This window comes from Clostridioides sp. ZZV14-6150 (assembly GCF_020657875.1).
GTDB lineage: Bacteria > Bacillota > Clostridia > Peptostreptococcales > Peptostreptococcaceae > Clostridioides.
Genome location: NZ_JAGWDA010000002.1, coordinates 115,344 through 346,029, shown reverse-complemented (window position 1 = coordinate 346,029; position 230,686 = coordinate 115,344). Strand labels below are relative to the sequence as shown.

Annotated in this window: 222 protein-coding genes, 2 pseudogenes, 5 riboswitches and 3 other annotated features (3 of these 232 cut by a window edge); of the genes and pseudogenes, 161 read left to right on the top strand and 63 right to left on the bottom strand. The window is 27.4% G+C overall.

From position 1 onward, the window contains the following. From KGF41_RS04065 to thrC, 3 genes are all read right to left on the bottom strand, one after another. Positions 1 to 284: the 5' portion of an NAD(P)H-dependent flavin oxidoreductase gene (locus tag KGF41_RS04065; RefSeq protein WP_413840491.1), read on the bottom strand. It extends 775 nt beyond the left edge of the window; the window shows 284 of its 1,059 coding nt (coding positions 1-284); the start codon lies at positions 282 to 284; the stop codon falls past the left edge of the window. Positions 285 to 410: 126 nt separating this feature from the next. Next, positions 411 to 1,304, bottom strand: coding sequence for a homoserine kinase (gene thrB, locus KGF41_RS04060; RefSeq protein WP_227856372.1), 894 nt, complete (start codon positions 1,302 to 1,304; stop codon positions 411 to 413). Positions 1,305 to 1,313: 9 nt separating this feature from the next. Then, positions 1,314 to 2,795 (bottom strand): threonine synthase, encoded by a 1,482-nt coding sequence (gene thrC / locus KGF41_RS04055; RefSeq protein ID WP_227841586.1) that lies wholly within the window; start codon positions 2,793 to 2,795, stop codon positions 1,314 to 1,316. A gap of 106 nt (positions 2,796 to 2,901) precedes the next feature. Continuing rightward, positions 2,902 to 3,131: a binding site (T-box leader), on the bottom strand. Positions 3,132 to 3,986: 855 nt separating this feature from the next. On the opposite strand from thrC, the gene trxB reads away from it, so the two are divergent. Then, on the top strand, positions 3,987 to 4,895 hold the full coding sequence (gene trxB / locus KGF41_RS04050) for a thioredoxin-disulfide reductase (protein ID WP_227840079.1): 909 nt from the start codon (positions 3,987 to 3,989) through the stop codon (positions 4,893 to 4,895). 93 nt (positions 4,896 to 4,988) lie between these two features. Here trxB and typA read toward each other — a convergent pair whose 3' ends face one another. Continuing rightward, positions 4,989 to 6,812: a translational GTPase TypA gene (gene typA, locus KGF41_RS04045; protein WP_227434769.1), complete on the bottom strand. Its 1,824-nt coding sequence runs from the start codon at positions 6,810 to 6,812 to the stop codon at positions 4,989 to 4,991. A gap of 214 nt (positions 6,813 to 7,026) precedes the next feature. Here typA and KGF41_RS04040 point away from each other — a divergent pair, with 214 nt between their 5' ends. From KGF41_RS04040 to KGF41_RS04015, 6 genes are all read left to right on the top strand, one after another. Beyond that, complete coding sequence (locus tag KGF41_RS04040) at positions 7,027 to 7,269, top strand: hypothetical protein (protein WP_227840078.1); 243 nt, start codon at positions 7,027 to 7,029, stop codon at positions 7,267 to 7,269. Between the two features lie 117 nt (positions 7,270 to 7,386). Beyond that, on the top strand, positions 7,387 to 7,578 hold the full coding sequence (locus tag KGF41_RS04035; RefSeq protein ID WP_227829422.1) for a DUF1450 domain-containing protein: 192 nt from the start codon (positions 7,387 to 7,389) through the stop codon (positions 7,576 to 7,578). Between the two features lie 310 nt (positions 7,579 to 7,888). Continuing rightward, complete coding sequence (locus KGF41_RS04030; protein ID WP_227856371.1) at positions 7,889 to 10,387, top strand: heavy metal translocating P-type ATPase; 2,499 nt, start codon at positions 7,889 to 7,891, stop codon at positions 10,385 to 10,387. Positions 10,388 to 10,542: 155 nt separating this feature from the next. Beyond that, on the top strand, positions 10,543 to 11,211 hold the full coding sequence (locus KGF41_RS04025) for a response regulator transcription factor (protein ID WP_227434765.1): 669 nt from the start codon (positions 10,543 to 10,545) through the stop codon (positions 11,209 to 11,211). After that, positions 11,195 to 12,472 carry a sensor histidine kinase gene (locus KGF41_RS04020; protein WP_227829420.1) on the top strand — a complete coding sequence of 426 codons (1,278 nt, stop codon included), beginning with the start codon at positions 11,195 to 11,197 and terminating at the stop codon, positions 12,470 to 12,472. Before KGF41_RS04025 ends, KGF41_RS04020 begins: the two co-directional genes overlap by 17 nt. A gap of 391 nt (positions 12,473 to 12,863) precedes the next feature. After that, positions 12,864 to 13,085, top strand: coding sequence for a hypothetical protein (locus tag KGF41_RS04015; protein WP_227434761.1), 222 nt, complete (start codon positions 12,864 to 12,866; stop codon positions 13,083 to 13,085). Positions 13,086 to 13,358: 273 nt separating this feature from the next. On the opposite strand, the gene KGF41_RS04010 is transcribed toward KGF41_RS04015, so the two are convergent. Next, entirely contained in the window at positions 13,359 to 14,123 is a 765-nt protein-coding gene (locus tag KGF41_RS04010; protein ID WP_227829419.1) for a DeoR/GlpR family DNA-binding transcription regulator, read from the bottom strand. A 286-nt stretch (positions 14,124 to 14,409) separates the two neighbouring features. Here KGF41_RS04010 and fsa point away from each other — a divergent pair, with 286 nt between their 5' ends. After that, positions 14,410 to 15,084, top strand: a complete 675-nt coding sequence (gene fsa, locus KGF41_RS04005; protein ID WP_227850303.1) for a fructose-6-phosphate aldolase — start codon at positions 14,410 to 14,412, stop codon at positions 15,082 to 15,084. 129 nt (positions 15,085 to 15,213) lie between these two features. On the opposite strand, the gene KGF41_RS04000 is transcribed toward fsa, so the two are convergent. Both KGF41_RS04000 and KGF41_RS03995 read right to left on the bottom strand, forming a co-directional pair. Then, entirely contained in the window at positions 15,214 to 16,608 is a 1,395-nt protein-coding gene (locus KGF41_RS04000) for an SLC13 family permease (protein WP_227829417.1), read from the bottom strand. A gap of 63 nt (positions 16,609 to 16,671) precedes the next feature. Beyond that, positions 16,672 to 18,018: an MATE family efflux transporter gene (locus tag KGF41_RS03995; protein ID WP_227856370.1), complete on the bottom strand. Its 1,347-nt coding sequence runs from the start codon at positions 18,016 to 18,018 to the stop codon at positions 16,672 to 16,674. A gap of 266 nt (positions 18,019 to 18,284) precedes the next feature. Beyond that, positions 18,285 to 18,387: riboswitch (purine riboswitch) on the top strand. 93 nt (positions 18,388 to 18,480) lie between these two features. Here KGF41_RS03995 and KGF41_RS03990 point away from each other — a divergent pair. After that, positions 18,481 to 19,857 carry an NCS2 family permease gene (locus tag KGF41_RS03990; RefSeq protein WP_227829415.1) on the top strand — a complete coding sequence of 459 codons (1,377 nt, stop codon included), beginning with the start codon at positions 18,481 to 18,483 and terminating at the stop codon, positions 19,855 to 19,857. Between the two features lie 87 nt (positions 19,858 to 19,944). Here KGF41_RS03990 and KGF41_RS03985 read toward each other — a convergent pair whose 3' ends face one another. Then, positions 19,945 to 21,090 carry a DEAD/DEAH box helicase gene (locus KGF41_RS03985; RefSeq protein WP_227856369.1) on the bottom strand — a complete coding sequence of 382 codons (1,146 nt, stop codon included), beginning with the start codon at positions 21,088 to 21,090 and terminating at the stop codon, positions 19,945 to 19,947. Between the two features lie 277 nt (positions 21,091 to 21,367). On the opposite strand from KGF41_RS03985, the gene KGF41_RS03980 reads away from it, so the two are divergent. The 40 genes from KGF41_RS03980 (at position 21,368) to KGF41_RS03785 (ending at position 72,744) form a co-directional block, all read left to right on the top strand. Further along, complete coding sequence (locus KGF41_RS03980; protein WP_227829413.1) at positions 21,368 to 22,075, top strand: ABC transporter ATP-binding protein; 708 nt, start codon at positions 21,368 to 21,370, stop codon at positions 22,073 to 22,075. Between the two features lie 48 nt (positions 22,076 to 22,123). Then, on the top strand, positions 22,124 to 23,719 hold the full coding sequence (locus KGF41_RS03975; RefSeq protein WP_227829412.1) for a putative ABC transporter permease subunit: 1,596 nt from the start codon (positions 22,124 to 22,126) through the stop codon (positions 23,717 to 23,719). Between the two features lie 103 nt (positions 23,720 to 23,822). Beyond that, the gene (locus tag KGF41_RS03970; protein WP_227829411.1) at positions 23,823 to 24,902 is read left to right on the top strand and encodes a lysylphosphatidylglycerol synthase transmembrane domain-containing protein; all 1,080 of its coding nucleotides are present in this window, start codon (positions 23,823 to 23,825) and stop codon (positions 24,900 to 24,902) included. A gap of 204 nt (positions 24,903 to 25,106) precedes the next feature. Further along, positions 25,107 to 25,268, top strand: a complete 162-nt coding sequence (locus KGF41_RS03965; protein ID WP_227829410.1) for a DNA polymerase III — start codon at positions 25,107 to 25,109, stop codon at positions 25,266 to 25,268. A gap of 343 nt (positions 25,269 to 25,611) precedes the next feature. Then, entirely contained in the window at positions 25,612 to 26,880 is a 1,269-nt protein-coding gene (locus KGF41_RS03960) for a cation:proton antiporter (RefSeq protein ID WP_227829409.1), read from the top strand. Between the two features lie 193 nt (positions 26,881 to 27,073). Beyond that, positions 27,074 to 27,862, top strand: a complete 789-nt coding sequence (locus KGF41_RS03955) for an FAD binding domain-containing protein (protein WP_227841588.1) — start codon at positions 27,074 to 27,076, stop codon at positions 27,860 to 27,862. Beyond that, positions 27,862 to 28,311 carry a (2Fe-2S)-binding protein gene (locus KGF41_RS03950; RefSeq protein WP_227829407.1) on the top strand — a complete coding sequence of 150 codons (450 nt, stop codon included), beginning with the start codon at positions 27,862 to 27,864 and terminating at the stop codon, positions 28,309 to 28,311. The genes KGF41_RS03955 and KGF41_RS03950 overlap by 1 nt, the downstream gene beginning before the upstream one ends. A gap of 3 nt (positions 28,312 to 28,314) precedes the next feature. Then, positions 28,315 to 30,579, top strand: coding sequence for a molybdopterin cofactor-binding domain-containing protein (locus KGF41_RS03945; RefSeq protein WP_227841589.1), 2,265 nt, complete (start codon positions 28,315 to 28,317; stop codon positions 30,577 to 30,579). A gap of 142 nt (positions 30,580 to 30,721) precedes the next feature. Beyond that, the gene (locus KGF41_RS03940) at positions 30,722 to 31,030 is read left to right on the top strand and encodes a hypothetical protein (RefSeq protein WP_227829405.1); all 309 of its coding nucleotides are present in this window, start codon (positions 30,722 to 30,724) and stop codon (positions 31,028 to 31,030) included. 282 nt (positions 31,031 to 31,312) lie between these two features. Then, positions 31,313 to 31,813 carry a QueT transporter family protein gene (locus KGF41_RS03935; RefSeq protein ID WP_227841590.1) on the top strand — a complete coding sequence of 167 codons (501 nt, stop codon included), beginning with the start codon at positions 31,313 to 31,315 and terminating at the stop codon, positions 31,811 to 31,813. An 82-nt stretch (positions 31,814 to 31,895) separates the two neighbouring features. Next, positions 31,896 to 32,864, top strand: a complete 969-nt coding sequence (locus tag KGF41_RS03930; RefSeq protein ID WP_227842005.1) for a WYL domain-containing protein — start codon at positions 31,896 to 31,898, stop codon at positions 32,862 to 32,864. A gap of 49 nt (positions 32,865 to 32,913) precedes the next feature. Next, positions 32,914 to 33,636, top strand: a complete 723-nt coding sequence (locus KGF41_RS03925; protein WP_227841591.1) for a cell division protein — start codon at positions 32,914 to 32,916, stop codon at positions 33,634 to 33,636. Positions 33,637 to 33,663: 27 nt separating this feature from the next. Beyond that, complete coding sequence (locus tag KGF41_RS03920; protein ID WP_227841592.1) at positions 33,664 to 35,598, top strand: AAA family ATPase; 1,935 nt, start codon at positions 33,664 to 33,666, stop codon at positions 35,596 to 35,598. Continuing rightward, positions 35,591 to 36,859, top strand: a complete 1,269-nt coding sequence (locus tag KGF41_RS03915; RefSeq protein ID WP_227841593.1) for an McrC family protein — start codon at positions 35,591 to 35,593, stop codon at positions 36,857 to 36,859. Before KGF41_RS03920 ends, KGF41_RS03915 begins: the two co-directional genes overlap by 8 nt. Positions 36,860 to 37,194: 335 nt before the next feature. After that, positions 37,195 to 38,235: a sigma-54 interaction domain-containing protein gene (locus KGF41_RS03910; RefSeq protein ID WP_227829400.1), complete on the top strand. Its 1,041-nt coding sequence runs from the start codon at positions 37,195 to 37,197 to the stop codon at positions 38,233 to 38,235. Positions 38,236 to 38,589: 354 nt separating this feature from the next. Continuing rightward, entirely contained in the window at positions 38,590 to 39,912 is a 1,323-nt protein-coding gene (locus KGF41_RS03905) for a uracil-xanthine permease family protein (protein ID WP_413840489.1), read from the top strand. 295 nt (positions 39,913 to 40,207) lie between these two features. Then, the gene (locus KGF41_RS03900; RefSeq protein WP_227434739.1) at positions 40,208 to 41,569 is read left to right on the top strand and encodes a uracil-xanthine permease family protein; all 1,362 of its coding nucleotides are present in this window, start codon (positions 40,208 to 40,210) and stop codon (positions 41,567 to 41,569) included. Positions 41,570 to 41,642: 73 nt separating this feature from the next. Continuing rightward, a complete protein-coding gene (locus KGF41_RS03895) occupies positions 41,643 to 43,037 on the top strand; it encodes an amidohydrolase (protein WP_227840342.1) in 1,395 nt (464 codons plus the stop codon). Between the two features lie 61 nt (positions 43,038 to 43,098). Next, the gene (locus KGF41_RS03890; protein WP_227434737.1) at positions 43,099 to 43,569 is read left to right on the top strand and encodes a (2Fe-2S)-binding protein; all 471 of its coding nucleotides are present in this window, start codon (positions 43,099 to 43,101) and stop codon (positions 43,567 to 43,569) included. 2 nt (positions 43,570 to 43,571) lie between these two features. Next, on the top strand, positions 43,572 to 45,788 hold the full coding sequence (locus KGF41_RS03885; RefSeq protein WP_227841595.1) for a molybdopterin cofactor-binding domain-containing protein: 2,217 nt from the start codon (positions 43,572 to 43,574) through the stop codon (positions 45,786 to 45,788). Between the two features lie 94 nt (positions 45,789 to 45,882). Further along, positions 45,883 to 46,554, top strand: a complete 672-nt coding sequence (locus KGF41_RS03880; protein ID WP_003424384.1) for a flavodoxin family protein — start codon at positions 45,883 to 45,885, stop codon at positions 46,552 to 46,554. A gap of 125 nt (positions 46,555 to 46,679) precedes the next feature. After that, the gene (locus tag KGF41_RS03875) at positions 46,680 to 47,612 is read left to right on the top strand and encodes a hypothetical protein (RefSeq protein WP_227841596.1); all 933 of its coding nucleotides are present in this window, start codon (positions 46,680 to 46,682) and stop codon (positions 47,610 to 47,612) included. Between the two features lie 610 nt (positions 47,613 to 48,222). Next, the gene (dpaL, locus tag KGF41_RS03870; protein WP_227829395.1) at positions 48,223 to 49,437 is read left to right on the top strand and encodes a diaminopropionate ammonia-lyase; all 1,215 of its coding nucleotides are present in this window, start codon (positions 48,223 to 48,225) and stop codon (positions 49,435 to 49,437) included. A 138-nt stretch (positions 49,438 to 49,575) separates the two neighbouring features. Continuing rightward, positions 49,576 to 50,763 (top strand): YgeY family selenium metabolism-linked hydrolase, encoded by a 1,188-nt coding sequence (locus KGF41_RS03865; protein ID WP_227829394.1) that lies wholly within the window; start codon positions 49,576 to 49,578, stop codon positions 50,761 to 50,763. A gap of 139 nt (positions 50,764 to 50,902) precedes the next feature. Beyond that, complete coding sequence (hydA, locus tag KGF41_RS03860; RefSeq protein ID WP_227856368.1) at positions 50,903 to 52,273, top strand: dihydropyrimidinase; 1,371 nt, start codon at positions 50,903 to 50,905, stop codon at positions 52,271 to 52,273. A 17-nt stretch (positions 52,274 to 52,290) separates the two neighbouring features. After that, positions 52,291 to 53,697, top strand: coding sequence for an amidohydrolase (locus tag KGF41_RS03855; protein WP_227829392.1), 1,407 nt, complete (start codon positions 52,291 to 52,293; stop codon positions 53,695 to 53,697). Positions 53,698 to 53,775: 78 nt separating this feature from the next. Continuing rightward, on the top strand, positions 53,776 to 54,222 hold the full coding sequence (locus KGF41_RS03850) for a (2Fe-2S)-binding protein (RefSeq protein WP_227829391.1): 447 nt from the start codon (positions 53,776 to 53,778) through the stop codon (positions 54,220 to 54,222). A 39-nt stretch (positions 54,223 to 54,261) separates the two neighbouring features. Further along, positions 54,262 to 55,056 carry an FAD binding domain-containing protein gene (locus tag KGF41_RS03845; protein ID WP_227829390.1) on the top strand — a complete coding sequence of 265 codons (795 nt, stop codon included), beginning with the start codon at positions 54,262 to 54,264 and terminating at the stop codon, positions 55,054 to 55,056. Continuing rightward, positions 55,046 to 57,337 carry a molybdopterin cofactor-binding domain-containing protein gene (locus KGF41_RS03840; protein WP_227856367.1) on the top strand — a complete coding sequence of 764 codons (2,292 nt, stop codon included), beginning with the start codon at positions 55,046 to 55,048 and terminating at the stop codon, positions 57,335 to 57,337. The genes KGF41_RS03845 and KGF41_RS03840 overlap by 11 nt, the downstream gene beginning before the upstream one ends. Continuing rightward, a complete protein-coding gene (locus tag KGF41_RS03835) occupies positions 57,338 to 58,651 on the top strand; it encodes an amidohydrolase family protein (RefSeq protein ID WP_227850306.1) in 1,314 nt (437 codons plus the stop codon). 35 nt (positions 58,652 to 58,686) lie between these two features. After that, positions 58,687 to 59,772: a dihydroorotate dehydrogenase gene (locus KGF41_RS03830; protein WP_227841598.1), complete on the top strand. Its 1,086-nt coding sequence runs from the start codon at positions 58,687 to 58,689 to the stop codon at positions 59,770 to 59,772. A gap of 253 nt (positions 59,773 to 60,025) precedes the next feature. Further along, on the top strand, positions 60,026 to 60,811 hold the full coding sequence (locus KGF41_RS03825) for a hypothetical protein (RefSeq protein WP_227856366.1): 786 nt from the start codon (positions 60,026 to 60,028) through the stop codon (positions 60,809 to 60,811). A 1,358-nt stretch (positions 60,812 to 62,169) separates the two neighbouring features. Further along, positions 62,170 to 63,531: a uracil-xanthine permease family protein gene (locus KGF41_RS03820; protein ID WP_227829385.1), complete on the top strand. Its 1,362-nt coding sequence runs from the start codon at positions 62,170 to 62,172 to the stop codon at positions 63,529 to 63,531. 108 nt (positions 63,532 to 63,639) lie between these two features. Beyond that, a complete protein-coding gene (locus KGF41_RS03815) occupies positions 63,640 to 64,428 on the top strand; it encodes an FAD binding domain-containing protein (RefSeq protein ID WP_227829384.1) in 789 nt (262 codons plus the stop codon). Beyond that, complete coding sequence (locus KGF41_RS03810; protein ID WP_227829383.1) at positions 64,428 to 66,728, top strand: molybdopterin cofactor-binding domain-containing protein; 2,301 nt, start codon at positions 64,428 to 64,430, stop codon at positions 66,726 to 66,728. The genes KGF41_RS03815 and KGF41_RS03810 overlap by 1 nt, the downstream gene beginning before the upstream one ends. Before the next feature lie 139 nt (positions 66,729 to 66,867). Next, on the top strand, positions 66,868 to 68,145 hold the full coding sequence (locus KGF41_RS03805; protein ID WP_227841601.1) for an RNA-guided endonuclease InsQ/TnpB family protein: 1,278 nt from the start codon (positions 66,868 to 66,870) through the stop codon (positions 68,143 to 68,145). Between the two features lie 201 nt (positions 68,146 to 68,346). After that, on the top strand, positions 68,347 to 69,075 hold the full coding sequence (gene yqeC, locus KGF41_RS03800; RefSeq protein ID WP_227850309.1) for a selenium cofactor biosynthesis protein YqeC: 729 nt from the start codon (positions 68,347 to 68,349) through the stop codon (positions 69,073 to 69,075). Between the two features lie 106 nt (positions 69,076 to 69,181). Then, on the top strand, positions 69,182 to 69,751 hold the full coding sequence (gene mocA / locus KGF41_RS03795) for a molybdenum cofactor cytidylyltransferase (protein ID WP_227829380.1): 570 nt from the start codon (positions 69,182 to 69,184) through the stop codon (positions 69,749 to 69,751). Continuing rightward, positions 69,748 to 70,767 carry a molybdopterin-binding protein gene (locus tag KGF41_RS03790; protein WP_227829379.1) on the top strand — a complete coding sequence of 340 codons (1,020 nt, stop codon included), beginning with the start codon at positions 69,748 to 69,750 and terminating at the stop codon, positions 70,765 to 70,767. The genes mocA and KGF41_RS03790 overlap by 4 nt, the downstream gene beginning before the upstream one ends. A gap of 351 nt (positions 70,768 to 71,118) precedes the next feature. Further along, positions 71,119 to 72,744 (top strand): ABC-F family ATP-binding cassette domain-containing protein, encoded by a 1,626-nt coding sequence (locus KGF41_RS03785; protein ID WP_227841603.1) that lies wholly within the window; start codon positions 71,119 to 71,121, stop codon positions 72,742 to 72,744. Positions 72,745 to 73,055: 311 nt separating this feature from the next. Here KGF41_RS03785 and KGF41_RS03780 read toward each other — a convergent pair whose 3' ends face one another. Both KGF41_RS03780 and KGF41_RS03775 read right to left on the bottom strand, forming a co-directional pair. Next, a complete protein-coding gene (locus tag KGF41_RS03780) occupies positions 73,056 to 73,196 on the bottom strand; it encodes a hypothetical protein (RefSeq protein ID WP_227827921.1) in 141 nt (46 codons plus the stop codon). A 327-nt stretch (positions 73,197 to 73,523) separates the two neighbouring features. Next, positions 73,524 to 74,636 carry a tyrosine-type recombinase/integrase gene (locus KGF41_RS03775; protein ID WP_227827922.1) on the bottom strand — a complete coding sequence of 371 codons (1,113 nt, stop codon included), beginning with the start codon at positions 74,634 to 74,636 and terminating at the stop codon, positions 73,524 to 73,526. 261 nt (positions 74,637 to 74,897) lie between these two features. On the opposite strand from KGF41_RS03775, the gene KGF41_RS03770 reads away from it, so the two are divergent. Continuing rightward, a complete protein-coding gene (locus tag KGF41_RS03770; RefSeq protein WP_227827923.1) occupies positions 74,898 to 75,275 on the top strand; it encodes a BlaI/MecI/CopY family transcriptional regulator in 378 nt (125 codons plus the stop codon). Positions 75,276 to 75,852: 577 nt separating this feature from the next. On the opposite strand, the gene KGF41_RS03765 is transcribed toward KGF41_RS03770, so the two are convergent. Beyond that, positions 75,853 to 76,116 carry a hypothetical protein gene (locus KGF41_RS03765; RefSeq protein ID WP_227827924.1) on the bottom strand — a complete coding sequence of 88 codons (264 nt, stop codon included), beginning with the start codon at positions 76,114 to 76,116 and terminating at the stop codon, positions 75,853 to 75,855. A 321-nt stretch (positions 76,117 to 76,437) separates the two neighbouring features. Here KGF41_RS03765 and KGF41_RS03760 point away from each other — a divergent pair, with 321 nt between their 5' ends. The 4 genes from KGF41_RS03760 to KGF41_RS03745 all read left to right on the top strand — a co-directional run bounded on the left by KGF41_RS03760 (position 76,438) and on the right by KGF41_RS03745 (position 80,026). After that, a complete protein-coding gene (locus KGF41_RS03760; RefSeq protein WP_227840537.1) occupies positions 76,438 to 77,010 on the top strand; it encodes a hypothetical protein in 573 nt (190 codons plus the stop codon). Between the two features lie 101 nt (positions 77,011 to 77,111). After that, complete coding sequence (locus tag KGF41_RS03755) at positions 77,112 to 78,110, top strand: DUF4003 domain-containing protein (protein WP_227827926.1); 999 nt, start codon at positions 77,112 to 77,114, stop codon at positions 78,108 to 78,110. Between the two features lie 351 nt (positions 78,111 to 78,461). After that, positions 78,462 to 79,100 (top strand): lactate utilization protein, encoded by a 639-nt coding sequence (locus tag KGF41_RS03750; protein ID WP_227827927.1) that lies wholly within the window; start codon positions 78,462 to 78,464, stop codon positions 79,098 to 79,100. Between the two features lie 26 nt (positions 79,101 to 79,126). Beyond that, positions 79,127 to 80,026 (top strand): YegS/Rv2252/BmrU family lipid kinase, encoded by a 900-nt coding sequence (locus tag KGF41_RS03745; RefSeq protein ID WP_227827928.1) that lies wholly within the window; start codon positions 79,127 to 79,129, stop codon positions 80,024 to 80,026. 107 nt (positions 80,027 to 80,133) lie between these two features. On the opposite strand, the gene KGF41_RS03740 is transcribed toward KGF41_RS03745, so the two are convergent. Then, positions 80,134 to 81,798 (bottom strand): glutamine--tRNA ligase/YqeY domain fusion protein, encoded by a 1,665-nt coding sequence (locus KGF41_RS03740; protein WP_227827929.1) that lies wholly within the window; start codon positions 81,796 to 81,798, stop codon positions 80,134 to 80,136. Positions 81,799 to 82,092: 294 nt separating this feature from the next. On the opposite strand from KGF41_RS03740, the gene KGF41_RS03735 reads away from it, so the two are divergent. The 7 genes from KGF41_RS03735 (at position 82,093) to KGF41_RS03705 (ending at position 90,064) form a co-directional block, all read left to right on the top strand. After that, complete coding sequence (locus KGF41_RS03735) at positions 82,093 to 82,806, top strand: DUF2140 domain-containing protein (RefSeq protein WP_227841604.1); 714 nt, start codon at positions 82,093 to 82,095, stop codon at positions 82,804 to 82,806. Positions 82,807 to 82,974: 168 nt separating this feature from the next. Further along, positions 82,975 to 83,538 (top strand): hypothetical protein, encoded by a 564-nt coding sequence (locus tag KGF41_RS03730; RefSeq protein WP_227827931.1) that lies wholly within the window; start codon positions 82,975 to 82,977, stop codon positions 83,536 to 83,538. A 305-nt stretch (positions 83,539 to 83,843) separates the two neighbouring features. Further along, entirely contained in the window at positions 83,844 to 85,544 is a 1,701-nt protein-coding gene (locus KGF41_RS03725) for a hypothetical protein (RefSeq protein WP_227841605.1), read from the top strand. A gap of 168 nt (positions 85,545 to 85,712) precedes the next feature. After that, positions 85,713 to 86,330: a hypothetical protein gene (locus tag KGF41_RS03720; protein ID WP_227827933.1), complete on the top strand. Its 618-nt coding sequence runs from the start codon at positions 85,713 to 85,715 to the stop codon at positions 86,328 to 86,330. Positions 86,331 to 86,440: 110 nt separating this feature from the next. Beyond that, positions 86,441 to 86,609: riboswitch (Lysine riboswitch) on the top strand. A gap of 81 nt (positions 86,610 to 86,690) precedes the next feature. Then, a complete protein-coding gene (locus KGF41_RS03715) occupies positions 86,691 to 87,884 on the top strand; it encodes an aspartate kinase (protein WP_227840541.1) in 1,194 nt (397 codons plus the stop codon). Between the two features lie 17 nt (positions 87,885 to 87,901). Next, positions 87,902 to 89,194 carry a diaminopimelate decarboxylase gene (gene lysA / locus KGF41_RS03710; protein ID WP_227827935.1) on the top strand — a complete coding sequence of 431 codons (1,293 nt, stop codon included), beginning with the start codon at positions 87,902 to 87,904 and terminating at the stop codon, positions 89,192 to 89,194. Between the two features lie 204 nt (positions 89,195 to 89,398). Continuing rightward, the gene (locus KGF41_RS03705; RefSeq protein ID WP_227840542.1) at positions 89,399 to 90,064 is read left to right on the top strand and encodes a hypothetical protein; all 666 of its coding nucleotides are present in this window, start codon (positions 89,399 to 89,401) and stop codon (positions 90,062 to 90,064) included. A gap of 148 nt (positions 90,065 to 90,212) precedes the next feature. On the opposite strand, the gene KGF41_RS03700 is transcribed toward KGF41_RS03705, so the two are convergent. Next, the gene (locus KGF41_RS03700) at positions 90,213 to 91,298 is read right to left on the bottom strand and encodes an AI-2E family transporter (RefSeq protein WP_227827937.1); all 1,086 of its coding nucleotides are present in this window, start codon (positions 91,296 to 91,298) and stop codon (positions 90,213 to 90,215) included. 191 nt (positions 91,299 to 91,489) lie between these two features. Between KGF41_RS03700 and KGF41_RS03695 the strand changes: the two genes are divergently transcribed. The 3 genes from KGF41_RS03695 to KGF41_RS03685 all read left to right on the top strand — a co-directional run bounded on the left by KGF41_RS03695 (position 91,490) and on the right by KGF41_RS03685 (position 94,081). Then, the gene (locus tag KGF41_RS03695; protein WP_227827938.1) at positions 91,490 to 92,206 is read left to right on the top strand and encodes a pseudouridine synthase; all 717 of its coding nucleotides are present in this window, start codon (positions 91,490 to 91,492) and stop codon (positions 92,204 to 92,206) included. Between the two features lie 42 nt (positions 92,207 to 92,248). Next, the gene (locus KGF41_RS03690; RefSeq protein ID WP_227856365.1) at positions 92,249 to 92,830 is read left to right on the top strand and encodes a tRNA (mnm(5)s(2)U34)-methyltransferase; all 582 of its coding nucleotides are present in this window, start codon (positions 92,249 to 92,251) and stop codon (positions 92,828 to 92,830) included. 378 nt (positions 92,831 to 93,208) lie between these two features. After that, on the top strand, positions 93,209 to 94,081 hold the full coding sequence (locus tag KGF41_RS03685) for a MurR/RpiR family transcriptional regulator (RefSeq protein WP_227435034.1): 873 nt from the start codon (positions 93,209 to 93,211) through the stop codon (positions 94,079 to 94,081). Between the two features lie 186 nt (positions 94,082 to 94,267). Here the strand turns inward: KGF41_RS03685 and KGF41_RS03680 are convergent, their stop codons facing one another. Next, positions 94,268 to 94,468 carry a cold-shock protein gene (locus KGF41_RS03680; protein ID WP_021384215.1) on the bottom strand — a complete coding sequence of 67 codons (201 nt, stop codon included), beginning with the start codon at positions 94,466 to 94,468 and terminating at the stop codon, positions 94,268 to 94,270. 217 nt (positions 94,469 to 94,685) lie between these two features. Continuing rightward, a complete protein-coding gene (locus tag KGF41_RS03675) occupies positions 94,686 to 94,862 on the bottom strand; it encodes a hypothetical protein (protein ID WP_227827940.1) in 177 nt (58 codons plus the stop codon). Between the two features lie 171 nt (positions 94,863 to 95,033). Here KGF41_RS03675 and KGF41_RS21095 point away from each other — a divergent pair, with 171 nt between their 5' ends. Both KGF41_RS21095 and KGF41_RS21090 read left to right on the top strand, forming a co-directional pair. Further along, a complete protein-coding gene (locus tag KGF41_RS21095; RefSeq protein ID WP_413840398.1) occupies positions 95,034 to 95,570 on the top strand; it encodes a hypothetical protein in 537 nt (178 codons plus the stop codon). Then, complete coding sequence (locus tag KGF41_RS21090) at positions 95,507 to 95,950, top strand: hypothetical protein (protein ID WP_413840396.1); 444 nt, start codon at positions 95,507 to 95,509, stop codon at positions 95,948 to 95,950. Before KGF41_RS21095 ends, KGF41_RS21090 begins: the two co-directional genes overlap by 64 nt. A gap of 48 nt (positions 95,951 to 95,998) precedes the next feature. Here KGF41_RS21090 and KGF41_RS03665 read toward each other — a convergent pair whose 3' ends face one another. Together KGF41_RS03665 and KGF41_RS03660 are read right to left on the bottom strand one after the other, a co-directional pair. Beyond that, positions 95,999 to 96,214, bottom strand: a complete 216-nt coding sequence (locus KGF41_RS03665) for a helix-turn-helix domain-containing protein (protein WP_227827941.1) — start codon at positions 96,212 to 96,214, stop codon at positions 95,999 to 96,001. 10 nt (positions 96,215 to 96,224) lie between these two features. After that, positions 96,225 to 96,692: a DUF2975 domain-containing protein gene (locus KGF41_RS03660; protein ID WP_227841609.1), complete on the bottom strand. Its 468-nt coding sequence runs from the start codon at positions 96,690 to 96,692 to the stop codon at positions 96,225 to 96,227. 139 nt (positions 96,693 to 96,831) lie between these two features. Between KGF41_RS03660 and KGF41_RS03655 the strand changes: the two genes are divergently transcribed. Further along, positions 96,832 to 97,320: a DUF2975 domain-containing protein gene (locus tag KGF41_RS03655; RefSeq protein WP_227840546.1), complete on the top strand. Its 489-nt coding sequence runs from the start codon at positions 96,832 to 96,834 to the stop codon at positions 97,318 to 97,320. 380 nt (positions 97,321 to 97,700) lie between these two features. Here KGF41_RS03655 and KGF41_RS03650 read toward each other — a convergent pair whose 3' ends face one another. Continuing rightward, positions 97,701 to 98,399, bottom strand: coding sequence for an alpha/beta hydrolase (locus tag KGF41_RS03650; protein ID WP_227827944.1), 699 nt, complete (start codon positions 98,397 to 98,399; stop codon positions 97,701 to 97,703). 264 nt (positions 98,400 to 98,663) lie between these two features. On the opposite strand from KGF41_RS03650, the gene KGF41_RS03645 reads away from it, so the two are divergent. Further along, entirely contained in the window at positions 98,664 to 99,221 is a 558-nt protein-coding gene (locus KGF41_RS03645; RefSeq protein WP_227856364.1) for a TetR/AcrR family transcriptional regulator, read from the top strand. Positions 99,222 to 99,541: 320 nt separating this feature from the next. Here the strand turns inward: KGF41_RS03645 and KGF41_RS03640 are convergent, their stop codons facing one another. Then, positions 99,542 to 100,021, bottom strand: a complete 480-nt coding sequence (locus KGF41_RS03640; protein ID WP_227827946.1) for a GNAT family N-acetyltransferase — start codon at positions 100,019 to 100,021, stop codon at positions 99,542 to 99,544. 300 nt (positions 100,022 to 100,321) lie between these two features. Between KGF41_RS03640 and KGF41_RS03635 the strand changes: the two genes are divergently transcribed. From KGF41_RS03635 to KGF41_RS03590, 10 genes are all read left to right on the top strand, one after another. Beyond that, positions 100,322 to 101,080 carry an N-acetyltransferase gene (locus tag KGF41_RS03635; RefSeq protein ID WP_227827947.1) on the top strand — a complete coding sequence of 253 codons (759 nt, stop codon included), beginning with the start codon at positions 100,322 to 100,324 and terminating at the stop codon, positions 101,078 to 101,080. A 213-nt stretch (positions 101,081 to 101,293) separates the two neighbouring features. Next, positions 101,294 to 101,728 (top strand): hypothetical protein, encoded by a 435-nt coding sequence (locus tag KGF41_RS03630; protein ID WP_227841611.1) that lies wholly within the window; start codon positions 101,294 to 101,296, stop codon positions 101,726 to 101,728. 31 nt (positions 101,729 to 101,759) lie between these two features. Continuing rightward, complete coding sequence (locus KGF41_RS03625) at positions 101,760 to 101,954, top strand: hypothetical protein (RefSeq protein WP_227841097.1); 195 nt, start codon at positions 101,760 to 101,762, stop codon at positions 101,952 to 101,954. 164 nt (positions 101,955 to 102,118) lie between these two features. Next, positions 102,119 to 102,619 (top strand): GNAT family N-acetyltransferase, encoded by a 501-nt coding sequence (locus KGF41_RS03620; RefSeq protein ID WP_227827950.1) that lies wholly within the window; start codon positions 102,119 to 102,121, stop codon positions 102,617 to 102,619. 80 nt (positions 102,620 to 102,699) lie between these two features. Then, positions 102,700 to 102,913, top strand: a binding site (T-box leader). A gap of 266 nt (positions 102,914 to 103,179) precedes the next feature. Beyond that, positions 103,180 to 104,214: an N-acetyl-gamma-glutamyl-phosphate reductase gene (argC, locus tag KGF41_RS03615; RefSeq protein WP_227856363.1), complete on the top strand. Its 1,035-nt coding sequence runs from the start codon at positions 103,180 to 103,182 to the stop codon at positions 104,212 to 104,214. Positions 104,215 to 104,255: 41 nt separating this feature from the next. After that, complete coding sequence (gene argJ / locus KGF41_RS03610) at positions 104,256 to 105,473, top strand: bifunctional glutamate N-acetyltransferase/amino-acid acetyltransferase ArgJ (RefSeq protein ID WP_227850329.1); 1,218 nt, start codon at positions 104,256 to 104,258, stop codon at positions 105,471 to 105,473. Positions 105,474 to 105,486: 13 nt separating this feature from the next. Beyond that, a complete protein-coding gene (gene argB, locus KGF41_RS03605) occupies positions 105,487 to 106,347 on the top strand; it encodes an acetylglutamate kinase (RefSeq protein WP_227827953.1) in 861 nt (286 codons plus the stop codon). Positions 106,348 to 106,399: 52 nt separating this feature from the next. After that, positions 106,400 to 107,593: an aspartate aminotransferase family protein gene (locus KGF41_RS03600; RefSeq protein WP_255611308.1), complete on the top strand. Its 1,194-nt coding sequence runs from the start codon at positions 106,400 to 106,402 to the stop codon at positions 107,591 to 107,593. A 106-nt stretch (positions 107,594 to 107,699) separates the two neighbouring features. After that, the gene (gene argF, locus KGF41_RS03595; protein ID WP_227827954.1) at positions 107,700 to 108,722 is read left to right on the top strand and encodes an ornithine carbamoyltransferase; all 1,023 of its coding nucleotides are present in this window, start codon (positions 107,700 to 107,702) and stop codon (positions 108,720 to 108,722) included. 124 nt (positions 108,723 to 108,846) lie between these two features. Further along, entirely contained in the window at positions 108,847 to 109,455 is a 609-nt protein-coding gene (locus KGF41_RS03590; protein ID WP_227841615.1) for a DUF4878 domain-containing protein, read from the top strand. A gap of 383 nt (positions 109,456 to 109,838) precedes the next feature. On the opposite strand, the gene KGF41_RS03585 is transcribed toward KGF41_RS03590, so the two are convergent. From KGF41_RS03585 to KGF41_RS03570, 4 genes are all read right to left on the bottom strand, one after another. Next, on the bottom strand, positions 109,839 to 111,056 hold the full coding sequence (locus KGF41_RS03585; RefSeq protein ID WP_227841092.1) for a M20 family metallo-hydrolase: 1,218 nt from the start codon (positions 111,054 to 111,056) through the stop codon (positions 109,839 to 109,841). Between the two features lie 211 nt (positions 111,057 to 111,267). Beyond that, entirely contained in the window at positions 111,268 to 111,906 is a 639-nt protein-coding gene (locus KGF41_RS03580) for an ABC-2 transporter permease (RefSeq protein ID WP_227827957.1), read from the bottom strand. Continuing rightward, a complete protein-coding gene (locus KGF41_RS03575) occupies positions 111,906 to 112,769 on the bottom strand; it encodes an ABC transporter ATP-binding protein (protein ID WP_227841091.1) in 864 nt (287 codons plus the stop codon). Before KGF41_RS03575 ends, KGF41_RS03580 begins: the two co-directional genes overlap by 1 nt. Next, entirely contained in the window at positions 112,766 to 113,140 is a 375-nt protein-coding gene (locus KGF41_RS03570; RefSeq protein ID WP_227827959.1) for a GntR family transcriptional regulator, read from the bottom strand. Before KGF41_RS03570 ends, KGF41_RS03575 begins: the two co-directional genes overlap by 4 nt. A gap of 423 nt (positions 113,141 to 113,563) precedes the next feature. On the opposite strand from KGF41_RS03570, the gene KGF41_RS03565 reads away from it, so the two are divergent. The 5 genes from KGF41_RS03565 (at position 113,564) to KGF41_RS03545 (ending at position 118,796) form a co-directional block, all read left to right on the top strand. Continuing rightward, positions 113,564 to 113,908, top strand: coding sequence for a replication/maintenance protein RepL (locus KGF41_RS03565; protein WP_227840955.1), 345 nt, complete (start codon positions 113,564 to 113,566; stop codon positions 113,906 to 113,908). A gap of 16 nt (positions 113,909 to 113,924) precedes the next feature. Then, positions 113,925 to 114,521, top strand: coding sequence for a hypothetical protein (locus KGF41_RS03560; protein WP_227827961.1), 597 nt, complete (start codon positions 113,925 to 113,927; stop codon positions 114,519 to 114,521). Between the two features lie 36 nt (positions 114,522 to 114,557). Further along, complete coding sequence (clpB, locus tag KGF41_RS03555) at positions 114,558 to 117,152, top strand: ATP-dependent chaperone ClpB (protein ID WP_227856362.1); 2,595 nt, start codon at positions 114,558 to 114,560, stop codon at positions 117,150 to 117,152. A 293-nt stretch (positions 117,153 to 117,445) separates the two neighbouring features. Then, positions 117,446 to 117,916, top strand: coding sequence for a methylated-DNA--[protein]-cysteine S-methyltransferase (locus KGF41_RS03550; protein ID WP_227841616.1), 471 nt, complete (start codon positions 117,446 to 117,448; stop codon positions 117,914 to 117,916). A 739-nt stretch (positions 117,917 to 118,655) separates the two neighbouring features. Further along, the gene (locus KGF41_RS03545) at positions 118,656 to 118,796 is read left to right on the top strand and encodes a hypothetical protein (RefSeq protein ID WP_227435245.1); all 141 of its coding nucleotides are present in this window, start codon (positions 118,656 to 118,658) and stop codon (positions 118,794 to 118,796) included. Here the strand turns inward: KGF41_RS03545 and KGF41_RS03540 are convergent. Further along, positions 118,793 to 119,164, bottom strand: a complete 372-nt coding sequence (locus KGF41_RS03540; protein WP_227827964.1) for a helix-turn-helix domain-containing protein — start codon at positions 119,162 to 119,164, stop codon at positions 118,793 to 118,795. The genes KGF41_RS03545 and KGF41_RS03540 overlap by 4 nt on opposite strands. 651 nt (positions 119,165 to 119,815) lie before the next feature. Between KGF41_RS03540 and KGF41_RS03535 the strand changes: the two genes are divergently transcribed. Next, the gene (locus KGF41_RS03535; RefSeq protein ID WP_227827965.1) at positions 119,816 to 120,073 is read left to right on the top strand and encodes a hypothetical protein; all 258 of its coding nucleotides are present in this window, start codon (positions 119,816 to 119,818) and stop codon (positions 120,071 to 120,073) included. 272 nt (positions 120,074 to 120,345) lie between these two features. On the opposite strand, the gene KGF41_RS03530 is transcribed toward KGF41_RS03535, so the two are convergent. Continuing rightward, positions 120,346 to 121,023 (bottom strand): VanZ family protein, encoded by a 678-nt coding sequence (locus tag KGF41_RS03530; RefSeq protein WP_227827966.1) that lies wholly within the window; start codon positions 121,021 to 121,023, stop codon positions 120,346 to 120,348. 231 nt (positions 121,024 to 121,254) lie between these two features. Between KGF41_RS03530 and KGF41_RS03525 the strand changes: the two genes are divergently transcribed. From KGF41_RS03525 to KGF41_RS03500, 6 genes are all read left to right on the top strand, one after another. After that, entirely contained in the window at positions 121,255 to 121,554 is a 300-nt protein-coding gene (locus tag KGF41_RS03525; protein ID WP_227827967.1) for a hypothetical protein, read from the top strand. 322 nt (positions 121,555 to 121,876) lie between these two features. After that, a complete protein-coding gene (locus KGF41_RS03520; RefSeq protein WP_227827968.1) occupies positions 121,877 to 122,122 on the top strand; it encodes a DUF5071 domain-containing protein in 246 nt (81 codons plus the stop codon). 221 nt (positions 122,123 to 122,343) lie between these two features. After that, positions 122,344 to 123,021 (top strand): TVP38/TMEM64 family protein, encoded by a 678-nt coding sequence (locus KGF41_RS03515; protein WP_227850330.1) that lies wholly within the window; start codon positions 122,344 to 122,346, stop codon positions 123,019 to 123,021. 156 nt (positions 123,022 to 123,177) lie between these two features. Then, positions 123,178 to 124,833, top strand: a complete 1,656-nt coding sequence (gene ilvD, locus KGF41_RS03510; protein ID WP_227827970.1) for a dihydroxy-acid dehydratase — start codon at positions 123,178 to 123,180, stop codon at positions 124,831 to 124,833. A 358-nt stretch (positions 124,834 to 125,191) separates the two neighbouring features. Next, the gene (locus KGF41_RS03505; protein WP_227827971.1) at positions 125,192 to 126,130 is read left to right on the top strand and encodes a S8 family peptidase; all 939 of its coding nucleotides are present in this window, start codon (positions 125,192 to 125,194) and stop codon (positions 126,128 to 126,130) included. 224 nt (positions 126,131 to 126,354) lie between these two features. Then, entirely contained in the window at positions 126,355 to 126,783 is a 429-nt protein-coding gene (locus tag KGF41_RS03500) for a flavodoxin (protein WP_227827972.1), read from the top strand. 213 nt (positions 126,784 to 126,996) lie between these two features. Here KGF41_RS03500 and KGF41_RS03495 read toward each other — a convergent pair whose 3' ends face one another. Continuing rightward, a complete protein-coding gene (locus KGF41_RS03495) occupies positions 126,997 to 127,791 on the bottom strand; it encodes an HpcH/HpaI aldolase family protein (protein ID WP_227840964.1) in 795 nt (264 codons plus the stop codon). A 160-nt stretch (positions 127,792 to 127,951) separates the two neighbouring features. On the opposite strand from KGF41_RS03495, the gene KGF41_RS03490 reads away from it, so the two are divergent. From KGF41_RS03490 to KGF41_RS03460, 8 genes are all read left to right on the top strand, one after another. Beyond that, the gene (locus KGF41_RS03490) at positions 127,952 to 128,320 is read left to right on the top strand and encodes a MerR family transcriptional regulator (RefSeq protein ID WP_227856361.1); all 369 of its coding nucleotides are present in this window, start codon (positions 127,952 to 127,954) and stop codon (positions 128,318 to 128,320) included. A gap of 314 nt (positions 128,321 to 128,634) precedes the next feature. After that, positions 128,635 to 128,997 carry a metal-dependent transcriptional regulator gene (locus KGF41_RS03485; RefSeq protein ID WP_227841623.1) on the top strand — a complete coding sequence of 121 codons (363 nt, stop codon included), beginning with the start codon at positions 128,635 to 128,637 and terminating at the stop codon, positions 128,995 to 128,997. A gap of 11 nt (positions 128,998 to 129,008) precedes the next feature. Then, a complete protein-coding gene (locus tag KGF41_RS03480; RefSeq protein ID WP_227841624.1) occupies positions 129,009 to 130,673 on the top strand; it encodes a helix-turn-helix domain-containing protein in 1,665 nt (554 codons plus the stop codon). A gap of 62 nt (positions 130,674 to 130,735) precedes the next feature. Continuing rightward, positions 130,736 to 131,488, top strand: coding sequence for a sulfite exporter TauE/SafE family protein (locus KGF41_RS03475; RefSeq protein ID WP_227827977.1), 753 nt, complete (start codon positions 130,736 to 130,738; stop codon positions 131,486 to 131,488). A gap of 368 nt (positions 131,489 to 131,856) precedes the next feature. After that, positions 131,857 to 131,991: a hypothetical protein gene (locus tag KGF41_RS20830; RefSeq protein ID WP_255287792.1), complete on the top strand. Its 135-nt coding sequence runs from the start codon at positions 131,857 to 131,859 to the stop codon at positions 131,989 to 131,991. A gap of 267 nt (positions 131,992 to 132,258) precedes the next feature. Continuing rightward, complete coding sequence (locus tag KGF41_RS03470) at positions 132,259 to 132,552, top strand: autorepressor SdpR family transcription factor (protein ID WP_227827978.1); 294 nt, start codon at positions 132,259 to 132,261, stop codon at positions 132,550 to 132,552. Beyond that, positions 132,533 to 133,174: an SdpI family protein gene (locus KGF41_RS03465; RefSeq protein ID WP_227827979.1), complete on the top strand. Its 642-nt coding sequence runs from the start codon at positions 132,533 to 132,535 to the stop codon at positions 133,172 to 133,174. The genes KGF41_RS03470 and KGF41_RS03465 overlap by 20 nt, the downstream gene beginning before the upstream one ends. Positions 133,175 to 133,440: 266 nt before the next feature. Further along, on the top strand, positions 133,441 to 133,773 hold the full coding sequence (locus tag KGF41_RS03460; RefSeq protein ID WP_227827980.1) for a carboxymuconolactone decarboxylase family protein: 333 nt from the start codon (positions 133,441 to 133,443) through the stop codon (positions 133,771 to 133,773). Between the two features lie 386 nt (positions 133,774 to 134,159). On the opposite strand, the gene KGF41_RS03455 is transcribed toward KGF41_RS03460, so the two are convergent. Beyond that, on the bottom strand, positions 134,160 to 134,699 hold the full coding sequence (locus tag KGF41_RS03455) for a GyrI-like domain-containing protein (RefSeq protein WP_227842007.1): 540 nt from the start codon (positions 134,697 to 134,699) through the stop codon (positions 134,160 to 134,162). A gap of 34 nt (positions 134,700 to 134,733) precedes the next feature. Between KGF41_RS03455 and KGF41_RS03450 the strand changes: the two genes are divergently transcribed. Beyond that, on the top strand, positions 134,734 to 134,892 hold the full coding sequence (locus KGF41_RS03450) for a hypothetical protein (protein ID WP_227842014.1): 159 nt from the start codon (positions 134,734 to 134,736) through the stop codon (positions 134,890 to 134,892). A gap of 44 nt (positions 134,893 to 134,936) precedes the next feature. Here the strand turns inward: KGF41_RS03450 and KGF41_RS03445 are convergent. Then, positions 134,937 to 135,140, bottom strand: a pseudogene (locus KGF41_RS03445) (MerR family transcriptional regulator); the annotation flags it as partial. 570 nt (positions 135,141 to 135,710) lie between these two features. Between KGF41_RS03445 and KGF41_RS03440 the strand changes: the two are divergent. From KGF41_RS03440 to KGF41_RS03425, 4 genes are all read left to right on the top strand, one after another. Continuing rightward, positions 135,711 to 135,875, top strand: a complete 165-nt coding sequence (locus tag KGF41_RS03440; protein WP_227435106.1) for a hypothetical protein — start codon at positions 135,711 to 135,713, stop codon at positions 135,873 to 135,875. Positions 135,876 to 136,166: 291 nt separating this feature from the next. Further along, positions 136,167 to 137,549 (top strand): PLP-dependent aminotransferase family protein, encoded by a 1,383-nt coding sequence (locus tag KGF41_RS03435; protein ID WP_227841625.1) that lies wholly within the window; start codon positions 136,167 to 136,169, stop codon positions 137,547 to 137,549. A gap of 288 nt (positions 137,550 to 137,837) precedes the next feature. After that, positions 137,838 to 138,539: an AzlC family ABC transporter permease gene (locus tag KGF41_RS03430; protein ID WP_227827983.1), complete on the top strand. Its 702-nt coding sequence runs from the start codon at positions 137,838 to 137,840 to the stop codon at positions 138,537 to 138,539. Beyond that, complete coding sequence (locus tag KGF41_RS03425; RefSeq protein ID WP_227435111.1) at positions 138,532 to 138,858, top strand: AzlD domain-containing protein; 327 nt, start codon at positions 138,532 to 138,534, stop codon at positions 138,856 to 138,858. The genes KGF41_RS03430 and KGF41_RS03425 overlap by 8 nt, the downstream gene beginning before the upstream one ends. Before the next feature lie 325 nt (positions 138,859 to 139,183). On the opposite strand, the gene KGF41_RS03420 is transcribed toward KGF41_RS03425, so the two are convergent. The 3 genes from KGF41_RS03420 to KGF41_RS03410 form a co-directional block, all read right to left on the bottom strand. Beyond that, positions 139,184 to 140,029 (bottom strand): hypothetical protein, encoded by an 846-nt coding sequence (locus KGF41_RS03420; protein ID WP_227841626.1) that lies wholly within the window; start codon positions 140,027 to 140,029, stop codon positions 139,184 to 139,186. A gap of 279 nt (positions 140,030 to 140,308) precedes the next feature. Next, the gene (locus tag KGF41_RS03415; RefSeq protein WP_227827986.1) at positions 140,309 to 141,076 is read right to left on the bottom strand and encodes an ABC transporter ATP-binding protein; all 768 of its coding nucleotides are present in this window, start codon (positions 141,074 to 141,076) and stop codon (positions 140,309 to 140,311) included. Positions 141,077 to 141,086: 10 nt separating this feature from the next. Continuing rightward, a complete protein-coding gene (locus KGF41_RS03410; protein WP_227854659.1) occupies positions 141,087 to 143,420 on the bottom strand; it encodes an FtsX-like permease family protein in 2,334 nt (777 codons plus the stop codon). Positions 143,421 to 143,916: 496 nt separating this feature from the next. Beyond that, a riboswitch (cyclic di-GMP riboswitch) is annotated at positions 143,917 to 144,010 on the top strand. An 85-nt stretch (positions 144,011 to 144,095) separates the two neighbouring features. Here KGF41_RS03410 and KGF41_RS03405 point away from each other — a divergent pair. Next, the gene (locus KGF41_RS03405) at positions 144,096 to 144,578 is read left to right on the top strand and encodes an SH3 domain-containing protein (RefSeq protein WP_227827988.1); all 483 of its coding nucleotides are present in this window, start codon (positions 144,096 to 144,098) and stop codon (positions 144,576 to 144,578) included. A 245-nt stretch (positions 144,579 to 144,823) separates the two neighbouring features. On the opposite strand, the gene KGF41_RS03400 is transcribed toward KGF41_RS03405, so the two are convergent. Beyond that, positions 144,824 to 145,354, bottom strand: coding sequence for a PadR family transcriptional regulator (locus tag KGF41_RS03400; protein WP_227827989.1), 531 nt, complete (start codon positions 145,352 to 145,354; stop codon positions 144,824 to 144,826). A 373-nt stretch (positions 145,355 to 145,727) separates the two neighbouring features. On the opposite strand from KGF41_RS03400, the gene KGF41_RS03395 reads away from it, so the two are divergent. The 4 genes from KGF41_RS03395 to miaB all read left to right on the top strand — a co-directional run bounded on the left by KGF41_RS03395 (position 145,728) and on the right by miaB (position 149,979). Continuing rightward, positions 145,728 to 146,222 carry an AAA family ATPase gene (locus KGF41_RS03395; RefSeq protein WP_227827990.1) on the top strand — a complete coding sequence of 165 codons (495 nt, stop codon included), beginning with the start codon at positions 145,728 to 145,730 and terminating at the stop codon, positions 146,220 to 146,222. A gap of 320 nt (positions 146,223 to 146,542) precedes the next feature. Then, positions 146,543 to 146,941: a hypothetical protein gene (locus KGF41_RS03390; protein ID WP_227850333.1), complete on the top strand. Its 399-nt coding sequence runs from the start codon at positions 146,543 to 146,545 to the stop codon at positions 146,939 to 146,941. 282 nt (positions 146,942 to 147,223) lie between these two features. Then, positions 147,224 to 147,488, top strand: a binding site (T-box leader). Between the two features lie 150 nt (positions 147,489 to 147,638). After that, positions 147,639 to 148,190, top strand: a complete 552-nt coding sequence (locus KGF41_RS03385; RefSeq protein WP_227850334.1) for a tryptophan transporter — start codon at positions 147,639 to 147,641, stop codon at positions 148,188 to 148,190. A gap of 352 nt (positions 148,191 to 148,542) precedes the next feature. Then, positions 148,543 to 149,979 carry a tRNA (N6-isopentenyl adenosine(37)-C2)-methylthiotransferase MiaB gene (miaB, locus tag KGF41_RS03380; protein ID WP_227841442.1) on the top strand — a complete coding sequence of 479 codons (1,437 nt, stop codon included), beginning with the start codon at positions 148,543 to 148,545 and terminating at the stop codon, positions 149,977 to 149,979. A gap of 387 nt (positions 149,980 to 150,366) precedes the next feature. Here miaB and KGF41_RS03375 read toward each other — a convergent pair whose 3' ends face one another. The 3 genes from KGF41_RS03375 to KGF41_RS03365 all read right to left on the bottom strand — a co-directional run bounded on the left by KGF41_RS03375 (position 150,367) and on the right by KGF41_RS03365 (position 152,665). After that, the gene (locus tag KGF41_RS03375; protein WP_227827994.1) at positions 150,367 to 150,705 is read right to left on the bottom strand and encodes a DUF3784 domain-containing protein; all 339 of its coding nucleotides are present in this window, start codon (positions 150,703 to 150,705) and stop codon (positions 150,367 to 150,369) included. A 300-nt stretch (positions 150,706 to 151,005) separates the two neighbouring features. Further along, positions 151,006 to 151,617: an NUDIX hydrolase gene (locus KGF41_RS03370; protein WP_227841444.1), complete on the bottom strand. Its 612-nt coding sequence runs from the start codon at positions 151,615 to 151,617 to the stop codon at positions 151,006 to 151,008. A 421-nt stretch (positions 151,618 to 152,038) separates the two neighbouring features. Further along, entirely contained in the window at positions 152,039 to 152,665 is a 627-nt protein-coding gene (locus tag KGF41_RS03365) for an amino acid racemase (RefSeq protein WP_227856418.1), read from the bottom strand. 120 nt (positions 152,666 to 152,785) lie between these two features. Between KGF41_RS03365 and KGF41_RS03360 the strand changes: the two genes are divergently transcribed. The 5 genes and pseudogenes from KGF41_RS03360 (at position 152,786) to KGF41_RS03340 (ending at position 156,382) form a co-directional block, all read left to right on the top strand. Next, entirely contained in the window at positions 152,786 to 153,781 is a 996-nt protein-coding gene (locus KGF41_RS03360; RefSeq protein WP_227856360.1) for a M56 family metallopeptidase, read from the top strand. A 105-nt stretch (positions 153,782 to 153,886) separates the two neighbouring features. After that, a pseudogene (locus tag KGF41_RS03355) lies at positions 153,887 to 153,985 on the top strand (XRE family transcriptional regulator); the annotation flags it as partial. Positions 153,986 to 154,182: 197 nt separating this feature from the next. Continuing rightward, positions 154,183 to 154,491: a hypothetical protein gene (locus KGF41_RS03350; RefSeq protein ID WP_227856359.1), complete on the top strand. Its 309-nt coding sequence runs from the start codon at positions 154,183 to 154,185 to the stop codon at positions 154,489 to 154,491. Positions 154,492 to 154,599: 108 nt separating this feature from the next. Beyond that, entirely contained in the window at positions 154,600 to 156,084 is a 1,485-nt protein-coding gene (locus tag KGF41_RS03345; RefSeq protein WP_227856358.1) for a metallophosphoesterase, read from the top strand. Between the two features lie 151 nt (positions 156,085 to 156,235). Continuing rightward, positions 156,236 to 156,382 (top strand): hypothetical protein, encoded by a 147-nt coding sequence (locus tag KGF41_RS03340; protein ID WP_227828000.1) that lies wholly within the window; start codon positions 156,236 to 156,238, stop codon positions 156,380 to 156,382. A gap of 544 nt (positions 156,383 to 156,926) precedes the next feature. Here the strand turns inward: KGF41_RS03340 and KGF41_RS03335 are convergent. Continuing rightward, entirely contained in the window at positions 156,927 to 157,103 is a 177-nt protein-coding gene (locus KGF41_RS03335; protein WP_227828001.1) for a hypothetical protein, read from the bottom strand. 53 nt (positions 157,104 to 157,156) lie between these two features. After that, positions 157,157 to 157,246: riboswitch (cyclic di-GMP riboswitch) on the bottom strand. A gap of 469 nt (positions 157,247 to 157,715) precedes the next feature. Beyond that, positions 157,716 to 157,815: riboswitch (TPP riboswitch) on the top strand. 130 nt (positions 157,816 to 157,945) lie between these two features. Here KGF41_RS03335 and KGF41_RS03330 point away from each other — a divergent pair. From KGF41_RS03330 to KGF41_RS03240, 19 genes are all read left to right on the top strand, one after another. Beyond that, positions 157,946 to 158,236, top strand: a complete 291-nt coding sequence (locus KGF41_RS03330; protein ID WP_227828002.1) for an MTH1187 family thiamine-binding protein — start codon at positions 157,946 to 157,948, stop codon at positions 158,234 to 158,236. Next, positions 158,211 to 158,981, top strand: coding sequence for an ABC transporter permease (locus KGF41_RS03325; RefSeq protein WP_227828003.1), 771 nt, complete (start codon positions 158,211 to 158,213; stop codon positions 158,979 to 158,981). Before KGF41_RS03330 ends, KGF41_RS03325 begins: the two co-directional genes overlap by 26 nt. A 21-nt stretch (positions 158,982 to 159,002) precedes the next feature. Next, complete coding sequence (locus tag KGF41_RS03320; protein WP_227828004.1) at positions 159,003 to 160,022, top strand: ABC transporter substrate-binding protein; 1,020 nt, start codon at positions 159,003 to 159,005, stop codon at positions 160,020 to 160,022. Beyond that, positions 159,991 to 160,725: an ABC transporter ATP-binding protein gene (locus tag KGF41_RS03315; protein ID WP_227828005.1), complete on the top strand. Its 735-nt coding sequence runs from the start codon at positions 159,991 to 159,993 to the stop codon at positions 160,723 to 160,725. The genes KGF41_RS03320 and KGF41_RS03315 overlap by 32 nt, the downstream gene beginning before the upstream one ends. Before the next feature lie 162 nt (positions 160,726 to 160,887). Beyond that, positions 160,888 to 163,731 (top strand): DNA mismatch repair protein MutS, encoded by a 2,844-nt coding sequence (mutS, locus tag KGF41_RS03310; protein WP_227841636.1) that lies wholly within the window; start codon positions 160,888 to 160,890, stop codon positions 163,729 to 163,731. A gap of 10 nt (positions 163,732 to 163,741) precedes the next feature. After that, the gene (gene mutL, locus KGF41_RS03305) at positions 163,742 to 165,727 is read left to right on the top strand and encodes a DNA mismatch repair endonuclease MutL (RefSeq protein WP_227841637.1); all 1,986 of its coding nucleotides are present in this window, start codon (positions 163,742 to 163,744) and stop codon (positions 165,725 to 165,727) included. Positions 165,728 to 165,765: 38 nt separating this feature from the next. Beyond that, positions 165,766 to 166,701, top strand: a complete 936-nt coding sequence (miaA, locus tag KGF41_RS03300) for a tRNA (adenosine(37)-N6)-dimethylallyltransferase MiaA (protein ID WP_227828008.1) — start codon at positions 165,766 to 165,768, stop codon at positions 166,699 to 166,701. A gap of 115 nt (positions 166,702 to 166,816) precedes the next feature. Continuing rightward, complete coding sequence (hfq, locus tag KGF41_RS03295) at positions 166,817 to 167,080, top strand: RNA chaperone Hfq (protein WP_038811911.1); 264 nt, start codon at positions 166,817 to 166,819, stop codon at positions 167,078 to 167,080. A 123-nt stretch (positions 167,081 to 167,203) separates the two neighbouring features. Beyond that, positions 167,204 to 168,484, top strand: coding sequence for an aminotransferase class I/II-fold pyridoxal phosphate-dependent enzyme (locus tag KGF41_RS03290; protein WP_227856357.1), 1,281 nt, complete (start codon positions 167,204 to 167,206; stop codon positions 168,482 to 168,484). A 69-nt stretch (positions 168,485 to 168,553) separates the two neighbouring features. Then, entirely contained in the window at positions 168,554 to 169,900 is a 1,347-nt protein-coding gene (locus tag KGF41_RS03285) for a M20 family metallopeptidase (RefSeq protein WP_227840160.1), read from the top strand. Positions 169,901 to 170,038: 138 nt separating this feature from the next. Further along, complete coding sequence (locus tag KGF41_RS03280; protein ID WP_227828011.1) at positions 170,039 to 171,121, top strand: SIR2 family protein; 1,083 nt, start codon at positions 170,039 to 170,041, stop codon at positions 171,119 to 171,121. Positions 171,122 to 171,203: 82 nt separating this feature from the next. Beyond that, positions 171,204 to 171,836, top strand: coding sequence for a cyclase family protein (locus tag KGF41_RS03275; protein ID WP_227828012.1), 633 nt, complete (start codon positions 171,204 to 171,206; stop codon positions 171,834 to 171,836). A gap of 65 nt (positions 171,837 to 171,901) precedes the next feature. Next, positions 171,902 to 172,441: a prolyl-tRNA synthetase associated domain-containing protein gene (locus tag KGF41_RS03270; protein ID WP_227828091.1), complete on the top strand. Its 540-nt coding sequence runs from the start codon at positions 171,902 to 171,904 to the stop codon at positions 172,439 to 172,441. 49 nt (positions 172,442 to 172,490) lie between these two features. Continuing rightward, on the top strand, positions 172,491 to 173,177 hold the full coding sequence (locus KGF41_RS03265) for a DUF554 domain-containing protein (RefSeq protein ID WP_227828013.1): 687 nt from the start codon (positions 172,491 to 172,493) through the stop codon (positions 173,175 to 173,177). Between the two features lie 182 nt (positions 173,178 to 173,359). Beyond that, a complete protein-coding gene (locus KGF41_RS03260; protein WP_227828014.1) occupies positions 173,360 to 174,235 on the top strand; it encodes a kinase in 876 nt (291 codons plus the stop codon). Between the two features lie 445 nt (positions 174,236 to 174,680). Further along, positions 174,681 to 175,979, top strand: coding sequence for an acyl-CoA thioesterase/bile acid-CoA:amino acid N-acyltransferase family protein (locus KGF41_RS03255; RefSeq protein ID WP_227856356.1), 1,299 nt, complete (start codon positions 174,681 to 174,683; stop codon positions 175,977 to 175,979). A gap of 150 nt (positions 175,980 to 176,129) precedes the next feature. Continuing rightward, positions 176,130 to 177,521 carry a hypothetical protein gene (locus tag KGF41_RS03250; RefSeq protein ID WP_227828016.1) on the top strand — a complete coding sequence of 464 codons (1,392 nt, stop codon included), beginning with the start codon at positions 176,130 to 176,132 and terminating at the stop codon, positions 177,519 to 177,521. A 177-nt stretch (positions 177,522 to 177,698) separates the two neighbouring features. After that, the gene (locus tag KGF41_RS03245) at positions 177,699 to 178,286 is read left to right on the top strand and encodes a TetR/AcrR family transcriptional regulator (RefSeq protein WP_227828017.1); all 588 of its coding nucleotides are present in this window, start codon (positions 177,699 to 177,701) and stop codon (positions 178,284 to 178,286) included. A gap of 32 nt (positions 178,287 to 178,318) precedes the next feature. Further along, positions 178,319 to 179,110, top strand: coding sequence for a class I SAM-dependent methyltransferase (locus tag KGF41_RS03240; RefSeq protein ID WP_227856355.1), 792 nt, complete (start codon positions 178,319 to 178,321; stop codon positions 179,108 to 179,110). A 115-nt stretch (positions 179,111 to 179,225) separates the two neighbouring features. Here KGF41_RS03240 and KGF41_RS03235 read toward each other — a convergent pair whose 3' ends face one another. The 5 genes from KGF41_RS03235 to KGF41_RS03215 form a co-directional block, all read right to left on the bottom strand. Further along, on the bottom strand, positions 179,226 to 181,643 hold the full coding sequence (locus KGF41_RS03235) for an ABC transporter permease (protein WP_227856354.1): 2,418 nt from the start codon (positions 181,641 to 181,643) through the stop codon (positions 179,226 to 179,228). 12 nt (positions 181,644 to 181,655) lie between these two features. Then, on the bottom strand, positions 181,656 to 182,321 hold the full coding sequence (locus KGF41_RS03230) for an ABC transporter ATP-binding protein (protein WP_227828020.1): 666 nt from the start codon (positions 182,319 to 182,321) through the stop codon (positions 181,656 to 181,658). Positions 182,322 to 182,403: 82 nt separating this feature from the next. Then, on the bottom strand, positions 182,404 to 183,435 hold the full coding sequence (locus KGF41_RS03225) for a sensor histidine kinase (RefSeq protein ID WP_227856353.1): 1,032 nt from the start codon (positions 183,433 to 183,435) through the stop codon (positions 182,404 to 182,406). Then, entirely contained in the window at positions 183,425 to 184,111 is a 687-nt protein-coding gene (locus tag KGF41_RS03220; protein WP_227828022.1) for a response regulator transcription factor, read from the bottom strand. Before KGF41_RS03220 ends, KGF41_RS03225 begins: the two co-directional genes overlap by 11 nt. 165 nt (positions 184,112 to 184,276) lie before the next feature. Further along, a complete protein-coding gene (locus KGF41_RS03215) occupies positions 184,277 to 185,341 on the bottom strand; it encodes a 4Fe-4S dicluster domain-containing protein (protein WP_227850377.1) in 1,065 nt (354 codons plus the stop codon). A 298-nt stretch (positions 185,342 to 185,639) separates the two neighbouring features. On the opposite strand from KGF41_RS03215, the gene KGF41_RS03210 reads away from it, so the two are divergent. The 5 genes from KGF41_RS03210 (at position 185,640) to KGF41_RS03190 (ending at position 191,192) form a co-directional block, all read left to right on the top strand. Then, positions 185,640 to 186,284: a TetR/AcrR family transcriptional regulator gene (locus tag KGF41_RS03210; protein ID WP_227828024.1), complete on the top strand. Its 645-nt coding sequence runs from the start codon at positions 185,640 to 185,642 to the stop codon at positions 186,282 to 186,284. A gap of 174 nt (positions 186,285 to 186,458) precedes the next feature. After that, positions 186,459 to 186,950 (top strand): response regulator transcription factor, encoded by a 492-nt coding sequence (locus KGF41_RS03205; protein WP_285892563.1) that lies wholly within the window; start codon positions 186,459 to 186,461, stop codon positions 186,948 to 186,950. 11 nt (positions 186,951 to 186,961) lie between these two features. After that, positions 186,962 to 187,870, top strand: coding sequence for a sensor histidine kinase (locus KGF41_RS03200; RefSeq protein ID WP_227828026.1), 909 nt, complete (start codon positions 186,962 to 186,964; stop codon positions 187,868 to 187,870). A gap of 83 nt (positions 187,871 to 187,953) precedes the next feature. Then, positions 187,954 to 188,640 carry an ABC transporter ATP-binding protein gene (locus KGF41_RS03195; protein WP_227850375.1) on the top strand — a complete coding sequence of 229 codons (687 nt, stop codon included), beginning with the start codon at positions 187,954 to 187,956 and terminating at the stop codon, positions 188,638 to 188,640. Further along, positions 188,637 to 191,192: an ABC transporter permease gene (locus KGF41_RS03190; protein ID WP_227841640.1), complete on the top strand. Its 2,556-nt coding sequence runs from the start codon at positions 188,637 to 188,639 to the stop codon at positions 191,190 to 191,192. Before KGF41_RS03195 ends, KGF41_RS03190 begins: the two co-directional genes overlap by 4 nt. Before the next feature lie 139 nt (positions 191,193 to 191,331). Here the strand turns inward: KGF41_RS03190 and KGF41_RS03185 are convergent, their stop codons facing one another. Then, positions 191,332 to 192,531, bottom strand: coding sequence for a coenzyme F420-0:L-glutamate ligase (locus KGF41_RS03185; RefSeq protein ID WP_227850373.1), 1,200 nt, complete (start codon positions 192,529 to 192,531; stop codon positions 191,332 to 191,334). 118 nt (positions 192,532 to 192,649) lie between these two features. Here KGF41_RS03185 and KGF41_RS03180 point away from each other — a divergent pair, with 118 nt between their 5' ends. Together KGF41_RS03180 and KGF41_RS03175 are read left to right on the top strand one after the other, a co-directional pair. Next, positions 192,650 to 193,537, top strand: a complete 888-nt coding sequence (locus KGF41_RS03180) for a LysR family transcriptional regulator (RefSeq protein WP_227828030.1) — start codon at positions 192,650 to 192,652, stop codon at positions 193,535 to 193,537. 260 nt (positions 193,538 to 193,797) lie between these two features. Further along, positions 193,798 to 194,352, top strand: a complete 555-nt coding sequence (locus KGF41_RS03175; RefSeq protein WP_227828031.1) for a GNAT family N-acetyltransferase — start codon at positions 193,798 to 193,800, stop codon at positions 194,350 to 194,352. A gap of 168 nt (positions 194,353 to 194,520) precedes the next feature. Here KGF41_RS03175 and KGF41_RS03170 read toward each other — a convergent pair whose 3' ends face one another. Then, positions 194,521 to 195,381 carry a YitT family protein gene (locus KGF41_RS03170; protein WP_227828032.1) on the bottom strand — a complete coding sequence of 287 codons (861 nt, stop codon included), beginning with the start codon at positions 195,379 to 195,381 and terminating at the stop codon, positions 194,521 to 194,523. Positions 195,382 to 195,878: 497 nt separating this feature from the next. Between KGF41_RS03170 and KGF41_RS21085 the strand changes: the two genes are divergently transcribed. The 10 genes from KGF41_RS21085 to KGF41_RS03135 all read left to right on the top strand — a co-directional run bounded on the left by KGF41_RS21085 (position 195,879) and on the right by KGF41_RS03135 (position 202,190). Next, entirely contained in the window at positions 195,879 to 196,232 is a 354-nt protein-coding gene (locus KGF41_RS21085) for a hypothetical protein (protein WP_413840359.1), read from the top strand. Between the two features lie 45 nt (positions 196,233 to 196,277). Continuing rightward, positions 196,278 to 196,685 carry a sensor histidine kinase gene (locus tag KGF41_RS21080; protein WP_413840357.1) on the top strand — a complete coding sequence of 136 codons (408 nt, stop codon included), beginning with the start codon at positions 196,278 to 196,280 and terminating at the stop codon, positions 196,683 to 196,685. Between the two features lie 195 nt (positions 196,686 to 196,880). After that, positions 196,881 to 197,024: a hypothetical protein gene (locus tag KGF41_RS03160; RefSeq protein ID WP_227856352.1), complete on the top strand. Its 144-nt coding sequence runs from the start codon at positions 196,881 to 196,883 to the stop codon at positions 197,022 to 197,024. 3 nt (positions 197,025 to 197,027) lie between these two features. Continuing rightward, a complete protein-coding gene (locus KGF41_RS21075) occupies positions 197,028 to 197,285 on the top strand; it encodes a hypothetical protein (RefSeq protein WP_413840355.1) in 258 nt (85 codons plus the stop codon). Then, complete coding sequence (locus KGF41_RS03155) at positions 197,282 to 198,808, top strand: ABC transporter permease (RefSeq protein WP_413840353.1); 1,527 nt, start codon at positions 197,282 to 197,284, stop codon at positions 198,806 to 198,808. The genes KGF41_RS21075 and KGF41_RS03155 overlap by 4 nt, the downstream gene beginning before the upstream one ends. Positions 198,809 to 198,815: 7 nt before the next feature. Next, complete coding sequence (locus KGF41_RS21070) at positions 198,816 to 199,142, top strand: FtsX-like permease family protein (RefSeq protein WP_413840351.1); 327 nt, start codon at positions 198,816 to 198,818, stop codon at positions 199,140 to 199,142. Positions 199,143 to 199,168: 26 nt separating this feature from the next. Continuing rightward, the gene (locus KGF41_RS03150) at positions 199,169 to 199,855 is read left to right on the top strand and encodes an ABC transporter ATP-binding protein (protein ID WP_227828033.1); all 687 of its coding nucleotides are present in this window, start codon (positions 199,169 to 199,171) and stop codon (positions 199,853 to 199,855) included. A gap of 350 nt (positions 199,856 to 200,205) precedes the next feature. Continuing rightward, positions 200,206 to 200,526 carry a Fe-S cluster assembly protein HesB gene (locus tag KGF41_RS03145; protein WP_227435162.1) on the top strand — a complete coding sequence of 107 codons (321 nt, stop codon included), beginning with the start codon at positions 200,206 to 200,208 and terminating at the stop codon, positions 200,524 to 200,526. A 139-nt stretch (positions 200,527 to 200,665) separates the two neighbouring features. After that, a complete protein-coding gene (trmB, locus tag KGF41_RS03140; RefSeq protein ID WP_227828034.1) occupies positions 200,666 to 201,310 on the top strand; it encodes a tRNA (guanosine(46)-N7)-methyltransferase TrmB in 645 nt (214 codons plus the stop codon). A gap of 148 nt (positions 201,311 to 201,458) precedes the next feature. Further along, a complete protein-coding gene (locus KGF41_RS03135; RefSeq protein WP_227828035.1) occupies positions 201,459 to 202,190 on the top strand; it encodes a hypothetical protein in 732 nt (243 codons plus the stop codon). A gap of 146 nt (positions 202,191 to 202,336) precedes the next feature. Here KGF41_RS03135 and KGF41_RS03130 read toward each other — a convergent pair whose 3' ends face one another. Continuing rightward, complete coding sequence (locus tag KGF41_RS03130; protein ID WP_227828036.1) at positions 202,337 to 202,615, bottom strand: hypothetical protein; 279 nt, start codon at positions 202,613 to 202,615, stop codon at positions 202,337 to 202,339. Positions 202,616 to 202,885: 270 nt separating this feature from the next. Here KGF41_RS03130 and KGF41_RS03125 point away from each other — a divergent pair, with 270 nt between their 5' ends. From KGF41_RS03125 to lexA, 10 genes are all read left to right on the top strand, one after another. Beyond that, positions 202,886 to 203,332: a hypothetical protein gene (locus KGF41_RS03125; RefSeq protein ID WP_227828037.1), complete on the top strand. Its 447-nt coding sequence runs from the start codon at positions 202,886 to 202,888 to the stop codon at positions 203,330 to 203,332. Positions 203,333 to 203,600: 268 nt separating this feature from the next. After that, complete coding sequence (gene accB, locus KGF41_RS03120) at positions 203,601 to 204,053, top strand: acetyl-CoA carboxylase biotin carboxyl carrier protein (RefSeq protein WP_227828038.1); 453 nt, start codon at positions 203,601 to 203,603, stop codon at positions 204,051 to 204,053. Positions 204,054 to 204,068: 15 nt separating this feature from the next. Further along, entirely contained in the window at positions 204,069 to 205,430 is a 1,362-nt protein-coding gene (accC, locus tag KGF41_RS03115; protein ID WP_227828039.1) for an acetyl-CoA carboxylase biotin carboxylase subunit, read from the top strand. Between the two features lie 14 nt (positions 205,431 to 205,444). Next, positions 205,445 to 206,299, top strand: coding sequence for an acetyl-CoA carboxylase, carboxyltransferase subunit beta (gene accD, locus KGF41_RS03110; RefSeq protein ID WP_227828040.1), 855 nt, complete (start codon positions 205,445 to 205,447; stop codon positions 206,297 to 206,299). A gap of 20 nt (positions 206,300 to 206,319) precedes the next feature. Next, positions 206,320 to 207,264 carry an acetyl-CoA carboxylase carboxyltransferase subunit alpha gene (locus tag KGF41_RS03105; RefSeq protein ID WP_227839433.1) on the top strand — a complete coding sequence of 315 codons (945 nt, stop codon included), beginning with the start codon at positions 206,320 to 206,322 and terminating at the stop codon, positions 207,262 to 207,264. A gap of 188 nt (positions 207,265 to 207,452) precedes the next feature. After that, entirely contained in the window at positions 207,453 to 207,713 is a 261-nt protein-coding gene (locus tag KGF41_RS03100; RefSeq protein WP_003424039.1) for a stage V sporulation protein S, read from the top strand. Positions 207,714 to 207,866: 153 nt separating this feature from the next. Then, a complete protein-coding gene (locus tag KGF41_RS03095) occupies positions 207,867 to 208,238 on the top strand; it encodes an ACT domain-containing protein (RefSeq protein ID WP_227828042.1) in 372 nt (123 codons plus the stop codon). A 29-nt stretch (positions 208,239 to 208,267) separates the two neighbouring features. Further along, positions 208,268 to 209,113, top strand: coding sequence for a hypothetical protein (locus tag KGF41_RS03090; protein WP_227828043.1), 846 nt, complete (start codon positions 208,268 to 208,270; stop codon positions 209,111 to 209,113). Between the two features lie 376 nt (positions 209,114 to 209,489). Continuing rightward, positions 209,490 to 210,617 (top strand): tyrosine-type recombinase/integrase, encoded by a 1,128-nt coding sequence (locus KGF41_RS03085; RefSeq protein WP_227828044.1) that lies wholly within the window; start codon positions 209,490 to 209,492, stop codon positions 210,615 to 210,617. Positions 210,618 to 210,719: 102 nt separating this feature from the next. Beyond that, positions 210,720 to 211,355, top strand: coding sequence for a transcriptional repressor LexA (gene lexA / locus KGF41_RS03080; protein ID WP_227828092.1), 636 nt, complete (start codon positions 210,720 to 210,722; stop codon positions 211,353 to 211,355). A 146-nt stretch (positions 211,356 to 211,501) separates the two neighbouring features. Here lexA and KGF41_RS03075 read toward each other — a convergent pair whose 3' ends face one another. The 3 genes from KGF41_RS03075 to KGF41_RS03065 form a co-directional block, all read right to left on the bottom strand. Beyond that, positions 211,502 to 212,665 carry a ComEC/Rec2 family competence protein gene (locus KGF41_RS03075; RefSeq protein WP_227828045.1) on the bottom strand — a complete coding sequence of 388 codons (1,164 nt, stop codon included), beginning with the start codon at positions 212,663 to 212,665 and terminating at the stop codon, positions 211,502 to 211,504. 327 nt (positions 212,666 to 212,992) lie between these two features. Further along, on the bottom strand, positions 212,993 to 213,625 hold the full coding sequence (locus KGF41_RS03070; RefSeq protein WP_227828046.1) for an OmpA family protein: 633 nt from the start codon (positions 213,623 to 213,625) through the stop codon (positions 212,993 to 212,995). Continuing rightward, a complete protein-coding gene (locus KGF41_RS03065) occupies positions 213,618 to 214,976 on the bottom strand; it encodes a hypothetical protein (protein WP_227828047.1) in 1,359 nt (452 codons plus the stop codon). Before KGF41_RS03065 ends, KGF41_RS03070 begins: the two co-directional genes overlap by 8 nt. Before the next feature lie 169 nt (positions 214,977 to 215,145). Between KGF41_RS03065 and KGF41_RS03060 the strand changes: the two genes are divergently transcribed. Further along, positions 215,146 to 215,745 carry an ABC transporter ATP-binding protein gene (locus KGF41_RS03060; protein WP_227482658.1) on the top strand — a complete coding sequence of 200 codons (600 nt, stop codon included), beginning with the start codon at positions 215,146 to 215,148 and terminating at the stop codon, positions 215,743 to 215,745. A gap of 403 nt (positions 215,746 to 216,148) precedes the next feature. Next, positions 216,149 to 217,747 (top strand): peptide chain release factor 3, encoded by a 1,599-nt coding sequence (locus KGF41_RS03050; RefSeq protein ID WP_227828048.1) that lies wholly within the window; start codon positions 216,149 to 216,151, stop codon positions 217,745 to 217,747. A gap of 87 nt (positions 217,748 to 217,834) precedes the next feature. Here KGF41_RS03050 and KGF41_RS03045 read toward each other — a convergent pair whose 3' ends face one another. Then, a complete protein-coding gene (locus KGF41_RS03045) occupies positions 217,835 to 218,308 on the bottom strand; it encodes a cupin domain-containing protein (protein WP_227856351.1) in 474 nt (157 codons plus the stop codon). Position 218,309: 1 nt separating this feature from the next. Then, positions 218,310 to 219,401 carry an ethanolamine utilization protein EutH gene (gene eutH / locus KGF41_RS03040; protein ID WP_227856350.1) on the bottom strand — a complete coding sequence of 364 codons (1,092 nt, stop codon included), beginning with the start codon at positions 219,399 to 219,401 and terminating at the stop codon, positions 218,310 to 218,312. Between the two features lie 10 nt (positions 219,402 to 219,411). After that, positions 219,412 to 219,537: a hypothetical protein gene (locus KGF41_RS20825; RefSeq protein ID WP_255287800.1), complete on the bottom strand. Its 126-nt coding sequence runs from the start codon at positions 219,535 to 219,537 to the stop codon at positions 219,412 to 219,414. Continuing rightward, the gene (locus KGF41_RS03035; protein ID WP_227828051.1) at positions 219,530 to 219,802 is read right to left on the bottom strand and encodes a EutN/CcmL family microcompartment protein; all 273 of its coding nucleotides are present in this window, start codon (positions 219,800 to 219,802) and stop codon (positions 219,530 to 219,532) included. The genes KGF41_RS20825 and KGF41_RS03035 overlap by 8 nt, the downstream gene beginning before the upstream one ends. A 12-nt stretch (positions 219,803 to 219,814) precedes the next feature. Further along, on the bottom strand, positions 219,815 to 220,540 hold the full coding sequence (locus KGF41_RS03030; RefSeq protein WP_227841650.1) for a TIGR02536 family ethanolamine utilization protein: 726 nt from the start codon (positions 220,538 to 220,540) through the stop codon (positions 219,815 to 219,817). A 94-nt stretch (positions 220,541 to 220,634) separates the two neighbouring features. Further along, positions 220,635 to 221,264 carry an ethanolamine utilization phosphate acetyltransferase EutD gene (gene eutD, locus KGF41_RS03025; protein WP_227841651.1) on the bottom strand — a complete coding sequence of 210 codons (630 nt, stop codon included), beginning with the start codon at positions 221,262 to 221,264 and terminating at the stop codon, positions 220,635 to 220,637. 12 nt (positions 221,265 to 221,276) lie between these two features. Next, complete coding sequence (locus tag KGF41_RS03020) at positions 221,277 to 222,038, bottom strand: cobalamin adenosyltransferase (RefSeq protein WP_227828054.1); 762 nt, start codon at positions 222,036 to 222,038, stop codon at positions 221,277 to 221,279. A gap of 126 nt (positions 222,039 to 222,164) precedes the next feature. Continuing rightward, complete coding sequence (eutM, locus tag KGF41_RS03015) at positions 222,165 to 222,452, bottom strand: ethanolamine utilization microcompartment protein EutM (protein ID WP_003423991.1); 288 nt, start codon at positions 222,450 to 222,452, stop codon at positions 222,165 to 222,167. A gap of 79 nt (positions 222,453 to 222,531) precedes the next feature. Continuing rightward, complete coding sequence (locus KGF41_RS03010) at positions 222,532 to 224,001, bottom strand: acetaldehyde dehydrogenase (acetylating) (RefSeq protein WP_227856349.1); 1,470 nt, start codon at positions 223,999 to 224,001, stop codon at positions 222,532 to 222,534. 2 nt (positions 224,002 to 224,003) lie between these two features. Then, a complete protein-coding gene (locus KGF41_RS03005) occupies positions 224,004 to 224,711 on the bottom strand; it encodes a BMC domain-containing protein (protein ID WP_227828056.1) in 708 nt (235 codons plus the stop codon). Positions 224,712 to 224,720: 9 nt separating this feature from the next. After that, positions 224,721 to 225,374, bottom strand: a complete 654-nt coding sequence (eutL, locus tag KGF41_RS03000; RefSeq protein ID WP_003423987.1) for an ethanolamine utilization microcompartment protein EutL — start codon at positions 225,372 to 225,374, stop codon at positions 224,721 to 224,723. 19 nt (positions 225,375 to 225,393) lie between these two features. Next, complete coding sequence (eutC, locus tag KGF41_RS02995; protein ID WP_227828057.1) at positions 225,394 to 226,275, bottom strand: ethanolamine ammonia-lyase subunit EutC; 882 nt, start codon at positions 226,273 to 226,275, stop codon at positions 225,394 to 225,396. Positions 226,276 to 226,287: 12 nt separating this feature from the next. Then, complete coding sequence (locus KGF41_RS02990) at positions 226,288 to 227,652, bottom strand: ethanolamine ammonia-lyase subunit EutB (RefSeq protein ID WP_227828058.1); 1,365 nt, start codon at positions 227,650 to 227,652, stop codon at positions 226,288 to 226,290. Positions 227,653 to 227,669: 17 nt separating this feature from the next. Beyond that, on the bottom strand, positions 227,670 to 229,103 hold the full coding sequence (eutA, locus tag KGF41_RS02985; protein ID WP_227856348.1) for an ethanolamine ammonia-lyase reactivating factor EutA: 1,434 nt from the start codon (positions 229,101 to 229,103) through the stop codon (positions 227,670 to 227,672). 192 nt (positions 229,104 to 229,295) lie between these two features. Then, positions 229,296 to 230,686 carry the 3' portion of a histidine kinase N-terminal domain-containing protein gene (locus tag KGF41_RS02980; protein WP_227828060.1) on the bottom strand. Its footprint extends 7 nt past the window's final position, so only the last 1,391 of its 1,398 coding nucleotides appear in the window; its start codon lies beyond the right edge, outside the window; its stop codon occupies positions 229,296 to 229,298. Further along, position 230,686: a 1-nt sliver of a response regulator gene (locus KGF41_RS02975; protein WP_227856347.1), read on the bottom strand. The gene runs 575 nt beyond the window's last position; a 1-nt sliver of its 576-nt coding sequence is all that appears in the window; its start codon lies beyond the right edge, outside the window — the gene reads right to left on this strand; only part of the stop codon is in view: it crosses the right edge, with 1 base visible at position 230,686. The genes KGF41_RS02980 and KGF41_RS02975 overlap by 8 nt, the downstream gene beginning before the upstream one ends.

Here is a 230,686-nt window from a genome sequence, read left to right as displayed (position 1 = left end):
TCATATTCTTTCATAGCTACCATGAAATTAATGCCAATAATGCCACCATTTGAAATTTCTTTCGCTCTGGAAATATGTTTTTTTATAGCTCTTAAATTTGCATTTATAGTGTTAGTCTCAAAATCTTCCTCATCATAACCAATTTGAACTCCAGAAACTACACCAACACCACCAAGCTTAGCAACAGCACCAGCAAGTGATGATCTAGATATACCAACGCCCATTCCACCTTGAATTATAGGAACTTTTGCAACTAAATCTCCAATTATTAACTCTTTTATGATAATCCCTCCTCAATGTAAACATGTTTAAAGAACTAGATTATAATACTTAATATTATTACCTAGTCCTAATTATTATACTACAAATTATAATAAAAGAGTAGTTATATTTTATATGTGAGACAATAATTATAGAATATTTAAAACTGCTCCTTTAGAATCACAACACAACTCTTTTATTTCCCAATTAGAGTTTAAGTTTGATAGATAATCTCTCATATTATGCACGAAATTATCATCATTTTCTTTTATTAAAGCCATTATAGTAGGTCCAGCTCCACTTAAGAATACGCCAATACTATTTAATTGTTCAGATTTTTTAACAATATCACTGTAGTTTTCAATTAAAGTACCCCTATAATCTTGATGCAATTTATCTTGACAAGCTACTTTAAGAAGGTCAAAGTTTTTGTTTAACAGAGCAGACACGAGTAAAGCGACTCTACTAACATTAAACACTCCATCAGAATATGGTATTTCTTTTGGTAAAACACCTCTAGCTTTTTCAGTTGACAGTTTGAAATTAGGTATCATTGCACAAAATTTGAGTTCATTAGGGATTTCTATAATATCGTAGTGTATATTGTCATTATCAGTAACAGAAACAACCATATTACCTAAAATAGCAGGAGCAACATTATCTGGATGTCCCTCTATTTCTGAAGCTATATTTAACAACTGGCATTTATCTAAATTAGCATTTGATAGAGCATTTGCAGCTATAACACCAGCAACTATACAAGAGGCACTACTACCAAGACCTCTACATATAGGGACATCACTTTGGATTTTTATTTTGATACCAGCAGGTATTTTAGCTGGCTTAACTCTATCAAAGAAGTATTTCATAGATGTATAAACTAAATTATTTTCATTTTTGTAGGCATCTTCACAACCTTCTATTTCAAGACCGCTTTCAATTTTTTCAACATAAAATTTATTATATATATTTAAAGCAATTCCAAGACAATCAAATCCTGGACCTATATTTGCACTTGTTGCAGGAACTATAATTTCTAACATAATAATCACCTATACCTTTAAGAATTTTGCTATAGCTATTTTTAATTCATCCTTTTCATAAATATCTTTATGTAGTATTTCTGCATTTTGAAGATTTCTAATAGGTTTTGGTATATCTACCTTAGCAATACTTGATAATCTATCTATTATGGCGAAATCATCAAGATTTCCAAAATTGGAGTCTATAGATTTTAAAACATCTTCAGAAAACTTAAATGGGCTTGCAGTACTTACAACAACAGTTTTTGTGTCATCAGAAGTTTCTTTTTTGTATTTTTCATAACAATTATATGCAACAGCAGTATGAGTATCGATTAAATAATTGTAATTTTTAAAGACATTATTTATCGTGTTTTTAACTTCTTCCTCATTAGAATATTCACCATAGAATGAAGTCAGATTCTTTTTCATATCTTCATTTATTTTATAAACTCCATCGTCATTAAGGTCAGATAGAAGTCTGCTTACAATTTCAGTATTTCTATTTGATATTTCAAATAATAATCTTTCTAAATTACTTGAAATTAATATATCCATAGAAGGTGAAGAAGTCAATTTCAATGCTCTATTCTTATCATATATACCAGTTTTAAAGAAATCATAAAGCACATTGTTGTCATTTGATGCACATATCAATTTATTTATTGGAAGCCCCATTTGTTTAGCATAATATCCAGCTAAAATATTACCAAAGTTACCAGTTGGGACTACAAAATTTATTTTGTCATTTAACTTTATTTCATCACTATCTACCAATTTCATATATGAATAAAAATAGTATGCAACTTGAGGAAGAAGTCTTCCTATGTTAATTGAATTAGCAGAAGATAAGATATAATTACTATCTAATAGTTTTTCATTAAATTCCTTATCAGAGAAAATTCTCTTTACACCAGATTGTGCATCGTCAAAATTTCCTTTTATGCCAACTACATATGTATTTTTTCCAGTTTGAGTCTTCATCTGAAGTTTTTGCACTGCACTTACACCATCTTCTGGAAAGAATACAATTATTTTTATCTTGTCTATGTCTTTAAAACCTTCAAGTGCTGCTTTTCCTGTATCTCCAGATGTAGCAGTAAGAATTACAACATCTTTTTCTAAATTATCTTTTTTAATAGATGTTTTAAGAAGATGAGGCATTATAGTAAGTGCCATATCCTTAAATGCTAAAGTTGGACCATGATATAATTCCAAGAAATAAGCATCATTTACTTTATTTAATGGAGCTATACTAGTACAATCAAATTTTTCGTCATATGCATTTGTTATACAATCCTTAATCTCAGATTCAGTAAAATCGCATAAAAATTTGCTAAGTACAAAAAATGCTATTTGGGAATAAGTTAAATTTACTAAATCTATAAGTTCATTTTTTACATTTGGAAATTCACTTGGAACATAAAGACCACCATCGTTTGAAATTCCTTTTATTATTGCTTGTGATGCAGTTACTTTTTCTTTGGTGCCTCTTGTACTTGAATAATACATTTCTATAATCCTCCATATATTTTAAATTTTTAATTAGCTAATTAAACTAGATACAGAATATTTTAAAAACTGAATTTAGGTAATAAAAAAAGACCCTCATCCCTAAAAAAGGGACGAGAATCTGTTTCCCGCGGTTCCACCCAAATTGATTTTAAAAAATCCACTTGATACTTTAACGTAAGTAGTAAAACGTCTATTCCTACTAAAATCATAAGATAACTTCAGATAGAAGCTCCTAGGTAGTTTTCAATCTTTCTAGTTAAAGAAACTTTTCAGCTAATAGTTTCCTTCTCTGGTAACCGATTCAGATTTACTCTTCCTAATCAAAGCCTTTCAATATTCTTAATATTATTAATTATTCTAGAATATAAAACAGACAAAGTCAAGTATTAATATAAAAATTTGGAAAAATTATTTTTTAAAATGTAAAAAAATTGTAATCAAATTGACTTTTAATGGGATATTTTTTTAACCTTTTTAAATCTATAAAAACTTGGATTTTCATAGAAATGAAGGGGATTTTAATAAAAACTAATTAGAAGATAAGAGTTACATATCTGTAATATTACAATTTCATACTACACTATATTACAAAAAAAGTTTACAAAACTTTAATTTGAAAAATGTAATTATATGGTATATCATATAAATATAGATGAATAGCGTTAATATTTAAACAATTAATTGTAATTGACTTAATCAAAGTATATAATTTTTAATTTGAAAAAAATACTATTGTAAAATTACAAATATGTTCAAATTAAATTCACAAGTATTTCACATAATAAGAGTATACTGTAAACAAAAGGAGGTATTAAATATGGGAATAGTACTTATAACAGCAGCATTAGTTTTGGTTATGTATGGACTTTCAATTCTATCATATATATCAGAAAGCAATATATTAGAAGACACTGTAAATGATAACCAATAAGGTTTTAAATTATATAAATAAGTAGAACTGTAAGTAAAAATTACTTTTTATTTACAGTTTTTTTATATATTTATTAAATAAAGTTAATATATAAAAAATGATGTTTTATTTATAGCTATCAGTTTTCAAATTAATCTTTTCTATAAACTAACAAAAAATAATGTTTTGTTTATAGTATATATGGATAATAATAGTAAAGTATAATAATAATGAGAATAATATATAAGAAATAATAATATAAAGAGAGGTAAATTGTCATGGTAGATATTATTGTAATTGGTGCTGGACCAGCAGGTTTAACTTCAGCAATTTATGCTATGAGATCTGGTTTAAGTGTAACAGTCTTTGAAAAAAATATTTATGGAGGTCAAGTTGCAAGTACATCTGAGGTAGAAAATTATCCAGCAGTTCAAAAAATTTCTGGTATAGAGTTTTCTACTAACATATATAATCAAGCAGTCGCTCAGGGTGTTGATATTCAGTTTGATGAAGTAGAAGAGATAAATTTAGAAGGTAAAGTAAAAATTGTTAAAACAGCATCAGGAGAGCATAAAGCAAAGGCTGTTATCCTTGCAAATGGAGTCGAAAGACGTAAATTAGGATGTGTTGGAGAAAAAGAGTTTACAGGTAGAGGAGTATCTTATTGTGCAACATGTGATGGAGCCTTTTTTAAGAATAAAGAAGTTGCAATAGTTGGTGGAGGAAATACTGCATTAGAAGATGCTTTATTTTTAGCTAATAATTGTACAAAAGTGTACTTAATTCACAGAAGAGATGATTTTAGAGGTGAAGAAGTATTAGAAAAGTCAGTGAAGGCAAGAAAAAATATTGAGATACTTTACAGTCATGGTGTAGAAAAAATAGAAGGTGAAAAGACAGTATCAAGAATAGAAGTAAAAGACTTAAAAACTGAGGAGAAAAGAACTATAGATGTAAGTGGTATTTTCATTGCTATAGGACTTAAGCCTAACAATAAAATATTTGAAAATGTTCTTGAGTTAGATGAAGGTGGGTATATAGTTTCAGATGAATCTTGTACAACATCAGTTGAAGGTGTATATGTAGCAGGAGATAGTAGAACTAAGTTTTTACGTCAAATAATAACAGCAGCCTCAGATGGTGCTATTGCAGCTGTTCAAGCAGCTAACTATATAAATATTGAATAAATATAGCTTTTAAATAAAAATAGCCATATAACACTATAAAGAAAATATATCTTTAAGTATTATATGGCTATTTTAGTAAATAGATATTATAATTTATTTACCTTGTCTAGACTTATTATATCTCAATCTATCATGTTCATTTAATAATCTTTTTCTAAGTCTTATAGAATCTGGTGTAATTTCAACTAATTCATCATCTTCTATAAATTCTAATGCTTCCTCAAGAGTGAATATTCTAGGAGGTGATAATTTTATAGCATCATCTGAACCAGAAGCACGTACGTTACTCATTTTCTTGTTTTTACAAGGATTAACTACCATGTCATCTTTTCTAGAATTCATACCAATTATCATACCTTCATAAACTTCTACACCAGGGTCTACAAACATTGTAGCTCTATCACTTAAAGCATTAAGAGAATATCCCATAGTAACACCAGGCCCTTGTGCTATTAAGACACCATTTCCTCTTGAAGGTATTTCACCCTTAAATTCTTCAAATTTTTCGAATGAACGAACTAGAGTACCTTCTCCACGAGTAGCATTTATAAACTCACTTCTATATCCTAAAAGACCACGAGTAGGAGCTAAGAATTCTATTTTTACATAGTCTCCTTCTATTGACATAGACTCCATCATACCTTTTCTCATGTTCAATTCATTTATAATAGTACCTGAATAAACTTCTGGACAGTTTACAATAACTCTTTCTACTGGTTCCATTAATTTTCCATCTTCTTTATGCATTAAAACTTCAGGCTTAGAAACACCAACTTCATAACCTTCACGTCTCATATTTTCAAGAAGTATAGATAAGTGAAGTTCTCCACGTCCAGAAACTTTATACCCATCAGTAGTATCAAGAGGTTCAACTTTAAGTCCTACATTTACTTCAAGTTCTTTTTCAAGTCTGTCTTTTAAATGTCTAGTTGTAACGAATTTTCCGCTTTTTCCAACAAATGGAGAATCATTTACTAAGAAGTTCATAGAAAGAGTAGGTTCTTCTATTTTTATCATTTCCATAGGAAGTGGATTATCTAAATCACATAGAGTTTCTCCTATAGATATATCAGGAATACCAGATATAACAACTATTTCTCCACTAGTAGCTTCATTCACTTCAACTTGTTTTAAACCTTCATATACAGAAAGTCTTGATACTTTTCCTCTAGATACAACAGAACCTTCTCTACAAATAGCAACTTGTTCGTTGCTTTTAAGTGTTCCTTTATAGATTCTACCTATACCAAGTCTACCTACATAATCATCATATGCAAGAGCTGATATTTGGAATTGTAGAGATTCATTGTCGTAATCAGGATAAGCTTCAACATGATTTACAATAGTTTTAAATAGTGGAGATAGGTCTTCACTGTCATCATCCATTTCAAGTTTAGCTATACCTTGTTTAGCTATTCCATATATTATAGGGAACTCACATTGTTCGTCTGTTGCATTTAAGTCTACAAATAAATCGAAAACTTCATTAACTACTTCTTCCGCTCTTTGGTCTTTTTTATCAATTTTATTGATAAATAGTATTGGTTTTAAACCAAACTCTAAAGATTTTTGTAAAACAAATCTAGTTTGAGGCATTGGGCCTTCGCTTGCATCAACTAGTAAAATAACTGTGTCAACAGTTTTCATAACACGTTCAACTTCAGAAGAAAAGTCGCTATGTCCTGGTGTATCAACTATATTTATTTTATAGTCTTGATAGTTTATTGCACAGTTTTTTGAATATATAGTTATGCCTCTTTCTTTCTCAAGGTCGTTACTGTCCATAACGCAGTCTTTAACTACTTCATTTTCTCTAAAAACACCACTTTGAGAAAGGAAAGCATCAACTAGTGTTGATTTTCCTGCATCAACGTGGGCAATAACTGCGATATTTATAATTTTATGTTTTTGTGACATTTTTGTTGCTCCCTTCGATTAAAATAACTTATTAATTATATCACAATATATTATTAGGTACAAGGAAAAATAGATTAAAATGCATTAATATAATTTAAATTAGGTAAAAATGTTGATTTCAAATATATAAATTTATTTTGTTTAAAAAATTTTTTTAGACAAATAATAAATTTATAAATGAAAATACTAATTTAAAAGTAGAGGATGATATATATTGGAAGCAACTAAAATAATCATTAAATATTTTAACAGTGAAAGTGATACTTTCATAAAAGAAGAAGTAGATAATTTTGATGAACTTTTAAGATGGTCTAAAAAGTTTATTGAGGGTAAAAAAATAGAAGAAGATGTTTTATATATAAAATCTAAAGAAAACTATAAAGTAAATGTAGTTAAGCTTATAGAAGTTAAAGAATTGGAGATAGTAAGAAAACAACAGATACCTCCATACATGTAATAATAAAATTGATATAAATTGGAATACATGGAAATAATTTATTATAAAAAAAAATTTATAAAACTTATATTTGGGTATAACAGTATTAATTAGACATTAATTAGGAGGAACTTAAATATGATAAGAGTATGTCCAAACTGTTCAAATGTGGATGTAAATAAGTTAAAAACTTTAGTTGGAGAAGAAAATGTGAAGACTGGTTGTATAGGTCAATGTAGAGCATTTAAAAAGGAAGCTGTAGGAATAATAGATAATGAGCTTGAAATAAAAGAAACAGAGGAAGAATTTTTTGAAGCATGTAAGAAATAAAATATACATGTAAGAAAAAACTACAGTAGAAAATAAATTATATAAAAGAGAGCATATAAATTGAGTAAGTATTTAGCAATTTATGTGCTCTCTTTTTATGTATATATTTAATTATGAGTATACTTTTCTATTAAATACAAATAAATATAACTAAATTAAATTTATTTATTAAAAAAATATTGATTAAATATACCTATAGGGGGTATAATAAATACTATAGATTTCCAAATAAAGAATTTATCAATATTACATATCAAGATAAAACATACAAATTAATTGAAAATATATTGAAAGAGAGGAAGAGTTTATTATGAGTTCAAATAAAATAGTAGAAAATTATAAAATCACAGGTATGACATGTGCAGCTTGTGCAAAGGCGGTAGAAAGAGTAACTAAGAAATTAGATGGAGTATATGACCAAAGCGTAAATATAGCTACTGAAAAACTTAAGATAGAATATGATAATTCTAAAGTTAGCTTTGAGGATATAAAACAAGTTGTAGAAAAAGCTGGATATGGAATTATAAAGGAAGAAAGTAATAAAAAAATTGATATGAAAATTGATGGAATGACATGTGCAGCTTGTGCAAAAGCTGTAGAGAGAGTAGTAAAAAAATTGGATGGAGTAGAAAGTATTAGTGTAAATATTGCAACAGATAAAGCTAATATAGACTATAATCCATCAAAAGTAAAACTATCTCAGATAAAAGCAGCTATAGAAAAAGCTGGTTATAAACCAATAGAAGAAGTAAAAAACAAAGTTGATGTAGATGAAGATAAAGTAAGAAAAGAAAAAGAAATGAATACTTTATTTATTAAATTCATAGTTGCAATAGTATTTGCAGTACCTTTGTTTTATATAGCAATGGGTCCTATGATAATAAAACCTATAGGACCATGGCCTTTACCAGAAATTCTAAATCCCATGACAAATACTCTAAATTATGCATTAGCCCAATTGATTTTAGTAATACCAGTAATGATAGCTGGATATAAATTTTATATAAATGGCTTTAAAGCACTTTTTTCTTTAAGTCCTAATATGGATTCTTTAGTTGCAATTGGTACATTGGCAGCATTTTTATATAGTCTATACACAACAATACAAATAGCAAATGGACAAATTCAGGGTATGCACCATCATCAGTTGTATTATGAAAGCGCAGGAATAATAATAGCACTTATATTACTTGGTAAATATTTAGAATCAAAATCAAAAGGAAAAACATCAGAAGCAATTAAAAAACTTATGGGGCTACAACCTAAAACTGCAATAGTAATAGTTGATGGTAAAGAAATAGAGACTCCTATAGAAGAAGTTGGAATAGGAGATATAATACTAGTAAAACCAGGGACTAAAATACCAGTAGATGGAGTTGTAATAGAGGGATATACATCAGTTGATGAATCTATGCTTACAGGTGAAAGTATACCAGTAGAAAAAAATATTGGAAGTAAAGTTACAGGTGCTAGTATAAATAAAAATGGTGTTATTAAATTTAAAGCTGAAAAAATTGGTGGAGATACAGCTCTTGCTCAAATAATAAAATTAGTTGAAGATGCACAGGGGACAAAAGCACCTATTGCTAAACTTGCTGATACTGTTTCTGGATATTTTGTACCAATAGTAATTGCAATAGCTATAGTCTCATCATTATTGTGGTTTTTAGTAGGTGGAAAAGATATAGTATTTGTACTTACTATATTCATATCAATACTTGTAATTGCTTGCCCTTGTGCATTAGGATTGGCTACACCAACTGCTATAATGGTTGGAACTGGAAAAGGTGCAGAAAATGGAATACTGATAAAAGGTGGGGAAGCACTAGAATCTGCTCACAAAGTAAATACAGTAATATTTGATAAAACAGGTACAATAACAGAAGGAAAACCAAAAGTAACAGATATTGTGTTAAATAATGTGGAAGAAGAATACCTAATTAAGATTGCTTCAAGTGCAGAGAAAGGTTCAGAACATCCTCTAGGAGAAGCAATAGTTAGATATGGAGAAGATAAAAATATACAGATTGAAAAAGTTGATAACTTTAAAGCTATACCAGGTGCTGGTATACAAGTTACTATAAATAATGAAAATATATTACTTGGAAATAGAAAACTTATGAACGACAATAATATCAACCTTAAAGATTTAGAGGAAAAATCTAATATACTAGCAAGTCAAGGTAAGACACCTATGTATATTGCTGTAGATGGAAATTTATCAGGGATAATTGCAGTTGCAGATGTGGTTAAAGAAAGTAGTAAAAAGGCAATAGATATTCTTCATAATATGGGAATAAAAGTTGCGATGGTAACTGGAGATAATGTTAAAACTGCAAATGCTATAGCAAGTCAAGTAGGTATAGATATGGTATTAGCAGAGGTTTTACCAGAAGATAAGTCAAAAGAAGTTGAAAAATTGCAAAATCAAGGTAAGTTTGTTGCAATGGTAGGAGATGGAATAAATGATGCACCAGCTCTTGCAAAAGCTGATATAGGCATAGCAATAGGAAGTGGAACAGATGTAGCAATTGAGTCTGCAGATATAGTGCTTATGAAGAGTGATTTGATGGATGTTCCAACTGCGATTAAACTTAGTAATGAAACTATAAAAAATATAAAGCAAAACCTATTTTGGGCATTTGGATATAATACAATTGGTATACCTGTAGCAGCAGGATTATTGTATATCTTTGGAGGACCTCTTTTAAATCCAATGATTGCAGCAGCAGCTATGAGTTTAAGTTCAGTTTCAGTGGTTTCAAATGCACTTAGACTTAAAAATTTCAAAGCATATAAAAAAAATTAGAACAATAAATTAAGCAAAAATGTATTTAAAAGAGCTATCTTTAATTAAAAGGATTAATTTACAAATTAAGATAGCTCTTTTTTCATGTAAAATTCACAACAATGAGATAAAATATAAGTAATATAGGAAATTTTAAAATAGAAAGGATTGATAGGATGAACTCGTCAATACTTGTAATCGAAGACGATTCAAACATACAAGAATTAATATCAGAGTTTTTAAGTGCAGAAGGCTATCAGGTCGAGTCAGCAAATGATGGATTAGAAGGTATACAAAAATTTAAGCAAGGAAGTTATGACTTAGTAATATTAGATATAATGATGCCAAACTTAGATGGTTATGGAGTTTGTAAAATGATAAGAAAATCATCAAGTGTTCCAATTATATTTTTGACTGCTTTAAACGATGAAGGAGATCAACTTAAGGGATTTGATTTAGAATGCGATGATTATATAACAAAACCATTTTCATTTAATCTTCTCATTAAAAGAGTAGAAGCTATCTTGAGAAGAAGCAACAAAACGATAAATGATAAGTTTATAGTTTTTGAAAAATTAAAGTTAGATTTAAACACATATATTGCTGAGATAGATGGAGAGCCTATAGAACTTACATTAAAAGAATTTAATATATTGAAAGCTTTGATAGAAAAATATCCACAGGTTATAACTAGGGAAGGTCTTTTAGATAGTATATGGGGTTATGATTATTATGGAGATACTAGAATTGTTGATGCACATATAAAAAATATAAGAAAAAAAATATCATTACCATATATTAAAACTGTAAAAGGAATAGGATATACACTTGAGAAGGATATTTGATAAGTGGGAAAAATTAAGTATAAAGTATAAATTATTTTCCATAACAACATCATTATTAATAGCATTAGCTTTAATAATATACCTAATTTTATATTTTTTATTGCCATCATATTATCATGAGTATAAAATTGAGTCTCTTCAAGAAAGCTTAAAGTCTCTAGTAGATAGTTCAATTCACTTTGATACATATACTTTAGAAGAAAGACTTTATTATATGGCTAAAGACCAAAACCTTGCTATTTTATTAAAAGATAACCAAGGAAAAATTGTATATGGTAAAAATGAAGTAGTTATTTTAAGATATAGTAAGTATATGATTAATAGTATTGAAGATGAGTATAGAACATCTATACCTATATATACAAAAGACTCAAAAGACGGACCATATAGTTTAGAACTTGTTATGCCATTACAGCCAATTGATGAAGCAAATGAAGTCATAAGAAAGTTAATGCCATACATTATATCAATAGCGATATTAATAGCAATTATTGGAGCATATATATATTCAATCGTAATAACAAAACCTCTTATAAATATAATAGAGAGTGAAAGAGAACAGGAATATAGAAGAAAGGATTTTGTTGCAACTATATCACATGAATTAAAAACTCCAATAACCATAATAAGTGGTCAAATTGAAGGAATGATTTATAGTGTAGGTAAGTATAAAGATAGGGATACTTACTTGAAAAAATCATATGAATGTACACAAGAGCTAAAAGATTTAGTAAATGAGATGATAGAGGTTTCAAAATCAGAAATACTAGAAAAAGATTTAAAACTAGTATCTATAAATATAAGTGAACTTTTAAATAGATTGGTAAAAAGACAAGTATTTTTAATAGAAGAAAAACATATGAAAACTATTTTGCAAATAGAAGAAAACCTAGAAATTAAGGCAGACCAAGAGAGAATAACTAAAGCAATTAATAATATAATAAATAATGCTATAAAATATTCTCCTGAAGGCTCAGAGCTTATAATTAGACTTTATGATAAAAACAGTCGAATAAACAAAAAAACTTCTAATCAAAGAGTTATTTTAGAAATTGAAAATACTGGTGTAACTATAGAGAAACGTTACTTAGAAGAGATATTTAATCCATTTTATAGAATAGAAAAATCTCGTTCAAGAAAAACTGGAGGAAGTGGACTGGGTCTTTATATAGTCAGTCAAATTTTTAAAACTCATGGGTTTGAATATAGTATAAAAAATAAGGAAAACTCTGTAGTATTTACGGTTGAGTTCAAAAATTAGAAGTTTCAATAATAGTTCATTTCAAAATCACAAAAAATTCATACTAAAAATGTATTATGTAAATAGAAATAAAAAAATTTTAAACCATAAAATAACACCAAGCTATAATGATGATATAACTTAACATCCTCCAATTAAATCATCATTATAGTAATTCCCAACAATTAAATACAATGGATTTAAGAAATAACATTGAGCGTAAAGTATATATGCTTGATGTTATTTTTATTTTAAAACGAAAAATAGGGAATCTTTATTAAACGTTATATATTCAGATAGTCTTAAATTACTTTTAATAACTTAAAAATTATACTTGATAGAGTAAATAAATATATACATTTTGGGAAAAATAACTGTAGGAAGTATTATATTTACAGAGGAGGTAGTTTTGATGGATAGACTTAAAAGAGATATGAAAAACATGAAAGAAGATTTAAAAGAAGGTGCTAAAAAGACAGCTTATGTAATGAAAAATACTGCTGAAGACTTAAAAGATGATGCTCAAGGTGCTATGGTAAACCTAGAAATGAAGAAAGATGAAATGATGGAAAGATATGAGCAAAAGAAATTTGCAAAAGATTTAGAAAAGCAAATGAAAGATGAAATGAAATAAAGTTTTGTCTATAGATTTAGGTACTATTGTCAATAGTAGTTTTTAGATAAAAAAGACTATAAAAGGTTTTATAGAAGAAATAGACTTTCTAAAAATAACTGTATTATGTTTAGAAGGTCTATTTCAAATATATTATATTTAAATCATGTTAATTTTAAAATTTTAAATATTGAATTTGATTATTACTGTAATCATATATAATTAAGGTTTTTAAGGATATTTACAAAATAATAGTTTATCTCTTGAATCTATTTGCAAAATATATCATTAGGTTTATAAAACATTCACATTAAATTCTGATAAAGTATTTACTATATCAGAAGTAGGTGATTTTTCTGTAATTATAGAACTAATATCCTCTAAATGAGCAAACTTAAAGTTTCCATCAAGTTTAAATTTTTTATCTTCCATAACTATAAATACTCTTTTACTTGAATTTATTATAGCTTTTTTTGTAAGTCCATCTTCAATTTCAAATGTTGTAAGAGAAGAATTAAATACATCTACACCACAACTGCCCATAAACGTTTTATCAAATTTATATCTTGATATAAATTCTATTGTTGGAGTTCCAACAAATCCATCTAAGCTAAGATTTAATAAACCACCAGTAGAAATTACATTTAAATTATTGGGCTTTGAAGTAACTACATTTAGTATATCTAGCATATTTGTGACCAATGTTACTTTCTTATTGCTTTCAGCTAAAAGTTTAGCCAACAATATATTGATTGTAGATATATCTAAAAATATAGTTTCTCTATCTGTAATTAGATTAAAGGCTTTTTCTGCTATTATTTTTTTTGTTGGTATATTAATTTCTTTTCTATCTTTTGTATCTTGGTTTTCAAGAGTTTCTCTGACTAGTACAGCTCCACCATAAATTCTTCGTATTGAAGAAATTTTTTCTATATTTTTTAAATCTTTTCTTATACAATCTTCTGTAACATTAAATTTTGAACTAAGTTCTTTTACAGTAACTCTTCCTTCTTTTTTTAGGATATTTAATATAGCCTGAATCCTTTCTTCTGCAAACATCTTTTACCTCTTTTCCTAAATATAGTATTATAGTAAATATTATAAGATAAAAGATAAAATATCAACTATTTTAATATAGAATACAAAATTAATTTAATATAAAAAGTATATTATTCTTAATAGTCTATTTAAAACTTAATAAATAAAGAAATTATAAAAATATACAACAAAATCAAACAATAAAAAAACAGAAAAAACAATAACAAAAAAGTTGAAAATAATACCAAACCAATATATAATAAGAATAAATAAAATAAAAAAATAAAGTTTAAATGGGGATATTTTAATGCAACTAATCTTAGATACAGGTAACATAGAGGAGATTAAAGAGCTATGTACTTATTTACCAGTTGATGGTGTAACAACAAATCCAAGTATTGTTTCAAAAGAAAAAAAGAATTTTAAGCAACTTATAAGTGAGATTGGTGAAATTATAGGTGAGGATATGCCTATACATGCTCAAGTATTAAGTACAAAGTATGAAGATATATTAGAAGAAGCATTATATATAAGCAGTTTGAGAGAAAACATATATGTGAAAATACCTGTAACACAAGATGGTTTAAGAGCTATAAAAGACCTTCATAAAAAAGGAATAAAAATAACTGCTACTGCAATATTTACTGCTCATCAGGGATTTTTAGCTGCAAAAGCTGGGGCAAACTATGTTGCACCTTATGTAAACAGACTTGATAATATATCTGGTGATGGTGTATCTGTGGTTTCAGAGCTTGTAAAAATAATAGATACTTATAATATGGATACAAAGATACTTGCTGCTAGTTTTAAAAATGCACAACAGGTTATAGAATTAATGAAGTGTGGAGTACACAGTGTTACAGTACCATATGATATTTGTAAATCCATGATGAATCACCCATTGACAGATTGGAGTGTTGATAAGTTTATAGAAGATTGGGAAAATACTTTTGGAAAAGGTAGCAAAACAAATAACATTTAATTTGAGAATAAAAAATTAGTTTTTATGAAATTTTATAAATAGATTTTTATAAAAAAGATGAAAATATGAATTAACTTAAGATAATAATATTCTAAATTATTAAAAAGAAAATTCATATTTTCATCTTTGTCAAACTTCTAGACCTATAAATCTCCACCAAGGGAATGTTATACAGATTATTATAAAATAGGTTAAAGGAATTAAGGTTAAACCATACTTAAAAATAACCTTACTATTATATAGATTCTCACCATGTCCAACCATTATTGTTGCATGATGAAAAGGCAGGATGTATTGTATACTTACTACAATATAAACAAAAAGGCAAAGAACAATACTATTTTCTTTTAATATATGTAAACTTCCAAGTAATGGTATCACCACAGAGGATGTAGTGACAGCACTTCCAAGGCATATATTCAATACTATTGTCAGGGTTATTAAAAATAATATTGAAATAGTTTTTGAAGAGTTTGGAATTAATTTTATTAAATAGTTTCCCATTATATCAACAACTCCAGAGTACTTTAGCACTCCTCCAATAGAAAACGCTGCTATAAAAAAAATAAGAACTTTCCAATTTATTTCTTTTAAAGTATTAAAACCAATTATTCTTTTTAACAACAAAAGAAGTACACAAATAGACATTATAATTAGTGTATTTAAATTATGAATAAATTGAGTTAAAAACATAAAAAACATTATTCCTAAACATAAAAATACGTGTTTTTGTTCATCGCTTAATAAATGAAACTCTTTTTTCAGATTAGAATAGGAAAATTGAAATTTACTAGAATTAAGATTATCACAAGAAACAAATTTTATTAAAGACAATTCCTTTTTAAAAACAAATATAAATAAAAAATAAGTTATAAAACAAGTAATTATAGTTGGAACAGACATATAAAAAGCCCACTGACTCCAGTTTATATTACAATTTCCAAGTTCTAGGACTACATAGTTTAAAAGAGTATCTCCATTTACAAAAAACATTGATGTAAATGTAGATGCTGTAAATATACTGAACAGAAGTATAGATTTTGAATCTTCAGTTAAGTGTTGTTCTTTAAAAAATTCCTTATAAAAGGCGGACACAAGAATGACTCTTGGAAATGGTTGTGGTATGAAAAATATTAATAATACACCTAAAATATATGATAAAAAAATCATTTTTTTAGGGGTATCTACAGTATTTAAAATTAATTTTTCAGAAATAATTTTTGCAACACCTGTCTTTGCAACTGCATTAGTAATTATGTAAGCAAGGATTATTATATAAAAATTTTCTGTAAATAAAAATTGTAAAATAACACTTAAAGGTGCAATATTAAAAATAAAAGCTAATATTACAAAGACTAGTGCAACTACAGTTTTTTCAACAGAGTCTACAGCCCATATTAAGATAGTTAAAAAAGATAAGCATATAGAAAATTTTATATTGAAACTATAATTTAGAAAGAAGTAAAGAATTATAGTAACCATAATAGTCATACAAAATTGTTTTGGCTTAAGAATAATATCCATTTTTTGTATCCACCTCCATAATTTATTATATCATAATGAAGGTGAATACATTTTATTAAAAGATTATTCATTAATTCTATGATTTACAATAGCTTTAGTTTTCCAATACCCTTTTTTATAATAGATGACTGTAACAATAAGACCTAAAGTCCAACCAAAAGGGATACCCATCCAAATTCCATCTGTTCCAAATAATCTAGAAAATAAATAAGAAGCAGGAATTCTTCCAAGCCATAAAGATACGACTGAACTCATCAGAGCAAACATAGAATCACCAGCACCTTTCATTGCACTTGAAAGTACAAAGGAAGTACCAATAAATAAGAAAAAAGGTCCTATTATAAATAAGTAAGAAGAGCCAATTTTAATAACTTCTTTGTCAGTATTAAATAAAGAAATTAAGTTCTCTCTAAATAATAAGATTAAGGCAACGACTATAATTGCTAGAATTAAAGTCATTTTTATAGATTCACGAATTCCTTTTCTAACCCTTTCACTTTCTCCAGCACCTATATTTTGAGCAACAAAAGTGGAAACAGCAGAACCAAGGTTCATGATAGGTAAGCTTATAAAGTTTTCTATTCTAAGACCAGCTCCAAAAGCTGCCATAGCAGATGTACCATAACTATTAACTAAAAATTGAAGAGCCATGTTGCCAATTGAAAATAACATCTGTTGAACTCCACTTGGAAGTCCTAATCTAAGACCATCTTTAAATATTTTATTATCATATATAATTCCTTTAATCTTAAATTTAAGTACTTCGTGTTTTTTATTTAAATATATTATGCTAATTATGAATGATACTGCTTGAGCCATTATAGTGGCAAGTGCAACGCCTTCAACTCCCATTTTCAAGACTACAATAAAAGTTAAATCTAAAACTATATTTAAAATTGTGGCTATTATTAAAAAATAAAGTGGAGTTACTGAATCTCCAAGTCCTCTAAGTATTGCACTTACTGAATTGTATCCAGCAGAAAATAAGATTCCACCAAATATTATAGTAAGATATAGTTTTGACTGATTAAAAACTGATTCTGGAGTATTCATAAGCTTAAGCATAGGACCTCCAAATACTATTCCAATAACACTTATTAATATAGAGCCAATAAATAAAAGTATATATGTAGTATCAATAGTAGCTTTTACTTTTTTTAAATCTCCTGAACCATAAAACTGTGAAATTAAAATAGAAAAACCAAGACTAACACCCATAAGCATTGCTACTAGCAAAAACATTATAGGGTTAGCACCTGAGACTGCAGCCATAGCTTCTTTACCAATAAATCTACCAACTATAATACTGTCAGCAGTATTGTATAGTTGTTGAAATAAACTACCAATAAGCATAGGCATAGCAAAAAAGAATATAGATTTTCCCTCATGACCTGTAGTTAAATCTTTCACCCTTATTCCTCCAAATTTAAAAATTATTAATTATCAAGTTGCTATAATAAATATAATATAATCTTAACATAAACTTTATGTCCCTACTATAAATAAATTGTATTAAATAATCATATATTTTATAAAAATGCAAAGAATATAAGTATGACATAGATATAGCAAATTAACAGTTAATATAATCGAATATTAATACAAATTTATTCTAATATATACGCATATATTGACAAAATTAACTATATAAATTAAAATAATATTCGTAAAGAAAAATTCATGTTTTATATTGTATAACATATAATTTTGACAATACGGGTCATAAGTTTCTACCGGAATACCGTAAATATTCTGACTATGTATACTATTATTTAGTTAAATAAATATTTATTTAACTAAATTATGAAGGATACGACTCAGCTTATTAGTTACTGTGTCGTTTTTTTGTAAAATTTAATAGGAGGTGTTGTTATGCAAACAACAAACAGTAGTACCATGCAGAAACTTTTTCCAATTTTGACTAATAAAAATGTCGACATGAAGAAAGAAGTAATTGCTGGTGTAACTACTTTTTTAACTATGGCTTATATAATAGCTGTAAATCCAAACATTTTATCAGCAACAGGGATGCCAGCAGGTGCTCTTGTTACAGGGACATGTCTAGCAGCAGCATTTGGATGTATTTTAATGGGAATGGTTGCTAATCTTCCTTTTGCTTTAGCATCAGGTATGGGTCTTAATGCATTTTTTGCGTACACAGTAGTCTTACAAATGGGTGTTCCTTGGGGAGTAGCTCTTACAGCGGTATTTGTAGAAGGTATCATTTTTATAATATTATCAGTAAGTGGAGTTCGTGAAGCTGTTGTAAATGCAATACCAAAGAATATGAAACTTGCTGTTACAGGTGGTATAGGTATATTTATTGCACTTATAGGTTTAGTTAATTGTGGAATCGTAATTGGAGATCAAGCTACTCTTATAAAGATGGGGAAATTTACTCCAGCAGTAATAATAGCTTGCATAGGATTAATAATTGTAGCAGTATTAGATAAAAAAAGAGTTAAAGGTTCTATACTTTTTGGAATAGTGGTAAGTTCATTACTTGCTTGGGGATTTGCATTTATGAATCCAGAATATGCACAAAAATTAGGTATATACTTACCTAGCGGAATATTCAAATTTGAAAGTTTAGCACCAATAGCAGGTAAAATAGATTTAGGATATGTATTACATCCAACAAACATAGGTGGTTTCTTTGTAATAGTTTGTACATTCTTATTTGTTGACTTCTTTGATACAGTAGGTACATTAGTAGGGGTTTGCTCTAAAGCAAATATGCTAGATGAAAAAGGAAATGTTCCTAATGTAGGTAGAGCATTACTTACAGATGCAGTTGCAACTACAGTAGGTGCAGGGCTTGGAGTATCTACAGTTACAACTTATGTTGAGAGTTCAACAGGGGTTATTGCAGGTGGTAGAACTGGATGGACAGCAGTAACAGTTGGAGTTTTATTCTTAGTTGCAATGTTTTTCTCTCCTGTATTTATAGCAATTCCATCATGTGCTACAGCACCAGCTTTAATTTATGTTGGATACTTAATGCTTGGTACAGTTAAGGATATTGAGTTTGACAATATAACTGAAGGTGTTCCAGCTTTCGTTACTATTGCTTGTATGGCATTAACTTATAGTATAGGTGATGGTTTAACTCTAGGTATATTAACTTATGTTTTTGTAAATGTATTTTACAACATATTTGGAGCTAAAAAGGCTGAAGACAAGAAACATGTTTCAGTAGTAATGATTGTTCTTGCTATATTATTTATAATAAAACTTTGGCTATTATAATAGACATTATTTAAAAATTTAATAAAATAAAGAGCTGTAATTTCTAATCTATTTTGAGAAGAAGTTACAGCTCTTTATTTTTTTGTATTACTTAGATATGTCTACTAATTTTCCCTTATCTAAGATTTTAGGCACAATTGTTATATTAAATTCTTTTTGTAATTCTTTTATAATATCTAACTCTTTTTTTGTTATTATTGAAATAGTATCTCCACTTCGATTTCCTCTAGCAGTTCGACCGCATCTATGCAGATATTCATTTTTACTATTTGGAAAATCTAAATTAAAAACATGGCTTATATCTACTATATCAAGCCCGCGAGCAGATAAATCTGTTGTAACTAAAATTTTTGCTTTACCAAGTTTAAATTTATTTATTGCATTTTTCCTATCCTCTTTTGGCATATTTCCAAAAATTCCAATTGCTTTATAATTATGATAGTTTAATTTTGATACTATAACATCTATATTTTTTTCATTGTTTACAAATACAATAGCTCTTTTTGGGTTTGTAGCAGCTAATGTCTTTCTAAGAAAAGTAAATTTATCTCTTATTTCTCCCAACATATATGTATGGTTTATATTAGGATTTATCTGTGATTTTTCTTTTGTTTTTATTATTTCCAATTCTTTCATAAATTTATCACAAATTTTTATAGTACTATCAGTAAGACTTGCAGAACAACCTATGATTTGTCTATCTCTTAATGTAGTTTTTATGATGTCTTCTACACAAGTTATATTTTTACCATTCAATAAATTGTCTACTTCATCTAAAACGATAGTTTTTATGTTGTGTGATTTTAACTTCTTCTGTTTTATCAAGTCTAAAATTCTTCCACAAGTTCCTATTACTATATGAGGTTTTACAGACTTTATATTTTTTATTTGTTTTTGTATATTAACTTCTCCAATTAAGGCTAGTGAAGTCAAAGGAATTTCTGAGTTTTTTGCTAATAATTCAATTTGATTTGTAATTTGCATTACTAATTCATGTGTTGGTGCAAGTATAAGAGCCTGAGTTTCTCTTTTTGATGTATCAATTTTTTCAAATATAGGTAAAACATATGCAAGTGTTTTTCCTGTTCCAGTTTGTGAGTTGATTAATAAATCTTTATTTTGCATTATATTTTCTATAACAAGTGACTGAACTTCTGTTGGAGAAGTTATGTCTTGTTTTTTAAGTCCGTTTATTAGAGTAGAACTTATTTTTAATTGTTCAAATGTGTTCATCTTTTGCTCCTTCTATTAAAAACTTATATTATTGTAGCTAACTATTTCTTATTATACATTGTTTAGTCAAATCGAACTATACATTATTTTATAATTATATGCAATTTAGAAGTAAATATAGATGTTTTTTGTATATTTATATTGATTTCAGTATTTTTACAATTGCCTAATATATAAATTTGAAAATTTAGCAAATTGTAGTTGTAATTGTTTAATACTTGTTATATATTATATATAACAAGTATTAAAACTATAATATATAATATGGAGGGAAATTATGTTAAAGATAAGCAATATATCTAAATCATATAAAAATAAAAAGGTAGTAAATAATATTTCATTTGAGGTAAATGATGGAGAGATTTTTGGCTTTATAGGTCATAATGGTGCAGGAAAAACTACTACTATTAAAGCAATTGTTGGGATACATGATTTTGAGGGAGGAGAAATACTTATAAACTCTAAATCTATAAAAAAACAATCTGTTGAGTGCAAAAAGGAAATGGCATATATTCCTGATAATCCAGATTTGTATGAAGCTTTAACTGGAATACAATACCTTAACTTTATAGCAGATATATTTGAGGTAGATAAAAAGGAAAGAGAGGAATTAATAAAATATTATTCAAATAAATTTGAAATTAATAAGGCATTAGGTGATTTAATATCTTCGTATTCACATGGTATGAAACAAAAACTAGCTATAATTTCAGCTTTAATCCATAATCCTAAAATTCTAATTCTTGATGAACCTTTTGTAGGTCTTGACCCAAAAGCTTCCTTTATATTAAAGGAAATCATGAAGGAGTTTTGTAAAAAAGGTGGTTGTATATTTTTCTCAACACATGTATTAGAAGTTGCTGAAAAAATCTGTGATAAGATTGCCATAATAAAAGATGGAAATATAATTGCTTATGGAACTACTGAAGAAGTGAAAGGAAACAATTCTCTTGAAAATATTTTTATGGAATTAATAGAAAAATAAAGTGATATTTTTACAGAATATAATATCTAAAGTGAGGTATGATAAATTATGAGTAATCTAAGTATATTAATAAAAACTAATATAATAAATGAGTTTAAATTGAATGCTTTAAAAAATATAGACAGCAAAGAAAAACAAAAAATAATAGGAATGATGTTTTCAATGGTTGTTGTAGCAGGGCTATTAATATTTTATGTAACAAGTTTAAGCCTTTTTCTAGTTGATATTTTAAAACAAATAAATCAAATGGAAATGCTACTTGTGTTTGGCTTTGGATTATCAACAGTAATGGTAATTGTTACATCATTATATAAAACTTCATCATATCTGTTTCAAGCGAAGGATTTAGAGTTATTAACTAGTTTGCCAATAAAAGAATCTACTATATTGGCTAGTAAAATATTAATGTTAGTTGGAACTAATTATTTGTTTTCTTCAGTGTGTATGATTATACCAGCAGTAGTTTATTTTTTAAATGTCGATGTAAATATAACATATTTTCCTTATTTAATATTATTATTTTTGGCTCTGCCATTACTACCAATAGTTGTTTCATCAATAATTTTCTTATTTATAGGACAGCTATCATCAAGACTAAAATATAAAAATTTAGTGTTAATCATAGGTAGTGTAATATTAATTTTGGCTTATACTGTACTCATGTCAAAATTAAACTCTATATCAGTTGAGTTATTAAAAAATAGTGTATCTATTTCAGAAACAATTAATAAAATATATCCACCTATATACTATTTTGTTGATGCTCTTAAAACTGGAAGTATAGTTTCATTTTTAATATTTATAGCAATATCATTAATACCATTTTTTGTCTTTGTAACTCTGTTTGCAAAAGGATTTACAAATATAAATGCTAGAATGGGTGAAAGTTATAAGACTAAAAACTATAAATTTAAAAGTCAAAAAATTTCAAAACCTTCAAAGGCTCTATTGAAAAAAGAATTTAGAAGATATACTTCTTCATTTATTTACTTTTTGAATTCTTCTATTGGTCTGTTATTTTTAATAGTGGCTACAATTGGTGTGTTGGCATTTGGAGCTGATAAAATAGGTGAGTTACTAAAAATGAATATAGATTTTAGTATTATAAAAATACAGTTATTAGGTGCGTTTCTATTTATAATAGTAATTAACTGCACAACATATTGTTCAATTTCTTTTGAAGGAAAGAATCTATGGATACTAAAGTCTTCTCCAATAGATGAAAGGGAGATATTTTGGTCAAAAATATTGATGAATTTTTTATTAAATGCACCACTATCTGTTTTATGTCTAATATTAGTGTCTATAAAACTGAACTTTGAAATTCAGTTTGTGATGGTAGCAAGTTGCTTGATTGTAACTATGTCACTGTTTGTGGCTTTAATGGGATTGTTATCAAATTTGATTTATCCAAACCTTGATTGGAAAAATGAAGTAGCAGTAGTAAAAAGAAGTGCAAGTATGATAGTTACAATATTAGCATCATTAATTTATATAGTTGTACTTGGAGGCACATATATGTTATTGAAAGTTTCATTTCTAAATATGTATTTGATTTTAGCAAGTGTGCTTACTCTTATATTAGACTTTATGCTATGGAGAATTATTTCAATTAAAGGAGTAAAAATATTTAAAAATTTATAGATATATTTGTGTTAAAAAAAGACTTATTTTTTAAGGTATTGCAAAGAATATGCTAAGTAGTATACTATTGTATAGTGATATGAAAAAATTTAGGAGAAAATAAATGAGAAAATTATCCAAAAAAGAAAAAGATTTTATTCAATATGGATTTTTGCTATTTTTGATATGTATTACTACTTATTTAGTATCAACCACTTTAGATGTAAAACTAATACCTAAAATTATAAGTCTAGTAAATAAAACCTATATATTTCTTGGCATACTAATAATGTTAATATATATGATAATTGAATCTATTGTGACACATTTGATAATAAATGCAGTTCAAAAAACAAAAGTAAAATTTATAGGTATTAAAATGGCCACAATGGGATTTTATTATAATTTAGTTACTCCCTTTGCATCTGGGAGTCAGCCAATGCAAATATATGCACTTACAAAGTATGATGTTAGTCTCAGTAAATCAGTAGCCATAGTTACTAATAAGACTGTTGTATTTCAAAGTACAGTTACTATATTTTGTGGAATTTTAATTTTATTGAATAAGTCATTATTAATGGAACAAGTACATTCAGTTAGAGTTTTAATCGCTGCTGGGATGACCATGAATGTAAGTATGTTATTAGGTGGGCTCTTAATAGTATTTAGTCCTAAGCAAGTAAAAATGGTAGCAGAGATTTTGATTAATTTTTTATCTAAATTTAAAGCATTTAAGTTTTTAGATTTAAAAAGAGATAGAATAAATCATTATATTGATGACTATAATTATTCTATAAAGATATTTATTAAAAATGTAAGAATTTTAGTTTTGAGCATATTGCTTACTGCACTACAACTCATAGCATACTTTAGTATAGTTTATTGTGTGTATAAAGCTTCAAATTTAAAAGGAGTATCATATATACATATAATGACATTGCAAGTATTTTTATACATGGCAATATCACCAGTTCCAACACCAGGAAATGTTGGAGCAAATGAAGTTACATTTTTTACCATGTTCTCAAACATAATTCCAAAAGAATTATTGGGATATTCAGTGCTTTTGTATAGTGGATTTGTATATTATATGTTATTAATAATTTCAGGATTGTTTACATTTAGAACACATTATACATTGAATAACTGGAAACGTGACAATAAAAGTAATTCTAGTTTAGAAGAAGTTATTGAAAAAGTTTAATTATTAGAAAATAAAAAGAAATATAAATTACTTAGTCTGTCAAATTTAATCGACAAAATTATTATTAGGGAAATTCTAAATATAAATACACTGCTAAAATAAGTTGTATTATATTGAGATATTTCCCTTTTTTGATTAAAATTATAGAAATTTGAAATAATAAGTAGTAAATACAAATTCTATATTATTTAGAAAGGAGAAAAAATGAAACAAAATAAAAAAAATGAAAAGCAAATAAGTAATTTTAATATTAAAAAAAATAGTGATAATAAAGTCGAAATTGCTGAAGAACTATATCCAAATAAAAATATAGGTAGTATGCTTGGAGATAGAATAGATAAGAAAAAAATCAATCGTCCAAGTTAATGGAATAGTTGAAAATGGTGTGTTTTAAAAAAATAATATAATGAAATGTTTTATTGTTAAATTTAAACTTATTTTAATAGAAAAAAAAGTCGAAAATTATCTAAAATACACCTGTATTAGGATAACGTTATTTTATAGATGCATAAAACTTGACAAAATCAACCTTTTCTTGGTAGAAAAAAAAAGATAAAATTATATAAGCGTTATTTAATTGTCAAAAATGAAGGTAAAGTTGCAAGTGATAAAAAAAATGATTGATAGCATTTATTTGTGTGCTATAATTGTATAGTAAAATGAATAAATAAGTATGTTGTATACATGCATATTAGGAGGAGAGACTGACATGGAATCATCTATACATACAATTGCTAGCAATAATTTATTGATAATTTTTGCTATTGTGAGTATAACTGGAATAATTTGCAGCAAACTTAGCGAAATAGTAAAAGTTCCAGATGTTGTATTATTTTTACTTGTAGGTATTTTAATAGGGCCATCATTTTTGAAATTTATAGATATTCGTGGATTCCAAATAGAAAATCAACTGATACTTACATTTGGTTCTGCATTTATATTATATTTAGGTGGGAAAGAGATAAGTTTAAAGGTTTTGAGAAATGTAAAGATATCTGTATTTTTACTGGCCACTGTAGGAGTTGTGATATCTGCTTTTATAATGCAACAAGTAATAGGATTTACTTTTGGAGTAAGTGCAATGACTGCTTTATTAGCAGGAACTATAATAGCATCAACAGACCCAGCTACTCTTGTACCTATATTTAATCAGGTAAAGATAAAGGATAGAGTAAAACAAACTGTAATAAGTGAGTCAGCTTTTAATGATGCAACAGGAGCTATATTAACATCAGCAGTGTTAGCTGTAATTTTATCAAATAAGTTTTCCTTAAGTGAAAATATTTATGAATTAGGTACAATGGTTGTTGTCGGAATTGTCGTTGGTTTAATTACAGGAATACTGCTTTTGAAATTGGTTAATGATAAACCATATGGTATATTTAAAGATTTTGCACCAATAATATCTGTTATTTCAGTTGTGGTTGCATATGAATTATCTACAAAATTAGGCGGAAGTGGATATATGTCTTGCTTTATTGTAGGTATAATAACTGGTAACAAGAAAAACTTTAAAATATGGCTAAGCCAAAAATCTTATGATGCAGATTTTTATGTTGCTGAGACTTTAGGAACTATTTGTCGTATGGCGATATTCATAATATTAGGTAGTCAAGTTAATTTGGCTCAGTTAGGTAAATATTTTGTACCATCTGTAATTGCAGTGTTAGTATTAATGTTTATAGCAAGACCAATTTGTGTTTTAGTATGTGCACTTGCAGATAGAGAAGCAAAATGGAGTAAAAATGAAATATTGTTTATGATGTGGGTAAGAGAAACGGGTGTAATACCAGCTGCACTTTGTGGTATTATTTCAGCAATGAAAGTTCCTGGATATGAAGTAATTTCATCAGTAGTATTTATGTCTATATTAATTACATTAGTAATACAAGGAAGCACTACGAAATTGGTAGCTAAAAAACTTGGATTATTAGAAGAAGAAGTGATAAATATAAGCGAAAAGGTATCAACTTTTTAGTTTTTTACTTTAAAGGATACATAATAATGGCTATTTTAAGGTTATCTAGTGATAATTATTGAAATAGCCATTTTTTATATAAAAATAAATTTACATAATTTACATATTGCATATATTTATTATCAAAATTTGTTGAAGCTGTGATATAATTAGTTGTATTTAAAATAAGAATAGCGAATAAGGGAGGAAATTTATGTTTACGGTTATAGATATTGTACAACCAAATACAGTAGAAGAAGCGTACTCAATTTTAAATAAAAGAAAAACTAATCAAGTAATTGGTGGAAGTGCTTTTTTAAGAATGGGGAAAAAAAGAATAGGGACAGGAGTAGAGTTATCTAACTTAAACCTAGATTATATAAAAGAAGATAAAGAGTATGTTGAAATCGGTTCTATGACGACTTTTAGAACATTGGAAACAAACTCAATAATAAAAGATAATTTTGGCAAAATACTAGAAGATTCAGTTAAAGATATAATAGGAATTCAGTTTAGAAATGTAGTAACAGTTGGTGCAACAGTATTTTCTAAATATGGGTTTTCTGATTTGATAGTGGCATTGCTTTCATTAGATACAGAAGTAGAGTTATATAAAGGTGGAAGAATTAGCCTTGAAGAATTTTTAGATAGAGATTATGAGAAAGACTTATTGATTAAGGTGTATATAAAGAAGGAAAATAAAAATGCTTCTTATAAGTCATTGAGAAATGCAAAAAGTGATTATCCTATTTTAAATGTGTCTGTTTCAAAATATGGTAAGAATTTTAAGCTATGTGTAGGAGCAAGACCTCAAAAAGCTACAGTTGCAAAAAAAGCTAGTGAGTTTTTATCTAATAATGAAATTAATGAATCTAATATAGATAGGGCAATAGAAATGGCTTCAGAGGAATTAACATTTGGTTCTAATATGAGAGCATCTAAAGACTATAGAAAAGCCATGAGTAAAGTACTTTTAAAAAGAGCTATAATGGAGGTTATTTAATGTTAGTGAAGCTTAATATAAATGGAAAAATGAAAAATGTTGATATAGAACCAGAGGAATATTTGGTTGATACTTTAAGAAAAGTGGGCAATTTAAGTGTAAAAAGGGGTTGTGATACAGGGTGTTGTGGTCTCTGTACAGTTTTAATAGATAAGAAACCTACATTATCTTGTGCGACATTAACTTTGAGAGTTTTAAATAAAGAGATAATTACAATTGAAGGTTTAGAAAATGAAGTTAAAGAATTTAGTGAAGTTTTGGTAAAAGAAGGAGCTGAACAATGTGGTTTCTGCTCTCCTGGTTTTATACTTACTGTACTTGCAATGAAAGATGAACTTAAGAACCCTACAGATGAAGAAATAAAACATTATTTAACAGGAAATTTATGTAGATGTACAGGATATATGGGACAGTTAAGAGCTATCAAAACTTATCTGGAGGTAAAGTAGAATATGAATATAGTTGGAAAAGGAATTGAAAAAATAGATGGAATGAGTATAACAACAGGAAAACCTGTATATACTGATGATTTAGCAGCAAAAGATGCTTTAATAGTAAAGATACTTAGAAGCCCTTATGCTTATGCAAAGATAAAAGATATAGATACATCAAAGGCAGAAATGGTTGATGGTGTTGAATGTATTTTAACATATAAAGATGTACCAAAATCTAGATTTACACTTGCTGGTCAAACATATCCAGAACCATCACCTTATGATAGGCTAATTCTTGAAAATGTTGTGAGATATGTTGGCGATGAGGTAGCTATAGTTGCAGCTATAGATGAGAAAAGTGCAGTTAAAGCAATGAATCTTATAAAGGTAAATTATGAAGTACTAACACCTGTTTTGAATTTTGAAGAGGCAATCGGAAATAAAACTATAGTACATGATGAAGATAGACATTGTAATTTTGAAATAGGCATGCAGAGAGAAAAGAATATAGTGTCACATCATGACTATACAAAAGGTGATATAGAAAAAGTATTAAGTAATTGTGACATAGTGATTGAAGAAACATATTATACTCAAGCTCAAGCCCATGCAATGATGGAGACGTATAGAGCATATAATTATTTAGACCATGCTGGAAGACTAGTTGTAGTAAGTTCAACTCAAATACCATTTCATGTTAAAAGGCATCTATCCCGTGCATTAGAACTACCAGCTAGTAAAATTAGAGTTATAAAACCTAGAATTGGTGGTGGTTTTGGTGGTAAACAAACTGCTTGTGTTGAGATTTTTTCAGCTATTGTAACTTTAAAAACAGGTAAACCAGCTAAAATAATATATGATAGAAAAGAAACTTTTAATTGTTCGACTAGTAGACATGCAATGAAACTAAAAGTTCGACTAGGTGCCACTAATGATGGAACAATAAAAGCTATAGATATAAATGCACTTTCAGATACAGGAGCATATGGAGAACATGCTTCTACAACTATTGGTCTAGTTGGGGAGAAGACTTTACCAATGTATAATAAGGTTGAAGCAACAAGGTTTGTTGCAGATGTAGTATATACTAATAAAATGCCAGCCGGTGCACTTAGAGGGTATGGAGCTTCTCAAGGTTGTTTTGCTGTTGAATCAACTATAAATATGTTAGCTGATAAATTAAAAATGGACCCAACAGATTTAAGATTAAAAAATGTAGTAACACAAGGTGAAACTACCTTTGCATATGGAAAAACTTTAAATAGTGTAGACTTAGTAAAATGTATAAATAAAGGTAAAGAACTTATCGGATGGGATGAAAAATATCCTTGTAAGCATCTTGAAAATGGAAAAGTTAGAAGTGTGGGTATGGCAATTACTATGCAGGGTTCTGGTATACAAGGTCTTGACAAATCCTCAGCTGAAATAAAACTAAATGACTGCGGAGACTATACACTTATGATAGGTTCTACTGATATGGGCACAGGAAGTGACACAATTTTAGCACAAATGGCTGCTGAAATTCTTGAGACAAGTATTGAAAATATAACAGTTATATCAGCAGATACAGACTTGGTTCCATATGACCCAGGTTCATATGCTTCAAGTACTACCTATGTAACTGGAATGGCAGTAGTTAAAGCAGCTCAAGACTTGAGAGATAAAATAATATCTGCTGGAGCAAATAAACTAGGTGTAGATAAAGAAGAAGTAGAATTTGATGGTATAAAATTAACTAGTAGAGAATGCAGTACTTCATTGTTTGATATAGCAGTTGACTCTACAATTGGACCAAATACTAATCAATTAATAGGGCTTGCATCTCATGGTAGTCCAGTATCACCACCACCTTTTATAGCTGGTTTTGCAGAAACTGAAATTGACAAAGAAACTGGAAAAGTTGATTTATTAAATTATGTAGCCATAGTGGACTGTGGAACAGTTATAAATAAAAACTTAGCAAAGATACAGGTTGAAGGTGGAATTGTTCAAGGTATTGGAATGGCAATGTTTGAAGAAGTTAGATATACAGAAAAAGGTAACATGGATACAAACACATTTATGCAATATAAGATTCCAGCTAGATGTGATATTGGAAATGTGGAAGTTGATTTTGTTGAAAATTATGAGCCAACAGGACCTTTTGGAGCTAAATCTGTTGGAGAAGTTGTTATAAATACACCTTTACCAGCAATACAAGAAGCTGTTTTTAATGGTGTTGGGGTTAGAGTAAATACACTTCCTATTACACCTGAAAAAGTTTTTATGGCAATGAATAAGTAAGTATTTTATACAGATTTTAGACTAGTTTTACATGTTAAACAACCAGTTATGTTATACCTGTTGAAAGATATTTAATAAGTAGTTATTATAATATTATGAAATCTTACTTGTAAAATATAAAATTAACTAAGGGGATGATGTTTTGGCTGGAAATCTAAATAATATGAGAGCAGTAAATAATTTTAGAGGAGATAATAACATTTTAGAATGTTTAGTCAGCTTTGAGGGTCGTTCAATAAGTCAGAGGAAAGCAAGGGTATTTTTTAAGGAAATGAAGAATCAAATAGAAATTGACTTCGCAGAAGAAGAAATTTCTAAACTTGTTGAAAATGTTGTTTTAAATACATCATATCAAGAAATGCTATATGATGAAATAGAGAAACAACTAGAAATTGATTGTGTAGGAACTTGGATGATATTATCTAAATTAAAAGATACTAGAGTTCATTGATTTTAAAATAAATTATTAGAGCCTAATTTTAAGGCTCTTTTTTAATGTTTTTAATTAAGATATAAACTTATTTTAATCCAAATATATGATAATTATAACATATATTTAAAATCTAACTATTTAATTTTATATGTATTCTATTGTATAATATAAATTAGATTAATAAAATAGTTCGTCAAAGTAATTTATTTATTTGAAATTATTGTTTAAGTTTATAAATTTTGTATAAAATAAAATTATGTTATTAATTTTTAGCAATAAAATTTTTACTAGGAGAGGTATATGAGAAGAAATAGTATCAATATAGCAGTAACAGCAGTTGTTACATCAATTTATGCAGTTTTAACTTTATCATTGGGATTTATAAGTTATGGACCAATACAATTTAGGATAGCAGAGATTATGATGCTTCTAGCATTTTTAGATAAGGGATATATAGTAGGTCTTACATTGGGTTGTTTTTTAGCAAATGTAATAGGTCCATATGGTGTACCTGATATAATTTTTGGAACGTTTGCCACATTTATAAGTGCAAGTTTAGTCTATATTACTAGTAAGTTAGGAGGTCAAAATAAGAGCACATTAATTATAGCTTCTATATGGCCTACTATTATAAATGCAATTGTAGTTGGACTAATGCTAAATATATTTTTTGGACTTCCTTTAATATTATCGATGATACAAGTAGGTTTTGGAGAATTTGTAGTAGTAACATTGGTAGGAGTACCATTCTTTTGTTTTTTAATGAAAAAATATAGAAATATCATTGACATTAAGTTTTAGAGTGAAGAACGTTAGTTTGTAGATTGAAAATTAGTGTGGATTAAGAATAGTATTATTATAAGGGGGATTTTATTTGTCAAAGATGAAGAGATTAACTGATGTTTGGACATATATTAATGATAGACAAAAGTTTACAATCAAAGAGTTGTCAGAGAAGTTTAATCTTTCAACTAAAACTATTCAACGATATTTAATAGAATTAAATAAAATGGGACTTCCAATTCAAGCAGAAAAAGGTAGAAATGGAGGTTATAGAGTATTAAACAATAGCTATATACCTCCTGTTATATTTACAGAAAAAGAAGTTATGTCTATAGTTTTTGCATTTAAGTCACTACAAGTTTACAATTTTTCACACATAAAAAAAGAAATTGATTCTATAATTAAAAAAATAAATTATAATCGTGAAAGTAGTGCAAAAATAGGTATAAATAACATTGAAAAATATATTGAGTTTATAGCTAATTATAGAAATATTGATATTAATATTGTAACTAAATTTTTCAAGGCTTCATCAAACTCTTGTGTTTTGAATATTCAATATAAATCTGGAAATCAATTGCTAGAGAAAAAAATATGCCCAATAGGTATATATTTAAATGAAGGATTTTGGTTTTCGCCAGTGTATGACTATGAAAGTGATAGTATCACAATAATTCGTATAGATAAAGTACTAGAAATTAAAAAATTAGGAGAATGCAAAAAGGCATGTATGAGTTTGAAAAAATGGCTAGATACAGTATATAGTAAGTTAAATGAAGAGATGGCAATTACTAATAAAACTAGTGAAATTGTCCACTTACATATATTACTCACAAAAGAAGGTATTTCTAAAATAACTAGAAGTTTTTTAGATTTGGATATAGAATTAAATGAAAATGGAAGTGGAACAATTAGTAAACTTATAAAGTATGAAGAAATAGATTGGTGGATATCTACATTATTTTCAATAGGGAAAGATGCTAAAGTTGTAGAACCAAAATTTATGAATAAATTACTTTATGATAAGGCTAAAGAGTTAAAATATTTTTATGAAGAAAATATGATATAATATTTAAAAATGTTAAAATTAAATAATTATTAAGGAGATACATATTATAATGGAAAATGTTAATAAGAATGCTAAGATAATTGGTGTTGGAGTTGAAGGTATTAGTATAATAGATGAAATAGAAGAAAAAGTAAAAATAAATATGGATATAGAAAGAATTACTATGAATCAAGAGGTTGAAAAAGAATATGTTAGAAGTCTTTTAGATGGAGTTGATATATTATTTTTAGCATATTCAACTGAAGATAAACAAAGTCTAGAAGTTATAAAAGCTATTTCATATATGTCTAATGAAAGACGAATTTTATCTATAGGTATAAATTCTTCAGAAGAAGAAAATAAAGATGACTTAGGAATTAATAGAGAATTTAAAGTCAATGAAAATAGTATTTTGAAATTTGTTGATTTGATGAATGTTATGATAGAGTCTATTTCAGATTCTTGTATGATAAATATAGATATAACTGATTTAAAAGAAGCTATTATAAGTGATAAAGGGATTAAGTACTCTTTTGAAGAATTTGAAGATTCAAAACAGCACAGTGAAATAGTAGATATTTTATTTGAAAAGATGGAACATTTTGGTGAAGAATTTATTGGGAAAAAAGGTATAGTTTTTGTTGAAGGAAATAATAAATTTTCACTAGTTGAATTAAATGATTTGATGAACAATATTCAAAATAAGGCAGAAGAAGGCTATGAAATGATATTTTCTTTATACTTAAAAGAAAATTTAGATGGAAAGATTAAAGTGGGAATGTTATATAATTAATGTATTTTAGATATTAAGGAGAAGTATATGTCTGAAAATATAAATGTTACAGAGTATTGGTTAATGGAAGAATTTTTTTATCAAGAGACAGATACACCACAAGTTTTTAAAGAAGAAAGCATAATTGCATTAGAATTTGATATAAAAATAAATTTAAAAAAAGTACTTAATATGGGAAAAAAATCCGAAAAATACATTAATGAGAACTGTAATGACAAAGATTTTATAAAAAAATTTATGTCAGTTAAAAAAGGAGATTATTTTCTATATAGGGCATATCAAAATGTAGAAGGAAAAATTAAGTATAGTGTCCTTATTGGTATTGTTGAAGAAAGTTTTGAAAATGGTTATGAATTAAGTCATATTTTGGGTCATACATTACCTATAAAATGGATGTACACATTTGATACAGTTTTAAATTGTAAAATATATACTAGTGAGTTTTATAAATTAAATAATGAAGATATAAATACATATTTAGACATTATTAAATTACAAGATAATAAATCATTAAAAAAAAGAATAGAAGAAAGTGACAATAATAAATGGTACCTAAAAAACTATTATTATATAGATGTAGATAAGTGTGTGGAGAATGAAGAACTATTTATTCAACCTACTAATTTAGAACAATTAGAAAACTTGAAAAATATAAATACAGATGATTATATTCTAGTATATAATAGCGAAAAAGTAATTTACGAAAATGACCATACAATGAAAAGCTTATTTGGTGTTTGTCAAGTTAAAGAAGGTTTTGATAAAGATAAAATAACTACTTCAGAAGGTGGATGTTTTTTACCTGTAGAATGGATAGAAAATGAAAAAGAGAATATTGATGGAAATGCATGGGTTATCTTTGAAAATAATAATTTAGTTGAAAAGTATATAAAAAGATATACTAATAAAATTTCGTTAAATACCATACTCTATGGTCCACCAGGGACTGGTAAAACATATAACGCAAAACAAATAGCTTATAACTTAATAAATGAAACTAGTTTAAAAAATAATGATTGTACAAGTTATGTAGATTATAAAAATAATGTAGAATTTTGTACTTTTCATCAATCATATGGATATGAAGAATTTATAGAAGGTCTCAAGTCTGATGGTGAAGGTAATTTTAAGCCAGAAGATGGTATATTGAAGGACATATTTATAGAAGCATGTTATGATGGGTTGAAACTTGAAAAGAAGTTAAATTTTGAGCTAGAAAAAGATACTTTAACTATAGAAGATATAAAGGCAAGAAAAAAGATGTTGGTGTTTGATAATATAGAAGATGTTGAGAACTTTAATTTTGAAGAATCAGAAAGATATGTTTTAATAATAGATGAAATCAATAGAGGGAATATCTCTAAAATATTTGGCGAATTAATAACATTATTAGAAGATGATAAAAGACTTACTAAATCAAATCAAACTATTGTCAAACTGCCATATTCAAAAGAAAAATTTTCCCTACCTCCAAATTTATATATAATTGGTACTATGAATACATCAGATAAATCCATAGCTCTTTTAGATATAGCTTTGAGAAGAAGATTTGATTTTGAAGAAATTATGCCAGACTATGAGTTACTGCCTGTTGTAGATGGAATAGATGTTAAAAATATGCTGTATACAATCAATAAGAGAATAGAGTTTTTATATGATAGAGACCATGTTATTGGACAGGCTTACTTACTAAATGTAGAAAATATTGATGATATAGTAGTCGTATTTAGAAAAAAAATAATACCACTTCTTCAAGAATATTTCTATTATGACTCAGAAAAAGTAGGACTTATTTTAGGTGGTATAGGTAAAAATGAAAAGGATAAATATATTGTTTATAAGGAAGAAATCACAGCATCTAAATTATTTAAAAATAATAATTCATCAATAATGGAAAGTAAAGTTAATTATTATATAAAACGAAATATATCTATTGAGGAGTTAAAAAATATATATGAGTAAAAATATATATGTAAAGGAAACTTATGAATGGATAAAAGTAGGTAATGGTGAAAATGAGCTCACAGAAACTGAATATGAAAAATTACTTAAATATTTGGATAATAATAATGATGTATTAAAGAGTAATATAATAGATATCAGATATAAAAAACTGAGATTCATAAATTATGTAGGAGTTATATGTTTTGAAAATGTAATATTGGAGATACTTCCAAAGCTGTCATTAAGTAATAATACTGTAAAAGATAGAGAAATGCTATTACAAATGCTTTCTACATGTAATAAGATTCCAATTATAATAAACGAAAATATAAAATCAAGTTTAAAAAATTATAATCTCATGAATTTTTTTGTTCTGTATTTTATTGAAAGTATGCAAATGCAAATTAAGAGAGGGATTTATTTTGAATATATAAATAAGATAGATAATTCAAATGTTGTAAAAGGTAAGATATTAATAAGTAAATATGCAAGAGAAAAAAATATATCTCCAATGAAAATAAAATGTGAATATGATGAGTATAGCGAAAATAATTTTTTGAATCAAGTTTTAAAAAAGGCATGTATGTCTATTTTATGTAGAATAGATGATAATTTAATTCAAAATAAGATAAAAAAAATTTTGAGTTATTTTTATAATGTAGATTTAGCTTATATAAATAGAGAAGAACTATTAGATTACAAATTTTATAAAAATAATGATAGATTTAAAGATTGTTACTCATTGGCCAAACTTATACTTTTAAATTTATCGATGGATAACAGCGAAAATAATCAAGATGCATTTTCTATATTATTTGAAATAAACATTTTATATGAAGAATATATAGGAAACTTAATAAAAAGTATATGGAATAATGAATTTAGAGAAACTTATATACAAGATAAAAGTAAGTTCCTTTTAAAAAATGAACAAACAGGAAAGAAAACTTTTAATTTAAGGCCCGATATAGTTTTATATGATTCAAAATATGAATCTGAAATCATAATTGATACAAAATGGAAAGCTATTGAAGTGGATTCAAATATTTTCTATAGGTCAAGTGATATATATCAGATGTATGCATATATAACATCGTATGAAAATGCAAAAAGATGTATATTATTATATCCTTGTATCAAAAAAGATAAAAATTACAGCTCATGGAAATTGTTGGAGTCATTTAAAGGTAAATTTATAGAAGCAAAAACTGTAAGATTGGATGACATAAAAAATACCATATCTGATTTGAAAAAAATAATTTTTAATTATAAATTTTAAAAATAAGAATAATAAAAATAATAAAAATACATTGTATAAAGTAATAAATAATTTTAAGCATGCAAGAACTATATAAAAGTAATAAATGAAAAGTTTTGGAAATTATTTTAGATATTAAATATGGCACTGCAATTGCTTATTTAATATAGAATGCTTGCAAAATAAAGAAAGTATACCTGTTAAATTAAAATTTAAGTAGGTATACTTTTTATTAAGCTTCATTTGAAAATTAAAATATTATTGTAAAATTATAACTAAGCTTTTCTGTTATGATATAATTAAATAGATAATTTGAATGATGATTATATATAATATTTATTTGGAGTTGATATTTTATGGATAAACACAGTGATTCAGTAATGTATGGTGGAATGGAAGTATACAATATTTGGGGAACAACAACAGTAGACTCTATAATTGGAGAATCTGATGTAATGCTTGCTCTTAAGAATAGAATTTGTAAAATTGGAAATAGTGATTCTACTGTAGCGATAACTGGAGAAAGTGGCACTGGAAAAGAGTTAATAGCAAGAGCCATTCATCTCGCAGGAAACAGAGGGAATAAAACATTCGTTGCTATAAACTGTGCTGCTATACCAGAACCCTTGCTAGAAAGTGAACTTTTTGGGTATACAAAAGGAGCTTTTAGTGGGGCAGATTCAAAAGGCAAAATTGGTAAATTTGAATTAGCTAATGGAGGAGTTGTATTTCTAGATGAGATAGGGGATATGCCAATTCAATTACAATCAAAGCTTTTGAGAGTGTTACAGGAAAAGAAGTTTACAAGAATAGGTTCAAATGAATTAATGGATATAGATGTTAGAATTATATCAGCTACTAATAGAGATTTATTTGAGTTGGTTAAAGAAAATAAATTTAGAGAAGACTTATATTATAGATTAAATGTAATACCTCTAGAAGTGCCTCCTCTTAGAGAAAGGGGAGATGATATACAAATATTAATAAATAATTTTATAGATAAATATTCAAGGAAAATGAAGAAAAATGTATACCATATAGAGCCAGATGTAGAACATATGCTACTTAAATATCCGTGGCCAGGAAATATAAGAGAATTAGAAAACACTATAGAATTAGCTCTAAATCTTCTTGAGGAAGATGGGATAATACATAAGGGTATAATAAATAGAAAGATACTTGAATATTTTAAGTTAAACAAAATAAATATAAAGTTGCTTGAGGAAAGTGACTATGAGATAAATATGGAACAAGATATACTTACCCTTGAAGAATTTGAGAGAGCATATATAAAAAAGGTATTAAAGTTTTATGGAAATGATACTAAATCTAAAAAGTTAGCTGCTAAAAAACTTGGAATATCGCTAGCAACATTGTATAGAAAGATAGATGTATAGTAATTATGCTTTTAATTCTCAATTCTAAAATTTGAAATTATAAAATTGATAAAAATCACTTGAAAAACTATTTTCCAAGTGATTTTTTTGTAATAAGATTTTATTATCCAAAAATAAAAAAAATTTAAAAGAATTTAAAAAAAGAAATGGTTTATCAAATTATCAAATACTAACAAATATAATAAAAATTATATATGTAAAACAATTTTGTTAAAATATTGGCATTATAATTGCTTCATATTAAATTAAGATGGCAAAATAAAAAAAGAAAGGATGTTGTGTGAGATAATAATAACTGTCATTAAAAAATAGTTGGGAGTGATAACCTTGAGTAAATATCAAAAAAGTGTTTCTATGTTTGATATTGATGGAAGGCCACCAATTTTAAAGTGTTTACCACTATCAATGCAACATATACTAGCGATGATAGTTGGAACTGTTACAGTACCTATAGTTGTTGGAGGAGCTGTGGGTGCTAGTGCTACACAAATAACACTTTTAGTGCAATATGCATTAATAATAGCTGGAATATCAACACTTATACAACTATATCCAATAGGAAATATTGGTTCAAGATTGCCTATAATTTTTGGAGTCGGCTTTACTTATGTGCCAACACTCGTAGCAGTCGGAGGAAGTTACGGACTAGCGAGCATCTTGGGTGCACAATTAATAGGGGGAGTAGCTACAGTATTAATAGGAATATTTATAAAAAAGATAAGAAAATTTTTTCCTAATATAGTTGCAGGAACAGTAGTTTTTACAATTGGATTATCTTTATATCCTATAGCAATAAATTATATGGCAGGTGGTGTAAATAGTCCTACTTATGGCTCTATGCAAAATTGGGCAGTAGCAGCTATAACACTAGTGGTAGTTATAGGTCTTAGCCAATTTGCAAAAGGGTATGCAAAATTGGCAGCAATATTTTTGGGAATTATAGTTGGATATTGTGTATCTTTAGTTTTGGGAATAATAAATTTTGACCCTATTAGAGAGGCAGCTTGGTTTGCTATACCTAAGCCACTTGAATTCGGATTGGAATTTGATATACCAGTAGTAATCTCTGTAGTAATTGTAAGTATAATCAATGCTGTTCAAGCAATTGGAGATTTGTCAGCTACTACAATGGGAGGTATGGATAGAAATATAACAGATAAAGAATTGTCAAGTGGAGTAATAGGAAGTGGAATTTGCACTATGATAGGCGCTTTGTTTGGAGGTTTACCACCATCATCATATAGTCAAAATGTAGGTATGGTAGCTATGAACAAAGTAATAAGTAGATTTGTACTTGGAATAGCTGGTATATTTATGTTATTATCGGGGTTTGTACCTAAGTTTGGTGCATTGATGACAACTATACCATACTCTGTTTTAGGAGGAGCTACAATATCTATATTCAGTATGATAACAATGACAGGTATAAAGTTAATTATTACAGAAGAATTGTCATCAAGGAATATTACTATTGTAGGTTTGGCAATAGCTTTAGGTATGGGAATAACATCAGTTCCAGCAGCACAGGAAGCATTTCCTCCATTTATAAAATTAGTATTTGGAGAATCTCCAATAGTAATTGCGACATTGGTTGCATTTGTTTTAAATCTAATAATACCAAATAAAAGTCTAGAAGATGAAGCTAAAGAAAGAGCTGTTATGGAAAAGGCTAATTAAAAAATGATAATTTAAAGGGGTTGTTTAAATTATCTTATTATGAGATTGTTAGATTACTTCAGATAGCTATTCATTTTAATAAGAAATTTAATAAAGAGTATACATCAGACATTTAATGTTTAGTCAAAAAGAAAATCGGGGAGGGTATATTTGCACGTTTGTTAATTTTTTATAAAAATAGCTCAGTTTAGCTGTGGTTATCGGTTGAGCAATAAATTCATGGTCATAAAAATATTTATAGAAAATAATTATAAAATATTTAGTCAAGATATTTATGTATGGGAGGATTTATTTTATGAAAACACGTAATACTTCAAAATATGATGTGGATGGGATACCACCACTAAAGGAATCGGTACCTTTAGCTTTACAACATTTGTTAGCAATGATAGTAGGAAATATGGTGCCTGCAATATTAATAGCAAACGTGGTAGGACTTAACCAGGGGCAAGCGACGATGTTGATTCAAGGTTCTATGTTAGCAGCAGGTTTGGCAACGTTTTTACAATTATATCCAATACCTTTATTTAAAGGATTTAAATTAGGTTCAAGATTACCTGTAATGATGGGAATGAGTTATGTATTTTTAGGAGCTTGTCTTTCTGTAGCAGCTAAAGATGGCTTAGCAGCTTTATTTGGAGCACAAATTGCTGCGGGGGTAATCGTATTCTTTGTAGGCTTTGCAGTTAAGAAAATTAGACATATATTCACTTCTATAGTTTCTGGAACTATAATAGCATGTATGGGACTTGGATTATTTGCAACAGCTATAAAGAATTTAGCAGGAGGAGAAGGTGCACAAACGTTTGGAAGTCCAATAAATTTTATAGTAGGAGTTATAGTTGCTTTTGTAATAATAATGATAAATAAGTATGGTAAAGGCTTAGTTAAAAACTCTTCAATATTAATTGGGATATTAGTAGGATATGCTATATCTTTAGTTTTAGGATTAGTTGATTTTTCTGCAGTTAAAGGTGCAGCTATAGTATCTTTACCAACACCAGCGGCTTTTGGATTGGAATTTAGACCAGAGTTAATAGTAATGTTTACTATTATTTACATAATAGGTATAGCTGATATGATGGGTGCGTGTACAATAGCAACAATAGGTGCAATGGACAGAGAGGTAACTGATGAAGAGTTATCATCAGTTGTTTTAGGAAACTCTGTAACTTCTATAATTTCATCACTATTTGCAGCTCTTCCAACTGGAGTATTCAGCCAAAACACAGTAATTGTATCTATGAATAAAGTTACAAGTAGATTCGTAATAGCATTAGGAGCACTTGTATTATTACTAGCAGGAATATCTCCAGCACTAGGAGCAATAATGACAACTATACCATCTTGTGTTGTTGGTGGAGCAACTTTAGTAGTATTTTCATCAATAGCGATGTCTGGTTTCTCTATTATGAGTATGGATGGTTTTACTGAAGAAAACAATCTTATAGCAGGAGTATCTATAGCAACAAGCATGGGTCTTACAACTGCTCCACAAGTTTTAGACCAATTTCCAGCGACAATTGGAACTGTTCTAGGAGGCTCAAGTATAGTTTCTGGAGCAATAATAGCTATATTACTTCAAACACTATTTAAACTAAAAGGAAGTAAGAAGGCTGAAAACGTTACTTCAAATCTTGAGGAAAATATTGGATAAATGTATTAGATATGATATGAGAAAGCTATGTGATAAAATGTTGTAATGAAAGTATAAATAAGGGGGATTTAAGATGATTGATATACTAATAAAGAATGCAATAGTTGTTACAGTTAATAAAAATAGAGAAGTTATATTTGATGGAGCAATAGCTATTCAAGGTGACAGAATCTTAGATATAGGAAATACAGCTGATGTTGAGGTGAAGTATCCTGACGTTAAAAAAGTTATAGATGCTAAAGGAAAAGTGATATTCCCTGGATTTATAAACACTCATAATCATTTATTCCAAGTATTATTAAAAGGTCTAGGAGACGACATGGCACTTCATGAATGGTTAAACACAATGATGTTTCCATCAGCAAAATTCTTAACAGAACAAGATACTTATGATGCTGCAATGCTTGGATGTATGGAAGGTTTAAAAAGTGGTATAACTACAATGGTTGATTATATGCATACACATAATAGACCAGGACTTACAGATGGAATAGTAAAAGCATATAAAGACTTAGGTATAAGAGGAGTAGTGGGTAGAGGCTGTATAGATTTAGGTATTCACAAAGAGCTTATAGAAGATGTGGAAACGGTTGAAAAAGATTTGAGAAGAGTATTTGAAAAATATCACAATTCAGAAAATGGAAGAATAAAAATTTGTGTAGCACCTTCTTCAATGTGGGCTATATCTGAAGAAATGGGTAAAATGCTTTGGAATATAGTCAAAGAGTATGATTCATACTTCACGGTTCATATTTCTGAAACTGAATTTGCAAGAACAGCAACAAAAGATATACATGGGGAAATAGATATAAAATTACTTGAAAAATGGGGAATAGTAGGCCCAGAAGTTGTAGCAGTGCATTGTGTATGTATAACTGATGAGGACATGGAAATGCTTAAAAAGTACGATATAAAAGTTTCTCATAACGTTGCAAGTAATATGTATCTTGCTTCTGGAGTTGCACCTGTTCCAGAAATGTTAAAGAAAGGGATAAATGTAAGCTTAGGTCTTGATGGTGCAGCAAGTAACAATGCACAAGATATGGTAGAGCTTATGAAATTAACAGCTTTGCAACATAAAGTAAACAACTGCGACCCTCTTGCAATTTCTGCAGAAAAAGTTCTTGAAATGGCTACAATTGAGGGGGCAAGAACTCTTAGAATGGAAGATGAAATAGGTTCTTTAGAGGTAGGAAAAAAAGCTGATTTAGTAATATTTAACTCAATGCTTTCTCCAAAATCAATACCTCTTCACAATCCTGTATCAACTTTGGTATACTCAGCTAGTATGCACAATGTAGAAAGTGTTTTAGTTGATGGAAATATAATACTTGAAAATGGTAGAGTAACTACAATTGAAAGTGAAGAACAAGTCTTATTGAATGCTCAGCATGCAGCAGAAGAATTATGTAAAAGAGCTAATGTAACTAATAGAATGGAAGGACATAAGTGGAATAGCTTATACTAATATGAAAATAAGCTTGTAATAATATTCTATTACAACATTAGTTTATCTGTAGGAGGAGAAAATGGAAAAAATAAAATTAAATATTAATGATTACATGTATGAAGTAGAAGTTGAAAAGAATGAAACTCTTTTGCATGTACTTCGTGAAAAATTAAATCTAACTGGAGCGAAACAAGGTTGTAATAGTGGCAGTTGTGGAGCATGTAAAGTTTTGATAGATGGAGTAGATATAAAATCTTGTAAACTTCTTGCAAGGAACTGTGAAGATAAAGTTATATACACTATAGAAAGTTTTGCTAATGGAGAAAATCTTCATCCGATACAAGAAGCTTTTATAGAAGTTGGAGCTGTACAATGTGGATATTGTACTCCTGGCATGATTATAACTACACAAGCTCTTTTAAATAGAAATTCATCTCCTAGTGAAGATGAAATTAGAGAGGCTTTTAAAGAAAATCTCTGTAGATGCACAGGATATATAAAAATTATAGAAGCTGTAAAATTATCTGCAGCTAGATTAGGAGGTAGATAGTTATGGAAAAAATCATAGGAAAATCATACCCTCTAAAAGATGCAGCTTTAAAAGTTACTGGTCAAATGAAGTATGTAGCGGACATGAAACCTCAAAATGCACTTCATGCTAAAATGCTTTTAAGTCCTGTAGCACATGCAAAAATAAAAAGTATAGATACAAGTGAAGCTGAGAAAATCGTTGGAGTTAGAGCCATAGCTACTCATCTTAATACATCACAGAGAAAATATAATGGCTCTTTACGATTTTATGAACATAATATACCTGAAAATGAAGTTATTTTTTCAGATACAGTTAGATTTGTAGGTGACCGTGTAGCAGCAGTTGCAGCAGAGACACCAGAAATAGCAGAAAAAGCTGTAAAACTTATAAAAGTGGAATATGAAGAATTACCAGCTGTATTTACTATACAAGATGCAATAAAAGAAGATGCTATATGTATACATGGAGATTCAAACATGGTTTCTCAAAATAATATAAATGGTGGAGATGTAGAAAAAGGTTTTAAAGAATGTGACTACATCTTTGAAGACGAATACTCTACTCCTGCTATACATCATAGTGCAATAGAAACTCACAGTGTAATTGCACACTATGATTATAATGATAAATTAATTGTACATACACCTTGCCAAAACACATTTGGTTTCAGAATAATATTATCTCAAATTTTTGGGATGTCATTAAATAAGATAAGAGTTATAAGACCTGCTATTGGAGGTTCATTTGGTGGAAAACTAGAAATGACAATTGAGCCAGTAGCAGCAGCATTGTCAAAAATGACGAGAAGACCAGTTAAAATGGTTCTTACAAGAAAAGAGTCTATGATATCAACAAGAACTCGTCATGGGTCTTTTGTAAAACTAAAAACTGGTGTAAATAAAGATGGAGAAGTAATAGCACAGGAGATAAAAATATATACAAATACAGGTGCATATGCATCAAGTGCTTTAAATGTTATAGGCGCACTTAGCCATAAAGTGTTTAAAGTCTATAAAATACCAAATATAAAATTTACTGGAATACCAGTATATACAAATACACCAATAGCAGGAGCCATGAGAGGTTATGGTTCACCTCAAATATTTATGGCTCAACAAGCTCAATTTGCAAAAATAGCTAAGAAAATAGGTATGGATTTAGTAGATTTTCAAAATAAGAATGCTGTAGAACCAGATGATGTTGATATAATCTTCCACGGTTCTCTTGGAAATCCTAGAGTTCTTGACTGTATTGAACAAGGTAAAAAAATGTTTAAATGGGATGAGAAGAAAGCTCTTCCAAAAGAAGAAGGAAATTATTTAAGGGGTATAGGTATGGCAATAGGTGCACATGGTAATGGAGTTTTTGGTGCACATAGAGATGTTGTCACATTGACTCTTAAATTAAATGAAGATGGCACATTAACACTACTTACAGGAGCACATGATATGGGTAATGGTGTTGTAACTATGCAAACAATGATGGTAGCTGAAGTTTTGGGAATAACTCCTGATAAAGTTGATACTTTTGAAACAGACACTGATGCATGTACATTTAATCTTGGAGATTATGCAAGTAGAGGTGTATTTGTAGAAGGTGGAGGAGCTAAAAAGACAGCAGAAAAATTAAAGACTTTAATACTGGAAGAAGCAGAAAAATTACTTGAAACTTCAAAAGAAGAGTTATATCTAGATAATGGATATGTAATCAGTAAACTTGATGAAAATATTAAAGCATCATTATCTGATGTTGCAGTATATAGTCAAAGTAAGTCTTTGAGAGAATTGACAGTTGTTGAGGATTATTCTTCTCCGGCAGGTCTTACTTCTTATGGTGTACATTTTGTTGAAGTTTTAGTAGATAAAGAAACTAAAGATGTAAAAGTAGTCGATTTTGTAGCCGTACATGATGTTGGTAGAGTTATAAATCCTCTAAATTTAGAAGGTCAATTAGAAGGCGGAATTCATATGGGGTTAGGTTATGCGTTAAGTGAAGAGTTAGCCTTTGATGAGCAAGGAAGACCTAAAGTTACTGATTTTAAAAATTATAAATTATTTAGAACTGTCGATATGCCAAAGTGTCAAGTTGCATTTGTAAATAGTTATGAAAAAGCTGGACCATTTGGTGGTAAGAGTATTGGTGAATGTGCTGTTGTACCAGTTGCACCTGCTGTGGCAAATGCAGTATATGATGCAACTAATGTAGAGATACATTCATTGCCAATAAAATTAAAATAATAAAGCTTAAAATAAAAATTCAAATTTAAAATGAAACTTTATTAAAATTATAGAAAGCAATAAAAATAGATTTATTTGATGAGGAGATATTGTTATGGCAAAGATATTAGGTATTTGTGGAAGTCCACGTAAAGGAGCAACAGAATATGCAGTATTAGAAGCTTTGAAAGAAGCTGAAACTATACCTGGTATAGAGACTGAGTACTGGTCAGTTAGAGGAAAAAAAATAAGTCCTTGTGTACATTGTGATGCATGTATAAGAAAAGAAACTATGTGTATCATAAAAGATGACATACAAGAATTAGAGCAAAAAATATTAGAAGCGGATGGAATTATAGTGGGTTCTCCAGTGTATGATATGAATATAACTGCTCAACTTACAGCAGTATTTAATAGACTTCGTCCTATGTATTTAGTTCATCCAGGAAAGCTTCAAAATAAAGTTGGAGCAGCTATAACTACTGGTGGAACTAGATATGGTGGTCAAGAATTAACAAAACTTCCTATAATAAATTTCTTCTTAATGCATGAAATGTTAGTATCTGGAGGATTAGGTGGATGCTATATAGGCGGTACAATATGGAGTAAAGATGGAAAAGCAAAAGGAGCTCAAGAAGACGAAACAGGTATGGACACAGTAAAAAGACTTGGAAAAGGTGCTGCAGAAGCAGTAATGGTTTCTAAGTTTGGTCTTGAAAAATGGAATGTTGTAAAAGAAGAATTAGATGTTAAAAAAGATGAAAAATCCCCTCTTAGAGACCATTAAAAAGAGTTTACCAATCTCTTTGGACTTGACATTCATATAAGCTAGTTTTAACCTATAAAGGTACACCATTGGAGTACTAAAATAAATTGGTTTGAGATGTAATGGCCTAAAAGGATGGTAAGAATATGAAAAAAATAGTTGTTCCAATTATTATATTGTGTTCGGTTATGTTAAGTGCGTGTAATGATAAAACATCACAAAAATTAAGTAGTAACTCTGATTTTGATGGGACGGTATTGGAAGTTAATGCTGATGGAAATATGAACAATAGTGATTCTGTTGAACTTGGTGTGCCTCTGTCCTCTTTGTCACCATATGAGGAGCCTGCAAAAGTAGCCATCAAAGAACAATTGGGAGTGAAAGTTCCAGGAGAGGCTAAAATTACTTCCTCGAGTTTTGACAAAACAGATTCTTCTTTAATCTTTACTTGGACAGTCAAGGGAAAAAACGAATACACAGATTACTATTCCGTATCATTTGATAATGTCAACATTAAAAAAGGAACAGGAGACGTGATTTATGTACGTTCACAAGGAGTGGCAGCATCTATGTTAACTGAAAAATTGACTGTATCTGCTATAAATTCGTTTTCAAATATGCTTAATACACATATACCAGAAGGGAGCAAACTTGTTGTTGATATATCAGCATATGATGGTGAGCGTTCTGTTTCTTTTAACTGGTGGGAACCTAAACAAGATATGAAAGCAACTGTTGCTAAATATTGTGCTGGCTATGAACAGGTAAACTCTAATTATAGTGATGCTACCTTGGTGCTACTTGAGACAGTTGAGGAAGAAAACTTGCTTAATAAAGGGAAATACACTGATAATGAAATACAAGAAATGAGAAAATCTGCAGAAGCATTTACTTTTTCAAAAAAAATAAAGACATCTGGATATGCCAGATATAAAATTGAAACTCCAGGAGAAAGAGGAAATGTAGCATTTTACTTTAATTTGAAAAATAATAAGTATAAATCTGCAATCATTTATGTAAATGCTAAAGGTAAAATTGTTGGTTTTGCTTTATCAGCAAATACTGCAACTGAAAACTAAGTTGATACAGTTACAGAAGGTCAGCTATTTATTCAGATTGCTGTCTTATTCTAACTTAGCTTTATAAAACGAGTTTATAAAAAGTTTTGGTGTAGTGTTAGAAAGAGAACATAAATGCCCATAATGTTTAGGTTTGTGATATATCATAAGTACTTATATACATACGAGTCGAATTTTTACTATTTACTCAGTAAAAGTGGGTGTCTCAAAATGAACTTTTTAGTTCATGAGACACCCTTTTTTGTATGAAATCAAATATATTTTCATCATTTCAACAATGAAAAAGAAGCTTATATCTATTTTGAGACAGCTCCTTTTATGTATTTTGTTAAAATTTCTATGTCAAAAAATACATAAGGAATACATTTTAAGTATTAATTTTTAAATTTTAAAAATGAGAATTAAAAAGTGAGAAGATAAAAAAGGTTTTTTTATTATCAAATTCTATATACATTAGATAATCCAATAGATAAAGGTAAAAAAAGTTGAAAGTATTGCAAATTCTATGCTAAATAGCTATAGAAAAATATTCGATATATGTTAAGTGTTGGCATGTTAATTGCTAATATATAGAGTATAAAAATTTAACAATAATTTGGAGGTATTTTAGATGCTAAAAGAAATTAAATGGAAAGTAAACAATCTGCCAAAGGGCGATAAGGAAAATTGTATCAAATTTTTAAATGAAGAAGAAATAACTAAGGTTAGAAACTTCCATAAAAGCTTTCCTCAATATAAAGAAACTCCATTAGCAAATCTAGAAGGTTTAGCAAAAAAATTAGGTGTTGCAGGAGTATATGTAAAGGATGAATCTTACAGATTTGGATTAAATGCATTTAAAGTTTTGGGTGGCTCTTACTCTATGGGTAAATACTTAGCTCAAAGATTAGATACAGATATATCAGAGTTAGGATATGAAAAATTAATTTCAAAAGAAATAAAAGAACAATTAGGAGAAATAACTTTCTTTACAGCTACAGATGGAAATCATGGTAGAGGAGTTGCTTGGACAGCTAATAAATTAGGTCAGAAATCTGTTGTATTAATGCCAAAAGGTTCTTCTGAATTTAGATTAAATAAAATCAAGGGAGAAGGTGCAGATGCTAGTATAACAGACCTAAATTATGATGATGCAGTAAGATTAGCTAATGATTATGCAGAAGCTGATGACCATGGTGTAATGGTTCAAGATACAGCATGGGACGGATATGAAGAAATACCAGCATGGATAATGCAAGGATATGGAACTATGGCTCAAGAAGCTATAGAACAATTAAAAGAATATGGCGTAGATAGACCAACACATGTATTTGTGCAAGCAGGAGTTGGTTCACTTGCTGGTGCAGTTCAAGGATATGTTGCTTCAATATATGACGAATGCCCGATAACAGTAGTAGTAGAAGCTGATGAGGCAGATTGTTACTATAAATCAGCAGAAGCAGGAGATGGAAAACCAAGATTTGTAGGTGGAGATATGCCAACTATAATGGCAGGTCTTGCTTGTGGAGAACCAAATACTATAGGATTTGAAGTATTAAAAAATCATGCAGCAGCATTTGTTTCAGCACCAGACTGGGTTTCTGCTAAAGGTATGAGAACATTGGGAAATCCTTTAAATGGTGATGAAAAAGTAATCTCTGGAGAATCTGGAGCGGTTACAACTGGTCTTTTAATAGCAGCTATGGAAAGAGAAGATTTAGCTGACTTAAGAAGAGATTTAAAGTTAGATGAAAATTCAAGAATACTTTTAATAAGTACAGAAGGAGATACTGACCCTGATAAATACAGAAGTATAGTTTGGGATGGAGAGTATCCAAGTATATAGACGATTATTAAAATATTATATTCATCAAATAACAATTTACATATTAAAAAGATATATAAGTTCTAAAATTTAGAAATTATATAAATTATAAAGACTTAAATTAAAATATATATTTATAAAATCTAGGGGGATAACGAAATGCTAAATGAACAAAGAAAACAAGAAGTAACTGAGATATGTCAAAAATTAATCCAAAATCCTAGTTCTTCTGGAAATGAAGAAGGGGTTGTAAAAGCAATAGAAGAATCTTTTGAAAAATTAGGTTTTGATAGCTGGTCAAGAGATAGATATGGAAATATAGTGGGATGCATAAAAGGAAATAGACCAGGTAAAAAGATATTATTTGATGGTCATATAGACACAGTTCCAGTTCCAGATGCAAGTAAATGGAGTGTTCCTCCTTTTGAAGGAAAAATCGTAGATGGAAAGATATATGGTAGAGGAACTTCTGATATGAAAGGTCAGTATACTGCAATGATGTCTGCTGTAGCGTATTTTGCTAAAGACACTAATAAAGATTTTGCTGGAGAACTATATGTAGCAGGAGTTGTTCATGAAGAAATATTTGAAGGAGTTTCAGCTAGAGAAATAAGTAAAGCTGTTAAACCTGATTATGTTGTAATAGGAGAATCTTCAGAATTAAACTTAAAGATTGGTCAAAGAGGTAGAGGAGAAATAGTTGTAGAGACTTTTGGTAAACCAGCTCACTCTGCTAATCCAGAAAAAGGTGTAAATGCAGTTTATAAAATGGCTAACGTAATTCAAAAAATACAACAATTAGTACCTCCAACTCATCCAGTGTTAGGTGATGGAATATTAGTTTTAACAGACATAAAATCTTCTCCATATCCAGGAGCATCAGTAGTGCCAGATTACTGTAAAGCTACTTTTGATAGAAGATTATTGGTTGGAGAAACAAGAGAAGGAGTACTAGCTCCAATACAAGCATTATTAGATGAAATGATGAAAGAAGACTCAGAATTAAATGCAAAAGTTTCTTATGCATCTGAAAAAGCTGACTGTTATACAGGAAATACTATAGAAAGTGAAAGATTCTTCCCAGGTTGGCTATATGATGAAAATGATGAATTTGTTCAAGCAGCATACAAAGGATTAAAAGAAGCTGGAATAGATTCAGAAATAACTCAATACTCATTCTGTACAAATGGAAGCCATTATGCAGGTGAGGCTGGAATAAAAACTATAGGATTTGGTCCTTCTAAAGAAAATCTTGCTCATACAATAGATGAGTACATAGAACAAGAACAATTATTTATAGGAACAGAAGGTTACTATGGAATATTAAAATCTGTATATGGAAAATAATATTTAGTTCACAATAAATTATTTAAATATAGTCTAGAGGTGCTAAATATAGCACCTTTGGCAAACATAAATTTATGTAAATAATATAAAATTAAAATACTAAGAGAATTTACTAGAGCTTAAAAGTTAGGAGGTATATATGGGAACAATACTAAGAGGTGGAACTATAATTACCTCTGATAAAACTTATATAAGTGATTTAAGAATAGAAGATGAAAAGATAATTGAAATAGGAAATAATTTAGAAATAAATAATGATAAAGTAATTGATGCTACAGGGAGACTTATAATTCCTGGAGGTATAGATACACATACTCACTTTGATATGAATGCAGGCTCTATAACTACTGCTGATAACTTTAAAACAGGAACAAGAGCGGCTATAGCTGGAGGGACTACTACTATACTAGATTTTGCAGAATCAAGTGAAGGAGAAAATCTAATACAGGGTATAAAAACATATCATAAAAAAGCAAGTGGAAATTGTTATTGTGACTATGGGTTTCACATGACAATCACATGCTTAGATAAAGATACATTTACGCACATGGAAAAGCTTATTTCAGATGGAATAGTATCCTTTAAAATGTATATGGCATATGAAGGTATGAAAGTAGATGATGGAACAATATACAAAGTGCTAAAGGAAGCTAAAAACCTAGGTTGTATAGTTGAATTTCATTGTGAGAATGGAGATTTATTGGATGCATTAATAGAAGAACGTTTACAAAATGGAGATTTAGAACCTAAATATCATCCACTTACAAGACCAAACATAGTTGAGAAAGAGGCTGTTTCAAGACTTGCTGATATAACTGAATTGTCAAACTCAAAATCATATGTAGTTCACCTAAGTTGTAAAGAGTCACTAGAAGTTGTAAAGATAGCTAGACAAAAAAGTGTAGATATGATAGTAGAAACATGTCCGCAATATCTATTATTAGAAGACAGTTTATACAATAAGGATGAGTTTGAGGCAGCTAAATATGTAATGTCTCCTCCACTTAGAAAAAAAGAAGATATAGATTTTCTTTGGAAAGGCTTGTCTGAGGGCGATATTCAGACCGTGGGTACAGACCATTGTTCATTTAATTTTAAAGGTCAAAAAGATTTGGGAATTGATAATTTTAGTAAAATACCAAATGGAGCACCAGGTGTTGAACATAGGTTATCTCTTTTATATACATATGGGGTTTTGGAAAATAGAATAAGTGTAAATAAATTTGTAGAAGTTACTTCCACAAATGCTGCTAAAATATTTGGGATGTATCCTAAAAAAGGTGAAATAGCTGTAGGAAGTGATGCAGATATAGTGATTTTAAATACAGATAAAGAAGAAATAATCAGTTATAAGAATCAAAAACAAAATGTAGATTATACTCCATATGAGGGAGTTAAGGTCAAATGTAAAGTTGAAGATGTTTTTTTAAGAGGAAAGCATATAGTACAAAGTTGTAATATCGTGGAGCAACCAACAGGTCAATATATTAAAAGAAAAATTACTAAATAATGCGGGGGGAAATAAGAATGATAGATATACTTATTAAGAATGCCATAATAGTAACTGTAAACAAAGAGAGAGAAGTTATTTTTGATGGGGCATTAGTAGTAAAAGATAACAAGATTGCAGATATTGGGAATTCTAAAGAAATAGAAAGTAAGTACACTGATGTTAAAAAGGTAATAGATGCTAAAGGCAAAGTCCTATTCCCAGGTTTTATAAATACACATAATCATTTATTCCAAACTTTATTAAAAGGGTTAGGAGATGATATGGTACTTAAAGATTGGCTAGAAACTATGACATTTCCAGCAGCCAATTATTTAGAGCCAAAGGACACTTATGATGCTGCAATGCTTGGCTGTGTGGAAGGTCTTAGAAGTGGTATAACAACAATGGTTGACTATATGTACCCTCACAGTAAACAAGGTCTTTGTGATGGAATAATAGATGCTTATAAAGAATTAGGAATAAGAGGAATACTTGGAAGAGGATGTATGAATACAGGTGCTCAATTTGGAGTTCATCCTGGAATAATGCAAGATGTAGAAACGGTTGAAAAAGATGTAAGAAGATTGTTTGAAAAACACCACAATACAGAGAATGGAAGAATCAAAATAGGAGTAGCTCCAGCAGCAATATGGTCAAATTCTCAAGAAATGCTTGAGATGCTATGGAGAGTAGTAAAAGAATATGATGATGCTTTATTTACAGTACATATATCAGAAACTCCTTTTGATAGAGAAGCAGCAAAAGAATTGCATGGGCAATATGACATAGATGTTTTAAAGAAATTAGGAATACTTGGACCAAATGTGCTTATGGTACATTGTGTATATTTAACTGAAGAGGATATGGAACTTACTAAAAAATATGACATGAAGGTATCTCATAACACAGCAAGTAATATGTATTTATCTTCAGGAGTTGCACCAGTACCAGAAATGCTTAAAAAAGGAATAACAGTTAGCTTAGGCGTAGATGGAGCTGCTAGTAATAACTCTCAAGATATGCTTGAACTTATGAAATTAACAGCACTTCAACATAAAGTTAATAAATGTGACCCATTAGCAATGTCAGCAGAAAAAGTTCTTGAACTAGCGACTATAGATGGAGCAAGAGCTATTGGAATGGAAGATGAGATAGGTTCATTAGAGATTGGTAAAAAAGCAGATTTACTAATATTTAATCCAATGCTTTCACCAAAAGCAATACCTATGCATAATCCGGTGTCTACATTAGTATATTCTTCTAGCATGAAAAATATAGAGAGTGTTATAGTGGATGGAAATATAATAATGGAAGACTCAAAAATATTAACAACTAATGAAGAAAAAGTATTAAAAGATGCTCAAGATACAGCTGAGAGACTTTGTGTAAGAGGAGCTATAAAGAATAGAATGGAAGGTCATAAATGGAATAACCTTTATTAATAAATATAATATTATTCTTAAATAAATTAAGTGTAGTATAGACTTTAACTTAAAAATATTAGTTTTGAGGTGATTTATTTGATTATCAAATGTACCATAAATAATAAAGAAAAAGAATTGAATATAAGACCAGATGATTTTTTAGCAGATACATTAAGGGAAAATGGATATGTAAGTGTTAAAAAAGGATGTGATACTGGCTCATGTGGTCTATGTACAGTAATGGTAAATGACAAAGCTGTGTTGTCTTGTAATTATCTTACTGCTAGAGTAGAGGGACAACGTATTACAACACTTGAAGGCGTAGTAGATGAAGCTAAGAAATTTGGGGATTTTCTTGCGGATGAAGGAGCTGACCAATGTGGATTTTGTGCTCCTGGATTTATAATGATGGTTTTAGCAATGAAAAGAGAACTTCAAAATCCAACAGAAGAAGAAGTTATAGATTATGTAAATGGAAATCTTTGTAGATGTACAGGATATAAAGGTCAACTAAGAGCAATACATAAATATTTGAACACTTAAACTTTTTAAGTGAAAATTAAATTGATATGGGGAGAGAATATGATAACTATAAAGGAATATGTAGTTCCAAAAAGTTTAGATGAAGCTTATGAACTGCTAATATCAAGAAAAAACAACATAATACTTGGAGGCTGCGGATTTTTAAAACTAGGTAGCAAAAATATTGGTTCAGCAATAGATTTAAAAGACCTAGGTTTAGATTATATAAATGAAACTGAGGATAGTATATTAATTGGAGCAGATACAAGTTTAAGAACTTTAGAATTAAATAAGGTTATTAAAAATTACTGTAGTGGAGTAATTTCAAACGCTGTTTCTAATATAGTAGGAGTTCAATTTAGAAGTGGAGCTAGAGTGGGAGCTAGCGTATTTGCTAAGTATGGATTTTCAGATTTAATACCTTCATTACTAGTAGTAGATGCAAAGGTTAAGTTATATAAAAAAGGGGTTATGAATTTAGCTGACTTTTTAGAAAGTGAGCTTGAAAAAGATATATTAATAGAAATTATATTACCTAAAAAAGATGCTATAGGTGTATTTGATTCAATAAGAAAATGTACAGGTGATTTTGCAGTATTAAATGGGGCAATGTTAAAAGAAGGAAATTCTTATAAAATTGCAATAGGAGCTAGACCAAGAAGAGCAAAGATTGCCTACAAAGCAAGTGAAGTGCTAAGTTTAGAAAATGATGCAGACAAAGCTGGAGATATATCAAGTGAAGAACTTTCATTTGGAAGTAACATAAGAGGAAGTAAAGAGTATAGACAAGATATGGCAAAAGCATTAGTTGTTAGAATGTATAATAGTATTGGGGGTGAGTTTAATGGTAAATAAAGAAGTAAGAAAAATAGATAGTGAAGCCATTGTTACTGGTAAGCCAATATATACTGAAGATTTAATTTTTCATAGAGATGTTTTGACTGTTAAACTTCTTAGAAGCCCGCATGCTTTTGCAAAAATAAAAAATATTGATGTAAAAAATGCATTAAAAGTAAAAGGTGTAGTAGATATATTTACTTACAAAGATGTACCAAATTATAGATATTCAATGGTAGGAGAATCATATCCAGAAGCATCACCTCATGACCAATTAATACTTGAAGATATAGTGAGATATGTAGGAGATGAAGTTGCTATAATAGCGGCTGAAGATGAAAGAGCAGCTATTAAAGCAATGAAACTCATAAAAGTTGAATATGAAGTAATGACACCAATATTAGATGCAAGAGAATCAGAAGGTAATAAAATTTTAATACATGAAGAAGATGACTTATTTTGTCCATTTGATTTTGGATTAGATGCTACAAAAAATATAGTATCAAGAGAGAAAATGGGTAAAGGTGATGTAGAAAAAGAGTTTAAAGAGTGTGATGTAATAGTAGAAGAATCTTATATGACTCAATCACAAGCACATTGTATGATGGAAACTCATAGAGCTTACACGTATATAGACACTAATGGTAGACTAGTAGTAACTTCTGCAAATCAATCAGCTTATCATATGAGAAGACAGGTTTCTAGAGCATTAGGAATACCTCTTTCAAAGGTGAGAGTAATAAAACCAAGGATAGGTGGAGGTTTTGGTGGAAAAAATATAGCTGTAACAGAGATATATGCATCATTTGTAACTTGGATGACGAAAAGACCAGCAAAACTTATATATACTAGAGAAGAAACTTTTGCAATGACTAACACTAGACATCAGATGTTCTTTGACATAAAAGTTGGAGCAGATAAAGAAGGAAATATAAAAGCTATAGATATGAAAGCATTAAACAATACAGGTGCTTATGGTGACAATGGACCTTCAGTTTGTTCCGAGTCAGGGCATAATGTACTTCCAACATATAATAATGTACCTGCAATAAAGTTTGATGGAAGAACTGTATATACTAACTTGGTTCCAGGGGGAGCGTTGAGAGGATACGGAGCAACTCAGGGGACATTTGCACTTGATTGTGCAATAGACGAATTAGCACATAAACTTAATATGGACCCAACAGAAATAAAGTTGAAGAATATTATAAAAAAGCAAACTGAAGGCGGAATAATGAATTTTCCAATAAGAAGTTGTGCACTTGATGAATGTATAATTAGAGGTAAAAAGCTAATTGGATGGGATGAAAAATACCCTGTTATAGACATTGGAAATAATAAAGTAAGAGCTGTTGGAATGTCAGTTGGAACTCATGGTTCTGGTATAGCTAATATAGATATGGCAATAGTCAATATGAGAATGGATGAGGATGGAACTTACAAGTTATTTTCTGGGTCTTCAGATTTAGGAACTGGTTCTGATACAATACTTGCACAAATTGCTGCCAAGACATTAAATACATCTATTGATAGAATTTCCGTTTATACAGGAGATACAGATATGTGTCCATATGATACTGGTGCATATGCTTCTTGTACTACTTATGTAACTGGAAATGCTACAATAAAATCTGCTGAAAGTTTGAAACAAAAGATATTAAAAGTGGCTCAGAAAAAATTAGACTTACCAATAGATGATTTAATATTATATGAAGATAGAGTTTGTCATAGTGAGGACGTAGAAAAATTTGTTTTATTAAGTGAATTAGGAAGAGAATCTGTTGGTGGTGGAAATCAAGATGTTTTATATTCATCTGAATCTTATGGTATAAAAGAGAGTGCAAAACCATTCTTAGCAGGTTTTGCAGAGATTGAACTAGATAAAACAACAGGTGAGTTTAAAGTGATAAACTATGCTTGTTCAACTGATTGTGGTACAGTTATGAATCCTGCACTTGCCAGAATACAAGTTGAAGGAGGAGTAACTCAAGGTATAGGGCTTGCAATGTATGAAGACCCTAGACATGGTTCTGATGGGAAACTTCAGACTTCTAATTTGTTACAATATAAAGTTCCAACAAAAAAGGATATAGGAAATATATTAGTAGACTTTGTGGATAATTATGAACCAACAGGACCATATGGAGCAAAATCTTTAGGAGAGATAGTTATTCATACACCAGCACCAGCAATAGCAAATGCAATTTTTAATGCAGTGGGTGTGAATATAAGAGAACTTCCTATAACTTCTGAAAAGGTTTATATGGCTATGAAGAAACTAAATCAGGGAGGTAAATAAATGGTTGCTATAAAAAGTAAATACTTAATATCTTCTGCTGATGAAATATATACAAATTATGCCGTTGTAATAGAAAATGACATTATAAAAGATATATTGCCAAATGAAGAAGTTGAATTAAAATATAAAGATATTACAGAGATAATAAATAAATCAGATGCTATAGTAATGCCAGGCTTTATCAATGGGCATATGCATCAATATGGAGTGCTTTCTAGAGGAATACCAGCAAATGTACATTTTACTGATTTCGAAGGATTTTTAAATGACTATTGGTGGCCGTTTATAGAAAATAGAATAGGATTAAAGGAAGTAAAAGCCACAACTAAAGCATCTGCAATAGAACTTATAGAATCTGGTGTAGTAGCATTTTGTGACACTCTAGAAGCTCCAAATACAGAAAAAGGAACTTTAATTGAGCAAGGTAAGATACTAGAAGAAATAGGAATGAAAGCAGTTTTATCTCTAGAAAGTTGTGAAAGAATAAGTTATGAAAATGGATTAAGATGTTTAGATGAAAATTCTAATTTAATAAAATGGAGCAGAGAAAACAGTAAATTAATAAATGGAATAATGTGTACACATACTAGTTTTACATGTTCAGATAAATTTATCAAAAAAGCTAAAGAAGATGCAAGAAAATTAAATGCACCAATGCAATTCCATTTATGTGAGAGTATATATGAACCAAACTACTCTAAAAAACACTTTAATAAAAAAGCAGTTGATTACTACAATGATTTAGATATATTAGATGAGACTGTATTAGCGTCTCAATGTGTAAAAGTAGATGATGAAGAGATAGACATATTAAAGGAGAAAGGTGTAAAGGTAGTTCACATGCCTCTTAGTAACTGTGAAGTAGGTGGCGGTTTTTCTCCAGTTCCAAGAATGATTAAAAAAGGTATAAAAGTAGCATTAGGAACAGATGGATATATAAATGATTTTTTTGAAGTTATGAGAGGTGCGTTTTTAATGCATAAATCAGTTGAAGAAGATGCGTCTGTAATGCCAGCAAGTTTAGTATTTAAGATGGCAACAGAACATGGTGCTTATGCATTAGGGCTTCAAAAATCAGGAAAAATAACAGTTGGTAATAAAGCAGATATAGTAGTTATGGAAGATGAATTTAAAACTCCTGTAACACTTGATAATATATTTGACCAGATAGTAGTGCAAGGTAAAAAAGAATTTATATCAAATGTATACATAGATGGTAAACATATTTTAAAAGAAAAACAATTAGTTGACTTAGATAAAAAAGCCATTGTTAAAGAAATGAAAGATGTTGCCTGTGAATTCTGGAAGTTTTAATAAATGTAAATAAATATGAAAAGGGGAAGTAAATAATGTATAATTTTTTAGGGAAAGAATTAAAATCACCTTTTATAATAGGTTCAGGTCCGTTGACATATAGTGCAGCTGGATGTAAGATACTAAGTGATGCAGGAGCAGGGGCAGTTGTTACTAAGACAATAAGAAAAGAAAGAGCTATAAATCCAGCACCTCATATGGTGAGAAATACAGCCAATGCTCTTTTAAATAATGAGAAATGGACAGATTTTGAACCAGAGCAATGGATAGATTTTGAAATACCACAAATGAAAAAAGATGGAACTGTATGTATAGCTTCAATAGGTCATACAATAGAAGAAAGTAGTGAACTAGTAGAAAAGGTTGCAAATGCAGGAGCTGATTTTATCGAGTTGGTATCTTATGACTATAGAGATTTAATACCAATGCTTAAAGATGCGAAAGAGAGAGTGAATATACCAATAATAGTTAAACTTCCTCCTATGATAGATGAAATAGGGGCTTTTGCTAAAAAATTAGAAGAAGCAGGAGCAGATGCAATAACTGCTTGTGATTCTGTAGGACCAGCACTTAGAATAGATATAGAAACTGGGCAACCTTTATTAGGTGGAAATGGAATTGGATATTTAAGTGGAGAAACTATTAAACCAATAACTCTACAAAGAATATATGAAATAAAAAAAGAAGTAAATATACCTATAATTGGATTAGGTGGATGTGTAAGTGGAGATGATGCTTTAGAGATGATTATGGCAGGTGCTGACTTTGTTGGTATATGCTCAGTAGTAATATTAAAAGGAGCTCAAGTAATAGCTAAAATACACAATGACCTAAATTCTAATCTTGAAAGACTAGGATATAGAACTATAGAAAATGCTTGTGGGATAGTACATAAGCATATGGGAGAGGTAAATGAAAGACTTAGTTTTGAATTTACTTATGATGAAGAAAAATGTACTAAATGTAAGATGTGTGAAAGAGTGTGTGCATATCAAGCTAGAAAATTAAATGATAAGATGGAATTGAATGAAGATGAATGTAGATATTGTGGTCTTTGCATATCAGTATGTAAACCAAAAGCACTTGGAAGAAAAATTTCATGTCCAGAATTAAATGCATAAGATGTTTTATAAAAAATATAATTTTAAAAGATAAAAATTTAGATACAAATAAAGGATACCATATTAAAATGGTATCCTTTTGTTTGTAATTATTATTTTTAGATATATATATATATATATTAATTATTTTTTGTAGTAATTATAAGTAATAATTTTATTAATTAAATTTATGATAACTATTTTAGATATATATGTTAACATTGTATAGCATTTGTATAAGATGTTATAATAATTAATAGGGATGGTGATGTAAGTGGAAGATAAAATTTTAGAATTATTACATATTATAAATAAAGACGTGGTTAGCATGAAAAATGATATGTCAGAAGTAAAACAAGAAGTAAGTATAATGAAAGAAGAAATAAGTGAAGTAAAACAAGAAATATGTATAATGAAAAATGACATGTCAGAAGTAAGACAAGAAGTAAGTGTAATGAAAGAAGAAATGAGCGAAGTAAAACAAGAAGTAAGTGTAATGAAGAAAGAAATGAATGAAGTAAAACAAGAAGTAAGTGTAATGAAGAAAGAAATGAATGAAATAAAACAAGAAGTAAGTGTGATAAAGAAAGAAATGAATGAAGTAAAACAAGAAGTAAGTGTAATGAAGAAAGAAATGAATGAAGTAAAACAAGAAATAAATGTAGTGAAAGATAATTTACATGAAGTTAAATTAGAAATGAACTCTATGCAAAATCAAATAAGTAATGCAAGTAAAGATATAAGTGAAATTAAAGCAGAAAATATTATAGTTAATGAAAAACTATATGAAATAGCTGTTAAAGTAGATGCCTTAGAATCTGAAGGTAAATCAATTAAAGAACAACAAATTGAACAAAATAGTATTTTAGGAAGTTTATTACATAACTCTGAAATAAATAAAGCTACTCATGATAATATGGAACATAGTATAGCACATATAAAAGGTGATACAAACGCCATAAAAGAAGATGTTTCCGAAATAAGAAGAGATTTAAGTTTAGTAGAATTAGCTACCAGCAAAAATTGGAGCGATATTGTAAAACTAAAATCAGCTAGATAATCTTTTAATTACATTAACTTATCATCCATAAAAGTATAAACTTTCATATACAATATAGATGCTTATAATAATCTTACTATTTATTATAAATTTTAGAAATTAAAATAAAAATTTGAGAAAAGATCACTTGAAAAATACTTTTGGTCTTTTTTTTTATGTAATTATAAAAATATCATAAAAATAAAATTTAAAATTTGCTTAATAAAAAATTACAGAACAGTTGGAATAAGTAAATTTTTATCAATGAAAGTATAAAAAATTTATTCTATGCAAATGTATGCAAACATTGGCATTAAAATTGCTCTATAGAAATAATAAATAGTAATATACATAGATTGTATTATACAATACTATTACTATTTTTAATTATAGATATTGGTTTATATCTATAAGCTAGATAGAAACTTGTATGTTTTATGTTGCAGATACAAATATAGTAAAGGAGAGTACATGGGTACAACTGAGATACATAGCTTATTAAGTTTTTCTGTCTTATGATAATTATATTATAAAATATTCATAAATATTTTGATTTTCAATTTGAAAATTATTTTATGCTCAAATTAATTATTATGTAATTAATTTAATAACAAAAACAGTGAAAGAGTAAATAATATTATTTACAGGGGGTAATAAAAAAGTATATTAAATAAGTTGTACTTTTAGCCCCGTACATAAAGAAATTTATGTAGGACACAACTTTAAAACCAGTAAATCCTAAAGCCTTGCAACTACAATAAAAGATAGAAAGAAACTTTTATGAATGTGGTGAAAACCAGAAACAATAGCAAGGATGGTATATGGTGAGAGCCTAAGTACTTTACAATGGACATTTGGTCGCCAAGCCTAGAAATAGGAAGGTCAAACGACTATCTCGAAAGAGAGTACACTATAAGCGATTGATAGTGGAAACGGGTTGCTCTTAACAGGTAATGCTGAAGATGAAGAAATAGTCTACGCTCATATGAAAGTATGAAGTCACTTAAAAATTAAAGTGACATCTATAAAGTAGCGTTTATAGGTAAATGTTTAAAACTTACAAGATATAAATACTTATGAAAACTTATAACTTATAATGATTAAGATTGAAAGATTTAGATTGGATTAGAATTGTTGTAAAAAATTTTAGGGTCCATAGCTATAATACTCTTATATTTGTAAAGCACTATAAAACATATACAAAATAATAGAATAAATTTGATTGTTAATAATTAAATTTGTTGCACATGATTTTTAAGTATGAAAACTTAAATGTATTACTGAGTATAGTAAGATTTATAAAAGTCATTTAATTTAATATATTAAATTTTTAAGTATTTATATAATTCAATAAGTTTTATGTAACGGGAGTTTTTATTATGAAAGCAAAAAGTACATCAAAATTTGAATTAGACGGAATACCACCACTAAAGGAATCAATACCTTTGGGGTTACAACACTTAATGGCAATGGTAATAGGTAGTTGTTTACCAGCAATATTAATTGCAAATGTAGCTGGACTTGATTATAAAATGTCTACACTATTGATTCAAGCTGCATTAATTTTTGCAGGATTATCAACTTTGTTACAATTATATCCAATACCACTATTTAAAGGGTTTAAATTGGGAGGAGGAATACCAGTTATAATGGGAGCTACAGCAATGTTCATAGGAGCTGGAGTTTCTGTTGCAGGCAAGTATGGATTACCTGTGTTATTTGGTTCTCAAATAATTGCTGGTATAGTAATAATCATAATTAGTTTTGGTCTTAAAAAAATAAGATTTATATTTACTCCAGTTGTATCTGGCACGATAGTTGCATGTATGGGTCTTGGACTTTTCCCAATAGCAATAAAAAACTTGGCTGGAGGTATGGGGAATGAGACATTTGGACAACCAATTAATTTTATAGTTGGAATAGCTGTATCACTTATGATATTAGGATTAAATAAATATGGCAAAGGATTATTTAAAGATGCATCAATACTAGTTAGCATAATTTTTGGATATATTTTATCTCTAATGTTGGGAATAGTAAATTTTTCTTCAATTCAAGAGTTTACTTTGATTGCACTTCCAAAACCACTTGTTTTTGGATTAGATATAAAGATTGAGGTTGTAGTAATGTTTTCAATAATATATTTGGTTGAAATAGCTGATATTATGGGAGCATGTACACTTTCTGCAGTAGGAGGGCTTAATAGACAAGTGACAGATGAAGAACTTTCTTCTGCTGTTTTAGGAAATGGAGTATTATCTACAATAGGAGCATTATTTTCTGCTACTCCAATGGGGATGTTTGGTCAAAATTCTGCAATCGTTTCTAATACAAAAATTATAAGTAAATTTGTATTAGCTATTGGAGGAATTGGATTATTTTTGGCAGGAGTATCACCTTTATTAGCTAATTTAATCAGAACAATACCTCCTTGTGTGGTTGGAGGAGCAACACTCGTAATATTTTCAACTCTTACAACATCTGGATTAAGACTTGTTAGCATGGATGGTTTTAATCAAGAAAATAGTATGATATTAGGTCTTTCTATGGCAGCTGGCATAGGATTTATGGTGGTTCCTCAAGTGCTTGAAAAATCTCCAAAATTTATAGAAACATTACTTGCAGATTCGAGTGTAGTTTCAGGAGCTATGGTTGCCATAATAGTTCAAGGTTTATATATGATAAAATTTTCAAAAGGTAAGGACAATAAAAATAAAAAAGATAAAAAAGAAAATATATAGAGTAAAAAATTAATAGAACTAAATTAAGATTACTATATATTTATAAAAATTAAAGCAATGTACTTAATAGATTTCAAGTTTTAATAAATATGATATAAGGGGGATAAGATGGTTACTATAAAAGAATATTCTGTTCCACAAAGCCTGGAAGAAGCATATAAAATTTTAATTTCTAAAAAAAATAATGTTATTTTAGGTGGTTGCGGATTTATAAAATTAAGCAATAAAAACATAGGAACAGCCATAGATTTAAAGGATATAAATCTAGACTATATAAAAGAGGATGAAAAAAATATACTAATAGGAGCAGATACATCTTTGAGAAGTTTAGAAATAAATAAAACTATTAAAAATTATTGTAGTGGAATAGTCTCAAGTGCTGTTTCTAATATAGTTGGTGTTCAATTTAGACAAGGAGCAAGAATTGGAGCTAGTGTATTTTCGAAATATGGTTTTTCTGACTTGATTCCAGTACTTTTAGTTGTTGGTGCGAAGGTAAGGTTATACAATAGTGGAATATTAGAGCTAAATGAGTTTTTAGATAGTGAATTAAATAAAGATATATTAATTGAAGTAATACTTCCTAAGAAAGATGCAGTAGCTGTGTTTGATTCAATAAGAAAATGTACAGGAGATTTTGCTATATTAAATTCAGCTATGTTAAAAGAAAATGATACTTATAAAATAGCAATTGGAGCAAGACCTCAAAGGGCTAAATTAGCACTTGAAGCAAGTAATATATTGAGTAAAGAAAAGGATATAGATAAAGCATCTATTATTGTAGGTAAAGAATTAATTTATGGAAGTAATATGAGAGCAAGCAAAGAGTATAGAATAGATATGGCAAGTGCGCTAGTTAAGAGGATGTATAGTGCTATTGAGGGAGGTAATAGATAATGATTAATAAGGGGATAAGAAAGATAGATAGTACAGCAATTGTGACAGGAAAGCCTCTATATACTGAAGACCTTATTATGCATAAAGATGTTTTGACTGTTAAACTTCTTAGAAGTCCACATGCACATGCCAAAATAAAGAATATAGACACGTCAAAAGCTGAAAAAATTCCAGGAGTTGTAGGAATTTATACTTATAAAGATGTCCCACAAGTTAGATATTGTGTTCCAGGTCAAACAGAACCAGAAGCATCTCCTTATGATAGAGTCTTACTTGAAGATACGGTTAGATTTGTTGGAGATGAGGTAGCATTAGTAGCAGCAGAAGATGAAAAAACAGCCATTAAAGCTTTAAAAATGATAAAAGTAGAGTATGAAACTTTAAAGCCTGTATTTAATGCAAGAGAAGCAGAAGGAAATGAAGTTATTATACATCCAGAACAAGATATAGTAGAACCATATCCTTTTGGATTAGATGCAAAAAATAATATAGTATCAAAAGAGTTTTTCGAGTTTGGTGATGTTGAGGCTAAGCTTAAAGAAAGTGAATTTGTGGTAGAAGCATCATATAAGACTCAAAGTCAATCACATTGTATGATGGAAACTCATAGGTCATATGCATATAAAGATATAAATGATAGGATTGTTGTTGTGTCATCATTACAATCACCACACAATGTAAAGAGAATACTTAGAAAAGTATTGGGGATTCCTTCTTCTAAAATAAGGGTAATAAAGCCTAGAATAGGTGGTGGATTTGGAGGAAAGAATATAGCAGCAACAGATATATTTACTGCATTTGTGACTATGAAAACTGGAAGACCAGCAAAATTTGTTTTTACAAGAAGTGAAACTTTTGTAGGTTCTAATAGTAGGCATGAAATGTTTTTTGATGTTAGAGTAGGTGCAGACAAAGAAGGAAATTTAAAGGCGATAGAATTAAAATCACTAAATAATACAGGTGCCTATGGTGGTAATGGAGTTTCTGTTTCTTCAGAATCAGGTCATAATACATTACCAATATATAATGATATTGATGCTGTTAGATTTGATGCTAGAACAGTATATACTAATAGATTGCCAGCAGGTGCACTTAGAGGTTATGGAGCTACACAAGGCATATTTGCAATAGATAGTGCTATTGATGAATTAGCTAATAAGGTTGGTATAGACCCTCTTGAATTTAGAGTTAAAAACATAATAGATAGATATACTAATGGAAAAGCAGCAGAAGAAGAAATACTAAGCTGTGAATTAAAACAGTGTATAGAAAAAGGGAAAGAATTAATTAATTGGGATGATAAATATCCGTGTAAAGATATAGGCAATAACAAGGTAAGGGCAGTAGGTATGGCAGTGGCAAATCATGGTTCTGGTATACCACGTGTGGATATGGCAACAGTGACTATACGAATGGATGAAGATGGGACATATAAGTTATTATCTGGTCTTGCTGATTTAGGCCAAGGAGCTGATACAATTCAAGCACAAATTGCTGCTGAGACTTTAAATACGACTGTAGATAGAATATCTGTTTATACAGGTGATTCGGACCTATGTCCATATGATACAGGTGCATTTGCTTCTTGTACTACAACAGTTACAGGAAATGCAACAATAAAAACAGCAAACAAATTAAAAGAAATATTACTTTCAATATCAGAATCTAAACTCGGGTCTAAAAAAGAAGATTTAGAGTTAAGTGAAGATAGAATTTTTGTTAAGAATGATGAGAGTAAATTTGTGTTATTAGAGGAATTAGGAAGAGAGTCAGTTGGAGGTATTGGGTTTTCAAGTGACGATGTACCAGTTGTTTTAGAAGCAACAGAATCATTTGGTATGTTAAAAAGAATAAAACCATTTATAGCAGGATTTGCTGAAATAGAATTAGATAAAAATACAGGGGAATATAAGGTAATAAATTTTGCATGTGTCCCAGACTGTGGTACAGTTATAAATCCAACATTAGCTAGAATACAAGTAGAAGGTGGAGTAATGATGGGAATAGGGTTTACAATGTATGAAGACCCTAAATTTGATAGAGATGGAAAGTTATTGACAGACAGTTTCTTGCAGTATAAGGTTCCTACAAAAAAAGAAGTAGGAAATATATTGGTAGATTTTGCTGATAATTTTGACCCAGGAGGACCTTATGGAGCTAAATCTTTAGGAGAAATAGTTATACATACGCCAGCACCAGCAATTGCAAATGCAATCTTTAATGCTACTGGAGTTCGTATAAGAGAGCTTCCTATAACTTTTGAAAAAGTGTACATGGGTATGAAAAACAATAACAAATAAATTTAATAAATGATATACTATAAAGTATAAAATTAAGTTATTTTGTAAAATAAAGTAATTGAATAGACATTATATATGGTGCTTTCTAAAAATACCATATATAATGTCTAATAGAGTAAGAGTTAAAGGAGGTGAGTTTATGCCAAATAGAACAAAAAACATACATTATGGGACTCAGAGACAACAATTAAAAAATTTAACTAAAAAAGAATATCAGGCTTTGCGAGAGATGTGCTTTTTAGCAAAGAATTTGTATAATGTTGGTACATATAATGTCAGACAACATTACTTTAATCAAGGAGAGCATCTTAATTATGAAGCTAATTATCATGTGTGTAAAGAAAATGAAAACTATAAACTACTCAATAGTAATGTAGCACAACAAATACTAAAAGAAGTTGATAGTTCGTTTAGGTCATTTTTTGGTTTAATTAAATTAGCTAAAGAAGGCAAGTATGATTTTAGAGGAATAAAATCACCTAAGTATTTAGACAAAGAAGGTTTTTTTAGTATAATAATAGGTCAAATAAGAATTAAAGACGATGGAATTTTAAATGTTCCTATGTCTCCAGCATTTAAAAAAATGTATGGAAAGGTGAGTATAAAAGTTCCAAATAATATATTAGACAAAAAAGTTAAGGAAATAAGAATAATACCTAAACATAAGGCTAGGTTCTTTGAAATTCAGTATTGTTATGAAATACCGAAATCAGAGGAAGTTTCAAATAAAAAAAATGCACTGGCAATAGATTTAGGTTTAGAAAACTTATGTACTTGTACTACCAATTTAGGTGATAGTTTTATTATAGATGGGAGAAGGCTTAAGTCTGTGAATCAATGGGCAAATAAGCAAAACGATAAAATAGAGGCTTTAAAATTAAAAAAGAATATAAGTTTAATTACAAGAAAACAATTTAAAGTATGGAATAAAAGAAATAATCAGGTTAAAGACTATGTAAATAAAACTTGCTTTTACATAATTGACTACTGTGTAAAAAATAATATTGGCAATTTAATTGTAGGATATAATGCTAAGTTAGAAAAAAGTGATAATATGGAAAAGAAAATATATAGAAATTTTATAAGAATTCCTTTTGGAGAGATAAAAGGAAAACTAGAGTACCTATGTAAAATAAAAAATATTAATTTCATTAGACAAGAAGAAAGCTATACTAGTAAATCAGATTTTTTTGCCAATGATTATCTTCCTGATATTAATTTGGATGATGTACAGAAATACAAATTTAAGGGAGAAAGAATAACACGTGGTCAATATAAATCTAGTAAGGGTATGATTATAAACGCAGATGTAAATGCAAGTCTTAATATATTAAAAAAATCACAAATAGTTGATTTATCTTATTTGCAGAATAATCCTCAGGTGTTAAAGCAAGCACAAAGAATAAGAATATCTTAATAATAATTAAAAGATAAACTGATAGCGTATAAGCTTACAGCTTAGCGGCGAATTGGATCCGCCTTGTTGTTTACAACAGAATCTATTTACTTTTTAGTTTATAGAATTTCAAAAATCACTTTTACTAAAAAAGTTAAATTATAAATTTCAAATAAATAAAATTTAGGATATTTAAAAGAAATAGTTATGAGAGGTGAAAGTGTGAAATTATCAAATATGATAGGAGCAAATGAAATAATAACTGTAGTTGGAGCAGGAGGAAAAACTTCATTTATAAAATACTTTGCGAATTTTTATAGAGATAAGCTAAAAGTTTTACTTACAACAACTACTAAAATATATTTACCTGATAGAAAAGACTATGACAATATATTTATGACAATAGGTGGAATTTCTATTCCATCTATTTGTCATGGAGTAACAGTATGTGGAAGCTGTATAAATAATGAAAATAAAATAGTAGGAATAAAGTTATCTGATTTAGAAAAAATGATAGACAAATTTGATTTGGTCTTGATAGAAGGTGATGGTTCAAAGAGAAAAAAACTTAAAGGTTGGAATGATGGAGAACCAGTAGTATATTGTAAAACTACAAAAACTATAGGTATATTAGATATAACTTCATTTGGAATGGATATTAATGAAGAAAATATACATAGGTTAGATGAATTTAAAAAAATAACTAATTTAAATATGTGTAATATAAATGATAATCCTACAGTAAGCCTTTATAATTTAAAAAATGTAGTATTAAATCCAAAAGGATTGTTTAAAAATTATCATGGGAAAAAAATATTATTTATTAATAAAGTCGAAAATGAAATATATGAAAGTTTAGCTATAAATTTAATTAAAATTATTAAAGAGCATGAAAGCGAAATAGATATATTTTATGGAAGTATAAAACAAAATTTTTGTATAAGATATTGAAGTATTAAAATAGTTTATGTGATATTATATATATAGATAATATCAATAAAGATACTATAAAATCATAACAATATCAATACATTATAAATGTTAAGGAATGATATATATGATAAATGCAGTAATAATGGCGTCAGGATTTGCCAGAAGAATGGGAAAAAATAAACTTTTATTGGAATATGATGGATGTTCTATAATAGAACATGTACTTAAGGCAGTTAGTAAAATTAATTTTCATCAAGTTGTAGTTGTAAGTCAATATAAAGAAGTTTTAGCACTATGTAATAAATATGGCTTTAAATATGTAGATAATAAAGATGCAAATATAGGTCAGAGTGAATCCATAAAATTAGGAATTTTAAATAGCTCAAAATGTGATGGATATATGTTTTTTGTGGGAGACCAACCATTTATTGATGATTTATATATAGATAAAATTATAAATACTTTTAAATTAGATAGAAATTTTATAGTAATTCCAAGATGCAAAGATGTATGTGGAAATCCAGTTATATTTCCATTTAGCAAAAAAAAGGAATTGTTGGCACTTAAAGAAGATGAAAAAGGGAAAACTATTTTAAAGAATTCATCAAAAATAAAATATGTAGAAGTTCCCAAAAAAATGTTATTAGATATTGATACGAAAGTGGATTATGAAAGAATAGGGGGCAAATTATGAAATTAATAAAAACTATAGATGCTGTTGGACAAGTTTTATGTCATGACATTACTCAAATAATACCAGGAGAATTTAAAGGAAGAAAATTTAAAAAGGGACATGTAGTAAAAGAAGAAGACATTCCAGTTTTATTATCTCTTGGTAAAGACAACTTATATGTATGGGAAAAATCAGAGGGAATGATTCATGAAAATGAAGGAGCTTTATTTTTAAAAGAATTAACTGCTGGAGAAAATTTAGATTTCAGTGAAATAAAAGAAGGAAAGATAGATTTTATAGCAGCATGTGATGGGCTTTTAAAAATAGATGTTGATGCACTTTTTGATTTAAATTGTGTTGGTGAAATAATGATGGCAACTCTTCATAATAATTTTGTAGTAAATAAAGGGCTAAAAGTAGCTGGAACAAGAGTCATACCTCTAGTCATAGATGAGAAAAAACTAGAAGAGGCAAAAAAAGTAGTTGATAACAGAAAAATAGTCAAAGTAATACCTTTTAAACCTAAAAAAGTAGGAATCGTTACTACTGGAAATGAAGTATTTTACAGTAGAATTGTTGATAAATTTGGACCAGTAATAGAAGAAAAAGTAAAGGGGTTTGGATGTGAAGTTATAGGCCAAACTATATGTCCAGATGATAAGGATATCATAAAAAATGCAATAAAAGAATTTATAAGTCAAGGAGCAGAACTTATCTGTTGTACTGGTGGAATGAGTGTAGACCCAGATGATGTCACACCGACAGCTATAAAAGAGACTGGAGCTGACTTAATTACATATGGTTCACCAATATTACCAGGAGCAATGTTTTTACTTGCTTATTATGGAGAAGTTCCGATTATGGGGATACCTGGATGTGCAATGTATCATAAAACTACAGTATTTGATATAGTTCTATCTAGGATTTTAATAGATGAAAAACTTGACAAATATGATATAGCTAAATATGGTCATGGTGGTCTTTGTATGAACTGTGATGTATGTACTTACCCTGCATGTAATTTTGCTAAAATATAAAATCATATAAATAGAGTACTTACAAACTTAGGTACTCTTTTTAAGTATTAATGATATATAAACTATGATTAATTATACAGAAACTATATTTTAACTAATAGCTAAAACAGTTTAAAGATTCAAATAAAGTATTTAGAGTGTGTAAAAGAATTAATAAAGTTGCAATTTGATTTTTTTATAAGTATAATATAATAGATTGTTAATTTTTATGAAACTTACAATCTTTAATACAATTTTAATAAATATTTCACAAATTTGGTATAAAAAATATGCTGTTTACGTGATAATAAAAATGTTATCAAAATTTTATGATAAAATAAATTATGAACAAAAAGAAAGGAAAATACATTAATGTTACAAGTTACAGGTGTTGGACTTAGATTTGGTGATAAGGAACTATTTAAAGATGTTAACTTAAAATTCACTAAAGGAAATTGCTATGGAATAATAGGAGCTAACGGTGCGGGAAAATCTACTTTTTTAAAAATATTATCAGGAGAAATAGAACCAAATACAGGGAATGTATCTATAACTGATAAAGAAAGAATGTCAGTTTTAAAACAGGACCACTTCGAATATGAGGAAGAAACTGTTTTAAATGTTGTTATAAGAGGGCATGAAAGACTTTGGAGTATAATGCATGAAAAAGATGCTTTATATATGAAAGAAGATTTCAGCGAAGAAGATGGAATAAAAGCTGCTGAGCTTGAAGGTGAGTTTGCAGAACTTGATGGATGGGATGCAGAAACTAATGCTGAAAAAATACTTATGGGTCTTGGTATAACTAAGGATATGCATTACAAACAAATGAAAGAATTAGTTGGTGGAGAGAAGGTTAAAGTGTTGTTAGCACAATCACTTTTTGGTAAACCTGAAATACTATTAATGGATGAGCCTACAAACCACTTGGATTTCAAATCAATAAATTGGTTAAATAACTTTATAATGGATTTAGAAGAGTCTATAGTTATAATAGTATCACATGATAGACATTTCTTAAATCAAATATGTACTAATATAGTTGATGTTGACTTTGGTAAAATACAGATGTATGTTGGAAACTACGACTTCTGGTATGAATCAAGTCAATTAGCATTACAACTTGCTAAAGACCAAAACAAAAAGACTGAGGAAAAGATAGCTCAATTAAAGGAATTCATAGCTAGGTTTAGTTCTAATGCTTCAAAAGCTAAACAAGCTACATCTAGAAAGAAACAATTAGATAAATTAGAAGTTGAAGATATACAACCATCAAGAAGAAGATATCCATATGTAGGATTTACACCTGCTAGGGAAATTGGTAATGAAGTTTTAGAAGTACACAATTTAACTAAAACTATAGATGGAGTTAAAGTACTTGATAATGTTTCATTTAGATTGGATAGAGATGATAAAGTAGTATTTATGGGTGATGAAATAGCTACTACTGCACTTTTAAATATAGTTATGGGAGAACTTGAACCAGATAGTGGAGAATATAAATGGGGAGTAACTACTTCTCAAGATTATCTTCCAAAAAACCATAATAAGTTTTTCGATGGAGTAGAGTATTCTCTAGTTGACTGGCTTAGACAGTTTTCTGAAGAAAAAAGTGAGAGTTTTATAAGAGGATTTTTGGGTAGAATGTTATTCTCTGGAGAAGAAGCTTTAAAAGAAGCTCAAGTTATATCTGGGGGAGAAAAAGTTAGATGTATGCTTAGTAAGCTAATGCTTTCAAATGCAAATGTACTTGTGTTAGATGATCCTACTAACCACTTAGACCTAGAGAGTATAACTTCTGTCAATAAAGGACTTGAAAAATTCCCAGGAGTGCTTTTATTTACTTCTCATGACCATGAGTTTATATCTACTATAGCAAATAGAATTATAGAGATAACTCCAAATGGACTAATGGACAGAAAGATGGATTTCGATGAGTATTTAGAAAGTAAAGAGATACAAGAACAATTAGCTAAAATGTATGGGAGAGATAAATAATTATTAGTTTAAATATAATTTTTACTAATTATAATTATTAGAATAAAAACCTTTTAATGTTTGAGAATACGCTATATAAGTGTGTAAGTTTTTAATCAAATATTAGGAGGTTTTTTATTTAGTATATATACTTTAGTAAAAAGAATTATAGAGATAACACAAATGGAATCATGGATAGAAATATATATGGATTTTTTAGATTATAAAAAAGTATATGTCTCCAAATCTAAGTTAATTGTTTACATTGGGTCAAATTACAATAATGTTTGGAGACATAATAAGCAAAAATTATATAGTATAATTTCATAAGTCTATAGAGATTCTCTTTTATGATAATATATTTTTTGTAAAGTTATAGGAGTTACTGGTTCATCATAAAAATCTTCAGCTTTACCAGTAACAATACCACCTAAACTACAAATGATTTTAACTGTTGTGTCACGTGCTTCCATAAAAATTTCATCAATATCTTAAGAAATAGGGATTATATCTTTTGGAATCTTTTGTTCTACCGAAAAAACATCTAATTCTAGCTTATTAATACCTAACATATCATCTGTTGTAGCTTTTCTGAATATAATTTTTTTCATAACAATCCTCCTAATTTACGAAGTAGAAGCTGTGTTTATAATACTAAAACTATTTTGTAATAAATATATTTTAACTATTCTATTATAAAATTAAATTTGAATATTAATTTAGCTTTAATTTTATTAGTAGTAAAAATTAATTTTATAGATGATAAAGGCTAGAGTAATTATAATTAAAAAAATGTAATATTAATTGGCATTAAATAAATTTTCAGAAATTTTGTCAGATGCTTCTTTATCCATTTCTTTTAGAACATGGGAATAAACATTTAAGGTTGTATTTATATTTGAATGACCAACTCTTTCTGAGATAACTTTTATAGGTACCTTAGAATTTATAAGTAAAGTAACATGTGAATGTCTTAAATCATGAAATCTAATGTGGGGCAAGTCATTCTTTTCTAAAAATCTTTTGAATTTTTTACTCATAACATCTTCAGCAATAGGTTCACATTTTTTATTGAAAAATAACAAGTCACGACTATTTCTAATAGAAGACTTTAATAAATTTTTATTTTGTTTTATCTTATATTCTTTTAGTAAAAAGATTAATTCCTTTGGAGCAGATATTTTTCTAATAGAGCTTTCCGTTTTGGGTTCTTTAAGAATTACAGAGCCATTAATTCGAGCTGTTATCTTATTTACAGTTATTGTATTTTCTTCAAAATCAATATTATCCCAAGTTAAACCTAAAACTTCTGAAATTCTAAGACCTAAACCAACTGCTAAATTAATAGGTAATTCCATATATGTATTTTTTGATAAGTTCAACAATTTTATCATTTGCTCTTTGTCATAAATTTCATTTTTAAATTTTTTATATCTTGGAGTTTCTATATTATCCATAATATTTTCTTTTACTAATTTGAGTCTGTATGCTCTTTTTATTGCAAGTTTCAATATATTTATATGAATCTTAATTGATTGAGGATTCAATTTATGAGATAGTTTATCAATGTAGTTCTGTATATGAATTGGATGTAAATCCTGTATTTTATATTTACCAATAGAGGGATTAATATAATTCTTACAAATACTAACATAATTATTGTATGTAGCTAATGATATATTTTCACTGTACTTTTTTAAAAAATCTAATAGAAATTCTGAGACAGTGATTTCGTTTGGAATTAAAAAGCCATCTTTATATAGACTTTCCTTTACTTCATTTAACCTTTTGCTCGCATCTCTTTTTTTATCAAAAATACCCATGTTCTTTTGTTTTCTCTTTCCAGTATCTTCATCTGTAAATTCGAGATAAACTACATAATTCTTGTTTCGTTTTCTAATAAATGCATTCATATATAACCCACCAATCAAAATTTTATACATTTATTATAACATATGGATAAACTCAAAAATAGTTTTTGAAATAAATTTATAGTTATTTCAAAGATTGATATTTATTGATTATAAAATGGGTATATTATCTTAAATATTAGAATTTTAACTTAATAATCTGTTATACTTAATATATATAAAAATAAAATTTATTTTTTACTTTGGGATTTTATATGTTTGGGTAGTACTGAAAATATAAGTTTGAGAGGAGTGTAAAATCATATGACTATTACTAAGATACCACCAGCAGAATTAAAGGTCATGAAATTTATTTGGGGGTCAGATTTTACAGTAACATCAAAAGATGTCATTGAAGCTATGGAAAAACTATATGATTGGAAGCAAACTACAACACTAACACTTTTATCAAGATTAGTAAATAAGCAATTCTTAGATGCGAAAAAGATAGATAGACATACACATTATACAGTTATTATTAGAGAAGATGAATATTTACATTTTGAAACAAAAACTTTTCTAGATAATATGCATGGAAGTTCTATTGAAAGCTTTATGAAGGCATTGTTCAAAAAGGGGGTAAATGAGGAAGAATTAAATTCTGTTGAAAAATGGGTAAAAGATATTAAAAAAGATGAATAGTTTGTTGAGATTAACAACAAGAATAACTTTAAATATATATTTTTTGTATTAATTGTACGTTTAAATGTATGAACATTTAGGCACTTAATAGTATATAAAAACTAAAACTTTTTAGTTATTTTTAAAATAAATTTAATTATCATAAAATAAATAGTTTTTACAATAATTATTCAAATGAATTAAAAGTAGAGTAAACTGTAAAATACATAGATTTCTTTATTAAGTATTCTTAGTTTTCTAACACATTTTAATACTCTAAGTCTAATATAAAATTAAATTTATTAAGATTTGATTTTATATTAGACTTAGAGTTAATCAGAATTTAACTAAATATTGGTTATTAAATAGAAAAATAAAATTTTTTTATTATTTATACAAATGAATTGTTTTTTAGGTATATTAAAAGTTGTAATTTTATTTTTATATTGATTGTTTTAGGTATATTAAATGACGATGTATTAGATTATATTCTTGTTTAAATAAGTATTTATAAATATGAAATAAATATTATTAAAATAGATATTAATAGCTATTAAACAAATAAAAAGTTCCTAATTTTTAGGAACTTTTTATTTGTTTAATATAACGTATGAGTTTTTGCTTCAGCAATAGCTCTTGCTGCACTTTTAGGTTTTTCTATATTCTCTTTTTTGTAGAAATCAATTACTTCTTCTAAGTCTTTATTTTCAATATTGTCTTTTCTATTTTCAAGAATATAATTTATGATTGATTCGTTTATCAAGTTTGATAAATCTTTATTTTCATTATTAGTCATTTTGTATACTTCTTGTAATAAAACTTCATTAACTTCAATTGTAATTTGTTTTGTATTTTTTATCATATTAATCACCTCTTAAAAAAATTATAGCATTTCAAAAAAATAAAATCAATGTGTTTTAAAATTATAGAATTTAAATTCTTAAATTCTTAAAAATAGAAAAATTAAATAGAAGTAGTTTTGAGCTATCAAAAAGATTAATAAAAAATATATTTAATCATAAAAGCTTTGTACTATATGATTCTAAGATGGAGGATTTATAAGGGTTTAGGGTGAATTAAGTATAAGACAACTTCTTAAAGCAAATGAGTGTGGCATTTAAATCTAAATGTAGACATATAATATTAAATATGCTAATATATCAAAATAATAAGGGGGGAATTTATGAAGCTTAAAGAAGCATTGATTACATGTGTTGTATGTAGTGTATGTTTAACTCCATTATTGGTAAATGGAGAAACAAAAATAGATGCGGAGCATTGTAAAGAATCTATAGTAAATATAGATACTATAGTAACTTCAGGTCAAAACTTTAATTCTAAATATAATCAAGGTATGAAAGACTATAAAAACAGTGATGAGTATAAATTAAAAGTGCAAAAAGAGAGGCTAGAAAACCAGCTAGGAATCAAAATAAAGGATTTAATTCCTATAACATTTGAAGTGAGTTATTACACCAGTCTTAACCAAGAAAATGGATATGGAGCTATAACTGCTACAGGAGATGATTTAGAAGATGGTTTTGTGGCAAATAATCACTTGAGTTTTGGAACTAAGATTATTGTAGATGGTAAAGTAAAAACCGTTATGGATAGGGGGTCTAGTAAGTATTTTAGCAATTCTAATGCGATAGATGTATTTATACCCAAATGGAGTAACGAAAGTGAATCAGAGTATTATGACAGGGTTAATAATATGGGAAGGCACTATAAAAAAGGATACATCATTATGGAATAATAGAACTTCTTCAAGTAATATGTATTGATTGCAATATTTATTACATATATAATAGATATTAAGTTAATTAATACAACAATGTATATTACTGGGAGGGCAATATGGAACAAACTTTTATAAATGGAAAAATAAACTTATTAATAGAAAATTATAAAGCATTAAATGAGATTAAAGGTTCTTGGCAAATGGGATTAATTCAACATAGTTGTGCACTTGCGTTTACGCTTAAGAACAAGAGGATAAGCCCTAGAGTAGTAGAAGAACGAATAGAGCTTATTAAAAAAAATACTGGATTATTCTCTAACTTTAGAGGATATAACATATTTTATATGGCAACACTACTTTCATTTGAATCAAATCCAGAAAGTAGTTTTAAGATGATTTTAGAGATATATAAAAATCTTAAAAATGAAAAGTTTTGGGGAGATACATATCTACCACTTACAGCATCAATAGTCTATGAAAATAGAGATAAAATGGATTATATTACATGTATATCAAAAATGAAAACAGTGTACGAATATATGAAGAAAAAACATCCATTTTTAACATCTAGTGATGACTATTGTAATATAGCACTTATTGCAATTCATTCAAAAAATTTAGAAGAAGATTTAGAATATATAGAAAAATGTTATGAATTTCTAAATAAAAATGGTTTTTATAAAGGAAATGACTTACAAGCACTATCTCAAATTCTTTTATTTAGTGAAGATAGAACTATGGGTAAATGCAAAAAAACTATTGAACTTAAAAAAGCATTTAAAGAGAATGATTGTAAGTTAAATTATTATGGGTATCCAATAATAGGAGCAATTTCGTTATTAGATTATAAAGAAAATGAAATAATAGAAAATATAAAAAATGTTTCAAATAGACTTAAAGAAGAAAAAGGTTTTGGGAATTGGTCTTTAGGAAAAAGCAATAGAGTAATGATTAGTTCTGCTATTGTGGCTTCTATTTATGCGGATTCAATACAAAAAGAGAATAATATAGATTCTATAGCTAATAATATATTTTTAAATATTGTTGTTGCTATTCAAGTTGCTTGTGTAATGGCAGCTACAAGTGCAGCTATAGCATCTTCTTCATCAAATTAGTGACATTATTTATTAAAATTGGATATAATAAACTTAATAATACAATTTATATGTTTAAAAAAGAATATGATATTACACTTAAATCAATTGTGATATTTAATAAAATAAAGCATATAATTAATATATAGATTTCAGAAAATATATAATACTACATACAATATAGGGAAAGTAGAAAAATACATCTACTTTCCTTTTTAATTATAAATTATGAGTTAGTCTTATAAAGAAATTTATGGAAAACTTATTTAAAGTTTTATATTGTATTTTTTTTTAGATGTACTAAAATAAAGTTATAAAGAAAATAAAATTTATAATAAACTAATACATATTGAAAATAAGGGGGAAGTTAAGATGGATCAAAATCTAAATTGGCTTAAAGAAAAAAGAATAGAAAAAACGATAAAATCTCTAGAAAATAATAACATGAAAGGGTATCTAGTAAATAATAAAGAAGAGCTTCTTAAAAAAATTGAAGAAATAGTAGAAGTAGGTTCTCTAGTAGGTTGTGGAGGCTCTATGACTTTATTTGAAACAGGAGTTATTGACTTTATAAGAGAAAAGTATGATTTTCTTGATAGATATGCAAAAGATATTAAACCAGAAGAAATGAAAGAAATATACAGAAAATCATTTTGTGCAGATGCTTATTTTACAAGTACTAATGCAATAACAGAAAATGGAGAACTTTACAATCTAGATGGAAATGGAAATAGAGTAGCTGCTATGATATATGGACCAGATAAAGTAATAGTTGTAGCAGGTGTAAATAAAATAGTTAAAGATGTAGATGAAGCTATAAAAAGAACTAAAACAATAGCTGCTCCAGCAAATTGCAAGAGACTGAATACAAATACTGGTTGTAAGACTACTGGTGTCTGTATAGATTGTTCAAGTCCAGGAAGAATCTGCTGTAGCTATACACTTATAAAAAGACAATTAGCACCAGAAAGAATACATGTAATTTTCTTAAACGAAGACTTTGGATATTAAAAGAATAAAATAAGTAAGGAGAAATAATGAAAAAAGTAAAACTTATATACAATCCTAATTCAGGTGAAAAAAAAATATTATCAAATTTAGATACTATTATAGAATTATATCAAGAAGAAAATTATTTATTGATACCCTACAGATTGAATATTAAAGAACCTGTAAATAATGCATTTAAAGAAGTAGATAGTTCCTATGACCATATACTAATAGCAGGTGGTGATGGGACTATAGATTTAGTTGTAAATTCAATGAAAGAGTTAGATATAAAGATTCCAATTGGAATTTTACCTACAGGAACTGCAAATGATTTTTCAAATGCTCTTCAAATTCCATTTGATATAAAAGAAGCTATAAAAGAAATCATAAATTCAAAGCCAAAGAAAATAGACATAGGGAAGGTAAATAATAAATACTTTATAAATGTCGCAAGTGCAGGTATGTTTACTGATGTATCACAAAGAATAAGCACAGACTTAAAGAATTCGTTTGGAAGAATTTCTTATTATATAAAGGGAATAGAAGAAGCATTGTATATGAGGAAGTTTAAGATAAAAGTATATTCCAAAGAGATGAATTATGATGGAGATATGTATCTTATGCTGATTTTTAATGGAAAAACAGCAGGAAATATAAATTTAGCATATAAAGCTGAAATAGATGATGGATATTTAGACGTAATTATTTTTAAAGGAATGCCAATTCCAAAATCAATACCAGTTTTGATAAGTGTGCTTAGGGGTGATTACTTAGACCAATATAATGGAAATGAAATATTATATTTTAAAACTAAAAAAGTAGATATAGAATGTAAAGATTCTCTTATAACAGATATTGATGGGGAAAAAGGTCCAGATTTTCCTCTCAATATAGAATGTATAAAAGATGGAATAGAGGTTATGGGAATCTGTAGTGGAAAAAGTTAATTATTTAAAATAAATGATGAAGACTAAAATAAAAAATTACTTCTAACTAAATTTATTTATAGTAGAAGTAATTTATATTTTAAGTCTTCATTTTTTAGTTATAAAAATTATTTAGCAGGTTTAAAAGAACTTTTTAAAGGAACTATTCTATTAAACACAAGTTTTTCCTTAGTTGTATACTTATTATCTATACTAAAGAACCCATTTCTAACAAATTGGAATTTATCAAAAGGTTTAGCATCTTTTACTTGTGTAGGCTCAACAAAACCTTGTAATATTTCTAATGAATTAGGATTTATTTGTTCTAAGAAATGCTTTCCTTCATTTTCAGGTAAATCATCAAGAATCAATGGCTCAAATAATCTAAATTCACATGGTATAGCTGATTTAGCATCAACCCAATGTATTGTAGATTTTACTTTACGACCTGTAAATCCAGAACCACTTTTAGTCTCAGGGTCATAGGTACCATGTATTTCAACTACATTTCCATTTTCATCTTTAATTACATCAGTACATTTTACGAAATAAGCTCCTTTTAAACGAACTTCATTTCCTGGGAAAAATCTGAAATATTTTTTAATAGGTTCTTCCATAAAATCATCTTGTTCTATATATAATTCTCTAGAAAAAGGAACTAATCTTTTACCTTGAGATTCATCCTTAGCATTGTTTTCTATTTCAAGCATTTCAACCTTATCTTCTGGGTAGTTAGTTATAACTAATTTTAAAGGTCTTAAAACTCCCATAGCAAGTGGAGCCTTTGGTTGTAAGTTTTCTCTTAGGAAATAATCAAGCATTTGACTGTCTACTGTAGAGTTAACTTTTGATACTCCTATTTCACTACAAAAATTACGTAAAGCTTCAGCAGTATATCCCTTACGTCTAATCCCAGATATAGTAGGAACACGAGGGTCATCCCAACCATCAACAATACCTTCATCTACAAGTTGTTTTAATTTTCTTTTACTCATAACAGTATTGTTTATGTTAAGTCTAGCAAATTCTATTTGTCTAGGTACATTTTCCATTTCACATTCTCTGACAAACCAGTCATAAAGAGGTCTTTGGTCTTCAAACTCCAAAGTACATATAGAGTGAGTTATTCCTTCAATTGCATCTTCAATTGGATGGGCAAAAGCATACATAGGATATATACACCATTTATCTCCTGTATTATGATGTGTTGAATGAGCTATTCTGTATATAATTGGGTCTCTAAGGTTTATATTTGGAGAAGACATATCTATTTTAGCTCTTAATGTTTTTTCTCCATCTTTAAATTCACCATTTTTCATTCTTTCAAATAAATCTAGGTTTTCTTCAATAGTTCTATTTCTATAAGGGCTTTCTTTACCAGGTTCAGTAAGAGTACCACGATACTCTCTCATTTCTTCTTGTGTTAATTCACATACATAAGCTTTACCTTTTTTTATTAGGATTAAAGCTCTTTTGTACATTTCATCAAAATAGTTAGATGCAAAATTTAATTCATTCCAATCAAATCCTAACCACTTAACATCTTCTTTTATGGATTCTACATATTCAACATCTTCTTTTAATGGATTTGTATCATCAAATCTTAAATTAGCCTTTCCATTAAATTCTTTAGCTAGTCCAAAGTTAAGACATATACTTTTTGCATGACCAATATGTAAATATCCGTTTGGTTCAGGTGGAAAACGAGTTATTATATTGTCATGTTTTCCTGTTTCTAGGTCATTTATAATAATATTTTTTATAAAGTTAGATGAGTTCGTTTCATTTGACATATTTTTATACCTCCTATTTAATTTGCTTATAATACAGAACACTACACTGTATTGCATAATATTAATTTTAATCCAAGATTAGAAAAAAATAAAGGTGTAATTAAGAGTATTATGCAAAATATTAACTTTTATACTAAAAACATGTTTTTTTACAGTTTATTTACAAAAAAGCAGATTAGTTGAATTAATCTTTAAAAGACTGTATTATAATATGTATATTGTTAAGAATATTATGTGAAGTTAGTTATCTAAATTTATTTTAAATCTGTTGACAGATTTGTAAAGGAGACTATGATGGGAAAGGTTGCAAAGATTATATTAAGTTTAATTGTTATTATTTTAGTGTTAACAGGTATTGTTGTATACACACTAACACCAAAAGAGAGATATGATGTTAGTTCACAAAATAATAAAATCATAGACGAAGAGTATTTATCAAAAGGTTCATATATAAACGCTATGGAAATAGTAAAAAATCCACTTAGAATGGTTGGAAAAGTATCTGTTTCAGAAGAAGAGTTTAGAAACCTAATATATACATTAATGAATAAACACGGAATTAAAGAATTTGAAAATAATTTTGTTGAGATGAAGGATGGAAAAATAAAAGTGGCAGGTCCATATAAGGTCTTTGGTCTAATCAATAGCCAATATGAGCTTGAACTAAAACCCACTTTAAAAAATGAAGATTTGGTTGTAAGTCTTGAAAATGTAATGATTGGAAAATTTAAAATAAGTGATAAAATGCTAGAAAAAATACTAAGTAATTACAATAAAAAGGTTCCATTTGAGGTTAATGGAAATAAAATTACTTTAGAGAAAAGTTATCTTTATCCAGTAACACTTAAAAATATATCTATAAAAAAAGGAAATGTTGATTTGGATATGGAAGTAGAAATAGATTTAAAATCACAAATAAATGGGGCATTAGGTTATCTGAAGGATTCTGGAAAAGCTCAGGATATACTAAATCATTTGATTAATTTAAAGAAAACATCTGTTGGTTAAAAATATAGAAAATTTATATTTATATTTTTATTATATTTTATATAATATTAAAGCACTTTAAAATCAAAATTTGTAAAATAGCCTTTATTATGTTAGAATATTTTATGACATTAAGTTGTAAGTGTATAATATTATTTAATTACTAGATTACTAGATTGGGGGGAAATGATGAATAAAATTTATATTGTAACAACATATACAGGAACTGTATTATCTTATTTAATAAGAAATATAAGTAAAAAACTGTATACACATGTGTCAATATCATTAAATGAAAATTTAAAGCCAATGTATTCTTTTGGGAGATTAAATCCAAGAAATCCATTTATTGGAGGTTTTGTTGAAGAAAATATAAATCAAGGCTTATATGCTATAAGAAAAAACACTGTATGTAGAGTATATTCATTAGAAGTAGATAATTTACAATATGAAAATCTATTTAAAAATATAAAATTGATTAGTGATTATAGAGAAGATTACTATTATGATATAATGGCATTGATATATTTGTCTATGAATATTCACAGAAAAGTTGAATATAAATATGTATGTTCAAACTTTGTTGCTGATATGTTAGAAAAAAGTGAAATAGATATTTTGAATAAAGAAGCCTTTGAAGTAACACCAAATGATTTTTATAATTTAAATGGTTTAACTTTAGAGTATGAAGGTCTATTGTCAGAATATAATTCTAGACAGCATTCTTATGTATCCAAAATGGCAAACATATAAAAAATTTATTTTAAAATTTATCATATAAAAATATTGCTAAATAATTAGGCTGAAGATGGTAGTTTAACTTCGAGAGGATTAAGAATTCGTAAATCTTAGTTAGAACACTTTCTTCAGTTTTTGATTTTCTGTCGTTATTTGCACGATTATAATATTTTACTGATATATATATCGAATAGAAATAAATAAACAGTGGAATAAAAGTATAAAGATATCTTAATACATAATAAATATGATAAATATTTATTTTTTGTAAATATATGGATATAATAGTAATAATAATATTTTATAGAGAGGAGTATTAAATGAAACGATATCTTAAAACATATGGAGTTTCACTCATAATTGTAGTAATTTATGCATTTATTAAATTACCTGTACTTAGACTAGATTTCACATCTTTATTTTCATTAGGAATAATATTTTTTGTTGTAGCAGGAATATTAGATATGATGCTAGATAGAAATGAAAGAACATCTAAACTTGCTAAATATAATTTTTCAATAGCAATAGCTTTACTTGTGTATGTCGTAGTTGTACCTTTTATAGCTTCTACACCTGTACTTCATGCAAAAGCCTATAAAGACTTATTAGGAAAGGTGACTGAGAGTAAATTTAGTGATGATATGAGTCCTGTCAGCGTAAATGACATTCGTCTTGTAGATGAAGACATGGCCATGAAATTAGGTGATAAAAAACTTGGAGAAGTTCCAGCTATAGGTAGTGTATCAAAATTAGGAAAGTTTCATATACAAAATGTGGATGGAGAGTTGTACTGGGTAGCACCTCTTGTGCATAGAGATATAATTAAATGGGTGACATCTTTAAGTGGTACAAGTGGATATGTGAAGGTGTCAGCAAGTAATCCTCAAGATGTTCAACTAGTTCAAGAAATAGATGGAAAACCAATAAAAATAATATATCAACCAGAAGCTTATTTACATCAAGATTTACAAAGACATTTATACATACATGGTATTGTAAATGTTGGTATGACAGATTTTACGCTTGAAATAAATGATGAAGGAAGACCTTATTGGGTTGTAAGTTTATATGAACATAAAATTGGTTATGGAGGAGCAAATGCCACAGGCATAGCTACTGTTGATGCAGAAACTGGAAAAATAAATGTCTATAATGTTAAAAATACACCTAAATGGGTAGATAGAATACAACCACAAAAATTTGTAACAGACCAAATTCAAGACTGGGGTGTTTATGTCAATGGATTTTTAAATTCTGTTATATCAGAAAAAGGAGTACTAGTGCCAACAGAAGGGACATCGCTAGTCTATGGAAATGATAATAGGTCATATTGGTATACAGGTATAACATCTTCTGGTGGAGATGAATCTACAATTGGATTTATGCTTGTTGACTCTAGAACTAAAGAAGCTAGACTGTATAAGCAGCCAGGAGCAACTGAGACAGCTGCGATGAAATCAGCTGAAGGTAATGTTCAAGAAAAGAATTATGAAGCTACATTCCCTGTAATGTACAATATATTAGGTCAACCAACATATGTATCATCTTTAAAAGATAAAGCTGGTCTTGTAAAGAGAGTAGCCTTTGTATCTGTTGAAGATTATAATGTACTTGGTATAGGAGAAGATAAAAATGAAGCTTTAAGAAATTATAAAGATTCATTAGAATCTAAAGGCAATGACTTAAAACTTGATAATGATATGAAAGATGAAGTTATAGAAGGTGTAGTAACTAGAATAAGTCCTGATGTGCGAGGAGGAAATACTAATTATTATGTGACTTTAGATTCTAATAAGGAGATAATATTTAAAGCTACCTCAAAAGTATCTAGCGAATTACCATTGACTCAAGTTGGAGACAAAGTCAAAATATCATATTCAAAAGAAGAATCTAGTGTAATTGAAATGTCAGAATTTGATAACTTAAACATTGCAAATTTTGATGATAAAAAAGCAAAACAAGAAACAGGAACTAATGAAGATACAAATTCACAAGATTCTGAAAGTCAAAGCAATATGTAACTTAGTAAAAAAATTGTAGATATTGTTTAGTGCATTAATAGCTAGTTTTTATAGAAATAAATTCTATAAAAACTAGCTATTTTATTTTAATTCTTTGTAAATTTAATGTCATAAATTTAATATAATATTAGTACAACTTTGCAAATAATACTTCAAGGAGAATGTACTATGACGAATATGGAAAAAGAGATATTGCTTTTAATTAGCAGGGTTAGATGTGTTACAGAAGCTCAATTTAGAAAGATTTATGGAGACCAAAAAAGATACAATAAAAAAAATTTCAAAAAAACATTGAGAAAAATGTGTAGTGAGTATACACTAAAAAAATATCCATGTGATGTAGATTATCGTAACTATAAGGACCTCTCATATGTTTACTATTTGAATGGTAGTAAGCTTTTTAAGGGAGATGATTTAATAAAGGCTCTAGTAGGGTCAGAACTAGTTGTTAGAATTAATACTGCAGGTTGTGATGTAAAAAGATTTTACCGAAATGTTAGTGTAGATGATGTGAAATATGATTTATTTATTGAATATACAGATCAATTTGGCAATATAAAGCAGGTCTTAGTAGATGTTGATCTAAATAATGAAATAGATGTTTCTAAATATGAGAATCTCTCTAGAAAGATAGATAAATCTACAATTCCATTTTTTAGAGTACCAAATATTTTGGTGGTTACACCAGATAATTTATCTGAATTAAATGACTTAGAGAGAGAAGATAATGAGTATAGTATAAATTTTATAGATTTAGGATTAAATAAACTATTTAATTGTATATAAGATATTTTTAGAAAATAAATTTTTTGATTTGCCACATTTTGTAAAAAAAATGTTGCAATATTATATAGAATATGATAAAACTATATTAATAAATTAATTAATAATAATGAGCCTAGGGTAGAGGTAGCTATATTCAAGAGTAATCAATAGTAGCTGGTAAGTGTTGATGATTGATGAAAGGGTCTATAGCCGAAGAAAAGTTGTTGACAAACAAGTTTTCTGGACTTATGCAGAATATGCATAAGGCTGTCACTTTTAAAGTGGTGAGCTACAAGGTTACTTGGTCTATGAAGTTCACACGTCCAAAGTATACCTTTGGGCGTTTTTATTTATCAAAATTTAGCTTGAGGGGGAAAAGGCATGAGTATAATTGTCCAAAAATATGGAGGAAGTTCAGTTGCAGATACTGACAAAATAAAGTCAATTGCAGAAAATATAATAGAAAGAAGAAAAGAAAATCCACAAATGGTAATAGTTGTATCTGCTATGGGAAAATCAACAGATGAATATATAAACTTGGCAAAAGAATTGAGTAATGAACCTAGTAAAAGAGAGTTAGATGCTCTAATGTCTACTGGAGAAATGATTTCAGCCTCTTTATTATCAATAGCATTAAATGCACTTGGTTGTAAAGCTATAAGCTATAATGCTTATCAATTAAATATAAAAACAAGTGGACTTCATGGAAAATCTCAAATTGACGATATAAATGTAAATAGAATAAAGAATAGTTTAGATGAAGGGAATGTTGTAATAGTAACTGGATTTCAAGGAATCAATGAAGATGGTGATGTAACTACTCTTGGAAGAGGTGGTTCAGACACATCTGCTGTAGCTCTTGCAGTTAAACTAAATGGTAAATGTGAGATATATACAGATGTTGATGGAATTTATTTTACAGACCCAAGAAAATATTCAAAGGCAAGTAAACTTGATGAGATTGAATATGAAGAGATGCTTGAATTAGCAAGTTTAGGAGCACAAGTAATGCATTCAAGAAGTATAGAGCTTGCACAAAAATATGGTGTTGAAATTTATGTTGGACGTACATGTGGTACAGTAAAAGGAACATATATAAGAGGGGGAAAAGACATGAAATTAGAGGATAAAGTAATAACAGGATTAGCTACCAGTGATGATGATAGCTCTATAACAATAAAAGACTTTAAGGTAGAAAATATATCTAGTTTATTTGAAGATATAGCAACTATGGGAATAAGTGTAGATATGATAAGTCAAACTGCACCTATTTTAGATAAAATAAGTGTGTCATTTACAGTTCCAAAAGAAGAATTAGGAGAGTGCAAAAAGATAGTATCTAAATATACAAATGAAGAACATGTAGTAATTGATAATAACATCACTAAATTCTCTTTAGTAGGTCTTGGTATGAAAAACACTTCTGGAGTTGCTGCTAAAGTATTTAAGATATTTAATGAAAATGGTATAATGGTAAAACTTATAACTACATCAGAAATTCGTATAACTTGTGCCATAAATTCTGATGATAAACAAGTAGCTATTGAGAAAATAGCAGAAGTATTTAATATATAAAACTTAGGGAGGATATTATGAAACTTCATGGAACTATGACTGTAAAAGACAACGAATTATATATTGGAGGGGTAAGCTGTCTAGAGCTTAGTAAAAAATATCAAACTCCATTATATGTATTTGACGAAGACTTAGTAAGACAAAATTGTAGAGAATATATAAAATATTTTAAAGCTAAAGATGGAAAAAATAAAGTTGCTTATGCAGGTAAGGCATTTTTACCTCTCTATATGTGTAATCTTATAAATGAAGAAGACATGTGTTTGGATGTAGTTTCAGGAGGGGAACTATATACAGCTTATAAATCAAATTTTCCTATGGAAAAAGTTTTCTTTCATGGAAACAATAAAACTGAAGAAGAAATAAATATGGGATTAGATTTGGGAGTAGGTAAGTTTGTAGTAGATAATTTCTATGAGTTAGATTTAATTGAAAAATTATGTGAAGAGAAGGGGAAAACTCAAGAAATATATTTTAGAATAACACCTGGCATAGAAGCTCATACACACGATTATATAAAAACAGGTCAAATAGATTCTAAATTCGGTTTTGCTTTAGTAAATGGAGATTTGTTTAGAGCAATAGAAAAATTGAATGATTATACAAATATTAAATTGGTAGGTCTTCATGCTCATATAGGTTCACAAATATTTGATGTAGAACCATACATAGATACAGTAGATATAATGATGAACTTGGTAAAAGAAATAAAAGAAAAATTTAATATACAGTTGACAGAAATTGACTTAGGCGGGGGTGTAGGTGTTTATTATAGTAAAGGTGATAAACCTAAAACTATAAGAGAATTCTGCGAAACTATAATCACTAAAGCAGAAAATTCCTGTAAAGAACTTGGAATAGAAGTACCTACATTGGTAATAGAACCAGGAAGATCAATAGTTGCAAATGCAGGAAGTACATTGTATACAGTAGGTTCAATAAAAGATATAAAAGATGTTAGAGTTTATGTAAGTGTAGATGGAGGTATGACAGACAATGTAAGACCTTCACTATATCAAGCTAATTATGAATGCAGTATTGTAAATAAGATTAACCATGAAACTATGAATCATGTAACAATAGCAGGCAAATGTTGTGAAAGCGGAGATATATTAATTGGAGATATAGATATAATGGATATAAAAAGTGGAGATGTACTTATAACAACATCAACAGGTGCATATGGATATTCAATGTCTTCAAATTATAATAAAATACCAAGAGCAGCAGTAGTGTCAGTATTTGATGGAGATGCCAAGATAATTTGTAAAAGACAAAGTTATGAAGACTTATTATCTTTAGAAATATAGAATAAGAATTAAATATTAAATTTTAAAATAAGTAGATTACATGATATATCTATAGATTTAAACTAATTTTTAGTTTGTTATAGTTATTCAAGTTATATCTACTTATTTTCTGTTTTATTAACAATTTTCTTGTAATAAATATAAAATATTTTAAAAACTTCCCGATTATGATAAAATTTAAAGTATATGACAAGGAGGGATTTAATGAGAGGAAGAGTAATTTTATTGATATCGATATTATCTATATTTCTTGTAGGATGTTCATTTAATAAAAAAGATGAAATAAGTTCAACTGAACAAGGAAAAATATATTTAGAGAAACATGATTATAAAAAAGCTATGGAAGCATTATCCTCTGCATTAGAAGAAGATAGCGCTAATGAAAATGCAAGAGCTATGTATATGCAATCTATGAGAATGTTAAATGTAGATGAATTTGAAAAAGATACAAATTATGAGGATGCAATTAAAGAACTTAAGCTTATAGAGAAAATCAAAAACGGGTCCTCTGTTATTAAAAATGAAGCATCTAAAAAGAAAGAGGAATTGACTAAATTAGAAAAAGAACAGAATGAAGCAGAGGAAGAAAGAAAGAAAAAGGCAAAAGATACAGCTGGAGAAGATAGGTATAGAGTGGAATCAGAAGCAAAGAAATCTTCCTATAGTGAAAAGAGTAAAAATAATAAATCTAATTCCAAAAACAAAAATACAACTTCAAATAATAACAAAGATGTAACTAACAATGATTCTTCTCAAAATCAAGAAAAACCAAATACAAGCAATCCAACACCGACACCAACTCCACCTTCATCAGAAAATAGCGGAGGGTCAGATAGTGGTGGAAATTCTCAGAACTCAAATAATCAGTAAATGTAAAGTATTACATATAAACAATTAAAACTTTGTATCAGTAAATGAAATTAACTCTTAGCATATATTCTTTGCCAAGAGTTAATTTCATTTTTTTATAGTAATGTAATAGATAATAATTAATTTTTAAAATTATAAAAGACAGAAATTATTGCAATCTCTTGTCAATATATTTATCAATAGAAGTTTTTACAACAGCAGCTACAGGTACTGAAAGAAAAACACCTATAAAACCAAAAAGAGACTGTCCTATTAAAATCGCAGAAATTATCCATATAGCTCCTATTCCAACTTGATTGCCCATAACCTTTGGTTCTATGAAATTTCCATCTAGTTGTTGTAATATAAATATAAATACGATAACCCATATGGTTTTTTGTGGACTGTATAAAATTGTCATAGCTACTGGAGGTATAGCTCCAATAAATGGGCCTAGATAAGGTATTATATTTGCTAAAAATATTATTGAAGCTAAAAATAAAGCATTTTCTATTCGAATGATAAATTGAAATCCTATAAATGCAATTATACCAATAATAAGAGAGTCTAAAATTCTACCAATTAAATAATCATAAAAAATATCATGGGTAGTTCTAAAAAATTCTATAATGTCATCAGCTTTGTTTCTAGTAGTAGAAGAATATAGTAATCTTTTAAATCCTAATGCAATTTTTTCCTTATCATATATAATATATATAGATAATATAAAGCCCATTACCATACTAAATAGCATAGATGATATGCTAAGTGTATAGATTAAAAAGTTTTTAGGAATTCTACTAATAAAATTACTAGCTTCTTTTAATGCATTATCTAAGCTATGTTGTATATGAGGAATTAGAGCTTTTAAAAAATCTATGTTTGACATATTTTTTTCTATAAAATTATTTATATAATCAGTGTAAATAGGCATTTCATTTATCAATCTATTTAATGTATTGGCTATTGAAGGAATTAGCAATCTAATACCAAAAGCTAAAATAATACCTATCAATATATAAGATAAAAAAATGGATAAAAGCCTATGTGTTTTAAATTTTATTTCAAAAAGCATTACAAGAGGATTTAAAAGCAAAGCAAGTAAAATCGCTAGTAAAAATGGACTAAAAAAGCTTAATAATCCTTCAATGCTAGATATAAAATCTGCTGGAGTATTAATAAATTTAAAAAATAAAATTCCAATAAACACGACTATTAAATAATATTTTACAGTTTCTTTTGAAATAATAATCACTTCCTTAAAATAGTGTTTAATCAGCTATTACATATTAATAGTATGTGAAAAGAAATTACAATTATTTAGGAAAATTAAATAATTTTTTGGCTTGTTTTTAATTAAGGTCTAGTATAGTATAATAATGTAACAAAATTAACATTGATAAAAATATTAAATAACATATAATTTAAGATAAGAAAGGATTATGTATGAGAATTAATAAATATATAGCTTCTTGTGGAATTGCATCTAGAAGAAAAGCAGAAGAAATCATTCTTGAAGGAAGAATAAAGGTAAATGGAAATATAGTAAAAGAACTATCTTTTAATATTGATGAAGAAAAAGATATAGTAGAATTTGATAATAAAGCAGTAAAGCCAAGCGAAAATTATGTCTATATAGTATTGAATAAGCCAGAAGGTTATATAACTACTGTAAAAGATCAGTTTAATAGACCAAGTGTAATAGATATATTAAAAGATGTAAAGGAAAGAGTATATCCAATAGGAAGGTTAGATTATGAAACAAGTGGGCTTTTGATACTTACTAATGATGGAGATTTAACATATAAACTTACTCATCCAAAACATGAAATTAATAAAACTTATGTGGCAAGTGTAAAAGGAATTATAAATAAGGATGAAATAAGAAGTTTTGAAAAAGGACTAAAAATAGAAGATTACACAACGGCACCTGCTAAAATTAGAGTAACTAAAGAAAATAAAGAAAAGAATTATTCAGTATGCGAAATAACAATACATGAAGGAAGAAATAGACAAGTAAGAAAAATGTGTAAAGCTATAAATCATCCAGTTTTAAACCTAAGAAGAATTTCTGTAGGGAAAATAGTATTAAAAGATATAAAAATTGGCGAATATAGATATTTAACGGAAGACGAAATAAAATATTTAAAATCAATAAAATAGCATGAAAATGAAATGAAGTTAATAGCAGGGAGAAATGATATTATGGCATATGCAAAACATTTAACTAAAATTACAGATATAAATAAATTTTATTTAGAAAATATTATTAATAAAGGTGATATAGTAATAGATGCTACCATGGGAAATGGTTATGATACAAAGTATTTGGCTGAAAAGGTTGGAGAAGAAGGCTTTGTATATGCATTTGATATACAAGAAGAAGCTATAGAATCTACAAGAAAAAAATTAGAAAAAGAAGGATATATAGATAGAGTAAAATTAATACTTGATGGTCATGAAAATATAAATAAATATGTAAAAGAAGAAGTTTCATGTGTTTTATTTAATTTAGGATATCTTCCAAGAGCAAAACATCTAATTATAACTAAACCAGATACAACTTTAAAAGCTATAAAGTCTAGCTTAGAAATATTAAAAGAAAATGGAATAATAAGTATTGCTATATATACAGGACATGATGGAGGTCAAGAAGAAAAAGATAGTATATATAATTTTGTAAATAATTTAAATCAAGATGAATTTAATGTTTTAGAATCTAAATTTTTAAATCAAGTCAATAACCCACCACAATTGATTTTAATTGAAAAGAAAAAATCACAATAAACACTAAAAAAAACTTGACAAGATTCTATTAAGAGTTAATATATATATTGTAACCTTTTAAAAATACTTTAAATAATAAGCATATGATAATTTGCTTTCGAAGTAAGAGATATGCTTAAATATGCAGAATAAAATATTTAACTTTTAAATGAGTAAAAATTGAAAATTTTAAAAGAAATATTGAACAAATCTTAAAAAATGCAAGGAAAAATGGTATAATAAATTTAATCGAAAATACTATGTGAAGTATAAGGTACAGAAAAGTTAGAATTTTATGAGTTTAAGAATCTGAGATAAAAACTAAAATAATAAAATTTTTAGAAAAAATAGTAGTAGTCATAAAAAGAAAATAGTTTAGATAACTAAAAGGAGAAAAAAATGGAAGAAACAAATGAAATGAAAGATAGTAAACATTTGATATCAAATATACAATCTCAATATACGAGGTTAAGTAAGGGTCAAAAACTTATAGCACAATATATTTTAAATAATTATGATAAGGTTGCATTCATGACTGCATGCAAATTAGGTGAAACTGTAGGAGTAAGTGAATCTACTGTTGTAAGATTTGCAAATGCTCTAGGCTATAGTGGGTATCCAAAATTACAAGCTGCACTTCAAGAACTCATAAAAAATAAATTAACTACAGTACAAAGAGTTGAAATGGCACATGATTATTCCGATGATTTTGCAATATTGAACAAAGTTTTAAAGAGTGATATAGATAATATAAGATCAACATTAGAAGAAATTGATGAAAAAGCATTTAAAGAAGCTTCGAATAAACTTTTAAAGGCAAGAAAAATATATATACTTGGTATGAGAAGCTCTTTTGTAGTAGCTCAATACCTAGGTTTTTACTTAGATATAATACTTGATAATGTCCATATAATTAGAATGGATATGGGAGATGCTTTTGAACAGATTGTAAGAATAAACGAAGAAGATGTTATAGTTGCAATTAGTTTCCCACGTTATTCAAAAAAATCTTATCAAATTGTCAATTATGCTAAGGAAAAAGGAGCACATGTAATTTCATTAACAGATAGTTTATTTGCACCAGTGGCAGCACTTGCAGACAATACTCTTTTGGTTAAGAGTAATATGGCTTCATTTGTAGATTCACTAGTTCCAGCACTTAGTATTTCAAATGCTCTTGCTATATCTGTTGGAATGAAAGAAAAAGAAGATATTAAACAGCACTTCGATGACTTAGAGCAAATCTGGAAGAGATATTCTGTATATGAGTAAAGCTTGTATATTAATAAGTAGGATTAATTATTAAAAGTCTCAAATCTAGCAGTGTTTGAGTAAAAATTCTATAAAAAAACTGACTGACATTTAACTGGCAGTCAGTTTTTTTATTTAAATAAGATTTTGCTTAAATTATCAATAAAAAAAGACCCTCAAAAGAGTCTTTCCCGAAAAATCTATATATTATAATATAGTTATATTTTCTGCTTGAGGACCTCTAGCGCCTTTAACTATATCAAAGCTTACTTGTTGACCTTCTTCTAATGATTTAAATCCTGAAGTTTGTATAGCTGAGAAATGAGCAAATACATCATCTCCACCTTCTATTGATATAAATCCAAATCCTTTTTCATTATTAAACCATTTCACTATTCCATTATTCATTTAAAAATACTCCTATTAACCTATATCAAGATATACTTGATTTAATTGTGTATTACTACAAATACTATTGTATCATAGATTAATAGAAATGTCTATTCAATTATATTTTTTAGTTAACATTTTTGGTTATTATTAATCTTAAAAATATATTTAAGAGCTTTGTATTAATATAAAAGTAGATAAAACTAAAAAGGGTTTTCTAGAAAATAAAGCCTATCTAATTATACTTACTTACCAATACCATAACTTGATGCAAGCAGGATTCTACCACATTTTCTCCATACTCTAGTATAAAATCATCTAACTGTGTATCTATAAAATCACAATAATCATATGAACTGCCAATATAAGCAGTTAACATATGTGTACATCTACCCATTTTATCTCTAAACATATATTATTATCCCCCTAAAAAACTTTCATAAAAACAAAAAGAAAATATCTTTTTGGCAACTGGCTGAATAATTTAGGAGTCCCCCTTAAATTTACTTACTTTCATTATAAAGAATACTTATAATAGTATATACATTTTGTAAATAATGAATATGCTAAAAGAGCTGGAATAATGTTTGATGAAAGTTTAAACCCTGATATACATTCACTAAGAATGACAATACTTTATGGATTAAAAGGAATAAGTGCTTATGGGCATCAGGCTAGAGAGCTTGTATATTATAATAATCAAGTAGATGAATTTTATTTTAGAGCACTATCAGCAATTACAGATGATGATATTTCTTTAGAGAACTTAATAACATTAACTCTTAAGACAGGTGATATGAGTGTTGCTGTAATGCAAAAATTAGATGAACCTAATACTACCATTTATAAAAACCCAGAACCTCATAAGGTAAATGTAAAGATAAAAAAAGGACCTTTTATAATAGTTTCAGGACATGATTTAAAAGATTTAGAAATGTTACTTAAACAAACAGAAGGAAAAGGGATAAATATATATACTCATGGAGAAATGATTCCTTGTCATGGATATCCAGAATTAAATAAATATACTCATTTAGTAGGTAACTTTGGAGGAGCATGGCAAGACCAGGAAGAAATTACTATACCGAGTTTGCTAAACAAGTTCCTAAAGATTGTATAATTTTAACACTTGCATGCGGAAAATATAGATTTAATAAGTTAAACTTTGGAGAAGTAGCTGGGTTTCCTAGGTTGCTAGATGTTGGTCAATGTAATGATGCTTATTCAGCAGTAAGAATAGCTTTAGCTTTAGCTAATGCATTTGATACAGATGTGAATAGTCTTCCTCTTTCAATAATATTATCATGGTATGAGCAAAAATCTGTAGCAGATTTATTAGCATCATTATCACTAGATATAAAAAATATTTATTTAGGGCCAAGTTTACTAGCATTTATAAGTCCAAATGTACTACAATATTTAGTTGATACATTTAATTTAATACCTATTAGTACACCTGAAAAAGATTTGGCAACATGTCTAAATGTTCCAGCAAAATAGTAAAGACTATAGGTGATAATCAAAAAGAGTGTTTTAGACACTCTTTTCTTAATCATCATCATCTTCTACATATTCAAGTATATCACCTGGTTGGCAATCTAAAGCTTTACAAATTTCATTTAGAGTGGTAAATCTAATAGCTTTTGCTTTACCAGTTTTTAAAATTGATAAATTAGCATTTGTAATATCTATTTTTTCAGCCAAATCTTTAAGTGATATTTTTCTTTTTGCCATCATTACATCTAGATTAACTATAATTGCCATAATATCACCTCTATATCGTTAAATCATTATCTTCTTTTATTTTTATAGCTTTATTAAATGTTTCAGCAATTACAAAACACATTAGTGCAAATATAAAAGAGATGACCATAAGTGGTGAAATTCCTCCACTATCAGCTCCAAAAACTCTTATATTACTGGTATTCAAACTATAACCATTGATACATTCAATTATAGTATTTATCAATAAGCAATATCCCATTATTTTAAATCTCTTTACATTTTCAAGCATGAAAGGTGAGTATTTAGTACTATTAATTATAAAAGTTAAGCATAAGATAACTATGAAATAGTTAGAAAAATACATTATTCTAACAACTAAAATAAATAATTTTTCAAAGTTAAAATCATATAAAAACATAGGTATCATACACATGAATAGTATACCAGATACACTTAAAATTACTAGTATAAAGTATAAAAATACTGATAGAATCTTGTTAAAAAGTCTTGTAATCATTAAATATCATCTCCTTAATATAATGTATATTATTGATTATAATATATAATTTATTGTTTTTCAATAATAAATTATTGACATAGAATATAAAAATATTATAAAATGTATATAAATAAGAATATTAAGGTGGTAAGTTTATATGAAAAAGAATATAAGTTCTAAAATATTGAATAATATTGTGCTAGTTGGAATAATTTTGACTTTATTATCACTTATTTTAACACCATTAGCACTGACAGCGTATTTTAAAAGTAGTTTGGAAATTACAAATACAAATATGCCAACTATAATGTCAATAGCTATATATATATGTGCTATTCCGTATGTTGTATCATTATTTATGTTAAAAAGATTATGTAAGCTAGTGGCAATAAATAATCCATTTTCAGAAGAGATACCTAAAAACTTAAAAAAAATATCCATCTGTGCATTTAGTGAAATTTTTATATTCAACTTTGTAGTGATAATATTATATTATTGTTATGATATATACTTATATGCAATTACTATAATACCTGTAGTTATAGTATCATTTGTTTCATTATCAATAGGATTTCTAGCTTTAGTTCTATCAATTTTATTCAATAAAGTTATTGAAATAAAAGATGAGAATGATAAAACAATATAATAAATTTATACACTAATATGTTTATTAAAAATATTTTAGGTTGATTTTATTAGATTTAATTTTAATTAATACTATAGCTGTAAAGTATATTAATAATACATAAGAGATTAGATTTTATAGATAATTAGATTTTATTAGTAAAAATAAGCTAAAAGTATACAACACAGAAAGAAAAAATAGTGATAGAATGTTCTATCACTATTTTTTCTTTCTATGTTAATTTGAGTATACAATACTTTTTTCTAGATTAAGAGTTTTAAAAGTATCTTTTATAATAATTAATTTATTGCTTACCTGCTTATTTTAATAATACTAAGATAAAGTGAATTGATATAGTAATTGCTCTAATTTATATGAAAACAGTAATGATAAGATTATCTTTACTTAAACAAAGTATTTATCCATTCATTTAATACTTTTAATTGCTCTTGTGTATTAAACCAATGCTCGCCGTTTTCTATAACTGTTAAATTGCAATTAAAATGGTGTGTAAATTTCTCTACCACACTTAGTTCTGTAAGTTCATCGTGTTTACCATATAGTATTCTTGTTGTAGTATTCCATTTAGTAATAGGATGTTTTTTGACATATTGTAGATATTCCCATGAGAGTGTATGACCAAATGAAGTTGGAATAATTAGTTCATGTTTAAGTTGTTCTTCTGATACATTTGCCCAAAGCATCATATTAGAGATAAGCTGTTTCATATCAAGAATTGGAGATACAAAAACACACTCTTCCAGATTCTCATTTTCAAAACTCAACATACTAAACCATGCACCAATACTATTTGCATATAATGAAATTTGATTCCAGTTAGATTTTGCATATTTCATTATAGTTAATAGCTCTGGAACAACATTCCATGGGTCAAACGAAATGTTTTCTTCTTTACGTTCTCCATGTTTAGGTAAATCAATACTTAAAACCTGCCATCCATGATTAACAGCAATATTAGCAAAAGTTTCGGCTTCTTCTTTATAACCACATTGTCCGTGTATGTAAATATACAATTTGTTTGACGAATTTCCCCAAAGAATTGAAGGAATTCCATGAATTTGAAAATATTTCTTTTCCATAAAAATCTCCTCTCAGTTTAATATATAGTATCTATTTATGTATCTATTAAACTATAAAATTATACTGTAATATTCTAATTTAATTATCTATAATACTAATTTAATTAGTTATAATACTAATATAATTAGTATTATATTAAACTAAAATTAAATTGTCAACATTGCATTTAATATAAAGTGTTTTATAAGTCTTAATTGTTGACGAAGCTAATTAGATTAGTTAAACTAATAAAGTAATTAATTTTAGTTGAGAGAGGTATAATCATGCGTGTTAGTAGAGATATAGTAATACAGGTAGCATCTGATATAGCTGATAAAGATGGGCTTAACAAGCTTTCTTTAAAAGTTGTTGCAGAAAAACTAAGTATACGTACACCATCTTTGTATAATCATATAGAGAGCTTAGATGATTTATTGAGAGAGATTGCTCATAGTGGAATGAGGAAAATGAATAAACAGATGGAGAAAGTTGCTATTGGTGATTCTGGAGATACAGCTATAAAATCTGTAAGTATTGCATATTTTAACTTTATAATTGCTCATCCTGGGGTTTATGAAACAATTCAATGGGCTATTTGGCATGGAAACAGTGAAACATCAGAGATATTTGAAGACTATAAATCGCTATTAGAAAAACTTATTCTTTCTTGTAATTTAAGAACAAAGAATATAGATGAAGTATTAAATTTGTTGATGAGTGTGATTCATGGATACTCAACTTTGCAACTTGGAAAAGCTCTTTTAAATTCAGAAGAAGCTATAAAAGGTCTATCTGACACTTTTGATACTGTACTATTAGGTGTTCATAAAAAGTATGACTAAGTATATCACTAAATATTAATGTAAATGATAGAATTAATATTCAACATTACATATATATCAATAAGTTATAACAAAGGAATACTAAAAAATACTTATTATTTATAGATAACATTGTTGATAAAATAGTTGATTTAATTAATAGGTTGGATTAGAAAATGAAAAGTAAAAAAATAAATATTAATGTCTTTGTTAGTAGATTCTTTTAAAGTATATTACTTAAAAATTTAAAGAGAAATAGTGTGATTTTAAAATTTAATTTAAAAGCAAATCAACTTTAAAAACTTTAAGTGGATTTGCTTTTAATATATTTTTTTATTAAATTAGTTTGCTATTGATAGCTTCATTGGAGTAAAACGTATGCCATTGACAATCTGTTCAACATTAGTATCTTTAAATCCTAATTTATGGTAAAATTCAATAGCATAAGGTGATGAATTTACAGTTATTTCAGTTAAATCATCTTTGTTTTCAGTAAAATACTTTACACCTACAGCCATTAATTTTTTTGCAACACCACGTTTGTGATAATTTTTATCTACAAATAACATACATATATGATTTAGGTCTCTGATAGCTAAAACCCCAATTAACTTTTCACAATCAAAACAGCCCCAAAAGAAAATAGATTTTTCTTTGACTTTTTCAATAATAGAGTTATATTCTATAAATTCATGGAATGACTCAATTCCCTCAGCACAATAATCTGGAGACTCAAATTCTTCAAATACATTCCAAATTAAATTTAATGCATTTCTAATATCATGCTCTTTTAATTCTCTTATTAGGTACTTTTCATACATTATAAACAACACCTCTATTATTAAAAATTTTCTTATAATTATATACCTTAAATATATTTATTTCAATATAAATTATTTTATTAATTTTTAATTTAAAGATGATTAATAAAATAATCTATATACAATATACTTAGAACATAAAAATTTATTTAATTTTACATACAATTTAATAATAAAAATAAATTTGAAATAATCTAAAATGAAAATATATATGACATATAAGTGTCATATATATAATAGTACAATAAAGATATACTATATACATGAAAACTATTTTGTAAAGAGAAAAGGAGAGACAATATGCAGATTATAGATATAAATTTAAACAATATTGACAATGAACATATATGTTGTGCAATTACTGAAAAAAAGGGAGAAAACTGTGTTTCTTCTAAAAAATCTTGGATGAAAAGCAATTTTGATAAAGGCCTTGTATTTAAAAGGTTAGATGAAAGAGGTAAAGTTTTTATAGAATATATTCCAGCAGAAAATGCATGGTGTCCTATTACTGCAAATAATTATATGTATATTAATTGTTTCTGGGTATCTGGAAAATTTAAAGGACAAGGATATTCTAATTTATTACTACAAAAATGTATTGATGATGCAAAGTCAAAAGGAAAATATGGGCTAGTTGTACTTTCATCTGAAAAAAAACTACCTTTTTTATCTGATTCTAAGTATCTAAAATATAAAGGATTTTATCTGGCAGATACATCAGAACCTAGTTATGAACTATTGTATTTTCCATTTACTAATAATGTACCTATTCCATGCTTTAAAGATTGTGTAAAACAAAGCAAACCAAAGGAGAATGGGATAGTTTTATATTATAGTAATCAGTGTCCACATACTGCAAAATATGCTCCTATTTTGAAAAAAATTGCGAATGCTAGAGGTATTGAAGTAAATCTTATAAAATTTGAAACAGCAAAAGAAGCACAAAATGCTCCTGCGCCATTTACTACATATAGTCTTTTTTTCAATGGGAAATTTATAACTAATGAGATATTTTCTGAGAAAAAAATCGAAAATTTTTTAGATAGTAAAGGTTTTTAAAACTCAATTAAAATAAGATATAAATATTGTAATTTTAAATTGTGATATTTTATAATTTAATGTATTTTAGATGTCTATTAAATTCTAATCTATATACTTAAGGTATCCCATGAATTTACTATTTATTATGATTATTGTGGTATAGTGTTGAGTAGATGAAATTTTGTTAAATATTGGAATGTAAATAAAATATATTAAGAGAGGGTAATTATTATGAATAAAAGTATTAACACAAAAATTATATCTGCTGGAATGGTTATATCTATGTTAATTACAGGAACTGCATATGCACAAGAAAATTCAGAAACTAGTAAAGATAATTACAGTATTGATAAAAGTAATATAAGAGTTGAAAATCCAATAGATATACATAATTTGTGTGGTGGATGGGCAAATATTAGGTTGCTAAACGAAGATGACTTGAAAGTGTTTAATGAAACTAAAGGAACATTGCTAGGTGTTGAATATGAGCCACTTATTGTTTCTACTCAAATTGTAGCTGGAACAAATTATAAATTTATTTGTAAGGCTGAGACAGTTTCAAGTACACCTAAAAAGTATTTAGCAGAGGTTAATATTTTTAAACCTCTTCCTTTTGAAAAAAATAATAAAGCAATAATAAAAAGTATTAATAAAATTAATGAATAAAAATATAATAAATTATAGTAGGGAATTCTCAATGGATATAGTATCTATTTTAACCAATATAGACATAAAGAAGTTGAATGACTTTTATAGTGGAAAAGTAACTCTACATTATGATGAGTTAATACTTATAAATAGTGTCATTATAATGTCATTTGCAGATACATTTAAAACTACTAAGTATAGTCATGATATGATAATTAAGACTCGCAAAAAAGATATTGAGTAGTAAAATTTATAGCCTGCTAGAAAATATAGAACTAATAAATGAAAATTCATGTAATAGACGAGGTTTTATCATATTAAAAAGAAAATCAATAGAAAGACTATTGTTGTGTCTGATTAAGAGTTCTTTGATAACAATTTTAGTCCTTCTCTTAAAAAGGAGAAAAAATGATATTAAAAACAAAAAGATTAACTTTAATTCCACTATCACTTCGTCAACTTGAACTTTGGACTTCCAATAATGCAGAATTAGAAAAGGAATTGGATTGCATTTATTGTGCAGAACCAATGATTGGGTTTTTTTATGATATTGTAAAAAGACAATTAGATATTGCTAAAAAAGATGAAAAAAATATATTGTTTTATACATTTTGGTTTATTATGCTAAATGAAAACCGTACAATTATAGGATTAGCTGATTTTAAAGATGTACCAAATTCTTATGGTGAAATTGAGATTGGTTATGGCCTAGGTGAAGATTATAAAAAACAAGGATATATGACAGAAGCTGTTAAAAAGATATGTAGTTGGGGATTAAGTCAACAAAATGTTTCTTCTGTGATAGCTGAAACTGATGCAGACAATACAGATTCACAAAGTGTTTTATTAAGATGTGGTTTTAAGTTATATCGTAACTCAGATACAAAATGGTGGAAATTAACAATCTAGAAAAAATTTCCAAAAGTTTATAAATAATATTGACAAACTACTAAAAATAAATTATTATATAAAACAACAAGAAAAGAAATTGAAATCCTATGAAAAAGAAAGTAGCATAAAAGGATTTGATAGAGAGCTAGGGATGGTGGAAGCCTAGTAATGAATTTTATTGTGAATAGAGCTTTGGAGGAAGTTACCAGAACTAGGAGTATGGTAATTGGTGAGTCTCGCCTTAAGAGATTAGAGTGGGTAAGATTATCTTATCAATTAGAGTGGTAACGCGGGTGTATATTCGTCTCTTGGTCTTTGACCAAGAGGCTTTTTTAATTTTAAATATACATTTGCAAATACTTTTTAATTTATAAGAATATTTATTATAATTATAATTTTACCAATAAGAGTGGTACCGCGGAAATTCGCCTCTTAGCATTATCAATGCTAAGGGGCTTTTTATTGTGAGTTAGATAGTTTTAAATTTATAAATTATCAAATGATTATCAAATAATAATATCAATCTAAAAAAATAATTCAAAATATTCTTAAAATAATTGTAAAACGGAGGGAATAAAATGAGTAAAATAAAAGCTGGGATTATTGGAGCATCTGGATATGTTGGTGTAGAATTACTAAGATTATTAATAAATCATGAAGAAGTAGAAGTTACAGCTATAGGTTCAAATTCATACATTGGCAAAAATATAGTTGATGTATACCCAAGTATAGGTTATGAAAACAGTATGGTATGTATAGAAAACGAAAAAGTCATTGATATGTGTGATGTTGTATTTACTGCTCTTCCACATGGGGTAAGTGAAAAATTTGCAATAAAAGCAATCGAATCTAAAAAGAAAGTCATAGATTTAGGTGCTGATTTCAGAATAAAAGATGAAGAAATATATAGTGAATGGTATGGGGTATCTTTTATAGATAAAATTTTACACAAAAAAGCTGTATATGGATTAAGTGAGATATATAAAGAAGATATAAAAAATGCTGATATAGTTGCAAATCCAGGATGTTATCCTACTAGTATTTCTTTACCACTGATGCCATTATTAAGCTCTAAGTTAATAAAAAATAATAATATAATAATTGACTCTAAATCAGGTCTCACAGGAGCTGGTAGAGAGTTATCAACAAGTAGTCATTTTACAGAAGTTAATGAGAATATAACTGCATATAAAATAGGAAAACATAGACATACTCCAGAAATAGAACAAAATCTAAGTGAAGCGTATAAAGAAAATGTAGATGTAGTTTTTACACCAAATCTAATTCCAGTAAATAGAGGGATACTATCAACTATATACTGCATAAAAGAAGATAATGTATCTATAGGTGATATACATAAAAAATTGACTGATTATTATGAATATAAAGATTTTGTAGAAATACTCCCATTAGATAAGATAACCTCTTTAAAAAATGTTATATATTCAAATAAATGTGTAATATCAGTACATGAAAATAAAGATACATTAATAATCTGTTCAACTATAGACAATATGATTAAAGGAGCAGCAGGGCAAGCCATACAAAATATGAATATAATGTTTGGAATTGAGGAGACTACAGGATTAAAGCATATTGCACCATCATTTTAGGAATAGAAAAATACTAAACTCATATAAGTAGGAGGATAAAAATGGAGATTATAAAGGGTGGAGTTACAGTTCCAGAAGGGTTTGTTGCTTCAGGAATTCACTGTGGCTTGAGAAAAAATAAAGAAAAGAGGGACTTAGCTTTAGTTTATTCAGATATTTTATGTGATGCAGCAGCAGTAGTTACTCAAAATAAAGTTAAAGGAAATCCAGTTTATGTAACACAGGAGCATATTAAAAATGGAAAAGCACAAGCGATTATAGTGAATAGTGCTAATGCTAACACATTTAATGGAAAAGAAGGTCTTATAAATGCATATAAAATGGCTAAATTTACTAGTGAAAAATTAAATGTTAAAGAAGAGGATGTTTTGGTTGCATCTACTGGTGTTATAGGAAAACCATTAAATATAGATTTAATAGAAAAAAATATGGATGAATTAGTGAGTAATCTCAGTAAACAAGGTCATATTGGAGCAAGAGAAGCGATTATGACAACTGACATTATAAAGAAAGAAATAGCAGTAGCAATAATGTATGGAGATAAAAAAATAACTATTGGAGGTATGGCAAAAGGCTCAGGAATGATACATCCTAATATGGCAACAACATTGGGATTTATAACTACGGATGCAAATATCGATAGTGCTCTCTTAAAAGAAGCTCTAAAGAGTGCAGTTGATAAAAGCTTCAATAGAGTTAGTGTAGATGGAGATACAAGTACTAATGATATGGTAATGATTTTGGCAAATGGAAAAGCGAAAAATGAGAGAATGGATGAAAAAGATGAACATTATCAAGTATTTTTAAGTGCACTTACATATGTTTGTATAGAACTTGCTAAACTTGTTGCTAAAGATGGAGAAGGATGCACAAAATTAATTGAATGCTATATAAATGGAGCACTAAGCGAAGAACATGCAGTAAAGTTAGCAAAAACAGTTATATCTTCTTCCTTGGTAAAGACAGCTGTATTTGGAGCTGATGCAAATTGGGGAAGAATATTGTGTGCTTTAGGTTATGCGGGTGAAGAAATAGATATGGAAAAAGTAGATATTATTTTTGAAAGCATGAAAGGATATATAGAAGTATGTAAACAGGGAAATGGGTTAGATTTTAACGAAGAAAAAGCGAAAAAAATTCTTGAAGATGATGAAATAAGTATATTAGTAGATTTGAACATGGGAAATGCTAGGGGAAATGCATGGGGATGTGATTTAAGTTATGATTATGTAAGAATAAATGGAAGTTATAGAAATTAGGAGGAAATGCTTAATGATTGATATAGAAAAAGCAAATACGCTGATAGAAGCTTTACCATATATAGAAAAGCATCAAGGAAAGACTATTGTAGTTAAGTATGGTGGAAGTGCAATGAAAAAAGATGGTTTAAAAGAGTCTGTTATGGAAGACCTTGTACTTATGAGTTATGTTGGAATCAATATAGTTTTAGTACATGGTGGAGGAGCAGAAATCAATAAAATGCTCGCTAAAGTAGATATAGAAAGTAAATTTGTAAACGGGCTTAGATATACAGATGAAGAAACCATGGAAATTGTAAAAATGGTTTTAGCTGGAAAGGTAAATAAAGATTTGGTAAATAAGATACATATAAAAGGTGGAAGAGCAGTAGGGCTTTGTGGGATAGACAATAATATGATTTTATGTGACCCATATAAAAATTATGAACTAGGATTTGTTGGAGAAATAAAGAAAGTAAATGTTGAACTTATAGAATCTTGTTTAAAATCAGGATATATTTCAGTAATTGCAACTATTGGAGTTGGAGATGATGGAGAGACTTATAATATAAATGGAGATACAGCAGCATCAGCTATAGCTAAAGAATTAAATGCAGATAAGTTGATACTTCTTACTGATGTGCCAGGTCTTTTAAGAGATCCAGATGAAGAAAAGTCATTGATAACAGAAGTTATACTAGAGGATGTTGATAAGCTATTTGATGAAGGTATAATTACTGGTGGCATGATACCTAAAATACATGGATGTGTAGACGCTTTGAATAATGGGGTAAATAGAGTTCATATTTTAGATGGAAGAGTTCCCCATTCTATAATAACAGAGTTATTTACTGATAGTGGGATAGGTACATTAATAAGAAAAGAAAATGAATAAGAAGATACGTTAAATATAAAGAAGATTATAAACTTAAGTGAGGATGATAAAAATGAATATAAATAACAATAGTATAGTTTCAAAATGGGAGGAATATTTCATAAATACATATAGCCAACCTGATTTTATTATAGACTATGGCGAAGGTAGTTGCTTTTTTGATACTAAAGGCAATAAATATATAGATTTTACAAGCGGATATGGAGTATCCTCTCTTGGATATAGTAATAATAATCTAAAAACTGCCTTAAAGAACCAAGTGGACAAATTATTACATACATCAAACTTATATTTCAATGGTCCAGTATTGTCTGTAGGAGAAAAAATAATTAATACAAGTGGATTGGATAAAGTATATTTTTGCAACTCTGGAACAGAAGCAAATGAAACTGCTTTTAAAATAGCAAGAAAGTATAGTAGTGATAAATATGGTAAGGGAAGAGGGACAATTATAAGTTTAAAGGATTCTTTTCATGGTAGAACAATGATGTCTTTGATGGCAACTGGCATGGATAAGTATCATAAATATTTTTATCCACTTCCCAAAGGCTTTAAATATGTAGAAAAAAACGATATTGAAGATTTTAAAAATAATATTGATTCAACTGTTTGTGCAGTAATTCTTGAAGCAGTTCAAGGCGAAGGTGGAGTTAATGTTCTTGAAAAAGATTATATTTTAGAACTTGTAAAAATATGTAAAGAAAAAGACATAGCAGTAATTTTTGATGAAGTTCAATGTGGTATAGCAAGAACAGGTAAACTGTTTGGATATGAATATTTTGATGTAAAACCAGATATTGTTACAATTGCAAAAGGTTTAGGAGCAGGAATACCAATAGGAGGAGTATTAGTAAATGAAAAATTTTCAAAAGTTTTAGGTAAAGGAGATCAAGGTACAACATTTGGAGGTAATTTATTAGCTATGGTGGCAGCTTCTGTTGTGTTAGATGAAATATCTAAAGAAGGATTTTATGAAGATGTATTAGAAAAAGGGGATTATATAAGAAAATCTATTGAAAATTTTAATAGTACAATCGTAGTAAAAACAAAAGGTATGGGCTTGATGATAGGAGTAGAAACTACTATTGAATCTAACATTATAGAAGAAAAAGCTAGAAAAAAAGGATTACTTGTTTTGACTGCTGGAAAGAATGTACTTAGATTTTTACCGCCTTTAACAATTAGCTATAAGGAGATAAATGAAGCTCTTGAAATTTTAAAAGATATACTACTAGAAGTTAATTAAGCTTTTAGAAGATATATTATTAGAATAAGAATGAAGGCATATAAAAATATATGAAACTAAAGATTGAGTAGCATTTAAATAAATTTACAAAAAGGGGAAAATCAATATGAATAATATAAGTTTAAAAGGAAAGAGTTTTTTAACATTAAAGGATTTCACTAAAGAGGAAATTAGATATTTATTAACTCTATCTAGTTATTTAAAAACTAAGAAGAAGGTTGGTATAAAAGGAGATTTATTGCAAGGCAAAAACATAGCATTATTGTTTGAGAAGACATCAACAAGAACTAGATGTTCGTTTGAGGTAGCTGCTCATGATGAAGGTGCTCATGTAACTTACCTAGGTCCCAATGACTGTCATATGGGTAAAAAAGAATCTGTATCTGATACAGCAAAAGTTTTAGGAAGATTTTATGATGGTATAGAATTTAGAGGATTTAAACAGGAAACTGTTGAAAGTTTAGCAAAATACTCTGGAGTACCTGTTTGGAATGGCCTTACAGATGAATATCATCCAACTCAAATACTTGCAGATTTTCTAACAGTAACTGAAAATGTAGATAAAGATTTAAATAAAGTTAAATTTGTGTATGTTGGGGATGCTAGAAATAATATGGGTAACTCGTTGATGATAGGATGTGCTAAATTGGGAATTCATTTTGTAGCACTTGCTCCTAAAGAGCTTTGGCCAAATGAAAAGTTAGTTGAAGATATGAGAGAGATATCTAAAAAGTCTAAAGGAGATATATTGTTAACTGAAAATATTGATGATGTAAAAGGTGCTGATGTTATATATACAGATGTATGGGTTTCTATGGGAGAAGAAGAACAATATGAAGCGAGAATAAATCAACTTAAAGATTATCAAGTGAATATGGATATGATAAAGAAAACTGAAAATGAAAATGTTATATTTTTACATTGTCTTCCAGCTTTTCATGATTTAGAAACTAAAGTTGGTCAAGAAATTTATGAAAAGTTTGGATTATCAGAATTAGAAGTTACTGACGAGGTATTTAATTCCAAGTATTCAAAAGTATTTGAAGAGGCAGAAAATAGAATGCATACTATAAAGGCTATTATGGTTTCTACTATGACTGATGTAAATATGAATAATAATTTAATATAAATATTTTTTAATCTAGGTTTATGTTTTGATAAAAGTGATAAATATTCTAAATATATTATTAAAAATCCTCATTATATGTTAAAATAACTTATGTATCAACAAATTAAGAGGGAGGATTTGAGATATGAAAAAAATCATATTACTTTTAACAACTTTTTTATTAGCAATATCTTTGACAGCATGTTCAAGTGCAAAACCAGAAGATACAATCAATAATTTTTTTAGTAGTGCAAAGAAATTTGACTTTGAAGGTATGAACAAAGTTATGGAAAATAATGATGAAAAATATAAGGATATACTAAAAGAATTAGAAACAGAAGACCCAAGTGCACAGTATGTTTTAGATTATCTAAAAAATAATGCATCTAAAATAACATACACAATAAAAGACAGTGAGATTAAAAATAATAATGCAAAAATTCAAGTAGAGTGTAAGTTTGTAGATTCAACACCATTACTTAAAGAAATAATAGCTGAAGCATTTACAAAGATGCTTGGCATGAGTTTTTCAGGTCAAGATTTAACAGATGAGAAAACAACTGAAATGTTAGTGTCAATCATGAAAGAAAAGCAAAAAAGTGTTGAAGAAACTTTTGTAACAAAAACTGTAGAGTTTGAATGTACTAAGAAAGATAATAAGTGGATAATAAGTTCAGCTAATGATGCTCTGGCTGATGTATTATTATCTAATCTTGTTACAGCAGGAGAAGAATTTTCTAACTCTATGAGTTAAGTTGAATATTAAATTAGAAATATAATAAAAAATGAATATATAATATTTATAAGGGATATCAGTTTTGGTATCCTTTATGTTTTTTAAGGTAAATAAATAAAAATCAATAGAAATATTAAAAATAATTTGAATGTTTATTTCCACTATTAGAAAGATATCTATTGTATAATATATATGATTTAAAATGAGCTAATTATGAATAGAATGTATAATTATAAGTAAGGTATATAGCTAATGGAAATGATAGATTTGATACTCTTGATGGGATACCAACTTTTATATATAAATAGAATTAGAAGGTAGCAATTATGGTTAGTTGCTACCTTCTTCATGTTTATTTTCATTTTTTTTAATACATCAGAATAGAGAGTATTATCATAAAATTATCTTAGATTAAGATTATCTAGTATTTTTAAAAATATTTTTACCGCAATATCTAAATCATTCACAGTAACATTTTCATTAGGATTATGACTTATACCTTCAGTACATCTTATAAATACCATACCTATATCAGTTATATTATCCATTTCTTGAGCATCATGACCAGCGCCACTATAAATATAAAATGGGTTGAGATTTAAATCTACAAAACTTTTTTCTATAACTTTTGTTATTTTATCAGAACATGGTACAGGAACATTTTCAAAAGAGAGTTCACTTGTATAGTTAAGTTTTCTATTTTGACATATACGAGTTATTTCATCAAATATTTTTATTACTGAAATATCAAGAATTTCTTGTGAACATGAGCGTACGTCAAGAGTAAAATCAACTCTTTCAGGAACTACATTTGATGATGATGGATAAAAATTCATCTTTCCAATTGTAGCAACTAAATCAGGAGTTATCTTAGCTATATTTTCAATTGCTAATACACATTCACAAGCACAACATCCAGCATCAAATCGCATATCCATTGGTAATGTTCCAGCATGACCAGATTTGCCATTTACTGATATTTTAAAACTCTTAAATCCTGTAATACTTGAAACAATCCCAGCAGGAAGAGAGTTGTTTTCTAAGACAGGCCCTTGTTCGATATGGAATTCTAAATAAGCATCAATATCTTTTCTAGGGTGTAAATTTATTAAATTTTTAGTATCAAATCCAAATTTTGTCACAGCTTCTTCAAGTGTAATTCCATTTTCATCAACAGATTTGAGTAGCTCCTTTTTAAAAGTACCAGCAAAAACTTTACTTCCCATTAGAGATGTTTCAAATCTTGTACCTTCTTCCTCAGCAAATGCAACTACTTTAACATTAAATGGGTAAGATTTATTATTATTTATAGCTTCCTCAAGTCCAATTAGAGGAACAATTATTCCTAGCATTCCATCAAATATACCTCCGCATTTTACACTATCTTGATGAGATGCAACTACTAATGTAGGTGCGTTTAAGAAAGTAGATTTATATGTACCTATAACATTTCCAATATCATCAATTTCAACATCAAGATTCAAACCTTTCATCCAAGAACTTATTAATTCAATCGATTTTTTATGCTCATCAGTTAATATAAGTCTTGTAAGACCTGTTGTTGTTGAACTTATTTTTCCTAATGTTTGTAAATAATCCATACATCTTTGTCCTAACATATGTACCCTCCTAAAAATATAATTGTCAACTAAATTTATCAGATAATTATATTATATCAGTATATTTGGAAAATAATAGGATGTTATTAAACAAATAAATAATAAAAAAATAAAAAGCCTAGTAGAAATAAAAAATAAAAATACCATCAACTTTTACCTCGATAGTATTTTTATAAAATTATTTAAACATAAAAACTGGTGTTAATATATTTTATACTTCTTTTTTACAATAAATTTTTGTAGAAATAAAATATGAAATTACAAACAAAAAAATAGCAATAAATGGAAGAGAATAAACTAAAGTATTAAGTATAATCTCAATAGAGATACTTGAATTAAATCTTTCCAAAAGGCTTTTAAATCCTAATAATACAGCAGTAGGAAGTAAAAAGCATGCAATCATTAATAAACGAGCTTTTTCTGTACCAAATTTATAAATAAGTGGTAAAATAAGGCTGGCAAAACATATTGAAATTGATAAAATTAATCCTGTAATAACTAAAGTCTCATCTAAAACAAGTGTATTTTTAAAATATCCAATAACGATGCTAATAATAAGTGAGAAAAATACACCTATAAAGCTAAATATTAACATAGTTAAATATTTACTTAATACAATAGCATTACGTTTGATAGGCATTGTAAGTACATAGCTATCCCATTTATTTAAATCATCATATGAAAATGTTGAGACAATCATTGTTGTACATAAAACTATAATAACACCCATAAAACTATTGTTATTTCCATCTCCCACAGAAGATATATATCCAAATACAATCATAAATAAAATCATAATTTTTATATTGCCTTTTAAATTAAGTAAGTCTTTTAAAATTAGTCCCTTCACTATTTATCACCTCTCACATAAAATAACATAATTTCTTCAATTGTTGTATTGTCAACTATAAGATTTGGATGTTTTGTAATAAATTTGTACTTGTCTTTAAGTAGTACTTCATATCCAAACTGGCTTTTACGATAATATGAATAATCTTCATTTGTAAGTTTAGCAAAATCATTAGAACTACATTTTAAGATACCCATAGTATCGATTAATTCATCTTTGCTTTCGCTAAATATAATTTTTCCCTTATGTATAAATGTAATATAATCTGCTATTTTATCCAAATCACTTGTAATATGTGAAGATAAAATAATAGAATGTTCTTCATCCTGTATAAAATCTAAGAATATATCCAATATTTCTTCTCTTACAATAGGGTCAAGTGAACTAGTTGCTTCATCTAATATTAATAACTTTGGTTTATGAGATAAAGCTACAGCAATACTAAGTTTCATTTTATTACCTTTTGAAAATTCTTTAATTAGTTTATTATTTGGAACTCTTAATTTTTTTAAATATTCTTTAAATAGTGTATCATCCCAGTTTTTATAGATATGGCTCATAATTTTTGAGATATTATTTGTATTTAAATTCTCATGAAAGTTGCTTCCTTCAAATACCACACCAATTTGTTCTTTGATTTCTTTTTCATTTTTTATGTTATCAAGACCAAAAATTTCGATATTTCCACTATCATAAGATATTAAATTTAAAATTGATTTTAATGTAGTAGTTTTTCCTGCACCATTTTCACCTACAAATCCCATTATAGAGCCTTTTGGTACTGAAAAAGATACATCTTGTAATGCAAAATTTTTGTAAGCTTTGTTTAGGTTTTTTATAGTTATTGCGTCCATAATTATCATTCTCCCTTATATAATAAAAGTAAAATATCTTTTAACTCATCATATGTAATACCACTACTTTGAGCTGTATCAACTGCTTTTTGTAGGTATTCTTCAATTAAACGAAGTTGTTCTTCTTTAACAAAATCCATATTTTTGCCAGATACGAAACTACCTTTACCAGTAACTGTTTCAATAAATCCATCATGTTCTAAATCGCTATATGCTCGCTTTGTAGTAATTACACTTATTCTAAGTTCTTTTGCTAATAATCTCATACTTGGAAGAGCAGTACCTTCTGGCAACTCTCCACTTATAATCATACTTTTAATTTGTGTAGTAATTTGTTCGTATATTGGCTTGCCACTTGAATTACTAATAACTATATTCAATTAGACACCTCCTTAAATTGTATATATAGTATATATACATTATATAAATATATGTATACTATGTCAAGTAAGCCTACAAAAAAAATAATTGGAAATATTATGCATTCAATAGTTTTACTTTATAGAAAGACTATTTTATTGAGCATATTAAAATTTTTTAAAAAAATTTACAAATATTATTCGAAAATCTTACCAATAAATTGAAAATGCTAATTTTAAGAAATAATAAAGTTTAGCTTCTGGCTAAATAAAAGTTTACTTTATAGATAAACTTTTGCTGTTTTTGTTTTTGACATACATATTTTTTTGTAATATATTTATATTATCAATTAGAGATAAGGAGAGTGAGAAGAGATATTTAATTTAGAGAAGGCATTAAAAAAAGATTTAAATCAAGAATATACAGAGAGTAGAAATTTGATTATGAACAAAAGTAAATATATGAATGTTTGCTTTAAAAATTATATCAAAGTGGCAGAAGGAATGTATACTAAGAGAGATTTAATTCCAATAAAATTAATAAATTCTATGGATAAAAATAATAAGATTAGAAAAACATTACATGAATTATCTTGTGAATTTGAATATCCAAAGACTTCCTTGTCTTCATTGTTTACAGAACTAAAAAAATTAGATTTTTTACAGAGAGTAAAAAATGGTGAGTATATGATAAATCCACATATAGCATATAAAGGAAATAGAGCTGATAAAGAAAGTTTATTAGAAGAATATAATCAGATAAAAAGACCTAATAAGGTTAGTAAATAAGGAAGAAGGTTTTTATATGAGTTTAAAACTTGATAGAAATGTTCTACAGTGGTTTGATTATGTATTTGAAAATGAAGAAACTAGTTTGAGACATTATAATTTTGAATGTACATTAAAAGAGATTAGCCCCACTAGTTTAAACAAAGTAGCATTTATATTAGAAAAAAATAATTCTGAATACTGGAAGTTGTATTTTGAAATACCAGCCGAAGTTACTTTGAAACTTAGACAAAACATTCATCCTTTATTTAGAGAGTATATATACGAACAAATATCACTGTATAACGATAATCAAATTTACAATTTTGTAAATTCAAATTTATTAAAAGTGTTTAATAATATTGCAATTTACCAATATAATCTTTTAGAAAATCTATATACTATTGATTTTAGAAAGAGTTTTATAGAGAAATGCCAGTATTTGTTAATAGGTGAAAAAAGACTTATAGATGAAGACTTATATCTAAAAGCAAAATCAAAAGAAGTGTTTGATTTTTTTAACTCAGATGGAACCTTTAATCTGACATTAAGTTTTGACATACAAAAAAATGAAAGTTTGCTTGATAGTCTTTTGGAGCTTAGAAAATCAATAATCATAAATGAGAGAATTTAATTTATTTGGATATAATATTAAAATGGAGGGATTTATATGGACGTAGAAAAAATGACTTTAAGAGTTCAAAAAAGTTTAAATGAGGCTTATAATGAAGCAGTAAAAAATCATAACCAACAAGTAGATGTAATTCATCTTTTTTCAGCACTTATTAATCAAGAAGATGGGTTAATACCAAATATAATAGAAAAGATGAATATATCAATAGATTCTTTAAGAAATACTGTAAACCTTGAAATGGATAAACTTCCAAAAGTATATGGAGAAGGAGCAGATTCACAAGGAGTGTCAGCTACTAGAAAAATAAATGAAGTACTTATAAAAGCAGAAAGTATTTCTAAAGAATTTAAAGATTCATATATAAGTGTTGAGCATGTTATGCTTGCAATGATGGAAACAGAATCAAAATCAGTTGTTGGTAAAATATTGAAACAATATAATATAAATAAAAATGACTTTTTAAACGTTTTATCACAAGTTAGAGGTAGTCAAAGGGTAGAAACGCAAGACCCAGAAGGAACATATGATGCGCTTGCTAGATATGGAACAAATTTAGTAGATTTAGCTAAAAAAAATAAGTTAGACCCTGTAATTGGAAGAGATGAAGAAATAAGAAGAATTATAAGAATTTTATCGAGAAGAACAAAAAATAACCCTGTATTAATTGGTGAACCAGGTGTAGGTAAAACTGCGATAGTTGAAGGCTTAGCAGAAAGAATAGTAAGAGGAGATGTACCAGAAGGATTAAAAGATAAAATAGTATTCTCTCTTGATATGGGTGCATTGATTGCTGGTGCAAAATATAGAGGAGAATTTGAAGAAAGATTAAAGGCTGTCTTAAAAGAAGTTCAAAGTTCTGATGGAAAAATCATATTATTTATAGATGAGATTCATACTATAGTTGGAGCTGGTAAAACAGAAGGATCAATGGATGCAGGTAACCTGATTAAGCCTATGCTTGCAAGAGGAGAGTTAAATTGTATTGGTGCAACTACTTTTGATGAATACAGAAAATATATAGAAAAAGATAAAGCACTTGAAAGACGTTTCCAACCTGTAATTGCAGAAGAACCTACTGTTGAAGATACAATATCTATACTTAGAGGACTTAAAGAACGATTTGAGATACATCATGGAGTAAGAATTCATGATAATGCTATTGTAGCAGCAGCAAAACTTTCTCATAGATATATACAAGATAGATTTTTACCAGATAAAGCAATAGATTTAATAGATGAAGCTGGAGCTATGATTCGTAGTGAAATAGATTCATTACCAACAGAATTAGATGTGGTTAGAAGAAAATTATTTACACTAGAAACTGAAAGAGAAGCTTTACTCAAAGAAAATGATGATAAGAGTAAGTCAAGACTAGAAGACATTCAAAAGGAAATAGCAGAGTTAAAATCTAAAAATGATGAAATGACTGCTAAATATGAAAAAGAGAAGAGTCAAATATTAGATATTAAAAATTTAAAATCTCAATTAGATGAAGCTAAAGGGAAAGCTGAAAAATATGAAAGAGAATATGATTTTAATAAAGCAGCGGAGGTTAAATATGGTGAAATACCTAAATTAGAAGAGCAAATAAAGAAATATGAGGAAAGTATGAATGATGGTTCTGAGAATTCACTTTTAAAAGAAGAAGTTACAGAAGAAGAAATATCTAATATTGTATCAAAGTGGACAGGTATACCAGTAACTAAATTAGTTGAAGGTGAAAGAGAAAAGCTACTTAAGCTAGAAGATGAACTTCATGAGAGAGTTATTGGACAGAATGAAGCAGTTACAGCAGTTTCAAATGCAGTAATACGTGCAAGAGCTGGTCTAAAAGATGAAAGAAAACCAATTGGTTCATTTATATTCTTAGGACCTACAGGAGTTGGAAAAACTGAACTTGCAAAAACTCTTGCTAGAAATTTATTTGATAGTGAAGATAATATAATTAGAATTGACATGTCTGAATATATGGAAAAACATGCTGTATCAAGATTAGTAGGACCTCCTCCAGGATATGTAGGATATGAAGAGGGGGGACAACTTACAGAAGCAGTTAGACGTGCACCTTATTCTGTAATATTATTTGATGAGATAGAAAAGGCACATGAAGATGTATTTAATATGTTTTTACAAATATTAGATGATGGTAGACTTACTGATAATAAAGGTAAGACTGTAGACTTCAAAAATACTCTTATAATAATGACCTCTAATATAGGAAGTAATTATTTATTAGAAGCAGGTGGAAACATAACAGATACTACTAACAGTCTTGTAATGAATGAGATGAAGCATCGATTTAAACCTGAATTTCTAAATAGAGTAGATGATATTATAATGTTTAAACCTTTAGACCAAGATAATATCAAGAAAATTATAGACATATTTATGGAAGATTTAAAAAATAGATTAAAAGAAAAAGATATTTCTATTGAAGTTACAGATTCAGCTAAAGATGTTATGGTGAGAGAAGGTTATGACCCTGTGTATGGTGCAAGACCTCTTAAGAGATATATAGGAAATACATTAGAAACTATAATTGCAAGAAAACTTATTGCTGGAGATATATATAATGGCTGTACTATAGTTATAGATGGGAAAAATGAAAATATTGAAGTTTTAGTTAAGTAATAAAAGTCAGTAGAGCAAAATGTGCGGTTTGATACATTATGCTCTACTGACTTTCTTGTTGATTAATTTTGATTAATTTTAATTAATTTATAGATTTATAGTTTTAAGAAGGAAAATATAATTATTTTTATTATTTATGTAATATAGGATTATTAATTGATTTTATATAAAATAACTATTTTTAAGAGTATTAAAGTTTTTTTTAATAAAAGTTGATAAAATATATGATATAAATAAGTAAAACTATTAATATAACTGAAGGTAAAAATAAATGTGGAAGGATATAGTATTTAATGAAAAATATATTTTACTATGAAACTAAAATTGGGAAGATAGGAATATCAGAAGAAAATAATTATATTACAGATTTATTCTTTGGTATGCAAGAATTATCTTGTGAAAAATACACAGTCAAAGAGACTGAAATTATAAAAGAAGCAAATAAACAGTTAAGTGAATATCTAAATGGTGATAGAAAAAAATTTGATTTGCCATTACATCCATCAGGAAGTGAGTTTAGTAAACAAGTGTGGAGTGAACTTTGTAAAATTCCATATGGAGAAACAAGAACTTATCTAGAATTAGCGAATACAATTAATAGATCTAAATCATATAGAGCAGTGGGATTAGCCAATAGTAAAAATCCTATCTCTATTTTTATACCTTGCCACAGGCTTATTGGTTCTAATGGAAGTTTGAGAGGTTATTTGGGCGGAATAAAAACAAAGGATTATTTATTAAAACTTGAAAGTGAAAATAAATAATAGAATTATATAGTAAGTACATATTGAAAAATAATACTTATAGTGAAAATTAACTTTATCTTCACTAATAATTAAGTTCCAATAATTAACTCATGAAAACTTAAACTCTCAATAATAAAAATGGTCTAAAGCTGAATAAATTTACTACACAAATATAAATAGAATAACATAAATTTATTTGTTGAAAAGAAAAAGCAGCAGAGAATAATAGTGAATTTGATACTATTTACTGATGATTTTTAAGGAACTAAATAAAAGAGAAATACTATTTTGTGAGAGAATTTTGAAGCACAGACAGATAAATCTATTCGCCCCTTAGAAAGTAGATTTTAATTATGTTTATAAATGGCAAAAAAATACTTAAAATGATAGTTAGTAAACTATCATTTTCAGTATTTTTTATAATTTATCAAGTACTAAAAAGTAGATTAAATAAACATAAAAATTTATATATTTATACAAAATTTTATAATAAGAATTATCTTAAAAAATATATAAAAACATAAAAATTATACAAAATTCTACAATAATAGATTTTTTTGTTATAATTACGAGTTTTTTATTGCATCTGTAGAATAAAAGTATTATTATATAGTTAAGATAATTATCCAAGAAAATTTTGGATAATAGAAAAATATTTTATGAAATGGAAAAATTATAATTACATAATTTTTATTAAAAATTTGTTGGGAATCTTTGAACAAAATTAAGAACATAGGTTCGCTGGGGGATGGTGCATGTGGAAAAATCAAATACTACTATTATAAGAAAGGAAAAAATTAAAGACACAGGAATTAAATTAGATTTTTTATTGAGTGTAGATATTGATTTTTATGAACTGTTATTAGAAATCTTGGAAAAAGTAAAAGAAGAGAATTAGTTCTCTTCTTTTAAAAATCTCTTTATATAAGCATTATCAATCATTTTTTCTATAGCTTCTCTATCTTCTTCCTCAAGTGAATATATCTTTTCTAAAAGTTGTTTTGTTTTTTCACTAACTGATAAACTTTCTATTATTAATTTGTCTTCTCTATTTATTTTTGTATTTTCATTTATACCTAATAAATAATCTGTAGATGTCTTCAGTGCTTTTGCTAATCTTACTATTATTTCACTTTTAGGTTCTCGCAGATTATTTTCATAACGTGATAAACTAGCTTCAGTTATACCAACTTTAGTAGCAAGTTCCTTTTGATTTATATCCAACTCTTTTCTTAACTTTGCTATTCTATCTCCTAAACTTTCCATATGTACATCACTCCTTACCGAAATTATAAGTTATTTTACTAAAAAGTAAAATAAAATTACCAAAAATATATAAAAAAAGATAAAAGAGAAGAAAAAAGATTGATAATTACCGTTTGTATATATATAATATAAATTATACAAGTGGTAATTTATGGAGAGGTGATATGTTGGATACAAAAAATCAAAATTAAAAATGATGCTATTAAAAATAAATCAAAAAAGTAATAAAAATATTAAAAATAAATCTTATAATACATTTATTTGAAGGAAATATAAAACTAAGTTTATAAGAAAAGAGATGTGCACTTTGTAAAAATATTGAGTTTTGATATAAATGATTTAAGATGCAAATGATTTGAATAAAAATTTTTATTAATACAATTACCAAATGTATAAATCAACATGAGAAGGGTGGTAAGGATAAGTTTTACTAAGTGAAATAGATTATATAATGGTGTTGGAATAATTAACAGATGATTTATCATGGAAATAAAAAAGAGAACTAATTTAGTAAATATTTTAGAATTAAAGAAATTCACAAAAGAGAAAGATGATATATAAGTATGTAATGGTAAAAGTTTTAATTATGTCAAAATAGTATATAACAAGGAAATGATTTTAAAATAAATTAAATATATTGGAGAGGTTGAAATGATAATAATTAGAAGCCAGGATAAAACTAATTTAATGAAAGTTAGTAAAATTGAAATAAATGATAATCAAATATATGTAACCTTTGAAGATATGTATAATACTAGGAAGATAGGAGATTATGAAAGTAAAGAGAGAGCAATACAAGTATTAGATAAGATACAAAATTTTATTGAGAATGGTACTGAGTATGATTATATAACTGCTAATAAAGTTAGATGTAATGTAAATCGAATATTTCAAATGCCAATTAAGTAAGGCGATTATGTTAGGCTGTTAAGATTTGAAAAGTATTTTAATAATTTTGTTGAAGGTAATTATAATTAAAAGTTATAGATTATTTTAAATATTGTTTTTGCAACAATAAAATATAAAAGGGAAAATACGTATTATCAATAATATAAAAAGATTATTTTTAAATATATTATCTTTAAAGAATAAAATACCCCATTCTTAATGTAATAAGAAGGGGGATTTTATTTATACATAAATATTAAAATAAAATGTAAATTTAATATATATTAAACTATCTAATAAGGAATGATATAAAAATTATACAATAGAAATTCTCCTAAGACAGCTAATATTAAGTACATAATAGTTTCATTTTTAGGAAGATTAATAGCTTTTCTATTTGTATCATCATCAGCTTCAACAGCAATTTCATCTTTAACAGTTTGTTCATATCGATATGAAAAGAGAGTCTTTTTACTTATATAATTAAATAAATTATTTATACATATCCATATGAAATATCCCAAAATAGCACCTAGAGTATTCATCATCAAATCATCAATATCTGTAGCTCTATGATTGAATAATTGACAAATCTCAATTGCTAATGAAAAAACTAATCCAGTCCATAATATACTAATAAAATTTCTAAATCTTTCCCAAATCAAAGGAAGTAAAAATCCTAAAGGCATAAACATGATGATGTTTAGAATATAAGTTAAAGCACCACTTGAACTAAATGGAATTAAATTTATTTCATCTAGCCTAATAATTTCATCATATCTACCTATATCCCATATACTTCCAATACCTGCTTTGCTAAGTGCTAAGTAAATATAAAATAAAAAAACATAGACCCATATTAGATGTGTTATTAAACTCCTCTTTTCTTTTAAATTTACTTTTCTTATAACAATTATTTGGTATATTAAACAAGGTAATATTGCACAAAATAACGGATAAAGTGTCCACATAATTGTAATTTATCTCCCTTCAAAATTTATATTTTTAACCTCATAAATACTATCTTTATTGTAATCTTTAAAAATAAATTTTTCTTTAATAAAACCTTAAAAATTTATTAACTTATAAAATAGAATCTTCTACACCTAATATGTAAATATTTAAAAATTTTATCATATGTATAAATATTATAAATATATGGAAATAATAATAGTATATATTGGTAAAATAGGAGGAATTGTATGAAATGGATTAAATGGTATAGTATTACATGTATATGTATTTTTGCTCTTATAACTTTTTTTATGTTAATATTTCCAAATAAAGTAAGAATGCTTGATTCTTCATATGCATATAGTCTTATTGAAAAAAAAGTGCCAAATGGTGCTAGCTATCAAGGATACAAGAAGAATCAAATTGATGGTACTACTACAATTTATTATAATTATAATAATTCAACTCATGTAGTGAAATTATCACACCCTGAATATAATTCGAGAGAGATTAACTGGGATAAAGTTTCAAATATTATATTTGATTAACTTAAAATAACATTTATTATTTTGAAAATTTATTGTATATAAAAATAGGTCATTTTTATAATATAATAAAATGGATATGTTTAAGAAGATTTTAATTCTTTAAAATCTAGAAAGAATCATGGTCATACTACTATAAACTGTATATCTAGCAAAAGGCAAAGTGGTGCTTAGATTAATATCAGTACTTATATACAAGTATATTAAGTTATAATTTGTTTGACATTTATACATGTAGATATTAGAATCTAAACATAAACGATTTTTGTCTATTTAATTAGGGGAGATAAGAAAACTATTGTGTGTTGGATTGGAGAAATAGATTATGAAAAATGTCGAAGAACTACTTCCAAAAGATAAGTTTGATAACTGTAATATTGAAAAATTAAAATTATTATCTGATGAAGAGATAAAACCTATTTGCCCTAGGCTTTTAGAATGGATACAAGATTACAATTGGTCTGTTGCAAAAGATATATTGTCTGTATTGGCATTACATCAAGAAATTATTACTCCACTGATAATAGATATTCCTAAAAACATTCTCTTAACGGAATGTTTTTTTATTTAGCTTAATTGTGCAATTTGTTGATATTTCTTAGATTTTTTGTAATTAGTTAATAAAAAAATGTATTATAATAATATTATCGAAACTTGAAAATCTGACAAAGAGATAATATTATAAGAAGTGGTGAAGAAGTTATTTAGATGGAATAAAAATAAAGGGTTATTTATTAAAACTTGAAAAAGAAAATAAATAATAGCGATATACAATAAATACATATAGAAAGGATGATACTTATTATAAAAAAGAATTTGAAAGGAATTGTTACAGCACTTATCATTGTTATTTTTATACTCATTTATTATACATTTTTTAGAGATATTACAGCAGAGCAGATACGTCAATATGTGCAATCATATGGAAACTATGCACCCTTTGTATATATATTGATTTTCTCAATCTTACCAATTACTTTTTTTCCAGTTCCAGTCTTAGCATTGGCTGGAGGATTAGCATTTGGATTGTGGAAAGGAACACTTTATACTATAATAGGTGCAGGTATTAATAGTGCAATTATGTTTATGATGGCAAAGGTATTAGCTAAAGATACCATAACTAAGTTTTTAAAAAATAAATTATCACCATCTTTATGGGAACTTTTTATGGAGGCAGATGAGAAGAGAGGATTTTTTATTATATTTGTATTAAGATTGATACCAATTACTCCATATAATCTTATAAACTATGGAGCAGGACTTACTAACATAAAGTTTAGTAGTTATATACTTGCAACATTTATTGGTATTTTACCAGGAACATTAGTGTTCTTAAATATAGGAGATAAAGCTATTGATGTTACTAATCCTTCTTTTATAATTTCTATAGTGTTGTTGCTTTTATTAATAATAGCATCTTTAATATTGGCAAAAAAGATTTCTCCAACTAGTATATCCAAGAGAGAATAAGCATTTAATTTATTTGTGTAAGATATTAATATAAAATCGTAATAATTTTATATTAATATCTTTTAATATTTTTTGGATTTTTTGTAATTAATTGATATAAAAATATATTATAATAATATTATGAAAATTTTAAAAATATAAGAAAGAGGTAATACCATGAGAAGTGATATAAAAAAAGGAATAGAAGGAGCTCCAAAGAGAGCATTAATGTATGGAATGGGTCTTACTAGAGAAGAAATTGAAAGACCACTAATAGGTATAGTAAATGCACAAAATGAAGTGATTCCTGGTCATCTTCATCTTGATGAAATAGCAGAAGCAGCAAAAAATGGAGTGAGAATGAGTGGTGGATTACCATTAGAATTTCCAGCTATAGGAGTTTGTGATGGTATAGCTATGGGGCATGTTGGAATGAATTATTCACTTGCTTCAAGAGAATTAATAGCCGATTCTATAGAGGCAATGGCGATGGCACATGGTTTTGACGCTTTAGTACTTATACCTAATTGTGATAAAATAGTGCCAGGAATGTTAATGGCTGCTGCAAGACTTAATATACCAAGTGTTGTTGTAAGTGGAGGTCCTATGCTTCCAGGAAAAGCAAATGGAAAAGTATATGACTTTAACTCTGCAATGGAAGGTGTTGGAGCTTGTAAGGATGGAACAATGAGTGAAGAGGAACTAGAAGTGTTGGCAATGAATTCTTGTCCTGGTTGTGGTTCATGTTCTGGGCTTTTTACAGCTAATAGTATGAATTGTTTAACAGAGGCACTAGGTATGGGGATTCCATATAATGGCACTGCTGCTTCACATTCAGGAGAAAGAAAAAGAATAGCAAAATATGCAGGTATGTATGTCATGGAACTTCTTAAGAATGATATAAAGCCTAGAGCTATTTTGACAATAGATGCTTTTAAAAATGCAATAACTGTAGATATGGCAATGGCTGGTTCTACAAATACAGTGCTTCATTTACCTGCAATAGCCTATGAAGCAGGAATAGAACTTAATTTAGATTTATTTGATGAAATAAGTGAAAAAACTCCTTGTTTAACAAAATTAAGTCCAAGTGGTAAGCATCATATCGAAGATTTACATATGGCAGGCGGAATACCAGCTATAATGAATGAACTTTCAAAGATAAAAGGAATAAATTTAGATTGTAAAACAGTAACAGGCAAGACTATAGGAGAAAACATAAAAAATTGTGAGATAAAGAACGAAGAAGTAATACATACATTAGAAAATCCGTATAGCAGTCAAGGAGGCCTAACAATTTTAAGAGGTAATCTTGCTACAAATGGAGCAGTTGTAAAAAAATCAGCAGTAGCAGAGGAAATGTTGGTTCATGAAGGTCCAGCAAGAGTTTTTAATTCGGAAGAAGAAGCTGTTAGTGCTATATTTGGCAAAAAAATAAATAAAGGTGATGTTATAGTTATAAGATATGAAGGTCCAAAAGGAGGGCCAGGAATGAAAGAAATGTTATCTCCTACCTCAGCAGTTGCGGGAATGGGACTTGATAAGCATGTAGCACTTCTTACTGATGGTCGTTTTTCAGGAGCTACCAGAGGGGCATCTATAGGACATATTTCTCCAGAAGCTATGGAAGGTGGTTTAATAGGAATAGTTGAAGAAGGAGATATAATTTCTATAAATATACCAGATAAAAAATTAGAATTAAAAGTAAGTGATGTAGAAATGGAAAAGAGAAAATCAAAATTTAAGCCTTTGGAACCAAAAATAAAGCATGGATATTTAAGTAGATATGCTAAACTGGTTACATCAGCAAATACAGGGGCAGTTTTGAAATAGTAAATATATTAAAAAAGTAGAGAATATTAAATACTAACAGGATATCTTAAAATGTTTTTACCATAAATAAGATATCCTATTTTATTGTTTCAAACGTATAAAATATTTTGTATCTTATAAAAAAGTAAATTCTCTATGAAAGTAAATCTGCATATGTAAGCAAATCTTTATTTTGATATAGCACATAAATTTTATTTTGTAGACAATAAAATATGACTCCTAAAAATAAAAAACATATCATAAATATAAATAGATGAGTATAATCATGTAACTATAAATTAAATTATTAATTTATAGTTTATCATTTTAACTTGTTTATAATTTTTTATATGCAATAAAATTTTTAGGGGGATACATTATGAATAAAAAAATGAAGTTAATTCCATATGAGATAAATGAAAATCTAAGAGGAACAAAGAATAAATTTCCATATGGTATAAAACAAATGAATGCTAAAGGAATGTGGGAAGAGGGCTACACTGGTAAAAATGTTGTAGTTGGTATAATAGATACAGGTTGTGATACATCTCATCCTCTATTAAAAGGGAAAGTCATCGGAGGGGCAAATTTCAGTGATGATAGTAATGGAAATAAAAATATATATGAGGATTTTAATGGACATGGAACACATGTAGCAGGTATTATAGCAGCATCTAATTATAATAATGAAGTTATGGGAGTAGCACCAGATTGTAAATTATTAATAGCAAAAGCATTAAATAAAGATGGTATTGGGACGTATCAGAGTATAATTAATGCTATCAACTTTGCTGTAAGTAGCAAGGTGGATATTATATCTATGTCTCTAGGAGGGAATAAAGATGATAAAAATCTAAAAAATGCTGTTTTACAAGCAGTAAAAAATAATATTCCTGTAGTGTGTGCAGCTGGTAATAATGGAGATGGGGATTCTAGTACAAGTGAATATAGTTACCCAGCAAGTTATCCTGAAGTAATAGAAGTAGGTGCAATAAATGAAAACTATTTAGTTGAGAAATTTAGCAATTCAAATAGTACAATAGATTTAGTTGCACCAGGAAGAAATATTTTATCAACTTATATGGATAATAAGCTTGCTATTATGAGTGGTACTAGTATGAGTGCACCCTATGTAACAGGTTCAATGGCATTGATTAAAGAGTGGGCAAGAGAAGAATTTGAACGAAATTTTGATGAAGCTGAGTTGTATGCACAGTTAATAAAGTGTACAAGGGCACTTGGTTTGCCTAGAACAGAACAAGGAAATGGTTACCTATATTTAAATCTTTATAAATACAAGGGTAATACTAAAAGATAGTATTTGTTTGCTAATGAAAAATAAAGACTATGTATTTAATAGATAAATGATAAAAATTATTTAATGAGAAATATTATCGATAAATATTGATTTTTAAAACTACTCATGATATTATATATTTAGAAAAAATAAAGAGATTTCAAATAAAGAAATCTTTTATTTTTTAAATATTAGTTAGCTATAGCTAACTAATATATTAATTAAAAATATCATAGGAGGTAAAAATGAGTAAAATATATATTGTTTATTGGAGTGGAACAGGAAATACTGAAAAAATGGCAAATTTTGTAGCAGAAGGTGTAAAGTCAAAAGGTAAAACACCAGAGGTTTTAGATGTAAGTTTATTGAAACCAAGCGATTTAAAAGGAGAAAATAAATTTGCACTAGGTTGCCCATCTATGGGAGCAGAGCAATTAGAAGAAGGTTATATGGAACCATTTGTATCAGAATTAGAATCAATGGTATCAGGTAAACAAATTGGATTATTTGGTTCATATGGTTGGGGAAATTGTGAATGGATGAGAGATTGGGAAGAACGTATGCAAAATGCTGGTGCTACGATTATAGGTGGTGAAGGAATCACAGCAATGGAAGATCCAGATGGAGAGGCAGAGGCTAATTGTATTGAATTAGGTAAAATGTTGGCTGAATAAATTTGTATGCTATAAAAAGCTAATTTTTAAAAACTAATGATAATATTAGTATACATAAAGCTAAAAAATATTAATAGTATGACATATGTGATGAATATTCTATAAAAGAGAAAATAGTTAATGTTTTGACTTCAAGATATATTCAGTACTGCCGGATAATAATTTTTTATTTGTTATCTGGCAGTATGTTTATTGTACAAGAAATACAATTATTTAATGATGTTTTTCAACTGGTACAACTTCATCATAAAAAGACCATAATTGATTGATAGCAGAAGTGATAAAGGTTGTATCTTGTGCAAAGCAAAGCATATTTGCACCAATATTGACCCATGTTTCAACGCTTGTCTTTTCTATTGTTGGAAAGACGATAAAAGGCATTTTATATTTTTTACATATCTCAGCAGCATGAGTAATCATATTTTTTATTTCTGGTCTATCCATATCTCCAGCAAAGCCAAGATCTAAAGATAGGTCGCCAGGACCTAGTGCTATAATATCAACACCATCAACCTGAACTATATCTTCAAGATTGTCATAGCCTGATTTTTGCTCAATTAACATCATTTTCAATGTTTCTTTATCTGCGTTTTTAATATAGTCTAAATAATTCATACGCCCATAATAAGAAGCACGTTGAGGATTACATCCTCTTATACCTTTTGGTGGGTAGGTACAAACTGATACTGCTTTTTGTGCGTCTTGTACTGTATTAATAAATGGAAATCCTATGATATCTGTTCCCATATCCATTATGGCTCTAACAAGAGCAGGGTCACTATTTCCTAATCTAACTAAAGAAGCAGCACCGCCAGCATGTGCCGCTATCATATGTTGCTGAATGTCTTTACGGTCTAAGGCTCCATGTTCTCCCTCAATCCAGACAAAATCATATCCAGATAGCCCTACTAATTCACTTACAGCTGAATCAGACAGTGAAACTGCAATTCCACAAAGTACTTTTCCTGCATTTAAATTTTCTTTAATCATAGTTGCATATTTTTCCATTTATATCATCCTTTCTTTTACCAGTTGATTTTTACACTTCAAACTATACAACTTCAACCTAACTTGAAGTCAATACTTTTTTATTGACTACTGATTGACTATTATGAAAGGAATTTTTATAATGTTATTATTCATTTAAAATTTTATGGAGGTAAAGAACATGCAATATTCCATGACTGAGGTATCAAAAATAACCGGAATTTCTCCATCAGCAATCCGTTTTTATGAAGAAAAAGGCTTGCTACTTCCTATCAATAGAAAACCAAGTGGTGTTCGTTATTTTTTAGAAGAGGATATAGAACGCCTAGTCTTTATTATAGAACTTAAAAAGGCAGGCTTATCTATAAAGGATATATATGAATGCTTTCATTTCTGTGATATGGGAGATGATACAATAGATAAAAGAATTTGTCTATTTGAACAACATAAACAGAATATTCAAAATAAAATACATGTGTTGGAACATTGTATGGAGCAAATAGATGAAAAAGTAGCCTATCTAAATGAAAAAAAGGTAGTTAAGAAATAATTTTTTGTGTTCTTTTTATAACTTTGTTGTCTGTTTATGTATGTAAAGTCTTGCTTTTAATGCTTTTCTTACACTATGTATCAAAGTCTAAACTGGTTTTTATTTTGTCTGAGGTTTCTCTATGTAATAAAAAAGAAAATTATGATAAGATATATTAATGTAAGTGGTAAAAATATTTATGAGTATAAAAGTGAGTATTTTTTATTATATATATGAACAATCTAGATTATGATGTTAAAACATACAGTTATACTTTTTTAATTGGTATGATAAAAATATTAGAATTGAATTGTTATTGCTTGGGGGAAGTAGAAATGTATGAATCAAGAGAAAATTATTTAGAGACAATATTTATTTTGGAGAAGAAAAATGGAATTGTAAAGTCTATTGATATAGCAAAAGAACTAAATTATAGTAAAGCAAGTGTAAGTAGAGCTGTAGGGATTTTAAAGGAAAGTGGTCTCATTGTAATGAAGTTTGATGGTGAAATTATTTTAACTGAAAATGGTAGAAAAAAAGCAGAAGAAATTTATGAAAAACATATTTTAATTACTAGATTTCTAATAAATACATTGGGAGTTTCATTCAATATAGCTGAAAAAGATGCATGTAGAATAGAGCATGTTATAAGCAATGAGACGTTTGAAAGAATAAAAAAATATTTAGACAAAAACTAAGAGGTGAGCTTATGGAGTATTTTAGTGAGTCGAGTAAATATGAAGTGCAAAAATTTAATTGGGGAGAAGTTACATGGATACATGAGCCATCAAAAACACAATCTAATAGACTTAGTGCTGGAGTTGTAAAATTTTTTCCAGGAAATTGTCAAGAAAAACATTTTCATTTAAGTGAAGAACAACTTTTATACGTGATTCAAGGAGAAGGAATACAAATAATTGATGGTAGAAAGATTAATATAAAGAAATCATCAATAATCTATTGCCCACCATATTCAGAACATGAAATTATAAATACTGGTAAAAATGATTTGATAATATTAATCGCCTATGTTCCCTATAAATTTTCAAGCTTAAAACAATTACCAATCATGTTTTCTGAGAATAATATACAAGAGTTAATTAATATAAATATAATTGAAAATATTGCAAATCAAATATCTAATATACTGAAGCTAAAAATATCTATTTATGATTCAAAACACGAAAAAATATTTGAAACTAATGGAGAAGTTAAGTTTTGCAATATTTGCAAAAACATAAGAACATGTAATAGAAAACTTAATAAAAATATAAATAACGATAATTTTACTAAAATATATAATTGTGATTATGATGTTTCTAGCCTAGAGATACCTATAGTATTAGAAGAAAATATAATTGGATATATAGAATGTGGAAATTTTATAATATATAAATCTATTGATATAGATAAAAAGTTATCGATATTATCAAATAACTCAAATATAGATATAAAATATATAAATAAAATTTACAGTGAAATCCCATTAAATCCTAAAAGTAGATTATATGTATTAAAAGAAAATTTACTAATGGTAACTGATTTTATTCAGGAAATAGCAAAAAGAAGATTCTTTGAAAACCAACTTAGTATAAAAGATGAGGAAATATTAAAGAGTAGAAAGGAAAATATAAAACTTGAAGATGCACTTAAAAGGGCTAATTATAAGCTATTAGAAGAAAAGTGCATTATAAGTCCTGTAGGAATTAGTATACTTAATACTAACTGTGTAGAGTATCCTTATGAATTAGAATTTTTTCTTGAGAAAGAAATTAAAAATATGAATTTAGAAGGCATTTGTAAATTAATAGAGATAAATAAGAAAATACATAATAATATTAAAAGTATTATTCAAGAGGTGATACTTGTATTATCTAGAACAGTACTTAGAGATTTAGAAGATTTAAATCTTATCTATTACGTAAAAAATAAATATACTAAAAAAATATCACTTGTAAGTAGTGATAAAGACTTATGGAATATATTACTTGAATTTTCTAAAGAATGTATTGATATAAATAGAGAATTTTGGAGAAAAGATAAAGTAAATTTAATTGAAAAGATAAACGAATATATACAAAAATATTATAAAGAAAATATAAATTTAAATAGTATATCTGAGATGTTTTTTATAAGTCCAAATTATTTAAGTTCTATTTTCAATGAAAAGAATAAAATTTCAATAACTGAGTATATAAATATTCTTAGAATAGAAGAATCTAAAAAATATTTAAAAAATGGGAATATGAGTATAGCTGATATTTGTAAGAAAGTAGGATTTAATAATAGCAGTTATTTTTCACAAATATTTAAAAAATTTAATAATAGCACTCCAAATGAATATAGAAAAAATATATTGGACAATAAAAATTAAGAAAGAATTGTATGAAGTATATATTGTAAAGGAGATTGAAATAGAATGTATGGAGGAATTTTATGTTTGTAATTATTTTTTTATGTATAGGGGGCTTTATAGCTGCTTTTGTAGATTCTATAGCAGGTGGAGGTGGACTTATCAGTATGCCTGTTCTTATGGCTATTGGAGTACCAATACATCTTGCTATTGGTACAAACAAATTTGCAGCATCAGCAGGTTGTATAAGTAGTGCTTATAGGTATGCAAAATCTGGCAAAACTAATAATGAACTCTTAAAAAAATTAGTTCCATTTACTATTATAGGCAGTATTTTAGGAGTAAAATGTGTATTATCAATAAATGAAAATATACTAAATGTTTTAGTTGTATTGATGATTTTAATAGTGGCAATTTATACTTTTGTTTCTAAAAATTTAGGTCAAGAAGACAGATTTGAAGGTATTAATAAGAAAAATTTGAGATTAGGAATGCTTATGGCATTTATAATGGGTTTCTATGATGGTTTTTTTGGGCCAGGAACAGGAACATTTTTAGCTTTTGGATTTATAAAAATATATGGATATGATTTCTTGCATGCTTCAGCAAATACAAAAATATTAAACTTGACAAGCAATGTAACTTCATTATTATTATTTATGATAAATGGTCAAGTATATTATAAAATTGCTGTGTTGTTTGCATTAGTAATGATAATAGGGGCTTATGTAGGTGCTAAAGTTGCAATAAAAAATGGTTCAAAAATGATAAAACCAATATTTTTAGTAATGGCATTATTTATGGTCACAAAGCTAATGTACCAAACATTGTTTTAATTGGATAGTTTTATCTTTTATAATTATTTGTATATTATATAAAAATCTACAACCACTGTAATTAGATTAGTTGTAGATTTTTTATATGATATTAACTATTAAAAACTTCAAGTATTTTGCAGTTTCTAAATGCTTATTAGAGTATATATCAGAATATATATTTCAAGTTATTTTAAGATTTTCATTAGGTCAATGTTGTATAAATATGAATATATACAAATTTTACAAAAATTCTAATTATCTTCTAATACAGTTCATATATAATACATATGGAAATTGTAATATTAGAATAGAAAAGTTATATAGTATAAAAATATAACTTTAATCTATGTATATGAAATATATAATAATTTGTAGGAGGAATATATATGAACATATCAAGAAGAGCTATGAAAATAATTGAACTGGCACAGAGAATTGCTAATAAAAGAGGTGTAACAGTACAAGAAGCTTGGAATGATGCCGTAAGAGAATACAGAGAAAAGTATGAATATGTTGCATAAATAGTGCACGTTATATTTTAAATATAAGAAAGTTTGTAAAATAAAAGGGCTTAGAGTTTTATTTCTAAGTCTTTTTATTTTTTTTGAAAGTAAAGTATTTAAATAAGAGTAATCTATGAGTGAGATTGCTTTATTTAAAACTAATTCTAAAAATTTATATAATAATTTCAATAACTATTTAGAAAAAAATCTAAATAGTTATTGAAATGAATAATTAATTATGTTATATTGTATTTAGATGAAATTCTAAATAGAGAGGTGATATTGTTGGGTTTTCCAGAAACGTTTAAGGCTCTTTCTGACCCTATAAGAAGAGAAATCTTACTTATGCTAAAGAGTAACAGGATGTCAGCAGGAGAAATTAGTGAAAAATTTAATATGACAAATGCCACAATCTCTTATCATCTATCACAATTAAAAAAGGCAGGGCTCATATTTGAAACCAAGTATAAAAACTTTATTTTCTACGAAATAAATACTTCAGTTTTTGAAGAAGTTATGCTTTGGTTTTCACAATTTATGGAGAAGGGAGAAAAAGATAATGAAAAAAATGATAAATAAACAATTTGTTTTATCAACTTTAGTATGTTTTATACCATTTATTGTATCAATTTATTTTTATAATAGATTACCAGATCAGGTTGCAATTCATTTTGACAACTATGGAAATCCAGATAATTATGCTCCAAAAGTTATAGCAGCTTTTGGTGTACCATTATTAATGCTATGTATTCATATATATACATGGTTTAGACTTGAAAATGAACCAAAGAAAATAGGATTTTCAAAAATACTTCAAAGTTTTTCAAAGTGGGGAGTTGCTATACTGTCAGTTATTTTACAAGTGATGATGATTATGTATTCAATAGGAATTACTTTAGAGACAAACTTTTATATAGGATTATTTTCAGGAATATTGATTTTCTTTATTGGAAACTATATTCCTAAATGTAAACAAAATTATACATTAGGAATAAAATTACCATGGACTCTTAATAATGAAGAAAATTGGAATAAAACACATCATTTAGCTGGGTGGATTTGGATTATTGGTGGAATATTGTTAATTATTAATGCATTTATTAATATTCCTTTTTATAATACTTTCATAATAATTATGATTGTAGTGATACCATTTATTTATTCTTATTTTATATATAAAAATTCAGCTAAAAATAATTAGGATAGTTATATATTTTTATAAAACTTAGTTAAATATTATATATTTCAGAGCTAAAACAGACAATTAAAAACTTATTAAGGTATTTATTTTAGCTCTGAAAATTAATTAATATTCAAAGTGAGAAATCATCATTGATTATATATTCTAAGGTCATTTGCAAATCAAGCTATGTGTTATAAATTGAAAATTCATATTTAATATTGAAAATACAAGTATGATGTGATAGTATAATCTATAAAAATTATTTATAAACACAGGAGGTAGATATGAATCTTGAAGAAATGAAAGAATATAGAAAATTATATAATAATAAACTAAGTGAAACAGATGAATTTTTTAAAGTATTTGGAAGTCTTAATGATAAGACTTATTCAGAGGGAGCCATAAGTAAAAAAAATAAAGAGTTGATGGGATTAGCAATTTCTATTTTAAGTCGTTGTGATGAATGCATTTGCTATCATATAGAGGGATGTGTCGACTCTGAAGCAAGTAAGGCTGAAATTATAGAAGCAATAAAAATAGGTGTAATTGGTGGTGGCTCTATTACATATCCAAATGCAAGATTTGCAATAAAAATCTTAGAAGAACTTAATATATAATTTTTGTACATAGTTATTTGTATTAATACGAATATATTAATTTAATAATACTATTGAGTATGTTTTAATATAGCATATACTATTACATAACAAATACTTATATTATTAATGTAACTTTAATATTTTACATATTGGAATTTTAGAAAGACTTTAGATAAATTTTATTAAATTTAAATATATTGATTCCTTAAAGTTGTAATAAAAAAATAGATAAACTATATAGTTTATCTATTTTTTATTATAATCTTGTCTAATTGTCAATAGTTAGAATGTTAAATAAAAGACATATTTCTTCTTTTCAAAAATAATCTTTCTCTATCATAATTGTTATCTCACAGTCATATAATCTTTTTGACAAACTAGTATTATTATGCTGATATTTTATCTTATTTTTCCTTAATAGGTATTAGTAAATCAAGTTGTATATCTTTTACCTCATGGTCTGTATTTTCTATATGGCTAAAATAGTTTAAATGTTCTTCTAAAAGACCACACATATGTTCTTGGTCTTGTAAATCACCTGCAAATTCATATTTCTCACTGTTATTCACCCATTCAAGAAGTGCATCCCATTCAGCAAAATTGCCAAAAGCAATCATATGTGCACCATATAACCCTCCTGCAAATTGCTTTCTTTTAAGTGGTGCCGAAATCTCCATATTATCTGGAATTGTCACCCATGCTTCATAACCATGATAGCCTGTTTCATCTATTGGATTAGGATGATTGAAACCATAACGTCTTAAATCTGGTTTAATTTTATTCAAATTGTTTTTACGCACGAATTCATCAAGCATTGTATTTGCATGAAGTTCTGGGTCATCACCAATATAATGAGCGGAAGCAATAGTAGTTGGTGGTAGGTATACTATACGTACATCATTGAGTTTTGATAATCTTTCATCTGCTTTATTTAACTTATTCATACCTTGTTCCTCCTTAAAATTAATACTAACAATATTGAGTGATTCAATAGCTGATAACAATGTGTCATTTTCAGAAATAATAGTTTTGAGTGGTAGTTCTGTAACTTTAATTAGTTCTTTGATAAAACAAAAGAGAATATCCTTGATTGTAGAAAGAGCCGTAATTTCTTCATCCAATTCATTTATGTTTTGACGAAAGATGTTAATAGCAGTAATTGCATTTTTATTTTCTAGAATTATTTGAATTTGACGTACAGGAATTCGCAATTTACGCAAAAGCATAATCTGCTCAATTCTAGAAATTGCTTCTTCATCATAAACTCTGTAAGAATAACCTTCACGACGAAAACTTTTAATTAATCCAATTTGTTCATAATAGCGTAGCATTCTAGTGGATATACCCATATTTTTAGATACTTGGCTTATAGTTATTGTCCTCATTATACTTCCTCCTTACAGTTTTAGTATAAACTACGACACGGTGTCAAAGTCAACAATTAAACATTAAAATTATTGATTGTCTTAATTTAATCAGTTTAAATATCTCCTATTATACTTAGCCATCTGTAAAATTAAATAAGTCTCTATGGTAACATCAAAAACTTTCGAGATAGCATATGTCAAAGACATACAGAGATTGTATCTATTAATATCATATCAGTTTGAAATTTTTCTGTTATTAACTATTTTATTTTTTACTTACTTTGAGAAACAAAATAGTTAGTGAATCTTATGTATATATCAAAGCTGCTACACAATAAATAATTTTTATTATTTTTACTGTAAAACTTTTGGAAAGAGAAGTATTGATTTTTTTATTTTATTACTGAGTTTCCTACAAATTAAATTGTATATTTTTATTCATAGGGTAGAATAAACTAGTTTTGTTAAGGATTTTGAAGGGAAAATAAAGTTAAAAAAATAAAGGCACTAATTTGTCTAACGTTTATTGGTGAAAAATAAACATATAGAAGTTATAATAAATATATAAAAATGTATGAGAGGTGTTGTATGTTTGGTAAACAAAAGGAAAGTGTTAGATTTCTAGAGTTTAATGATGTAGCAGAGAAGTTTGGAGAGAAAAAAGCTGTTGCAATTTTTGATGCAATAGCTGGAAAAAAATCTAAAGAACATATTATCAAGGACATAGAGAAATTAGTCAAAAACGAAGTGTAGATATTTATAAGGTATATTGAGCTTGAGGGTAGCTCTTTATGCCTTCTTTTTTATTGTACAAAAATAATTAAATATTCTAGTATTCATTTAATTATGGTTTGTACTACTTTTATATTGACAAGAAAGTTCTTTAAATATATGGTGTATATATTAAAATAAATTTAAAGGTAATTATGAAATACAGCTATTGATTAATTTGTTTAGGTTGGAGATTTGTATAATCACTTTCTTAATGAATTTATTGCCTTAGATAAACAAAACAGTCAAATTAGTAATGTGAGGTGAAACTTTATGCCAATTAATTCTTTTGAAAATTATCCTATGAATTGGAAGCCAAAACGACCATCAAGAGGGAAAATACTATATAAAGCTATTGCAGAACAATTAGAAGAAGATATTAATAATGGAACTTTGTTGCCTGGTACTAAATTACCACCACAACGTGAATTAGCAGACTTCCTAGATGTAAATGTAAGTACTATTTCTAGAGCCTTTAAAATTTGTGAAAAGAAAGGATTAATAAGCGGTGTGACAGGAAGTGGAACTTTTGTAGCTTATGATATACGGTCAAATTTATTTTTGATGTCAAGTAATAAAATTACATTCATTGAAATGGGTACAATGAATCCAGATTGTGCATTAGAAGAAATGAGTACTTTATTTAAACAAATAACTAAAGAATTGGATTTTAAAACTATATTTCAATATGGACAGAGAGATGGTGCTGATTGGCAAAAAGAAGCTATAGCTAAATTGATTTCCAAAACTGGATTTAAAACCTCTTCTGATAGCTTACTTCCTGCAAGTGGAGGACAAAATGCAATTGTAGCTATTTTGGCAGGTCTGTTTCAACATGGAGATAGAATAGGTGTAGACCCATTAACTTACCCTGGAATAAAGACGGCAGCCAAAATGCTTGGAATACAACTGATACCAATTAAACAAGAAAATGGAGAGATTAGTGAAGAAGGTTTATTATATGCTTGCAAGAATGAAAACATCAAGGGAATATATATAATACCAGATTATCAAAACCCAACTACACATATAATGTCAGAGGCTGGACGAAAAATGATTGCACATATTGCATCTAAATATAATCTAATTGTGATTGAGGATGCTATTCATGGTTTACTTAATGAAATACATTTGAACCCAGTTGCTAATTATATACCTAATCAGACAATTTATATTACAAGCTTATCAAAAATTCTTGCACCTAGCTTACGTCTTGCATACATTGCTACACCTAAAAAGTATAGAGAAGCGTTATCAAGTGCTTTATATAATATTAATCTGTCTCAATCATATTTTTTAACAGAAATAGCTTACCGTATGATTGCATCAGGAGAAGCAGATAAATTAATTGAGGCACGCCGTAAGTCTGCTAGGAGAAGAAATGAGATTGTCAATCAATATTTATCTGAGTATAATATTTTAGGAAATGATGAATGTATATTTAGATGGTTAATACTACCTGATGATATAATGGCAGAAAAACTTGAGTTACAGGCACTCAAAGAAGGTGTACAAGTTTATGCATCTGAGCGCTTTGCGGTTGGAAAAGAAAAACCTATTTCTGCAATAAGAATAGCTGTATGTGCTACAGAAAATATAGAAGAACTTAAATCTGGTTTAAGTGTATTAAAACGATTACTGAAAGAAAAAAGATAATTGTATTGCACACAATATTTTAATTGTGTGTAATTTTTTTTGCTGTTACAATAAAAACATAATAGATAATAGATAATAGATTTATAAGAATTGACATATATCATTGCCTTATAACAAAAAGTAATTATAGATTAATAGTATTTCAAAACTAATTTATTTTTATTTATTATAGTAAAGCTTATATAGTTAATTCAAATTTATTTTTAAGTATAATTGCAATTATATGATTAATCTATTTTATATTTTAATAATACTCAATATATTAAAAGTTAAAAGGAGTGATTTATCATGGAAAGAACTCAACAACTAAGAGAAAGTTTTATTGCCTCTATACCCATATTTTTGGGCTATATACCAATAGGTATAGTAGGAGGAATACTACTGCAGAAATCTGGTCTTTCACCTTTTCAAATAGCATTGATGGTAACTTTGGTATTTGGAGGAAGCTCTCAATTTATTGCAGCTTCAATGATTTCAGCTGGTGCAAGTATAACATCCATTGTATTAACCACATTTATTGTTAATTTGAGACATTTCTTAATGAGTTCCAATTTAAATATGTATATAAAAAATAAAAGTCCAAAGTTTATATTGCCATTTTGCCATACCATAACTGACGAAACTTTTGCAGTTAATTATGAAAAATTTACTACTGGAAATTGGACTGACAGAAATGCAATCTATCTCAATTTTTTTTGCCTAGTTTCATCAGTCTTAGCTAACTTTATTGGGGCATTTTTAGGAGAAACAATATCTGTAGATAGTTCTATTTCTGGATTTATACTGACTTCTATGTTTATAGCATTAATAGTTTCTCAAATAAAAAACAAAATTTATGTTTTAGTATTTATATCATCAATTATTATTTCAATTATTTTATATGTATTGTTTAAGAGTAATTTAGTAATTATAGTCGCATCAATTTTAGCATCTTTAATTGGGTTCTTTGCAGAAGAGGTGCATTATAAAAAGGAGGAATCTTATGAATAATAGTAATTACATATTTTTTATTATAATAGGAATGTACATTGTTACATATCTTCCAAGAGTTCTTCCAATGTTAATCTTTTCGAAAAAGGATATGCCTGAGTCTTTGAAAAAAATAATGAAATTTATACCTGTAGCAATACTTACTTCTTTAACAGCGAAAGATGTATTTTTTAATGGAGATAATTTATATTTATCTGTAGTAAATCCTAAAATTATATCTTTTCTAATTGTACTTCTTGTTGCATATAAATTTAAATCTATTGGGATTTCTATTGTTACGGGTGTTATATCTATATACTTATTTGGATTTATTATGTAATATTTAACCACTAATATATACAAATTTTAAAATTATAAATATTTATAAATACATATTGCTTTAGATTTTATTATCTAGCATAATTATATATTTTTAGTATTTCTTTGTTATGTATTTTAAATTTAATTAATTACTGTTTTGCGTACAAATATAGAGAACTTATTGCTTATATATTAACTTTTATATAGCAATAAGTTCTTTTTTATAATTTAAGTTTATAAGTATTTTAATTTAATATATAATATTATATAAATATAAATAAATTTATTTTATATTTATATAAACTCAGTTACTAAGTAATAGAATAAGATAATAAATTAAATATTTACTCTAATTGATTTTTTATTACATTTAAGTTAAACTTTGCATCAGTGTTATCCTTATTAGCATATAATGACTTATTTAAAAATTTTTTTGCCTCATCATATTTTTTATTACCAATACACATAACTGCCTTTAAATTATATGCATCACTTAAATCTTTTTTATAATTAGAATTTTTTTTATCTAAATATTTTAAGCAGTTATTAATTGAAATTAGACCATTATCATATTCGTCTAAATTCATATAGTGACATGTTTGTGCATAATAAGCATCCGAATTGGTAGGATCAATATCAATTGCTTTTTTCAGTAGTAGAGTAGTATCTTTAAGTGCTTTTTTAAGTGTTTTATTTGAAACTATCTCATGTTTTCTAAATTTTAGATGTACAACATCAAGGTATCTAGAACTAAGATTTCGTTTGAAATTTTCATGCCATAATAACTTATATTGATTATTTTCAACTATAAGGTATCTATTAATTTTTAAAGACTCACATTTTTTTAAGTAAATATTTTTTATATCATAAGTTTCTTCTAGTTTAACAAGATTCTTATATTCTTTTTTATCATATTTATACTTTTCTATATTTTCTTCTTTTATTAATTTATAACCAATTACTTTTTTTGTCTCAAGTAATACACTTTGATACTCTTTAAACCTTTCAAGACTAACTTTTTTCTTGGTGTCTTTGCTTAGTAAATCATATGCTGTTTCATAATCTCCAGAATTTACTCTATCAGTATACTTTTTTGCTACTTCACTAGCACTTTCTCTTGGAGAACATCCTGTTATTGATATTACAATTAATAATATTAATACTAAGGTTACTTTTTTAATAATGTTCATAATATAATCCTCTATAATTAAATATTTATTAATTTTATTTTATCATCAAACATTAGATAAGTCATCAGCTTTAATATATATGTGAAGTAGATAGTTTAATAAAATATTGCATATCTTAATTTAGATATATAAAAAATTTCTTATAAATAATTAAGGCTTTAAAAAGTTGTACTTATATTACTTTATAGATTCCCTAATAATAGATTTACTTATTTCTTTACTCATAATTTATTTTGATTTATACTACTAGTAATATCTGTTTTATTCGTACTAATATTTCTAAAAACCTAATTCTAATAACCAGTTTGTAAGTTTGTTTTCTCTTTCTTTTAAATTGTTATTATATTCATTAAATTTTCCTAATATAATTTCTCCTATGATTACACCATCGGACATAAATACTACTCGTTCTGTTTTTGCTGCAACTTTGGCATCATGAGTCACAAGCATAATGGTCGTACCAGAGTGGTTGATATCTAAAAGAATATCCATCACTTCATTTGTTACTTTAGAATTAAGTGCACCTGTTGGTTCATCTCCAAATAAGATTTCTGGAGTATTAATTAAAGCACGGCATATAGCTGCTCTTTGAAGTTGACCACCAGAAACCTGAGTAATATCTTTATCTTTGATTTCTGAGATATTTGTCTTCTCCATAAGTATTTTTGCTCGCTCATTAATTATTTGGCGGCTTTCTTCCTTTCTCAAGTAGGCAGAAAGGACTATATTGTCAAAGATATTTAAATTTTTTAGTAAATTGCTTTGTTGAAAGATAAATCCCATTTTTTTTAATCGTATCTTCGATAATTCTTCCTCAGACATATTAGAAATCATTTCTCCGCAGAATGTAATGTTTCCAGATGTGAGTTTATCCATACCACTTAAGTTATAAAGTAGAGTTGTTTTTCCTGAGCCAGAAGCTCCCATAACAGATACAAACTCTCCATGTTGAATGGTTAAATCAATTCCTTTTAAAACTTGATGTATATTCTCTTTGCTGATGACATATTCTTTACTAATTTTTTTAGCTTCTATAATATTATTCATAATATACCTCTTATTCTATGATAGACATAATTTTTATTTTTTTGATTGTCATACTGATTGTTGTGATAGCAATAGATACAGTTATAATTAAAGTTATTGGACAAATTATATATACAATTATTGGATTTGTTATAAATTGTAAATTGGATATACCAGAAAGAAGTAGCCCTGCTATTTTTTGACCAATTGTATTTGATGCAATAGTTCCTAAAATAATTCCAGTTGTAAGGACTAATAATGCTCTTGCAATATATTGAGTTCGTATATTTTTAGTAGAGAAGCCTAAACTAAGCATAATTGCAATTTGTGATGTATCTTTAGCAATCAACATTTTAAAAAACATTGCTGTAATAAATCCAGAAATCGAAATAGATAGAATAACAGCTAGCTTTATAACAAGTCTTAATTGGCTAATAACAGAGCCTAATGTCTGACTTACATAATCGTCCATATTTGTAACTTTTGCGGGATAACAATTCATTCTATACTGATTTAATTTATCTGTTAAATTAACTCCAGGTTTCATATTTAAATTTATGACATGCCATAAAATTGTATCTTCTTTGTAAGGTAGCATCGCTTTAGCAGTCTTACCACCATATGTAACATCTTGATAAATTCCACTAACAGTAAGGATTAGCTCATTATCTTTTTCTGAAAAAATAGATAAATTATCTCCAACACTTTTCCCTAATTCATCAGCATTTATAACAGATAGAGCAATCTCATTTTCATTTGTTGGTGCAGAACCCTTTACATATTCAAGTGGAAAAGTTGAAAAATCTCCATTTTCTATTTTCATATTTTCTATCGTCCCATCCTGGTTCATTACCTTATAAGAACTCGTTATAAAGGAAGCATACTTTTCAACATCATTGTCACTTTCAATAACCTTCAATATAGAATTAAGATGGTTTTGAGTTTCATTTGTATGTTGTAAATCAATGCGAATATCACTTTGACCAGCTCCCATATAAGTAATAAATTCTGGAGACTGAATAGTATTTAGAAAATTAAGTGGTACAATCATAAGGAAGATGCAGACAGCATAAACAAAGCAGAGTAAGCTATAAATGGTAAATCTTCCAGTTACTTCATTTAATCCTAAAAAGAAATTAACATTTGTTATTTTACTTTTGTATAGTTTTATATTATATCTGTTTCGTTTAGTGGTCATTGAAGTACCTGTTTTTAATGCTTCTACTGCTGATATTTTATTAAATCTTTTGAGTATTAGATTACAAAAGAATATAACTGCTATAAATACAATAACTGCACCAATTAATGGAATAAAAATAGCAAAAGCACTTTTTTCTACTTTGCCCATATAAAGATTGATATTTTCTGTAAAAAAAGTTCCAATAAATAATGAGGTTATATAACCAAAAAAACTTGCTGAAGATGCAATCAATATATATTTTGCCAGATACAACTTTCGGATATTACCACTTTGGATACCAATTGCTTTCATAACACCAATTTCACGATAATCTTCCTCAATAGTTGCAATTAGTGTGAATCGTAAGCATAAAGTAGCAATTATAATAAGTAGAACACTAATTAAGATAATAATTGCAACTACAATTCCATCAGATAATGCATTTAGCACTTGATAAAGAGAATAAGTTATTGATGTTCCTGTTTGTGGAAGATTAGTTGATTGATATAACGTTTCAAATTCACTAATTTTATTTATATCATTTAATAGAAACTCAATCAGGTACTCACTTTCACCCAAGTTAGCATGTAAAGTATTCCAATCATCATTACTGATTAAGAAACGCTTTGAAGTAACAAGGGAAGGGTTCATTTGTACATCACGTACAAAGTCTTTTATTGTAAATTTCATGAAGAAATCACCATTGACTATTTGTATCTTATCTCCAACATTTAAATTATTTTGTTTCATGTAATAGACAGGAACCCCTATTTCTCCATTTTCTACTTGAAATATCTCATTATCCATGTCTAATAAAAAATCGAACTTACTATTTTGCCTCACAAAACTATTTTCTAAAACACTGTCAGACTGGCTTTTTTTATCATTTCCTAGAAAAATATTCCTTCCATTGATATTTAAGAGTTCAACAGTTTGTTGTTCTTTTACAGACGGAGTTGAAGCTGTAAATTCATTGATTGATTTTTGGTTTAATTCTCCAGAATACATTTGAACATAGTGAGGTGCACGAGATTGTCTAAACAGGGAAGCCATAGAACTAGTAAGTTCCATAATAATATTTGTAGCACTAGATATTAACATAGCTGCCAGTAAAATAAATATGAATAATGCGGCTGTTACTACTTTATTTCTTGTTAAATCTTTTTGTAATATTCTTTTTAACATATTTCATCCTCGTTTCTTAAAAATTTCTAAAAATTAAAAATAGCATAAGTATAGCAATGTAAATAACTGAAGTAAGTAAACTGAGTTGAATATAAAAAAGCTCAAGTAAGTGTATAATAAGTTATTTTTTATTAATGCTGCATATTGATAAGAGATAACAATAGTTACCACTATTTTCATCAAAATTTCTATTAAGTAGTCTTTATATACTTTCATAATCATACAAATATATAGACATGTTATAATTATATTTGGAAAACAGACTGACCGTCGGTTTATAATAATGATACAGTGTTATACTTCTTTTGTCAAGTAAGCTTTAAAAAAATTATATGTTAGGTAAATCACTATTTTATAGATGACTTATAGAGAATAATAATTTATTTAGTAATATAAAGATATTTTTTATTTATTATTAATTAAAAATTGAATTTATATTTAATTAATATAAAATTTGAGGGAATATTATTTTTTAAATATTTAATTTGTGTTATTATTCAGATATAGGCAATATTAGATAAATCTAATGACGCAAAGCGATAGGGATTAAAATCTTTATATAATAAAGGTCATGTCAGCCAGTTGCCAAAAAGATAATAATTATTTTTGTTAAATTTATTTTTTAAGAGTTAGGTATTTTTAATAACTTAAAATTTGGCAAGAGGAGGGCTTGAAATGATATCTGAATTAATGTTAAAAAACTTTGATGAATCTAACCTCAATTTTAAGACTAAGATTAAATTGAATTTAAGAGAGAAACCAGATATAAACAGTATGAAATTAAAAAGCATACCAGAAGGAAAAATGGTTAAGTTAAATTGTGTAGATGGAAAATGGGCAGAAGTTGAAAGTAATTATGACAAAGGTTGGTTACTCTATAAATATTTAGAGAAATTGAGCAACACTAAAAGTAATAATATTCTAGAAAGCAGAAAAAGAAATTACATAGGAAATATAAAAACTAATGGTTTAAATCTAGAATTAAGAAATGACAGAACAACAGATTCAAAAATAATAACTACAATTCCTGATGGTTTTAAAGTTGAAGTCTGTTATAGTGTTGGAAAATGGTCAAGAATTAATATCCACAAAAATGGGAAAAGATATTCCGGATATGTATATAGTCAGTATGTAGAAGAATATTCGACTTTGGCATAATCATATATAATAAGCTTTATAAAAAAAGAATACTATAAATGCAAGTTGTCATAAGGCTATATGAAAATATATTGAGAAATAGCTCTTATACAATAACTAAAGGCAATAAATAAAAATGAATATAATATAGATTGGCACTTCATATGAGGTGCCCTTTCTATATCTATGAAAGAAGAGTAAATGAAATAAATACAAAACAGTAGACTATGAATTATATGTGGAAAGACATTATTTACAGTTTTTGTTTAACCTTTATAAACAGCTAATAATCTTTTTGTCCCAGAAATCTCTGCTAATACTATATCAATCATACGTTTTACATTAGCAACATGAAATTCACTAACTTCCTTTTTCCAATCATCATCATCTTTTTGCTTAATTCCTGTTAGATATTGATTTAAAATTTCTAATCGTTTTTCTAAAAGATTTTTTCTTTCTTCTTTTCCTAGGCATTCAATAAAGAATGCTGTAATAGAAAAAATATTAGTGTCATAATCGAATTTCAAAATAGAATTTCTCAAAGTATCATGAAATTCTATACTTCCTTTTTCTGTGATTGTGTAAACTGTTTTGTCTGGCATATTACCATCCTTTTTAACAGTACCTAAAATCAATTCTCTTTTTTCTAAAGTCTTAATTGTAGTATATACGGTTGAGTCTGCGATATTAAACCAGTACTTTACATTCATGTATTCTAACACTTTTATAATTTCATAGGCATTAAGAGGTTTTTCATTTATTAGGCCTAAAAGCATTGTTGCTGGTTTTGATAACATTACAATTCACTCTCCTTTTTGATATTTATTATTATATAACTATATATATATTAGTTCTATATTAAACTACTATTATCTAGCAGTATTATTGTATCATGGAATTTTGATAAAAAAAAGCATGAATATGGATTATGCTACAAATTAATAAATGTATAAAGTTTAATTTAATTATTTCAAGAATTTAAGTGATAAAAAATGATTTATAAGTTTAATTTTCTACTTAAGCCATTTAGGAATGAATATAAGATAACTAAAGACAACAAAGCAATTGTATATGGTGTGAATAATATGATAGATGTTAAAGTATGATTTTTATATGTTGATGTGATAAAATATGACTAACAAATAAATTGAACTTTGAAAGGTGAAATGAATGAAAAATATTTATATTATTGGTGGTACAATGGGAGTAGGCAAAACAACAGTATGCCAGTCTCTAAAATTAATCTTGAAAAATAGTGTTTTTCTTGATGGTGATTGGTGTTGGGATATGCATCCATTTCAAATTACTGGTGAAACGAAAAAAATGGTTCTTTCAAATATTTGTTCATTGTTGAATAACTTTATAAAATGTAGTGCTTTTGAGAATATTATTTTCTGTTGGGTAATGCATGAACAAAGTATTATTGATACTATTATATCTTGTCTAGATATATCGGATTATAGAATAATAAAGATTTCTTTAATTTGTGATGAAACTGTACTGAGAAAAAGGTTGAAGAGAGATGTAGATGAAGGTTTGCGTTTTACTGATGTAATAGAAAGAAGTGTCAACTATTTACCATTGTATGAAAGATTAGCAACAACTAAAATTAATGTTTCTAATAAGTCTGTCAAAGAGATTGTCGAAGAGATATCTGAATTGTAAAATTTTAGTTTTGAATCTAATGTTAATGACAGTATAGTATTGTTGAACATTCCTCTGTTGATTGAGAAGTGTAAAAAAGGAATTTATTACTTACTTCTATTTGTGCAAGTCCTACTGTTCTAGTTGGATGAAGAATAAGGGTGAAAAAACATATAAAAAATATAGTCAAATTTTAATATTTTTCTAATATTATTAGAAGTATTTTTAATAAAAAAATATATCTAATATAAAATAAATTAGAAATTTGAAAAAATTTGTAGTTTTTGAGTGAGTATATATTATAATAAAATAGATATAAATTTTTTATGAGGGGAAAAGAAATGAAAAAAAAGAAAAAATTGATTAGGGTAATCATATGTTTTTTACTGTTAATCAGTATTGTAAATCCACTTCAAGTAGAAGCTGAAATTATTAACGATTTTAGTACATCCGTTTACTCAACACAAACGAACTATACATCTAGTAATGCTAAGTTTAGGACTATTAAATCTAGAAAAAGACATAGAAGTAGTAGGTCAAATAAAAGTAAAATAAAACTAAAAAAACGAAGTACAAGTAATAGAAAGTATAGAAGTGGAATTAGAAATAAACATAGTAACAGAAATATAAAAAGACACAGTATAATATCAAAGTTGATATTGTTAGTAATAGTGATATTTATCATTATAGCTATAGTAATAGTAATATTCATTAAAAGAAAGAAGAAAAGATTTTATTAAAATATAAAAATAGAATTAGTAGAGTTTTATTAAGAATAATTCAAAAATTACATAAAAGAGCTAGATAAATGATAGGAAAATGAATTAAATTATTGAAAATAAAATTTAAAAAGTTTGAATTAGGTATAAAATTTTAAGAAAGAAATTAGTATTGATTTTTATTAGTATTATTTTTTAGAAAATAGTTTTAGAAGAGGTATATTTAAAAAATTATAAAAATATATTGACATTTTTTGGGAAAAGTAATATCATTATTTCAATGGTAAAACAATATATAATAAATTAAATCCTATGACAAGGAAGAGTAGTTAAATTTAGGTTCAATATAGAGAGCTAAGGATGGTGGAATCTTGGCAAGAAAAAATTTGATGAATGGGCCTTAGAGGAGTAAATCAAAATCATATTTTTGAGAGTAGACTTTATCGTCAGTCGCACGTTATAGCGAATAGGGTATGTAAGTACCTGATAATGAGATATATAAAAATTGAGTTTTATATTAAATTTTTATATAATTTAGGTGGCAACGCGGATAATCTCCGTCCTATTAATTTAGGACGGAGTTTTTTTATTTTACGAAAAATTCGATATGTAGAAGGTGGTGAAATAGATGTTATGAATTTCTAAAGCTAAAGAGGATGATTTAGAAGACTGGCAAAAAAATAAATTAAAAATTAAAAAATTAGGAGGAAATACAGAAATGAAAACAAATACAAAAAAACTAACTTTAAATGCAATACTTTTAGCAATAGGATTATTAATACATCAAATTACACCTGCTATAGGATTACCAATGAAACCAGATATACCACTAACAATGTTATTTGTAATATTAGTTTTAAATAAAGATGACTATAAAACTTGCTTAATAGCAGGAATAGTAACAGGCATATTTACAGCACTTACATCAAGTTTCCCAGGAGGTCAAGTTCCTAATATAATAGATAAAACTCTTACAGCAAATATAGTATTTTTATTAATATATGTTAGCTATAGAATGCCTTTTATAAAAAACTTATCTAAAAAAACACAGGATACTATAGTAGTTTCAATTATAATGCCAATAGGAACACTTGTGAGTGGAGCAATCTTTTTGTTAGCTGCTCAAGCTATAGTTGGTCTTCCAGGAGCTTCTTTTGCAGCTTTATTCTTAACAATAGTATTACCAACTGTTTTAATAAATTTAGTTGCAGGAATATTTTTATTCAAGATTGTTAATTTATCAATAAGAAGGGTTAGTTACCAAAGTTAAAATTTGATTAGATATATGATTTATAATATTTTATTTAAAATCTATTTGATATGATAAAAAGTTTATTTTATAAAGACATTATGATTATTTCATTTTCTTAAATAAGATTAATTTAATATACTTGTATAGTATAAACTGAGTACATTATTAGATATCAATAGAAATATATTTTGTAGAATTGTAAATGGATTGATTTAAAATCTATTTTTATATAAAAGTAAAGTATAATCAAGGACAGCATTGAGCTGTCTTTTATTATACTTAAAACTTTAATAATACCTTTAAAAGATTTTTCTTATTTGATATAATTAAGGTTATGTGTAATATAAGAAATTAACTAGGAGGAATAGACGTGAGCAAAAGAAAACAAGTAACAATACCTATAGAGAAAATACAAGAACAAGATAAATATATAGAACAAATACACAGACAAAATGAAGAGTACTTCAACAGAACTGGAAAGAGAAAACTCGTGTTTACTCAAACCTTTGGATGTCAAATGAATGAACATGATTCAGAAAAACTTTGTTCAATGTTAGAAGAAATGGGATACCAAATGTCAATGATAGTTGAAGAAAGTGATCTAATAATATATAACACATGTGCAGTAAGAGAAAATGCAGAGCTAAAAGTGTATGGAAATTTAGGTCAGTTAAAGCATCTAAAAGGAAAAAATCCAAACATGAAAATAGCTGTGTGTGGATGTATGATGCAACAACCACATGTTGTAGAAGAACTAAGAAAAAAATACAAACATGTAGACCTTGTATTTGGAACACATAATCTATATAAATTTCCACAATTACTTACAGAATCAATAAATTCTGACAAGATGTTAGTAGATGTATGGGATGTAGATGGAGAAGTAATAGAAGGTCTTAGAAGTAATAGAAAATTTGAATTAAAAGCATTTGTAAATATAATGTATGGATGCAATAATTTCTGTACCTATTGTATAGTTCCATATACAAGAGGAAGAGAAAGAAGTAGAACACCTGAAGATATAATTAACGAGATAAAAGAGCTTGTTTCAAATGGAACAAAAGAAATAACTTTGCTTGGACAAAATGTAGACTCGTATGGAAAAACACTTGAAAATCCAGTTGCATTCTCAGAACTTTTAAGAAAAGTTAATGATATAGAAGGAATTGAAAGAGTTAGATTTATGACATCTCATCCTAAAGACATATCTGATGAGGTGATATATGCAATTAGAGATTGTGACAAGGTGTGTGAATTTTTACATTTACCAATACAATGCGGAAGTAGTAGTCTTCTAAAAAAAATGAATAGACATTATACAAAGGAATATTATCTAGAAATAATAGAAAAGGCTAAAAAAGAAGTGCCAGATATTGCTTTTTCAACAGACTTAATGATAGGTTTTCCAGGAGAAACAGAAGAAGATTTAGAAGATACTCTAGATGTGGTTGAAAAAGTTAGATATGATTCAGCATTTACATTTATTTATTCTAAGAGACAGGGAACTCCTGCTGCTAAAATGGAAAATCAGATACCAGAAGAAATAAAACATGAAAGATTTAATAGAGTATTAGAAGCAGTAAATAGAATCTCAGCAGAGATAAATGATGAATATAAAAATAGAGTAGTTGAAGTTTTGGTCGAAGGAAGAAGCAAAAATAATGAAAATAAATTTGCTGGTAGAACTAGACAAAATAAACTTGTAAATTTTGAAGGTGGAAGTGATGATTTAATTGGAAAATTAGTTATGGTTAAAATCACTGAACCTAGAACATTTTCATTGAATGGTGTACTAGTAAATGATTAATACTGTATAAAATAATAAAATTATGTAAACCAATTGAAATAGATGTACTATAAAACAAAATATATTAAATTTTTTAATTTTAAGAACATATCATATATATTATGCTAATTTCAGTTTCTATTATAAATAAAAATAAATTTGATATAGGATGTAAATTAATTGTACATCTATTTTTTATTCTATTTTATCAAAGCTTACCTAACTATATTTAGTATTTCTTTATATATACTAAAATATTATATAATAGACTATGGGCATGCAGGAAAGGCAACTATACCATTATAAGTTTATATATGTTATTTTTTATAGAGCTTTTTAAATGCTAAAATATCTAATAGACATAAAAAAGCAGTCAATCTTTCACAATTAACTGCTACTTACTAATTTTTATTTTTTACATTTCTTATTAGAGTAATAGATGTTGAAAAGCACACTAGCAAGTATAACTATTATAAATATTACAGCAAATGGAAGCATTTTTTTTTCATCCATTTGTCCACTCTCTACTCTATATCCCAAAAATGACATGATAAATAACATTATAGATACAATAAAAGTAACAATACTAGAACTTCTACATAGTTTTTTTACATCATATCGAGCTTTTTCTTTATCACTCATAGTATTATAACCTGCTAATAACATACTTGCTTTTCCATTAAATAACAATATACTTAAAATGAAAGAGGCAATTGCAATTATAACTGTGAATCCTACTGCAAACATTATAAGCACCTCCATATACTCTGATTTATCAGTTTACTTGTTTATTAATATTTTACCATAAACATACATTAAAATCATTTATTTCATATCTTAATCTTATTAGATATATTATCATACTATAATTTATTTATAGTGTGATATTAATAAATAGTGCTTAGCTTGAAATTGTATCAAAAATTGTGTAATAATAATTGAACAATAATCAAGTATAAAATATAATTTCATATCTTTTTTAGAATTTTAAATTTAGAAAATTTTAAAAACTTCGTATATAAAAATTTGAGTATTTGAATACAAGTATTATTCTGATAAGAAATTTAAAAAATTTTCTAATATCTTTGCTGTTATTCCCCAAATTACATAATCTTTATATTTATAAAATAGAACAGGATAACTTCCACTTTCAAATTTATAATCTTTTTGATTTGGAATTGAACCATATGGAAGATTTTCATCAGGAAAAACTTTGACTGTATTATTATAGGTATTTGGAGGATTTTCTAAAAGATATTTTATAGGTACCAAAAAAGTATGGTCAACTTCACCCTTATTTATATTTAAATTATTGATGTTCTTTATATATCCTAAATAGGGATGTATTATAAATTTTACAGGCGTTATAAGTAAGTCAAGACTTGCTATAACTTCTATATTGTCATTAAAAGTTCCAAGTTCCTCACATGTCTCTCTAATAACGGCTTCATAAGGAGTTTCGTTAGACTCTATTTTTCCACCTGGAAAAGAAATTTCATTGGGTTGATGCTTTAAATTTTTTGAGCGAACTTCAAATAATATATGATGTATGTTATTTATTTCTACTATTGGAATTAATACAGATGCTCTTTTCATATTTTCATAACCGTTTATATATGGTTTGTAATCTTTAAATTTATTTTTAATATTGTTTATCATTTTTTCCTCCTAAAATAATATTATTAAAAAATATAGAATTAAATTCCGACAATAACAATATATATATAATTATATTTATCTAATTCAATATATAGTAATATCTATATTATTATATAATAAATCAATAAATATATATTAACAAGTATTAACAAATACTAAAGTATTTAATTTTAGCAATGTTTAAACTAAGTTATTATAAAATAGTTTTTTGACATTCAATTGAAAAATATATTTTTACTTTAACTGACATTCATTTTTTTATTTTTACAATCTCATTTAAGGTGAATTTTACTTTAGAATCATCATCAAAAATAAAAAATTCAGTATTCATAAAAAAGTAAAGTGGTAAGATAATCTTACCACTTTACTTTTTTATGAATACTTTATCTAAAATATTTATGAATTAAAAATAGAGTGAATTCTATTTTTCTAATTCTAAATATTTCCTAATAACTGACTCTGCTAAACATTTTGACGAATCAATAATATTAATTGATGGTTGTATCTTTTCTAAGACAACATTTAAATCAGTGCAAGCAATTACTATATTTTCAATAGATTCAAATTTTACACTTTCTAGAAGTTCATTCAAAATATTGATATTTTGTGGATTATTCTTATCTGCTTTTATATTTTGGATAAGAGCATTTATCTTTTTTTGCCATTCATCTTTAAATATAAATTTATGACCAGCATCTGTTATCCCTTTTTGATAAATTTTAGATTCAAATGTTGAACTTGTTGAAAGTAGAGTTACTTTTTGTGGAGTAGAAGGTAAATCTTTAACAGTTTCTTCTACAATATTTAATAATGGAATACTTATTGATTCTTTCAATTCTTTAAAATATATATGAGCTGAGTTGCATGGCATCGCAATAAAGTTTGCCCCAACGGATTCAAGTTTTTTTAGACCCTTAATGATAGTTTTTTTCATAAGTTCATGATTTATTGGGCGGTTAATATAAAATGGAGTAGGTAAGGAATATATCATAATTTCAGGAAACTCTTCATCGTACTTCGCTCCATATTGAGACTGACATTCATCAATAATTAAATCAACAAATGGTTCTTTGTATTAAAAGAGCCATAGTTCTGTTCATATTTTTAGAGTGTTGTTTGTTTTTCAAATATTCCGCAATTCACTCTAGAATAAGGGTGGTGAAAATTTATGCTTTCGATTCTAAACGATTTTCTTAGGACAGTTTTAGTAAGTAGTTTATTTACGGTTCTATTATTAGTTTTTAGAATGACTATTTTTAAAATTTTTAGTAGAAGATTTAACTACTATATATGGTTTATTGTTATTATTAAGCTATTGTTACCATTTACATATTATACTTTTGCATTTAATGAATTTAAATATCAAGAGAATATTAATAAGGTAAATCTAGAAGGTTTTAACAATCTTTCTACTTTGTGTACTATGATTTTAGTTTCTGTTTGGGCTACTATTACAATATTTTATTTGATTTCTACTTTATGGAAATATATTGAACTTAAAAATCTGATAGATGATTTGTCTTATGAGGTTGATGACAAATACATAAACAATCTTTATAGTAATTTATTAAAAGAACTTAATATAAACAAAAATATACAAATTAAATATTCTTATGAAGTTGAAACACCCTCATTTTTTAATTCATGTATTCTTTTACCACCATATGATTATACACTAAAAGAACTGGAATGGATATTTAGACATGAGCTGATGCATTTTAAGAGTAAAGACCTTTGTATTAAATATCTAGTATTATTTTTAAAAATAGTATATTGGTTTAATCCTTTTATGTACATTATGGATAAGATTATAGATTTAGATTGTGAACTTTATTGTGATGAAAGAGTTTTAAAAAATCGTAGTATAGAAGATAAAAAAGAGTATGCTTTGACTGTTATAAATGCAATGAAAAAAGATTTAAATTCTTCAAATAAATTTGTAGCCAGATTACATAAGAAATCAGATATAAAAAAAAGAGTATCTAATATGTTTAATGAAAAAAATAGAACAGGTATTTTAATGGCAATAATTTTATGTTTATTCTCATTGATTACATATTTTAAATTTGATTCAATTGCATCAAATCCAGTTAAACATTCTTTAGAGGCTCCAATGCCAGTAAATACAGGGAAAGAAAAATCTTTTACTATAACTGTAGATTAAAAAGTTTTCAACTAATATATAAATTAATTTAATAATTTATTATAATACACTTTTTGAAAGGTTATAATGTTATAGAATACTAATAATGAAGGAGAAGTACATAGGATGAAAGAACTTGATTTCAAAGCAATAGGTCAAAGAGTAAAAATTGCAAGGATAAAGAAAAGACTAACTCAAGAAGTTGTTACAGAAAATGTAAAAATTGTTTCAATCACGCTTAGATAATGTATATTAAATAAATATTTTATTTAAAAAGCTTCTATAAGTTTAATTATTTTGGAGCTTTTTTATTGTATCAAAACAAATTTCAAATATGTCTTTAGAGATTAGTTGGATTATAACCTTTTCATTATAAAATTCACTAATATCTTTGGTACAATAGAATAAAAAGGAGACTTATTATGAAAAATTGTTTAGAGTGCAGTTATACTTTTACTATTATAGATAGATTTAAAAATATATTTACAGGAAAACTTAGATGTAAAAAATGTAATACCATATATAGAGTGAAAAGAAGTATTTATCGTTTTATATACTATTTAGTTATATATCTTTCAAGTATATTTGTTGCGCTAATTTTTACAAATTATAAAGGAATACCTTTAGGTTTTTTATCTAGATTATTAATACTTATTTTGATACTTAATTTTTTTATAATAGCATATGATTTAATTCCTCATAAATTTCAAAAATATACTAAGATAAAGTAATAAGTTTCTAGGGAACTAATAAGTCTTTTAATTGTAAGATATTTTTAATAAATTTGAAATAAATAACTGCTATACTTTATGTATATTTAGTTTTATAGGGGGGATAAAATGAATTTTAAAAATAAAGGCAAAGTATTAAGTTTATGTTTAATCTCAATTTCAATGATATTTACAGGGTGTACTAATCTTAAGGAGGAGAAAACCACTAAAATCAATATATTAGCAACTACAGACTTACATGGAGAAGTTACATATAACATAGCTGAAAAAATAAACGAAGAAAGAAAAAAAGACTCTAATATAACATTAGTAGATGCAGGAGATTTTTATGATTCAGATGGTTTAGGGGCAATGAATCAATATCTTAGTGAGGCTCGAGATGCTTACGAAAAAGATGAAGTAATTAAAAAAGAAGTACCTATAGTTAGACAAATGAGTGAAGTTAAATATGATGCAGTAGTACTTGGTAATCATGAGTTTGTTTCTAGTTCTAAAAAAAATTTAGATAAAATAATAAATGAATTTAATAGTGAAAATATAGAAGTTTTATCTGCAAATACATATAATAGTAACAGTTCAAGTTATGTTAAACCTTACACAATAAAGACAATTGAAACAAAAGATGGTGAAGTTAAGCTTGGTATACTTGGTCTTACAATCAAGGAAGTCGGAGAAGGATGGGATTTTGATGAAAACGGAAATAAAATTAAGGCTAAGTTCAGAGATTTAAAAAATATGGTTACATACCAGGATTTATATATGAATGATATAATAGAAGATGCTAAAAAATGGGTGAAGGAAATAAAAGAAAAAGAAAATCCAGATATACTATTAGCCGTAGTACATAGTGGAGAAAAACCTAAAAAGCCTAAAAATCCAGGTAATAGAATACAAGAACTAGCTAAAGAAGTTGCTGGAATTGATGCGATAGTAGCGGGCCATACTCATAAGGAAATTGAACAACATGATTATACAAATAATAAAGGTGAAAATGTAATAGTTACACAACCAGGCAGCCATAACTCTTGTATATCAAAAATAACATTTGAATTAGAAAAAGATGATAATACTTGGAAAGTACAAGATAAATATTCAAAGTTAACTAAGCTAGAAGAAGATAAAAGTTTAGAAAATTTTGGTGATTTGATAATAAATTTACATGAGTTAAATGATAAAAAGAGCGAAGTGAATTTGTCATCATTAAGTAAATTCAAATGGGACAGAGCTTATTTATTTAGCAATGATACTAGTGTTGAAAAGATGTACTATATAGTTGGCTATAAATGGAAAAATCTTATAGATATAGAAAATGATAATAGAATTAAGATGGTATTTATGAAAGATGAAAAAGTTTCCTCATATGCTTGTTTAAATGGAAAAGACTTTGGTATAGACTTAAAAGTAGATAAATCTAAGTATCAAGATGGTGTACTAGAGATACTACCTAAAAAGAATGATAAATTTGAAATAAAGAAAAATAGTGAAGGATATGATATTCAGTTAGTGTATAAAGAACAACCAGCAGTTAAATTTAGTTTTTATTGTATTTTAAATGAAAGTAATGCCCTTAAAATCCAAATAAATGGATTTTAAGGGCATTTTTACTAGATATCTTTAAATAAGTCTTTAGATGCTAGTATTCCTTGTGAGTGTATACAAAAACATCTACTTTAGTGTACGATTTGATTAATACAGGTTATTTTAATATAATATAGATAAATAGGAATTTGAAGGAGTAAAAGATATGAAAAATGAAAGTATAAGTTATTTGGGATTAGGATTATGCTTTGGTGTTATTTTAGGTTCAGTATTTAAAAATTTATCTATTGGCTTATCCCTTGGGTTACTTATTGGAGTAGTGTTAGATAGTAAGAAAAACAAAAATAAATAAAATTTCTATAGTAGAGTATATCTAAAAGTAAGAATTTGTATTGTGGTATTAAATTAGGCTACAATCTATCTAAAACTATTTAAATTAGTATCCAAGCTGTACAAGAAATAAAAAATACATTTTTATATAATTTATCTGTATTAAAACAATAAGTCTTAAAATTTAGTTTATGGATTATACTTAGAAAAAAAGCCTTTAGAATCCAAATAAATACATTCTAAGGGTTTTTATTAGATATTTTTAAATAAAAATAAGTTTTTAGAAACTAGTTCAAATTTATCTTTTAAAAACGATTGAACCTTCAATTAAATGTATATGAACTAATTTCCAAAACTTCTCTACATAATTGATTGAGAAGTTCTTCTAGTGTTTCTGCTTTACCTTTACTTGCTAATTTTTTATTAATGCCATCTTGAACGTATAACTGTATAAATTTATATTCAAATTTTTTCATTTGCTATCTTCTTTTTAATCAATTTTCTATTAACAATACATTTAAAATGTAGATAAAACTAAAAAGGGTTTTCTAGAAAATAAAATCCATTTAATTATACTTACTTACCAATACCATTACTTGATGTAAACAAGATTCCACAACATTTTCACCATACTCTAGTATAAAATCGTTTAACTGCGTATCTATAAAATTACAGTAATCATATGAACTGCATATATAGGCAGTTAGTATATGTGTACATCTATCTACTTTATTCATAAACATATATTATTTATCCCCCTAAAAAACTTTCATAAAAAACAAAAAGAAAATATCTTTTTGGCAACTGGCTGACATAACTTATTTTATAAGTGTTAGTCCCTATAGCTTTGCGTCACTAAATTTCTCTAGTTTTGCCTATTTAGTTTTATTCTACGATTATAATATTACAGGAAAACGTTTTGTTTTTCAATATATAAACTAAAAAAATTAAATATAAAAGTTATTTTGTCCTTTAAAAATAAAACATACAAGTAAATTATGTAATAAAGCTTATTGTGTAAAAGGAACTGTAAATTTATATTATTAATTTATTTGAATTATATTGATGAAGTAACACAAACTTAATCAACAAGAAGTGGTCAATATATTAAAAAGAGTATAGATAATCAATATATGTGTATAAAAATCTATTATATCAAAAATAATAGTATCGACAGAATAAAGTTATAGTAAGTAAAAGAGGGTTACTGAAATTTTAAAAAATTAGTGAGGATAAAGATAATAAATCATAAACTATTATATAGTTTTGTAAATTTTAATACAGATAAAATATATAATATAAATAAAAAATTTGTTAAAATATAATAAGTGTAGTATAATCAAGTAGAAAAGATATAATATATTTCGGGGAGCTAATATGCTGAGAGGAGATTTTATCTCGACCCTTTGAACCTGTTTGGATAATGCCAGTGTAGGGAGACCAGTAAAGATAAAAATAAGTCTTATCCTATTTTGGATAAGACTTTTATTTTATTTAAATATACTATGTTTTTATCTATTAAATATTTTAATAAAAAACAAAATATACCTAGTAGGTATTAATTATTTTAAAAGGAGTGATTTAAATGGTAATTGCAGACATAGCAGTAATGCCACTAAGACCTTACAAAGGTGAAGAAGAAATGTATAAAGTAGTAGATGCTTGTATAGCAGAAATTGAAAACAGCGGTCTTAAATGTGAAATAGGAGCAATGAGTACTACTGTTGAAGGTGATTTTGATGAAGTTTTTGAACTCCTAAAAAAAGTGCATAAAATCCCTTTTAATCTTGGATGTGAAAGAGTTATAACAGTAGCTAGAGTAGATGAAAAAGCTGGGGGTTTAACTATAGATGAGAAACTTAGAAATCATAGATAAAGTCAAAAATAGTATATATCCAATAGCAACATTTTTGTTTATACTTATTTTTTGGCAATCTGTGGTAGAAGTTTTAAAGGTTCCTCAATATATACTACCTACACCAATAGATATAATTAATGTATTTTTTAAAGATTATCAAAATTTATCCATGCATGCCATGGTTACTATAGGGGAAGCAATATTTGGATTTATAGTTGCAATAATAATATCTTTAATAATTGGAATATTAATGGATTTTGTATTGATAATAAAAAAATGTCTTTATCCTATTATGTTAGTGACTCAAATGATACCTACAATAATAATAGCTCCACTTTTTATGATTTGGTTTGGCTTTGGGACAATGCCAAAAATATTGATGGTAACGCTTACTTGTTTTTTTCCTATATTAATAAGTTTTGTAGATGGTATTGAGAATATTGATAAAGATTATTTAAATTTGTTTAAGACTATGAATTCAAATAAGATTAATACTTTTATTCATCTTAAATTTCCTATGTCAATGGATAAATTTTTTTCTGGACTTAAAATATCGGCTACTTATGCTGTAATGGCAGCAACTGTTGCAGAGTGGTTAGGTGGAACTAAAGGTCTTGGTGTTTATATGCTAAGGTCAAAAAGTGCATATGCACTTGATAAAGTATTTGCATCTACTATATTAGTAGTTATATTTAGTTTAATATTTGTAGGAATTGTACAAGCTATAAAAAAAGTTGTTATAAAACATAGATTAGAAGATTAAATGTATTTGAGGGAGGATATTATGAATTTCAAAAAATTAGGAATATTAGGTTTAGTAAGTGCTCTTATATTAGCAACAATAACTGGATGTTCTTCTGGAAATAATAGTGATAAAGACAAAAAAAATAGTAAAGATACTTCTTCTAAAAAAGTGACTTTTGTACTTGATTGGACACCAAATACGAATCATACTGGATTATTTGTGGCACTTGATAAAGGTTACTATAAAGAAGAAGGCTTGGATGTTGAAATAGTACAACCACCTGAAAGTGGAGCTGAGACTTTAGTAGCAACAGGAAAAGCTGACTTTGGTATAAGTTATCAAGAGCAAGTCACTTATGCAAAAACTAGTGAAGACCCACTTCCAATAAAAGCTGTGGCGACTGTTATACAACACAATACTTCTGGATTTGCATCTCCAAAAGAAAAAAATATAACTACAGCAAAAGATTTTGAAGGAAAAACTTATGGAGGCTGGGGTTCTCCATCAGAAGAAGCTGTTTTCAAAGCAGTTATGAATAAAAATGGAGCTGACTTTAATAAATTAAAAATAGTTAATACTGGTCAAGATGATTTCTTTGCAGCTATGAAAACTGTAGATTTTGCATGGATATTTGAAGGTTGGGATGTAGTTAAAGCTAATTTAATTGATTATGATTTAAACTTTATACCAGTAAAAGACTTAGATGAAAGATTAGACTATTATACACCACTTATAATTTCTAATGATACTGTGCTTAAAGACAACCCAGAACTTGCTAAGAAATTCTTAAAAGCTACAACAAAAGGTTATGAATATGCAATAAAAAACCCTGAAGATGCTGCAAAAATTTTAGTAAAGCATGCTCCTGAAGTAGATGAAAAATTAGCAATAAAGAGTCAAGAATACTTAGCAAGTAAATATAAAGATGATGCACCAAGATGGGGCGAAATGAAAGATAGTGTATGGAATAACTATACATCATTCTTAAAAGAATATAAATTAATAGATAAGGATATGAAGGCAAGTGATGCTTACACAAATGAATTCTTACCACAATAAAAAAGCAAAAATATCTATAGAAAATGTATCAAAGACATATAAAGATGTAGATGTTTTAAAAGATATAAGTATTGATGTTTATGAAGGCGAATTTGTTTCTATATTGGGGCCAAGCGGATGTGGAAAAAGTACTATCTTTAACATCATAACTCAATTGACAGACTATAATAGTGGTATGGTAAACATAAATGGTAATTATAGTTACATGTATCAAAAAGATTTACTTTTACCATATAAAACTATAATAGATAATGTATCTCTTCCACTGGTACTAAAAAAAGAAAAAAAGGGCAAAGCTAGGTCTATGGTAAAACACTATTTTGAGGTTTTTGGTTTGGAAGGATATGAGTATAAATATCCAGCAGAACTTTCCGGAGGTATGAGACAAAGAGCTAATTTTTTGAGGACTTTTATAAATTCTAATGACATAATGCTTTTAGATGAACCTTTTGGTGCACTCGATTCATTAACTAAAACATCTATGCAAAAATGGCTTTTAGATGTTAAGAAAAAAGTAAATTCAACGATACTTCTTATAACTCATGATATTGATGAAGCTATAATGTTATCAAATAGAATCTATGTTATCTCAAAAAAACCATCAATAGTAAAAAAAGAATTTATCATAGATAATAGAAATATAAATGAAGATAATCTTGAAAATGTTATTAAACTGAAAAAAGAGATAATATCTTTATTATAAAATTCTATACGTTTTTACTTAGTGATTATTAAACCTAACAATCCAAAGTGCAATTAGCATTTTGGATTGTTTTTTAGTTATACGTCAAAATTTTATATATTATGTTAATAATAATCATCTACTATGATATAATATTTAATTAGAAAAGAAGGAGGTTTAATAATGCAAATAGATATGAATAAATTAACTCCTATGATGAAACAGTATCTTGAAGTAAAAAATAGGTATAAAGATTGTATACTGTTTTTTAGATTGGGAGATTTTTATGAAATGTTTTTTGAAGATGCATTAGTAGCTTCAAAAGCTCTTGAAATAGCATTAACAGGGAAAGCCTGTGGTTTAGAAGAACGTGCTCCTATGTGTGGAGTGCCATTTCACTCAGCCAATTCATATATATCGAAGTTAGTAGAAAATGGATATAAAGTAGCAATAGGTGAGCAAATGGAAGACCCATCTACTGCAAAAGGAATTGTTAGGAGAGAGGTCATAAGGGTTATTACTCCTGGAACAGTTCTAGATGGAAATCTACTTGAAAATAAAAAAAATAATTATTTATTATCTTTATACAAAGATGATGCCAATATAGGTCTAACTTATGTAGATATAAGTACAGGAGAAACTAATGCAACTTATCTAAATGAAGATAAAGTAATAGAAGAAATTGCAAAAATTCATCCTACAGAAATAATTGTAAATGATTTGAATTTTATAGAAAAACTTAGAGATATAGCTACTGTAAGCAACATATACATAAATGAAAGTTTTAGTGACAACTATTTAGATATAAATATATTAAAAGAATATTTTCCAGATGCTTATCTACAAAAATTAAAGTTTGATGATAAGGGTCTTATAAAATCGAGTTTATCAATTCTTCTAAATTATATATATAACACTCAAAAGCAGATAACATCCAATATTAACAATATAAATATATACAATTCATCAGAGTACATGGTCTTAGATATGTTTACTAGAACTAATTTAGAACTTACTCAGACTATAAGAGGAAACAAAAAGAAAGGTTCACTATTACATGTTTTAGATAAAACATCTACTGCAATGGGAGGAAGGCTTCTAAGAAAATATGTAGAAGAGCCTCTGATAAATAAATCTAAAATTGAAAATAGATTAAATGTAATAGAAGAAATAAAAGATGATTTTATACTAAGAGAAGACTTAAACGATATACTTAAAAATATATATGATATAGAAAGAATATGTGGGAAAATAGCATTTGAAAGAGTAACACCAAAAGAATTAGTTCACTTAAAAAATTCAGTAGAAAAATTACCAAATCTAAAAGACACAATAGACTTATCAAATGCAAATAGATTAAAAGAGTATGTATCAAAAATGGACAAGTTGGATGATATATACAGTTTAATAGATGAAGCCATTTTGGAAGAACCTACAATAACTATAAAAGATGGGAATATAATTAAATCTGATTTTAGTGATGAACTTAAAGAATTGAGAGATATTTCTAAAAATGGTGCTTTTCTTGTAAAAGAAATAGAAAATAGAGAAAGAGAAAAAACAGGAGTTAAATCATTAAAAATAGGATTTAATAAAGTATTTGGATATTATATAGAAATAACAAAGGCCAACTTTAAACAAGCAAAACTAGATGAGACATATATAAGAAAGCAGACACTTAGTAATGCAGAGAGATATATAACTCCAGAGTTAAAAGAAATAGAAGAAAAGATACTACATGCTGAAGAGAAAATTAAATCTCTAGAATATGAGATATTTGTAAGTATAAGAGATACTATATATAAAAATATAGACAGAATACAAAAAGTAGCTAAGATTATAGCTAATATAGACGTTTTCGTATCTTTGGCAACCGTTGCTCACATGAACAACTATATAAAACCACAGATAAACGAAAATAATAAACTTGATATAAGAAATGGTAGACATCCAGTTGTTGAAAATATAGTAGGTGAAGAAAATTTCGTTCCAAATGATACATATTTAAATCGTGGAGAAAACATCATTAACATAATAACTGGTCCTAATATGTCTGGTAAATCAACATATATGAGACAAACTGCTATAATAGCACTTATGGCACATATAGGTTCTTTTGTTCCAGCAGAATATGCTAATGTACCAATATTAGATAGAATATTTACAAGAGTAGGGGCTAGTGATGATTTATCTCAAGGTCAGTCTACTTTTATGGTAGAGATGAATGAGGTCTCTCTTATATTAAAAAATGCTACCGAAAGAAGTTTAGTTATTTTAGATGAAATAGGACGTGGAACCAGTACTTATGATGGTATAAGTTTAGCATGGTCAATAGTAGAATATATTCAAAAGAATATTAGATGTAAGACACTATTTGCAACACATTATCATGAACTTACTGATTTAGAAGAAGAATTTAAAGAGGTTAAAAATTATTCAATAGCAGTTAAAGAAGATGGAGAGGGAATAATATTTTTAAGAAAAATAATTCCTCAAGGTGCAGATAAGAGTTATGGAATATATGTTGCTAAACTAGCTAAATTGCCAGATGAAGTTATAGATAGAGCAAAATATATACTTAAGGATTTGGAAAAAAATCATGTTTATAACAGTGTAGCAATAAATGGAGATAAAGAAAAAACTACTGTAATTAATAATGATTTAGATGAAGAACTGCTTAAGGTAAATCAGAGCAATTTTAAAAATAAATACGAATCTCTAAAAATAGAACATGAGCTTATAGTAAAAGACTATAAACACATGAAAAAGGATTATGATAAACTAAATTCTAAGTTTAAAACATTAAACGATGAAGTTAGTTCAATGAAGAAAAAGGATAGTAAAGAAGAAATTAATAAAGAAGATTCTGTAAAGGAAGTTGCACTAACTCAAATATCTTTTGATAGTGTAAAGAGAGATGTATTGTCAGAAGAAATTTTAAACTTAGATATTTTAAATATGACTCCATTAGATGCTATAAATTCTCTTTACAGTCTTCAAAAAAAAGCAAAAGAAATAAAATCTTAGAGGTGTAAAAATGAAAAATATAATTAACATCCTAGATGATTTGACTATAAATAAAATAGCAGCTGGAGAAGTAGTAGAAAGACCATCTTCTGCATTAAAAGAATTAATTGAAAATTCTATTGATGCAGGTGCAAATAAGATTTCTATAGATATCATTGATGGAGGAAAAACTTTAATTAAAATCACAGATAATGGAATAGGAATACCTTCAAGTGAAGTTGAGAAATCCTTTTTAAGACATGCTACTAGTAAGATAAAAAAAATTGATGATTTATATGATTTGTACTCTCTTGGATTTAGAGGAGAAGCATTAGCATCTATTTCAGCTATATCAAAATTAGAAATGATTACTAAAACCAAGGATGAAATGGTTGGAACGAAAATATTTGTAGAAGGTGGAAAAATAGTCTCAAAGGAGCCAATTGGTTCTACTAATGGTACAACAATCATTATAAAAGAGATTTTCTTTAATACACCAGCAAGACAGAAATTTTTAAAATCTACTCATGCAGAAACTATAAACATAAGTGATTTGATAAATAAGCTTGCAATAGGCAATCCTAATGTCCAATTTAAATATACAAATAATAATAAACAAATGTTAAATACTCCAGGTGATGGAAAGCTTATAAATACTATTAGGAGTATATATGGAAAAGAAATAACAGAAAACCTAATAAATATAGAATTTAAATGCAATCACTTTAAAATTGATGGATATATAGGAAATAATAACATCTATCGTTCCAATAAAAATTTGCAACATATCTATATAAATAAAAGGTTTGTAAAAAGTAAAATAATTATAGATGCAATAACTGAAAGTTATAAATCTATAATTCCAATAGGTAAGCATGCTGTTTGTTTCTTAAATATAGAAGTAGACCCAGCATGTATTGATGTAAATATACATCCTAATAAGCTTGAAGTTAAATTTGAAAAAGAACAAGAAGTGTATATAGAACTAAGAGATTTTTTAAAAGTTAAATTAATACACTCTAACCTTATTGGAAAGTATGCTACGTATAATGATAAGAAAACGCGGCCTCGAATTGCTATTAATAATAGAGAAAAAAGTATAGATTATGAATTTAAAAATAATAATTTTGTTGAAGCTAATTCAAAAAATAATAATACAACTAAAGAGAAAGATGAATTTATTGAAGTTGTAAGTTTATCAAGTGAAAAACCAATAGATGAATTTCCTTCTGTAAGTGAAGTTTTAAATGCAAATATAGAAAATGAATTAAAAAATACGGGCTATTTAGGAGAAGAGGTTGTAAATGACAATATACAAGAAGAATTTCAAGTTGATAGGCCTAAACAAATTGATAGTTCTAAAAATGAAGACAGTCATTACTTAGAAAAAAGTATTAAAGACAGCGAAGAGGAGTATTTAACTAATTCAAAACGTAAATTTTCCTTATATGGATATTCTGTAATTGGGGTTGTATTTAATACTTATATAATCCTAAGTAAAGATGATTCTATGTATTTGCTAGACCAACATGCTGCACATGAAAGAGTTTTGTATGAGAGATATATGGATAAGTTCTATAGACAAGATATCAATATGCAAATACTTTTAGACCCAGTAATTCTTGAAGTATCAAATGTAGACATGCTTCAAATTGAAAATAATTTAGAGTTATTTATGAAATTTGGTTTTGAATTAGAAGTTTTTGGCAACAATCATGTAATGATAAGATGTGTTCCAACTATATTTGGAATTCCAGAAACTGAAAAGTTTATACTTCAAATAATTGATAATATAGATGAGATTACAAGTAATTATGATTTAAAAGGTGAGAGATTTGCATCAATGGCATGTAGATCTGCAATAAAAGCAAACGATAAAATATATGATATTGAGATAAAAAGCTTATTGGAACAATTAGAAAATTGTGAGAATCCTTTTACGTGTCCTCATGGAAGACCAATAATGGTTGAAATTTCTAAGACCGAAATAGAAAAAATGTTTAAAAGAATTATGTAAAATATTTTGGATAGTTAAAATACATGGAAAGGAATGTTATGAAAAAAATACCACTTATAATACTTACAGGTCCAACTGCTGTTGGAAAGACTGATTTGTCAATAAAGTTAGCAAAAGATATGGATGCAGAGATAATCTCAGCAGATTCTATGCAAATATATAAATATATGGATATTGGAAGTGCAAAAGTTACTTCAGAGGAAATGCAAGGAGTAAAGCATTATCTTATAGATGAGGTTAAACCTGACTATCCATTTTCAGTTTCAGAATTTCAACAAAGAGCAAAAAAATATATATCTGAAATAAATCAAAAAGGAAAGTGTGTTTTAGTGACTGGAGGAACTGGTCTTTATCTGAATTCTTTAATATACAATATGGATTTTGCAAAATCTGATGCTAACAATGAATTAAGAGAAGAACTTCAAAAACAACTTCTTGAGAATGGAATAGATTACATGCATGATAAATTAAAATCACTTGATGAAGAAGCTGCTGATAGAATTCATAAAAACAATACAAAGAGAGTTATAAGAGCGCTTGAAGTTTGTCTAAGCGGTAAGAAAATGAATGACTTTTCAAGTGACTTAAAATTTAATGACGATTATCAACCTATAATAATAGTTTTGAATAGAGATAGAGAGCATTTGTATGAAAGAATAAATATGAGAGTTGATATTATGCTAGAGAGTGGTTTGGTTGAAGAAGTTAAAAAACTCTTAAGCATGGGATTTAAAAAAGACATGATATCAATGCAAGGTATAGGATACAAAGAGATATTGAAGTATTTAGATGGAGAATATACATATGAAGAAGCCATTGAAATAATAAAAAGGGATTCTAGAAGGTATGCAAAACGTCAGATAACTTGGTTTAAAAGATATGAAACGGCAAAATGGTTTGATTTGGATAAATATGAAGATATAGATTTATTAAAAAATGAAATAATTATATATATTAAAAATTCTATAAAATAATATATATAAATTTTTAAGTATACAACTTCATATTGAAAATTTACCATAACTTATATAGAATATAAGATAGGAATATTTTAGATGTTCAATTTAATCTTGGGAGGGTACAAATCTAATGAAAAATACAGTTTTAAATTTACAAGATTTGTTTTTAAATAATGCTAGGAAAGAAAGGATACCTGTTACTATATATTTAGTCAATGGAGTGCAAGTCAAAGGGCTTGTAAAAGGATTTGACAGTTATATAATATTGATAGAAGGGGACAATAGACAACAAAACATGATTTATAAACATGCTGTTTCGACTATACAACCTGGTAAATATATTAATTTAACTAATCAAAATCAAAATAATAATAACAACAATAACAATAGATAATTAATTTAATTTAAGATAATTAAAAGGAGACTTATGCTAACTTATAAACTATAATTTATTTGTTTTAGTAAAATAGTCTCCTTTGATATGTTTAAATAAAATAACAAAGAGACAGGTGATAAAATGCTTAATGAAACAAAAGAATTATTGAAAGATTACTATGGTGTAGATGATGATACTTTTAAACTATCACAAGAAATAATGGAAGATATAAAATATAAGTTTGAGGAAATAAAAGAAATAAGAGAATACAATCAATATAAAGTTTTAAAAGCTATGCAAGAATCTAAATTAAGTGACATGCATTTTAATTGGACCACAGGATATGGATATAATGATATTGGACGTGAAAAAATAGAGGAAATTTATTCAAAAGTTTTTAATACAGAAGATGCTCTTGTAAGACCAATAATTGTAAATGGAACACACGCACTCACTTTATGTATACAAGGAATAGTCAGACCAGGAGATGAAATTCTATCTGTTACTGGAAGACCATATGATACTTTAGAAGGTGTTATAGGTATAAGAGAAGAAAAAGGTTCTTTAAAAGAATATGGTGTTACATATGATGATGTAGATTTTTTAGAAGATGGAAATTTGGATTTAGAAGGAATTAAAAGAAAAATAAATGATAAAACTAAACTTGTTATGATACAAAGGTCAAAAGGTTATTCTTGGAGAAAATCACTTTCAATTAGTGATATAAAGGAAGCCATTGATGTAATAAAATCTGTTAAACCAGAAGTTATAGTAATGGTTGATAACTGTTATGGTGAGTTTCTAGATACTAAAGAACCAACTGATGTTGGAGCAGATGTTATGGCTGGTTCTCTAATAAAAAATCCTGGAGGTGGACTTGCATTAACAGGAGGGTATATAGCTGGTAGAAAAGATTTAATTGAACTTATATCATATAGAATGACTTCTCCTGGAATAGGTAAAGAATGTGGTCTTACCTTTGGAACTACTAGAAATGTTCTTCAAGGATTTTTTCTAGCACCATATGTAGTATCTCAAGCTGTAATGGGCGCTATATTTTGTTCAAGAGCTTTTGAAAAATTAGGATATGATGTATTGCCAAAATATGATGATTTAAGAAGTGATATTATTCAGTGTGTTAGACTTAATAGTGGTGATGAAGTCATAAGTTTTTGTCAAGGAATACAAGAAGCTGCTCCAGTTGATTCTTATGTTAAACCTGTGCCTTGGGATATGCCTGGATATGAAAGTGAAGTTATAATGGCAGCAGGAGCATTTATACAAGGTTCTTCCATAGAATTAAGTGCAGATGCTCCAATAAGACCTCCTTACAATGTTTATTTCCAAGGAGGGCTTACATTTGACCATTCTAAAATGGGTACTTTAAAAGCAATTGAATTTATAAAAAAACTAAAAAAGTAAGCATATTTTTCTTTTAAAAGGTCAAAATATTTACTAGTATATTATGATGAGAATTGAAGGGTGATAATTATGAAAGAACAAATTAAAGAAAAAGTAAGTTCCCTACAAGATGAAATGATTTCTTCAATACAAGAAAGTGTAAAAATACCTAGTGTTATATCTGAGCCAACTGAAAATTTCCCATTTGGGGAAAATATAGATAAGGCTTTAAGAGGTATTTTAGACTTATGTAAATCTTTAGGGTTTAAAACAGTATATAAAGATGGATATTATGGCTATGCAGAAATAGGACAAGGTGAAAAAATGATAGGTATACTTGGTCATGTTGATGTAGTTCCAGAAGGTGACTTAGAAAGCTGGAATTATCCTCCATTTGAAGGTGTTTTAGAAGATGGTAAATTATATGGAAGAGGAACACAAGATGATAAGGGACCTACAATATCAGCAATTTATGCAGTAAAAGCTCTTATGGATTTAAATATAGATTTAAATAAGAGAATAAGATTTATTTTTGGAGCTGATGAAGAAAATCTTTGGAGATGTATAAATAAATACAAAGAAAATAATGAAGACGTACCAGACTATGGATTTACTCCTGATTCTAGATTCCCAATAACAAATGCAGAAAAAGGTCTTTTACAAGTTCATTTAACATGTGATAGTAAAAGTGATATAGAATTATCAGTTGGGAAGGCTTTAAATGCAGTTCCAGGAAAAGCAGTTTATATTGGAAAATATTCTGATAAGTTAAAAAAAGAATTAGATAAATTAGGTTTTGAATACACTGTTGAAGGTAATAAAATATGTATAATAGGAAAAAGTGTTCATTCAGCAGCCAGTGATACTGGTATAAATGCAGTAGCTAGACTTTGTATAGCTCTTAATAATATAGGGATAGATTCTAATATAATTAAGTTTTTAGGAGAAGTTATTGGTGAAGATGCTAATGGAAACAATATAGTTCCTAATTGCAAGGATGATGTGTCAGGAAAATTAACAGTAAATATAGGTAAAGTAACTATCGATAGTAAAAAAGAATTTGCTGGAATTGATGTAAGAATTCCTGTAACATATAAAAAAGATGACTTTGTAAAAGAACTAAAGAAAATAACAGATAAATATAATTTAGATTATAAAGAATATGATTTCTTGGATTCAATTTATGTTCCAGAAGATACACTTCTTGTTAAAACATTGAGAAAAGTATATGAAGAGGAAACTGGTCTTGATGGAACACCTCTTTCATCTGGAGGAGCAACTTATGCAAGAGCTTTAGACAATTGTGTTGCCTTTGGAGCTATTTTCCCAGGGAAACCAGAAACAGAGCATCAAGCTAATGAACATTTGATAGTAGAAGATATTGTAAAAGCTGCTCAAATATATGCTCTTTCTATTTATGAATTATTAAAGATTTAAATATAAATATAAAGCTGTCTTGTAATAGGATTTTTTCTAGTAAAAGACAGCTTTATTATTGTATTATTAAATAGGTTAATAAGATAAATATTTAATAGATATAAAAAATAATAGTAATGTTTATATAGGAGGAATTATATGAAAATAGCTATATTTTTGGGAGCAGGAGCATCAGCTGCAGAAAATTTACCTATTCAAAATGAATTATTTAGTGAATACTTTAAGAAATTAAAACCTAAAAATTATGATACTGATATGAATAGAGAATTGTATGCTTTTTTTAAACAAATGTTTAATATTGATATAAGAAAAGATAATCTAGATAATGCAAATTTTCCAACATTTGAAGAAGTTTTAGGGCTTTTAGATTTAGCAGAACAAAGAAGAGAAGGATTTAGAAATTTTGGACTTGAAAATTTAAATAATAGGAGTGATAGTATACGTTTTTTAAGACAGTATTTAATACTGTTGATGGCTGAAGCAATCCATAACACACCTAGAACAGATAATAAATATCACAAACTTCTAGTTGAAAATCTTTTACAAGATGATTTACTCCTTGATACAACTTTTATTAGTGCAAATTATGATATACATATAGACAATACAGTTACTGGTTTAAGAGATAAAAATAATTTGCCTATTATGCTTGATTATGGTGTAGAATTTACTAATTTTAAGGAAGAATTAAACTGGAGAAAACCGAAAGAACCATTAATTAAACTCTATAAGATACATGGTTCATTGAACTGGCTTTACTGTCCCATTTGTAACAGTTTAACTCTTACACCACATGAAGGTGGTGTTATGAAACTAATTGAAAACAGTTCAGAGACAAAATGTCTAGAATGCAATGAATTGACAGAACCTATTATAGTTCCACCAACATATTTTAAGAATATGTCAAATATATTTTTAAGTAATGTCTGGAATGAAACAGAAAAAACTTTAAGAGATACTGACCTTTTAATATTTTGTGGATATTCATTTCCTGAAGCTGATATGCATATAAAATATATGTTAAAAAGAGTTCAGACAAATCGAAAAAAAGCCCCACTTAAAATAATGGTTTTTAACAATCATTCACAAAAACAAAGGATTACTTTAAAGAAAGAAGAAAGAAGATATAAACGTTTTTTGGGAGAAGATATTATATTTACTGATAATTCTTTTCAAGATTTTTCTATGAATCCATTAAATTTTATAAAAAGTATATATTAATTTGGCAATAATAGGATAAAATCCAATAGAAATAAAGTGAATTTAGGTATATAATAGAAAATAAAACATAGGGGGTATAAAAATGAAGGTTTTTGATTTAACTCATGTGACACATAATGATATGCCTGTATATGCAGAGCCTAATAGACCAGATATAAAAAAAATAGCTATTATTGAAGAAAATGGATATCAAGAAACATTAATCAGTGTATTTTCTCACAATGGAACTCATATGGATTCGCCAAAACATATGTATACTAAAGGGGAATCCTTAGATACATTGGATATAGAAAATTTTGTTGGTCAGGCTTATGTATTAGAACTTGAGCAAGGAAGCAAAAATATAGAATTGGAATATCTAAAAAAATATGAAGATGAGATAAAAAGTAGTGAGTTTATAATATTTAAATCAGGCTGGTCAAAGTTTTGGGATAAAAAACAATATTATGTAGGTTATCCTACTTTAACAGAAGAGGCTGCACACTATATAGCTGATAGTAATATAAAAGGAATAGGGATTGATATGTTGTCAGTAGATAGATATGATACGTTATCGTTTGAAGTGCATCATATTTTATTTGAAAAAGGTAAAATAATAATAGAGAATCTTACCAATTTAGAAGCTGTGCCAGAAAGATTTTTATTTATAGCAGCTCCATTTAAGTATAATGATGCTGATGGTGCTCCAGTAAGAGCAATAGCCATAGTAGAATAATATTTTACTATAAAATAAAGTGACATAGGTGTAATATACAAAGTATTAAAGGAGATTATAGTATGATGAGTGATTTAAAAGATAAAATGACAGAATTATCAGATGAAAATGAATTAAATTTAAATGAAACTAAAATATACAATGTATTAGATAAATTAAATATTAAATATGAGGTAGTAGAACATGAAGCTGTATATACAGCAGAACAGTTAGTAATTTTAAATGATATAACAAAAGGATGTCAGTGTAAAAATTTATTTTTAAGAAATGCTAAAGGAAATAAATACTATCTAATTGTAGTTAGAGGGGATAAACATGTTGATTTAAATTCAGTTAAAGAAAAAATAGGAAGTTCTAGGTTATCATTTGCTTCGCCTGAAAGATTATACAATGTACTTAAACTTCTCCCTGGAAGTGTAAATCCTTTTTCATTGGTAAATGATACAGAAAGAAAAGTAGAGCTTTACATAGATGAGGATGTAATTAAAGAAGAGTATTTAAATTTTCATCCGAATATAAATACTAAAACTGTAAACATATCTAGAAAGGGCTTTGAAGAATTTTTGGAATATTTAAAATATCCAATACAAAGTATTGATGTTTAAGTTTTGATAATGGGAGCAAATTTTAATTAGCTAATCGAGGGGAGAAAAAATGTTTGGAGTAATAGCAAATAGTCTAGCAATTGCAGGAGGATGTATAGTAGGTCTTATAATCAAAGGAGGATTACCTCAAAGAGTAAGTGATACTATAATGAATGGAATTGCATTATGTGTATTATATATAGGGATATCAGGAGCACTAGAAGGAAAAAATACACTAGTAACGATAATATCTATAGCTTTAGGGGCTTTAATAGGAGAATTAATAGATATTGATAAATGGGTAAATAAATTAGGGGCATTTTTACAGAGTAGATTTTCTAAAGGCAACAAAAAAGATTCTATTGCTGAAGGTTTTATATCATCTAGTTTGTTGTTTTGTATAGGGGCTATGGCAGTAGTTGGTTCATTAGAAAGTGGACTTACAGGAAGCCATGATACTCTATTTGTAAAATCAGTAATAGATGGGATAGCTTCTATTATATTTACGGCTTCTTTAGGTATAGGTGTAATGTTTTCTGCTGTATCTGTATTTTTATATGAAGGTATTATATGTTTAGGGGCATCATTCTTAAATGGATTTTTAAGTGACCCTGTAGTTACAGAAATGACAGCTGCAGGAAGTTTATTAATTATAGGTCTTGGTTTAAATGTACTTAAGCTAACAAATATAAAGGTAGCAAATCTTTTGCCAGCTATATTTATGCCAATATTATTTGGTGTGTTTGGATTAATCTAGAAATTAAAAACTTAAAGTTTGTCTAAATTTTTTAAAAACTTTAGACAAATTTTTTATTTAGAAGGAAAATGGCTTTTATCATCAAATTAATAATTATAGTAGAAATAAGTTTAATATTATGATTATAAAGTTTATATTAAATTTATTTTATTGATGAAACTAATGGGGGAGGTTAAAACTCAATGATTACATTTGATGTAAATGGAGCTATTATCAGGTTTGATGATACAAAAAATAATTATAATAAGATAAGAAAAATTTTTAAATTGTATGCTTTAGAAATTTCTAAAAACTTTGAGAGAGATTGTTTAAATAATTTTCAAAATCTAAAACAAATATCAGATAGAGGTCTAAATCTAGGAGAAAAATATATAGAAGAATCTTTTAAGAAAGGAATCGAGACTATAGTGAGTTTTGGAATTATAACTATAGATATTGATACCTTTAAAAGTGTTTATTGTGAAAAATATTTAGATTTTAAAAGGCTTTTTAATAACTTAAATAAAACTTTTATTATACCAAATAAGAATAAAAAAAATAATTATGCAAATTTTTTAGAAATCGAATCTACAGTAAAAAAAATGAGTAATTATTTGTATAATGATTGTTTCAAAATTCATTATGCTGTTATAGATGCTCTTATAGAAAATAGAGTCAGTGAAGTCCATTCTTATATTGATGAAGAATCTATAAAAAAATCTAATGCCTTATTTAATAATTATAAAGATGGTTTTATTGGAAAAGCAGATGAGTGTAAGGTTGTAAAACAAATAATAACATTAAATCCATATAGAGAAGACGTATACGAATTTTTGGTAAAAGAGGATGGTGATTTTAGTAAAGAGATTGAAAGATTAACTGAGTTTTTAGGATATGATATAAAAGAATATAAGGCTTCCTTAATGGATCTTTATATAAATGAACTAGTAGAGAGCGATGAAAGTGATGCTGAAAATGCAAGAGAGAAGATTGAAAAGTATGCTAAGTATATTGGATGTAGTGATGAAAATCTATATATAGCAAGAGTTAATGCCATATACACTTTTGCCAATGCATAAATTTTATATAATCTGTAAATAAAAAAATATATGATTGTACTAAAATTTTAAATAAAAAATACTTGTTAAGCTTACTAAAAAATAATTTATATTTTCTAGATAAAAACCATTCCTTTAAAGGTGTGGTTTTTTATTTTTTCAGCTATATTCTATCTAACTTCTTAAAGAAAATTTCTATGGTATTTTATTAATCATAAAGATTATATTTAAATTTCACTTTTTTTATCATCCAATATAAGTAAAATTTTAAGTTAAAAATGGTTCATATTGTTAAGAGAATTTGAATTAAATAAAAAAGACAATATATTGACTAAATTGATTTGAATTGATATAATAAAATAGTCAACATAATGTCGTATATTTGAATTATTAATAGTCTACTAAAGAAATTTATTTCAAATATATATAACTCATGAACACTAATTATTATATGGAGGAATCAATTATGAAAGTAAATGTGTACGATGTAGAATCACTTGTAGATGATAAAATTAAAGTTATAGTTTCAGACTTAATTCCAAATAGTAAATTAAGAGTATCTATGAAAATGGAATTTCCATGGTGTAAAGGAGAGGAATTTTCATCTTATGGAGTATTTTATTCAAATGAAAAAGGAGAAGTGAATTTAGATTCAGTGGAACCTTTAGAAGGGTCTTATAAAACGGCTGACTGCATGGGGTTAATTTATTCCCTGAAAAAATCGAACACTGAAGGTAAAAATTTTGCAGAAAATATATCTATTGATAAACCAATAATCATGAATATGATATTTGAATCTGATATTGAAAGAAAAGAGGTTAGGTTGAAGAGATTGTTTAAAACAGAAGATATTATCACAAAAGACATATCAGATGAATTTATAGGAAAATTATTTTATAAACAAAATTCTAGTAATAAAACAATTTTAGTTTTAGGTGGTTCTGATGGAAATTTAGATGCTTTAGAACTTTTAGCAGCTCCACTTGCATCTAGAGGATTCAATGTACTAACAGTTGCTTATTTTGATTTAGAAGGATTGCCAAGTAAATTAGAAGAAGTACCATTAGAATACTTTGAAAACGTATTTAAATGGATTAGTGAAAATGAAATCACTAATACTAAAGAACTATTTGTACATGGAACATCAAAAGGTGGCGAATTAGCACTTTTACTTGCTTCAAGATATAAGCAAATTAAAAAAGTAGTAGTATCACAGCCTCATGCGTATTGTTTTCAAGCACTTGATGGACAGATGAATGGAAAAGATACTTCATCATGGTCATATAAAGGTAAGCCACTTCCATATATCAAAGTCGACAATAATATATTTTTTGAAGACCAGAAAAAAGATATAGAAAAAGGAATCCCATTTGGATTTGCCAGTACCTATAAGAAAAGCATTGTAAGGGCAGACAATAAAGAAGAAGCTAGAATAAAAGTAGAAAATTCTGAAGCTGATATTCTTATGATTTCTGGAAAAGAAGATAATATTTGGAATAGTTATGATGGTTGTGTAGAAATCATGGAAAAACTTAAAAAAAATAACTACCAATATAATGTGGAACTATTAACATATGATAAGATGGGACATCCTTTACCAATTCCATATATTGTGCCTCTAAAGGAAACTTTATTTGTGAATATGGATGGAGGAATATTTTCTTCAGGAGGAACTGTAGAAGGTAATGCAAAAGGACAGTTTGAATCATGGAAAAGAACTATTGAATTTTATAAAGAACCTTTATCAATTGATATAAAAAAATAAAAATGACTATATTTTTCTATATATGCACAAAATCTATCAATTTTACAACTTTAATTTATTGTTTATGTAATTTGTATGTTATATACTAGTTTTAACAAGATTGATAATTTATAAACAATTATAAGAGTTATTGAAAGGTGGAGTGAAATTATGGAAAGACTCACTAGAAGTGAACAGCCTCATATAAAATTTGGAATGTTTAAGATACGAATTCCATTTATACATTACAGATTTGAGAAACCAGAAGCTATTCAAGGCATAATATCAAGTATGACAAGCTTAGGAACTATTGGACTTAGCACGCAAATATTAGGATTACCATATGAAGTCGCATGGAGTATGGCTATCATTAACTCAATATTGTACTGCTTACATGTTTTTATGGGAGACCCAGTAGTTCCTGGCTGGATTACAGCTTCTATAACTCTTACAACTGCATATTTGTTAAAGTTCAATATTGGTATTGAAAGAATACAAGCATTAACAGCTTTACAAATAGATTTAGGAATTATATTTATTTTAATGGGAATAACAGGTATAGCTGGAAAACTAGTAAATAGAATCCCAAATTCCATCAAAGGTGGGATACTTATGGGAGTTGGTATATCAACTGTAATATCAGAATTTAGTCCTAAAGGCAGATTTGAATCTTATCCAATATCTATAACAGTAGGGATTTTAGTTGCTTGTTTTGTAATGTTTTCTGAAAAATTTGATGCTCTAAAAATAAAGAATAAGTTTTTGTTTCGATTAGGTCAATATGGCGTGGTTCCAGCTATTTTAGTGAGTTTAATTATAGGAATATTTAGTAAAGAAATAGGAATTCCTAGCTTTAATTTTGAAAATATTATTTATATAATGGATTTTCAAAAACTAATAGATACAGTATCTCCTTTTGGAATAGGTTTTCCAAGTGTAATATTATTTATACAAGGATTGCCAATGGCTTTCATGATATACATAATTGCGTTTGGTGATTTTATAACAGGTGAAAATTTAGTTCTTTCTGAAAGTAAAAACAGAACAGATGAGTATATTGATTTTAATTCCAATAGGTCTAATGTTATAAGTGGAATAAGAAATATTGCTATGGCAGTTATTTCTCCATATATAGCTATGTGTGGTCCATTGGCGGCAACTCTTACTGGAAGTGTTGCTCAAAGATATAAGGTCGGAAAGGAAGCAATGCAGTCTATTTTTAGTGGTATGGGTACGTTAGTATGGGTTTCAGCTATTTTTATTTGCTTTTATCCAATTGCACAAATAGCTACTCCTCTTATACCATTAGCATTATCAGTGACACTTCTAGTTCAAGGTTATTTATGTACTAAACTATCAATGGAACTATGTGATACTGGCGTAGAGAGAGGTTTAATTGGGCTGATGGGTGGTGTAATTGCTGCTAAAGGTGGAACATGGGGTCTTGTAGTAGGCTTTATACTTTATTTTGTGCTAATAGATTCTAAAAAGAGAAGAGAAAATGATAGTAATTCATCAGAAGATTATGTATATGAAATATCAGATAAAAAGAAAACTATTTAAAATAAAAAATGAGTTGCAATTGTCTATTAATTGATTAATTGCAACTCATTTTTTATTTATTAACCCCAGGAATGACAAAAAAATGCAAAATTTTTTCTTGACATAATTTTTTTGATATATAATAATTGTTATACAACACATGTGTTTTATAAAATTTTAATGGAGAAGTGAACTTATATGCCACCTAAAGCAAAAATAACGAAAGAAATGATTTTGAATATTGTCTTGGATATTACAAGAGAAACAGGATTTGAAACTGTAAATGCAAGGAGTATTGCAAGTAAATTACAATGTTCTACTCGACCAATTTTTACTTGTTATGAAAACATGGATGAATTAAAATCTGAATTTCTTGCTTTTGCATACGAATACTATAATCAGTATGTTATTAATTATCATAACTCTGAAAATGTCAGTCACTATTTATTACTTCCACTTTCATACATTGAATTTGCTCAAGAAGAAACACATTTATTTAAGTTGCTATTTATAAACGATTTAGATTTGATGATGGAAGAGGCAAATGATTTTTATAAAGAAATTGATAATGAAAAAAAGGCAAGGCTTTTTTCGGAAAGCATTGGAATAGAGTTAGAATGTGCAAAAGTCATATTTTTAGATTTATTTCTTTATACTCATGGCATAGCTGTCTTAACAGCAACAAAAAAAATAACATTAGATAGAAATAGTGCTGAAAAAATGTTAAAAAATATATTATCAGCTTTTATAAGACAAGAAAAAACGGATTGGAATTTATCTATTTGATGTTTACTAACTAATACAGAAGGGGGTGCAATATGAAAACAAACCAATACTTAATTGATTTTTACAATAATTACGACGAAGATAGTCGGTTGGCATTAAAGCATGGAACAGTTGAATTCCTAACTACTATGCATTACATTGAGAAGTACATAAAACCTGGCGACCGTGTGCTTGAAATTGGTGCTGCAACTGGTCGCTATTCTCACACGCTGGCACGTCAGGGATATGACGTCGATGCAGTGGAATTGGTCGAACATAACATAGAAGTTTTCCGTAAAAATATTCAATCAAATGAAAATATAACTATTACTCAAGGTAATGCTATGGATTTATCTGTTTTCCCAGATAATGAATATGACATTACATTGTTGTTAGGTCCGTTGTATCATCTTTATAACAAAGAGGATAAGCAACAAGCTCTACATGAGGCTATTCGTGTAACAAAACATGGGGGTGTGATTTTTGCTGCATATGTTATATCTGATGGCTGTCTTATTGATGAAGGGTTCAACCGAGGAAATATCAATGTAGCTGAATATATTGAAAAGGGCTTGATTGACCCACAGACATTTGCTACCAAGTCAGAGCCAAATGATTTGTTTGAACTTGTCCGTAAAGAAAACATTGACGATTTGATGTCTGTCTTTCCTGTAACAAGACTGCATTACGTCGCATCAGACGGTTTAGCCCTATGTATGCATGAAGCAGTAGATGCTATGGATGATGACGCATTTGAGTTATATTTGAAGTATCACTTTGCTACTTGTGAACGCGAAGATTTAATAGGCGTTACGAGTCATTCGATTGATATATTCAGAAGATAAACAATAGAAGGTAAAAAAACAAACAGAGGGTCGTAAAATCAAAGTTTTCTGACCCTCCGAATTTTGAAAATCTATGTTGAGTGTAGTATAAAAGTAGCTATTTTTATATCTATTCTTATTGAGAGCGTAAACGTTCTGTAAGGGATTGTTTTTCTAGATTTCTTATAAGTAATTCAATTATTAATATTTGTATGCATATTAACACAAATGAAAAAATTAAAATAGAAAAGATAGAAAAATTGAAATTAATGAAGTCTAATCTAATAACATCTTTTATAAAAAAGCAGAGTAATTTTGAACCACAATAACCCAATATAATCGATACAAATATAGCTTTAATACTCAAATTCAAACCTTCTCGATAGAGCATTTTGTGCAACTGTTTTTTTGTCATTCCAACTGCCTGAAGCAAGGCAAACTCTTTTTTTCTAATTAATACACTATTTACAAGAATATTTGTCATATTAAGGATACCAAAACAGGAAATTAAGCCAACAAATACATATGCAGCTATAATCATATACTTAAAAGCTCTAGTTAGCATTTTATAATCATTATCATATGAATAAAGGATTAAATTTGAATTATTTTGAATAATATTTAATAGTTTTTCTTCAACTTCTTTTGAATACTTTTTATCAGATAAAATTGAAAAATGTAAATTTGTATTATATGGTGTTATTTTATCTAAAGCCTTATCTGAAGTAAAGAACATACATCCTGTATTGGAATTATCGATTATTCCAACTATTTTCATTTGTCTTTTGATGATGTCATTTCCACTAAATATGTTAAATGTAATTGTACTTCCAATTTTCAAATCAATTCCATAAGATTTTGTTTTATATTTATTTACAATTAAGCTGTTTGAATCCAATTGATTATAGTCAATTTTTCCATTTACAATATACTTTTGGAATGATTTTGCAAGCTCTGGTGTGATACCTTCAATCAATGTTGTAACTTTACTTCCATCTTCATCTTTAATTGAAGGGTCTATAACTTCACATTTAATTCCTTTAGATTCAATTACCTTTTGTACTCCATAAATTGAATTGATTTCATTTTTAAGAGTGTTTGTAAATGGATTATTTTGCTGAATTTGTGTAATGCGTTCATACAAATTGTCAATTTTATTTCCAATAATATAATTTTCATTATAAACGAATGTCTGAGACATCTGTTTATTAAAATCTATAGAATTAGCAAGACTAGCAATTGAAATAAATAATATTCCACTAATACTCAATGAAATTAATGCTATTAAATTTTTCTTTCTATTTACCTCAATATTTTTTAGTGCTAAATTTTTAATATTTATATGATTAAGTGTTTTAATTTTATTTCTAAATTTAATTTCTGCATATTGCATAGCTTCAATAGCAGAAGTTTTAGAAATAATTCTAGCTGGTTTATTTAAAGAAATTCTTACAGTCAAAAATATTACTATTAATAATACTACAATAATAAATAAGTCAGTAGTCATTTGCCATGCTAAAGGTTGAATTATATATGTAATTATGCAGGAAGATATAATGCCTATTGGAATAAAAATAATAGATAAAATATTTCCTTGTAGGTAAATAATCTTTCTTAATTGCAAAGAAGTCATACCAAGTGCTTTCAATTTTGCATACATTTGAACCGAATTAACAACTGAAATATAAAAAATACTATAAATAACAAATAAACTAGAAAAAAGAATAATTACTCCTACTATTAAAACTGTAATAACTTGTTCACTATCAATTAAATTTGATTCAATATAATTATCATTTAAATATATATTATGTTTTTTAATATTTAAAGAGGAACCAATTTCATTTAATTGAGTCTTAATTGAAGTAGGGGATTTTTCTAAATTTTCTTTTGATAATCTAACTAATACATCTACAGTATTTGGAGTTGCTTCATCAAAATTATTGCTTTTGATTTGTAAAGGTGTAGAAGCTACATTCTTTAGATAATCATTGGAAACAACTGTATAGTATTGCTTAGCATTATCTTGATAATAATTTTCTACAAATCCAACAATAATAAAATTACTTTGTATTTCTTTGTTAGTAATATTATCACGATATTTTAATGTAATACTATCTCCAAGGTCTTTATTTAAACCAAGTTCATGCAGATATTTTTCTGAAATAGCAATTTCATATTTATTTGTTGGGATAGTTCCTTTTAGTAGTTTAAAATTTAGAAGCTCAATTGCAGTCTTATCTGCATATATCATTGACATCCTATAATCTGATTTTATCTCATTACCAAGTAACTTATAAACTCCTACGCTACTAAAGTTTTTATTTTGCTGTAATATATTTTTTGATTTTTCATTTACAGATTGATATCTCGCATGATAGGGAGATGCATTAATTAAATCCATAGAACCATTATATGAAACTAAAGCAGTCGTTAATAATAAACATGTAGAAATCATTATAATAATACCTGAAAGAAAAAATTTAAGCTTATTAATTTTTAAATCATTCAATGCTATTTTTCTAATGAAAGCACCATTATTATTTTTAAACATATATTTCACCTCCTAGTTATCAATTTTTCCATCTTCAATACGAATAATTCTATCTGCTAATTGTGCAATTTCATTATTATGGGTAATCATTACAATTGTTTGGTTAAATTTCTCACTTGTCATTTTAAGTAAACCTAATACATCTGCACTTGTTTTACTGTCAAGATTACCTGTTGGTTCATCAGCAAGTATAATAGCAGGTTTCGTTACAAGTGCCCTTGCAATAGCAACACGTTGCTGTTGTCCTCCAGAAAGATTACCTGGAACATCATATAGTTTTTCATCTAGTGCTAGTAGACTTATAATTTCATTTATAAAGTCTTTGTCTAGTGTTTCACCATCCAATCCAATTGGCAAAATGATATTTTCATATACATTAAGTAAGGGAACAAGATTATAATTTTGGAATATAAAACCTATGTTTCTACGTCGAAAAATTGTAAGTTGTTCATCATTCATAGTTGATAATTCTTTTCCTCTTATAATTACATTTCCGGATGTAGGATTGTCTAAACCGCCCATCATATTTAATAATGTAGATTTACCACTACCAGATGTACCTACAATAGAAATAAATTCCCCTTTTTCAACAGATAGGCTCACACCATCAAGAGCTTTTGTAATGTTTGAATTTCTACCATAATATTTCTTTAAGTCTATTACTTGTAAAATACTCATCATAAGGACCTCCTTCATATATTGTAAGTACAGTATATAATCAAAATGTTGCAGAATTATCACAAATAAAATATTTGAAAATTTATTTATTAGGCAAAAATATAGAAAAAGTAGAGCCTTTTCCAATTTTTGATGTAACTTTAATATATCCACCTTGAAGAGATATAATTTTTCTTGAGAGATATAGACCAATTCCAATACCATCTATATCATGTACATCTTCTTCACGATAGAATCTCTTAAAAATTTCTGCTTGGTGACTTTCCGATATGCCTTTTCCAGTATCAGTAATATCTATTTTAACATACATAACCCAGCATTCTGTAGATATATGTATTTTACCTTTAGGGCTTGTGTACTTCACTGCATTATCTAATATATTGAAAATAGCTTCAGAAGTCCATTTTTTATCATGACATATACATAAGTTTGAATCACAATCAACTGTAACTTCAATGTTCTTTTTTTCAGCATCAAATAAAATTCCACTAAGTGAAGTAGCAATTGTTTCATAAATCAAATTCTTCTTTTTAGATAATGTAATTATACCTGTTTCTAGTCTTGAAGTTTTTATCATAGACTGTATTAAAAATTCTAATTTATCTAATTGACCTTGCATATCCATCAAAAACTCATTTTGAATTTCCGTTTTAAGATTCTGATTTAATAGGGTAGTATTAATTATCTTTAAATTTGCAATAGGAGTTTTGATTTGATGAGATATATCAGAAACTAATTCTTGTAAATCAGCTTTTTCCATAGCAATATTATGACGACTTTCTTGAATGACTTCATACATTCTAATCATTCTATGATTAATACGCGACAAAAGAGTTTCTTCTTCAAAAGCAATTTCTAGATTATCTTCACTATTCATCATCTTATCTAAAGTTAAACATATCTCAGAGCAAAAGAGAGTTATTTTCTTATGAAGTAAGAGCATGATTAATAATATAAAACCACAGAATATTATTGTATATATTAATAATAGGGCAACTATTTTAAAATCATTAGTTATTATATAAATTCCTATATTGAATAGAATAGTTGTAAGAGCCATACTAACAGCAATTATTAAATAAATAGAATTAAAAGAAAATTTTTTAAAATTCATTTTTTTCACCTATCCACATGTATCCCATACCATATACTGTTTTAATATATTGAGAGTCATCTTTTTCAATTTTACTTCTAATTCTACTTATAACAGATGTCAAAGTATGTTCATCTACGAAATTAGCATCTATATCCCAAAGTTTTTCTAAAAGTATTTTTCTTGTTAGAATATTTTTGGGATTTTCAATAAATAGTTTTAAAGTACGATATTCTAGTGGCGTAAATACAATTTGATTGCCATTTATACATGCAGAGAGCTCAGAAAAGTTAATCTTGAGATGTCCATCATCATAGCAATCTTGTTTTGTTTTTGTTGTAATATGCTTTAAAAGTGCTCTTACTTTTTGTTTAAACACATTGATGTTAAATGGTTTTGTTATATAATCCAAAGCTCCAAGTTCATAACCTTTAATCATATCATAATCCATATCATTGGCAGTTAAAAAAATTATAGGGATATCATAATTTTCTTTAATTTTCTTGCATAAATCAAATCCGCTTTTATCTGGTAGATTAACATCTAAAATAATTAAATCAAATTTGTGTTTAGCAATAGATTCTAAAGCAGATATAGCTGTAAATTTTGAAATAACCATATATCTCTCTTCATTTAAGTTATATGATAGTGTTTTATTTAATATAGTATCATCTTCTACTACTAATATTTTTTCCATATATTCACTCCTTTTATTTTTAATATTCTATATAAAGTCAATTATAGACTCAAAATGTTGCTAAATTGTCATAAATAATATAAATTATTTATATAAATAAAATATTTAATAAATAATCTGCCCTAGAATTTATCATAGAACAGACTAATTATTAAATATATAAAATTATTTTAACCAAGATGGATTTCCAGGTACAAATATTCTTTTACCAAATTTTGAAGTATATTCATCCAAAGCCTTCTCAATAAGCTCATTATTGCCTTTAAAAGAAGTAGTGTTTTTTATAGTTTCAAGGTTTTGGCTAAATGGGCAAGCAGATATACACATACCACAGTCTGTGCCTAGATATCTCCATTTAATATAACATGTTTCATGTTCAATCACCCAATTATATTTTCCATCATCACCAATTTTAATATCATTAGAAAGTGAGTGAGAAGGGCAATTAAAAGAACATTTTTTACATACTTTGCAAAAGTCTTCAAGTCCAAAATCAACATATTCATCTTCTATAAGTGGAATGTCAGTAGTGACAACCCCTAGTCTAAGTCTAGAACCATAATCTTTATTTGTAAGTATTGCATTTCTCCCTATATCACCTAATCCAGCATCGCGAGCTATAAAAACAGGCATTACTAGATAATTAGCATCCATATGATTTCTAGCATCATATCCTAGGTTTCTTATGTAGTAACTTAAAATCATACCGACAATAGATGCATCTACATAACATTTTGAAGTTTCTATAACTTCACATATCATTGGGGCTCTGTTTATCATTTCTTTATCCATTTCACATCCAAATACAATTGCATATTTATGAGATAGATTAACTTCTTCACCGTAGTTTTCTTCATGTCTTCCTCTATTTGTATAAATATGGTAGTCTTTTAATCTAGTTATACCAACCACAGAAGCTCCATATTGCTTTGCAAACCCTTTTATCTTTTTAGTCATTGACTTTGCATCTACATCTACTTTATTGTCACAAATTTTTCCTTCACATAGTGATTTTATATCAGATAAAAAGTCAAATGCACTACTTGCCATTGGAGAATTTATCTCATTATAAGTCATAGTTCCTTCACTACATAAATTTGGTCTACTTCTTATACTATCATCAACTTCTTTTTTTTCAGGATTTTTCTCATAATAGTCATTATAAGCAAAACCATTTTTTTTATAATTTGCTCTTGCAAACATAGTATTTCTTTCATCAACCCTTTTCAATTCTATTCCCCCTAGTAAAAGTATAATTAAATAATATAACCTTATCCTTACATAACTTAATTATATAAGAATAAGGTTATATTTTCAATTTAAGCGTCGTTAAATTAAATAATTTGTATTTATACAAGTTTTATAATATTTTTACATATAAATTATATTAATAATAAATAATAAAAAATTTAAGAATAAATATGATTTATTGTCTTTAAATGGAGTGTATTGACATATTGTAAAAAATCTTATTATAATAAATATACTAAGAATTAATACAAATTGATAAAGAAAGAAGTGAATTTATATGTCAAGAAATAAGCATTCTGATAAGATAAGAAGTCAGATATTAGAAGTTGCATGGCAAATATTTGAAGAAAGTGACTATGATGATGTAACCATGCAACAAGTCGTAGATACTCTTGATATATCTAAAGAATCTGTATACTATCATTTTAAAGATAAAGAAGTCCTGTTCGAAGAGATTATATCAAATATTTTAAAAGTAGAGATAGAAAATTTAAAGTTAATATTACATAATTCTGACTTTACGATTAGAGAAAAAATATCTGCGTTTATCTTATGTATATCTAGCTCAGAAATAAGAAAGAAATTGATTGATTATATGTGCTCTCAAAAAAAACCTACCTTCTTTATAAAGAGTATACGAGCATCTACGCTTGAAATGACTCCTTTATTATCTTGCTTAATAAAACAAGGTATTGAAGAAGGCGTTTTTAAAACTGATTATCCAGATGAAATGTCTGAAGTATTTATAATATTAATAAATATTTGGTTAGACCCAGTATTATTTAGTGAAAGTACAGAAAAACATTTCAAACGTATTGAATGTCTAGCTAATTTATTAAGTGCAAGTGGTGTACCTATTATAGCTGATAACGACTTAAAATTAATTAAAGCATTTTATAGAGAATGTTCTAAAGAAAAATAACCTATAAATAAGAAAAATAATCTATAAATAAAAAACTGTAATTAAATTTGAGAAAAAATAAATTTAATTACAGTTTTTTTAGTAAAATAAGTGTATCTATATATTTTTTAATAAGATAGAGCAAGAAAATACTATTTTACAAGTTTAAAAATAAAAATATAAGGAGGAGAAAATTTGAATTTATTAATTATTGAAGATGATACAAATTTAAATGAGGGTCTTTTTTATGCTTTTGAAAGTGAAGGATTTAATGTTTTAAAAGCTTATACAAAACAAGAAGGCTTACATGTATTTAATAATAAAAATATAGATTTTATAATTTTAGATTGTAACTTGCCAGATGGAAATGGATTTGATGTATGTAAGCAAATACGTGAAAAATCAGACATTCCAATTATAATGCTTACTGCAAGAGATTCAGAAATCGATGAGGTAACAGGATTAGAGATAGGGCTAGATGATTATATCACAAAACCATTTTCTCTATCTGTATTAAAAGCGAGAGTTAAAGTAGCAATAAGAAAAAAATCAAATAATAAAGTGATATATTCTAATGGAATAAAACTAGACCAAAATTCACTAAAAGTATATAAAAATGAAGTGGATTTGGAGCTTAGTGCTGTAGTATATAAAAACAGCTTATGGAATGGGATATCTATGGAATGAGGTAGAATAATATGTTGGTCCTATTTTTTGCGATATGTATGATAATTATATCTATAATAACTATTAAAAAAAGTCAAAATACATGTGATGAATTGAGTCTAATGTTAAATCAATTATTGGAAGGTAAAGAAGTTTCTTATCCAGATACAAAAGATACAAGAGTATCAAAAATTTCTTATCAAGTAAAAAAAGTTAAAGATATGATAGAAATAGAAGTAGAGCAGTCAAAATCAGAAAAAGAAGCAATTAAAAGTTTAATTTCAAATATGTCACATCAATTAAAAACACCACTTTCAAATATTACCATTTACTGTGAACTTTTAGAAAATATGAATCTTCCTACATCAAAAAAAGTGGAGTTCTTACAAAAAATGAAAAATCAAACTTTTAAAATTGACTGGTTGTTAGAATCTCTATTTAAGATGACCAAATTAGAAGATGGAGTTATTAGATTTGAAACAGAAGAATTGATGATTAAAGATACTATTGTTCAAAGTATCAGTACTGTTTTTAATAAAGCAGAATCTAAAAACATAAAAATAAATTTAGAAACATTTTCAGATATAAAGTTATTTCATAATAAGAAATGGACTATAGAGGCAATTGTAAATGTCTTAGAAAATGCAATAAAATATTCACCATCAGATAGTATAATTACTATTTCTGTAGAAAAAATGGAACTATATACTAAAATTATAATCAAAGATGAAGGAATAGGTATTGATAGTAAAGAATTGAACAATATTTTTAAACGATTTTATAGAAGTAAAAATGTTGAAAATCAAAATGGTACAGGAATTGGTCTATATCTTACAAGATTAATTTTAGAAAAGGAAAATGGAAATATTATAGTAGAATCTAAATTAGGAAGAGGAAGTTGTTTTAGTATCTTCTTACAAAATTGTAAGAGTTTAAATTAACTTTGTAGGATGGGTGTAATTATCGTCACTTACAATATCTTATAAGAACTTATACTTTAAGTTATGTTGAAAGGAGAAATAAAATGAGTATATTAGTGACGAATCATTTAGTAAAACATTATGGAGAAGATGAAAACAAGGTCAATGCTCTAAATGGAGTAAGCATAGAAATTGAACAGGCTACATTTACTGCTATAGTTGGAACTTCTGGGTCTGGTAAAAGTACATTATTAAACATTATAGGTGGGTTGGATAACCCTTCATCAGGAGATGTAATAATTAAAGGGAAAAACATATCTAAACTAAGAAAAAAGGATTTGACTGTATTTAGAAGAAGGAATATAGGTTTTATATTTCAAAATTACAGTTTAATACCAGTATTAAATGTCTATGATAATATTGCTCTTCCTGTTGCATTAGATAAAGGAAGTTATGTGGACCATGATTATATTGAAATGTTAATGAATACATTAGGAATTTGGGATAAGCGTCTAAAATTTCCAAGTGAACTTTCTGGTGGACAACAACAGAGAGTAGCAATTGCTAGAGCCTTATCAAATAAACCTGCACTTATACTAGCTGATGAACCAACAGGAAACCTTGATAGTAAGACCACAATGGAAGTAGTATGTTTATTAAAAGAAAGTAGTGCAAAATTTCACCAAACAATACTTATGGTAACACATAATGAAAATATAGCACAAATATGCGATTCTATTATACATATTGAAGATGGAATTGTAGTAAATAATGGCGGTGAAATACTATGATATCTTTAATGAAGTTTGCAATTCAATATATTAAACATTATAAAAAACAATCTATATCTATAATTTTAAGTATCGTACTATCAGTAGCCTTATTAACAGGAATTGGTTCTCTAGTACATAGTGCAAATAAAAGTAGAATTGAGAAAATAAGAGAAGATAATGGAGATTATCATTTTTATTTTAAGGTAGATAATAAACAACTACAAAAAATTAAGAAAAACAAAAAATCAAATGAATACACTGTAAACAGACTTGGTATAACAAATACTAAAGGTTCTATAGATGAACCTTTCATTATGAAGTTTTTAAATGTGGATTCATCTTATTTAGATATGACAGGTAGAAAATTATTAAAAGGAAAGCTTCCTAGCAAAGAAGGAGAAATAGCGCTTGATACCTATTCATTAAATAATTTAAATCTAAAAGAGAAAATTGGAACGGAGATAAAATTAGACGGAAAAACTTATAAGTTATGTGGGATTTTATCTAATCTTTTAAATCCAGAAACTACTTTGGAGGGCTTTGTAGATAGTTCTACATTTTCTGAAGAAAATGGTAATTATATGGTTTATGTAAAATTTGATGAAAATAAAAATATAAAAAAACAAAGTTCTAGATTTATGAGAGAATTTAATATATCGAAAAAAAGTTCCCATGTAAACTGGAATTTATCAAGTGAATTTGGTGTAAAACCTCCAATAACTTTTGAAAGATATAGTATATTTCAATTCTTAAATTCTTTAAAGTTAAATACAAATGCAATTATTTTAATTATTGGAATATTTAGTGCAGCAGCAGTATATAGTATTTTCCATGTTTCTATACTTCAAAGAGTATCACAATATGGCGTTTTAGAAGTGTTAGGTGCTAATAATAACCAACTTTTACTACTATTGTTTTTAGAATTATTTTTACTTTTCATAGTAGGTTTTCCTATAGGGTGTATTTTAGGAATAGGAGTAGCTTCAACAATACATCAACAATTTCCTCATATATTCTTAGGTAGCGATATTATTTCAGGGTCATTTTTTATAAGTGATAAATCTATTTACTTAGGATTTTTATTCTTAGCATTATTGTTAATTTTAATCACTATACAAGTTGTATATAAACTAAACAAATATTCTAGTATTGAGTCAATGAAAAATTTTGAAGTTACTAATAAACAAAATAGAGATATAAAAAGCATAAAGTTTTCTAACATGACAGCAGTATTATCTCATAAATATATGACTCAAAAAAAAGGAATGTTTATAGGAATTTTGTGTTCATTAGCTCTTGGGGGAATTATTTTTCTATGTTCTAGCTATTCTATACAACTTACCAGAAATAATAATGAACTTACAATGAAAGCCGATGATGGTTTAAATTCTGACTATCAAATAGCTATGCAAACAACTGATTTTGATGTAGGAATACCAAAAGATAAAATTTCAAAACTAAACGAAGTAGAAGGAGTATCAAGTATTTACCCAGTAAGGTATTTTTTGGGAGGTATACACATTAGAGATGAGCAATTACTTTGGAAAAATTTCTTTAAACCTCTTGAAAAAGATTACAGAATAAAGAATTTTTTCAATGGAATTTGCACTAAACAAAGTGATGGGGGACATCTCTTAAAGACAAATATCTATGGATATAATGCTGATATGTTAAAAGGATTAAATCCTTATATTATTGATGGAAAAATTGATAATTCTGACATGGTTAAAAACAACAAAGTGATTGTTAGACTTCCTATGGATGGTACTGGTATATATGGTGCAGTTGACGTAAAGCCAGGAGATACTATCAAAGTTAAAGTACCAAAAACAATGAAACCTACAGATGAGATTATTAAGTTTAAAGAAGAAGATAAAAATAATTATACAGTAAAAGAATTTGTAGTTGCTGCTACTATAAAACGTGTAATGGCAAATAATATATACTTTATTGGCGATTATGGTATGGATATAGTTATGACAAATAAACAAATGGAAAGTAATTTTAATATCATAAATTACAATATGGCCAGTATAAAAAAGATGAAAGAAAGCAATAGCATGGAAGTAGCTAAAGAAATAAAAAATGTTATACATAATATAAAACGATGTATTGTGACAGATTATACCATTGCTATTGAAAAAAATAATATTTATTTAAACCAGAAATTATTGTTTATATATGGGATTGTATTTGTACTTCTAAGCATAAGTTTGTTTCATATTATCAATACAGTGAGTTATTTAGTTTTTTCAAGAAGACATGAATTTGGAATTTTAAGAGCTATGGGAATCACAGATAATAAGTTCTTGATTATGATGATGAGGGAAGGTTTTTTATATGGATTATATGCAAGTATTATAATGGTAATTGGAAGTATTATTGGGCAATCCATGATTTATTTTATAGTAAAACGCGTATATTTATATATAAATCCAGTCTTTAATATAAGTATGTCTCTATACATGGGTATGATTATTTTAAATATTACTATTAGCATTATTGCAGTTATCATTCCAGTAAAACAAATATTAAAGAGTGATATTATTTCAGAAATAAATAGAGATTAAAATTTTTAATAACGATTAATAAATTAAACTATGTAAATATTAAATAACCTCTTAATTGATATACAGTAAAGTTATATCAGTTAAGAGGTTTATATTAGTTTTTAATCTAAATAAATTATATAAAATGCCTTAAAATATATTATTTTGTATAGTTATCAAAATAACCTTGTATGTAAATAATAGGAGTACCTTTATCTCCACTTCCAGAAGTTAAATCTGCTAAAGAACCTATAAGGTCTGTAAGTCTTCTTGGAGTAGTACCTTGAGAAACCATATTTCCTGTTAAATCATCAGATTTATTATCTTTTTCAACTATGTATTTTGAAATTGCTTCTTTTAACTCATCTCCAGATAAGTCAGCAAAGTCATTATCAGCTAAATATTTTAATTTTACCTCATTTGGAGTACCTTCTAAGCCTTTTGTATAAGCAGGAGAAACTACTGGGTCAGCTAGCTCCCATATTTTTCCTACAGGGTCTTTGAAAGCTCCATCTCCATAAACCATTACTTCTACATTTTTACCTGTAATTTCTTTTATATTGCTTTGAATTTTATTTACGACTTCATCACAATTTATAGGGAATAATTTTACAGTTTCTTCTGTAGCTTTGTTTGAACCTAAAAGTCCATATTGGTCATTATATCCACTGCCATCTACACTTGATGTCATTATATCATCAAGAGAATATACTTTTTTAGCACCATTTTGATTTAAAATTCTCTTTGTTCTCTGTCTTGTATGTATATCACAAGTTAAAACACTTGTTGTGTAATTAAGTATAGTTTTTGGGTTATTAGCAAAAATTATTTCTACTTCTGCTCCACACTCTTTAATTAAATTTTTATAATAATCAACATAATCAACACCAGTAAATGTATGTTTATTATATCCAAATAGCTCTCTATATTTTTCTTCTGTTAACACATCTGACCAAGGGTTTATTCCTTTGTCATCAAGTTCATCAAGACTTATTAAGTGATTTCCAACCTCATCAGAAGGGTAGCTTAACATTAATACAACTTTTCTACATCCTTTTGCAATACCCTTTAGACATATTGCAAAACGATTTCTACTTAAAATTGGGAATATAACACCAACAGTATCATCCCCAAATTTATCTTTTACATCTTTTGCTATATTGTCAACATGAGCATAGTTTCCTTGTGCTCTAGCAACAACAGCTTCTGTAACAGCAATTACATCTTTGTCTCTAACTTCAAAGTTTTCATTCTTTGATGCATTTAAAACAGAATCAACAACTATTTTAACTAAGTCATCTCCTTGTCTTATAATAGGTGCTCTAACACCTCTTGAAACAGTTCCAACTAATCTATCCATTATTTAAAATCCTCCTAAAGAATTAATATTGTCATATTAGTACCATGTATATTATAATTCAAATATAATCATAAGTAAAATAAATAATACTAATATTTGATATAAGGAGTAGTTATGTATGAACGTAAAACTTGAATTATATAAAGTTTTCAATGCAGTTGTAAGTCATAAAAGCTTTTCTCTTGCTGCCAAAGAATTATTTATGTCACAGCCAGCTGTAAGCCAGTCAATTAAACAATTAGAAGAACAATTAGATACAATATTATTTTATAGAAATAATAAAGGTGTAAAGTTAACTCCAGAAGGGAAAATTTTAAGCGAACATGTTGCTACTGCATTAAACTTAATTGCATCAGGAGAAGATAGAATAAATAAATTTAAAAAATTGGAATATGGTTCATTAAAAATTGGAGTAGGAGATACAGCAGCACGTTTTTTTCTATTAAAGTATTTGGAAATTTTTCATAAGAAATACCCACATATCCATGTATCTACAATAAATAGAACTAGTAGAGAACTTATATCATTACTTAAAGATGGTAATATTGATATAGCAATCATAAATATGCCAATAGAAGATGAGACATTAAATATCGTCGAATGTATTGAGATACATGACATATTTGTATGTGCAAATGATTATATAGAATACAAAGGAAAACAAATATCTTTAGAAGAATTAAATTTGTTCCCTTTGATAATGTTAGAAAATAAAGCAAATTCAAGACTTTATGTAAATGAATATTTTTTATCAAAAGGTATAAAACTAAATCCAGATATAGAATTAGGTTCTCATGAATTACTTTTAGAATTTGCATATATAAATCTTGGAGTATCTTGTGTTATAGAAGAATTTAGCATAGATTACTTAAATAGTGGAAAATTATTTAAATTAGACATAAAAGAACCAATACCTAAGAGAAATATAGGTTATTGCCATTTAAAAAATATATCTCTATCACTAGCAACGAAAGAGTTTCTAAGTATGATATCTAATAATATGTAAATTTGTGTTTAGCAATTCTAAAATAAGTTTAATAAAAATAAATTAAAATGAGAAACACCTACATATACATGTATCTTACAATAAATAGAACTACTATAGAGCTTCTATTATTACTAACAATGTTTTAGATTTGAAAGATTTATAATAAGCTAATTATTATTAAAATTAGAAATAAGGTTAATTTGAGCACATTTATATAATTAATATCGTATTTTAAATATGAACAGTATATTAGATTAATGTATAAAGGAGGATTAGAAATGTCTGATTCTGAATATCCTCAAATGAAAACCTTAGAAACTAGAAGCTGTATACTAAGACCTGCATCATTAAATGATACTGAAGATTTTTTTGATTGTTATAAAAATAAAGTAGTAGTAAAACATTTACCATTTAGTGAGCATAAGTCTTTAGAAGATACAAGAAAATTTATAAAATCATTTTTTTTAAATCCATATAAAAAAGGAAAAATAGGTCACTTTGCAATAGTATACAAAAGAGATAATAAAGTTATTGGGAATATGGGATTTAATAATATAAATCCAAAAGCATTGGAAGCAGAAATAGGCATATGTATTAATCCAAATTATTGGGGGCATGATTTTGCTACTGAGATAACTAAAAGAGTAATACAATATGGATTTAGGGAGCTAAATCTAAATAAAATCATTGCGATAACCTATGAAGAAAATACAAATTCTACAAAATCATTAGATTTATTGGGATTTAAATGTGTAGGAAAATATATCAAAAAAATTCATACTGGAAGCACAATAAAAAATGTCCCTTGTTATCAGTATGAATTAAAAAAATAATGAGTATTTAGTGTTCTAATAAGAGTTAGATAAAAACAATGCCAAAATCATATTATATCCACTAAAAAGGTTTAGTATATTAATATACTCACACTTTAATATAATATGATTTTGGCGTCTATAAGTTATTAAAAAATATATAAACAAAGTTATAAAATAACTTATTAATTAATTTTCTAAGTTTTTAAATCCTTCTCCAAGAACCTCATGTACATCTGTAACAATAACAAATGCAGTAGGGTCAGTCTTTTTAACTAATCTCTTAAGATAAAGTTCTTGTTTTTTAGAAACTACAACAAGTAGTACTTCTTTATTTTCTCTAGTATAACCACCTTTACCATCAAGAATAGTAAGACCTCTATCAAGTTCTTTTGTTATAGCTTGTCTTAAACTTTCAGGTTCTTCAGAAATAATAAAAAATGCTTTTGAATGATCAAATCCTTCCATTATCATGTCTGCTATTTTTATTAAGACACAAAGTGCTATCCCAGAGTAAAGGCCCGTTTCTATACTACGATTTACTATACCAGAAGATATAACGACCATTCCATCTAAACAAGACATAAATTTTGTAGCTTTTATCCCTGGAAACTTTTTACTAAGTATAAGTGCAATTAAATCTGTTCCTCCAGTAGAAGCATCTGATTTAAACATTATTCCTAAACCTATTCCAACCAAAATTCCTCCTGCAATAGCAGATAGTAGTAAGTCATCAGTTAATCTCAATTTTGACAGTGGGTCTGTCAATTGGACTATAGCAGAGAATACGACTGTCCCAAATAACGTTTTTAATGAATTTTTTGTACCCATAATTCTAAAGGCAAGTATTACTAATGGGACACCTATGATTAACATGATAGCTGATACTGGAAGTCCTGTAACTTTATTTAATACTAAAGATAGACCACTAAGCCCTCCAGGAGCAATTGTATGTGGTTTTAAAAACATATTTATACCAATACTCATTGATATACAACCAAAAAATAACCCAAGCATTTCAAGTAAAATTGGCGACTTTTGTTTTTTCATATAAACACCTCCATGAACTTGTCACAATTTAATATTATAACATATTTGACCAGTTTATATTATATAAAATTTCTTGACATAAGCAATTTCAAGTGTTTTATTATTCTTAATATTTGTAAAATATTTCTAAAATACATGATTTTCTGTCATTCTTCTAACACAATTATTTTTTAGTGGAAATTTTTTATATGTTATAATTTTTAATTCTTTTATTAAAGTATCCCCTATAAAAGTGGTTCTATGATATGCTTTTCTATTTTCATTAATATACACATATTATTTTGTATTCAGATTTAGATAGTTTGATAAGTAATTTTAAACTGTTTTATATATCGTCACTGTTTTGTATATTGTCATAGTGCTTTATTAAATAAAACAGATAACTTGATAATATGAAACTATACACATATAATTTAAGAAGTATCATATTTAAGAATATTTGCATTAAAAATAGTTAAAAAACACAAATATATAAGTTTAAGAAAAGAGTTGATTAAATGCGTAAGTCTGGATATAAGACAATATTTTACTCGTACATTATTTTTTTCTTAGTGCTTTTCTGTCTGGCTTTAACTGCAATAGGAATTTTATTATCACTTATTAATGTCCAACATCCAAATGGAAAAAGTATACGTAGTGACTGGCCTCAAAACTTTATGGAAAGTTTTACTGAGCAAATTATATTTATAAATAATAAACCACAAATAAAACAATCTGATATTCTTTCATATGAACAAGTACAGAAATATGCTTCTATCATGCTTAAGAATATAGAATATACAAATACACTTATTAACGATTTAAAGTTAACGTATCAATTAGAAAATGGTATGATTCCGTTGAATAAGTAAAATAGCAACTTGATAAGGTTTTTGAAAGAGTTAGCCATTGATATTTTGAATTATCCAGAATATGGAACTAATATAATTGAATTTGACAGTAACATTGACAATATTAAATTTACTTTTGATTCTACACTGCTAAAGCGTGCATTTAGTAATTTGATTATTAATGCTTTTGTGCATGGAAGTCAAGGTACCAAAGTTTCTTTGAATGTAATGGTAGATGATAAAATTAATATAACTGTTTTAGATAATGGAAATGGAAAAGGAATGACAGAGGAAGAAGTATCAAATTTATTTAATCGTTATTATCGTGGCACTAATACAGAACAAAAAATAGAAGGAACTGGTTTGGGGCTGGCAATAACAAAGCAAATTATTGAACTTCATGGAGGAACTATATCAGTTGAAAGTATTTTATCTTTAGGAACTACATTTCATATTTCCTTTCCTATCAATTAAGGTTAAGTAAAAGATATATTAAGGTTGATAAATTATCATATTTATATGGTAGTTATCAACCTTTTCTTATTTAGGAGGAGATTTAATGATTATCATTACATAAGTAAAAACTCTTTCAGCTGATTTTATTTATGGAATATTAATTAGCATTAATGAACTTTAGAGTTATATTAAATCAAGAAAGTAGGTGTAAATTTGAAAATTATATTAAAGTATATCTTAACAAATATTAAAGAAGGAAAAATAAGAACAGCAGTTATGTTGCTATCCATAATTTTATCAACAGTTTTACTTTTCGTTTCCTTTTCAATTGGATTGTCTTATGAAAGTGCACAGTGAAAAATGGCAAGAGGTATGGCTGGGACTGCAACAATAGCTGTTCAAAGTACAGATTCAAATAAATTAACTAGTTTAGAAGATATACCAGATTTAAGTTCCATAAAATCAAAAGTTGGAATATTAGAAAGCTCTGCTGTTTATCATGAAGATGGATATTATGAATCATTCAATATTATAGCAGCAAACTTACCACAACTAAACAAAATTAATAAGCCACTATTGGTAAATGGAAATAATATGGCGGATATACAAAAATTTTGATAGAGCCAAAAGACGATATAACAACAGAAAATTTGGTAAATAAATTATCAGAAGAAATTTCAACTGAAGAATATAAAGTATCAAATACTGTAAATGAAGCTAAGATAATTGCAGATGCTAGACAGAAAACAATGCCATTTTTTCTAATAAGTTTTTTTGCATTAACTATGAGTATTTTTATTATATATAGTAGTTACAAGGTAATTATATTAGAACGTCTTCCAATCATTGGAACATTTCGAAGTATTGGTGCTAATAAAAAAACAGTAACTAATATTTTACTGTTTGAAAGTATATTGTATGGAAGTGTTGGAGGATTACTTGGGATTCCTATTGGTATAGTTGTTTTAAATTTTATGCTTCATGGTCTTGGTAATTCTCTTGAACAAGGTATATCAATTCCAACAGTAATATCTCCCATAGTAATTATTTCTTCTTTTGCAGTAGCGATAATTGTTTCTCTACTTAGTTCATATGTACCTATAAAAAAGACTAGCCAGTTGCCAATAAAAGATGTTGTTTTGGGAACAGTGGAAGAAAAGAATATTTCAAATCGTACTATATTTTGTATAGGTATCATAGTACTTTTTTTATCTATTCTACTTCCAAGAATAACAACTGAAAATACTTTGTATTTGGCTGGAGGATTTTCGTTATTAGGGTTGATTCTATCTACTATTATTCTAATTCCTATTTTTACTGATACTATGTCTGTAGCCTTTGAATTTATTTATGAAAAGATTTTGGGAAATGAAGGTAAATTAGCTGCCAGAAATATGAAAAATAATAAAAATGTCACACAAAATATTACATTATTATTTATAAGTATTTCTGCTGTAATTGCAATAAGTGTTGTAGGAAGTTTTGTCAAGACATATATAGGCGATGTATTTCATGATGCCAAATTACAGGGGTTCGCAGATGGAAAGATGAATCAAGAATTTATTGAAGATGTTAAACATATGGATGGAATTAAAAAAGTTTTACCTATCTATGTTATGAACAATGAAATAGCTTGTGACAGTATAAAATTTTCAAGAGTAGAAGCAACCGATAATATAAAATCGTATAGTTCTATGTTTGCAATAAATTATACTAATTCTTATATGGAGGAAGTAACAATTAAATCCTTTGAAAAAGAACGCTCTATTATTTTGAATGAAGATACACTTAAAAAAACAAGTTTCTCTGTAGGGGATAAAATAAATGTATCTAATGGTGGTAAAGAGTTTTTTTACACAATAGTTGGAAGTTTTAAATCTCGTGCAAATGATGTAGAAGCTGTTATACCATCTAGTTATGCGGTTAGTGATTTCGATAAAACTACATATGGATTTTTAGCTTATACAGCAGTTAATCCAGATGCTATTATGATTCAGATAAGAGATTTGTTTGGAGATACATCTAATTGGAGTCGTACTGTTGAGGAATTCAACAATGACTCTTTAAATACTATAAATAGCTTTTTATCTCCTATGAATAATATGACCTATTTTATTACTTGCTACAGTAGGTATAGTTAATAATCTATTGATAAACTATATTCAAAAGCGACGAACTATAGCTATGTATAAATCTGTAGGACAAAGTGATAAACAGAATATTAAAATGACTTTAATTGAAGGATTTACATCAGGTTTATTTGGTGCTGTTATAGGAGTATTAATATCTATATTAGAAATTAATACTATTTTCATAGTTGCAGGTTCAAAGATTTCAATGACACCAGATTTAGATTTTAAAATATTCATTTTTACTGGAATGTTAGGTATTACAGTAACATTGATAGGTTCAGTAGTACCAATTATAAAAGGAAAGAAAATGAAATTAGTAGAAGAAATTAGTAGAAGAAATTAAATTTGAATAAAAATGGAGGCTAACACATGAAAACAAGCTATAAGAGTATAGCCATAGAAGCAAAAAACATTATTAAAGAATTTAAAGTTGGTAATATAACTACTAAAGTTTTAAAAGATATATCTTTACAGGTAATGAAAGGCGAATTCGTTTCTATTATGGGACAGTCTGGTTCTGGGAAGAGTACACTTTTATATATTTTAGGTGGGCTAGATACTCCAACAAGCGGAAATGTATATATGAATGGAACAGATATATCACATTTTAATGATGATAAAATGAGTATAATACGTCGTAGAAATATAGGGTTTGTATTTCAATTCTATAATTTAATACCTAATTTAAATGTTGAAGAAAATATTATGCGACCTCTATTACTAGATGGGAAAAAAATGAATGATTATAAAAATCAATTAAACGAAATTTTGGAAATTGTTGGATTATCAGATAGACGTAAACATATTCCACGTGAGTTGTCAGGTGGTCAACAACAACGTGTTGCAATAGCACGTGCATTAATAGGAAGACCAGAGATTTTATTTGCTGATGAACCTACTGGAAACTTAGATAGTAAGACAGGAGCAGAAATAATTCAATTACTCAGTAAAATAAATCAAGAAAGTGGTCAGACAATAATTATGGTAACTCATTCATCTAAAGCAGCTGAAAGTAGTAATCGTATTATTACAGTTCTAGATGGTGTAATAGCATAATAATTGGTAGATGCATTATGCTAATTTTTACATAATAAATTTAAAGATTTTCTTAAACATTTTCCATACTTTTCAGATTGTATAAATTTTGTATATATGAATTAGACTATGTTAAATGTGTTATAATATTAAGGCAATGAATAAAAGATTATAGTATATATGAATTATTTTATTTGCTGTTTACTAAACATATTATCAGGGTATTTATTTAAGACAGTGAAATATTTAAAAGGTTTAAGTAATAATTGATAGAAGTTTTGGCAAAATATACAAAAACTAATTGATTATATACGTTATATGGGTATATAATAGATATTGTTTTAATAAAATACTTGAAAGGGAATGATTTGATGAAAATTACTTTACCAGAAACAGCTATTGATACTTTAAAAAGTATCCTAAAAGACAATCAAGATAAACCTAACAATGTAAGAGTATACTTTGCAGGTGTTGGTTGTGGAGGTCCTTCTTTTGGATTAGCTTTAGATGAGAAAAAAGAAGATGACTTAACTTATGAAGTTGGAGAATTACAATTTGTAATGAGCTCTGATGAATACAGTCAATATGGAGATATAATTATAGAAGATACAGGGTTTGGATTTAGAGTAATTCCTGAAAACATGAAAGATCAAGGTGGAGGAGGATGCTCTGGTTGTTCAGGGTGCCACTAGAATTGATTTTTTAGTATATTGAGAACTCTCTTTGATAGAAATACTTTTCTATTTTAAGAGAGTTCTTTTTATTTTTAAGTAAGATAATGTATAATAAAAAATGTATTTTACTAATTTTTATATGTAAGGAGAATTTATTGTGAGAAGAAGACGAAAAAAAGGTGCAGATGAAAAACTTTTAAGTTATACAGAATATGTCTTAAGGGAAGATATAGACAAATTAAAGGGAAAATGGAATATAAAGTTTGGAAATGATAATCCAATACATGTGGAATTTGGAACTGGAAAAGGTCAATTTATTACAACCTTGGCCAAACAAAATCCTGATATAAACTATATTGCTATGGAATTAAAGGAAGAAGTACTCTTAAAGGCTGTTGAAAAAGCTGATGATTCTAATTTAGATAATATATTATTTTTATGGGCGGATGTAAGCGATATTCTAAATTATTTTGAATCTAAAGAACTATCTAGGATTTATATAAATTTCTGTGACCCATGGCCAAAAAATAGATGGAGTAAAAGAAGACTTACTCATTCTGGATTTTTAGAAATGTATAATAATATTTTAGAAGATAATGGAGAAATTCATTTCAAAACAGATAATGAAAAATTATTCGAGTTTAGTTTAAATGAAATTGCTGCAAATAATTGGCTCTTAAAGAATATTTCTCTTGATTTAAGCAGTAGTGAGTATAAAAATAATGTTACAACAGAGTATGAGGATAAATTTATGTCACAAGGAATGCGAATATTTAGATGTGAAGCTAAAAAACGTAACTAGTAATATGTTTATAAGTTTAATAGTAGAAATTTATGCTAATTTATATTAATAAAGTGTACGAAAGTAGGCATATATAACAAGGAAACAGAGCCCTCTCATAGAAATTAATTTACTATGTAAAAAATTTTGTTTTATGTGGGAGGGTGCTATGAATTTAGCTAATTTAATACCATTTCTTATTTCTGCGACGGCTTTAAATCCAATAAATTCAAACGATAAGATTTTAAGTGAAAACCAACTTAAAGATATTTTTCCTGATGCTAACCTGAGAGCAGTTGTAAAACGATATGTAAATCCAGATGAAATGACTATAAGTAATATAAAGGCTTTGGATGGAGAATTTTATGCAACAGGGGAAAATATTTCAAATTTAAAAGGTATATCATATCTTGAAAACATAGACAATTTTATTTTTTGGAACAATAACATAAAGGAACTTCCTAGAGAAATACTAGGTTTAAAAGATATGGACTCAATTAATCTTGCAAATAATTATTTAATTAATGATAATACAGTCAATTCTCTTTCTAATAATGGTGTAGATGTAAATTGCGACTTGAATTTTATTGATACAAAAGACAATCAATATAAATTGGATTCTAAATACCATAATGTTGACATAGCAAAAGGTGAGAGTATTGATTTGAGAAAAATAGTTACAAAGAAAATTGATAGTTATTACAAATATTGGGAAGTAACTAATAGCCTTCCAAAAGATTTAAACTTTGTGGTATCTGTAAGTGATAAGAGTATACTTTCATGTAAAGATATGATTATTAAGGGTAATAATAAAGGGCAAGCAGTTGTGAAAGTTATACTAAATGACAAAGATGATTTAAATATATCGCAAGAAGTTTTAATCACTGTAAATGTAAAATAACATAAAATAAAGTGTATATTCATATAACTTATTTAATTATTATATTTTTAATTTCAATATTAAATCAAAGCAAAGGTTGCTAGTAACAAAGCACTAATATTAATGTTTTGTTACTAGCAACCTTTAGATATCTATAAATAGATTATCTAAAAAATCCCATTTCTTTTGTTAGTAGCCCATATCCCTATTAAAATTATCAATGAATATACTATATACAAAAATATTCTTATATACTGAACATCTAGTCCAAAAAACTCAATATTACTTTGTGAGGTATGCAACATCACAAGTACTGCAGATATACCAATAAGCAAAGGATTAATTACTATTTGCTTATCAGTTCTTAAAATCATTATTTTCCCCATCCAAATTATCGATAATATAAAAAATAAAATTTTAAGACCAAACTCTAATGTATCTACCAAAGCGAAAACATCCCTTCATTTATAATAAATTTTTCAGCTTAATCAAATATAAAACCCTAATATAACTTTTTAAACTTGTACTAAATCCATATAAGATAATTTAATTAAGTTCTATAAAACTTTATCTACATTAATATATACTACACTATACTTTGCATTTCTTAAATATAAATTAATAAATTTAATAAAATTTTGTTCATGAGCATATAAAGATATATTTCATTATTTAAATGCATATCATTATATATACAGTTTTAGGAGGCGAGGTATATGGATTCTAAATTTTTTAATTGGTACACTCAATCCTTAGGAGGAACTTTTGGTATTATATCATGTATATGTGCTTATTTAAATGGATATATGTTTGTTTATACAAATAGTGCTAGCAGTTACTTTGAAAGTATAGGATTTTTAGGAATAATTTCAAGCTATGTATTACTTCCACTTTGTATGATAACTTTGGTTTTTGGAATTATACGTTCTTATACTCCAGATACATCCGATAAAAGTATTTTTGATATACCCTTTTTTACTTTAAATAAAAGATTAATACTTGTTACAGTAGTTTTTGGATTTATTGGTGCTAGATTTTATTTTATAATTCCTGCAATTTTAATGACTTTTAACTTATATAGTAGTATTTTAATCACTAAATTAAAAGATATACTATATAAGAACAAAGAAAATGATACTAATATGAAAGAAAGTGAAGTCTAAATTGCATAATTTTGGTATTTGTCTTAAAAATCCCCGAGGTATTAATTTGTATTTTATTATATTTTGCAAAATATATTGAATTTTATTCATTTTATACTTATAATTTATATTAATAATGGAAAATTAAAACAAAAGAATTTACTGGTTGTTAATTTAAAATTAAAATATATCTGAATGTGTTGATTCTATAGTCAGCACTTTTTCTTTTATAAATTTGCTTTTTGTGATATAATATTAGCACCAGGTAATAATACAAGGGGGTAACAACATGAACATCAATGAAATTAAGGAATTATTAAAGGTCATAGACTCAACTAACTTAGAATATGTAAAGCTTGAAAGTAGCGATTTTAAATTAGAAGCATCTAAAAAAACTGAAGTTACAAGCTCACCTGTTTTAAGTGTACAACAAGAATCGGTAGTAGATCTTTCTTTAGAAAAGCCATTTGTAAACGAGGCACCTGTAGTATCTAATGAGAATTTATCAATAGTAGTAGCTCCTTTGATGGGAACATTCTATGATTCTCCAAGTCCAGATGCAGAAAGCTTTGTCAAGGTTGGCGATGTAGTTGAAGAAGGTGACACTTTATGTATATTAGAAGCAATGAAACTTATGAATGAAATAACAAGTGAAATTAAAGGTGAAATAATTGAAGTATTAGTTGATAATGAAGAACTAGTAGAATATAATCAACCTTTATTTAAGATAAAACCATTGTAGTAGGAGGTATTTAAGTTGATAAAAAAAATACTAGTTGCAAATAGAGGCGATATAGCAGTTAGAATCATCAGAACGTGTAAAGAACTAGGCATAAAAACTGTTGCTATCTATTCTGAAATAGATAAAGATTGTTTTCATAGATATATAGCTGATGAATCTATTTGCATAGGGCCAAATAATATAAGCAAGAGTTATAATAACATAGAAAATATTATATACCTTGCTCTTAAATTAAAATGTGATGCTATTCATCCAGGTTTTGGCTTTTTATCAGAAAACCCTGAATTTGCAAAACAATGTGAAGAGAATAATATTATTTTTATAGGTCCAACAAGAGAACAAATGATTTTGATGGGAGATAAATCTAGAGCAAGAGAAACTATGATGGAATTAAATATCCCTGTTGTTCCTGGTTCAGAATCTGTTTTAAAAACTAAGGAAGAAGCTTTAGAAGTTGCAAGAGAAATTGGCTATCCTGTTATTATAAAAGCCTCAAGTGGAGGCGGTGGGAAAGGTATGAGAATCGTTAGAAAGGAAGAAGAGCTTTTTTCAAATTTTGATATGGCAAGTTCAGAAGCTCTAGCAGCATTTTCTAATAGCGATTTATATATGGAAAAATTTATAGAAAATCCTAGACATATAGAAGTACAAGTATTTGGTGATAAACATTCAAATGCAATACATTTAGGTGATAGAGATTGTTCTATGCAAAGAAGAAATCAAAAAGTAATAGAAGAGTCTTTAAGCCCATACCTTTCAGATGAAGAAAGAATAAATCTTCATAAAATTGCAGTGGATATAGTAAAAGGTGTAGGTTATATCGGTGCTGGTACTATTGAATTTATAGTTGATAAAGATAAAAACTTTTATTTTATAGAGATGAATACAAGAATACAAGTTGAACATCCAGTCACAGAGATGGTAACAAATCTTGACCTTATAAAACTTCAAATATCTATAGCTAATGGAGAAGAAATACCTTTTAAACAAGAAGATGTTATTTTTAGAGGCCATGCTATTGAGTGTAGAATAAATGCTGAAGATTCATCAAATAATTTTGCTCCATCACCAGGTAAGATAGAGTCATTAAATTTACCTGGAGGTTTTGGTGTTAGATTTGATACTTTTGTATATACAGGATATACTATACCACCTTTATATGATTCTATGATAGGTAAATTAATATGTTGGGCTGAGACTAGAGAAGAATGTATAAATAGAATTTATAGAGCTCTAGATGAAATTATTGTAGAAGGTATTAATACAAATGTAGAATTCCAAAAGGCACTTGTAACAAGTGAAGAGTTTAGAAAAGATACTCATCATACCAAATTTATAGAAGATGTCTTTATGAAGAAGGAATTTGCTACATTATAAGGAGTAAATAGATTATGATAAAAAAATTTTTATCATCAAAAGAATCTAAGTATGTTACGATTTCTTTAGATGACAACTTTAAAAAGAATAGTGTAGATGATAAATTTTGGACTTATTGCAAAGGATGCGATAGTCATGTATTTAGAAAAGACATAGAAGAAAATTCATTTGTATGTCCAAAATGTTCAAGACATTATGGTTTAAGAGTACGAAATAGAATAAATTTATTGATTGATAAAGGAACTTTTATGGAATTTAATTCTGATATAGAATTTCAAAATCCATTAAACTTTCCTAAATATAAAGAAAAAGTAGACTCTTATAAGGAAAAAACGAATGAGTCAGAAGCTGTTGTCACAGGTTATGGAAGATTAAATGGAATTAAAACAGTTATTTGTGTAATGAATCCTGATTTTATGATGGGAAGCATGGGTTCTATTGTTGGGGAAAAAATAACTTACTCAATAGAATATGCTGCCAAAAACAATTTACCTATAATTATTTGTTCTGCTTCAGGAGGAGCTAGAATGCAAGAAGGTATGGTATCTCTTATGCAAATGGCAAAGACTTCTCAGGCACTTGCTAAGCTTGAAGAAAAGTCATTACCATATATATCAGTTTTAACTGACCCTACCACTGGAGGAGTAACTGCTAGTTTTGCTATGCTCGGAGATATTATAATTTCTGAACCAAATACATTAATTGGTTTTGCAGGTCCAAGAGTGATAGAACAAACAATAAATCAAAAACTTCCTGAAGGATTTCAAACTTCTGAGTTTTTACTTGAAAAAGGTTTTATTGACATGATAGTAGATAGAAGAAAAATGAAGGAAGTATTGTATCAAATTCTTGCTATGCACAAGAAATAGGGCATAAAGGAGGAACTGTTTTGATTGAAAATAATAATGATAAAATAAAAGTCTTAGAAAATGATATTAAACAATTAGTAGCTATTTCTGAGGCAAATAATATAGATTTAAGTGATAAAATAAACTCTCTTAATGAAAAATTAGCAAAGCTTAAAGAAGATGCCTTTTCACATCTATCACCATATGAAAAGGTAGTGTTAAGTAGAGATATAAAAAGACCTACAACTTTGGAATACATAGAACATATTTGTTCTAATTTTTTAGAGCTTCATGGAGATAGGCTTTATAAAGATGACCCTTCTATAGTTGGAGGAATAGGGCAAATAGGAAAATTTAATGTTACTATAGTTGGTCACCAAAAGGGAAGAGATACTAAAGAAAACATAAAAAGAAACTTTGGTATGCCTCATCCAGAAGGATATAGAAAAGCGTTAAGACTTATGAAACAAGCTGAAAAATTTGACAGACCGATAGTGACATTTATTGATACATCAGGAGCTTTTTGTGGCTTAGAGGCAGAAGAAAGAGGACAAGGAGAAGCTATTGCAAGAAACTTACTTGAAATGAGTAAACTTTCTGTTCCAGTAATCACCTTTGTAATTGGTGAAGGTGGTAGTGGAGGAGCTTTAGGAATCGGAGTAGGTAATGATGTGTGTATGTTAGAACACTCAGTTTATTCTGTAATTTCACCTGAAGGTCTTTCTAGTATCTTATTTAAAGATTCATCTAAAGCAAAAGAAGCTTGTGATGTTATGAAACTTACAAGTAATGATTTATATGATTTAAAAATAATAGATAAGATTATAAAAGAACCTCTTGGCGGTGCACAAAAAGATGTAGAAGCTGTTTCAAAGGAAATGAAGTCTTACATTTTAGAAAGATTAAATCATTATAAAGATATGCCTAAAGAAGAAATAATGTCTCAAAGGTATAATAAATTTAGAAATATTGGAAAATGCTTATAGAATATAAAGAAATTTGTAGATTTTTCATTATAAAATGGTTTTAAAAAATAAAGGTTTTCTTAAATCTATTATAGAAGTATATTTTTATAAAAGTATACTTTAAATGATGATTGTAATTAGTAAATGGCAATTGTGATTTAGTACTTTAGGTAATGGATACTTTAACAAATTAACAAGGAGATGTTGAAATGGAAGTACTAAAAGTTTCATCAAAATCTAATCCTAATTCTGTAGCTGGGGCTTTGGCTGGAGTACTGAGAGAACGAGGTATTGCAGAAATACAAGCTATAGGAGCTGGAGCTCTAAATCAAGCAATAAAATCAATTGCAATAGCAAGAGGCTTTGTTGCACCTAGTGGAATGGACTTAGTGTGTATTCCCGCATTTACTGATATAGAAATCGAAGGTGATAAGAAAACTGCAATCAAACTTATAATTGAACCTAGATAATATATCTTTTTGTTAGAATTTAATTAAGTTTTAAAGGTTGACTATGGAAATGATGTCCTGTAGTGAACCTTTTTTACTTTAATATATTTTATTTTATATAATTTTTAATGTATAATCTTAATTAAACAAATAAGTTTGAAGGAGATGTAGATTATGAAATTAAAACTATTTTTAGAAGAGTATGCAGTATGTAGATTAAATAATAACAGTGAAATACCAACATGGATAGATACAGAAAATTTTTACTCTATAACTAAAACTGATGATGAATTGAGCATTGTATGTTCAAACAACAATATCCCTTCTGATATTAAATCAGAAAAAGAATGGAGAATACTTAAAATCTTAGGCCCTTTAGATTTTTCACTTATAGGAATTTTATCTAAGATAAGTGGGTTATTAGCTGATAATAAAATAAGTATATTTGCAATTTCTACATATGATACAGATTATATTTTAATAAAAGAAAAAGATATAAAAAATGCTTGTAAAATTTTAAACTGTAATGGATATGAGATAGAGTAGTTGAAGACTTAAATGCGAGGTTCTAGTTTATGATTCATATAGTTGAGATTTTTAAAATAAGTATAATAAATATCTTTTGTTTTATAGGAATATTTATTGTATTTGGATTAATTTTTAGTATTATAGAAAATTTAAATAATAAATTTATCTTTTTATCTTTTGGAAAAACTGGTGTCATTGTAACTGGAGCTGTTGGAACTTTTATACATGAATTGAGTCATTTAATAATGTGTTTGATTTTTATGCATAAAATAAATTCAGTAAAATTCTTTAGACCAATTGAAAGTAAAAATGATGGAGTATTAGGATATGTAAATCATAGTTATAAAAAAGATAATATTTATCAGAGTATAGGAAATTTTTTTATAGGAATTGCTCCAATTATAGGTGGAACAATGATGATTATTGTACTTTTTAGAATACTATTACCAGATAGTTACATTAAAATAACACAAAACATAGATTTAAAATTATATGTAAGTATGATTAATAATTTTAATATAGCGGGTTTTATACAGATTATTTTAGATGATGTTTCTAATTTTGTAAAAACAATATTGTTAACACCTGATATATATTCATTAAGATATTTTATATTTATGTTTTTAATGTATTCAATTTCCACTCATATGTCACTTAGTAGTGCTGATTTGAAAAGCAGTTTAAAGGGTTTGAGTTTTATAGTTATAGTTATATTTGCAATTAGTCTAATTACATACTTATTTGGGCTTAATGGCTTAAATATATCTAGTTTAATAGTAAAGTATAATATATTTGTAAGTTTTTTTATGACGATAGGGCTTATTTTTTCAATAGTAACTCTGATAATATCTTATATTTTAAGTTTGGTAAGTCCATTTAAAAATTTTAATTAAGATACTAAATTTTATACTATTTTTAGTTTTCTTATTTTAGTTTCCTTGAAAAGATAGTAAAATTCAAGATTGAAAAAGATTTTAGTAAAGCATAAAATTTCTCAATATATTTTAGTAAATATTTATTAAACATATATTGAGAAATTTAAAAAGAGTACTTGAACTCAACTAGTCTTTAAATGTGGATTTAGGGAATAGTTAGTGCGAAAACCAATTAGAGCGCTACTAATCTCTTAAAAAATACATTAATTGATTAAATTAAATATTTATGCTAACATAGCTACATTGTTATTAATAAAAATAACTTACAAATATTCATAGTTATTAATAAAAATAACTTACAAATATTCATATTTTAATTTTAGGAGGTTTAAATTTGAATAATGATAAGAAAATTATAAAAGTACATAATAAATCTGATAAACCTGATAATATTGTCATCAAAGAAAATGAACTTATAGAAAAATGTCTACTTTTGGAAAATAAACTTCCTGTATTTATGAAAGATTATTTTATATATCTAAAAGGTTCTGTTGCCGTCTCTACACGACTTGCTTATTTAGAAGATATAAAGTTTTTCTGCTTATACATGATTGAGACAAAGGAACTAACAAGTGCAGATTGTATAAAAGACATTACAGAAAGTGATTTTAACATGATAAAATCAAGAGATATAAACTTATTTTTAGGCGATTATTGCAGCAGATATTATAAAAATACAGAAAAAAACACATTAATTTTTGAAAATAATAATAGAGCTCTGGCAAGAAAAAAATCATCCATCTCTACTCTATTTAAATTTTTATATAGAAATTCTCAAATAGATAATAACATAACTGATGGATTTAATCCAATAAAGCTACCTAAACCACAACCAGATGCTATTAAACGTCTTGAAATAGATGAAGTTGCAAAAATGTTAGAATCAGTAGAAACTGGTGAAGGTCTTACTGAAAAAGAAAAAGTTTATTGGAAAAAAACTAGATTACGTGATAAGGCTATATTAGCTCTATTTGTTACATATGGGCTTAGATTAAATGAACTTAGAGAACTTAATATCTCCTCTTTTAATTTTTCAAGAGGTGAATTCAAAATATATAGAAAACGTGGAAAAGAAGTCTTAATGCCTATAAATCATACTTGTGAACATGTAATAAAAGATTATTTGCAAAATGAAAGAACAAGAGATGATTTACTAAATGATGAAGTTAAAGATGCATTATTTTTATCTCTTCAAAATAAAAGAATTACAGCAAAAGCTATAAGAACACTTGTAAAAAAATATACATCTATTCCACTAGATACAACTAGAGATAATGGATATAGCCCTCATAAATTAAGAGCAACTGCTGCTACCTCTCTGATTCAAACAGGATTTTCTATATACGATGTTCAAAATTTACTCGACCATGATAATGTCACGACTACTCAACTTTATGCTGCACATAAAAAAAATGTAAAACGTGATATAGTTAAGAATTTTGAATGGATTGAAGATGATTAAAAATCAGGAACAAATGTTTGCAGATATAAATGGATTATGTTATAATTAAAAATATAAATGTATGGAAATAAAAACAAAATATGTTTGGAAATGAGTGATGTTATGTATTTAGATCTAACTGAAAAGCAAGTTTTAATACTGGAATTTATAAAATCTCAAATCATATTAAAAGGCTATCCACCTGCTGTAAGAGAAATATGTACTGCTGTAGGGTTAAGATCTACTTCAACTGTGCACTCTCATCTAAATAAACTTGAAAAACTGGGATACATAAGAAAAGACCCTACTAAACCAAGAGCTATTGAAGTTTTGGAGCGTAGTAAAGTCAATGATGTTTCTGGAGCTAACCAGGAAATAATAGAACTTCCTTTAGTAGGTCAAATAACAGCTGGAGAACCCATTTTAGCGCAACAAAACATAGAGGAATATATTCCATTCCCTGCCAGTTTAGTAAAGGGCAGTAATAACTTTGTATTAAAAGTAAAAGGCGAAAGTATGATTAATGCAGGAATTTTAGATGAAGATTACGTTGTAGTAGACAAAAAAAATACAGCCTTAAATTCTCAGATAGTAGTTGCACTTATAAATGGTGAATCTGCTACGGTCAAGAGATTCTTTAAAGAAGGAAACTTGATAAGACTTCAACCAGAAAATGATTTTATGGAACCAATTATGCTTAAAGACTCAGAAGTTGAAATTGTAGGTATTGTAACTGGTGTATTTAGAGTTATAAAATAACTATTAAAGAATATCAAAAAAATAAGCTATTTAATAGATAAAATATATCTTAATTTCTTTATTTTATCTATTTGGAATAGCTTATTTTTATATGTATTTACTATTTTGTATTATTTGCTTTTTATTTATTATTTCCTATATTTTAACTATTGCTTTCCATAACATATATCACATGGGTCATTTTTCTTACTTTCTGCAATTGAACCTGATAATATTTTTTTACTTCTTGAAAGTCCACTACAATTTTTTGTTGAGTGATAACTCTTCCCTTTTGGAGTAAAATACACTATTTTTGACAAATTCGATGCATTTTGTTCCTTATTTAAGGATTCATTCTGGCCTGTATTGTTATTTGACTTTTCGGAGCTTCCATCTTCTCTAACACCTTTTTTGTAACTTCCATCTTTACAGCTTGTAAAAACTCCATCACCTGTAGATTCAAATACTATATCTGAACATTCGTCACTTCTATGTACTTTTACACCCATCTTTTTTAATTTGTTCATTGTTTCTTCATGTGGATGACCATATGAATTACCTTTTCCAACTAAAATTACTGCATATTCAGGGTTAACTTTATCTAAAAAAGCCTGAGATGAACTACTACGAGAACCATGATGAGCTACTTTTAAAAGGTCTACTTCTCCAAGTTTTGATAGTATTTCTTTTTCTGTACCTTCTTCAGCATCACCTGTAAATAAGGCTTTATCGTTACCATTAGTATATGCAAGTACTAGTGATTGTTCATTAGTAGTATCTCCTCCATTTGTATTTAGAACTTCAAAATAGGAATCTTCAAGATAAAACTTTTTATTTTCAAGAGGTACACTTGGAGATAAATCTTTATTTGCTAAAGCATTTATAAAATCTCTGTAACTCTTTGTTTCTGCTGAACCATTTGATACAAAAACATTTTCTATATTGAAATTTTTTACAACAGAATCAAGTCCCCCTAGATGGTCTGCATGAGAATGAGTAGCTATAAGATATTTAATATCTTTTACCCCTTGATTATTTAGGTAGTCTACCATTAAATTCTCATCATCGTTATCTCCCCCATCTATCAATATAAAAGTTTTGCCCTCTTGAATTAATATTGCATCACTATTTCCAGTGTCAATAAAATGAATTTTTACATTTTTATCACTTGATATACTACTAGATAAAGTTTCTTGGTTATTTGATTGATTATTTTCACTGTCTGTTGCACTGCTACAACCAGTTAAATAAATAGATACAGAGATTATTAGCAGAAATATTAAGGATTTAACTTTAGAATTTTTTTTGTTATTTATATTTTTTTCTATCACAAACTACGCCTCCATTTTCATAATACACTAGTAATTATAACATGATATGCGTTTTTATGATATTTTTTTACATAATATTTTAATTAGCATTTATAAAATAATAATAAAAAAAATTGACACTGTATAAGTTTTATATTATATAAAATGAATTATTTTACATCAGTAGTACCCAGTTATGCATTTTAAACGACCATTTATGTTTAAAATATTGCAAAATTCTTCCAAAACTTATAATATATTAAATATCAACAAAAATAAATAAACTTTTTCCTTAAAGAAGGCTTAAAGCTCACACCAACTGCCTTCTTTTTTTTTATAATTTTTTAACTATTTATTTTGATTAATATTTATTTCATATTTTAGCTCTACTCTTCTAGATGCATCTCTATTTACACTATTATCTCCATTTTTTACGAGTTCAGCTTTTGACCTACCTATTGCAATAATATGTTTAGTTACTTCATCTTTATATTTATAATTACCTATTTCATCTCCTACTATAAATTTAGCAACGCTATATGCCCTTCTTTGTGATAAATCTAAGTTATAGATATAGCTTCCTACATCGTCTGTATGACCTTCTATAACTATTTTAGATATATAGTCGCCATAATCTTTATAAATAGTTTCTATGTACTTTGGAACAAACATTTTTAACATCTCTTTAGCCTCTGGTTTCAAGACATCACTATCTACATCAAACATTGTCCTTTCACCAAAAGTTACTTGACCATTAGCCTTATCCACTTTCACAGGTATACCACTTTTTTTAAAGGTTTCTTCAACAGAAGCATTCACATTTTTAGCTAAATCTTGTTCAACTGAGCCTGAGATACTTTCTGAACTAAATAAGATAAGAATTACAACCATCAACACAGTGGATAATAAATCTGTAAATGTTGGCCAGAAACTACTCTTTTCAAATTCTCTGTTAACAGTTCTTCTATATTTATTATTCATTTAACTCATCCTCACCTATGGCCTTTATTTCTTTCTTTTCTATCTCATAAATTTCTTCACTCAAAGGATTAAATATGCTATCAATATTATTTTCAAATAAATCTTCACTATCAAGAGGAACTTCATCTTGCATGAAGGAGTTATTAAACATAACATCTAGCTTATCTTGAATGTCTAAAGAATTCTCAAACATTATATCTAGTTTGGTTTGTAAGTCATTAGAAAAGTTCTCAATAATACTTGAAAGATTCTTAATTGAATCGTCTAGAGTGTATTTTTCATCTAAAAGAATTTTTTGATTTTGAGATATTTTGTTTTCATGAGTCATTAATTTAGTTAACAAATCTTGAGCACTTCTTTCATATAAAGCAAATCCTGCATTTATATTTCTTATATAATCTTTAATTTTATGCTGGCTTTCAGTGGAATTATATATATTTTTTGATGATTCTTTTATATCAAATAGAATTTCCTTATTTATATTATCTTGATTATCATACTTATCAAACAGTTTCACAAATTTTACATTTAAAATATTAAACTGTTTATCTAATTTTCTTACACTTTGGTCAAATGTCTTAATAGAACTTTGAGAGCCTTCTAAAAGACTTTTTAAAGCTTCTATTCCACTGATAAATTCATCATTAAAATCATTTAAGTCTTTAGATATTTTATCAAATTTTTCAATAGCTTCTATAGACTTGCTTATTTGTTTTATTGTATTTTTTACTTCTTCTACTTTTAAGTCCATTCTTTCTGATTTAATATGAGTTACCTCAGATGTCAGTAGATTCTCAGATTTTAACATTATTTGTATCAAAACATGTTCACAGTCTTTTATCTTTGTAAAATATCCTATAATTAGAGAAAATACCACTCCAAATATACTAGTTGTAAATGCAGTTTGCATGCTACTAATAGTCGAAGGAAGTGAATTTATAATATCTTTAGTATCAACACATAAAAGCATTGTAGAAAGTCCAACAAAGGTACCTAAAACTCCAAGTAATATACTTATTGAAGATGAATTTTTTATACTTCTAATTTTTTCTAATATCGGTAAGTTATTATATTTTAAATCTGATACAACTTCTTCTACAAATGAAGTTATATTTACATCAGCATAAGGATTTTCTTTACTATATGTATAGTAATCATTCCTTATTTTGCTATAAAACACACTCGTTTTATAGTCTCGGTTGATTTCTTCTAGTTTTGAACCTACAAACAAATACAACTTGTTGTTTTCTATAATTTTAAAAATAGAATACAAAGTTATTGCAAGTAAAAATAATATAGTTATTGGATTAGTAAATATTGACTCTATCAAATTAGTTATTATGTTACTCAATTTTATCCCCTACCTTATAATTTATTTATCTCTAATTTATACGTACAAGTTACTAAGAAAATACGTAAATAAACAAAATATTTATATTATATTTATGAAAAATGGTACAAATAGGTTGTAATGTTAATAACATAATATATACGAGCTAAAAGTTATAGGGGGTGGCATGATGAATGACAACATAGTAGAAGTTAAAAATATCAATATGAACTTCTACACTAAGGAAGGCGAGCTTGAAGTATTAAAGGATGTCAATTTTAATTTGAAAGAAGGCGAAATACTAACATTACTCGGACCTTCTGGAAGCGGAAAATCTACAATTTTAAATATTCTTACTAATCTTTTAAAACCAACTAGTGGTGATGTAAAGATTACTGGAAATATTGGATATATGTTTCAAAAAGATAATCTGCTTGAATGGAGAAATATAATGGATAATATAACTATTGGTTTGGAAATTCAAGGAAAAAAAGATAAAAAATCTTTAGATAGAGTTGAAGAACTTTTAAAGACTTATGGACTATGGGATTTCAGAAGTATGTATCCTAAAGAATTATCTGGTGGTATGAGACAAAGAGTTGCTCTTATTAGGACACTTTCTGTAAATCCAGATGTTTTACTTTTAGATGAACCTTTTTCAGCTCTTGACTATCAAACTAGATTGTTGGTTTGTGATGATGTTTATAGTATTATTAAAAATGAAAATAAGTCTACTATTTTAGTTACGCATGATATTGGTGATGCCCTTTCTATAAAAGTGCAACTTTAGAAATTAATCTATTTTTTTGTTTAAATCCATCCATTTAGATTCTAACTCTTTTATCATATTATCCTCTATTCTTACTCCAAATGATTTAATGCTCTAATACTGGTTATTCCATGATTTAATAATGAATATAATGAAATATTATGTGCTTTAATATCCCAATAAATGAGTCTTCCAAATATGCGGGAGTTTCCTGGTGGTAAAGTTGAAAAAGATGAGTCTCTTGAGAGTGCAATTGAGTGTGAAATAAAGGTTTCTATATTGACAGTTTTGCAATAAAGTTATAATATTAATAGGATTGTAGTTTTTTATAGCATATGGAAAATTATGTTCATTTTAAAACTATTAATAAATATAATTTTTTATATTTGGATAATCGTAAAATTAAAATAAAGGATGATAAAAAATGACAGAACAAAATTTAAGCTTGATTGATGAAGTTAAAAGAAGAAGAACCTTTGCAATCATTTCCCATCCCGATGCAGGAAAAACTACATTAACTGAAAAGTTTCTATTATATGGTGGTGCCATTCGTGAAGCAGGATCGGTTAAATCAAGAAGATCTCAAAAACATGCAGTATCTGACTGGATGGAAATTGAAAAACAAAGAGGTATATCTGTTGCATCAAGTGTTCTTCAATTTGAATATAATAACTTTTGTATAAATATTCTTGACACTCCAGGGCATCAAGATTTCAGTGAGGACACTTATAGGACTCTTATGGCAGCAGACTGTGCAGTAATGGTTATTGACTCTGCTAAAGGTGTCGAGGATCAGACAAAGAAATTATTCCAAGTTTGTAAAATGAGAGGAATACCAATTTTTACTTTTATAAATAAAATGGACCGTCAAGGAAAGGATCCCTTTGAACTACTTGAAGATATTGAAAATGTTCTAGAAATTCGCTCTTGCCCAGTAAACTGGCCAATTGGTTCTGGTAAAGAGTTCAAAGGTGTGTTTAATCGTCATAAAAATCAAGTTGAACTATTTGATGATGGTAACCATGGACAATCTATTGCTAAGTCTACAACTGGAGATATATCTGACGAAAGATTTAACACTTTATTAGGTGATGCTCTTCATGAAAAACTACTAGAAGATATTGAACTTTTAGATATTGCTGGAGATAATTTTAATTTAGATGGAGTATTAAATGGTGAATTGACACCTGTGTTCTTCGGAAGTGCCCTTACTAACTTTGGTGTAGAACCATTTTTAGAATCGTTCCTAGAAATAACACCTCCACCAAATCCTCGTAGCAGTAATTTAGGTGATATTGACCCTAATTCCAATAGCTTCTCAGGATTTATATTTAAGATTCAAGCTAATATGGATAAATCTCATAGAGATAGAATTGCATTTTTAAGAATTTGCTCTGGTAAATTTGAAAAAGGTATGACAGTAACTCATGTACAAAGAAACAAAAAGGTTAAACTTTCACAACCTCAACAGTTTGTAGCACAAGACCGTGTTATAATAGATTCAGCTTATCCAGGAGACATTATAGGGATACATGATCCAGGAATATTTAATATTGGTGATACATTAAGTGAAAAAAAATCAAATTTACAGTACACTGGCATACCACAATTTGCTCCTGAACATTTTGTAAGAGTATCTACAAAGAATGCTCTTAAAAGAAAACAGTTCTTAAAAGGACTTACACAATTATCAGAAGAAGGTACTATACAGATATACAAACAACCTAATTTTGGTATGGAAGAACTTATTGTAGGAGTAGTTGGAGTTCTTCAGTTTGAAGTTTTAGAATATCGTCTAAAACAAGAATATGGTGTTGATATGATAATGAACACACTACCTTATCGTTATATACGTTGGATTGAACCTGATACTTTTAAATCGGATAAGCTTTCAACACCAATGGATACAATATTAGTTGAAGATAAAAATAGCAATCCAGTATTGTTATTTCAAAATGAATGGTCTATTAGACATCTAATTGAGAGAAATGAAAATTTAGTTTTAAGAGAAACTTCTTTATAAAAAAATAAATGTTAATCCCCCTACGTCTATTTTTAAACGTAGGGGGAATTATTTATTTGATTATTATTAACTTAATTCAGTTTCTTGTTAATTTTGAGATGCCCAATCTGCTGGATATGTTACATATATAAATCTAGCATAATCAGGTACAGAAAATTGTATTTTACTTCCTTTTGGTATAAATATTAACTCACCTGAAGAAGCAGAAACCTTTCTTCCATCTATTACTATATCTAAAGTTCCATCTATTACATAATCTATTTCATCATAGTTTAGAGTCCAGTCAAAAGTTGTTTCCTTCATTTCCATCATACCACAACCTAATCTTGGGCTTTCCTCTAATGTAAATAAATCTTTTGTGTAAACTACATCCCTTGGGTTTCCTGTATCTAATCTATCAGATTCACTAACCTTTACAGTTGGTAATTTTATAGAAGTTATTCCACTAACATCTTTATTTCTAACAAAATCTACAGTATCTTTAGTTCCATTTATTTTTTCTTCTATTATTTCTCTTACTAATGTTTCAATTAAGTTTTTATCTATATTTGCTATATCCATCTTATACATTCTCCTTCTTTAATGTCTTACTTGCTATAACCATAGCTAATAAGACTGCTGTTATACCACCAACTAATTTAGCAACTATCATTGGTGTTATCATATTAGCATTAAATCCTGCTGTAAATCCTAAATGATCTCCAAATACGAATGCTGCTGATACAGAAAATGCTACGTTTATTATCTTTCCTCTATTATCCATATCTTTCATCATACCAAACATTGGTATACAGTTAGCTAAACTTGCAACAAGCCCTGCAGCTGATACATCATTCATTCCAAGAACTTTTCCTAAAGCCATTAATGGTTTATTAAATACCTTTGTTATAACAAATACTAATGGGAATGCTCCTGCTAAAACTATTGCAATATCTCCAACTATTTCTATACCTTCACCTATTGGCTTCATTCCAGGTATTACAACTATTCCTGTTAAGGCTTCAACTATTGCAGCAGCAAGTCCTAAAGTTATAACTATCACTACACCCTTTCCAAAATATGTAAATCCTTTTATCATAGCATTTTCAAATTTCAATAATCCAAGTGCTATAACGACTGCAAATATTATTATTGGTATCAAGTTCCTAAGAACCATCATTACTTCAAATCCTGCAACTAATCCACCAACAAATGCTCCAATAGGTATTGTTATTATCCCTGCAAGTATTCCTGCTGCTAAGAATTTTTGGTCTTCTTTTTCAATTATTCCAAGTGCAACTGGTATTATAAACACTATTGTAGGTCCCATCATAGCACCTACTATTAATCCTCCAAATAATCCAGCATTAGGGTCTTTTGCAAGCTCAAGTGCAAGTGGTGCACCACCCATATCATTAGCTAACAAACTTCCAGCAAACATAGCTGGGTCAGCTCCAAGCATATCAAACACTGGTACTACAATTGGTCTTAATACATCAGCAAGAACTGGTGCTAGACATATAACACCTACCATTGCAACTGCAAGTGAACCCATTGCCATTATACCTTCTTCAAATTGTTCTCCAAGACCAAATTTACTACCTATACATTTATCTATAGCCCCAAGTACCATGAAGACTACCATTACATAGATTATAATTTCATTTATACTCATAGTTCCCCCATTATTTTATTAGATTTTTTATTATTTGACTGTCTACTGATGATATTACAGTCTTATATATTGTGAATTTAACTTCTATACCTTTATCTATACTTTTAAACTCTATAGTGCCTATACTTTTATTCATCAAACACTTCAAATGAATCGACTACTCCAACTATCGTTGCATCTACTGGAACATGAGCTTTTTCAATCGATTCTCTAGCTGAGGAACCTTTGGATATAAGAACTAAGTCTTCATTTCCTGCTCCTGCATTATCGGCTGCAACCATGAAGCCTTCCTTGTATGTGTCTTTAGTTTTTAAAATTTTTACAACTAAAAGTTTTTGACCACATAATTTTTCATCTTTTCTTGTGGCCCAAACATTACCTACAACTTTTCCTATATCCATAAAATTACCTCCTTACACTTTCTTTAGTTTGAGATGGTGTATTTTCATAAAATCTACAGCTAATGGAGTTATTATACTTTTTTTATTAACTAGTATATTTTTAACTCCATTTATAGTTGGTTTTCTTAAGTCAGCTTCTGATATAAGTTTTTTATTTCTTAAATCTAAACTAAATTCAGTATCTATCTTCATATTTTCTACATTGTTTAGACTTTCTATATCTTTATTTAAAGCTTTTGTATTTTCTTTTTTAGAAACTATAGCACTTGATACTTCACTTTTTATACTTAACTTATTTTTATTTATAGTATTTAAGTCTTTTATAATTTCTACACCAAATTTACATATTTCATCTTCAAAGGACATAAACTTCTTATATAATGCTTTTGGTGCAGTATCCTTATATTTTTTGTATTCAATTCCTTCATCTAAGAGATATACTTTTTTACGCTTCATAATCATTTTTAGTATAAATCTTTCTTCTTCACTTGTTGAATTCCCAAGTGCTATGTTTGATAATCCTCTCATACAAAGTTTCGAAACTATCACTATTTCACACTCTTTTGTACTTCTATCAAATTCAACTATTTCAAATTCATCTTTTAATAAGTTAAATTTACTACTATCCTGTTCAAATACAATTACAGCTTTAGGTTTACTAGATACTTTCAATTCATTATTATTTATTTTTTTATAAACTTCTTCTATTATTAGATTTACAAGGTCATCATAATTCATATTTAATCCTCCCTAGAGGTATTTTCTATATTCATCTTTCATACTTTTATGTATTTTTAATACTTCCAACAATGAAATTAGAAGTTAAATTAATTTATGCTTTCTTTATTATTTTAGCAACAGTCCCTTTTGAATAGCCACATGCATTGGCTTCATCATAATCTATGTGCATGTAAGTTTTAAAGCTGTCACTAACTCTTATTACTACATCATCAAATGTTAAAGGTCTCTGACCCATTACCTTAGCTTCAACTATTTCTTTATCACATACATTGAATTGTTCAGCATCCTTAGGAGTCATGTGTATATGTCTTTTAGCAACCATTAACCCCTTATCAAGTTCAACTTCACCATGTTGTGTTGATATTTTAATACTTAAAGTACCTTCTAAGTCTCCACTTTGTTTTATAGGAGCTTTTAATCCAAGAGTTGAACCATCTGTTAAAGATATTTCTACCTGAGTTTCATTTCTACATGGCCCAAGTACAACTACATTTTTTATACTTCCTTTAGGACCAGTTATTGTGACTCTTTCATTACAAGCATATTGACCTGGTTGAGATAAGTCTTTTAATTTTGTAAGAGTATATCCCTTACCAAATAATTTATCTACATCTTCTCTATTTAAGTGAACGTGTCTTCCTGATGCCTCAACTTCTATGAATGCTTCTTTTTTAACTCTATTTATTACTTCTTCTACTATTTCATTTAATAGACTCTCCATTGCGTCCTCCAACTACTTATATTTATTAGTTCTAACTTTATATATCATTATCCAAAATACTGACGATAATCTATTAAGTGCCTTTATTAAATCTTCTCTTTGAACATTTCCGTACTCACCTTTAAATGCTTCGTAAGCTGCAAGTTCAACCTCTCGTGTATTGCTTCTTATACTATTTATAGCTACTACTACTTCTCCCATTTCATAACTTGGGAACTCATGTCCTATACCAAAGTATTTTTTAGGATAGTGAGATTGTTCTCTAAGTTCTTGTGGAGTCAATCCTAAAAGTTTAAAATCTTCTAGTTTTTCTTCTAAAACCTCACATCTCATTATATTTCTTACAAAGTCTAATACCTCTTGTAATTCCTTAACAAGCTTTGGCATACCTAGTTTTTGGCAAAGAATTTGTGCTTTTAGTATTTCTGATTCAAGAGAATCTATTTTACCTCTTAGTATTATTCTTTTATGGTCTTTAAAAACTAAAAGATTTCCATTTAATTGAGTCATATGTTCTGGTTTTTCATCTAATTTAGCACCAAATACAGTAGTATATTTATATGTTTTCTCTTTAACTACTTCTTTTATAACTTCTTTGGGCTCATTATTTATATCTGAAAGCTTATCAATATATTTGAGTTCAATACTTCTCTCAGTTAAATAAGATTTTGCAGAAGGAGTTATTATTTGTCCTTTTTCTATATAGAATTCAGTTACATTGCCTTTGTTTTTTCCTATTTTTCTTTTTATTTCGTTTTCTGTTAAAACACCCATTTTATCACATCTCCTATTAGATGTATAAAAAAGGCTACCTCAAAATACATTGAGTTTATTAGTAAGACTCATTTTTGAGATAGCCTCTTTTTTAATCAAAATTTGAATTTTAAAATTGCTTTTATATTACTCAGCTGATACTTTTGGTAATATAGCATCTACTTCAAAATGTGGTCTTGGTATAACATGAACTGATATTAGTTCTCCAACTCTCTCAGCAGCTGCAGCTCCAGCATCTGTAGCAGCTTTAACAGCTCCAACATCTCCTCTTACCATTACAGTAACTAATCCTCCACCTACTTGTTCTTTTCCTACTAATTGTACATTTGCAGCTTTAACCATTGCATCTGCTGCCTCTATCGCTCCTACTAATCCTTTAGTTTCTATCATTCCTAATGCGTTTGCACTTGCCATAATCTTATCCTCCAAAAATTTAATTTTATAGTTTTTATTTTTAGAAATTTATAGCTATAAATTTCATTGTTTGTTTTAGTTATGCTAGTTCTTTGACTAATCTTTGAACTAGAAGATTTATTAATTCTTCTTTATCCATTGAGTCAAACATTGATTTTTCAACTTGAGATGTATCTCTTCCAAGTTCTTCTATTTCTTTGATTCCATAAGCTACTCTTTTAACATTTATTAAATCAAGTGGACCTACATTGTTTGAAGTTGAACTTCCACCTATTGCACCACAACCAAGTGTTAGTGCTGGCACAAGGTTTGTTGATGCACCTATTCCTCCAAGTGCTGAAGGAGTATTCACAAGTATTCTTGATACTGGCATGTTAAGAGCAAATCTCTTTACCAACTCTTCATCATTTGCATGCATTGAGAAGGTATGACCTGCACCTTCATTTATTAATATTTCTCTACATCTATTCATAATAGCCTCTACATTTTCTTCAACATAGAACGCTAGTATTGGCGTAAGTTTTTCTCTTGAATAGGCTACATTATGACCAACTTTATTTTCTCTTGCAACGAGAACTTTTGTATTTTTAGGTACATTTGTTAAATCTGCTAAATTTGATATTACCTCAACACTCTTACCAACTATTTGTGGATTCATAGTACCATTAGCTCTCAATATGAATTTTGCTAATCTCTCACTTTCTTTTTCATTTAAAATATACGCACCTTGATTTTTAAGTTCTTTTAAAACAGTTTCTTCCATAGATTTTTCTATTACTATAGATTGTTCTGATGCACATATAACACCATTATCAAAAGTTTTAGAATCTATTATTCTTTTGACTGCTAACTTAACATTTGCTGATTTATCTATAAATGCTGGTCCATTTCCAGGTCCAACTCCGATAGCTGGTGTTCCTGAAGAGTAAGCAGCTCTAACCATTGCTTCTCCTCCAGTTGCTAATATTAAGTTTGTATCTTTATGTTTCATTAATTCATTAGTTCCAACTATACTTGGATTAGTTATACATAATATTGAATCCTCTGGAGCTCCAGCTTTTATAGCTGCATCACTTATTATATTAACTGTTTCAAGTATGCATTTTTTTGCATTTGGATGTGGAGAGAAAACTATAGTATTTCCTGCCTTTAAAGATATTATAGTTTTGTATATTACTGTTGATGTTGGGTTTGTTGAAGGTATAAGACCTGCCACAACTCCAACTGGTATAGCTATATCTATCGTATTTGCTTCTTTATCTTCACCAATTATTCCAATAGTTTTTGTATCTTTTAGAGTTTCATAAACTCCCATGGATGCAAAAGTATTTTTAATTACTTTATCTTCCCATTTTCCAAACCCAGTTTCTTCATTTGCCATTTTAGCTAATTTAGTAGCATTATTAAATGTTGCATTTGCAACAACTTTTACTATTTTATCTATTTGCTCTTGGCTCATTTTAGAAAGTTTCTCTTGAGCCACTTTAGCTCTTTTTACAAGAGTTCTGACTTCTTGTATAGATACTAAATCTTTATCTAAAAGTGTCATAACTATCTATCCCCTCTGCTAAGCTTTTTAACTAAGTTTATCAATTCTTCTTTTTTAAGAACATTTAAATCTTTATAAGTTATTGAAGAGTCTAATTTCTTAGCCATAGCTTTAAGTTTTTTCACGCTGTTCTTTGATAAATCATCTCTATCAAAATCAGAATTTTCTATTTTGACTTGTTCTAATACTTCTTTATTATCATTAGTATTTTCTATTTTTTCCTCATTAGTTTCTGTTAAACTATCATCAACTACTTCAATTTCTTTGTTAATTTTATTTATATCACTATATAGTTTTTCATTATTATTTTCACTATTTTCAGTGCCATCTAAAATTACATTATCTTTTTCCGATAAATTTTTCGATACATTATCAGTTATTTCTAATGTAATTTCAAAGTTTTCCTCTGTATCTTCTGAAACTTCACAGACTTTAGGTTCTTTATTTTTAAATAAAGCATCGGTTACTTCATTATGTATTCTTGGTATAATATGTGATGCTCTTAATGTACCAATTCTAGAAACTGCTATTTCACCTGCTTCTAGAGCTGATTCAACAGCACCAACATCTCCACATATTGTTAAAGTAACAATGCCTGCTCCAACCTTATCAATTTCTAAGATATTAACATTTGCAGATTTTAAACAAGCATCAGAAGCTTCGATTGCAGCAACATATCCTATTACTTCTATTAAGCCTACAGCATCCATTTAATTATCCTAGAATCCTGTTGGATTATCTGCAACTGATTTTACTGCTTCTGCAAATGCATCACATGCTGCTTTACAAGCCGATTGAGAACCTGTAAGTAATGCTCCACCAAAGTTTGTTTCAGTTGGAGGTGCAAATAATTCGCACATCTTAACATCTGCTGCCTTCATTGCTGCATCCAGCGCATACATTGCTTCAAGTGGCGGTGCTACTAAATAAGCTAATGCCTCACCTTCTCTTATTCCTGCTACTTCTGAAAGGTATGTACCTGTTCTTGATACACAGTGAGCATAATATGCTATTGAATCATCATCATTTGCACTTATAAAAGTTGCTCCATATTCTAGAAAATCAACTACTGCATTTAGACCACTTCTTACTTCTGCTGGACTTGGTCCTGCTATTATCCCTAGTACTTCACCAGCAAGCTTTGTTGAAGCATTTGCAGCACCTGCATACATTGATTTTGCATACACAACATCAACTTCTGAAGCTTTAGTTGCTTCATCAAGAGCTGTGTATGTAACATCATCACAGTCTGCAGTTATTAAACCTAAACTTTTGTGATGTGATTTTAGTTCTAGTTTTTGTGCCATTTCTGGACTTATATTTGAAATTATCTTAATTCCTAATATATTAGGACGAATTACATCGTTTTTCATATTCTACACTCCCTCGACTTTATTTAAGGTCTATTCCTGAAGCTTTTTTATCTAACATAGTTTTTATAAGTTCAGCTATATGAGCACCTGCTTCAACTGCAGTTGTTCCACCTTTGTGAATGTTTGATATAACTGTTCTCTTTGCTTCTGCCATTCCTATATATGGCTTATATGCTATATATGCTGACATTGATTCAGCAGTAACTAATCCTGGTCTTTCTCCAACCAACATACATATAACTTCACAACCTAATTCTTCACCTAAGTGGTCCATAGCACCAACTCTACAATGTTTAACAAATAAAATTTCACTTGAATCTATTCCGTACATTTTTAGACCTTGTTTTATAGCTGGCACGCAGTCTTTTAAGTTTGCTTCTATAGCTGCTGAACTAAGCCCGTCTCCTACTAACATCAAAACCCTTTGATTTGTTCCAAGTTTAGATTTTATATTATTTATAGTTTCTGGAGAGAATTTTCTTCCTAAATCTGGTCTTGTTAAGTATTCATCTTTATCACTACATAAAGTTTCTACTGCAAACATATTGTTTTCTTTTATAAATTCTTCATCTACATAAGAGAAAACAGCATCTTGTGCAGCAGCATGGTCTGCTCTAAATCTTAAAACTGTTTCTGTTTTATATCTAGTACCAGCTCTTCCTATACCTATTCTTGCAGGCGTTTTAGACTTTATATCTAAATAAGCTTCTGCGTCCTTTGGATTTTTTACTAGTAATTGCTTTCTTATATCAACTTCTGTTATGTCATCTATACAAGCATCATTATCTATTACAACTTCAGTCACTTTTTTAACAGTTTCAGATACAACATTAGTATCTAATTCTCCAACCATTTGCCCAACTAACTGTTCTACTAATGCTTTTAAATCCTTCTCATTCATACTAAATACCTCCTATCCTAATAATAGAGATGCGTCTCCCGCTAAATCTGTTAATTTACCATCTTTAGAGAATCCCATCTTTTCCATCCAAGCATCAAATTCTTTTATTGCTGTTAGTCCAAACATTTCCCTAAGTGATGCTGTTTCATGGTATCCTGTTGTTTGATAGTTAAGCATAACATCATCTCCATGAGGTATTCCCATAAAGTATGTACATCCTGCTGTTGTTAGTAATATAGCTAAGTTTTCCATATCATTTTGGTCAGCTTTCATATGGTTAGTGTAGCAAACATCAACACCCATTGGTAATCCATGTAATTTACCCATAAAATGGTCTTCAAGTCCTGCTCTTACAACTTCTCTAGCATCATATAAATATTCTGGTCCTATAAATCCAACAACTGTATTTACTAAGAATGGTTCATACTTTTTAGCAAATCCATAGCATCTAGCTTCCATAGTAACCTGGTCTATTCCATGATGTGCTTCTGAAGATAATTCTGAACCTTGTCCAGTTTCAAAATACATGACATTAGGTCCTGTAGCTGTTCCGTGTTTTAAAGCTAATTGTCTAGCTTCTTCTATAGTATCGCCATTGAATCCAAATGCTTCATTTCCTTTTTCAGAACCTGCTATAGATTGGAATATTAAATCTGCAGGAGCACCATTTCTTATCGCTTCCATTTGTGTAGTAACATGGGCTAATACACATGTTTGAGTTGGTATTTGATATTTTTGCTTTACCTCTTCAAATCTTTTTAATACTTTGGTAACACTTTCAACCGAGTCATCAACTGGGTTTAATCCAAGCACTGCATCTCCTATACCAAAAGTTAGACCTTCAAGAAGCGATGCAAGTATTCCATCTGGGTCATCTGTTGGATGATTAGGTTGAAGTCTTGCTGATAATGTTCCATGTTCTCCTATAGTTGTATTACAGTGGGCTGTAACCTTTATCTTCTTAGCAGCATAAACTAAGTCCATATTTGACATTAGTTTTGCAACTGCTGCGATAATCTCAGAAGTTAACCCTCTTGATATTCTTCTTATATCAGCACTTGTAGTATTTGAATCTAATAACCATTCTCTAAGTTCAGATACTGTCCAGTCCTTTATTTCTGCATAAACTTTTTCATTTACAGCATCTTGTATTATTCTTGTTACTTCATCTTCTTCATATGCTACTGCAGGATTATTTCTTATATCCTCTAGTTTTATATGTGATAAAACAACTTTTGCTGCTATCCTTTCTTCAGCTGATTGTGCTGCAAGACCTGCTAATTTATCTCCTGATTTTTCTTCATTAGCTTTAGCCATTACATCATATAAGCCTTTAAACTGATAAGTACGTCCAAATAATTTTGTCTTTAAAATCATTTACTTACCCCCTTCTATTAATTAAAAACTAATGTTTTTATTACCACAGGTAAAACCTTACCTTCAACTATAGGTTTTCCAATGTCAATATAATCTCCATTTTCAACCTTTACACTATCAATACAAACAATATCTTTTTTATAGTTCAATAATGCATATATTGCTTGACCTAGCACCTTTGCCATATCATTTTCAACGATTACCACAAAAGGCAAATTATTTTCTATAATTTGTTTCATTCCATCTACAAATCCTTTAGCATACTCTTGTATATCTAAAAAAGTAGGATTTTTCTTGCCTATCATAGCTATAGCAACTTTCTGTAAATCATTTTCCAATTTGAACCAGTTAAGTTTATTTTCTATGGCTTGACTAATCTGTTTTGAAGTACCAATCTCTTCATCAACTGATAATTTTAAAACTGGTAAATTTTTAATTGGGAATGACTCACTAGTGTAGGTTATTGTACTTCCACTTACTTCAGTAGTGTGAGAACCTGCACCAACCACTGTTGCTCTTATTGTTTCTATTGATTTGACTACATTTACTTTTTTAAGGTATTCGCAATTTTTTATTGCTTGCCCAAGTAAAATTCCCAAATCACCATATTCAAAATAATTCCTTACTTCTCCATTGTAGTAAATATAATCTGCTACTCCACCTGAGAATGAAACATTTTTAATTTTTTCATCTATACTTATTGACTTATTAGTTATTATAAAATCAAATAAAGGCGTTTGAGATTTTAATCCTATACTTTCCATTAATAAATTAACCATTATATTAACTATTGGTTTTGTATTTTCTATTGTAGCTACAGTTCCTACTTGAAGATTTAAGTTATTATCTTTTATGATTTTATCTATTTTAGGCGAAATATAAGTTATCTTCTTACTTGCTTTATCTACCTTTATAAGCCTTCCACCTATATCCAAACACCCAGTATCAGTTACTTCTCCCCTTTTAAATGAAGCTATGTTACTAGTTCCCCCACCTATGTCTATATTTACAATTGTAGTTGAATGTTCTTTTGAATAAATATGAGCCCCTGCTCCTTTTCCTGATATTATACTTTCTAAATCAGGTCCTGCTGTTGCAACGACAAAGTCTCCAGCAAATCCACTTAAAGTATGAAGTACATCATTTGCATTTTCTTTTCTAGCTGTTTCGCCAGTTATTATTACTGCTCCTGTATGTATATCTACTTTAGATATATTTGCTTTTTTATATTCATTTTCAACTATTTCTTTTATTTGTTGTCCATTTATTTCTTTGTTTGAAATAAGAGGAGTAAAATAAACTTTACTTTTATAAATAATTTCCTTGTCTACTATACTTATCCTAGGTACCGAAAAATTTGATTCAGTATTTTCTACTATTAATTTAGAAAAAATCAATTGAGTAGTACTTGTCCCAATGTCAATACCAACACTTAATAATTCTTCTCTCATTTTCTCACCTCCTAAAATTTAAGTATGTCTTAAACAAGCAAAGAGGCTTAAAGCTATAATAAATATTTGTTAAATCAAATATATTTATAAGTTTTATAAATATATTTGATTAACTTAATCTATTAATAACTTTAAGCCTCTTTGCTCAATTAAAACTACTACCTTGTAGATGAGTTATTATCTAATATTAATTTATGTAGGTATAGTAATTAACACTTCGGTTCCATTTTTACTGCTCTTTCTTTTTATACTTCCTTTTAGCATTTGAGTTATATAACTATCTATTATATATGTTCCTAAACTATTTTTATTTATATTATCACTATCAAATCCAATTCCATCATCTATAATAGCGATATTTCTCAAACCATTATCTTTATTTACTAATATCTGTATATTACCACGTTCTCTATTCTTGAAAGCATGGTCATAACAGTTTTGTAGTACTTCATTTATAACTAAAAGTATGGCTGTTGCTTTTTCTCCACTAATTTTAAAGTCTTCACCTGTTATACATATATCGATATCTTTATTAAACAGATATCCGCCTTGAATATTTGATACTAATAAATTTATACCTTCTAATATAGATATATTATTATCGATTTCCTTAGATAATAAGTAATGAGTTGAAAGAATTGCAAACACTCTATTTGTTATATTATCTAGACATTGTTTAACTTCCTCGTTTTGAGACAATCTACTTTGTTTTTTTATTATAGATATTACTGTGTGAAGATTGTTTTTTACTCTATGATGAGTTTCTCTTATAGCTACTGTTTTTAAAATTAGTTCTTCTTCTTTTCGTTTTAAATCACTTATATCTTGTACTATTTTACAAACCTTAAATTCATCATCTTTGATGTATATGGTTTTTATTTTAAAAAACATATTACCTATTGAAACTTCATTTGTTTCATCATAATTCTCATCTATCAATATATCTTCAAACACCGTATGCTCTATGTATAAATCATTGTAATGCATATCTTGTATATCACATTCAAACCCAATACTTTTATACATGTCAGTTGCAATACGATTTTTAATTTTCAGCTTTCCATTTTTATCAAATATAAGTATAGCAGAATTTAAATTATCAACTAAAAAGTCATTATTTTCTATCAATTTTATAAACTGATGTGAATTTTTATTTTCTTCATCTTCGTTAGTGTCAAACTCATTTTTAACTTCACTACTTATATCTTTTTCAACTATTAATACTGCTAGAATTTTGTCATCCAATGTTATTGGTTGAATATTCTGTTTAACCAGTTTATATTCTTGTGTTAAAGCCTTAATATCTCGTGCTCTTTCTCCAGTCTTTAAGCACTTTATAACTCCTGGTTCATTTTCAATTAGAGCTTTTTTTCCTATAACATTTTCACAGTATAATGACTTTTCTTTAGGTCTACCATGTGCCACCACAATTGCTTCATCATCACATTTACTTAATACATCTATAAAAACATCAGCCTCATAAAAGTTAGCCATTAAATCTAAGGATTTTGATACTTCTATAATTTTTTCAATTTCATTTTTATTTAAGTATGTTTGTGTAATTGCTATTTTTTTTATCGTAT

Coding starts and splice junctions, on each gene's coding strand:
- KGF41_RS03960 (WP_227829409.1), top strand. CDS start 25,612: ATGGAATCATCTATACATACAATTGCTAGCAATAATTTATTGATAATT.
- KGF41_RS03170 (WP_227828032.1), bottom strand. CDS start 195,381: ATGAAAAAACAAAAGTCGCCAATTTTACTTGAAATGCTTGGGTTATTT.
- KGF41_RS03100 (WP_003424039.1), top strand. CDS start 207,453: ATGGAAGTACTAAAAGTTTCATCAAAATCTAATCCTAATTCTGTAGCT.
- KGF41_RS03200 (WP_227828026.1), top strand. CDS start 186,962: ATGTTGGTCCTATTTTTTGCGATATGTATGATAATTATATCTATAATA.
- KGF41_RS21090 (WP_413840396.1), top strand. CDS start 95,507: ATGGCAAGACCAGGAAGAAATTACTATACCGAGTTTGCTAAACAAGTT.
- KGF41_RS03820 (WP_227829385.1), top strand. CDS start 62,170: ATGAAAGCAAAAAGTACATCAAAATTTGAATTAGACGGAATACCACCA.
- KGF41_RS03405 (WP_227827988.1), top strand. CDS start 144,096: ATGATATCTGAATTAATGTTAAAAAACTTTGATGAATCTAACCTCAAT.
- argC (WP_227856363.1), top strand. CDS start 103,180: ATGAGTAAAATAAAAGCTGGGATTATTGGAGCATCTGGATATGTTGGT.
- KGF41_RS03030 (WP_227841650.1), bottom strand. CDS start 220,540: ATGAATTATGATGACCTTGTAAATCTAATAATAGAAGAAGTTTATAAA.
- KGF41_RS03900 (WP_227434739.1), top strand. CDS start 40,208: ATGAAAACACGTAATACTTCAAAATATGATGTGGATGGGATACCACCA.
- KGF41_RS03090 (WP_227828043.1), top strand. CDS start 208,268: ATGATTCATATAGTTGAGATTTTTAAAATAAGTATAATAAATATCTTT.
- KGF41_RS03060 (WP_227482658.1), top strand. CDS start 215,146: ATGAATGACAACATAGTAGAAGTTAAAAATATCAATATGAACTTCTAC.
- KGF41_RS03625 (WP_227841097.1), top strand. CDS start 101,760: ATGGATATAGTATCTATTTTAACCAATATAGACATAAAGAAGTTGAAT.
- KGF41_RS03980 (WP_227829413.1), top strand. CDS start 21,368: ATGTTAAAGATAAGCAATATATCTAAATCATATAAAAATAAAAAGGTA.
- KGF41_RS03730 (WP_227827931.1), top strand. CDS start 82,975: ATGAATAAAATTTATATTGTAACAACATATACAGGAACTGTATTATCT.
- KGF41_RS03375 (WP_227827994.1), bottom strand. CDS start 150,705: ATGTTTGCAGTAGGATTCACAGTTATAATTGCAATTGCCTCTTTCATT.
- KGF41_RS03715 (WP_227840541.1), top strand. CDS start 86,691: ATGAGTATAATTGTCCAAAAATATGGAGGAAGTTCAGTTGCAGATACT.
- KGF41_RS03675 (WP_227827940.1), bottom strand. CDS start 94,862: ATGTTTAGAGATAAAATGGGTAGATGTACACATATGTTAACTGCTTAT.
- KGF41_RS03965 (WP_227829410.1), top strand. CDS start 25,107: ATGAAACAAAATAAAAAAAATGAAAAGCAAATAAGTAATTTTAATATT.
- KGF41_RS03430 (WP_227827983.1), top strand. CDS start 137,838: ATGGAAAGAACTCAACAACTAAGAGAAAGTTTTATTGCCTCTATACCC.
- KGF41_RS02990 (WP_227828058.1), bottom strand. CDS start 227,652: ATGATTTTAAAGACAAAATTATTTGGACGTACTTATCAGTTTAAAGGC.
- KGF41_RS03890 (WP_227434737.1), top strand. CDS start 43,099: ATGGAAAAAATAAAATTAAATATTAATGATTACATGTATGAAGTAGAA.
- KGF41_RS03500 (WP_227827972.1), top strand. CDS start 126,355: ATGAGTAAAATATATATTGTTTATTGGAGTGGAACAGGAAATACTGAA.
- KGF41_RS03250 (WP_227828016.1), top strand. CDS start 176,130: ATGGAAAGACTCACTAGAAGTGAACAGCCTCATATAAAATTTGGAATG.
- KGF41_RS03695 (WP_227827938.1), top strand. CDS start 91,490: ATGAGAATTAATAAATATATAGCTTCTTGTGGAATTGCATCTAGAAGA.
- KGF41_RS03145 (WP_227435162.1), top strand. CDS start 200,206: ATGAAAATTACTTTACCAGAAACAGCTATTGATACTTTAAAAAGTATC.
- KGF41_RS03270 (WP_227828091.1), top strand. CDS start 171,902: ATGAGTGATTTAAAAGATAAAATGACAGAATTATCAGATGAAAATGAA.
- KGF41_RS03660 (WP_227841609.1), bottom strand. CDS start 96,692: ATGATTACAAGACTTTTTAACAAGATTCTATCAGTATTTTTATACTTT.
- KGF41_RS03180 (WP_227828030.1), top strand. CDS start 192,650: ATGAACGTAAAACTTGAATTATATAAAGTTTTCAATGCAGTTGTAAGT.
- KGF41_RS04025 (WP_227434765.1), top strand. CDS start 10,543: ATGAACTCGTCAATACTTGTAATCGAAGACGATTCAAACATACAAGAA.
- KGF41_RS03915 (WP_227841593.1), top strand. CDS start 35,591: ATGAGTAAAAATATATATGTAAAGGAAACTTATGAATGGATAAAAGTA.
- KGF41_RS03045 (WP_227856351.1), bottom strand. CDS start 218,308: ATGGATATAGCAAATATAGATAAAAACTTAATTGAAACATTAGTAAGA.
- KGF41_RS03395 (WP_227827990.1), top strand. CDS start 145,728: ATGAAAAATATTTATATTATTGGTGGTACAATGGGAGTAGGCAAAACA.
- KGF41_RS03245 (WP_227828017.1), top strand. CDS start 177,699: ATGCCACCTAAAGCAAAAATAACGAAAGAAATGATTTTGAATATTGTC.
- KGF41_RS03885 (WP_227841595.1), top strand. CDS start 43,572: ATGGAAAAAATCATAGGAAAATCATACCCTCTAAAAGATGCAGCTTTA.
- KGF41_RS03855 (WP_227829392.1), top strand. CDS start 52,291: ATGATAGATATACTTATTAAGAATGCCATAATAGTAACTGTAAACAAA.
- KGF41_RS03125 (WP_227828037.1), top strand. CDS start 202,886: ATGGATTCTAAATTTTTTAATTGGTACACTCAATCCTTAGGAGGAACT.
- typA (WP_227434769.1), bottom strand. CDS start 6,812: ATGTCACAAAAACATAAAATTATAAATATCGCAGTTATTGCCCACGTT.
- KGF41_RS03635 (WP_227827947.1), top strand. CDS start 100,322: ATGCAGATTATAGATATAAATTTAAACAATATTGACAATGAACATATA.
- fsa (WP_227850303.1), top strand. CDS start 14,410: ATGCAACTAATCTTAGATACAGGTAACATAGAGGAGATTAAAGAGCTA.
- KGF41_RS03255 (WP_227856356.1), top strand. CDS start 174,681: ATGAAAGTAAATGTGTACGATGTAGAATCACTTGTAGATGATAAAATT.
- KGF41_RS03905 (WP_413840489.1), top strand. CDS start 38,590: ATGTTTGATATTGATGGAAGGCCACCAATTTTAAAGTGTTTACCACTA.
- KGF41_RS03565 (WP_227840955.1), top strand. CDS start 113,564: ATGAACAAAAGTAAATATATGAATGTTTGCTTTAAAAATTATATCAAA.
- KGF41_RS03560 (WP_227827961.1), top strand. CDS start 113,925: ATGAGTTTAAAACTTGATAGAAATGTTCTACAGTGGTTTGATTATGTA.
- KGF41_RS03990 (WP_227829415.1), top strand. CDS start 18,481: ATGCAAACAACAAACAGTAGTACCATGCAGAAACTTTTTCCAATTTTG.
- KGF41_RS03935 (WP_227841590.1), top strand. CDS start 31,313: ATGAGAAGAAATAGTATCAATATAGCAGTAACAGCAGTTGTTACATCA.
- KGF41_RS03830 (WP_227841598.1), top strand. CDS start 58,687: ATGTATAATTTTTTAGGGAAAGAATTAAAATCACCTTTTATAATAGGT.
- KGF41_RS03920 (WP_227841592.1), top strand. CDS start 33,664: ATGTCTGAAAATATAAATGTTACAGAGTATTGGTTAATGGAAGAATTT.
- KGF41_RS03575 (WP_227841091.1), bottom strand. CDS start 112,769: ATGATAATTATGGACGCAATAACTATAAAAAACCTAAACAAAGCTTAC.
- KGF41_RS03315 (WP_227828005.1), top strand. CDS start 159,991: ATGCTTACACAAATGAATTCTTACCACAATAAAAAAGCAAAAATATCT.
- KGF41_RS03895 (WP_227840342.1), top strand. CDS start 41,643: ATGATTGATATACTAATAAAGAATGCAATAGTTGTTACAGTTAATAAA.
- KGF41_RS03135 (WP_227828035.1), top strand. CDS start 201,459: ATGAATTTAGCTAATTTAATACCATTTCTTATTTCTGCGACGGCTTTA.
- eutH (WP_227856350.1), bottom strand. CDS start 219,401: ATGAGTATAAATGAAATTATAATCTATGTAATGGTAGTCTTCATGGTA.
- KGF41_RS03705 (WP_227840542.1), top strand. CDS start 89,399: ATGAGAGGAAGAGTAATTTTATTGATATCGATATTATCTATATTTCTT.
- KGF41_RS03190 (WP_227841640.1), top strand. CDS start 188,637: ATGATATCTTTAATGAAGTTTGCAATTCAATATATTAAACATTATAAA.
- KGF41_RS03590 (WP_227841615.1), top strand. CDS start 108,847: ATGAAAAAAATCATATTACTTTTAACAACTTTTTTATTAGCAATATCT.
- KGF41_RS03035 (WP_227828051.1), bottom strand. CDS start 219,802: ATGGATATAGGAAAAGTTGTAGGTAATGTTTGGGCCACAAGAAAAGAT.
- KGF41_RS03210 (WP_227828024.1), top strand. CDS start 185,640: ATGTCAAGAAATAAGCATTCTGATAAGATAAGAAGTCAGATATTAGAA.
- KGF41_RS03290 (WP_227856357.1), top strand. CDS start 167,204: ATGCTTAATGAAACAAAAGAATTATTGAAAGATTACTATGGTGTAGAT.
- KGF41_RS03910 (WP_227829400.1), top strand. CDS start 37,195: ATGGATAAACACAGTGATTCAGTAATGTATGGTGGAATGGAAGTATAC.
- KGF41_RS03535 (WP_227827965.1), top strand. CDS start 119,816: ATGATAATAATTAGAAGCCAGGATAAAACTAATTTAATGAAAGTTAGT.
- KGF41_RS03550 (WP_227841616.1), top strand. CDS start 117,446: ATGAAAAATATATTTTACTATGAAACTAAAATTGGGAAGATAGGAATA.
- KGF41_RS03360 (WP_227856360.1), top strand. CDS start 152,786: ATGCTTTCGATTCTAAACGATTTTCTTAGGACAGTTTTAGTAAGTAGT.
- miaA (WP_227828008.1), top strand. CDS start 165,766: ATGAAAAAAATACCACTTATAATACTTACAGGTCCAACTGCTGTTGGA.
- KGF41_RS03280 (WP_227828011.1), top strand. CDS start 170,039: ATGAAAATAGCTATATTTTTGGGAGCAGGAGCATCAGCTGCAGAAAAT.
- KGF41_RS03755 (WP_227827926.1), top strand. CDS start 77,112: ATGGAACAAACTTTTATAAATGGAAAAATAAACTTATTAATAGAAAAT.
- KGF41_RS03745 (WP_227827928.1), top strand. CDS start 79,127: ATGAAAAAAGTAAAACTTATATACAATCCTAATTCAGGTGAAAAAAAA.
- KGF41_RS20830 (WP_255287792.1), top strand. CDS start 131,857: ATGAACATATCAAGAAGAGCTATGAAAATAATTGAACTGGCACAGAGA.
- KGF41_RS03070 (WP_227828046.1), bottom strand. CDS start 213,625: ATGAATAATAAATATAGAAGAACTGTTAACAGAGAATTTGAAAAGAGT.
- KGF41_RS03505 (WP_227827971.1), top strand. CDS start 125,192: ATGAATAAAAAAATGAAGTTAATTCCATATGAGATAAATGAAAATCTA.
- KGF41_RS03225 (WP_227856353.1), bottom strand. CDS start 183,435: ATGAATTTTAAAAAATTTTCTTTTAATTCTATTTATTTAATAATTGCT.
- KGF41_RS03680 (WP_021384215.1), bottom strand. CDS start 94,468: ATGAATAATGGAATAGTGAAATGGTTTAATAATGAAAAAGGATTTGGA.
- KGF41_RS03665 (WP_227827941.1), bottom strand. CDS start 96,214: ATGGCAATTATAGTTAATCTAGATGTAATGATGGCAAAAAGAAAAATA.
- KGF41_RS03875 (WP_227841596.1), top strand. CDS start 46,680: ATGAAAAAAATAGTTGTTCCAATTATTATATTGTGTTCGGTTATGTTA.
- KGF41_RS03735 (WP_227841604.1), top strand. CDS start 82,093: ATGGGAAAGGTTGCAAAGATTATATTAAGTTTAATTGTTATTATTTTA.
- KGF41_RS03475 (WP_227827977.1), top strand. CDS start 130,736: ATGTTTGTAATTATTTTTTTATGTATAGGGGGCTTTATAGCTGCTTTT.
- mutL (WP_227841637.1), top strand. CDS start 163,742: ATGAAAAATATAATTAACATCCTAGATGATTTGACTATAAATAAAATA.
- KGF41_RS03465 (WP_227827979.1), top strand. CDS start 132,533: ATGAAAAAAATGATAAATAAACAATTTGTTTTATCAACTTTAGTATGT.
- KGF41_RS03425 (WP_227435111.1), top strand. CDS start 138,532: ATGAATAATAGTAATTACATATTTTTTATTATAATAGGAATGTACATT.
- KGF41_RS03480 (WP_227841624.1), top strand. CDS start 129,009: ATGGAGTATTTTAGTGAGTCGAGTAAATATGAAGTGCAAAAATTTAAT.
- KGF41_RS03320 (WP_227828004.1), top strand. CDS start 159,003: ATGAATTTCAAAAAATTAGGAATATTAGGTTTAGTAAGTGCTCTTATA.
- lysA (WP_227827935.1), top strand. CDS start 87,902: ATGAAACTTCATGGAACTATGACTGTAAAAGACAACGAATTATATATT.
- KGF41_RS03770 (WP_227827923.1), top strand. CDS start 74,898: ATGACTATTACTAAGATACCACCAGCAGAATTAAAGGTCATGAAATTT.
- KGF41_RS03540 (WP_227827964.1), bottom strand. CDS start 119,164: ATGGAAAGTTTAGGAGATAGAATAGCAAAGTTAAGAAAAGAGTTGGAT.
- KGF41_RS03790 (WP_227829379.1), top strand. CDS start 69,748: ATGAAATTAATAAAAACTATAGATGCTGTTGGACAAGTTTTATGTCAT.
- KGF41_RS03955 (WP_227841588.1), top strand. CDS start 27,074: ATGTTTACGGTTATAGATATTGTACAACCAAATACAGTAGAAGAAGCG.
- KGF41_RS03285 (WP_227840160.1), top strand. CDS start 168,554: ATGAAAGAACAAATTAAAGAAAAAGTAAGTTCCCTACAAGATGAAATG.
- KGF41_RS03370 (WP_227841444.1), bottom strand. CDS start 151,617: ATGATAAACAATATTAAAAATAAATTTAAAGATTACAAACCATATATA.
- KGF41_RS03840 (WP_227856367.1), top strand. CDS start 55,046: ATGGTAAATAAAGAAGTAAGAAAAATAGATAGTGAAGCCATTGTTACT.
- eutM (WP_003423991.1), bottom strand. CDS start 222,452: ATGGCAAGTGCAAACGCATTAGGAATGATAGAAACTAAAGGATTAGTA.
- KGF41_RS03525 (WP_227827967.1), top strand. CDS start 121,255: ATGAAATGGATTAAATGGTATAGTATTACATGTATATGTATTTTTGCT.
- accB (WP_227828038.1), top strand. CDS start 203,601: ATGAACATCAATGAAATTAAGGAATTATTAAAGGTCATAGACTCAACT.
- KGF41_RS03235 (WP_227856354.1), bottom strand. CDS start 181,643: ATGTTTAAAAATAATAATGGTGCTTTCATTAGAAAAATAGCATTGAAT.
- KGF41_RS03655 (WP_227840546.1), top strand. CDS start 96,832: ATGAAAAAGAATATAAGTTCTAAAATATTGAATAATATTGTGCTAGTT.
- thrB (WP_227856372.1), bottom strand. CDS start 1,304: ATGTTAGAAATTATAGTTCCTGCAACAAGTGCAAATATAGGTCCAGGA.
- eutL (WP_003423987.1), bottom strand. CDS start 225,374: ATGAAAAACGATGTAATTCGTCCTAATATATTAGGAATTAAGATAATT.
- KGF41_RS03010 (WP_227856349.1), bottom strand. CDS start 224,001: ATGACACTTTTAGATAAAGATTTAGTATCTATACAAGAAGTCAGAACT.
- KGF41_RS03750 (WP_227827927.1), top strand. CDS start 78,462: ATGGATCAAAATCTAAATTGGCTTAAAGAAAAAAGAATAGAAAAAACG.
- KGF41_RS03810 (WP_227829383.1), top strand. CDS start 64,428: ATGATTAATAAGGGGATAAGAAAGATAGATAGTACAGCAATTGTGACA.
- KGF41_RS03390 (WP_227850333.1), top strand. CDS start 146,543: ATGAAAAAAAAGAAAAAATTGATTAGGGTAATCATATGTTTTTTACTG.
- KGF41_RS03460 (WP_227827980.1), top strand. CDS start 133,441: ATGAATCTTGAAGAAATGAAAGAATATAGAAAATTATATAATAATAAA.
- KGF41_RS03930 (WP_227842005.1), top strand. CDS start 31,896: ATGAAGAGATTAACTGATGTTTGGACATATATTAATGATAGACAAAAG.
- mutS (WP_227841636.1), top strand. CDS start 160,888: ATGCAAATAGATATGAATAAATTAACTCCTATGATGAAACAGTATCTT.
- thrC (WP_227841586.1), bottom strand. CDS start 2,795: ATGTATTATTCAAGTACAAGAGGCACCAAAGAAAAAGTAACTGCATCA.
- KGF41_RS03095 (WP_227828042.1), top strand. CDS start 207,867: ATGAAATTAAAACTATTTTTAGAAGAGTATGCAGTATGTAGATTAAAT.
- KGF41_RS03630 (WP_227841611.1), top strand. CDS start 101,294: ATGAATAAAAGTATTAACACAAAAATTATATCTGCTGGAATGGTTATA.
- KGF41_RS03950 (WP_227829407.1), top strand. CDS start 27,862: ATGTTAGTGAAGCTTAATATAAATGGAAAAATGAAAAATGTTGATATA.
- KGF41_RS04000 (WP_227829417.1), bottom strand. CDS start 16,608: ATGGATATTATTCTTAAGCCAAAACAATTTTGTATGACTATTATGGTT.
- KGF41_RS03970 (WP_227829411.1), top strand. CDS start 23,823: ATGAGAAAATTATCCAAAAAAGAAAAAGATTTTATTCAATATGGATTT.
- accD (WP_227828040.1), top strand. CDS start 205,445: ATGATAAAAAAATTTTTATCATCAAAAGAATCTAAGTATGTTACGATT.
- KGF41_RS03760 (WP_227840537.1), top strand. CDS start 76,438: ATGAAGCTTAAAGAAGCATTGATTACATGTGTTGTATGTAGTGTATGT.
- KGF41_RS03765 (WP_227827924.1), bottom strand. CDS start 76,116: ATGATAAAAAATACAAAACAAATTACAATTGAAGTTAATGAAGTTTTA.
- KGF41_RS03865 (WP_227829394.1), top strand. CDS start 49,576: ATGCTAAATGAACAAAGAAAACAAGAAGTAACTGAGATATGTCAAAAA.
- hfq (WP_038811911.1), top strand. CDS start 166,817: ATGAAAAATACAGTTTTAAATTTACAAGATTTGTTTTTAAATAATGCT.
- argF (WP_227827954.1), top strand. CDS start 107,700: ATGAATAATATAAGTTTAAAAGGAAAGAGTTTTTTAACATTAAAGGAT.
- KGF41_RS03230 (WP_227828020.1), bottom strand. CDS start 182,321: ATGAGTATTTTACAAGTAATAGACTTAAAGAAATATTATGGTAGAAAT.
- KGF41_RS03600 (WP_255611308.1), top strand. CDS start 106,400: ATGAATATAAATAACAATAGTATAGTTTCAAAATGGGAGGAATATTTC.
- KGF41_RS20825 (WP_255287800.1), bottom strand. CDS start 219,537: ATGAATAAAAGTATAGGCACTATAGAGTTTAAAAGTATAGATAAAGGT.
- KGF41_RS03005 (WP_227828056.1), bottom strand. CDS start 224,711: ATGGATGCTGTAGGCTTAATAGAAGTAATAGGATATGTTGCTGCAATC.
- KGF41_RS21075 (WP_413840355.1), top strand. CDS start 197,028: ATGGCAAGAGGTATGGCTGGGACTGCAACAATAGCTGTTCAAAGTACA.
- KGF41_RS03775 (WP_227827922.1), bottom strand. CDS start 74,636: ATGAATGCATTTATTAGAAAACGAAACAAGAATTATGTAGTTTATCTC.
- KGF41_RS03785 (WP_227841603.1), top strand. CDS start 71,119: ATGTTACAAGTTACAGGTGTTGGACTTAGATTTGGTGATAAGGAACTA.
- KGF41_RS03260 (WP_227828014.1), top strand. CDS start 173,360: ATGATTACATTTGATGTAAATGGAGCTATTATCAGGTTTGATGATACA.
- KGF41_RS03455 (WP_227842007.1), bottom strand. CDS start 134,699: ATGAATAAGTTAAATAAAGCAGATGAAAGATTATCAAAACTCAATGAT.
- KGF41_RS03400 (WP_227827989.1), bottom strand. CDS start 145,354: ATGTTATCAAAACCAGCAACAATGCTTTTAGGCCTAATAAATGAAAAA.
- KGF41_RS03220 (WP_227828022.1), bottom strand. CDS start 184,111: ATGGAAAAAATATTAGTAGTAGAAGATGATACTATATTAAATAAAACA.
- KGF41_RS03175 (WP_227828031.1), top strand. CDS start 193,798: ATGTCTGATTCTGAATATCCTCAAATGAAAACCTTAGAAACTAGAAGC.
- KGF41_RS04035 (WP_227829422.1), top strand. CDS start 7,387: ATGATAAGAGTATGTCCAAACTGTTCAAATGTGGATGTAAATAAGTTA.
- KGF41_RS03490 (WP_227856361.1), top strand. CDS start 127,952: ATGCAATATTCCATGACTGAGGTATCAAAAATAACCGGAATTTCTCCA.
- KGF41_RS03340 (WP_227828000.1), top strand. CDS start 156,236: ATGAAAAATGAAAGTATAAGTTATTTGGGATTAGGATTATGCTTTGGT.
- KGF41_RS03325 (WP_227828003.1), top strand. CDS start 158,211: ATGAGAAACTTAGAAATCATAGATAAAGTCAAAAATAGTATATATCCA.
- KGF41_RS21085 (WP_413840359.1), top strand. CDS start 195,879: ATGCGTAAGTCTGGATATAAGACAATATTTTACTCGTACATTATTTTT.
- KGF41_RS03975 (WP_227829412.1), top strand. CDS start 22,124: ATGAGTAATCTAAGTATATTAATAAAAACTAATATAATAAATGAGTTT.
- KGF41_RS03640 (WP_227827946.1), bottom strand. CDS start 100,021: ATGTATGAAAAGTACCTAATAAGAGAATTAAAAGAGCATGATATTAGA.
- KGF41_RS03945 (WP_227841589.1), top strand. CDS start 28,315: ATGAATATAGTTGGAAAAGGAATTGAAAAAATAGATGGAATGAGTATA.
- KGF41_RS03925 (WP_227841591.1), top strand. CDS start 32,914: ATGGAAAATGTTAATAAGAATGCTAAGATAATTGGTGTTGGAGTTGAA.
- KGF41_RS03835 (WP_227850306.1), top strand. CDS start 57,338: ATGGTTGCTATAAAAAGTAAATACTTAATATCTTCTGCTGATGAAATA.
- KGF41_RS03845 (WP_227829390.1), top strand. CDS start 54,262: ATGATAACTATAAAGGAATATGTAGTTCCAAAAAGTTTAGATGAAGCT.
- KGF41_RS03195 (WP_227850375.1), top strand. CDS start 187,954: ATGAGTATATTAGTGACGAATCATTTAGTAAAACATTATGGAGAAGAT.
- KGF41_RS03780 (WP_227827921.1), bottom strand. CDS start 73,196: ATGGAAGCACGTGACACAACAGTTAAAATCATTTGTAGTTTAGGTGGT.
- KGF41_RS03725 (WP_227841605.1), top strand. CDS start 83,844: ATGAAACGATATCTTAAAACATATGGAGTTTCACTCATAATTGTAGTA.
- KGF41_RS03435 (WP_227841625.1), top strand. CDS start 136,167: ATGCCAATTAATTCTTTTGAAAATTATCCTATGAATTGGAAGCCAAAA.
- KGF41_RS03335 (WP_227828001.1), bottom strand. CDS start 157,103: ATGTTTATGAATAAAGTAGATAGATGTACACATATACTAACTGCCTAT.
- KGF41_RS04010 (WP_227829419.1), bottom strand. CDS start 14,123: ATGTTTGCAGAAGAAAGGATTCAGGCTATATTAAATATCCTAAAAAAA.
- KGF41_RS03485 (WP_227841623.1), top strand. CDS start 128,635: ATGTATGAATCAAGAGAAAATTATTTAGAGACAATATTTATTTTGGAG.
- mocA (WP_227829380.1), top strand. CDS start 69,182: ATGATAAATGCAGTAATAATGGCGTCAGGATTTGCCAGAAGAATGGGA.
- KGF41_RS03650 (WP_227827944.1), bottom strand. CDS start 98,399: ATGGAAAAGAAATATTTTCAAATTCATGGAATTCCTTCAATTCTTTGG.
- KGF41_RS03275 (WP_227828012.1), top strand. CDS start 171,204: ATGAAGGTTTTTGATTTAACTCATGTGACACATAATGATATGCCTGTA.
- KGF41_RS21095 (WP_413840398.1), top strand. CDS start 95,034: ATGTTTGATGAAAGTTTAAACCCTGATATACATTCACTAAGAATGACA.
- KGF41_RS03880 (WP_003424384.1), top strand. CDS start 45,883: ATGGCAAAGATATTAGGTATTTGTGGAAGTCCACGTAAAGGAGCAACA.
- KGF41_RS04015 (WP_227434761.1), top strand. CDS start 12,864: ATGGATAGACTTAAAAGAGATATGAAAAACATGAAAGAAGATTTAAAA.
- KGF41_RS03020 (WP_227828054.1), bottom strand. CDS start 222,038: ATGGGTGTTTTAACAGAAAACGAAATAAAAAGAAAAATAGGAAAAAAC.
- KGF41_RS03645 (WP_227856364.1), top strand. CDS start 98,664: ATGCGTGTTAGTAGAGATATAGTAATACAGGTAGCATCTGATATAGCT.
- KGF41_RS03150 (WP_227828033.1), top strand. CDS start 199,169: ATGAAAACAAGCTATAAGAGTATAGCCATAGAAGCAAAAAACATTATT.
- KGF41_RS03240 (WP_227856355.1), top strand. CDS start 178,319: ATGAAAACAAACCAATACTTAATTGATTTTTACAATAATTACGACGAA.
- KGF41_RS03530 (WP_227827966.1), bottom strand. CDS start 121,023: ATGTGGACACTTTATCCGTTATTTTGTGCAATATTACCTTGTTTAATA.
- argB (WP_227827953.1), top strand. CDS start 105,487: ATGATTGATATAGAAAAAGCAAATACGCTGATAGAAGCTTTACCATAT.
- KGF41_RS03740 (WP_227827929.1), bottom strand. CDS start 81,798: ATGTCAAATGAAACGAACTCATCTAACTTTATAAAAAATATTATTATA.
- KGF41_RS03585 (WP_227841092.1), bottom strand. CDS start 111,056: ATGTTAGGACAAAGATGTATGGATTATTTACAAACATTAGGAAAAATA.
- KGF41_RS03415 (WP_227827986.1), bottom strand. CDS start 141,076: ATGAATAATATTATAGAAGCTAAAAAAATTAGTAAAGAATATGTCATC.
- KGF41_RS03720 (WP_227827933.1), top strand. CDS start 85,713: ATGACGAATATGGAAAAAGAGATATTGCTTTTAATTAGCAGGGTTAGA.
- KGF41_RS03050 (WP_227828048.1), top strand. CDS start 216,149: ATGACAGAACAAAATTTAAGCTTGATTGATGAAGTTAAAAGAAGAAGA.
- KGF41_RS03685 (WP_227435034.1), top strand. CDS start 93,209: ATGGAAGAAACAAATGAAATGAAAGATAGTAAACATTTGATATCAAAT.
- KGF41_RS03385 (WP_227850334.1), top strand. CDS start 147,639: ATGAAAACAAATACAAAAAAACTAACTTTAAATGCAATACTTTTAGCA.
- KGF41_RS03350 (WP_227856359.1), top strand. CDS start 154,183: ATGAAAAATTGTTTAGAGTGCAGTTATACTTTTACTATTATAGATAGA.
- KGF41_RS03620 (WP_227827950.1), top strand. CDS start 102,119: ATGATATTAAAAACAAAAAGATTAACTTTAATTCCACTATCACTTCGT.
- argJ (WP_227850329.1), top strand. CDS start 104,256: ATGGAGATTATAAAGGGTGGAGTTACAGTTCCAGAAGGGTTTGTTGCT.
- KGF41_RS03690 (WP_227856365.1), top strand. CDS start 92,249: ATGGCATATGCAAAACATTTAACTAAAATTACAGATATAAATAAATTT.
- eutA (WP_227856348.1), bottom strand. CDS start 229,103: ATGAGAGAAGAATTATTAAGTGTTGGTATTGACATTGGGACAAGTACT.
- KGF41_RS03345 (WP_227856358.1), top strand. CDS start 154,600: ATGAATTTTAAAAATAAAGGCAAAGTATTAAGTTTATGTTTAATCTCA.
- KGF41_RS03985 (WP_227856369.1), bottom strand. CDS start 21,090: ATGAACACATTTGAACAATTAAAAATAAGTTCTACTCTAATAAACGGA.
- dpaL (WP_227829395.1), top strand. CDS start 48,223: ATGCTAAAAGAAATTAAATGGAAAGTAAACAATCTGCCAAAGGGCGAT.
- trxB (WP_227840079.1), top strand. CDS start 3,987: ATGGTAGATATTATTGTAATTGGTGCTGGACCAGCAGGTTTAACTTCA.
- KGF41_RS03515 (WP_227850330.1), top strand. CDS start 122,344: ATGATACTTATTATAAAAAAGAATTTGAAAGGAATTGTTACAGCACTT.
- KGF41_RS03495 (WP_227840964.1), bottom strand. CDS start 127,791: ATGGAAAAATATGCAACTATGATTAAAGAAAATTTAAATGCAGGAAAA.
- KGF41_RS03520 (WP_227827968.1), top strand. CDS start 121,877: ATGAAAAATGTCGAAGAACTACTTCCAAAAGATAAGTTTGATAACTGT.
- KGF41_RS03330 (WP_227828002.1), top strand. CDS start 157,946: ATGGTAATTGCAGACATAGCAGTAATGCCACTAAGACCTTACAAAGGT.
- lexA (WP_227828092.1), top strand. CDS start 210,720: ATGTATTTAGATCTAACTGAAAAGCAAGTTTTAATACTGGAATTTATA.
- KGF41_RS03440 (WP_227435106.1), top strand. CDS start 135,711: ATGTTTGGTAAACAAAAGGAAAGTGTTAGATTTCTAGAGTTTAATGAT.
- KGF41_RS03265 (WP_227828013.1), top strand. CDS start 172,491: ATGTTTGGAGTAATAGCAAATAGTCTAGCAATTGCAGGAGGATGTATA.
- ilvD (WP_227827970.1), top strand. CDS start 123,178: ATGAGAAGTGATATAAAAAAAGGAATAGAAGGAGCTCCAAAGAGAGCA.
- KGF41_RS03410 (WP_227854659.1), bottom strand. CDS start 143,420: ATGTTAAAAAGAATATTACAAAAAGATTTAACAAGAAATAAAGTAGTA.
- KGF41_RS03815 (WP_227829384.1), top strand. CDS start 63,640: ATGGTTACTATAAAAGAATATTCTGTTCCACAAAGCCTGGAAGAAGCA.
- KGF41_RS03420 (WP_227841626.1), bottom strand. CDS start 140,029: ATGAACATTATTAAAAAAGTAACCTTAGTATTAATATTATTAATTGTA.
- KGF41_RS04030 (WP_227856371.1), top strand. CDS start 7,889: ATGAGTTCAAATAAAATAGTAGAAAATTATAAAATCACAGGTATGACA.
- hydA (WP_227856368.1), top strand. CDS start 50,903: ATGGGAACAATACTAAGAGGTGGAACTATAATTACCTCTGATAAAACT.
- KGF41_RS03185 (WP_227850373.1), bottom strand. CDS start 192,531: ATGGATAGATTAGTTGGAACTGTTTCAAGAGGTGTTAGAGCACCTATT.
- clpB (WP_227856362.1), top strand. CDS start 114,558: ATGGACGTAGAAAAAATGACTTTAAGAGTTCAAAAAAGTTTAAATGAG.
- eutC (WP_227828057.1), bottom strand. CDS start 226,275: ATGAATGAGAAGGATTTAAAAGCATTAGTAGAACAGTTAGTTGGGCAA.
- eutD (WP_227841651.1), bottom strand. CDS start 221,264: ATGGAGAGTCTATTAAATGAAATAGTAGAAGAAGTAATAAATAGAGTT.
- KGF41_RS03805 (WP_227841601.1), top strand. CDS start 66,868: ATGCCAAATAGAACAAAAAACATACATTATGGGACTCAGAGACAACAA.